This window comes from Nonomuraea africana (assembly GCF_014873535.1).
Classification (GTDB): Bacteria; Actinomycetota; Actinomycetes; order Streptosporangiales; family Streptosporangiaceae; genus Nonomuraea; species Nonomuraea africana.
The window spans coordinates 8,684,667-8,913,751 of record NZ_JADBEF010000001.1; the positions used below are offsets into that span (position 1 = coordinate 8,684,667).

208 protein-coding genes, 1 other RNA gene and 1 pseudogene (3 of these 210 running past the window's edge) are annotated in these 229,085 nt (G+C 70.7%); 125 read left to right on the plus strand and 85 right to left on the minus strand.

The window, feature by feature from the left end; all coding sequences use genetic code 11:
- Positions 1-2: a 2-nt sliver of a hypothetical protein gene (locus tag H4W81_RS41610; RefSeq protein WP_192779815.1), read on the plus strand. It extends 616 nt beyond the left edge of the window; just 2 of its 618 coding nucleotides fall inside the window; the start codon falls outside the window, past its left edge; the stop codon is cut by the window's left edge — 2 of its three bases fall inside, at positions 1-2.
- Positions 1-919 carry the 3' portion of a hypothetical protein gene (locus H4W81_RS41615; protein WP_225959042.1) on the plus strand. 2 nt of this gene lie to the left of the window's left edge, so 919 of the gene's 921 nt are visible here — the last part of the coding sequence; only part of the start codon is in view: it crosses the left edge, with 1 base visible at position 1; it ends in the stop codon at positions 917-919. The genes H4W81_RS41610 and H4W81_RS41615 overlap by 4 nt, the downstream gene beginning before the upstream one ends.
- A gap of 4 nt (positions 920-923) precedes the next feature.
- Here the strand turns inward: H4W81_RS41615 and H4W81_RS41620 are convergent, their stop codons facing one another.
- Entirely contained in the window at positions 924-1,733 is an 810-nt protein-coding gene (locus tag H4W81_RS41620; RefSeq protein ID WP_192779817.1) for a MarR family winged helix-turn-helix transcriptional regulator, read from the minus strand.
- Positions 1,734-1,804: 71 nt separating this feature from the next.
- On the opposite strand from H4W81_RS41620, the gene H4W81_RS41625 reads away from it, so the two are divergent.
- Together H4W81_RS41625 and H4W81_RS41630 are read left to right on the plus strand one after the other, a co-directional pair.
- Entirely contained in the window at positions 1,805-2,434 is a 630-nt protein-coding gene (locus tag H4W81_RS41625; protein WP_192779818.1) for a hemerythrin domain-containing protein, read from the plus strand.
- 72 nt (positions 2,435-2,506) lie between these two features.
- The gene (locus H4W81_RS41630; RefSeq protein WP_192779819.1) at positions 2,507-3,352 is read left to right on the plus strand and encodes an ion transporter; all 846 of its coding nucleotides are present in this window, start codon (positions 2,507-2,509) and stop codon (positions 3,350-3,352) included.
- On the opposite strand, the gene H4W81_RS41635 is transcribed toward H4W81_RS41630, so the two are convergent.
- Positions 3,322-3,909 (minus strand): AAA family ATPase, encoded by a 588-nt coding sequence (locus tag H4W81_RS41635; RefSeq protein ID WP_192779820.1) that lies wholly within the window; start codon positions 3,907-3,909, stop codon positions 3,322-3,324. The genes H4W81_RS41630 and H4W81_RS41635 overlap by 31 nt on opposite strands.
- A gap of 179 nt (positions 3,910-4,088) precedes the next feature.
- Between H4W81_RS41635 and H4W81_RS41640 the strand changes: the two genes are divergently transcribed.
- On the plus strand, positions 4,089-4,973 hold the full coding sequence (locus H4W81_RS41640; protein ID WP_192779821.1) for a sporulation protein: 885 nt from the start codon (positions 4,089-4,091) through the stop codon (positions 4,971-4,973).
- Between the two features lie 3 nt (positions 4,974-4,976).
- On the opposite strand, the gene H4W81_RS41645 is transcribed toward H4W81_RS41640, so the two are convergent.
- From H4W81_RS41645 to H4W81_RS41655, 3 genes are all read right to left on the minus strand, one after another.
- Complete coding sequence (locus tag H4W81_RS41645; protein WP_192779822.1) at positions 4,977-5,471, minus strand: methylated-DNA--[protein]-cysteine S-methyltransferase; 495 nt, start codon at positions 5,469-5,471, stop codon at positions 4,977-4,979.
- Positions 5,468-6,835, minus strand: a complete 1,368-nt coding sequence (locus tag H4W81_RS41650; protein ID WP_192779823.1) for a DNA-3-methyladenine glycosylase 2 family protein — start codon at positions 6,833-6,835, stop codon at positions 5,468-5,470. Before H4W81_RS41650 ends, H4W81_RS41645 begins: the two co-directional genes overlap by 4 nt.
- Before the next feature lie 257 nt (positions 6,836-7,092).
- Complete coding sequence (locus H4W81_RS41655; protein ID WP_192779824.1) at positions 7,093-8,112, minus strand: MFS transporter; 1,020 nt, start codon at positions 8,110-8,112, stop codon at positions 7,093-7,095.
- Between H4W81_RS41655 and H4W81_RS41660 the strand changes: the two genes are divergently transcribed.
- The gene (locus H4W81_RS41660) at positions 8,111-9,124 is read left to right on the plus strand and encodes an ArsR/SmtB family transcription factor (protein WP_225959043.1); all 1,014 of its coding nucleotides are present in this window, start codon (positions 8,111-8,113) and stop codon (positions 9,122-9,124) included. The two genes, H4W81_RS41655 and H4W81_RS41660, sit on opposite strands and share 2 nt — an antisense overlap.
- Positions 9,125-9,397: 273 nt before the next feature.
- Here the strand turns inward: H4W81_RS41660 and H4W81_RS41665 are convergent, their stop codons facing one another.
- Both H4W81_RS41665 and H4W81_RS41670 read right to left on the minus strand, forming a co-directional pair.
- Positions 9,398-10,924: an MFS transporter gene (locus tag H4W81_RS41665; protein WP_192779825.1), complete on the minus strand. Its 1,527-nt coding sequence runs from the start codon at positions 10,922-10,924 to the stop codon at positions 9,398-9,400.
- A gap of 2 nt (positions 10,925-10,926) precedes the next feature.
- Positions 10,927-11,346 (minus strand): NADPH-dependent FMN reductase, encoded by a 420-nt coding sequence (locus H4W81_RS41670; protein WP_192779826.1) that lies wholly within the window; start codon positions 11,344-11,346, stop codon positions 10,927-10,929.
- Positions 11,347-11,411: 65 nt separating this feature from the next.
- Here H4W81_RS41670 and H4W81_RS41675 point away from each other — a divergent pair, with 65 nt between their 5' ends.
- A complete protein-coding gene (locus tag H4W81_RS41675) occupies positions 11,412-14,669 on the plus strand; it encodes an ATP-binding protein (RefSeq protein ID WP_192779827.1) in 3,258 nt (1,085 codons plus the stop codon).
- Here the strand turns inward: H4W81_RS41675 and H4W81_RS41680 are convergent.
- The 3 genes from H4W81_RS41680 to H4W81_RS41690 form a co-directional block, all read right to left on the minus strand.
- Positions 14,627-15,571, minus strand: a complete 945-nt coding sequence (locus tag H4W81_RS41680; protein WP_192779828.1) for an NYN domain-containing protein — start codon at positions 15,569-15,571, stop codon at positions 14,627-14,629. The genes H4W81_RS41675 and H4W81_RS41680 overlap by 43 nt on opposite strands.
- Before the next feature lie 105 nt (positions 15,572-15,676).
- Entirely contained in the window at positions 15,677-15,877 is a 201-nt protein-coding gene (locus tag H4W81_RS41685; RefSeq protein WP_192779829.1) for an acyl-CoA carboxylase subunit epsilon, read from the minus strand.
- Entirely contained in the window at positions 15,874-17,472 is a 1,599-nt protein-coding gene (locus tag H4W81_RS41690; protein ID WP_192779830.1) for an acyl-CoA carboxylase subunit beta, read from the minus strand. The genes H4W81_RS41685 and H4W81_RS41690 overlap by 4 nt, the downstream gene beginning before the upstream one ends.
- A 58-nt stretch (positions 17,473-17,530) precedes the next feature.
- Here H4W81_RS41690 and H4W81_RS41695 point away from each other — a divergent pair, with 58 nt between their 5' ends.
- From H4W81_RS41695 to H4W81_RS41710, 4 genes are all read left to right on the plus strand, one after another.
- On the plus strand, positions 17,531-18,295 hold the full coding sequence (locus H4W81_RS41695; protein WP_192779831.1) for an ABC transporter ATP-binding protein: 765 nt from the start codon (positions 17,531-17,533) through the stop codon (positions 18,293-18,295).
- Entirely contained in the window at positions 18,271-19,830 is a 1,560-nt protein-coding gene (locus H4W81_RS41700; RefSeq protein WP_192779832.1) for a hypothetical protein, read from the plus strand. Before H4W81_RS41695 ends, H4W81_RS41700 begins: the two co-directional genes overlap by 25 nt.
- A gap of 64 nt (positions 19,831-19,894) precedes the next feature.
- Positions 19,895-22,519 (plus strand): phosphoenolpyruvate carboxylase, encoded by a 2,625-nt coding sequence (locus H4W81_RS41705; RefSeq protein WP_225959044.1) that lies wholly within the window; start codon positions 19,895-19,897, stop codon positions 22,517-22,519.
- Positions 22,516-22,947 (plus strand): GNAT family N-acetyltransferase, encoded by a 432-nt coding sequence (locus H4W81_RS41710; RefSeq protein WP_192779833.1) that lies wholly within the window; start codon positions 22,516-22,518, stop codon positions 22,945-22,947. The genes H4W81_RS41705 and H4W81_RS41710 overlap by 4 nt, the downstream gene beginning before the upstream one ends.
- Here the strand turns inward: H4W81_RS41710 and H4W81_RS41715 are convergent.
- The 4 genes from H4W81_RS41715 to fdhD form a co-directional block, all read right to left on the minus strand.
- On the minus strand, positions 22,928-24,073 hold the full coding sequence (locus H4W81_RS41715) for a DUF418 domain-containing protein (RefSeq protein WP_192779834.1): 1,146 nt from the start codon (positions 24,071-24,073) through the stop codon (positions 22,928-22,930). The genes H4W81_RS41710 and H4W81_RS41715 overlap by 20 nt on opposite strands.
- A gap of 276 nt (positions 24,074-24,349) precedes the next feature.
- Positions 24,350-25,762 (minus strand): MFS transporter, encoded by a 1,413-nt coding sequence (locus tag H4W81_RS41720; RefSeq protein WP_318782410.1) that lies wholly within the window; start codon positions 25,760-25,762, stop codon positions 24,350-24,352.
- A gap of 128 nt (positions 25,763-25,890) precedes the next feature.
- Positions 25,891-26,274, minus strand: coding sequence for a peptidase inhibitor family I36 protein (locus H4W81_RS41725; RefSeq protein WP_225959045.1), 384 nt, complete (start codon positions 26,272-26,274; stop codon positions 25,891-25,893).
- A gap of 122 nt (positions 26,275-26,396) precedes the next feature.
- The gene (gene fdhD, locus H4W81_RS41730; protein WP_192779836.1) at positions 26,397-27,230 is read right to left on the minus strand and encodes a formate dehydrogenase accessory sulfurtransferase FdhD; all 834 of its coding nucleotides are present in this window, start codon (positions 27,228-27,230) and stop codon (positions 26,397-26,399) included.
- 264 nt (positions 27,231-27,494) lie between these two features.
- Between fdhD and H4W81_RS41735 the strand changes: the two genes are divergently transcribed.
- The 11 genes from H4W81_RS41735 (at position 27,495) to H4W81_RS41785 (ending at position 37,701) form a co-directional block, all read left to right on the plus strand.
- Positions 27,495-28,406 (plus strand): biotin--[acetyl-CoA-carboxylase] ligase, encoded by a 912-nt coding sequence (locus H4W81_RS41735; RefSeq protein WP_318782411.1) that lies wholly within the window; start codon positions 27,495-27,497, stop codon positions 28,404-28,406.
- Between the two features lie 8 nt (positions 28,407-28,414).
- Positions 28,415-28,948 (plus strand): ArsR family transcriptional regulator, encoded by a 534-nt coding sequence (locus H4W81_RS50270; protein ID WP_420538766.1) that lies wholly within the window; start codon positions 28,415-28,417, stop codon positions 28,946-28,948.
- The gene (locus tag H4W81_RS41745) at positions 28,845-29,315 is read left to right on the plus strand and encodes a PH domain-containing protein (protein ID WP_420538767.1); all 471 of its coding nucleotides are present in this window, start codon (positions 28,845-28,847) and stop codon (positions 29,313-29,315) included. Before H4W81_RS50270 ends, H4W81_RS41745 begins: the two co-directional genes overlap by 104 nt.
- Positions 29,316-29,325: 10 nt before the next feature.
- A complete protein-coding gene (locus H4W81_RS41750; RefSeq protein ID WP_192779839.1) occupies positions 29,326-30,285 on the plus strand; it encodes an adenylate/guanylate cyclase domain-containing protein in 960 nt (319 codons plus the stop codon).
- A gap of 16 nt (positions 30,286-30,301) precedes the next feature.
- Entirely contained in the window at positions 30,302-31,387 is a 1,086-nt protein-coding gene (locus H4W81_RS41755) for an S-(hydroxymethyl)mycothiol dehydrogenase (RefSeq protein ID WP_192779840.1), read from the plus strand.
- A 74-nt stretch (positions 31,388-31,461) separates the two neighbouring features.
- On the plus strand, positions 31,462-32,064 hold the full coding sequence (locus H4W81_RS41760) for an MBL fold metallo-hydrolase (protein WP_192781355.1): 603 nt from the start codon (positions 31,462-31,464) through the stop codon (positions 32,062-32,064).
- A gap of 146 nt (positions 32,065-32,210) precedes the next feature.
- The gene (locus H4W81_RS41765; protein WP_192779841.1) at positions 32,211-32,390 is read left to right on the plus strand and encodes a (2Fe-2S)-binding protein; all 180 of its coding nucleotides are present in this window, start codon (positions 32,211-32,213) and stop codon (positions 32,388-32,390) included.
- Between the two features lie 17 nt (positions 32,391-32,407).
- Positions 32,408-32,887: a bacterioferritin gene (bfr, locus tag H4W81_RS41770; protein WP_192779842.1), complete on the plus strand. Its 480-nt coding sequence runs from the start codon at positions 32,408-32,410 to the stop codon at positions 32,885-32,887.
- 298 nt (positions 32,888-33,185) lie between these two features.
- Complete coding sequence (locus H4W81_RS41775) at positions 33,186-33,854, plus strand: response regulator transcription factor (RefSeq protein ID WP_043620820.1); 669 nt, start codon at positions 33,186-33,188, stop codon at positions 33,852-33,854.
- A gap of 3 nt (positions 33,855-33,857) precedes the next feature.
- Positions 33,858-35,132, plus strand: a complete 1,275-nt coding sequence (locus H4W81_RS41780) for an ATP-binding protein (RefSeq protein WP_192779843.1) — start codon at positions 33,858-33,860, stop codon at positions 35,130-35,132.
- 97 nt (positions 35,133-35,229) lie between these two features.
- Positions 35,230-37,701, plus strand: a complete 2,472-nt coding sequence (locus H4W81_RS41785) for a hypothetical protein (RefSeq protein WP_192779844.1) — start codon at positions 35,230-35,232, stop codon at positions 37,699-37,701.
- Between the two features lie 4 nt (positions 37,702-37,705).
- On the opposite strand, the gene H4W81_RS41790 is transcribed toward H4W81_RS41785, so the two are convergent.
- Entirely contained in the window at positions 37,706-38,194 is a 489-nt protein-coding gene (locus tag H4W81_RS41790; RefSeq protein WP_192779845.1) for a GtrA family protein, read from the minus strand.
- 253 nt (positions 38,195-38,447) lie between these two features.
- Between H4W81_RS41790 and H4W81_RS41795 the strand changes: the two genes are divergently transcribed.
- The 3 genes from H4W81_RS41795 to purE are packed head-to-tail and all read left to right on the plus strand — an operon-like array spanning position 38,448 to position 41,066.
- Positions 38,448-39,371 carry a hypothetical protein gene (locus H4W81_RS41795; protein WP_192779846.1) on the plus strand — a complete coding sequence of 308 codons (924 nt, stop codon included), beginning with the start codon at positions 38,448-38,450 and terminating at the stop codon, positions 39,369-39,371.
- Between the two features lie 46 nt (positions 39,372-39,417).
- A complete protein-coding gene (locus tag H4W81_RS41800; RefSeq protein ID WP_318782412.1) occupies positions 39,418-40,569 on the plus strand; it encodes a 5-(carboxyamino)imidazole ribonucleotide synthase in 1,152 nt (383 codons plus the stop codon).
- A complete protein-coding gene (purE, locus tag H4W81_RS41805) occupies positions 40,566-41,066 on the plus strand; it encodes a 5-(carboxyamino)imidazole ribonucleotide mutase (protein WP_192779848.1) in 501 nt (166 codons plus the stop codon). The genes H4W81_RS41800 and purE overlap by 4 nt, the downstream gene beginning before the upstream one ends.
- 383 nt (positions 41,067-41,449) lie before the next feature.
- On the opposite strand, the gene H4W81_RS41810 is transcribed toward purE, so the two are convergent.
- Positions 41,450-42,763 (minus strand): UDP-glucose dehydrogenase family protein, encoded by a 1,314-nt coding sequence (locus H4W81_RS41810; protein ID WP_192779849.1) that lies wholly within the window; start codon positions 42,761-42,763, stop codon positions 41,450-41,452.
- Between the two features lie 123 nt (positions 42,764-42,886).
- On the opposite strand from H4W81_RS41810, the gene H4W81_RS41815 reads away from it, so the two are divergent.
- Positions 42,887-44,041: an acyl-CoA dehydrogenase family protein gene (locus H4W81_RS41815; RefSeq protein ID WP_192779850.1), complete on the plus strand. Its 1,155-nt coding sequence runs from the start codon at positions 42,887-42,889 to the stop codon at positions 44,039-44,041.
- On the opposite strand, the gene H4W81_RS41820 is transcribed toward H4W81_RS41815, so the two are convergent.
- Positions 44,026-44,442, minus strand: coding sequence for a hypothetical protein (locus tag H4W81_RS41820; protein ID WP_192779851.1), 417 nt, complete (start codon positions 44,440-44,442; stop codon positions 44,026-44,028). The genes H4W81_RS41815 and H4W81_RS41820 overlap by 16 nt on opposite strands.
- 279 nt (positions 44,443-44,721) lie before the next feature.
- On the opposite strand from H4W81_RS41820, the gene H4W81_RS41825 reads away from it, so the two are divergent.
- Both H4W81_RS41825 and kstD read left to right on the plus strand, forming a co-directional pair.
- A complete protein-coding gene (locus H4W81_RS41825; RefSeq protein ID WP_192779852.1) occupies positions 44,722-45,738 on the plus strand; it encodes an alpha/beta fold hydrolase in 1,017 nt (338 codons plus the stop codon).
- Positions 45,739-45,888: 150 nt separating this feature from the next.
- Positions 45,889-47,670 carry a 3-oxosteroid 1-dehydrogenase gene (kstD, locus tag H4W81_RS41830; RefSeq protein ID WP_192779853.1) on the plus strand — a complete coding sequence of 594 codons (1,782 nt, stop codon included), beginning with the start codon at positions 45,889-45,891 and terminating at the stop codon, positions 47,668-47,670.
- A 53-nt stretch (positions 47,671-47,723) separates the two neighbouring features.
- Here kstD and H4W81_RS41835 read toward each other — a convergent pair whose 3' ends face one another.
- Positions 47,724-48,218: an anthrone oxygenase family protein gene (locus H4W81_RS41835; RefSeq protein ID WP_192779854.1), complete on the minus strand. Its 495-nt coding sequence runs from the start codon at positions 48,216-48,218 to the stop codon at positions 47,724-47,726.
- A 241-nt stretch (positions 48,219-48,459) separates the two neighbouring features.
- Here H4W81_RS41835 and H4W81_RS41840 point away from each other — a divergent pair, with 241 nt between their 5' ends.
- A complete protein-coding gene (locus tag H4W81_RS41840; protein ID WP_192779855.1) occupies positions 48,460-48,795 on the plus strand; it encodes a putative quinol monooxygenase in 336 nt (111 codons plus the stop codon).
- 466 nt (positions 48,796-49,261) lie between these two features.
- Here H4W81_RS41840 and H4W81_RS41845 read toward each other — a convergent pair whose 3' ends face one another.
- Together H4W81_RS41845 and H4W81_RS48080 are read right to left on the minus strand one after the other, a co-directional pair.
- Positions 49,262-50,776 carry a hypothetical protein gene (locus H4W81_RS41845; protein WP_192779856.1) on the minus strand — a complete coding sequence of 505 codons (1,515 nt, stop codon included), beginning with the start codon at positions 50,774-50,776 and terminating at the stop codon, positions 49,262-49,264.
- The gene (locus H4W81_RS48080; RefSeq protein WP_225959046.1) at positions 50,773-51,042 is read right to left on the minus strand and encodes a hypothetical protein; all 270 of its coding nucleotides are present in this window, start codon (positions 51,040-51,042) and stop codon (positions 50,773-50,775) included. Before H4W81_RS48080 ends, H4W81_RS41845 begins: the two co-directional genes overlap by 4 nt.
- A gap of 645 nt (positions 51,043-51,687) precedes the next feature.
- Between H4W81_RS48080 and H4W81_RS49645 the strand changes: the two genes are divergently transcribed.
- The gene (locus H4W81_RS49645; RefSeq protein WP_192779857.1) at positions 51,688-52,884 is read left to right on the plus strand and encodes a cytochrome P450; all 1,197 of its coding nucleotides are present in this window, start codon (positions 51,688-51,690) and stop codon (positions 52,882-52,884) included.
- A gap of 189 nt (positions 52,885-53,073) precedes the next feature.
- Here the strand turns inward: H4W81_RS49645 and H4W81_RS41855 are convergent, their stop codons facing one another.
- Positions 53,074-53,733, minus strand: coding sequence for a response regulator transcription factor (locus H4W81_RS41855; RefSeq protein ID WP_192779858.1), 660 nt, complete (start codon positions 53,731-53,733; stop codon positions 53,074-53,076).
- On the minus strand, positions 53,730-54,920 hold the full coding sequence (locus H4W81_RS41860) for a HAMP domain-containing sensor histidine kinase (protein ID WP_192779859.1): 1,191 nt from the start codon (positions 54,918-54,920) through the stop codon (positions 53,730-53,732). The genes H4W81_RS41855 and H4W81_RS41860 overlap by 4 nt, the downstream gene beginning before the upstream one ends.
- 108 nt (positions 54,921-55,028) lie before the next feature.
- On the opposite strand from H4W81_RS41860, the gene H4W81_RS41865 reads away from it, so the two are divergent.
- From H4W81_RS41865 to H4W81_RS41875, 3 genes are read left to right on the plus strand one after another with little or no spacing between them, the layout of a single operon-like run.
- Entirely contained in the window at positions 55,029-55,961 is a 933-nt protein-coding gene (locus tag H4W81_RS41865; protein ID WP_192779860.1) for an ATP-binding cassette domain-containing protein, read from the plus strand.
- Positions 55,958-57,493, plus strand: a complete 1,536-nt coding sequence (locus H4W81_RS41870) for an ABC transporter permease subunit (protein ID WP_192779861.1) — start codon at positions 55,958-55,960, stop codon at positions 57,491-57,493. Before H4W81_RS41865 ends, H4W81_RS41870 begins: the two co-directional genes overlap by 4 nt.
- Positions 57,490-58,266: an ABC transporter permease subunit gene (locus H4W81_RS41875; RefSeq protein ID WP_192779862.1), complete on the plus strand. Its 777-nt coding sequence runs from the start codon at positions 57,490-57,492 to the stop codon at positions 58,264-58,266. Before H4W81_RS41870 ends, H4W81_RS41875 begins: the two co-directional genes overlap by 4 nt.
- 1 nt (position 58,267) lies before the next feature.
- Here the strand turns inward: H4W81_RS41875 and H4W81_RS41880 are convergent, their stop codons facing one another.
- Positions 58,268-58,654, minus strand: coding sequence for a 3'-5' exonuclease (locus tag H4W81_RS41880; RefSeq protein WP_225960777.1), 387 nt, complete (start codon positions 58,652-58,654; stop codon positions 58,268-58,270).
- 290 nt (positions 58,655-58,944) lie between these two features.
- Between H4W81_RS41880 and H4W81_RS41885 the strand changes: the two genes are divergently transcribed.
- From H4W81_RS41885 to H4W81_RS41895, 3 genes are read left to right on the plus strand one after another with little or no spacing between them, the layout of a single operon-like run.
- A complete protein-coding gene (locus H4W81_RS41885; protein WP_192779863.1) occupies positions 58,945-59,469 on the plus strand; it encodes a PadR family transcriptional regulator in 525 nt (174 codons plus the stop codon).
- Complete coding sequence (locus H4W81_RS41890; protein ID WP_192779864.1) at positions 59,462-60,115, plus strand: ABC transporter ATP-binding protein; 654 nt, start codon at positions 59,462-59,464, stop codon at positions 60,113-60,115. Before H4W81_RS41885 ends, H4W81_RS41890 begins: the two co-directional genes overlap by 8 nt.
- 41 nt (positions 60,116-60,156) lie before the next feature.
- A complete protein-coding gene (locus tag H4W81_RS41895; RefSeq protein ID WP_192779865.1) occupies positions 60,157-61,365 on the plus strand; it encodes a hypothetical protein in 1,209 nt (402 codons plus the stop codon).
- Positions 61,366-61,382: 17 nt separating this feature from the next.
- Here the strand turns inward: H4W81_RS41895 and H4W81_RS41900 are convergent, their stop codons facing one another.
- From H4W81_RS41900 to H4W81_RS41930, 7 genes are all read right to left on the minus strand, one after another.
- Positions 61,383-62,537 (minus strand): FAD-binding oxidoreductase, encoded by a 1,155-nt coding sequence (locus H4W81_RS41900; RefSeq protein ID WP_318782413.1) that lies wholly within the window; start codon positions 62,535-62,537, stop codon positions 61,383-61,385.
- Positions 62,538-62,636: 99 nt separating this feature from the next.
- The gene (locus H4W81_RS41905; RefSeq protein ID WP_192779866.1) at positions 62,637-63,116 is read right to left on the minus strand and encodes an RrF2 family transcriptional regulator; all 480 of its coding nucleotides are present in this window, start codon (positions 63,114-63,116) and stop codon (positions 62,637-62,639) included.
- 10 nt (positions 63,117-63,126) lie between these two features.
- Positions 63,127-63,741 (minus strand): GNAT family N-acetyltransferase, encoded by a 615-nt coding sequence (locus tag H4W81_RS41910; RefSeq protein WP_192779867.1) that lies wholly within the window; start codon positions 63,739-63,741, stop codon positions 63,127-63,129.
- Between the two features lie 111 nt (positions 63,742-63,852).
- A complete protein-coding gene (locus H4W81_RS41915) occupies positions 63,853-64,587 on the minus strand; it encodes a DUF4097 family beta strand repeat-containing protein (RefSeq protein WP_192779868.1) in 735 nt (244 codons plus the stop codon).
- Between the two features lie 79 nt (positions 64,588-64,666).
- A complete protein-coding gene (locus H4W81_RS41920) occupies positions 64,667-65,485 on the minus strand; it encodes an LLM class flavin-dependent oxidoreductase (protein WP_225959047.1) in 819 nt (272 codons plus the stop codon).
- A gap of 67 nt (positions 65,486-65,552) precedes the next feature.
- Positions 65,553-65,894 carry an STAS domain-containing protein gene (locus H4W81_RS41925; protein WP_192779869.1) on the minus strand — a complete coding sequence of 114 codons (342 nt, stop codon included), beginning with the start codon at positions 65,892-65,894 and terminating at the stop codon, positions 65,553-65,555.
- Positions 65,895-65,922: 28 nt separating this feature from the next.
- The gene (locus tag H4W81_RS41930) at positions 65,923-67,359 is read right to left on the minus strand and encodes an LCP family protein (RefSeq protein WP_192779870.1); all 1,437 of its coding nucleotides are present in this window, start codon (positions 67,357-67,359) and stop codon (positions 65,923-65,925) included.
- Between the two features lie 66 nt (positions 67,360-67,425).
- On the opposite strand from H4W81_RS41930, the gene H4W81_RS41935 reads away from it, so the two are divergent.
- A complete protein-coding gene (locus H4W81_RS41935) occupies positions 67,426-68,448 on the plus strand; it encodes a glycosyltransferase family 2 protein (protein ID WP_192779871.1) in 1,023 nt (340 codons plus the stop codon).
- 51 nt (positions 68,449-68,499) lie between these two features.
- On the opposite strand, the gene H4W81_RS41940 is transcribed toward H4W81_RS41935, so the two are convergent.
- Positions 68,500-69,846: a bifunctional cytidylyltransferase/SDR family oxidoreductase gene (locus tag H4W81_RS41940; protein ID WP_192779872.1), complete on the minus strand. Its 1,347-nt coding sequence runs from the start codon at positions 69,844-69,846 to the stop codon at positions 68,500-68,502.
- Between the two features lie 108 nt (positions 69,847-69,954).
- Here H4W81_RS41940 and H4W81_RS41945 point away from each other — a divergent pair, with 108 nt between their 5' ends.
- A complete protein-coding gene (locus tag H4W81_RS41945) occupies positions 69,955-71,415 on the plus strand; it encodes a CDP-alcohol phosphatidyltransferase family protein (protein ID WP_318782414.1) in 1,461 nt (486 codons plus the stop codon).
- Positions 71,412-72,035 carry a DUF5941 domain-containing protein gene (locus tag H4W81_RS49040; RefSeq protein WP_192779873.1) on the plus strand — a complete coding sequence of 208 codons (624 nt, stop codon included), beginning with the start codon at positions 71,412-71,414 and terminating at the stop codon, positions 72,033-72,035. The genes H4W81_RS41945 and H4W81_RS49040 overlap by 4 nt, the downstream gene beginning before the upstream one ends.
- A 39-nt stretch (positions 72,036-72,074) precedes the next feature.
- Here H4W81_RS49040 and H4W81_RS41955 read toward each other — a convergent pair whose 3' ends face one another.
- On the minus strand, positions 72,075-72,914 hold the full coding sequence (locus H4W81_RS41955; RefSeq protein ID WP_192774431.1) for an IS5 family transposase: 840 nt from the start codon (positions 72,912-72,914) through the stop codon (positions 72,075-72,077).
- A gap of 635 nt (positions 72,915-73,549) precedes the next feature.
- On the opposite strand from H4W81_RS41955, the gene H4W81_RS41960 reads away from it, so the two are divergent.
- From H4W81_RS41960 to H4W81_RS41975, 4 genes are all read left to right on the plus strand, one after another.
- Complete coding sequence (locus H4W81_RS41960) at positions 73,550-74,281, plus strand: phosphocholine cytidylyltransferase family protein (protein ID WP_192779874.1); 732 nt, start codon at positions 73,550-73,552, stop codon at positions 74,279-74,281.
- Positions 74,282-74,309: 28 nt separating this feature from the next.
- Positions 74,310-75,350: an iron-containing alcohol dehydrogenase family protein gene (locus tag H4W81_RS41965; protein ID WP_192781359.1), complete on the plus strand. Its 1,041-nt coding sequence runs from the start codon at positions 74,310-74,312 to the stop codon at positions 75,348-75,350.
- Complete coding sequence (locus H4W81_RS41970; protein WP_192779875.1) at positions 75,328-76,095, plus strand: CDP-alcohol phosphatidyltransferase family protein; 768 nt, start codon at positions 75,328-75,330, stop codon at positions 76,093-76,095. The genes H4W81_RS41965 and H4W81_RS41970 overlap by 23 nt, the downstream gene beginning before the upstream one ends.
- 180 nt (positions 76,096-76,275) lie before the next feature.
- Positions 76,276-77,160, plus strand: a complete 885-nt coding sequence (locus H4W81_RS41975; protein ID WP_192781360.1) for a glycosyltransferase family 2 protein — start codon at positions 76,276-76,278, stop codon at positions 77,158-77,160.
- Here the strand turns inward: H4W81_RS41975 and H4W81_RS41980 are convergent, their stop codons facing one another.
- Positions 77,161-77,877: an acetoacetate decarboxylase family protein gene (locus H4W81_RS41980; RefSeq protein ID WP_192779876.1), complete on the minus strand. Its 717-nt coding sequence runs from the start codon at positions 77,875-77,877 to the stop codon at positions 77,161-77,163. It lies immediately after the preceding gene.
- Between the two features lie 90 nt (positions 77,878-77,967).
- Between H4W81_RS41980 and H4W81_RS41985 the strand changes: the two genes are divergently transcribed.
- Together H4W81_RS41985 and H4W81_RS41990 are read left to right on the plus strand one after the other, a co-directional pair.
- Positions 77,968-78,411: an RNA polymerase sigma factor gene (locus H4W81_RS41985; protein ID WP_192779877.1), complete on the plus strand. Its 444-nt coding sequence runs from the start codon at positions 77,968-77,970 to the stop codon at positions 78,409-78,411.
- On the plus strand, positions 78,408-79,280 hold the full coding sequence (locus tag H4W81_RS41990; protein ID WP_192779878.1) for a hypothetical protein: 873 nt from the start codon (positions 78,408-78,410) through the stop codon (positions 79,278-79,280). Before H4W81_RS41985 ends, H4W81_RS41990 begins: the two co-directional genes overlap by 4 nt.
- 6 nt (positions 79,281-79,286) lie before the next feature.
- Here the strand turns inward: H4W81_RS41990 and H4W81_RS41995 are convergent, their stop codons facing one another.
- The 4 genes from H4W81_RS41995 to H4W81_RS42010 all read right to left on the minus strand — a co-directional run bounded on the left by H4W81_RS41995 (position 79,287) and on the right by H4W81_RS42010 (position 84,994).
- The gene (locus H4W81_RS41995) at positions 79,287-80,249 is read right to left on the minus strand and encodes a glycosyltransferase (protein ID WP_192779879.1); all 963 of its coding nucleotides are present in this window, start codon (positions 80,247-80,249) and stop codon (positions 79,287-79,289) included.
- Positions 80,250-80,306: 57 nt separating this feature from the next.
- Positions 80,307-81,548 carry an acyltransferase family protein gene (locus H4W81_RS42000; protein WP_192779880.1) on the minus strand — a complete coding sequence of 414 codons (1,242 nt, stop codon included), beginning with the start codon at positions 81,546-81,548 and terminating at the stop codon, positions 80,307-80,309.
- A gap of 231 nt (positions 81,549-81,779) precedes the next feature.
- Positions 81,780-83,387, minus strand: coding sequence for an LCP family protein (locus tag H4W81_RS42005; protein ID WP_192779881.1), 1,608 nt, complete (start codon positions 83,385-83,387; stop codon positions 81,780-81,782).
- 245 nt (positions 83,388-83,632) lie between these two features.
- Positions 83,633-84,994: a hypothetical protein gene (locus tag H4W81_RS42010; protein WP_318782415.1), complete on the minus strand. Its 1,362-nt coding sequence runs from the start codon at positions 84,992-84,994 to the stop codon at positions 83,633-83,635.
- A gap of 131 nt (positions 84,995-85,125) precedes the next feature.
- Here H4W81_RS42010 and H4W81_RS42015 point away from each other — a divergent pair, with 131 nt between their 5' ends.
- From H4W81_RS42015 to H4W81_RS42050, 8 genes are all read left to right on the plus strand, one after another.
- The gene (locus H4W81_RS42015) at positions 85,126-87,108 is read left to right on the plus strand and encodes a hypothetical protein (RefSeq protein WP_192779882.1); all 1,983 of its coding nucleotides are present in this window, start codon (positions 85,126-85,128) and stop codon (positions 87,106-87,108) included.
- Positions 87,109-87,194: 86 nt separating this feature from the next.
- Positions 87,195-88,088 (plus strand): glycosyltransferase family 2 protein, encoded by an 894-nt coding sequence (locus H4W81_RS42020; protein WP_318782416.1) that lies wholly within the window; start codon positions 87,195-87,197, stop codon positions 88,086-88,088.
- Positions 88,085-89,140: a glycosyltransferase family 4 protein gene (locus H4W81_RS42025; RefSeq protein WP_192779884.1), complete on the plus strand. Its 1,056-nt coding sequence runs from the start codon at positions 88,085-88,087 to the stop codon at positions 89,138-89,140. The genes H4W81_RS42020 and H4W81_RS42025 overlap by 4 nt, the downstream gene beginning before the upstream one ends.
- 13 nt (positions 89,141-89,153) lie before the next feature.
- Entirely contained in the window at positions 89,154-89,966 is an 813-nt protein-coding gene (locus tag H4W81_RS42030) for a class I SAM-dependent methyltransferase (protein WP_318782417.1), read from the plus strand.
- Positions 89,963-90,844 (plus strand): lysylphosphatidylglycerol synthase domain-containing protein, encoded by an 882-nt coding sequence (locus tag H4W81_RS42035; RefSeq protein WP_192779885.1) that lies wholly within the window; start codon positions 89,963-89,965, stop codon positions 90,842-90,844. The genes H4W81_RS42030 and H4W81_RS42035 overlap by 4 nt, the downstream gene beginning before the upstream one ends.
- A gap of 62 nt (positions 90,845-90,906) precedes the next feature.
- Positions 90,907-92,025 carry a glycosyltransferase family 4 protein gene (locus H4W81_RS42040; RefSeq protein WP_225960783.1) on the plus strand — a complete coding sequence of 373 codons (1,119 nt, stop codon included), beginning with the start codon at positions 90,907-90,909 and terminating at the stop codon, positions 92,023-92,025.
- Positions 92,026-92,057: 32 nt separating this feature from the next.
- Positions 92,058-93,137, plus strand: coding sequence for a mannose-1-phosphate guanylyltransferase (gene manB / locus H4W81_RS42045; protein WP_225959048.1), 1,080 nt, complete (start codon positions 92,058-92,060; stop codon positions 93,135-93,137).
- A gap of 34 nt (positions 93,138-93,171) precedes the next feature.
- Positions 93,172-94,038 (plus strand): DNA-3-methyladenine glycosylase family protein, encoded by an 867-nt coding sequence (locus H4W81_RS42050; protein ID WP_318782418.1) that lies wholly within the window; start codon positions 93,172-93,174, stop codon positions 94,036-94,038.
- Here H4W81_RS42050 and H4W81_RS42055 read toward each other — a convergent pair.
- Positions 94,004-94,141, minus strand: coding sequence for a hypothetical protein (locus H4W81_RS42055; RefSeq protein ID WP_192779887.1), 138 nt, complete (start codon positions 94,139-94,141; stop codon positions 94,004-94,006). The two genes, H4W81_RS42050 and H4W81_RS42055, sit on opposite strands and share 35 nt — an antisense overlap.
- Positions 94,142-94,248: 107 nt before the next feature.
- On the opposite strand from H4W81_RS42055, the gene H4W81_RS42060 reads away from it, so the two are divergent.
- From H4W81_RS42060 to H4W81_RS42070, 3 genes are all read left to right on the plus strand, one after another.
- The gene (locus H4W81_RS42060; protein WP_192779888.1) at positions 94,249-96,954 is read left to right on the plus strand and encodes a bifunctional FO biosynthesis protein CofGH; all 2,706 of its coding nucleotides are present in this window, start codon (positions 94,249-94,251) and stop codon (positions 96,952-96,954) included.
- Positions 96,955-97,042: 88 nt separating this feature from the next.
- Positions 97,043-97,249, plus strand: coding sequence for a type II toxin-antitoxin system VapB family antitoxin (locus tag H4W81_RS42065; RefSeq protein WP_192779889.1), 207 nt, complete (start codon positions 97,043-97,045; stop codon positions 97,247-97,249).
- The gene (locus tag H4W81_RS42070; RefSeq protein WP_192779890.1) at positions 97,240-97,674 is read left to right on the plus strand and encodes a PIN domain nuclease; all 435 of its coding nucleotides are present in this window, start codon (positions 97,240-97,242) and stop codon (positions 97,672-97,674) included. The genes H4W81_RS42065 and H4W81_RS42070 overlap by 10 nt, the downstream gene beginning before the upstream one ends.
- Positions 97,675-97,711: 37 nt before the next feature.
- Here H4W81_RS42070 and H4W81_RS42075 read toward each other — a convergent pair whose 3' ends face one another.
- Positions 97,712-99,016, minus strand: a complete 1,305-nt coding sequence (locus H4W81_RS42075) for a coenzyme F420-0:L-glutamate ligase (protein ID WP_192779891.1) — start codon at positions 99,014-99,016, stop codon at positions 97,712-97,714.
- Complete coding sequence (gene cofD / locus H4W81_RS42080) at positions 99,013-99,951, minus strand: 2-phospho-L-lactate transferase (protein ID WP_192779892.1); 939 nt, start codon at positions 99,949-99,951, stop codon at positions 99,013-99,015. Before cofD ends, H4W81_RS42075 begins: the two co-directional genes overlap by 4 nt.
- 241 nt (positions 99,952-100,192) lie before the next feature.
- On the opposite strand from cofD, the gene H4W81_RS42085 reads away from it, so the two are divergent.
- The 4 genes from H4W81_RS42085 (at position 100,193) to H4W81_RS42100 (ending at position 106,658) form a co-directional block, all read left to right on the plus strand.
- On the plus strand, positions 100,193-101,893 hold the full coding sequence (locus H4W81_RS42085; protein WP_192779893.1) for a hypothetical protein: 1,701 nt from the start codon (positions 100,193-100,195) through the stop codon (positions 101,891-101,893).
- A 311-nt stretch (positions 101,894-102,204) separates the two neighbouring features.
- Positions 102,205-102,468, plus strand: coding sequence for a WhiB family transcriptional regulator (locus H4W81_RS42090; RefSeq protein WP_192779894.1), 264 nt, complete (start codon positions 102,205-102,207; stop codon positions 102,466-102,468).
- A 102-nt stretch (positions 102,469-102,570) separates the two neighbouring features.
- Positions 102,571-105,339, plus strand: coding sequence for a glycosyltransferase (locus H4W81_RS42095; protein ID WP_192779895.1), 2,769 nt, complete (start codon positions 102,571-102,573; stop codon positions 105,337-105,339).
- Positions 105,339-106,658: a DUF5719 family protein gene (locus H4W81_RS42100; protein ID WP_192779896.1), complete on the plus strand. Its 1,320-nt coding sequence runs from the start codon at positions 105,339-105,341 to the stop codon at positions 106,656-106,658. The genes H4W81_RS42095 and H4W81_RS42100 overlap by 1 nt, the downstream gene beginning before the upstream one ends.
- A gap of 34 nt (positions 106,659-106,692) precedes the next feature.
- On the opposite strand, the gene H4W81_RS42105 is transcribed toward H4W81_RS42100, so the two are convergent.
- Entirely contained in the window at positions 106,693-107,136 is a 444-nt protein-coding gene (locus tag H4W81_RS42105) for a metallopeptidase family protein (protein WP_318782419.1), read from the minus strand.
- Positions 107,137-107,289: 153 nt separating this feature from the next.
- On the opposite strand from H4W81_RS42105, the gene H4W81_RS42110 reads away from it, so the two are divergent.
- From H4W81_RS42110 to H4W81_RS42130, 5 genes are read left to right on the plus strand one after another with little or no spacing between them, the layout of a single operon-like run.
- Complete coding sequence (locus H4W81_RS42110; protein WP_192779898.1) at positions 107,290-107,658, plus strand: DUF3499 domain-containing protein; 369 nt, start codon at positions 107,290-107,292, stop codon at positions 107,656-107,658.
- Positions 107,659-107,700: 42 nt separating this feature from the next.
- Positions 107,701-109,047, plus strand: a complete 1,347-nt coding sequence (locus tag H4W81_RS42115) for a phosphomannomutase/phosphoglucomutase (protein WP_192779899.1) — start codon at positions 107,701-107,703, stop codon at positions 109,045-109,047.
- A gap of 3 nt (positions 109,048-109,050) precedes the next feature.
- A complete protein-coding gene (locus H4W81_RS42120) occupies positions 109,051-109,218 on the plus strand; it encodes a Trm112 family protein (protein WP_192779900.1) in 168 nt (55 codons plus the stop codon).
- A complete protein-coding gene (locus H4W81_RS42125) occupies positions 109,215-110,303 on the plus strand; it encodes an SIS domain-containing protein (RefSeq protein WP_318782420.1) in 1,089 nt (362 codons plus the stop codon). Before H4W81_RS42120 ends, H4W81_RS42125 begins: the two co-directional genes overlap by 4 nt.
- A 43-nt stretch (positions 110,304-110,346) precedes the next feature.
- Positions 110,347-111,267 carry a cation diffusion facilitator family transporter gene (locus H4W81_RS42130; RefSeq protein WP_192779901.1) on the plus strand — a complete coding sequence of 307 codons (921 nt, stop codon included), beginning with the start codon at positions 110,347-110,349 and terminating at the stop codon, positions 111,265-111,267.
- 15 nt (positions 111,268-111,282) lie between these two features.
- Here the strand turns inward: H4W81_RS42130 and H4W81_RS42135 are convergent, their stop codons facing one another.
- Complete coding sequence (locus tag H4W81_RS42135) at positions 111,283-111,756, minus strand: GerMN domain-containing protein (protein ID WP_192779902.1); 474 nt, start codon at positions 111,754-111,756, stop codon at positions 111,283-111,285.
- The gene (locus tag H4W81_RS42140) at positions 111,753-112,112 is read right to left on the minus strand and encodes a MerR family transcriptional regulator (RefSeq protein WP_192779903.1); all 360 of its coding nucleotides are present in this window, start codon (positions 112,110-112,112) and stop codon (positions 111,753-111,755) included. The genes H4W81_RS42135 and H4W81_RS42140 overlap by 4 nt, the downstream gene beginning before the upstream one ends.
- 100 nt (positions 112,113-112,212) lie before the next feature.
- On the opposite strand from H4W81_RS42140, the gene ahcY reads away from it, so the two are divergent.
- From ahcY to H4W81_RS42155, 3 genes and pseudogenes are all read left to right on the plus strand, one after another.
- Positions 112,213-113,640, plus strand: a complete 1,428-nt coding sequence (gene ahcY / locus H4W81_RS42145; protein WP_192779904.1) for an adenosylhomocysteinase — start codon at positions 112,213-112,215, stop codon at positions 113,638-113,640.
- A 620-nt stretch (positions 113,641-114,260) separates the two neighbouring features.
- Positions 114,261-115,493, plus strand: a pseudogene (locus H4W81_RS42150) (adenosylhomocysteinase); the annotation flags it as partial.
- A 101-nt stretch (positions 115,494-115,594) separates the two neighbouring features.
- Positions 115,595-116,956 (plus strand): LVIVD repeat-containing protein, encoded by a 1,362-nt coding sequence (locus H4W81_RS42155; RefSeq protein ID WP_192779906.1) that lies wholly within the window; start codon positions 115,595-115,597, stop codon positions 116,954-116,956.
- A gap of 127 nt (positions 116,957-117,083) precedes the next feature.
- Here H4W81_RS42155 and H4W81_RS49045 read toward each other — a convergent pair whose 3' ends face one another.
- Positions 117,084-117,722, minus strand: a complete 639-nt coding sequence (locus H4W81_RS49045) for a DUF305 domain-containing protein (RefSeq protein WP_192779907.1) — start codon at positions 117,720-117,722, stop codon at positions 117,084-117,086.
- Between the two features lie 158 nt (positions 117,723-117,880).
- Between H4W81_RS49045 and H4W81_RS42165 the strand changes: the two genes are divergently transcribed.
- The 3 genes from H4W81_RS42165 (at position 117,881) to H4W81_RS42175 (ending at position 121,675) form a co-directional block, all read left to right on the plus strand.
- Positions 117,881-119,314, plus strand: coding sequence for an LVIVD repeat-containing protein (locus H4W81_RS42165; protein WP_192779908.1), 1,434 nt, complete (start codon positions 117,881-117,883; stop codon positions 119,312-119,314).
- Positions 119,315-119,759: 445 nt separating this feature from the next.
- On the plus strand, positions 119,760-120,224 hold the full coding sequence (locus H4W81_RS42170; protein WP_225959051.1) for a hypothetical protein: 465 nt from the start codon (positions 119,760-119,762) through the stop codon (positions 120,222-120,224).
- Positions 120,225-120,385: 161 nt separating this feature from the next.
- The gene (locus tag H4W81_RS42175; protein ID WP_192781366.1) at positions 120,386-121,675 is read left to right on the plus strand and encodes an LVIVD repeat-containing protein; all 1,290 of its coding nucleotides are present in this window, start codon (positions 120,386-120,388) and stop codon (positions 121,673-121,675) included.
- A gap of 40 nt (positions 121,676-121,715) precedes the next feature.
- Here the strand turns inward: H4W81_RS42175 and H4W81_RS42180 are convergent, their stop codons facing one another.
- The gene (locus H4W81_RS42180) at positions 121,716-122,639 is read right to left on the minus strand and encodes an RDD family protein (protein WP_192779910.1); all 924 of its coding nucleotides are present in this window, start codon (positions 122,637-122,639) and stop codon (positions 121,716-121,718) included.
- A gap of 28 nt (positions 122,640-122,667) precedes the next feature.
- On the opposite strand from H4W81_RS42180, the gene H4W81_RS42185 reads away from it, so the two are divergent.
- A complete protein-coding gene (locus H4W81_RS42185; RefSeq protein WP_192779911.1) occupies positions 122,668-123,660 on the plus strand; it encodes a stage II sporulation protein M in 993 nt (330 codons plus the stop codon).
- Here H4W81_RS42185 and H4W81_RS42190 read toward each other — a convergent pair.
- The 5 genes from H4W81_RS42190 to H4W81_RS42210 are packed head-to-tail and all read right to left on the minus strand — an operon-like array spanning position 123,657 to position 128,808.
- Complete coding sequence (locus H4W81_RS42190) at positions 123,657-124,955, minus strand: DUF58 domain-containing protein (protein WP_192779912.1); 1,299 nt, start codon at positions 124,953-124,955, stop codon at positions 123,657-123,659. The genes H4W81_RS42185 and H4W81_RS42190 overlap by 4 nt on opposite strands.
- Entirely contained in the window at positions 124,955-125,893 is a 939-nt protein-coding gene (locus H4W81_RS42195; RefSeq protein WP_192781367.1) for an AAA family ATPase, read from the minus strand. The genes H4W81_RS42190 and H4W81_RS42195 overlap by 1 nt, the downstream gene beginning before the upstream one ends.
- 31 nt (positions 125,894-125,924) lie before the next feature.
- The gene (locus H4W81_RS42200) at positions 125,925-127,046 is read right to left on the minus strand and encodes a DUF4350 domain-containing protein (RefSeq protein ID WP_192779913.1); all 1,122 of its coding nucleotides are present in this window, start codon (positions 127,044-127,046) and stop codon (positions 125,925-125,927) included.
- Complete coding sequence (locus H4W81_RS42205) at positions 127,043-127,648, minus strand: DUF4129 domain-containing protein (protein ID WP_192779914.1); 606 nt, start codon at positions 127,646-127,648, stop codon at positions 127,043-127,045. Before H4W81_RS42205 ends, H4W81_RS42200 begins: the two co-directional genes overlap by 4 nt.
- Positions 127,645-128,808 (minus strand): glycerophosphoryl diester phosphodiesterase membrane domain-containing protein, encoded by a 1,164-nt coding sequence (locus H4W81_RS42210; RefSeq protein WP_192779915.1) that lies wholly within the window; start codon positions 128,806-128,808, stop codon positions 127,645-127,647. Before H4W81_RS42210 ends, H4W81_RS42205 begins: the two co-directional genes overlap by 4 nt.
- A 215-nt stretch (positions 128,809-129,023) precedes the next feature.
- Between H4W81_RS42210 and mtrA the strand changes: the two genes are divergently transcribed.
- The 6 genes from mtrA (at position 129,024) to H4W81_RS42240 (ending at position 136,255) form a co-directional block, all read left to right on the plus strand.
- A complete protein-coding gene (gene mtrA / locus H4W81_RS42215; protein WP_043620615.1) occupies positions 129,024-129,701 on the plus strand; it encodes an MtrAB system response regulator MtrA in 678 nt (225 codons plus the stop codon).
- Positions 129,702-129,715: 14 nt separating this feature from the next.
- Complete coding sequence (gene mtrB, locus H4W81_RS42220) at positions 129,716-131,443, plus strand: MtrAB system histidine kinase MtrB (RefSeq protein WP_192779916.1); 1,728 nt, start codon at positions 129,716-129,718, stop codon at positions 131,441-131,443.
- On the plus strand, positions 131,433-133,199 hold the full coding sequence (locus H4W81_RS42225; RefSeq protein WP_192779917.1) for an LpqB family beta-propeller domain-containing protein: 1,767 nt from the start codon (positions 131,433-131,435) through the stop codon (positions 133,197-133,199). Before mtrB ends, H4W81_RS42225 begins: the two co-directional genes overlap by 11 nt.
- A gap of 282 nt (positions 133,200-133,481) precedes the next feature.
- Positions 133,482-134,150, plus strand: a complete 669-nt coding sequence (locus H4W81_RS42230) for a ComF family protein (protein ID WP_318782421.1) — start codon at positions 133,482-133,484, stop codon at positions 134,148-134,150.
- A 589-nt stretch (positions 134,151-134,739) separates the two neighbouring features.
- On the plus strand, positions 134,740-135,402 hold the full coding sequence (hpf, locus tag H4W81_RS42235; RefSeq protein ID WP_192779918.1) for a ribosome hibernation-promoting factor, HPF/YfiA family: 663 nt from the start codon (positions 134,740-134,742) through the stop codon (positions 135,400-135,402).
- Between the two features lie 184 nt (positions 135,403-135,586).
- Positions 135,587-136,255: a response regulator gene (locus H4W81_RS42240; protein ID WP_192779919.1), complete on the plus strand. Its 669-nt coding sequence runs from the start codon at positions 135,587-135,589 to the stop codon at positions 136,253-136,255.
- Between the two features lie 379 nt (positions 136,256-136,634).
- Here H4W81_RS42240 and H4W81_RS48090 read toward each other — a convergent pair whose 3' ends face one another.
- Together H4W81_RS48090 and H4W81_RS42255 are read right to left on the minus strand one after the other, a co-directional pair.
- Entirely contained in the window at positions 136,635-138,362 is a 1,728-nt protein-coding gene (locus H4W81_RS48090) for a winged helix-turn-helix domain-containing protein (RefSeq protein ID WP_225959052.1), read from the minus strand.
- A 267-nt stretch (positions 138,363-138,629) separates the two neighbouring features.
- On the minus strand, positions 138,630-138,872 hold the full coding sequence (locus H4W81_RS42255) for an HGxxPAAW family protein (RefSeq protein WP_192779920.1): 243 nt from the start codon (positions 138,870-138,872) through the stop codon (positions 138,630-138,632).
- A gap of 230 nt (positions 138,873-139,102) precedes the next feature.
- Between H4W81_RS42255 and secA the strand changes: the two genes are divergently transcribed.
- Positions 139,103-141,892, plus strand: coding sequence for a preprotein translocase subunit SecA (gene secA, locus H4W81_RS42260; protein ID WP_192779921.1), 2,790 nt, complete (start codon positions 139,103-139,105; stop codon positions 141,890-141,892).
- 372 nt (positions 141,893-142,264) lie between these two features.
- Here the strand turns inward: secA and H4W81_RS42265 are convergent, their stop codons facing one another.
- The 9 genes from H4W81_RS42265 to H4W81_RS42305 all read right to left on the minus strand — a co-directional run bounded on the left by H4W81_RS42265 (position 142,265) and on the right by H4W81_RS42305 (position 152,711).
- Positions 142,265-144,112, minus strand: a complete 1,848-nt coding sequence (locus H4W81_RS42265; RefSeq protein ID WP_192779922.1) for a BNR-4 repeat-containing protein — start codon at positions 144,110-144,112, stop codon at positions 142,265-142,267.
- Between the two features lie 354 nt (positions 144,113-144,466).
- On the minus strand, positions 144,467-145,750 hold the full coding sequence (locus H4W81_RS42270) for an ABC transporter substrate-binding protein (RefSeq protein ID WP_192779923.1): 1,284 nt from the start codon (positions 145,748-145,750) through the stop codon (positions 144,467-144,469).
- Positions 145,751-145,775: 25 nt separating this feature from the next.
- Complete coding sequence (locus H4W81_RS42275) at positions 145,776-146,666, minus strand: carbohydrate ABC transporter permease (protein WP_192779924.1); 891 nt, start codon at positions 146,664-146,666, stop codon at positions 145,776-145,778.
- Positions 146,663-147,541 carry a carbohydrate ABC transporter permease gene (locus H4W81_RS42280; RefSeq protein ID WP_192779925.1) on the minus strand — a complete coding sequence of 293 codons (879 nt, stop codon included), beginning with the start codon at positions 147,539-147,541 and terminating at the stop codon, positions 146,663-146,665. The genes H4W81_RS42275 and H4W81_RS42280 overlap by 4 nt, the downstream gene beginning before the upstream one ends.
- Positions 147,538-148,341, minus strand: a complete 804-nt coding sequence (locus tag H4W81_RS49650; RefSeq protein WP_192779926.1) for an IclR family transcriptional regulator — start codon at positions 148,339-148,341, stop codon at positions 147,538-147,540. Before H4W81_RS49650 ends, H4W81_RS42280 begins: the two co-directional genes overlap by 4 nt.
- Positions 148,342-148,451: 110 nt before the next feature.
- Positions 148,452-148,922: an Rv3235 family protein gene (locus H4W81_RS42290; protein ID WP_192779927.1), complete on the minus strand. Its 471-nt coding sequence runs from the start codon at positions 148,920-148,922 to the stop codon at positions 148,452-148,454.
- Positions 148,923-149,163: 241 nt separating this feature from the next.
- Positions 149,164-150,465, minus strand: coding sequence for a PTS transporter subunit EIIC (locus tag H4W81_RS42295; protein WP_192779928.1), 1,302 nt, complete (start codon positions 150,463-150,465; stop codon positions 149,164-149,166).
- Positions 150,466-150,551: 86 nt separating this feature from the next.
- Positions 150,552-151,889 (minus strand): PTS transporter subunit EIIC, encoded by a 1,338-nt coding sequence (locus H4W81_RS42300; RefSeq protein ID WP_318782422.1) that lies wholly within the window; start codon positions 151,887-151,889, stop codon positions 150,552-150,554.
- 81 nt (positions 151,890-151,970) lie between these two features.
- Complete coding sequence (locus H4W81_RS42305; protein WP_192779929.1) at positions 151,971-152,711, minus strand: GntR family transcriptional regulator; 741 nt, start codon at positions 152,709-152,711, stop codon at positions 151,971-151,973.
- A gap of 104 nt (positions 152,712-152,815) precedes the next feature.
- On the opposite strand from H4W81_RS42305, the gene H4W81_RS42310 reads away from it, so the two are divergent.
- The 11 genes from H4W81_RS42310 (at position 152,816) to H4W81_RS42360 (ending at position 161,344) form a co-directional block, all read left to right on the plus strand.
- On the plus strand, positions 152,816-153,850 hold the full coding sequence (locus tag H4W81_RS42310) for an SIS domain-containing protein (RefSeq protein ID WP_192779930.1): 1,035 nt from the start codon (positions 152,816-152,818) through the stop codon (positions 153,848-153,850).
- Positions 153,851-153,904: 54 nt separating this feature from the next.
- Positions 153,905-154,141 (plus strand): PTS sugar transporter subunit IIB, encoded by a 237-nt coding sequence (locus H4W81_RS42315; RefSeq protein WP_192779931.1) that lies wholly within the window; start codon positions 153,905-153,907, stop codon positions 154,139-154,141.
- Between the two features lie 53 nt (positions 154,142-154,194).
- Positions 154,195-154,641, plus strand: coding sequence for a PTS sugar transporter subunit IIA (locus H4W81_RS42320; RefSeq protein ID WP_192779932.1), 447 nt, complete (start codon positions 154,195-154,197; stop codon positions 154,639-154,641).
- Between the two features lie 26 nt (positions 154,642-154,667).
- On the plus strand, positions 154,668-155,276 hold the full coding sequence (locus H4W81_RS42325; RefSeq protein WP_318782423.1) for an HAD family hydrolase: 609 nt from the start codon (positions 154,668-154,670) through the stop codon (positions 155,274-155,276).
- Positions 155,277-155,315: 39 nt separating this feature from the next.
- Positions 155,316-155,573, plus strand: coding sequence for an HPr family phosphocarrier protein (locus H4W81_RS42330; protein ID WP_192779934.1), 258 nt, complete (start codon positions 155,316-155,318; stop codon positions 155,571-155,573).
- Positions 155,570-157,240 carry a phosphoenolpyruvate--protein phosphotransferase gene (ptsP, locus tag H4W81_RS42335; RefSeq protein WP_192779935.1) on the plus strand — a complete coding sequence of 557 codons (1,671 nt, stop codon included), beginning with the start codon at positions 155,570-155,572 and terminating at the stop codon, positions 157,238-157,240. The genes H4W81_RS42330 and ptsP overlap by 4 nt, the downstream gene beginning before the upstream one ends.
- Before the next feature lie 59 nt (positions 157,241-157,299).
- Entirely contained in the window at positions 157,300-158,631 is a 1,332-nt protein-coding gene (gene nagZ, locus H4W81_RS42340) for a beta-N-acetylhexosaminidase (RefSeq protein ID WP_192779936.1), read from the plus strand.
- Between the two features lie 83 nt (positions 158,632-158,714).
- Positions 158,715-159,335: an HAD family hydrolase gene (locus H4W81_RS42345; protein WP_192779937.1), complete on the plus strand. Its 621-nt coding sequence runs from the start codon at positions 158,715-158,717 to the stop codon at positions 159,333-159,335.
- A 31-nt stretch (positions 159,336-159,366) separates the two neighbouring features.
- Positions 159,367-159,873 (plus strand): DUF6912 family protein, encoded by a 507-nt coding sequence (locus H4W81_RS42350; protein ID WP_192779938.1) that lies wholly within the window; start codon positions 159,367-159,369, stop codon positions 159,871-159,873.
- Positions 159,874-159,927: 54 nt separating this feature from the next.
- Positions 159,928-160,554, plus strand: a complete 627-nt coding sequence (locus H4W81_RS42355; protein WP_192779939.1) for an HAD family hydrolase — start codon at positions 159,928-159,930, stop codon at positions 160,552-160,554.
- A gap of 82 nt (positions 160,555-160,636) precedes the next feature.
- Complete coding sequence (locus H4W81_RS42360) at positions 160,637-161,344, plus strand: HAD family hydrolase (RefSeq protein WP_192779940.1); 708 nt, start codon at positions 160,637-160,639, stop codon at positions 161,342-161,344.
- A 635-nt stretch (positions 161,345-161,979) separates the two neighbouring features.
- On the opposite strand, the gene H4W81_RS42365 is transcribed toward H4W81_RS42360, so the two are convergent.
- The 3 genes from H4W81_RS42365 to H4W81_RS42375 form a co-directional block, all read right to left on the minus strand.
- Positions 161,980-162,279, minus strand: a complete 300-nt coding sequence (locus H4W81_RS42365; RefSeq protein ID WP_192779941.1) for a helix-turn-helix domain-containing protein — start codon at positions 162,277-162,279, stop codon at positions 161,980-161,982.
- Positions 162,276-162,632, minus strand: a complete 357-nt coding sequence (locus tag H4W81_RS42370) for a type II toxin-antitoxin system RelE/ParE family toxin (protein ID WP_192779942.1) — start codon at positions 162,630-162,632, stop codon at positions 162,276-162,278. The genes H4W81_RS42365 and H4W81_RS42370 overlap by 4 nt, the downstream gene beginning before the upstream one ends.
- Before the next feature lie 438 nt (positions 162,633-163,070).
- A complete protein-coding gene (locus H4W81_RS42375) occupies positions 163,071-164,651 on the minus strand; it encodes a penicillin-binding transpeptidase domain-containing protein (protein ID WP_192779943.1) in 1,581 nt (526 codons plus the stop codon).
- Positions 164,652-164,737: 86 nt separating this feature from the next.
- Between H4W81_RS42375 and H4W81_RS42380 the strand changes: the two genes are divergently transcribed.
- The 3 genes from H4W81_RS42380 to H4W81_RS42390 are packed head-to-tail and all read left to right on the plus strand — an operon-like array spanning position 164,738 to position 168,495.
- Positions 164,738-165,661 carry a LysR family transcriptional regulator gene (locus H4W81_RS42380; RefSeq protein ID WP_192779944.1) on the plus strand — a complete coding sequence of 308 codons (924 nt, stop codon included), beginning with the start codon at positions 164,738-164,740 and terminating at the stop codon, positions 165,659-165,661.
- Positions 165,658-166,500 carry a serine hydrolase gene (locus tag H4W81_RS42385; protein ID WP_192779945.1) on the plus strand — a complete coding sequence of 281 codons (843 nt, stop codon included), beginning with the start codon at positions 165,658-165,660 and terminating at the stop codon, positions 166,498-166,500. Before H4W81_RS42380 ends, H4W81_RS42385 begins: the two co-directional genes overlap by 4 nt.
- A gap of 57 nt (positions 166,501-166,557) precedes the next feature.
- Complete coding sequence (locus H4W81_RS42390) at positions 166,558-168,495, plus strand: acetoacetate--CoA ligase (protein ID WP_192779946.1); 1,938 nt, start codon at positions 166,558-166,560, stop codon at positions 168,493-168,495.
- Between the two features lie 186 nt (positions 168,496-168,681).
- Here the strand turns inward: H4W81_RS42390 and H4W81_RS42395 are convergent, their stop codons facing one another.
- The 6 genes from H4W81_RS42395 to H4W81_RS42420 all read right to left on the minus strand — a co-directional run bounded on the left by H4W81_RS42395 (position 168,682) and on the right by H4W81_RS42420 (position 175,116).
- The gene (locus tag H4W81_RS42395) at positions 168,682-169,320 is read right to left on the minus strand and encodes a GNAT family N-acetyltransferase (protein WP_192779947.1); all 639 of its coding nucleotides are present in this window, start codon (positions 169,318-169,320) and stop codon (positions 168,682-168,684) included.
- A gap of 44 nt (positions 169,321-169,364) precedes the next feature.
- Positions 169,365-170,807 (minus strand): FAD-binding oxidoreductase, encoded by a 1,443-nt coding sequence (locus H4W81_RS42400; RefSeq protein WP_192779948.1) that lies wholly within the window; start codon positions 170,805-170,807, stop codon positions 169,365-169,367.
- Positions 170,808-170,879: 72 nt separating this feature from the next.
- Positions 170,880-172,340, minus strand: a complete 1,461-nt coding sequence (locus tag H4W81_RS42405; RefSeq protein WP_192779949.1) for an NADH-quinone oxidoreductase subunit NuoF family protein — start codon at positions 172,338-172,340, stop codon at positions 170,880-170,882.
- Entirely contained in the window at positions 172,337-173,023 is a 687-nt protein-coding gene (locus H4W81_RS42410) for a hypothetical protein (RefSeq protein WP_192779950.1), read from the minus strand. Before H4W81_RS42410 ends, H4W81_RS42405 begins: the two co-directional genes overlap by 4 nt.
- Positions 173,024-173,089: 66 nt before the next feature.
- Positions 173,090-174,502: a DUF1996 domain-containing protein gene (locus tag H4W81_RS48095; protein ID WP_318782424.1), complete on the minus strand. Its 1,413-nt coding sequence runs from the start codon at positions 174,500-174,502 to the stop codon at positions 173,090-173,092.
- A complete protein-coding gene (locus H4W81_RS42420; RefSeq protein ID WP_192779951.1) occupies positions 174,499-175,116 on the minus strand; it encodes a DUF4142 domain-containing protein in 618 nt (205 codons plus the stop codon). The genes H4W81_RS48095 and H4W81_RS42420 overlap by 4 nt, the downstream gene beginning before the upstream one ends.
- 109 nt (positions 175,117-175,225) lie before the next feature.
- Between H4W81_RS42420 and H4W81_RS42425 the strand changes: the two genes are divergently transcribed.
- The 6 genes from H4W81_RS42425 to H4W81_RS42450 all read left to right on the plus strand — a co-directional run bounded on the left by H4W81_RS42425 (position 175,226) and on the right by H4W81_RS42450 (position 183,666).
- Entirely contained in the window at positions 175,226-175,756 is a 531-nt protein-coding gene (locus H4W81_RS42425; RefSeq protein ID WP_192779952.1) for a sigma-70 family RNA polymerase sigma factor, read from the plus strand.
- Positions 175,756-175,956 carry a zf-HC2 domain-containing protein gene (locus H4W81_RS42430; RefSeq protein WP_192779953.1) on the plus strand — a complete coding sequence of 67 codons (201 nt, stop codon included), beginning with the start codon at positions 175,756-175,758 and terminating at the stop codon, positions 175,954-175,956. Before H4W81_RS42425 ends, H4W81_RS42430 begins: the two co-directional genes overlap by 1 nt.
- A gap of 90 nt (positions 175,957-176,046) precedes the next feature.
- On the plus strand, positions 176,047-176,826 hold the full coding sequence (locus H4W81_RS42435) for a tryptophan 2,3-dioxygenase (protein WP_192779954.1): 780 nt from the start codon (positions 176,047-176,049) through the stop codon (positions 176,824-176,826).
- Between the two features lie 44 nt (positions 176,827-176,870).
- Complete coding sequence (locus tag H4W81_RS42440; RefSeq protein WP_192779955.1) at positions 176,871-181,745, plus strand: NAD-glutamate dehydrogenase; 4,875 nt, start codon at positions 176,871-176,873, stop codon at positions 181,743-181,745.
- Between the two features lie 134 nt (positions 181,746-181,879).
- Complete coding sequence (locus H4W81_RS42445; RefSeq protein WP_192779956.1) at positions 181,880-182,845, plus strand: ATP-binding cassette domain-containing protein; 966 nt, start codon at positions 181,880-181,882, stop codon at positions 182,843-182,845.
- Positions 182,842-183,666 (plus strand): ABC transporter permease, encoded by an 825-nt coding sequence (locus H4W81_RS42450; RefSeq protein ID WP_192779957.1) that lies wholly within the window; start codon positions 182,842-182,844, stop codon positions 183,664-183,666. The genes H4W81_RS42445 and H4W81_RS42450 overlap by 4 nt, the downstream gene beginning before the upstream one ends.
- Positions 183,667-183,723: 57 nt before the next feature.
- Here H4W81_RS42450 and H4W81_RS42455 read toward each other — a convergent pair whose 3' ends face one another.
- On the minus strand, positions 183,724-184,338 hold the full coding sequence (locus tag H4W81_RS42455) for a PadR family transcriptional regulator (protein ID WP_192779958.1): 615 nt from the start codon (positions 184,336-184,338) through the stop codon (positions 183,724-183,726).
- A gap of 74 nt (positions 184,339-184,412) precedes the next feature.
- A complete protein-coding gene (locus H4W81_RS42460) occupies positions 184,413-185,411 on the minus strand; it encodes a DUF8094 domain-containing protein (RefSeq protein ID WP_192779959.1) in 999 nt (332 codons plus the stop codon).
- A 46-nt stretch (positions 185,412-185,457) separates the two neighbouring features.
- On the opposite strand from H4W81_RS42460, the gene prfB reads away from it, so the two are divergent.
- Positions 185,458-186,570 carry a peptide chain release factor 2 gene (prfB, locus tag H4W81_RS42465; protein WP_192779960.1) on the plus strand — a complete coding sequence of 371 codons (1,113 nt, stop codon included), beginning with the start codon at positions 185,458-185,460 and terminating at the stop codon, positions 186,568-186,570.
- Between the two features lie 362 nt (positions 186,571-186,932).
- Here prfB and H4W81_RS42470 read toward each other — a convergent pair whose 3' ends face one another.
- Positions 186,933-187,109: a hypothetical protein gene (locus H4W81_RS42470; protein ID WP_192779961.1), complete on the minus strand. Its 177-nt coding sequence runs from the start codon at positions 187,107-187,109 to the stop codon at positions 186,933-186,935.
- A gap of 214 nt (positions 187,110-187,323) precedes the next feature.
- Between H4W81_RS42470 and ftsE the strand changes: the two genes are divergently transcribed.
- The 5 genes from ftsE to ssrA all read left to right on the plus strand — a co-directional run bounded on the left by ftsE (position 187,324) and on the right by ssrA (position 192,008).
- Positions 187,324-188,013, plus strand: a complete 690-nt coding sequence (gene ftsE, locus H4W81_RS42475) for a cell division ATP-binding protein FtsE (protein ID WP_192779962.1) — start codon at positions 187,324-187,326, stop codon at positions 188,011-188,013.
- 19 nt (positions 188,014-188,032) lie between these two features.
- Positions 188,033-188,944 carry a permease-like cell division protein FtsX gene (ftsX, locus tag H4W81_RS42480; protein ID WP_192779963.1) on the plus strand — a complete coding sequence of 304 codons (912 nt, stop codon included), beginning with the start codon at positions 188,033-188,035 and terminating at the stop codon, positions 188,942-188,944.
- A 22-nt stretch (positions 188,945-188,966) separates the two neighbouring features.
- Entirely contained in the window at positions 188,967-189,434 is a 468-nt protein-coding gene (smpB, locus tag H4W81_RS42485; RefSeq protein WP_192779964.1) for an SsrA-binding protein SmpB, read from the plus strand.
- The gene (locus H4W81_RS42490) at positions 189,431-191,302 is read left to right on the plus strand and encodes a penicillin-binding transpeptidase domain-containing protein (protein ID WP_192779965.1); all 1,872 of its coding nucleotides are present in this window, start codon (positions 189,431-189,433) and stop codon (positions 191,300-191,302) included. The genes smpB and H4W81_RS42490 overlap by 4 nt, the downstream gene beginning before the upstream one ends.
- Positions 191,303-191,622: 320 nt before the next feature.
- Positions 191,623-192,008: a transfer-messenger RNA gene (gene ssrA, locus H4W81_RS42495) on the plus strand.
- 53 nt (positions 192,009-192,061) lie between these two features.
- On the opposite strand, the gene H4W81_RS42500 is transcribed toward ssrA, so the two are convergent.
- The gene (locus H4W81_RS42500) at positions 192,062-193,114 is read right to left on the minus strand and encodes a hypothetical protein (RefSeq protein WP_192779966.1); all 1,053 of its coding nucleotides are present in this window, start codon (positions 193,112-193,114) and stop codon (positions 192,062-192,064) included.
- Positions 193,115-193,225: 111 nt separating this feature from the next.
- On the opposite strand from H4W81_RS42500, the gene H4W81_RS42505 reads away from it, so the two are divergent.
- The 9 genes from H4W81_RS42505 (at position 193,226) to H4W81_RS42545 (ending at position 205,465) form a co-directional block, all read left to right on the plus strand.
- Positions 193,226-194,260, plus strand: a complete 1,035-nt coding sequence (locus H4W81_RS42505; protein WP_192779967.1) for a sensor histidine kinase — start codon at positions 193,226-193,228, stop codon at positions 194,258-194,260.
- 5 nt (positions 194,261-194,265) lie between these two features.
- Complete coding sequence (locus tag H4W81_RS42510) at positions 194,266-194,898, plus strand: response regulator (RefSeq protein WP_397125934.1); 633 nt, start codon at positions 194,266-194,268, stop codon at positions 194,896-194,898.
- A gap of 20 nt (positions 194,899-194,918) precedes the next feature.
- Positions 194,919-196,133 carry an FAD-binding protein gene (locus H4W81_RS42515; protein WP_192779969.1) on the plus strand — a complete coding sequence of 405 codons (1,215 nt, stop codon included), beginning with the start codon at positions 194,919-194,921 and terminating at the stop codon, positions 196,131-196,133.
- Positions 196,133-199,201, plus strand: a complete 3,069-nt coding sequence (locus H4W81_RS42520) for an ATP-binding protein (RefSeq protein WP_192779970.1) — start codon at positions 196,133-196,135, stop codon at positions 199,199-199,201. The genes H4W81_RS42515 and H4W81_RS42520 overlap by 1 nt, the downstream gene beginning before the upstream one ends.
- A complete protein-coding gene (locus H4W81_RS42525) occupies positions 199,198-200,757 on the plus strand; it encodes a serine/threonine-protein kinase (RefSeq protein ID WP_192779971.1) in 1,560 nt (519 codons plus the stop codon). Before H4W81_RS42520 ends, H4W81_RS42525 begins: the two co-directional genes overlap by 4 nt.
- Entirely contained in the window at positions 200,754-203,642 is a 2,889-nt protein-coding gene (locus H4W81_RS42530; protein WP_192779972.1) for an AfsR/SARP family transcriptional regulator, read from the plus strand. The genes H4W81_RS42525 and H4W81_RS42530 overlap by 4 nt, the downstream gene beginning before the upstream one ends.
- Before the next feature lie 80 nt (positions 203,643-203,722).
- On the plus strand, positions 203,723-204,337 hold the full coding sequence (locus tag H4W81_RS42535) for a hypothetical protein (protein WP_192779973.1): 615 nt from the start codon (positions 203,723-203,725) through the stop codon (positions 204,335-204,337).
- A complete protein-coding gene (locus H4W81_RS42540; protein ID WP_192779974.1) occupies positions 204,321-204,866 on the plus strand; it encodes an OmpA family protein in 546 nt (181 codons plus the stop codon). The genes H4W81_RS42535 and H4W81_RS42540 overlap by 17 nt, the downstream gene beginning before the upstream one ends.
- Positions 204,867-204,868: 2 nt before the next feature.
- Positions 204,869-205,465: a hypothetical protein gene (locus H4W81_RS42545; protein ID WP_192779975.1), complete on the plus strand. Its 597-nt coding sequence runs from the start codon at positions 204,869-204,871 to the stop codon at positions 205,463-205,465.
- A gap of 3 nt (positions 205,466-205,468) precedes the next feature.
- On the opposite strand, the gene H4W81_RS42550 is transcribed toward H4W81_RS42545, so the two are convergent.
- Entirely contained in the window at positions 205,469-206,539 is a 1,071-nt protein-coding gene (locus H4W81_RS42550; protein ID WP_192779976.1) for a S1C family serine protease, read from the minus strand.
- 19 nt (positions 206,540-206,558) lie between these two features.
- A complete protein-coding gene (locus H4W81_RS42555) occupies positions 206,559-207,974 on the minus strand; it encodes an AMP-binding protein (RefSeq protein ID WP_192779977.1) in 1,416 nt (471 codons plus the stop codon).
- A 64-nt stretch (positions 207,975-208,038) separates the two neighbouring features.
- On the opposite strand from H4W81_RS42555, the gene H4W81_RS42560 reads away from it, so the two are divergent.
- Positions 208,039-208,938, plus strand: coding sequence for a hypothetical protein (locus H4W81_RS42560; RefSeq protein WP_192779978.1), 900 nt, complete (start codon positions 208,039-208,041; stop codon positions 208,936-208,938).
- A gap of 46 nt (positions 208,939-208,984) precedes the next feature.
- The gene (locus H4W81_RS42565; protein WP_192779979.1) at positions 208,985-211,138 is read left to right on the plus strand and encodes an acyl-CoA dehydrogenase family protein; all 2,154 of its coding nucleotides are present in this window, start codon (positions 208,985-208,987) and stop codon (positions 211,136-211,138) included.
- Between the two features lie 89 nt (positions 211,139-211,227).
- On the opposite strand, the gene H4W81_RS42570 is transcribed toward H4W81_RS42565, so the two are convergent.
- The gene (locus H4W81_RS42570; RefSeq protein WP_192779980.1) at positions 211,228-211,656 is read right to left on the minus strand and encodes a hypothetical protein; all 429 of its coding nucleotides are present in this window, start codon (positions 211,654-211,656) and stop codon (positions 211,228-211,230) included.
- Positions 211,657-211,857: 201 nt separating this feature from the next.
- On the opposite strand from H4W81_RS42570, the gene H4W81_RS42575 reads away from it, so the two are divergent.
- Together H4W81_RS42575 and H4W81_RS42580 are read left to right on the plus strand one after the other, a co-directional pair.
- Positions 211,858-212,304, plus strand: a complete 447-nt coding sequence (locus H4W81_RS42575; protein WP_318782425.1) for an SDR family oxidoreductase — start codon at positions 211,858-211,860, stop codon at positions 212,302-212,304.
- Positions 212,305-212,309: 5 nt separating this feature from the next.
- Entirely contained in the window at positions 212,310-215,453 is a 3,144-nt protein-coding gene (locus tag H4W81_RS42580) for a BTAD domain-containing putative transcriptional regulator (RefSeq protein ID WP_192781372.1), read from the plus strand.
- On the opposite strand, the gene H4W81_RS42585 is transcribed toward H4W81_RS42580, so the two are convergent.
- Positions 215,437-215,619, minus strand: a complete 183-nt coding sequence (locus H4W81_RS42585) for a hypothetical protein (RefSeq protein WP_225959055.1) — start codon at positions 215,617-215,619, stop codon at positions 215,437-215,439. The genes H4W81_RS42580 and H4W81_RS42585 overlap by 17 nt on opposite strands.
- Positions 215,620-215,686: 67 nt before the next feature.
- Complete coding sequence (locus tag H4W81_RS42590; RefSeq protein WP_192779981.1) at positions 215,687-216,160, minus strand: GNAT family N-acetyltransferase; 474 nt, start codon at positions 216,158-216,160, stop codon at positions 215,687-215,689.
- 250 nt (positions 216,161-216,410) lie between these two features.
- Between H4W81_RS42590 and H4W81_RS42595 the strand changes: the two genes are divergently transcribed.
- Positions 216,411-217,517, plus strand: a complete 1,107-nt coding sequence (locus tag H4W81_RS42595; protein ID WP_192779982.1) for an NAD(P)H-dependent flavin oxidoreductase — start codon at positions 216,411-216,413, stop codon at positions 217,515-217,517.
- A 128-nt stretch (positions 217,518-217,645) separates the two neighbouring features.
- Here H4W81_RS42595 and H4W81_RS42600 read toward each other — a convergent pair whose 3' ends face one another.
- Together H4W81_RS42600 and H4W81_RS42605 are read right to left on the minus strand one after the other, a co-directional pair.
- On the minus strand, positions 217,646-218,455 hold the full coding sequence (locus H4W81_RS42600; protein WP_192779983.1) for a crotonase/enoyl-CoA hydratase family protein: 810 nt from the start codon (positions 218,453-218,455) through the stop codon (positions 217,646-217,648).
- A gap of 320 nt (positions 218,456-218,775) precedes the next feature.
- A complete protein-coding gene (locus H4W81_RS42605; protein ID WP_192779984.1) occupies positions 218,776-219,417 on the minus strand; it encodes a class F sortase in 642 nt (213 codons plus the stop codon).
- A 415-nt stretch (positions 219,418-219,832) separates the two neighbouring features.
- On the opposite strand from H4W81_RS42605, the gene H4W81_RS42610 reads away from it, so the two are divergent.
- The 5 genes from H4W81_RS42610 to H4W81_RS42630 are packed head-to-tail and all read left to right on the plus strand — an operon-like array spanning position 219,833 to position 226,019.
- Positions 219,833-221,362, plus strand: a complete 1,530-nt coding sequence (locus H4W81_RS42610) for an acyl-CoA synthetase (protein WP_192779985.1) — start codon at positions 219,833-219,835, stop codon at positions 221,360-221,362.
- Complete coding sequence (locus H4W81_RS42615; RefSeq protein WP_318782426.1) at positions 221,352-222,260, plus strand: Zn-ribbon domain-containing OB-fold protein; 909 nt, start codon at positions 221,352-221,354, stop codon at positions 222,258-222,260. The genes H4W81_RS42610 and H4W81_RS42615 overlap by 11 nt, the downstream gene beginning before the upstream one ends.
- Positions 222,260-223,276 (plus strand): lipid-transfer protein, encoded by a 1,017-nt coding sequence (locus H4W81_RS42620; RefSeq protein ID WP_192779986.1) that lies wholly within the window; start codon positions 222,260-222,262, stop codon positions 223,274-223,276. The genes H4W81_RS42615 and H4W81_RS42620 overlap by 1 nt, the downstream gene beginning before the upstream one ends.
- Positions 223,276-224,424, plus strand: coding sequence for a thiolase domain-containing protein (locus tag H4W81_RS42625; RefSeq protein WP_192781374.1), 1,149 nt, complete (start codon positions 223,276-223,278; stop codon positions 224,422-224,424). The genes H4W81_RS42620 and H4W81_RS42625 overlap by 1 nt, the downstream gene beginning before the upstream one ends.
- A gap of 11 nt (positions 224,425-224,435) precedes the next feature.
- Positions 224,436-226,019, plus strand: coding sequence for an acyl-CoA synthetase (locus H4W81_RS42630; RefSeq protein WP_192779987.1), 1,584 nt, complete (start codon positions 224,436-224,438; stop codon positions 226,017-226,019).
- An 8-nt stretch (positions 226,020-226,027) separates the two neighbouring features.
- Here H4W81_RS42630 and H4W81_RS42635 read toward each other — a convergent pair whose 3' ends face one another.
- Together H4W81_RS42635 and H4W81_RS42640 are read right to left on the minus strand one after the other, a co-directional pair.
- Positions 226,028-226,666: a LysE family translocator gene (locus tag H4W81_RS42635; protein ID WP_192779988.1), complete on the minus strand. Its 639-nt coding sequence runs from the start codon at positions 226,664-226,666 to the stop codon at positions 226,028-226,030.
- A gap of 42 nt (positions 226,667-226,708) precedes the next feature.
- The gene (locus tag H4W81_RS42640) at positions 226,709-227,572 is read right to left on the minus strand and encodes a LysR family transcriptional regulator (protein ID WP_192779989.1); all 864 of its coding nucleotides are present in this window, start codon (positions 227,570-227,572) and stop codon (positions 226,709-226,711) included.
- 63 nt (positions 227,573-227,635) lie between these two features.
- Between H4W81_RS42640 and H4W81_RS42645 the strand changes: the two genes are divergently transcribed.
- Positions 227,636-228,145 (plus strand): cysteine dioxygenase family protein, encoded by a 510-nt coding sequence (locus H4W81_RS42645; RefSeq protein ID WP_225959056.1) that lies wholly within the window; start codon positions 227,636-227,638, stop codon positions 228,143-228,145.
- 7 nt (positions 228,146-228,152) lie between these two features.
- Here the strand turns inward: H4W81_RS42645 and H4W81_RS42650 are convergent, their stop codons facing one another.
- The gene (locus H4W81_RS42650) at positions 228,153-228,719 is read right to left on the minus strand and encodes a TetR/AcrR family transcriptional regulator (protein WP_192779991.1); all 567 of its coding nucleotides are present in this window, start codon (positions 228,717-228,719) and stop codon (positions 228,153-228,155) included.
- Positions 228,716-229,085, minus strand: partial view of a YhgE/Pip domain-containing protein gene (locus H4W81_RS42655; RefSeq protein ID WP_192779992.1) — the 3' portion only. Its footprint extends 2,021 nt past the window's final position; the window shows 370 of its 2,391 coding nt (coding positions 2,022-2,391); its start codon lies off the right edge, out of view — the gene reads right to left on this strand; its stop codon occupies positions 228,716-228,718. The genes H4W81_RS42650 and H4W81_RS42655 overlap by 4 nt, the downstream gene beginning before the upstream one ends.

Sequence of the window (229,085 nt, forward strand, 5' to 3'; positions counted from 1 at the left end):
GAACCGTCTCCTCTCGGTCGCCGCCGCGGGCCTGCTGCTGCTCGATCCGGGCGGCCCGCGCGGCGACGGCTTCCAGGACGGCCGTACGGCGGGCGTCCGCCTCGAGAACTCCAAGATCGTGATCACCGGCAACGGCGCGAAGGGCGGCAAGGCCGACGGCTACCAGCTGAAACGCCCCTGCTGGTACGAGCCGGGCCCCGACGCCTCCCAGATGCTCAGGACCCAGGAGGAGGTCAGGGCGTACTGGTTCAGGATGCATCCCGACGGCACCGAGGAGCAGTTCCAGACCTTCCTCAAGCAGTTCAAGGACAAGATCGGCAAGCCGGGCCGGTGGTGGACCCCCGCCTACAACGAGGCCGACGCGAGGGGCAGGGCCTGCTGGGGCGGGCTCGACCAGTTCGTGTGGGTGCCGCCGGGCACCACGCCGCCCGCCGGCATCACGCTCGCCGAGCTGGTGGAGATCGCCCGCGCGGCGCTGACCGTGCCCGAGCCGCGGATCAAGCTGAACCCGGACGTCAAGAGCTACGTCAACCTGCCGACCTGGGTGTGGCTCGAGGGCGTGGGAGAGACCACGCGCTCGGTCACCGCCTCGATCCCCGGCATCATGAGCGCGACCGTCACCGCGTCCCTGGAGGACATAAAGATCGACGCGGGCACGTCGGCCGACCGGGCCGAGGTGCGTGAGGAGTGCGGGGCGTCGGGCCTGCCGTACCGGAAGGGCGCGGAGTTCACCTGCGGCGTGCGGTACCTGCGCGCCTCGATCGACCAGCCGCGCGAGGTGTACGTGCTGACGGTCACCACCGTCTGGCCCGTCGAGGTGGAGGACGACGTGGTGCCCTTCGCCTACGACCCGGTCGAGGTGGGCGCCACCCGCGACGTGCCGGTGGGAGAGGTGCAGAGCACGGTCAGGCGGCCCTGACCGCTCAGCCGACCAGCTTCCTCAGCAGCTCGCGCAGCTCGCGCTCGGCTTCGGGGCCGCCGAGCAGCTCGCGGACCTGGGCCTGGAGGGTAACCTGCACCTCGCTGAGCTCCTTCAGTCGCTCCCTTCCGAGGTCGGTGAGCTCCAGGGCGTAGCGGCGGCGGTCGTGCGGGTCGCGTCCCCTGACCACGAGGCCCGCCTGGACCAGTTCCTCGACCACCTCGGCAGCGGCGGGCTCGGTGATCCTGAGGTACCGGGCGAGCTGCTGCTGCGGGCAGGGCGCCAGCGCGTCGAGCCCGGCCAGCGGCCCGAAGTGCCTGGTGCGCAGTCCGGTCCCCGCCAGCAGCGCGTCGCCGAGCCTGCGCAGCCGGTAGTGCGCCTGGGAGACCAGGTGCTCGGTGCTCTGGAGCGGCGACGGCTCGGGAAGCAGCGTGCCGAGCAGTTCGTTGAGCCGTCGCCGCTCGTCCGGGGTCAGCACGGCGGTGACCTGGGCGTCGTGGGCGGCGGCCGCCTTCCTCATCTCGCCGAGCGCCTGGTGGCCGCTGTCGGTCAGGCGCAGCACGTAGGAGCGGCGGTTGAGCGGGTTGCGGGTTCTCGTGACGTGGCCGGCCTCCTCGAGCGTGTCGATGAGGCGCACCATGAGCGTCCTGTTGAGGCCGAGCCGCTCGGACAGGTCCTGTTGCGAGAGGCCGTCCTGGTCGGCCAGGACGTCGAGCGCCACGAACTCCCGCGAGCGCGAGGCGCCCGCGAACAGGGTGAACGCCTGGCGCACCAGGTTGCCGAGCGAGAGCTGGATCAGTTCGGACAGGCTCACGAGGCGATCATATCAGCATGTTGATAGTTGGAGTGTTGACAGTTGGAACTATGAGGCTTTACCTTCCTCGCATGACCTACCGACTCGACATGACGATGATGTTCGCGGTGCACGACGCGCTCAGGCGTGACGTGGAGCGCGTCGCCAAGCTGACCGCCCGCCTCGACGACGACCCCCGGCGCCTGCTCGGCGCGGCGCTGGGCTGGGAGCTGTTCAAGAGCTACCTGCGGGTCCACCACACCACCGAGGACGACCTGCTGTGGCCCGCGATGGAGCGCACCCTGGCCGGGCGCCCCGACGAGCTGGCGCTGCTGGCGGCCATGGAGTCCGAACACGCGCTCATCGACCCGCTGCTCGCCTCCTTCGACGTGGCGCTGGCCGACCCCGACACCGGCCACGAACGGCTCGGTGGCCTGGCCGACAGCCTGGCGACCGTGCTCGGCGGCCACCTGGGCCACGAGGAACGCGAGGCGCTCGGAGTGATCGACCTGAGCGTCACCGAGGAGGAGTGGCGGCGCTTCGGCCAGGAGCACAGCAGGCGCATCGGGCCCGACGCGTCACGCTACCTGCCCTGGGTGCTGGACGAGGCGAGCGACGAGCGGGTCGCGCTCATCCTGGGCCGCATGCCTGAGCACATCCGCACGGCCTACCGCGACGAGTGGCGGGCGGCTTACGTCGCGCTGAACACCTGGGGCGGCTGAACCTGACCGAATCCTCCCGATCGCTACGATGATCATCGTTCGTTCTCCTCTGACCATCCGGGAGCGGTTCGGTTGTCGCGGCAAGAGCGCGTTCGTACGATCATCGAGACCCGGCTCGTCCAGCGGGCGATCATCCTCGTCATCGTGGTCAACGCCGTCACCATCGGCTGCGAGACCAGCTCCTACCTGATGCAGCGGGCCGGCGGGTTCCTGCACGCGGTCGACAGGATCGCGCTCACCGTCTTCACCGTCGAGATCGCCGCCCGCCTGTACGCCTACCGCCGGTCGTTCTTCAGCGATCCGTGGAACTGGTTCGACGCCGTGATCGTGGCGGTCGCGCTGGTGCCCGCCTCGGGCCCCACCTCGGTGCTCAGGGCGCTGCGCATCCTGCGGGCGCTGCGCCTGGTGTCGGCGGTGCCGAGCATGCGGCGCGTCGTCAACGCGCTGCTCGCGGCGGTGCCGGGGATGGCCTCCATCATCGGCCTGCTGGTGCTGATGATCTACATAGCCGCGGTGATCGCCACCAAGCTCTTCGGCGAGATCGTGCCCGAGCGCTTCGACGAGCTGCCGCGCTCGCTGTTCACGCTGTTCCAGATCATGACGGGCGACGACTGGGGCAACGTGGCGCAGGAGGTGATGACGGTGAAGCCGTGGGCGTGGGTCTTCTTCATCGCCTACATCCTGATGTCGACCTTCGTCGCGCTGAACCTCTTCATCGCCGTCGTGGTCAACGCCATGAACGACACCGAGGCCTCGCCCGCCGAGACGCAGACGCAGGCCGAGCTGAAGGCCGTCCAGCAGGACCTCGCCGCGCTGCACGCCAAGCTCGACCGGCTGCTGTCGCGCGACGAGGAGCCCGACGCGCTCGCCGCGGCCAACGGCAGCCGTCAGCCGCCGGGTACCGCCAGCCCCCGGTGATCGCCGAAGCGGATGACCTCCAGCCGGTCGGCGTCGGCGCGGTCCAGCACGCGGGCGCTCCTGGCGGGCGTCGGATCGCCCGCCCGCACCCGTACGAGCAGTGCGCGCCAGTGGCGCTGGTGTCGGGTGAAGGTGGTCGGCGCGGCGACCCTGCCCCTGGCGTACTGCCCGGCCAGCGCGACCTCGGGGGGCGCGTCGAGCAACAGCAGGTGCAGCTGGGCGCCGTGACGGCGGGCCAGCCACGCGAAGGCGCGCAGCACGACGGGCCCGCAGCCCCGGTTGTGGGCGATCACGGGACCGCCCGCGCGCACCCCGTTCCTGATGCGCCACACGTGGGTGGCGAACACCAGGCCGGTGCGCACCGGTTTGGGCGCCCATCGCGGCCCGCCCGCCCACCGGCTGCGCGACTGCTGGGAGTCGATCACCGTCACCGCGCCCACGGTGACCGGTGCGCTCTCGGTGCCGTCGAGGTCGTAGAGACGGCGCAGCAGCGTCGTCTTGCCCGCCCCCGGCAACCCGGTGAGGATGACCAGCGACCTGGCCGGATAGATGGTCAACGAGTCTCTCCGTTTCAGCGCCGAAGGCCGCTGGGACGTCCACGACCAGCGCCAGGTCCGTGCGCCAGCCTACGTCGCGATCCGGGTGCGCGGTTCTCGCCCCAGGTCAGGAACCGGCCTCTACCATTGATCGTTTAGCGGGAGGCTGACTCATATCGACGCGACAGGGAGAACAAGCCGTGGTCTTCAAGCGGATGCTGGGTGCCTTGGGCGTCGGCGCGCCCACCGTGGACACCGTCCTCGCCACCCCGCGGATCCAGCCGGGAGGGCTCTTGGCGGGTGAGGTGCGGCTCAAGGGCGGCGACTTCGACGCCGACATCGAGCACATCACGCTCGGGCTGGTCGCCAGGGTCGAGATCGAGCACGCCGAAGGCGAGAGCGGGGGGCTGCGCGAGTTCTTCCGTGCGCCGGTCTCCGGCCCCTTCGTCCTGCGCGAGGGCGAGGACCGGGTCGTCACCTTCAGCTTCGGCGTGCCGTGGGAGACGCCGATCAGCGAGGTGAGCGGGCAGCGGCTGACCGGCATGGCCGTGGGCGTGCGCACCGAGCTGGCCATCGCCAAGGCCGTCGACAAGGGCGACCTCGACCCGGTCGCGGTCGAGCCGCTGCCCTCACAGCTGCGCGTCCTCGAGGCCTTCCCGCGGCTCGGTTACCAGTTCAGGTCGGCCGACCTGGAGGCGGGCCAGATCCACGGCGTGCGCCAGGAGCTGCCGTTCTACCAGGAGATCGAGTTCTACGGGCCGGGCGGCGAGATCGAGCTCACCTTCGTCGCGGACCAGGGCGGCCTGGAGATCGTCCTGGAGGCCGACGGCCGGTCCGGAGACGCTATCGGCCGCTTCCACGTCACTCACGACGAGGCCATGCGCACCGACTGGGATGCCGAGATCGATACCTGGCTCGACCGTCTCGCCCCCGCCTCACATGGTCACCACGACCACCGCGGCCATCACGGCTCCGGCATAGGAGGCGTGGTGGCCGCGGGCGCGGCCGGCATGGTCGGCGGGCTGGTCCTGGGCGAGGCCGTCGAGGAGATCTTCGAGAGTGACGACGAGGGCGGCGACTGGTAGCCGTCAGGACGCCTCGTGCCCCAGCAGCCACTCCTTGACCGGAACCCCGTAGTAGTAGCCGCCGAAGCCACCGGTGCTGGGCAGCACCCGGTGGCAGGGCACGAACGGCGCGATCAGGTTCTGCGCGCAGGCCGCCCCCGCCGCCCTGGCCGCGGTCCTCGGCATCCCCGCCCGCTCGGCCAGCTCCGCGTACGACACGGTGGTCCCCGCCTTGACCTCGCGCAGCGCCTGGTGCAGCCGCTTGCGGGTGGGGGAGCCCGGCTGCTCGACGGGCACGTCGTCGAGGGCGTCGAGGTCGCCCGCCAGGTAGGCGCGGACGGCCTCGGCCGGGGCGCCGAGGTCCTCGACGACGTCGAGGCCGAGGGCCTGCAGCTGGGGAGTGAGCCGGGCGAACATCTGCGCGGGGTCGGGCGTGAAGCCCGCGGCCACGATCACCCCCTCATGGGCCAGCAGGGACAGCGGGCCGATCGGGGTCGGGAGGATCTGAGCGTCGATCATGAGGAACTCCAGAGGTGAAGGGCGGCGTAGGCCCGCCAGGGCCGCCACCGCTCGAGGTGATCCTGCGGGATGGCGAGCGCGGCCATGCGTTTGACCAGGACGAGGTCGCCTGACGGCCACGCGTCGGGGTCGCGCAGCGCGCGCAGCGAGATGTAGCCGGCCGTCCACGGGCCGATGCCGGGCACTCTGAGCAGGGCGGCGACCGCCTCGGCCGGGTCCTGCCCGCCGTCGAGGTCGATCTCGCCCGAGGCGACGCGGACCGCCAGGTCGCGCAGCGTGGTCACCCGCCGGTTGGTCAGGCCGAGCGCCGAGAGGTCCATCTCGGCCATCTCCTCGGCGGTCGGGAACCCGCCCGCCCTGGTCACGATCCGGCCGAGGAGCGTCCTGGCGCCCGCCACGGAGATCTGCTGGCCGACGACCGCGCGCACGGCCAGCTCGAACCCGTCGAAGGCGCCGGGCACGCGCAGCCCCGGCCGCGCCGCCACCAGCGGCGCCAGCGACGTCGATCCGAGCGCCTCGCTGATCGCGGCGGGATCGGCGTCGAGGTCGAGCAGCCTGCGGCAGCGCGCCACGACCCTGGCCAGCTGCCGCGTGTCGTCGAGGGAGGCCTCGAGCACGATGTGCCCCTGCGCGGGCGTCAACGTGATCCGACCGCCGGGGAGCACCCGCGTGTACGACCCGCCGTCCACGCTCTCCAGGCCGGGGATCGCGCGCGCAGCGAGGAAGGCGAACAACCCCTCCACGTCGTACGGCTGCCGCCAGTTCAGCCTGAGCCTGAGCGCCGCGGGCGCCCCCGGCCGGTGCGCGGTGGCGCGCATCTCCGAGGGCGTGAAGCCGTAGGTCGACTGCATGGCCGCGTTGAACTGCCGGACGCTGCCGAACCCCGAGGCGAACGCCACGTCGGTCACCGGCAGCGCGGTCTCCGTCAGCAGCTGCTTGGCCAGCAGCAGCCGCTTGGTCCGCGCCACCGCCAGCGGCCCGACGCCGAGCTCGGCGACGAACAACCGGTGCAGGTGCCGCTCGGTGATGTGCAGCCTGGCGGCCAGCCCCGCCACGCCGCGCTCGTCGGCCGCGCCGTCGTCGATCAGCCGCAGCGCCCTGCCCACCAGGTCGCCCCGCACGTCCCAGCCGGGGTCGCCGGGCGACAGCTCGGGACGGCACCGCTTGCACGGCCGGAACCCCGCCGCCTCGGCGGAGGCCGCGTGCCGGTAGAAGCGCACGTTGCGCGAGGAGGGAGTGCGGGCGGGGCAGATCGGCCTGCAGTAGATGCGCGTCGTCTTCACCGCCGTGTAGAAGCGCCCGTCGAACCTGGCGTCGCGCGCGGACACCGCGCGGTAGCAGGCGTCGAAATCCAACGTTTCCATGCCCTTGACGCTATCGCCTGGCCGGAAGTCCCAACTGGCGGATTTCGGACCTCACCGTGAAGATCGGCACCCACGACATCGCCATCATGTCTAGCGCGAGGATCGCTGGGTTTACCCGCAGGGGAATTGCTTCGCTGCTATAGTTTCTTTGTTCGAAACGGGCAGGGCTTGTCCGTCGCCTACCTCGGCTGAGGGAAGCGAGAAGCCGCTCCCTTCAGGGAGTGGAGGAGTCAGGAGGATCACCTGCATGATCGAGGTCATCCGCCCAGTATGTGGTCGGGCGTGATCTGCTGGCGGAAGCTGACGAGCAGGACGTTGTTCACGCCCGTCCGCGCCGACTGGACGAAGGGGCCAGCCGCCGCCAGCCAGATCCCGATCCCGTGGTCGAGCAGCGGCACCAGCAGCCCGAAGGGCGCCGTCGCCAGGCTGAGCAGCCACACCGCGCCGCCCTGACCCAGCCACCTGGCCATCAGGTGCGCGCACGCGGAACCCACCAGCGCCCCCACCCCGCTCGCGGCCAGGTAAGCGCCGAACACCCACTCGGGGAAGGCCAACTCCCGCACCAGCAGCACCGGCAGCAGCACGGTGGCCAGCGGAAAACCAAGGTTCGCCATCGCGCCCTGCACGGCGATGGCCACCAGCACCCTGTTGCCGAACAGGAATCGCAGCCCTTCGCGCAACTGCCGTCCGATCGGCTCCCGTACGGCGGGCGGGCTCTCGACCGCCCGGATCCCGCGCAGCCACAGCGCCGACCACGCGTACGTGACGGCGTCGAGCAGCAGCACCAGCGGCGCGCCGAGCACCTGGGTGAGCACCCCCGACACGCTGCGGCCCGTGACGTACATCGCCGAGTTCGTCCCGACGAGCAGGGAGTTGGCGGCGGTCAGCCGGTCCCTGCCCACCAGCGAGGGGACCAGGCTGTGCGCGGCCACGTCGAAGAAGAGCGTGCCGACGCCCGAGACGATCGCGACCAGGTACAGCTGCGGCATCGTCAGCGCGTCCAGCCACCAGGCGGCCGTGACCGACGCCATCGCCACCGCGCGCAGCACGTCCGTCGCCACCATGACGGGGCGCCGCCGTACCCTGTCGACCCAGACTCCCGCGGGCAGCCCCACGAACAGCACGGTCAGCGTCGCCAGTGAGCTGAGCAGGCCCACCTCGCCCGGGCCCGCGTCCAGCGCGGTCACCGCGAGCAGGGGGAGCGCCACGTGGGACAGCTGCGTGCCGAACTGGCTGCCGAAGGCGGCCACGTACAGTCGCCGGAAATCACGATCCATGTCGGGAAAGATGCCGCCGCCGGGCGATAATGGCGATGGATTAAGGAGAGAGCTAATCGACCTGACCTTCACCGTCCAGGACATCGCCAACACGCGGTTCGCGATCTCTCCGTTGTGGGAGGTGGTGGCCAGCGTCCGCGTCGTCAAGGAGCCCGTGGGCGTCAACCGTCCATGGGCCGAGCAGGTGCGCCGCCGACTGGCCGGGGTCGACTGGCGGCTGCTGTCCGACCTGGTCCCGATGCCGACGATCTCGCTGGTCTGCTTCATCGCCCCGCCGCCGACCACGTCGCTGCCCGACCTGGAGCTGGAGCTGGCGGGCATGCTCTCCCGCGCCGGCGACGTGCGCGCCGAGCTCGACGCGTGGGGTGGTGCCCGTACACCTCGGCTGCGCGCCCTCTACGACGACCCCGCGGGCGGGCTCGAACGGCTGGCCGACCAGGTGAGGGCGTACTGGGCGGCCGCGATCGAGCCGTACTGGCCGCGCATCCGCACCCTCATGGAGGGCGACCTGCTCTACCGGGCCCGCATCCTGGCCGAGGGCGGCGTGCACCGGATGCTCGCCGACCTGGACGCCAATGTCAGCTGGCAGGGGGAGCGGTTGCGGCTGGCCCACCGGTTGTGCGACGGGGTGCGGCCGCTGGACGGCAGGGGCCTGCTCCTGGTGCCGTCGGTCTTCGCCTGGCCGCGGATCTTCTCGATCACGGTGCCGCCCTTCCAGCCCACGCTCCGCTACCCGCCGCGCGGGGTCGCCACTCTGTGGGAGCGCGAGCGGAGGGACCCGCCCGCCGCGCTGGCCGCCGTCCTGGGGCCGACGCGCGCCCGCCTGCTGGCCGAACTCGACCAGCCCGCCTCGACCAAGGACCTGGCGCTGCGCGCGGGCCTGTCGGAACCGGGCGCCAACCAGCACCTGACGGCCCTCAGGAGAGCGGGCCTGTGCAGCTCCCACCGCACCGGGCGCTACGTCCTCTACGCCCGCACGGCCGTCGCCGAAATCCTCCTCAACCCACCCTGACCCCACCTGGGCCTTTCGGCGGCCCTACCCCGAAGGACCTCAGCCGTCGACTTCGGCCAGGGTCTCTCGGGGGTAGAGGGAGGCCGCACGGGGTTCTTCCGGTGGCGCCATCCGAAAGACCCCGGCCGTTGACTTCGGCCGGGGTCTCTCGGAGGGAGGGCGTGCCAGCTCACAGGTTTTCGAGTGGGGTGGGTCCCGATGAAATGGCCCCAGCCGGGGCCCGGTGCGCGGGGTTGCGCGGCCGTGTCCTCCGGCTCCGGCTGGGGTGGTCTCTCAGACGGCGCTCAGCGCCTCCTCCCGCTCGGCCGCCGCGGGAGCGGGCGCCCCCGTCGGCGGCACCCGCCGCAGCAGGGTCACGGCCAGCAGCGCGGCCACCGCCGTCAGCACCGCCGCGACCCCCGACGCCACGTTCAGCCCGTCGGTGAAGGCCGACCGCGCCGCCGCGACCAGCGCCTCGCCCTGCGCCGCGGGCAGCCCCTCGGCGACCGCGAGCTCCCCCGCCAGCGTTTCGGCCGAGCCCGCGGGCATCGCGGCCCGGTAGACGACCGTCCCGATGGTGCCGAGCAGCGCGATGCCGAGCGAGACGCCCAGGTCGCTGGCCGTGGTGTTCACCGCCGAGGCGGCGCCGGCCTTCTCCTGCGGCGCGGCGGCGATCACCAGGTTCGTGGTCAGCGCCATCGTCGGGGCGATGCCCGGGTAGAGGATGTAGAACCCGGTCAGCAGCAGCGGCAGTCCCGACACGCTGCCCACCTGGGTCAGCACCACGTAGCCCGCCACGGACAGCACCGATCCCGCCGCGACCACGTACGCGGGCCGTACCCTGCGGGCCACCGCAGGCGAGAACGTGGAGACCGCGACCAGCATGAGCGCCGCGGGTAGGATCCAGAGGCCCGACTCCAGCGGCGACAGCCCGGCCACCAGCTGGAGGTACTGCGTGAAGAGGAGGTAGACGCCGCCCAGCGCGATCGCCGAGAGCAGGAAGACGCCGAGCGCGCCGCTGAAGGTGCGGTTGGCGAACAGCCGTACGTCGAGCAGCGGCTGCTCCAGGCGCAGCTGGCGGCGGACGAACAGCGTGCCGAGCACCAGACCGGCGACGATCGCCGCCACGGAGAGCACCGACAGGCCGCTCTTGGCCAGTTCCTTGACGCCGTAGACGATGGGCAGCAGGGTCGCCATGGACAGCAGCACGCTCAGCACGTCCAGGCCGCCCGACTGGGGCGCCCGGTACTCGGGCACCAGCGCGGGCGCCGCGATCAGCACCAGCGCCATGACCGGCACGCCGGCCAGCAGCGCCGCGCCCCACCAGAACGACTCCAGCAGCAGCCCGCCGACCAGCGGGCCGACGGCCACGCCGACCGAGATCGAGGCCGCCCACATGCCGATCGCGCTGGCCCGCTGGCGATCGTCGCGGAACATGTTGCTGATCAGCGAGAGCGTGGACGGCATGACGGCCGCCGCGCCGACCCCCATCACCGCGCGAGCGGCGATCAGCAGGTCGGCGCCCGGCGCGAACGCCGCCGCCACCGAGGCCACACCGAAGGCGGCGGCGCCGAACAGCAGCACCTTGCGCCGCCCGATCCGGTCACCGACGGTCCCCATGGCCACCAGCAGCCCGGCCATCATGAACCCGTAGATGTCATTGATCCACAACAGCTGGGCGCCGCTCGGCTGCAGGTCGGCCGCGATGTGGGGGGTGGCGAGGAACAGCACGGTCATCGCCAGGAACAGCAGGACGGTGGGCAGGAGCAGGACGGTCAGGCCGAGCCACTCCCTGGCTCCCGCACGGGGGTGCGCAGTCATGATCAGTTCTCTCTCTTCAGAAGGGACAGCACGCGGTCGGCCGAGCGGGGCCGGCCGTACCTGATGACCTCCGCGACGGTCGTCGCGAAGAAGGGCCGCAGGCGCCCGACCGCCTCTGTGGCGTCCTGCCTGCCGGCGAATGCGGCGGACCGCGCCCGCCACTGCGGCGCGCACCAGTCGGCGAGGGACGGGGGCAGGCACTCGGGGACCACCAGCACGAAGGCGTCCGCCGCCGCCAGCCAGGGCGCCAGGTCCTGGACGGCCGGCGGAGTCGGCACCTCGTACGAGCACACCTCGGGCAGCCCCGCCGCCGCGAGGTCGAGCAGGTCGACCTCGAAGCCGCGGTGACAGGCGCGGCCGGACAGCCATTCGGCCACCTCCAGGCCGTCGGCGCCGCCGCCGATGATGAACGCGAGTCGCATGTCCCACACCGTGCAGGGGAGGACTCCAGAAACGCTTCGGATCCGCTTTGGATACTGTTTGCGCCATGCGATTCGGGGTGCTCGGTCCGCTGGCCGTATGGACGTCAGAGGGCAGGCCGGTGCGGATCCCCGAGGTCAAGGTGCGGGGCCTGCTGGCCGAGCTGATCGTGCAGGCGGGGCGGGTGGTGCCGGCCGACAGGCTGATCGACCACCTGTGGAGCGGCAGCCTGCCCACCAACCCCGCCGCGTCGCTCCAGACGAGGGTCTCGCAGCTGCGGCGGGCGCTGGAGGACGCCGAGGAGGGCGCGCGGCGCCTGGTGGTCTCGCGCGCGCCCGGCTACCTGCTGGACGTCCCGCCCGACGCGCTCGACGTCGGGCGCTTCCAGGCGCTCGTCGCGGCCGCCCGTACGGCGGGCACCCCGCGCGCCCGCGCCGACCTGCTGGGCGACGCGCTCGCCCTGTGGCGGGGCCCCGCGCTGATCGAGTTCGCCGACGAGGAGTTCGCCGCGGCCGAGATCGCGCGCCTGGACGAGCTGCGCCTGACGGCGATGGAGGAGCAGGCGGAGGCCCGGCTGGAGCTCGGCGAGCACGCCGTGCTCGCCGGCGAGCTCGGCGACCTGGTGGCCCGCCACCCGCTGCGGGAGCGGCTACGCGCGGTCCACCTGCGCGCTCTCTACCGGTCCGGACGGCAGAGCGAGGCCCTGGACGGCTACCGCGACCTGCGCGAGCGCCTGGCCGACGAGCTGGGTGTCGATCCAGGCCGCGAGCTGGCCGCGCTCCACGAGGCGATGCTGCGGCAGGATCCCGCGCTGGAGGCGGGCCCCGCGGCGCCTCCGCCGGGCAACCTGCCCGCGCCGATGAGCGACCTGATCGGCCGCGCGGAGGCGGTCGGCGAGGTGACCGCGCTGCTCGGCTCGGGCCGCCTGGTCACGCTGACCGGACCGGGCGGGGTGGGCAAGACCAGCCTCGCGCTGGAGGCCGCCAGACGTCTCGCGGACTCCTTCCCCGACGGCGCGTGGCTCGTCGAGCTGGGGGCCCTGCCCTCCCGCCTCGAGAGCGACCTGTTCGACTGCTCGGCGCAGGAGGTCGCGGAGGCGGTGGCGGCCGTGCTCGGCATCCGCGACGAGAGCGGCGCGCTCAGCCTGGCCGAGACGATGCGCGGCAAGCGGGCGCTGCTCGTCCTCGACAACTGCGAGCACGTGCTGGCCCCGGTGGCCGAGCTGGCGGGCGCGCTGCTACGGGCCGTCCCCGAGCTGCGGATCATGGCCACCAGCAGGCGGCCGCTCGGGGTCGCGGGCGAGCGGCTGTGGCAGGTGCCGCCGCTGCCGGTGCCGAGCGCGGTGCGGCTGTTCGAGGCGCGGGCCACGGCCCGCACGCCGGGGTTCGCCGTGGACGCGGGCAATGAGGCGACGGTCGCGGCGATCTGCGCGCGGCTCGACGGCATCCCGCTGGCGCTGGAGCTGGCCGCCACCAGGGTCCGCGCGCTCGGCGTCCACGAGCTCGCCGCCCGCCTCGGCGCCCTCCCTCAGGACGCTCCGCGCCCTCCCGAGGGCGCCCGCTCTCAGAACGCCCCGCGCTCTCCCCGGGCCGCCCACCCTCAAGACGCCGCCGAGGGCGCCTCGCCGCAGGGCACGCTCGACGGGTTCAAGGTCCTGGCCACCGGTGCGAGCGACGCGCCCGCCAGGCAGCGCACGCTGCGCGCGGTCATCGACTGGAGCTGGGAGCTGCTCGGCGACGACGAGCGGACGGTGCTGCGCAGGCTCGCCGTCCACGCCGGCGGCTGCACCTTGCGCGCCGCCGAGGCCGTCTGCGGCGACGGGCGGCTCGACGTCATGGATCTCATGGCGGGCCTGGTCGACCACTCCCTGGTGACGGTCACCACCGGCGCGGAGCCGCGCTACCAGCTGCTCGAATCGGTCGCCGCCTACTGCCGCGAGCGCCTGGTGGAGGCGGGCGAGCTGGAGGAGGTCGAGCGGCGGCATCTGCGCCACTTCACCGAGCTGGCCGTCTCGGCCGAGCCGTACCTGCGGGGGCCCGAGCAGCGCGAGTGGCTGGCCAGGCTGGACGCCGAGAGCGCCAACCTGCGCGCCGCCCTCGGCGCCGCCGTCCGCCACGCGGGTGCGGGGAGTGCCGCGCTGCGCCTGGTCAACGCGCTGGCCTGGTACTGGGTGCTGCGCGGACGCCTCGGCGAGGGCCGCAGGGCCCTCGCCGCCGCCCTCGCGGCCGGTGGAGACGAGGACGCCGCGGGCACGGCCGCCACCTGGCTGGCCGCCTACGCCCTGCGCATGGGCGAGGTGCTCGACCACACCGACCCCGCCACGCGGCCCGACGACCTCGAGGGCCTCGCCGGACGGGCCAGAGCCGAGTGGTTCCTCTCGCTGGCCAGGCTCGGTGTCGGCGACACGCAGGCGGGCGAGGAGCAGGCCGAACGCGTCCTGGAGCTGTTCCGCACGCTCGGCGACGACTGGGGCACCGCCGCCGCCCTCAGCACCCGCTCCAGGCAGGCGCTGCTGCGCGGCGACCTGACCGCGCTCCACGAGTACGGCACGCAGAGCATGGCGCTGTTCACCACGCTGGGCGACCGGTGGGGCCAGCTGCACGCCACCCTCGGCCTCGGCGCGCACGCCGAGATCGTGGGCGACTACGAGAGCGCCGCGCGGCTGCACCGCGAGGGCCTGCGCATGGCCGAGGAGCTCGGCCTGCACAGCGAGGTGGCCGACAAGCTGTCGGAGCTGGGCCGGATCGCGCTGCTCGAAGGCGACTTCGCCCAGGCCGACGAGCTGCACGAGAAGGCCGCCAGGCTGGCCCGCGAGCAGGGCTACACGATCGGCCAGGAGTACGCCTCGCTCGGCCTGGCTCTCAGCGCCCGCCGCCAGGGCAGGCTGGACGTCGCGGAGGCGCTCCTGCGCACGTGGCTGGAGTGGGACCGCGAGCTGAACGCGGCCATCGCCACGGCGCTGATCCTGGCCGAGCTCGGCTTCGTCGCCGAGCTGCGCGGCGACGCTGAGGCTGCGCTCGCGCTGCACCTCGAGGGCCTGCGGGAGGCCCGTGAGTCGGGCGGTCCCCGCGCGGTCGCGCTCGCCTACGAGGGGCTGGCCGGAGCGCACGCCGCCGCGGGACGCGCCGTCGAGGCGGCCCGCCTGCTGGGCGCGGCCGACGAGATCAGGCGGTCACTGGGCGCGCCGCTGCCACCCGCGGAGCGCGGCGACGTCGACCGGATCACCGCCGCCGCGGTGGCCGCGCTCGGCGAGGAGCGCTTCGTGAAGGAGTTCGCCACCCCCTACTTGGAGGAGACCCCCACCCCCAGGTCGAACTCGCGGTAGACGCGTGCCCAGAACCCGTCGCGCAGCCACACCCGCGCCTCGGGGAAGGGCCGCAGCGAGTGCCCGAGCTCCTTCTCCGCCTCGATGAGCAGCTCCGTGTCGATGACCGTCGGCAGGATCGGGCCGGGCAGCAGGTCCCTGATGTTGTCGCGGCCACGGGTGAGTATCCACTTCTGCGCCACGTGCTCGCCGACGTCCTCCACCCGCGGGCGCGAGGGCCCGAGCTTGGCCACCTGACCCGGCTTGACGTGCGGCTTGGGGGCGGCGGTGCGCCCCGCGAACACCTGGGCGGGCGACGGCGCCGTCACCGGCGGCACCACCGTCACGGGCTGCGGGGCACGGCTGAAGAAGGGCCTCAGGAAATCAGCGGACAGGACCTCCACGGTGTCGGACTCCCACACCAGGCGCTCGGCCTGGTTGGTGCCGTAGGGCGGCTCGACGCCCCACAGATGGATCCGCACGCCGTACGCCTGGGCCGCCTCAACGGCGGGCACCATGTCCTCATCGCCCGCCAGCAGGATCGTGTCGGTCACCGCGTGGTGCCTGGCCAGCGCCTCGAGATCACTCCTGATCTGGGCGTCCACGCCCTTCTGCTGGCCACGCGCGTTGAGGTTGCCAAGGCGGACTTTCACCCAGGGCAGCTGGGCGATGACTCGCTGGTCGACGGTGGGCACACGGTCACGGGCGGCGTCATACCAATAGATCCGCAGGAGCTCGCCGGAAATGCGTTGTTCTGCATGCTTCTGTAGCGATTGGATGAGCTCATCGGCGGCAACCCGGTATTCCTTGCGCTCCTTGGCGCCGAGCAGTACTTCACCTGCGGCGGCATAGAGATATCCGACATCCACAAGGACGGCGTACTTCGCCGCGACAGGGTGCGGCGTGAGGTCTGGGATGGCCATGTCGTCCTCCAGGCCGCGGTGCTCGTTGATCGGCTGACTATATACGCCTACTTTTCTAGATAGTCCCAACTCCCGGGGAACTTGACACCCGATTCTCAGGATCCTCTACGGTAGAGCGCTGTTTCGCCACGCCGACTTCCCAGGTACGAGCGGTTTACGCATGCTCCTGGCCGGGTTTCGCCATGATTCGTTCTTCGGCGCGGCGGGTCGCTCGGCTTCGGCGTGTCGGGAGGCCAGAACCGCCACAAGAGCCGCGATCTCCTCAGGAGTCGCATCGCCCCGAACAATTCGCAGATGAGGCGTCATAGCGGGATGTTCCCATGCTTCTTCGCGGGCAGCGTGGCTCTCTTGTTCCGCAGCGCGCGCAGCGCCCTGACGATCTGCACCCTGGTGTCGGACGGCCTGATCACCGCGTCGACGTACCCGCGCTCGGCGGCCAGGAAGGGATTGGCCAGCGTGTCCTCGTACTCGGTGACCAGCCTGGCCCGCTCGGCGTCGGGATCGTCGGCCGCGGCCAGCTCACGCCGGTAGAGGATGTTGACCGCGCCCTGCGCCCCCATGACCGCGATCTGGGCGGTCGGCCATGCGAGGTTGATGTCGGCGCCGAGGTGCTTGGAGCCCATGACGTCGTAGGCGCCGCCGTACGCCTTGCGGGTGATGACGGTGACCAGCGGGACGGTGGCCTCGGCGTAGGCGTAGAGCAGCTTGGCGCCGCGCCTGATGATTCCGTTCCATTCCTGGTCGGTGCCGGGAAGGAATCCCGGTACATCGACAAATGTCAACACCGGGATATTGAAAGCATCACAAGTGCGTACAAATCTGGCCGCCTTTTCGGACGCGGCAATATCGAGAGTTCCGGCGAAACTCATCGGCTGGTTGGCCACGATGCCCACCGACCGTCCTTCGACCCTGCCGAATCCGACCACGAGGTTCGGCGCGAACTGGGCGTGGACCTCCAGGAACTCTCCGTCGTCGAGAACGTGCTCGACGACCGTGCGCATCTCGTACGGCTGGTTGGGCGAGTCGGGGATCAGCGTGTCGAGCTCGCGGTCCTCGTCGGTGACGGTCAGCTCGGGGTCGGACTCGTAGACCGGCGCCTCGTCCAGGTTGTTGGAGGGCAGGTAGGACAGCAGGGCCTTGGCGAACTCGAGGCAGTCGGCCTCGTCGGCGGCCTCGTAGTGCGCGACGCCCGACCTGGAGTTGTGGGTGTGGGCGCCGCCGAGCTCCTCGAAGCTCACCTCTTCGCCGGTGACGGTCTTGATCACATCGGGCCCGGTGATGAACATGTGCGACTTCTCCTGCACCATCAAGATGAAGTCGGTCAGCGCGGGGGAGTAGACCGCCCCGCCCGCGCACGGGCCCATGACCAGCGAGATCTGCGGGATCACGCCGGAGGCGTGCACGTTGCGCTTGAAGATCTCGGCGAACAGGCCGAGGGCGACCACGCCCTCCTGGATCCGGGCGCCGCCGCCGTCGTTGATGCCGACGATCGGGCAGCCGACCTTGAGCGCGTGGTCCATGACCTTGACGATCTTCTCGCCGTAGACCTCGCCGAGCGAGCCGCCGAAGACCGTGAAGTCCTGGCTGAAGACGGCGACGGGCCTGCCGTCCACGGTGCCGTGCCCGGTCACCACGCCGTCGCCGTAGGGCCGGTTGTTCTCGATGCCGAACGCCGTGGCGCGGTGGCGGGCGAACTCGTCGAACTCGACGAAGGAGCCCTCGTCGAGGAAGGCGTCCAGCCGCTCGCGGGCGGTCATCTTGCCCTTGGCGTGCTGCTTCTCCACCGCACGGGCCGAGCCCGCATGGGCGGCCTCGTCCTGCCGTCGCTCGAAGTCGGCGATCTTGCCAGCGGTGGTGTGGATGTCGATCTCGGGGGGCTCCGACGGCAGTGCAGCGCTCATGCCGTAAGACTAAAGGGGATGTGCGCGGCGCTGTCGGACAGGCACCAGACTAGGGGGCATGACGGAGGCGGTGCGCACAGAAGGCCTGTTCAAGCGGTTCGGCCAGCAGGTGGCGGTGGCAGGGGTCGATTTCACGGTTCCCGCGGGCAGTTTCGCGGGGCTGGTCGGTCCCAACGGCGCGGGCAAGACGACCACGCTCAGCATGATCACCGGACTGCTCCGCCCCGACGGCGGGCTGGCCCAGGTCGGCGGCGTCGACGTCTGGCGCGATCCGGTCCAGGTCAAGGCCCGCATCGGGGTGCTGCCCGAGGGGCTGCGCCTGTTCGAGCGGCTGTCGGGCCGCGAGCTGCTCCACTACAACGGCCGCCTGCGCGGCATCCCCAAGACCGAGGTCGAGCAGCGCGCCGAAGAACTGCTGCGCGTCATGGACCTGGTCGCCGCGGCCGACAAGCTCGTCGTCGACTACTCCACCGGCATGCGCAAGAAGATCGGCCTGGCCGCCGCGCTGCTGCACAACCCCGCCGTCCTCTTCCTCGACGAGCCCTTCGAGGGCGTCGACCCGGTCAGCGCCAACACCCTCACCGAGGTGCTCCAGCGCTACACCGCCTCAGGGTCCACCGTCATCTTCTCCAGCCACGTCATGGACCTGGTCGAGCGGCTGTGCGACTGGGTGTCGGTGATGAGCGGCGGCCACATCGTCGCGCAGGGCCCGATCGACGAGGTGCGCGCGGGACGCAGCCTCAACCAGGCCTTCCTCGACCTCGTCGGCGTTCGCCAGGGCGGAGAGGAGGGGCTGACGTGGTTGGGCTCTTCGTCGCACTGAAGCTCAGGCTGATCTCCGGTGGGCTGCGCGGCGACGCCCAGCGCATCCTCGGCTTCGTCTTCTCCGTGCTGGCCGCGCTCCTCGTGGCGGCGGCGGGCTTCCTGCTCCTCGCGCTGCTCAGGATGGCTCCCCCGCAGGTGGCGGCCGACGTCGGCGTGATCGCCTTCACCGGGCTGCTGGTCTTCTGGGCGACCGTCCCGCTGCTGGCCTTCGGCGTCGACGACACGCTCGACCCGGCGAAACTCGCCCTCTTCCCGCTGCGCACGCGTCAGCTGGCGGCGGGGATGTTCGCCGCCTCGGTCACCGGCGTCTGGCCGATCGCCTCGCTCCTGGTGACCGCGGGCGCGCTGGCGGGGCTGGCCAGAGGAGCCGGCGGCGTGCTGCTCGGCGTCGTCGCGGTGCTCCTGCAGTTCGCGCTCTGCATCGTCACCTCCAGGCTGATCACGACCGCGCTGTCGGGGCTGCTGCGCTCGCGCAGGGGCCGTGACCTGCTGGCCGTCGGCGTCATCGTGTTCGTGCTGATGGCGCAGCTGCCCAATCTCATCGTCAACCGCGGCCTGTCCGGCGACCCCCTCGCCCTGCTGAGCAGCCTCGCCGCCGTACTGCGCTGGACCCCGCCCGGCTGGGCCGCCCACGCCATCAGCGACGGCGGGCTGACCGGCGTGCTGGAGCTGGCGGCGCTCGCCCTGCTCGTCCTGGCGCTCGGCTGGCTATGGATCAAGGCGCTCGGCAGGGCGCTGGTCACCACCGACGCCTCCACCCAGGCCGCCTCGGTGCGCAGGTCCAGTGGCCTGATCGACAGGTTCCTGCCCGACGGCAGGGTCGCTGCCGTGGTGGGCAAGGAGCTGAAGTACGCCCGCCGCGACCCCAGGGGCAGGGTCGGCTGGTTCGCCTCCATCGCGGTGACGGGAGTGCTGGCCTTCTCCATGAACGGGCAGGGCGCGGGCTCGGGTCCGGGCGTGGCGATCGGCCCGGCCTGCCTCGGCGCACTGATGATCGGCATGCAGCAGTGCAACATCTTCGGCATCGACGGCCGCTCCCTGTGGATGAACGCCGTCGTCTACGGAAACGACCGGGACCTGCGCGGCGACGTGGCGGGACGGCACCTGGGCGTGGCGATCATCGCGGTTCCCCTGCTGATCCTGCTCAGCGTGCTCGGCGGCCTGTTCGCCGGCACCCTCGCCTGGGTGCTGCCGGCGGTGCTGACCGCGTGGGGCGTGCTCGGCATCGGGCTCGGCGTCGGCGCGCTCACCAGCGTGCTCGTCCCCTACACGGTGCCCGACCGGCTCAACGCCTTCACCGGCGCGGCGCCGGGGCAGGGCGGGGTCGCCTTCGTCGCCTCCTTCGGCGCCCTGATCGTCACCGCGCTGCTCGCGCTGCCAGTGGCGCTGCCCGTGCTGCTCGGCTTTGCCTGGCTGAGCGCGGTGGCGCTGCCGTACGGGCTGGCGGTCGCGTGGGGTGGCAGGGTGCTGGCGGGCAAGGTGGGCTACCCACGGCTGCCCGAGCTTCTCTCCGCGGTCTCCAAGCCCACGTAATGGTCTAGTCCACTGGTTGAGACCGGTCTCCAGTCGTTCAGGTCGAGTGGATATCGTGCGAAGCATGATTGACCAGGCCATCCCGCGCCACAGCGCCGTCAGCGAGATGCCCGACGAGCTCCGCCGCGACGTGCGGCTGCTCGGCGAGCTGCTCGGACAGGTGATCGCCGAGCAGGGCGGTCCCGATCTCCTGGAGGACGTCGAACGCCTGCGCAAAGCCGTCATCGGCGCGAGACGTGGGGAGGTGTCCGCTGATGAGGTCGCGGAGATGGTGAGCGCGTGGGAGATCGACAGGGCGGTGCAGATCGCCCGCGCCTTCACCTGTTACTTCCACCTGGCCAACCTCGCCGAGGAGCACTACCGCATCCGCACCCTGCGCGACCGTGACGCGGGCGACGCCGTCCAGCGCGAGTCGCTCGCCTCCGCCGTCGAGGAGCTGGGCAGGGAGCGCGTCGCCGAGCTGGTCCAGGGCCTGGAGCTGCACCCCGTGCTGACCGCGCACCCGACGGAGGCGCGCAGGCGCGCCGTCGTCACCGCGATCCAGCGCATCAGCGGCCAGCTCACCGAGTACACCGCCCAGGGGCGCGGCGCCTCCGAGCGCGCCGAGAGCCGGCGCCGCCTGCTGGAGGAGATCGACCTCCTCTGGCGTACGGCCCAGCTGCGCAACACCAAGCTCGACCCGCTCGACGAGGTGCGCACCGCCATGGCCGCCTTCGACGAGACGCTCTTCCGCGTGGTGCCGCAGGTCTACCGCTCGCTCGACGCCGCGCTCGACGAGGGCAGCGGCACCAGGCCCCCGCTGGCCAGGCCGTTCATCCGCTACGGCAGCTGGATCGGCGGCGACCGCGACGGCAATCCCAACGTCACGGCCAAGGTCACCCGCGAGGCCGTCCTGATCCAGGCCGAGCACGTGCTGACCGCGCTGGAGACCGCCACCACGCGCATCGCCCGCACGCTCACCGCGGCCTCCCAGTACACCCCGCCGTCGCCCGCGCTGCGCAGGGCGCTGGCCGAAGCCCAGGACGCCAGCCCCGACCTGGTCTCCGAACTGGCCACCCGCTCGCCGTCCGAGCCGCACCGGCAGTGGCTGCTGTACGTCGCCGCGCGCATCGGCGCCACCCGCCGCCGCGACCTCGACCTGGCCTACCTCGCGCCCGCCGACCTGCTGGCCGACCTGCGGCTCGCACAGGACTCACTGGCCGCGGCGGGGGCCGTCCGTCAGGCCTACGGCGAGCTGCAGCACCTCGTCTGGCAGGTCGAGACGTTCGGCTTCCACCTGGCCGAGCTGGAGGTGCGCCAGCACTCCCAGGTCCACGCCGCCGCGCTGGAGGAGATCCGCGCGGGTGGGGCGCTGTCGGAGCGCACCGAGGAGGTGCTGGCCACGATCCGGGTGATCGCCTGGATCCAGGAGCGTTTCGGCGTCACCGCCTGCTCCCGCTACGTCGTCTCCTTCACCCGCACCGCCGAGGACGTCGCCGCGGTCTACGAGCTGGCCGCCCACGCGCTCGGCGACCGCGCGCCCGTGCTCGACGTGGTGCCGCTGTTCGAGTCGGGCCAGGACCTCGACAACTCCGCCGACGTGCTCGCGGGCATGCTGAAGCTGCCCGAGGTGCAGCGCCGCCTGGCCGGCAACGACCGCCGGGTGGAGGTCATGCTCGGCTACTCCGACTCCGCCAAGGAGCTCGGGCCCGCCGCCGCGACACTCAAGCTGTACGAGGCGCAGGAGCGGCTGACCGCCTGGGCCCTGGCCAACGACGTCAAGCTCCGCCTCTTCCACGGCAGGGGCGGCGCGCTCGGCAGGGGCGGCGGCCCGGCGAACCGGGCCGTGCTCGCCCAGGCCCCCGGCAGCGTCGCGGGCCGCTTCAAGGTCACCGAGCAGGGCGAGGTCATCTTCGCCCGCTACGGACACCAGGCCATCGCCCGGCGGCACATGGAGCAGGTCTCCAACGCGGTGCTGCTGGCCTCCTCCCCGACCGTCGGCGAGCGCACCGCCGCCGCGGCCGCCCGCTTCCGCGCGCTGGCCTCCCAGGTGGCCGCCGCCTCCGAGCGGGCCTACCGCGCGCTCACCGAGGCCAAGGGCTTCCCCGAGTGGTTCGCGCTGGTCAGCCCGCTGGAGGAGATCGGCTCGTTGCGCCTCGGCTCCCGCCCCGCGCGGCGCGGCCTCGGCGCGCCGCGCTCCCTCGACGACCTGCGGGCCATCCCGTGGGTGTTCGCGTGGGCGCAGACGCGGGTCAACCTGCCCGGCTGGTACGGCCTGGGCAGCGGCCTCGCCTCCGTCGAGGACGTCACCGAACTGCGGGCCGCCTACCGCGAATGGCCGCTGTTCGCCTCGCTGCTCGACAATGTCGAGATGTCGCTGGCCAAGACCGACCGCTCGATCGCCGCGCGCTACCTCGCGCTCGGCGGGCGTCCCGACTTCGAGGCGCAGGTGCTGGAGGAGTACGACAGGACCCGCCGTCTGGTGCTCTCGGTCACCGGGCACTCCAGGCTGCTGGAGAACAGGAAGGTGCTCTCGCGGGCCGTCCAGCTGCGCGACCCCTACGTCGACGCCCTCTCCCACCTGCAGCTGCGCGCGCTGACCGCGCTGCGGACCACGGAAGACCTGTCGGAGGCCGAGCGAGAGAGGCTGTCCACGTTGCTGCTGCTGTCGGTCAACGGCGTCGCCGCCGGATTGCAGAACACCGGTTGATCCGCCCCGCACGCGCCGAGGACCTGCCGGTGATCGAGAAGATCGTCGCGGCGGCCTACCAGCCATGGGCGGAACTGATCGGCATCCGCCCCAAGCCCATGGACGACGACTATCCGGCGCACCTGGCCGCCGGGCACATCTTCGTCCTCGACGACCTGCGCGGGCTGATCGTGCTCGTGCCCGAAGAGGGTGTGCTGTACGTCGACAACGTGGCGGTCCGGCCCGACCAGCACGGGCAGGGCCTCGGCAGGCAGCTGCTGGCCTTCGCCGAGGAGCGGGCGGCGGCGCTCGGGCTGCCCGCCCTGCGGCTCATCACCAACGCCATGATGAAGGTCAACATCGCGCTCTACGAACGGCTCGGCTACACGATCACCTCGCGGGAGCCGATCGGCGAGCGCGACGTGGTCTTCATGCGGAAAGATTTGTGAAGCGGCGCAGGCCGTACTCGATCGGGCCGTAGCGGTGGCCGCGCATCCACCACGCGCTCAGCGCCAGCAGGAGCGTGTAGATCAGCGCGGCCACGCCCATCACCGCGAGGGGCGACAGGCTGCCCGCCAGCGCCAGGCCGTACCCGGTGAAGACCAGGCACATCAGCACCGACTGGCCGATGTAGTTGGAGGCGGCGGACCTGCCCGCGGGTGAGAGCGCCGCGCCGACCGCGGGCACCCGCCTGACCACCTGGAGCAGCGTGACCACGTAGGCGGCGGCCAGCAGTGGCGAGGCCACGTTGGTGACCGCCATCCCGACCAGTTCCCAGCTGCCGGAGGCGCTGATCGACCAGGTGAAGAAGACGGCGGCGGGCAGCCCGATCCCGAACCCCAGTGCCTGGACGCGGGGGACCAGGTGCGCCCAGCGCTCGGGCTCCTCGAACAGCCGCGACTTGCCCGCGGCCAGCCCGAACAGGAACAGCGCCATCGCCATCGGGCCCTGGCCGAGCCAGACGAACAACGCCAGCCCCGGGTAGGTCTCCGCCTGGTAGGTGAGGAAGTCCAGCGGGCTCCCGGTCACCAGCGCCTGGGCCCGCGCGGCGGCGGCCGGATCGATCGCAGGGGTCGCGCCGGCGCTCGGGTCGAGCAGCGTCAGCGCCGCGAGGGAGAGCCACAGCAGCGACATGACGCCGATGATCACCGAGCCGGTCACGACGGCGGTCTTCGGCCTGACGTTCCGCATGGCCAGCAGGATCAGGCCGAGCGCAGCGTAGAGGGTGAGGATGTCGCCGATCCACAGCAGGAAGCCCTGCAGCACGCCCAGCGTGAACAGGCCGAGGCAGCGGCGCAGCATCCTTCCCTTCACCCTGTCGCCCCACGAGCGCATCTGCAGGGTGAAGGAGTAGCCGAACAGGAAGGAGAAGATGACGTAGAACTTGGTCAGTACGAGCGTGCTGACCACGAGGGCGACCGGGCCCTCGGTGATGGGCAGCGTGCCGCCGCCCGTGGCGTAGCCGGGGTCGGCGAAGAAGCCGATGTTCGCCACCAGGATGCCCCCGAGCGCGAAGCCCCTGACGGCGTCGATCTCGTGGATGCGCCTGGCTGGAGGAGCCTGGGTCTGCGTCATGCCCTCGACGCTAGAGATCGGCGCCGCCGCCCACATCGATCTTCGGACGCTCCCGCATCCGACCAAAGTCGCTGCTTCCGGCAGACGAAGACCCCGGCCCACCGGGGATCGGTGTTCCGGGGTCTTCGAAGGCCGCCGCACAGGGCCGGGGCCACGCCCATCGGCACGGTGCTGGGCTCCTTGGACGCCCACGCGGAGGGGTCGTGCGCGTTCTCGTGGTAGGGGTTCGCCGACGAGCCCGCCGTCCCGGTTAACCCCAGGAGGCGCGACGAGCGGTCAGTGTACGAGGTCGGCGTCGGTACGGCCGTGCCTGGGCAGCATCAGCCCGACCACGAAGGTCGCCGCCACCATCGCGGCGGCCACGGCGAGGGTGATCTCCACGCTTCCGGTGCCGAAGTAGACGGTGCCGAGGACGGCCAGGCCGAGCGCGTTGCCGACCTGCTGGATCGCGGTGAGCGTGCCGGAGGCCGAACCGGTCTCCCGGGGATCGACCGCGGCCATCACGATGCTGAAGTAGGGGCCCATGATCAGCCCGCTGCCGAGGCCGACGACGGCGAGCGCGGGGGCGAGCTGCCACGGCGTCACGCCCTGCTCGGCGACGACGAGGAGGGCGAGCACCGCCAGGCCCATGACGACCGCTCCGGCCAGCAGGACCCTGCGGCCGTGCTTCTGCGTGGCCTGCGCGACGCCCATGCCGGCGATCATCCCGATCGAGGACGGCACGCCGGTCAGCGCCGCCTTCAGCGGCGAGTAGCCGAGACCGAGCTGGGTGTAGAGGCCGATCACCAGCAGCACGCCCCCGAACGCGGCGAAGTAGATGGCGCCGACGGCCAGGCCGGAGACGAACGCGGGCTTGCGGAACAGCGAGGGGGCGATCAGCGGGTCGCGGTCACGGCGCTTCTCGTAGCCGACGAAGCAGGCGAAGGTCACGGCCGAGGCGGCCATCATCGCGAACGACCAGAGCGGCCAGCCGTGCTCGCCGCCCTGGACCAGCGGGAAGACGATCAGAACGGTGCCGAGGGAGGCGAGGGCGGCCCCAGGCAGGTCGAGCCGGACGCCGCCGGCGGGCGGCGAGGAGGGCAGGAAGCGCACCGCCGCGAGCACCGCCGCCACGCCGATCGGGAGGTTGATCAGAAAGATCATCCGCCAGCCGGTGCCGAACAGGTCGGCGCTGACCAGCCAGCCCGCCAGGATGGGGCCGCCGATCGCCGACAGGCCCATGACCGGGCCGAACAGCCCGAACGCCGCCTGTAGCTCCTTCGGCGGGAACATCTCCTTCATCAGCCCGAGCCCCTGCGGGATCATCGCCGCGCCGAACAGGCCCTGCGCGACCCTGGCGGCGATCATCGTCTCGGGTGAGACGGCGACGGCGCAGAACAGCGAGCCGATCGTGAAGCCGATGACGCCGATGAGGAACATCCGCTTACGGCCGACGATGTCGCCGAGCCTGCCGCCGGTCAGCAGGCCCGCGGTCATGGCCAGCGTGTAGGCGGCGCCGAGCCACTGGATCAGCGAGGTGCCACCGCCGAGGTCGGCCCGCATGGTCGGGCCCGCGATGTGGGTGACGGTGGCGTCGAGCAGCTCCATCACGGAGCCGGCGAGGATGACGAACAGTGCGGGCCAGCGCCACCGGTAGGCGACTGGCTGCTGGGGGGTCGCCACCGTGGGGCGGGTGTCGAGGACGGTCACCGCTGGCCTCCTGAATCGGAACGGTTTGTTCTGTTCCAGAATAGCAGAACGGAATGCTTCATTCCATAGCTTGACCCGAAAAAAGGCCCGGCACCGCCAGTGCGATGCCGGGCCGTTCGGCGCTCAGGTCAGGCGTGGGCCTTGACCCGGAACTCGGGGTCGGTGGTGCCGCAGGAGGGGCCGTTCGGGCCGCCGATGCGGACCGAGCTGAAGAAGTCGCGGTAGGTGCTGAAGAAGTTGCCCTTGCCGCGGGGGCTGGTGCCTGCCGTGCAGCCCTCGTAGTTGGCCTCGGAGTAGAGGTGGATGACGAAGTCGGTCCTGTTCCAGTCGGACTTGGCCCTGTCGTCCATGTTCAACACCGCGAGGTCCGGCGTGCTGACCTGGATCTCGATGATGTCGCCCGTGCCGTCGAGGCCGGAGAACATGCAGTAGTAGCCCTCGTGGCATCGGTCGTAGCCGGTGGTGGCCTGGGCGGGAGTGGTCGGGAGGACGGATAGCGCGACAGCTGCCATCGGCAAAACCAGTGCGTGAAGCTTCTTGCCCACTGCCTCTCCTCACATGAAACTTTTCTTCGATGACTCCCCGAAGATACATGACGCGATCTTCCGGTTGAAGAGACAATGTCGATCGCTCGCTAAGCGGTGATGCGCTCCATGCCCGCGTAGACGTTGCAGCGCTCCTCGCGCAGGAACCCGACGAGGGTCATCCCGAACTCCCTCGCCAGCTCCACCGCCAGCGACGACGGCGCCGACACCGCGCACACCGCGGGAACCCCGGCCGCCAGGGCCTTCTGCATGATCTCGTAGCTGGCCCTGCCGCTGACCATCAGCACGTGGTCGCGCAGGGGCAGCAGCTGGTTCATCGAGGCCCAGCCGACGAGCTTGTCCACGGCGTTGTGCCTGCCGACGTCCTCCCGCGCCGCGAGCAGGTCGCCGTCACCGGTGAACAGGCCGGCCGCGTGCAGGCCGCCCGTCTTGCCGAAGACGCCCTGGGCCGCCCTCAACCTGGACGGCAGGCCGTACAGCGTCTTGGGGGAGAGCCTGAGCGCGCCGGCCGGAACGGGCGCGCACCGGTCGCGGAGCACGTCCAGGCTGGCCGAGCCGCAGACGCCGCAGGCGCTGGAGGTGAGGAAGTGCCTGTCAAGGGTCGGCAGGTCGGGGATCGGGCCGTCCAGCGCGACCGTGACGGTGTTGTAGCGCGCCTCCGGCGCGACGTCCTCGTCGGTGCAGTAGCCGATGGCCCTGATGTGTCCGGGCCCCGCGATCCCCTCGCCGTGGAGGAAGCCCGCCGCCAGCTCGAAGTCGTGTCCCGGGGTGCGCATGGTGATCGCCACGGTCCTGCGGTCGCGCGCGCCGGCGCCGGTGAGCCGGATCTCGAGGGGCTCCTCGGTGGCGAGGTGGTCCCGGCGTTCTCGGACGACATTTCCGGTGATCTCGGTGATGCGCGCCCGGGTGGTTGGGGTGGTCACCTCTCGTAGCCTACGGCTCGCGTCTCACCCTCCTCACCGGCCCTGCTCAGCGTGACGACGGCGTTGTAGTCGGGGAATGTGGGCCTCCGGGGAGCGGCGGGACTCGTCCAGAAGGGCGTTCCCCTCGGCCAGTGGATCTGCAGGTTGCCCGGACCTTGCCGCTGAACGTCCGCTCTCCGCCCCTCTGCGATGGCGGGGGTTTCTTTGGAGGGAAGGGCGGCGGCGGGCGCGCGGGGCGGTCCCTTTCTGAGAGAGGATGGACAGGTGTCCGAATCGCCCTTCACCGACCTCGACCGCCCGCCGCTGAGCGAGGCGGCGCTCAACCGTGCGCTGGTCAGACCCGGCGGCCTGTGGTCGGGTGTCACCGTCGTGGACCGCGCCGGCTCCACCAACGCCGACCTCGCCGAGCGGGCCAAGTCGGGCGAGCGGGAGGGGGCGGTGCTGATCGCGGAGACGCAGCTCGCCGGACGCGGCAGGCTCGGCAGGGTCTGGAACGCGCCGCCTCGCTCCGGGCTGACCTTCTCCGTGCTGCTGCGTCCCGACGTGCCGCAGCTCAGGCAGGGCTGGCTGCCGCTGCTGTTCGGCGTGGCGGCGGCCTCCGCCGTACGGCGGGTCGCCGGGGTCGACGTCCGGCTGAAGTGGCCGAACGACCTGCTCGTCGGCGAGCGGAAGCTCGCCGGGATCCTGGCCGAGCGGGTCGAGACCGGCGCGGTCGTGGTCGGGATGGGGTTGAACGTCTCGCTCCGCGCCGACGAGCTGCCCGTCGGCACCGCCACCTCGATCGCGATCGAGCTCGGCGACAGGGCCAAGAGTGACAGCGCGAAGAGCGACAGGGCGGAACACGAGGAGCCCGCGGAAGGTGGGGAGGGGCAGCCGGGTTCCATGGACGAGCGCGCGCACGGCACCGACCGTGACCCGCTGATCCGGGCCATCCTCAGGGAGATCGAGAGCCACTACCGCGACTGGCAGAGCGCCGGCGGCGACGCGGACGCCTGCGGGCTGCGCGCCGCCTACCAGGCCTCCAGCGCCACCATCGGCCGCGAGGTACGGGTGGAGCTGCCCGGCGACCGCATCCTGACGGGCACGGCCACCGGCGTCGACGCGGAGGGGCATCTCCAGGTCGGCGGCAGGACGCTCAGCGCGGGCGACGTGGTCCACGTCCGCCCCGCTTCCTGACGGGCGGGATCTCCCAGCCGGCCGTCTCGCAGCACCTGCGGGTGCTCCGCGACAACGGGTTCGCCAGCGTCCGCGGGCGCCAAGCGGCTCTACACCGTCGAGGCGGCCCCGCTGCGCGAGGTCGACCAGTGGATGGAGCGCTTCCGCCGGTTCTGGGACCAGCGGCTCGACGCCCTGGAAACGGAGCTGGCTCGCGGCAGGCGAGCACGCACGCAGGAGCCAACAGAGGAGTCCCCGTGAGAGACATCGTCGGGGCCAGGCGCACGAAAACGCGGGGGCCACCGCCGAGCAGGCCGCCGCCGCGGCGAAGAACACGATCGCCTTCTACACGCCCTGACATCTCGCGTTCGCCCTTCTTCGTGGCGTTCGCCCGGCCTCCGTGCCACGATTTCAGCCATGACTCTCCCGGATCATCACCTGACCCAGGGCGAACGGCGCATCAGGTCGTTCAACCCGCACTGGAAGCGGCTCATCGGCCCCGCCGTCGCGCTCGTCCTCATCGTCGCCGCGACCGGCGTCGCGCTGTACCTCATCCCGGGTGACTGGGAGTACGCCTTCTACGGCAGGGCCGCGGCCGTCGTGATCGCGGTCATCCTGCTGACGATCTGGTCGTTCATCCCCTACCTGCAGTGGAAGAACACCGGCTACGTGCTCACCACGCACCGCTTCACCATCAGCACGGGCGTGCTGAACAAGTCGACCGACGAGATCCCCCTCACCAAGGTCAACTCGGTCAGCTCCGACCAGTCGTTCGCCGAGCGCATGCTGGGCTGCGGCACGCTGACCGTCGAGTCGGCCAGCGACCAGGGGCAGCTCGCGCTCCGCGACATCCCGAAGATCCAGGACGTGCGGGCCGACCTGTTCCGAGCGGTGGAGGACGTCTCCGACGGTGTCGTCGACGGAAGGTAGTCTCCCCAGCATGAGGCCGACGGCCGAGGAGATCGAGCGGCTGCTGGTCGGCACCCCCGCCCACCACACCAGGGGAGAGGTGGCCGCGCGGGCGGGCGTGTCGCAGGAGCTCGCCGAGCGGATCTGGCGGGCCCTCGGCTTCGCCACGCTCGCCGACGACGCGGTGGCCTTCAGCGACGCCGACGTGGCCGCGCTGCGGCGGGTGCGCAAGATGCTCGACAGCGGGCTGATGGACGAGCCCACGGTCATCCGCATGGCCAGGGCGCTCGGCCAGACCACCGCCAGGCTCGCCCAGTGGCAGGCCGAGATCATGGTCGGCGCGATGCTGCCGCCCGACGTACAGCCCTCCGACGCCGACCTCGCCCGGATCCTGGAGACCTCGCAGCAGCTTCTTCCCGACTTCGAGCACGTGCTCATCCACGTCTGGCGGGCCCAGCTGGCCGCGGCGGGCACCCGGCTGCTGGCGATCGCCGACATCAACGACGACCTCGTGCCCACCCGCGTCTCCCTCGCCGTGGGGTTCGCCGATCTCGTCTCCTTCACCAGAAGATCCAGGGAGTTGTCGGAGCGGGAGCTGGCCGAGCTGGTGGAGGGGTTCGAGTCGCGCGCCGCCGACGTCGTCGCCGTCCACGGCGCCAGGCTGGTCAAGACGCTGGGCGACGAGGTGCTGTTCACCGCGCCCAGCAGGGCGCAGGCCGCGCGGATCGCGCTCGACCTCGTCGAGACCGGCGAGCTGCGCATCGGCATGGCCTACGGCCCCGTGCTGCCGATGATGGGAGACGTCTTCGGCACCACCGTCAACCTGGCGGCGCGGCTGACCGCCATCGCCAGGCCTGGAACCATCGTGGTCGACGCCGATCTCGCCGAAGGGCTCGCCGAAGAGGGCTTCGATCTGCACAAAATTCGTCGAAGGCCAGCTAGAGGACTCGGCGTGGTGCAGCCGTATGTCTTGCGGCGATCATCGCCTTGAGCAGATGATGAACGGCATGCCGTACGAAGTGCAAGGCGTCATAGCTCGTGGCAAGGGTCAGCCGGTCTCCACCGAGACCGTTCTCGTGCCGGATCCAGGCCCAGGTGAAGCGGTCGTCAACGTGAAGGCCTGCGGGGTCTGCCATACCGATCTCCACTACCGCGAGGGCGGGATCAACGACGACTTCCCCTTCCTGCTCGGACACGAGGCGGCGGGTGTCGTCGAGGCGGTCGGCGAGGGGGTGAAGGACCTCGCGCCGGGCGACTACGTGATCCTCAACTGGCGCGCGGTGTGCGGCGCCTGCCGGGCCTGCCTGCGCGGGCGCCCCTGGTACTGCTTCGCCACGCACAACGCCGCGCAGAAGATGACGCTCGCCGACGGCACCGAGCTCAGCCCCGCCCTGGGCATCGGCGCGTTCGCCGAGAAGACGCTGGTCGCCGCGGGGCAGTGCACCAAGGTCTCGGCCGATGCGCCGCCCGAGGTGGCGGGCCTGCTCGGGTGCGGCGTGATGGCCGGGCTCGGCGCCGCGCTCAACACGGGCAACGTCTCGCGCGGCGACACCGTGGCCGTCATCGGCTGCGGCGGCGTCGGCGACGCGGCCATCCTCGGCGCCTCGCTCGCCGGCGCCGCGAAGATCATCGCGGTGGACGTCGACGACCGCAAGCTCGCGTGGGCCCGCGACTTCGGCGCGACCGACAAGGTGAACTCCGCGCAGGCCGACCCGGTCGAGGTCATCCGCGACCTGACGGGTGGCTTCGGCGCCGACGTCGTCATCGAGGCCGTCGGCCGGCCGGAGACCTACAGGCAGGCCTTCTACGCCCGCGACCTGGCCGGCACCGTCGTGCTGGTCGGCGTGCCGACCCCCGAGATGACGCTGGAGCTGCCGCTGCTCGACGTCTTCGGGCGCGGCGGCGCGCTCAAGTCCTCCTGGTACGGCGACTGCCTGCCCTCCCGCGACTTCCCCATGCTGATCGACCTGTTCCTGCGGGGACGGCTCCCGCTCGAGCGGTTCGTCTCGGAGAAGATCGCCCTCGACCAGGTCGAGGACGCCTTCGCCCGCATGCACCGCGGCGAGGTCCTGCGCTCGGTGGTGGTCCTGTGAGTGAGCGAAGCGAGGGAACCAGTAAGCACAGCGACAACTCGATCAGGAGGCGCGAGCCGTCAGGCTCGGGCATCCTGATCGACAGGGTCATCACCTCGGGGACCTTCTCGCTCGACGGCGGCACGTGGGAGGTCGACAACAACGTGTGGCTGGTCGGCGACGCCCGCTCGGTGATCGTCATCGACGCCGCGCACTCCGCCGAGAAGATCGCCGAGCGCGTCGGCGGCAGGAGCGTCTCCGCGATCGTCTGCACGCACGCGCACAACGACCACATCAACGCCGCCGCCCCGCTGGCCGAGCTGACCGGGGCGCCCATCCTGCTGCACCCAGCCGACCAGGTGCTCTGGGAGATGCACTACGGCGACGCCGTGCCCTACACGCCGCTGGAGGACGGGGCGTCGCTCAAGGTCGGCGGGATCGAGCTGCGGGTGATCCACACGCCGGGTCACGCGCCCGGCGCGGTGTGCCTGCACGCCCCCGAGCTGGGTGTGGTCTTCACCGGTGACACGCTCTTCTCCGGCGGGCCCGGCGCGACCGGCAGGTCGTTCTCGTCGAAGGAGACGCTGCTCGAGTCGATCAGGACGCGGCTGCTGCCGCTGCCCGCCGAGACCGTCGTCCACACCGGCCACGGCGACTCCACGACCATCGGCGCGGAGAGTTCCCACCTGACCACGTAGCGGAACCTTCCCGGCGGGAGCAATGTCCTGTCATGGGGGATTTATGCCTGTGTCGCACCACACGTAGGCAAGCCTTACCAAAGTGGGTTATCTTAGGTGTGCCTAACCAAAGGCGTGTTCCCAACCCGTGAGAGGCTTTTCCCCCGATGTACGTATGCGTGTGTCGTGCAGTGACCGAGAACGAGGTCCACGACTGCATCACTGCGGGCGCGAAGAGCGCACGGCAGATCCGCGACACCACGGGAGCCGGTAGCGACTGCGCTTCTTGCGTCAGGAAGATCTGTGCGATCCTGAAACGGTCTGAGGACCTGATTCCGACCGCATAGCACAAGGGGCCCGTTCAATGCAGGGCGACAAGCAGATCATCGAGTTGCTCAACGAGCAGCTGACCGCGGAGCTCACCGCTATCAACCAGTACTTCCTGCACGCCAAGATGCAGGAGAACTGGGGCTACACCAGGCTGGCCAAGCACACTCGCGAAGAGTCGATCGACGAGATGCGCCACGCCGAGCGGCTCACCGACCGCATCCTGTTCCTCGAGGGGCTGCCCAACTACCAGCGGCTCGGCACCCTCCACATCGGCCAGACCGTGGAGGAGCAGCTGCGCGCCGACCTCGAGGTGGAGCTGGGCGTCGTGAACCGGCTCAAGCCTGGCATCAAGCTGATGCGCGAGAAGGGCGACACGACCTCGGCGCGCCTGTTCGAGGACATCCTCGCCGACGAGGAGCATCACATCGACTATCTGGAAACCGAACTGGGGCTCATCCAGAGCCTGGGCGAGCAGCTCTACCTTGCTCGCTACGCCGAGCCCCCGTCCGACTGATCTCTCTCTGGCCGCCCGCCGTGACATCTGCTCCGGCGGGCGTTCCCATGTCGGGACCAATCGGGACGGCACGCCGACGCGTGTCGCGTCGCGCGCGACTTCATGATCGCGCAGGCGCGAGAGTTGCTTGCCGTACGCGAGGGAAGAACGAACGCGGGCGTCAGCGGAAGGCGTGGGGCATTAAACCCCGACTATCCGTCATTTATCAGCGTTTGCCCAGGTCAATAGATAGGTCAAACGCGAGTCAAACCGCGCGCTGCGCCCGGGAAACGATCGCCTAAGGTCCTACGATCGCTTCATGACCTGCGTACTTCTCGCCGAGGATGACACCTCGATTTCCGAGCCGCTCGCGCGCGCCCTGCGCCGCGAGGGCTATCAGGTTGAGGTGAGCCCCGACGGCCCGCAGGCCCTCGAGAGGGCTCTGTCGGGGGGCATCGACCTCATCGTTCTCGACCTTGGCCTGCCGGAGATGGACGGCCTCGAGGTCGCCCGCCGGATTCGGGCCGAGGGCCACGGCACTCCGGTGCTCATCCTCACCGCTCGCGTCGACGAAGTCGACACCGTCGTCGGTCTCGACGCCGGCGCCGACGACTACGTCACCAAGCCGTTCCGCCTGGCGGAGCTGCTCGCCCGTGTCCGAGCCCTGCTGCGGCGCGGCACCTCAGAGACCCCTGTCGTCCAGGGCGTGCGCATCGACGCCGACTCCCGTCGCGCGTGGATGGGCGAGAAGGAGCTGCACCTGACGACCAAGGAGTTCGACCTGCTACGCGTCCTCGTGCGGGACGCGGGGAAGGTCGTCACGCGCGAGCAGATCATGCGCGAGGTCTGGGACACCAACTGGTGGGGTTCCACCAAGACACTTGACATGCACATCTCCTGGCTACGGCGAAAGCTCGGCGACGACGCCGCCAAGCCGCGCTACATCACGACCGTCAGGGGAGTCGGCTTCAGGTTCGAGCGAGAGTAGGTCGTGCGCCGCCGCCTACTCTCCTCCACCCTGGTCGTCGCGGCCATAGCCGTACTTCTGCTCGGGGTGCCATTGGGCGTGGTGGTCAGCCGGCTGATCGTCGAGGACGCCAATCAGCAGCTGAGGGCCGAGGCGACCCGTCTGGTGGGCGAGGTGGAATACGCCCGTATCCAGGAGACGCCGCTCGATCCGCAGCAGCTGGAGCAGAAGTATCCCGACAGGTACATCCAGATCTACGTCAACGGCAACCCGCCGACGGCGACCGTCGTCGGCACGTCACCGCAGTCCGGCCACTCCATGCACGAGGAGGCCAAGTCGGACAGCGGCATCTATGTCAGGGTGAGCCGCGACAAGGCGCAGGTGGAGCAGGACGTCCGCGCTCGCCTGCTCCTCATCGTGGCCCTGGCCGCCGCGGCTCTCGCGGTCGCGGTGGGACTGGCCATCGTGCAGTCCCGTCGGCTCACCCTGCCGCTGCAGGACCTGGCCAAGATCGCTGAGCGGCTGGGCTCGGGAGACGCCCGGCCCAGCAAACACCGCTACGGCATCCCCGAACTCGACCGCGTGGCCGAGGTCCTCGACCGCAGCGCCGCGCGCATCTCCGACCTGATCACGCGCGAGCGTGAGTTCGCCACGGACGCCTCCCACCAGCTGCGCACCCCCCTCACCGGGCTCACCATGCGCCTGGAGGAGATCGTCGCCGCCTCCGACGAACCCGCCGTCGTCCGCGAGGAGGGCGAGGCCGCCATCGTCCAGGCCGAACGCCTCACCGCGGTCATCGACGAACTCCTGGCCGCCGCCCGCCGCCAGCGCATCGCGCAGGCGGAGCCCATCTCCGTCGACGAGGTCCTGATCCAGCAGGTCACCGAGTGGGAACCGGCCTTCCGCAGGGCGGGTCGCTCGGTCTCCCTCGGCGGCACCAGAGGTCTCAAGGCGCTGGCCACCGGTGGCGGACTGGGCCAGGTCGTCGCCTCGCTCCTGGAGAACTCCATCCAGCACGGCGGCGGCGCCGTCTCCGTCTCCACCAGCAGCAGTGACAACTACATCGTCATCGAGGTCGCCGACGAAGGCCCGGGGATCTCCGACGAGATCGCGCCCAAGGTCTTCGAGCGCAACGTGAGCGGTGGTGGCGGCACGGGCCTCGGGCTCACGCTCGCCAGGGCGCTGGCCGCCGCCGACGGCGGGCGGCTCGAGCTCGTGCGCCGCCGTCCCGCGGTCTTCGCGATCTTCCTGCGCCCCGCCGAAGTGCCCGGCCGCCGCGTGGTCACCGGCCCCGCATGAGGGTCCGCTCGGCAGGCCATTGACGGGTTACGCGCGAAGGTTTACGGTCAGGGCCATAATCGAGCATGATTGAGCGCCCCTCGGGAGGTGCGGCCGGTTGACCCCGTTACGAAGGCTGCTCGCTGGAGCACTGTCAGCCACCCTGCTCGCCGTTCCGCTCACCCCGGCGCACGCCGCCGACCTGCGCATCGCCAACGCCGGCTTCGACGAAGGACTGACCGGCTGGAGCGGCTCGCACAGCCCGGGCGGCGTCACCGCGACGGTCTGGGAGGGCCGTACCACCGCGCGCGTCGGCGACACCGAGCCCGCGCAGGCGTACGGCAGGGAGAGCCTGCCCGGACTGCCCGCCACGGCGGGCACGCGCTACACCGCCCGGGCAACGGTCTGGGCCGAAAGCGGCGCCGCCGACCTCTACCTGAGGTTCAGGGGCTCGTCGGGACAGCTCCTCGGCAGCGCGAGCGCGTCGGTCTCGGGACGGCGATGGAACGACGTCACGGCCTCGGGCATCGCACCCGCGGGCACGATGACGGTCTCGGCGCTCATCTACTCGGGCGTGGCCAACGTCGGCACCGCCTACTGGGACGAAGTTCTGATCACCAAAGAGGTGACCGACCTCGGCGTGCAGATCGAGAGCAGCGTGCCCAACGCCACCACGTTCGCCGGCGGCCGGGCCTACGCCGTCTACACCGGAACCGCCGACACCAACCCCAGGCTGGCGGTGATCGACCTGGCGACCGAGACGGTGCAGGCGAGCATCGTCATCCCCGACACCGCTGGCACGCCCACGGTCGGTGGCTGGGCGGCGGCCACGGCCACCGACGGCAGCGTCTACCTGGGCACCTATCCCAACTCCAAGCTCTACAGGCACGTGCCGGGCCAGACGACGGTGACCGACCTCGGCAGGGCGGAGGGCGGCTACTCCTTCATCTGGGACCTGGAGCCGGGAGCGGGCGGAAAGGTGTACGGCGGCACCTACAACGACGGCCGCTACTTCACGTACGACCGCGGCGCTTTCACCACGATCGGCCAGGTCCCCATCGTGGCCGGCGCGGAGTACGTGCGCAGCCTCGCCCACGACCCCGCCGCCAACGCCACCTACCTCGGCACCGGCACCAACGCCTCGCTCGTCAGGTTCGACAACGTCACGGGACGGGTGGACAGCCTGCTGCCCGCCGCCTACGCGCACAACTCCATGGTCGGCGGGCTCACCTGGACCGGAGGCAGGCTGTTCGCCTGGATCGACCGCACGCTGCTCGTGCTCGAGATCGTACGCAACACCGACGGCTCCCACCGCGCCGTCACCGACGCCACCATCACCGACGTGGACCTGCACCACTCACCCGCACGCGACGGCAAGGTCTGGCTGGTCAAGGAGGGCGTGCTGCACTCCTACGACCTCGCGGCCAGGTCCCTGCAGGCCACCGCCGTACGGCCGGGGCTGGACATCACCGGCTACACCTGGCTGAACGGCACGCTTACCGGCCTCGGCGCGGCCGAGGACGGCACCAGGATCTTCACGTACGCGCCCGCGACGGGCCAGTGGAGCAGCAGGGTCGTGCGCGACACGCCCGTCCTGCCCGCCGCGATCAACGCGCTCGGCGCCGGACCCGATGGCCGGATCTACACCGGCGGCTACCTCACCGGCGGCACCGGCGTCTACGACCCGTTGCGCGGAGACGCCGACGACTCCACCCCCGACACGCCCACGCTCACCGGCATCAGCCAGACCGACAGCCTGCTCTCCCACGACGGCCGGCTCTACCTCGGCGTCTATCCGTCGGCCAAGCTCTACAGCCACGACCCCGCCGGGCCCTGGCCGCCCACGCTCAGGTACACGGCTGGCGCGGCGGGCAGCAAGGCCGACGACTGCGAGCCGGGCAAGGGGCCGCCGCCGCAGGACCGTCCCTACGCGCTCGCCGGCGGCCCCGACGGCACGATCTACATGGGCACCGTCCCGAAGTACGGCAAGCGCAGCGGCGCCCTCACCGTCTGGAAGGAGGGCACGGCGGGCCGGACCCTCTGCGTCGTGCGCGACCAGGCCGTCGTCTCGCTGGCCTTCGCCGGCGGCAAGCTCTTCGGCGGCACCTCCACCAGGGGCGCCCTGGGCGTCAATCCCGTCTACGCGCCGGGGGCGTCGGCCACGCTGTTCTCCTACGACCCCGCGACCGGCGAGGTGCGGCCCCACCCGCTCCCGCTGACGGAGCCCAAGGCCGTCACCGCCCTCACCGAGGTGGACGGCAGGCTCTGGGGCCTGGCGGGCGGCTCGCTGTTCACACTGGATCCCGCCCGTCCCGACGCCATCACGGTGACGCGGCTCTTCGCCGACCCCGACTACGCGGCCAGGCCGGGACTGGCCTGGCGCGACGGTGTCCTGCTCACCGTGGACAAGGATCCCGGCCACGTCTACGGCACGGTGGGCGACCAGATCTTCCGGATCAACAGGTCGACGAAGGCGCTGACCGTGCTGCTGACCGTCCCCGGCATGGAGGGGCTCACGGCCGACAGGTTCGGCGACCTCTACTACAAGACCAACGAGCGCCTGCACCGCCACACGGTGACCGCGCCGTAGGCGGCTACCGCCGGGGCGAGGCGGGCTCGGGCAGGCCCGTGACCGGCTCGACCGGCGGCTCCTCCGGCGCCAGGAACACCCACTTCTTGTACGACCAGAACCGGAACAGCGTGCCGAGCCCGACACCGATGATCTTGGCGATGTTGAAGCTCAGCGCGTCGTGCAGCCCCAGCGTGTACGTCGTGAACCCGATGACGATCAGGCTGATCAGCAGGCCGATGCCGTTCAGCAGGAAGAACAGGAGGTATTCGCGGGCCAGCCCGCTCTGCTCGCGGTTGCGGAAGGTCCAGAACCGGTTGCCGACGTAGGCGAAGGTGGCCGAGATGACCGTGGCCAGGGCCGTCGAGATGAGCGGGCCCAGGCCGATGCCGAAGCGGAAGAGGTTGGTGGCCCCGAAGTCGATCACGAAGGCGATGCCGCCGATCGTGCCGAACTTGGCCAGCTCATGGATCAGATGAACGAACCGGTGGTAGGCGCGTCTGAAGAACTCCACGTCTCCTGCACGGTCCTTTCCGGTTCTCCTGCCACCCGCGGGCCGGGGCCGACCTCACCAGGTTAGCGGCCGGCGCCCATCCCCGGGTGCGAAGGTTCCGCAAAGCGACTGGAGCGGCTCATCATCCATTCACAAAGAACAATTCTAGAAATATCGTCTTATGACGGGAAAGCTGGATCGGCGCCCACTACGCTGACGCCCAGATCGCGGCTCCATGCCCGCGAGAGACGGCCGTCACCCTGGGGAACCACCCGTGAAGCGTCGACTGTTCGCACTTCTGACCAGCCTGTCCATGGCGACCATGGTGACCGGCTGTGGAGTCGCGAGCAGCCGTGCGGAGGAGCCGAAGGAGCCGCCGTCGCCACCCGCATCCGCGCACCGGGTGGAGCGAGCAGTGGCGGAGAAGGCGTTCGACCTGCTCGGCGAGCTCGCCCAGGCCTGGGAGGACCGGGACTGCGCGGCCGTCGACCGCCTCACCGCGTGGGCGGAGAATGCGCTGGGCGGTCGTGCCTGTGAGGTGACCCGGAACGGCCGCCCAGCCCTGACCGGCTACACCGACCTCGAATACCTGCTGCCCGAAGCCCCCGACTGGTTCGCCGTGCTGGCGCGCCGGCCGGAGCCCACGTACTTCCTGTTCGTCTACGACCGCAACTGGCGCCTGGCCGCGGGGCCGCTGCGGATCCTCGGCGAGGCGCCCGAGCGCGCCGACGGCGCGTCCGCGTCCGCCAGTACGGCCCGGCGCGCCAAGCTGGTCCCCCAGCGCCACCTCACCTACCTCACCGACACCGCGGGAGTGAGCGGCATCGCCTTCCCACCGGGCGACGCCATCGCCGACCTGCGCGACGAGCTCGTCGGCCGTCCGGCCACGGCCCGTCCCGACCGCGTGAGCGTCGACGTCGAGCTCTTCGGCGGCCCGTTCCGCGCGCTGGCGTTGTCGAACGGGTCGATGCTGGTCTTCCACAGCCTCCGTCTCGTCTCCCGCCACCGCCCCGGCGCGGGCCGCGCCGCGCTCAGCCGCCCGCCGTACGGCAGGGCGCAGGTGAAGGAGTTCACCGGCGAGAGCCAACCGGCCACGCTGACCGGCACCGAGCTCGTCGTCCTGGCCAGCGAGATCAGCTCGAAGAACCGCCTGACGACCGTCGCCCTGCGACGCGCGATCGCGGATCTGACCACCTGACCGTCGCGACATGCTGGTGTCCTGGGGGAGGGTATGCTTCGGGCACGTGAGCAGCCCCTCTTCCCATGTCGGGCCCGTTGTGGGCGTCGTCGGCGCGGGCCAGTTGGCCCGCATGATGCAGCAGGCCGCGATCCCGCTCGGCCTCGAGCTGCGGGTCCTGGCCAACTCGCCGGACGAGAGCGCGGCGAAGGTGATCGTCGACACGCACCTCGGCGACTACCGTGACCTGTCCGTCCTGCGCGAGTTCGCGACGGGCTGTGACGCCGTCACCTTCGACCACGAGCACGTGCCGACCGAGCACATCAAGGCCATGGCCGACGAGGGGATCCAGGTGCACCCCGGCGCCGACGCCCTCGTCCACGCGCAGGACAAGGCGGAGATGCGCAGGAGGCTCACCGAGATCGGCGCGCCCTGCCCCGCGTGGCGCACCGTCGACACGGTCGCCGACGTCGCGGAGTTCGCGGCGCGGAACGGCTGGCCCGTCGTGCTCAAGGCGGTCAGGGGCGGCTACGACGGCCGCGGCGTGTGGGTGTGCGACGACGAGAACGAGGCCGCCGAGGTGGTCGCGACTGGTGTCCCGCTGCTGGCCGAGGCGTTCGTCCCGTTCGAGCGCGAGCTGGCCGTGCTGGTCGCCCGCTCGCCGCACGGGCAGGGTGTCAGCTACCCGGTCGTCGAGACCGTCCAGGAGAACGGCATCTGCGTCGAGGTCCTGGCCCCCGCGCCCGGCCTCGACCCCGAGGACGCCGCCCAGGCGCAGCGCATCGCCCTGAAGATCGCCAACGAGCTGGGGGTGACGGGGCTGCTGGCCGTGGAGATGTTCGAGACCGCCCATGGGCTCGTGGTCAACGAGCTGGCCATGCGTCCCCACAACAGCGGTCACTGGACCATCGAGGGCGCCCGCACCTCCCAGTTCGAGCAGCACCTGCGGGCCGTGCTCGACCTGCCGCTCGGCTCGCCGTCCATGGCCGCGCCCTACGTCGTCATGGCCAACCTGCTCGGCGGGGACGACCCCGCCATCTTCAAGCGCTACGAGCACGTGATGGCCCACGACCCCGGCGTCAAGGTGCACTTCTACGGCAAGGAGGTGCGGCCGGGCCGGAAGATCGGCCACGTGACCGCTCTCGGCGCCGACCTCGACGACACCAGGGCCCGGGCCAGGCACGCCGCCGTCTACCTCACCACAGGGGAGTACACATGAGCATCGGCATCGTCATGGGAAGCGATTCCGACTGGCCGGTGATGAGGCTGGCGGCGGAGGCGGTCGCGGAGTTCGGTCTCCCGTTCGAGGCCGATGTGATGTCCGCGCACCGGATGCCGACCGAGATGATCGAGTACGGCAGGCAGGCCGCCTCCCGCGGCCTCAAGGTGATCATCGCGGGCGCGGGTGGCGCGGCGCATCTCCCGGGCATGCTGGCCTCGGTCACCACGCTGCCGGTGATCGGGGTGCCGGTGCCGCTGAAGTACCTCGACGGTCTCGACTCGCTGCTGTCGATCGTGCAGATGCCCGCGGGCATCCCGGTGGCGACGGTCGCGGTGGGCGGGGCGCGCAACGCGGGCCTGCTGGCGGTCCGCATCCTGGCCGCCTCGGACGAGGGACTGCGCGCGAAGCTGGAGGCCTTCCAGGAGTCGCTGCGCGACCAGGCCCACGCCAAGGGCGAAAAGCTGAGGGCCGAGGCGGCGGCACTGCGCCAGTAGCGCCCTGAGGATCTTCTACGGTCGGCTCTTCCGCGGGCCTCTCGCTGGGCGGGTCTGCCTGACGCCGTGCCTGAACACCTGCGCCGGCGCCAGGACGGCGACGCCCACCAGCCCGCCCAGTTGGCCATGTCACGCCCCCTGGGAACGACGGTTTGTCGTTTGTCGATGTCTGCGATAACCGTAGGGCCGGGTAGGGGCGACGTGACGGCGGCCCGCCGAAGTTCTGCTCGAGTGGCGTGATGGACGGGGCCCGGCCACGTGACCGCGGTGGCCGGGGGTGGCTTGCCGTACGGGGTGGGGGTTTCGGGAGCGGCCACGGGCGGCCGTAGGCGCCCGCACAATGGGGCGCCCCCACAATCGGGGCGCCCGCAGAATGGGGGCGGCTACGGGCGGCCGAGGGCGCGGTAGTGCCAGCCGGCCGCGCGCCAGGTCTCCGCGTCGAGCGCGTTGCGGCCGTCGACGATCTTCCTGGTCGCCACCGCCGCGCCGAGCACCTCGGGGTCGAGGTCGATGAACTCCTTCCACTCGGTGAGCAGCAGCACCACGTGCGCGCCACGCACCGCGTCGAGGGCGGAGTCGCCGTAGGACAGCTCGGGGTGCGCCTTGCGGGCGTTGTCGAGCGCTATCGGGTCATACACCGTGACCTGGCCGCCCTGCTCCCCGATGGTCACGGCCACGTCGAGAGCGGGGGAGTCGCGGATGTCGTCGGAGTTCGGCTTGAACGCCGCGCCCAGCACGCCCACGGTGCAGCCGCGGAAGGAGCCGCCCGCCAGCTCGCGGGCCAGGTCGACCATGCGCGCGCGGCGGCGCATGTTGATCGCGTCGACCTCGCGCAGGAACGTCAGCGCCTGGTCGGCGCCCAGCTCACCGGCCCGTGCCATGAACGCGCGGATGTCCTTGGGCAGGCAGCCGCCGCCGAACCCGAGGCCGGGGTTGAGAAAACGGCCGCCGATGCGGTCGTCGAACGACAGCGCCTTGGACAGCTGCTGCACGTCGGCGTGAGAAGCCTCACAGACCTCGGCCATCGCGTTGATGAAGGAGATCTTGGTCGCCAGGAAGGCGTTCGCCGCGGACTTGACCAGCTCGGAGGTCGGATAGTCGGTCACCACCATCGGCACCTCGCCGAGCGGCTCGTAGACCTCGCGCAGGATCTTCTCCGCCTGCTCGGAGGCGACGCCGATCACGATGCGGTCAGGGTTGAGCGTGTCCTGCACGGCGAAGCCCTCGCGCAGGAACTCGGGGTTCCACGCCAGCTCGGCCCCCGCGTTGACCGGCGCGAGGCGGGCGAGCTTGGCCGCCAGGCGGGCCGCGGTGCCGACGGGAACCGTCGACTTGCCCACCACCAGACAGTCTCTGTCGAGGTACGGCGCCAGCGACTCGACGGCCGCGTCGAGGTAGGAGACGTCGGCCGCGTACTCACCGTGCTTCTGCGGCGTGCCCAGGCACAGGAAATGGATGTCGCCGAACGCGGCCGCCTCCTCGTAGGAGGTGGTGAAACGCAGACGCCCGGACCCGAGCCCTCGCCTCAGGATCTCTTCCAGGCCGGGTTCGTGGATCGGCAGCTCACCGTTCTGCAAGCGACGGATCTTGTCGACATCGATGTCGAGTCCGAGGACTTCGAACCCCAGGTCCGCCATGCAGGCCGCGTGGGTGATGCCCAGATACCCGGTTCCGATCACCGTTAGGCGATATGGCACGAGTGAGCTCCTTTCATCGCCAAGGCATGTTACCGGTCCCCGTCACTTCCACTGTGCCACCTGCGTAAACCGGCGAATCGTACCGGCTGGTAACAAGATGCTTGGACGTCCTAGTATTCAGCTATGACCTACGCCCTCACCGAGGAGCACGAGATGCTCCGCGAGACCGTCCGTGCCCTCGCCGATGAGAAGATCGCGCCTCGTGCCGCCGAGGCCGACGAGCGCGAGGAGTTCCCGTGGGACGTCTACAAGGCGCTCGTGGCCGCTGACCTGCACGCGATCCACGTCCCCGAGGAGTACGGCGGTGCGGGAGCCGACGCGCTCGCCGCGGTCATCGTCATCGAGGAGGTGGCCCGCGCCTGCGCCTCCTCCTCCCTGATTCCGGCCGTCAACAAGCTCGGCACGGTTCCCCTGCTGCTGTCCGCCTCCGCTGAGCTGAAGGAGCGCTACCTGCCCCGCGTCGCCTCCGGCGAGGCGATGTTCTCCTACGCGCTCTCCGAGCCCGAGGCCGGCTCCGACGCCGCCGCCATGAAGACCCGCGCGGTCCTCGACGGCGACCACTACGTCCTCAACGGCGTCAAGATGTGGATCACCAACGCGGGTGTCTCCGAGTACTACACGGTCATGGCCGTCACCGACCCCTCCGCTGGGGCGCGCGGCATCTCCGCCTTCGTCGTCGAGAAGTCCGACGACGGCGTCTCCTTCGGTCCCAAGGAGAAGAAGCTCGGCATCAAGGCCTCTCCCACCAGGCAGGTCATCCTCGAGGACGTCCGCATCCCGGCCTCCCGCATGATCGGCGAGCCCGGCACCGGCTTCAAGACCGCCCTCGCCACCCTCGACCACACCCGTATCACCATCGCCGCCCAGGCCCTCGGCATCGCCCAGGGCGCCCTCGACTACGCCATCGGGTACGTCAAGGAGCGCAAGCAGTTCGGCAAGCCCATCGCCGACTTCCAGGGTCTGCAGTTCATGATCGCCGACATGGGCATGAAGCTGGAGGCGGCGCGCCAGCTCACCTACCACGCGGCCGCCAAATCGGAACTGGCGATGCACGGCCAGCCGCAGAAGGACCTGACGTTCCTGTCCAGCGCGGCGAAGTGCGCGGCGTCGGACGCGGCGATGGAGATCACCACGGACGCGGTGCAGTTGCTGGGCGGGTACGGCTACACGCGGGAGTTCCCTGTAGAGCGCATGATGCGCGACGCCAAGATCACCCAAATCTACGAGGGCACCAACCAGATCCAGCGCATGGTGATGGCTCGTCAGCTCCTCAAGTAGGGGATGAGCTGCGGAGACCCGGTTCCGTGCGGTGAGGGGGCCGGGTTCCGCGCTATCAACCACAGCGGGGAGACGGCCTCGTTCCGCGCGAAGAAGCTCAAGGCGGTGTCGGGCGGCATGTCGATGAGCCAGTCGTCGACCGGGCCGTCGGGACCTACGCGCCCGAGCCGGAAGCCGGAGGCACCCCCCGGAGCGCTTCCGAACAGGGCCACGGCGACGACCCCGACCATGGCGGTGGTCAGCAGGGCGCCCACGGCGAATCTCACAGCGAGCCCGGTCCCTTTGTGAGTCGCGACCAGCGCCACAATCGCCAGCCCGCCGATCCCGACGAAGAACTCGAAGACCCACCAGAGCATCACCGGGACGTCTCCCACCCGGCGGATCAGCCACTCGATCGGCACGTGGGGGTGATCCACAGCGAGTGGCCGCGGGCCACGTTGACCATGGGCGGGAGGAGCAGGACCACACAGGCGGCTGACGCCCGAGCAGCCAGAGCCCGGCCCCTTTGCTGAGTGATCAGTCGGCCGCTTGTTCGAACTGGTAGCCGGCCGGCGCGCGTCCACGTTCACGGTCACCCTGCTCGCTCTGACGCCCTGTCGTTCGTCCGTCGGACAGGATTACTGTGAAACTGCGGCCGGAGGAATGGGGTGTCGAGATCGGCGATCGGCAAGGAGACCTCGATGGATTACGACATCTTCGAACAGGGCGACATGCAGCTGCAAAGCGGCGCCACACTGCGCGATGCCAAGCTGGCTTACAAGTCCTACGGCGAGCTCAACGCTGACAAGAGCAACGCGATCGTCTATCCGACGTGGTACTCGGGCCAGCACTATGACAACGAATGGCTCATCGGCGAGGGCATGGCGCTCGATCCGTCGAGATACTTCATCGTCATCCCCAACATGCTTGGCAACGGGCTCTCGTCGTCGCCGAGCAACACTCCGCCGCCGCACGACGGGGCACGGTTCCCCAACGTGACGATGTACGACAACGTCCGGGTCCAGCACCGTCTCATCACCGAGCGGTTCGGCATTGAGCGCCTGGAACTCGTCACGGGCTGGTCGATGGGGGCCGGGCAGAGCTATCAGTGGGCGGTCAGTTACCCCGAGATGGTCCGGCGGATACTCCCCTTCTGCGGCGCGGCGAAGACCAGCATTCACAACATCGTCTTCCTTGAGGGCGTCAAGGCCGCGCTCACCGCCGACGCAGGGTGGAACAACGGCTGGTACCGCGAGCAGCCGGGGGTCGGACTGCGGGCGATGGCCCGCGTCTACGCGGGCTGGGGCTTCTCCCAGCAGTTCTACCGGGAGAAGACCTACGAGCGCGAGCCGCTCCGCTACGGCTCCCTGGAGGACTTCCTCGTCGGCTTCTGGGAGGGGCTGTTCATCAAGCGCGACGCGAACAACCTCCTTGCCATGCTGTGGACCTGGCAGAACGCCGACATCGGCAAGACCCCGGGTTTCGGCGGCGTGGAGGAGGCACTGGCCGCGATCCGCGCGCCGGCTATCGTCATGCCGGCCCAGCAGGATCTCTACTTCCCGCCCGAGGACAACGAGTGGGAGGTCGCCCACATGCCCAACGCGGAACTGCGGATCATTCCCGGCTCGTGGGGGCACTTCGCCGGAGGCGGACTCAACCCGGTGGACACGAAGTTCATCGACAACGCGCTCAAGGAGTCGCTTGCGAGGGAGGTTTAGTCAGGCGCCGCTCAGACGATCAGGGTGTACGAGGACCTAACCCGTATTCGCCTTCGCTCCCGTTGACAGGCTTACCAACCAAGCGCATGCTTCGTTCGCCGCCAGGCGAAGTGCCGGTCACAGGTCAGCCTCACGTCGAAGGGATGCGCCATGCCCGCGGACCAGAACCCCCAGCCGACGCCCCTGCCAAGGCACACCAGACGGCAGGTGTTACGCGGGGCGGCCGGAGCCGTCCTCACCACCGGCGTCCTGGGTGGACTCGGCGGCACCGCCTACGCGGCCGTCGAGGACTACGACGTCGTCGTGGTGGGCTCCGGCGCGGCGGGCATGACGGCGGCGCTGCGGGCGGCCAAGCGCGGGCTGCGGACCGTGGTGATCGAGAAGGCGCCCACGTTCGGCGGCTCGGCGGCCCGCTCGGGAGCGGGCATCTGGATCCCGAACAACGAGGTCATCCTGGCCGCGGGCGTCCCCGACACGCCCGCGAAGGCGGCCGCCTACCTCGCGGCCGTCGTGGGCGGCGGGGTGCCCGCCGACCGGCAGGCCGCGTTCCTGGGCCACGGCCCCGCGATGATCTCGTTCGTGATGCGGAACAGCCCCCTGCGCTTCCGCTGGATGGAGGGCTACTCCGACTACTATCCGGAGCTGCGGGGCGGGATGCCGAACGGCCGCTCCATCGAGCCCGACCAGCTCGACGGCAGGGTCCTCGGCACTGAGCTGGCCCGTCTCAACCCCGCCTACATCCCCACGCCCGCAGGGCTCGTCGTGTTCAGCGCCGACTACAAGTGGCTCACCCTCGCCGCCGTCAACCTCAAGGGTGCGGCCGTCTCCGCCGAGTGCGTGGCCAGGTACACGGCCGCTGCCCTGCGCGGGGAGATCCCCCTGACGATGGGCCAGGCGCTGGCCGGCGGGCTGCGCGCGGGTCTGCTGGCCGCCGGGGTGCCGGTGCGGCTGAACACCCCGCTGCTGGACCTGCGGTTCGACGAGAGCGGCAGGGCCACGGGCGTGGTCGTGTCGCAGAACGGCGGGCAGGTGCTGGTCAGGGCCGCGCGCGGCGTCATCGTCGGCTCGGGCGGCTTCGAGCACGACGTGGCCATGCGCACGGAGTTCCAGCGGCAGCCCATCGGGACGGACTGGACGGTCGGCGCCCAGGAGAACACCGGAGACGGCATCAGAGCGGGCCGCCGCGCCGGAGCCGCCCTCGACCTGATGGACGACGCCTGGTGGGGCCCGGCGATCCCGCTGCCCGGCGAGCCGTACTTCTGCCTGGCCGAGCGCACGCTGCCGGGCGGCATCCTGGTCAACGGGGACGGCGTGCGGTTCGTCAACGAGGGCGCGCCGTACAGCGACGTCGTGCACGTCATGTACGACCGCAACGCCAGCGGGCCGCACATCCCCTGCTGGCTGATCGTGGACCAGAACTACCGCAACAGGTACCTGTTCAAGGACATCGCGCCGACGCTGCCGTTCCCCGACTCCTGGTACGCCGCGGGAGCCGTCCACAAGGCGTGGACGATCGGCGATCTGGCGGCGAAGATCGGCGTCCCCTCCGCGGCGCTGCGCCAGACGGTCACCAGGTTCAACGGCTTCGCGCTGACGGGCAAGGACCTGGACTTCCACCGCGGCGACAGCGCCTACGACCACTACTACACCGACCCCGCCGTCCGCCCGAACTCCTGCCTGGCGCCGCTGTTGCTGCCGCCGTACTACGCCCTCAAGATCGTCCCAGGGGACCTGGGCACCAAGGGCGGGCTGCGCACGGACGCGCGGGCGCGCGTGCTGCGCGCGGATGGGTCCGTCATTCCCGGCCTGTACGCCGCGGGCAACGCGAGCGGGGCGGTGATGGGCCACAGCTACGCGGGAGCGGGCTCGACGCTCGGTCCCGCGATGACCTTCGGCTACATCGCCGCCGACGACCTCGCCGGCGCGCCGTGACACACCCGGGTGGACGGTCGAGGACGCCGCGGCCGTCCACCCGAGGGCGGCCGTCAGACCGACGACTGGCCGTGCAGGACGAGCGCCCAGACCAACAGCGCGAAGGCGGGGACGCTGGTGAACACGCGGACCAGGTTGAACCTGGCCCACCTGGCCTCGTCGAACCGCTGACGGACGGCGGCCACGTCGATCCGGTCAGGATCCCCCGCCGCCTTGATCGCGTCGTTGCGCGGCACGTTGATGGCGATCGTGATGACGAAGGTGACGGCGTACAGCACGAGGGCGACGAGGATCCACAGGAAGGCGGGCCTGCCGAGCTGCGTCGCCGCGGCGGCGATGGTGAACAGCAGGGCGCCGAGGAAGCCGCCGCCGATGAACCACGGATTGATGATCGCCCGGTCGAGCGCCTGGAACGCCCCGACGAAGGTGCGATCGTCGGTCCGCTTGAGTCCTGGCATGACGGTGTGCGCGTAGAGGGCGAACACGCTGGAGACCATTCCCATCGAAAGCGTCGCGGCGATCAGTGCCAGCGTCCGGAGTACGTCCATCGTGCGCTCCCAACGTGAGGTGTGGGCGGATACGCCCGGGATGACCGTAGCGGACGAACCGGGTCGCCTGCCTCCGCTTCGGCCACGCTCCAGCGTTGCTCGTCTCGCCCATCGGGAGCTGCCGTCAAGCGTCCAGGGGCCGCTCGCCGAGCGAGCCGCTGACGATCACGGTAGGGCGGGCGCTAGCCTCGTCACGCTGGGTGTCGTGGGGCAGGTTCCGAGCTTGAAGGAGCGAGCAAAAATGATCTTCATCACCGCGAAGTTCCACGTACGGCCGGAGCACGCCGACACGTGGCCCGAGATCACGGACGAGTTCACCAGGGCCACCCGCGGCGAGCCAGGGTGCCTGTGGTTCGACTGGTCGCGCAGCGTCGAGAGGCCCGACGAGTACGTCCTGGTCGAGGCGTTCCGCGATGGCGAGGCAGGCGCCGCCCACGTCCAGTCCGAGCACTTCAGGGAGGCGCAGCGGACGCTTCCCGGATACCTGGTGGAGACGCCGCGGATCGTGAACGCGGAGGTGCCGCAGCAGGACTGGTCGCTCCTCGGCGAGCTCGCGGTTCCCGAGGGTCGCGCGTAGCTCAGCGAGCCGTCCCCGCCGATGACCGCGGGCACGCGCCCGCACGACGCCGGGATGCCAGGCCGTGAAACGCACGGCACCGATGATCGCGGCGATCTGGGTGATCCAGCCGTTCCAGATGTCGAAAGGGGCCGGGCGGACGCGTGTCCGCTCGGCCCCTCAGGTTTCATCGCGACGGTCCCGCCGGCTGCTCCCCGGATTCCGCCGGCGACGGCCGCCGCCTGCTGGGGCTCTTCCAGCCGCGGCGGGCGGGACGGATCATCAAGGGCAAGCTGGATGATCGGGAGATCAGCCCTCCGCCGCCGCACAGCAGGCGGCTACCTGGTTTCCGGTCTTGGATCAGAACGTTTGCGAGCGTGGTGTCGAGCTTCCGTCCTAGCTCCACCTCGAGCTGCTTGTTGCGCAGCTCCTGCTCAAACTTGTTCCTGGCCTCGTACCTGACCGGCTTCCTGCCGTCGGTGTTCGCCTAGCTGTGGTCGTAGTGCATGCCGTCGGTGTCGGCCCAGTTGCGGTCGTGGTGCTTGCCGTCGGTGTCGGCCCAGTGGTCGTGGTGCCCGGTGAGGGTGTCGAACCAGTCGTGCTTGACCGGCTTCTTGTTGTGGGGGTCGGCCCAGTGGTCGTGGTGCTTGCCGTCGGAGTCGAGCCAGTCGTGCTTGACCGGCTTCTTGTTGTGGGGGTCGGTCCAGTGGTCGTGGTGCTTGCCGTCGGAGTCGAGCCAGTCGTGCTTGACCGGCTTCTTGTTGTGGGGGTCGGTCCAGTGGTCGTGGTGCTTGCCGTCGGTGTCGGCCCAGTGGTCGTGGTGCCCGGTGAGGGTGTCGAACCAGTCGTGCTTGACCGGCTTCTTGTTGTGGGGGTCGGTCCAGTGGTCGTGGTGCTTGCCGTCGGAGTCGAACCAGTCGTGCTTGACCGGCTTCTTGTTGTGGGGGTCGGTCCAGTGGTCGTGGTGCTTGCCGTCGGAGTCGAACCAGTCGTGCTTGACCGGCTTCTTGTTGTGGGGGTCGGTCCAGTGGTCGTGGTGCTTGCCGTCGGAGTCGAGCCAGTCGTGCTTGACCGGCTTCTTGTTGTGGGGGTCGGTCCAGTGGTCGTGGTGCTTGCCGTCGGAGTCGAGCCAGTCGTGCTTGACCGGCTTCTTGTTGTGGGGGTCGGTCCAGTGGTCGTGGTGCTTGCCGTCGGTGTCGGCCCAGTGGTCGTGGTGCCCGGTGAGGGTGTCGAACCAGTCGTGCTTGACCGGCTTCTTGTTGTGGGGGTCGGTCCAGTGGTCGTGGTGCTTGCCGTCGGAGTCGAGCCAGTCGTGCTTGACCGGCTTCTTGTTGTGGAGGTCTACCCAGTCGTACGCGTCGGCGTCGGCACGCTGCTTGGCGTCGGCGTCGGCGTCGGCGTCGACGTCGGCACGCTGCTTGGCCTCGGCCTCAGCCTCGGCGTCGGCGAGGTTGCGCGCGTCGGCGTCGGCACGCTGCTTGGCGTCGGCGTCGGCGTCGGCGTCGACGTCGACGTCAGCGCGGTTGCGCGCCTCTGCGTCGTTGCGCGCCTTGGCGTCGGCGTCAGCGTCGGCGTCGGCCCGGTTGCGCGCCTCTGCGTCGTTGCGCGCGTCGGCGTCAGCGCGCTGCCTGGCGTCCGCCTCGGCACGCTGCTTGGCTTCCGCCTCGGCGCGCTGCTTGGCGTCGGCGCTGCTGCGCGAGTCGGAAGAGGTGTTCAGATGGACGTTGACGTTCTGGTGCAGGTTCTGCGACTGGCTTTGCATCTGCTTCTGCAGCTGCTTCTGGAACTGACGCTGCTTCTGTAGCTGCCTGTTGAACCGGTGGAACAGGTGCCTGCCCCAGCCGTGACCGCAGCCGCCGTGACCGCAGCCGCTCCAGCTGGTGCTGGAGGCGGTGCTCGCGCTGGCGGCGGTGGCTGCCGTCGCGGCGCCAAGGCCCCCAGTGCCGGCGCTCAGAACGCAGCAGACGGCGGCCGTTGTGACGACACCCTTGAGTTTGCTCATTGCTCGATTCCCCCGTGAAAAGACTCGATTTGCACCAGCATGGCTATTTGCCAAATAGCTGGAAAACGCCCTTTGTAACCCTGAAGGATTATCTTGCGCGCAACGTAGATATCCCGTCCATCATCGGATAAACGGACATTACCCGCTTCTTTGTGCAACCTGCGTCTTGCTTGACTAGTTGGATTTTCCACCCATGTATCCGCGCCTTCTCCAGGCCGGGTGCCATCGCGTTCTCTTTCGGCTGACCAGGTGGGACGGCGCATCAAGCGCCCACTCTCGGCTGCGAGTGATTCATGAGAGGCGCTTGATCGGCTCTTTTCCCATCCCTCCTCGCGTCCTTTAAGGGTGCTGCGGCATGGCGAGGCTGAGCGGGGCGGGCATCACGCAAAAGGGAAAACGTCTATTTGGTAATCTGTGGCGATGGGTCATTCCAAAAGGGGCGAAGGGGCTATTTGTCATACTCTTTGGGACGTAAGTCGAAATATCGAGGCGTAAGGCGCGCGTCCCCCGACGAGTAAGTCCTAAGAGCTGCTGACGCAATGAGTTGAGTCGGCGCCGGCAGATGAGTGCGCAGCCGAGGGTGAGGAAGGCTTCGTGGATGTCGGCGCGGATCTCCCGGCCGATGCGCGAGTGGTGCAGCAGGGAAGACCTGCTCGTCCACCCAGCGATAGGCCCGGACGCCGGCCGAGGTCACGGTGCCTCCCGGCCAGGGCGCTCCAGCCGAGGTGCTCATCCCGACGTCGTCACCTCGGCGGCGCGGGGGACCACGGTGAGACTGTAGGAGGAACGGTCCTCCGCGGCCCGTGCCCGCCGACCCCGCCCACGGGCCAGTCCGAACGTGGCGCAATCACCCGATGTGATCGGTCATTTCAGATCTTGTCCCGCTGTGTCTCAGCCGCAACCATAGGCACGTGAACCCACAGGCTTTCTACCGTGACCCGTACCCCGTCTACGCCGAGGCCCGCAGGACGCGTGGTCTCACCTTTCTGCCCGAGCTGGACGCCTGGCTGGTCAGCAGGCACGAAGACGTACGCGAGGTGCTCAGGAAGCCCGAGCAGTTCTCCTCGGCGCGTGCGCTCAGGCCCGACTACCTGCCCGGCAGGGCCGCGCTCTCTGAGCTGGTCAAGGGGTTCGGGGGAGTGCAGGCGGTGCTCACCGCCGATGGTGACGCGCACCGGCGCCTGCGCCGGCCCCTCACCCGCGGGCTGTCCCCGGCGAGGGTCGTCGCCGCGCTCCCGTTCGTCACCGCACGGGCCGAAGCGCTCATCGGCTCCTTCCTCGGCGACGGCCAGGTCGAGTGGATGGCGGCCTACGCCAAGCCGTTGCCCGCTGACGTGATCGGTCACCTGATCGGCCTTGATCCCACCGACACTCCCCGCGCGATCCACGGCGCGCAGCGGGCGGAGGACCTGCTGTTCACCGAGCTGACGGAGGCCGAGCAGGTCGCGGCGGCCAAGGACATCGTGGCCCTGCAGCACCTGCTCGACGGCTACGCTCGCGCGCGCCGGAAGGACCCGCGGGACGACCTGATCACGGAGATGGTCAGGGATCTGGCGCCCGGATCCGAGGAGCTCACGCTCGACCAGCGCAAGGAGATCGTCTCCAACCTCCAGAACTTCCTGCTGGCCGGCCACCTGACCGCGACCGCGCTGCTCGGCACGGTGGTGCTGAACCTGCTGCGCGACCGCCGCCAGTGGGAGCTGCTCTGCGAGCAGCCGCAGCTCATCCCCGCGGCCATCGAGGAGGCGGCCCGGTTCGAGGCGCCCATCCAGGGCTTTCGCCGTACGGTCACCACGGGCGTTTCGCTGAGCGGTACCGAACTGCACGAGGACGACGTGGTCTTCGTCTCCTTCGCCTCGGCCGGCCGTGACGCGGACGCCCACGAGCGTCCGGACGAGTTCGACATCTCCCGACCGGCCCTCCGCCACGTGTCGTTCGGGCACGGACCCCACGGCTGCCCCGGCTCGCAACTGGCCAAGGAGCAGGTGCGGATCACCCTGGAAATCCTGATCCGCGAACTTCCCGGCCTGTGCCTGGCCCGCACCGACGTCACCATGGCCCCCACGCTCATCCACCGCTCTCCCGAGGCACTCCACCTCGCCTGGTGAGGCGGCGGACGGATGCCGTTCGACGCCCACCGGACGGTCACTGACATCGGTGTCTGCCTTCGGCCGTCGGTATCAGGCGACCTGTTGATGATCACGAAGATGGCCGCGAACGGATGGCGTCGCCGAGGCGCTGGGGGCCGGTGCATGGGACCCGTATGGGCGGTGATGGAGACCTCCGGGTTTCGATGGCTACTCGGTGATGCGGTAGCCGACGCCCGGCGTGGTGGCGATGATCGGCGGGTCGCCGAGTTTGCGGCGGAGGCGGCCGATCGTGACGGTGACCGTGTTGGTGAGCGGATCCGCGTGTTCGTCCCAGACCTGTTCGAGGAGGTCCTCGGTGCTGAGGAAGGCCGGGGTGGCCCGCAGGAGCGCTTCCAGGAGGGCGAACTCCTTGACCGACAGGTCCAGCCGGCGGCCGTCGCGGGTGACCGTACGGCGCAGGGGGTCGAGTTCGATGCCCGCGGCGCGCAGGGTGCGGGCGCGGACGGAGGGCTGGCGGCGGGCCAGGGAGCGGATGCGGAGGACCAGTTCGGGGAAGTGGAAGGGCTTGGCGAGGTAGTCGTCGGCCCCCAGGGACAGGCCGCTGACGCGGTCGCCGGGGGAGCCCGCCGCGGTCAGCATCAGGACCATCACGCGGTCGTCGCGCTCGGTGATCATCTGGCAGAGGGTGTCGCCGTGGATCCCGGGCAGATCGCGGTCGAGGACGACCACGTCGTAGGCGTTGACGTCGAGCTTGGCCGCGGCTTCCAGGCCGTCGTGCGCCAGGTCCACGGCCATGCCCTGGTCGCGCAGGCCCTCGGCCAGCACCTCGGCGAGCGCGCGGGCGTCCTCGACCACCAGCACCCTCACGCCGGCACTCCTGCCCGCGCGGCGACCGGCGGCAGCGTGATGGCGACCCGGAGCCCGCCTTCGGGCCTGGCCTGGAGGTCGAGGCCGCCGCCGTGTGCGGAGGCGATGGCCGCGACGATGGACAGGCCGAGTCCGGAGCCGTCGCCGGAGCCGGTGCGGTCCGCGCCGAGCCGCTGGAACGGCTGGGCCAGCCGGGCGACCTGCTCCTGATCGAGGACGCGCCCGCCGGTCTCCACGACGAGAAGCGCGCTCTCGCCGTCGAGGGTGGCGGCGACCCTGATCCAGCCGCCCTCGTGGTTGTGCGTGATCGCGTTGTCGATCACGTTGTCGGCCATGCGGGACAGGAGCGTCCGGCTGCCCCTGGTCCACGCGCTGTCGCTGAGGTCGTCGGAGTGGACGGTCAGGCCCTTGGCCACGATGTCGGCGGCCCGGGCCTCCAGAGCGGCGGACACCGTGTGGCCGAGCGAGATCCTCGCGCGGTCGGAAAGGGCGCCGTGCTGGGTGCGGGCGAGCACGAGAAACCCTTCCAACAACCGGTCGACCTGGTCGAGCTCGGTGCGGAGCCGGTCGGCGAGCGCGACCGTCTGCGGGGGTACGGGCTCGGGCTTGGCCACGGCGACGTCCAGGGACGCCCGCATGGTCGCCAGCGGTGTGCGCAGCTCGTGTGAGGCGTTGGCGACGAACCTGCGCTGCGCGGCGAAGGAGCTCTCCAGACGTTCGAGCAGCTCGTCGATGGTGTCGGCGAGGTCCTTCACCTCGTCTGCGGGGCCGGGTACGGCCAGCCTTTCGTGCAGGTTGTCGGCGGAGATCCGGCGCGTGGCCGCCGTGATCGTCCGCAACGGGCGCAGCACCCGGCCCGCGATGATCCGGCCCAGCACGATCGACACCAGCGCCATGACGGCGAGCGCCACCGCCGAGCCGACCAGGAGCTGGTGTGACTGGGTCTCCCGCGCACCGGCCAACTGCCCCTCGAGAAGGGAGATGCGCTCATGGGCGGCCGCGAGCGACGAGTTCTGGGCGAGAAGGTCGCCCGTGGGCGCGACCTCACTGATCCGCGTCGAGCCCAGACTCACGAGGTTGGTGATGACCAGCAGCGCCGCGCCGGACAGCAGGAACAGGACACCGTACAGGGCGGTGAATCGCAGCCGTACGGTGCGGGCCGGCAGTGCCAGGCGTCGCAGTCTCATCGGTTTCTCCCGTTCCGTGCCGGCCTCCAGGATGCCGTGCGGGACCTAACAACGACATGACGGCCGCCGTTCGGCCCACGTTAGGGGCCTGTCCCTACAACTGACCGCATGCGAGCAACCATCGAAGTCAACGGCCTGCGCAAACGTTTCGGGCCGACCGTCGCGCTGGACGGGATGTCGTTCAGGGTGGAGCCGGGGCAGGTCACCGGCTTCGTCGGGCCCAACGGCGCGGGAAAGTCCACCACGATGCGGGTGATCCTCGGGCTGGACGCCGCCGACTCGGGCAGCGCGCTGATCGGCGGGCAGCCGTACCGTAGCCTGCGCAGCCCGCTGCGGCACGTCGGGGCGCTGCTGGACGCCGGGGCGCTGCAACCGAGCCGGTCCGCTCGCAACCACCTGCTGTGGCTGGCCCACTCCCAGGGGTTGACGGCCGGGCGGGTCGACGAGGTGATCGAGCTGGCCGGGCTGCGGTCGGCGGCCCGGCGGAGGGCGGGCGGCTTCTCCCTGGGCATGCGGCAGCGGCTCGGGATCGCCGCCGCGCTGCTCGGCGACCCACCGGTGATCATTCTGGACGAGCCGTTCAACGGCCTGGACCCCGACGGCATCGTGTGGATGCGCGAATTCCTGGCCGAGCTGGCCGGTCAGGGGCGTGCCGTGCTGGTGTCCAGCCATCTGATGAGCGAGCTGCAGGACACCGCCGCCCACGTGGTGGTGGTCGGCCGCGGCAGGGTCATCGCCGACACCAGCGTGGCGGAGCTGCTGTCCGCGGTGTCCGGCGACCGGGTGACGCTGCGCACCACGGCCCAGCCGGAGGCGGTGCGGGTGCTGGAGCAAGCCGGGGCCAGGGTGACGGCCGTCGATCGCGACACGCTCACCGTGTCCGGGCTGGCGGCCGAGACGGTGGTGCAGCTCCTCGGCCGGTACGCGGTGCCGTTCTCCGAGGTGACGGCCCATCGCGCGACGCTGGAGGAGGCCTACATGGAGCTCACCAGGAACGCGGTCGAGTACCGCGCCACCACGGGCCAGGAGGCGGCGCGATGACCAGGCGCGACGGCTTCGCCCGCCTGGTGCGCGCGGAGTGGACCAAGTTCCGCACGGTCCGCAGCTGGGTGATCGGCGCGGTGGTCGCGTCGCTGGTGATCGTGCTGCTCGGGCTGTTCTCGGCGTCGGGCAGCCACGCGTCGTGCAGCAAGGGCCCGGTCGAGGTCGACTGCCCCGAACCGCCGCGGGGGCCGGAGGGCCAGGCGGTCAGCGACAGGTTCTACTTCGTGCACCGGACGCTGGAGGGAGACGGCGGCATCACCGTCCGCGTGACCTCGATGACCGGCGAGATCCGGCTGCCCGACCTCACCCCTGGGGTCAGGCGGGTCACCGCCGGGGTCGTGCCGTGGGCGAAGGCCGGGGTCATCGTCAAGGACGGCATGCGGCAGGGCTCCCCCTACGCGGCGCTGATGGTCACGGGTCGGCACGGGGTGCGGATGCAGCACAACTACGTCCACGACCTGGCCGGACGCCCGGGCGGCGTCTCGAGGGAGGCCCCGCGCTGGCTGCGGCTGACCCGCTCGGGCGACACCCTCACCGGCTACGAATCGGCCGACGGCGCGCGGTGGACCACGGTCGGCACGGTGCGGCTGGCCGGGTTGGGGACCAGGGTCGAGATCGGGCTCTTCGCCACCTCTCCGTGCGACCTGCGGATGGCGCGGGGCGATTTCGGCGGGAGCGTCGGGCAGTGCCGCTTCGCCGAGGCCACCGCGGACTTCGACCACGTCAGCCTGCGAGGCGAGGCCGGCGGCGCCTGGAGTCACGACGATGTGGGGGCCACCAGGAACCTTGACGGGACGATCCACCATCCCGGCCGGTTCAAGCAGTCCGGCGGCACGTTCACCGTGACAGGGGTCGGCGACATCGCGCCGCACGTGGAGGGGCAGCGCATCGAGAACACCCTCACCGGCACGGCGGCGGGGCTGATCGTGGTGATCGTCGTCGCGGTGCTGTTCATCACCGCCGAGTACCGGCGGGGACTGATCCGCACCACCCTGCTCGCGAGCCCCCGGCGCGGCCGTGTTCTGGCGGCCAAAGCCGTCGTGATCGCCGCGGTGACCTTCGTGGCGGGGCTGGCGGCCGCCGCTGTCGTGGTCCCGGTGGCCTCCCGGATCCTGCGCGCCAACGGCAACGTCATCCTGCCGGTGAGTTCGCTCACCGAGCTGCGCGTGGTGGTCGGCTTCGCGGCGCTGCTCGCGGTCGGCGCCGTCCTCGCCCTCGCCCTCGGCGCCCTGTTCCGGCGCGGCGCCGCGGCGGTCACCACCGCCATCGCGCTGATCCTGCTGCCCTACCTCCTGGCGACCTCGTCCGTGCTGCCTCTCGGCGCGGCGCAGTGGCTGCTGCGGCTCACCCCGGCCGCGGGGTTCGCGATCCAGCAGAGCATCCCGGAGTACCCGCACATGACCGGCGACCACGCGCCGGCGGGCGGCTCCTACCCGCTGCCGCCATGGGCAGGCCTGGCCGTGTTCGCCGCCTACGCCGCGATCGCCCTCGGCCTGGCCGTCGTCCGGCTACGCCGGAGGGACGCGTGAGACGGGAACTGCACGCGGAGTGGACAAAACTGCGCACCACGACGGGGACGGGGTGGCTGCTGCTCGCCCTCGTGGTGCTGACCACGGCGGCGAGCGCCGCGGCGGCCGCGACCGTGTCCTGCCCGCCGGCGGGCTGCGACCACGACGTGCCCAAGCTCAGCCTCATCGGGGTCCAGCTGGGCCAGGCGGTCGCCGCCATCATGGGCGTCCTGACGATCAGCGGTGAGTACGGCACCGGCCTGATCCGCACCACCCTGACGGCGATGCCGCGCCGTACCACGGTCCTGGCGGCCAAGGCGGCCATCCTCACCGGCCTGACGTTGGCGGCGGGGACCGCCGCCGTGCTCGGGTGCGTGCTGGCGGGGCGGCTCATCCTGCCGGGCAACGGGTTCGTCCCCGCGCACGGCCAGGCGCTGCTGTCCCTGGCCGACGGGCCGACCCTGCGCGCGGCCTGCGGCTCGGTTCTGTACCTTGCGCTGGTCGCCCTGCTCGGTCTCGGCGTCGCCACCGCCGTCAGGGACTCCGCCACGGCCCTCGGGGTCGTGTTCGGCCTGCTCTACGTCTTCTCGATCCTGCCCTTCATGGTCGCCGACCCGGACTGGCAGCGACTCCTGTGGCGGATCTCGCCGATGAACGCGGGGCTCGCCATCCAGGCGACCACCCATCTCTCCAGTCTGCCCCTCGGCCCGTGGGCGGGCCTCGGCGTGCTCGCCGCCTGGGCCACCGTCGCACTGCTGGGCGGCGGGCTGCTGCTGCGACGGCGCGACGCCTGACTCACGCCGACGCGGCTGTCAGCCGATGCGCGTGCCGTGGGTCGAGAGACACCAGGTGAAGGGTGAGGGCGGCGATGTTCCACGCGTCGTCCTCTCCACGGTGATGCCGTCCCTCCAACGGAAGGCCCGCCACCTCCAAGGCCCGCGCCATCCCCGGGCGCTTCCTCAGCTCGTATGCCTCGGTGAACACCGCCTTCACGTTCGTGTGCCGCCGGCCGAAGGGGTAAGGGACACCGGTCGCCTGACACTGGCGGGTGAACTGGTGGCGGTCGTAGTCGCCCCAGCTCGCCCACGGCCGCGTCCCCGCGCCGTGCTCGGCCGCGAGCAGGCGGCAGGCCTCGGCGAAGCCGACGCCCGTGTCCACCTCCTCCTGCGTCAGACCGGTCAGTTCCGTGCAGAAGGCGCTGACGGTGGAGCGGGCAGGCCGTACGTACGAGGATGCTGTGGCGGGCGACCCGCTCGCCCGCGTGCAGGTCGACGACTGTCAGGCCGATTTCGATGATCTCGCTGACCGCTCCCGGCGGTGGCTGGCCGTCCCAGCAGGTTGCTTCGACGTCCACGACGTTCAACAGCTCGCGGTCCTCCATGCCGCTGAGGGTAGGGGAGGGAGCTCCCGCGCCGCTTCCGATATTTCTCAACTATTCGCTCGATGAATACATCGAGTGTATAGTCGCGATCATGTCAACCGGGCATGTCCTGCTGGGCCTCCTCACCGAGCGCCCCAAACACGGCTATGAGCTCAAGAGGGAGCACGATCACCGCCTTCCCGGCTCTCGTCCCCTCGCCTACGGCCAGGTCTACGCCACGCTCCAGCGTCTCGAACGCGACGGCTTCGCCGAGGTGGCCGAGACCGTACAGGAGGGCGGTCCCGAGCGGACCGCCTACGCGATCACCGACAAGGGCAGGGCGGAGCTGGCCAGCTGGCTGGAGCAGCTCGAGCCGCCCGCGCCGTACGTGTCCAGCCCGCTGTTCGCGCGCGTGGTCGTCGCGACGCTGGCGGGCGGCGGCGCCGACGGCTACCTGCTCAGGCAGCGCGCGGCGCACCTGGCCCGGATGAGGGAGCTGACGGGCCAGAAGGCGGACGGCACGCCGGCGCAGGTGCTGGCCGCCGACTACGCGCTGCAGCACCTCGACGCGGACCTGCGCTGGATCGAGACGGCCATCGCCAGGCTGGCCGACCTGAAGGAGGAGATCGATGCTTGAAGCGCGCGCGTTGCGCAAGTCGTTCGGCAGGACGACGGCCCTGGAGGGGGTCTCGCTGTCGATCGGCGAAGGGGAGATCGTCGCGATCACCGGGCCGAGCGGGTCGGGCAAGTCGACGCTGCTGCACTGCCTGGCGGGGATCATCCGTCCGGAGGCCGGCGAGGTGATGTTCGCGGGACGGCGGGTCGACAGTCTCGGTGACGCGGACCGTACCCGGCTGAGAAGGGAGAGCTTCGGGATCGTCTTCCAGCACGGCGAGCTGGTGCCCGAGCTGAGCGCGGTGGAGAACGTGGCCCTGCCGCTGCTGTTCGGCGGGCACGCCCGGCAGGAGTCGCTGCGGAACGCCATGGCGGCGCTGGAGCGGCTCGGCGTCGCCGACTGCGCGGAGCAGGTGCCGGGGGAGCTGTCGGGGGGTCAGCTGCAGCGGGTGGCCGTGGCGCGGGCGCTGGTGACCGGCCCGAAGGTGGTGTTCGCCGACGAGCCGACGGGGGCGCTCGACTCGCTGGCGGGCGAGCAGGTGATGAAGGAGCTGGTCCGCACGGCGGCAGCCGCCCAAGCGGCGCTCGTGATCGTGACCCACGACAACCGCGTGGCCTCCTACGCCGACAGGGAGATCGCGCTTCGTGACGGGCAGGTGGCCGGATGAGCGGCAGCGGGAACGCGCGACCGGCGGGTAGGGGGCGCCTGATGAGCGCGGGGGCGGCGCTCGCCACCCTGCTGCTCGGCGCGGCCGTCGCGCTGCTGGATCTCGGCACGCCGTACCGCGTCGAGGGCGTGCTGGTCGCGCGCTCCGACGGGCCGCTGATCGCCGCGCTGGCCCTGGCCCTGCTGGCCGTGCCGGCCGCGGCCTTCGTCCACCAGGTCAGCCGCCTGGCCCAGGCCACGGGCGAGCGACGGCTCGCGGCGCTGCGCCTGGCGGGCGCCACACCCGGCCAGGTGCGGCTGATCGCCGCGCGCGAGAGCGGCAGGCACTCCGCGGTGGGGGCGCTGCCCGGCGGCGCGGCGGCGCTGGCCTTCGCCGTGATGCTCGGCGTCAGCCCGTGGTGGACGCTGGTCGCGCCGCCTGTCGTGGTGCTCGGCGGGGTGCTGTCGGGCCTGCTCGCCGGGCGCCACGTGATCGCCTCCCCCCTCGGCCTGGCACGGCGGGCCAGGCTGAGGCAGCCGCGCGCCCTCGACCTGGCGCTCGTCCTGCTGGGCGCCGGGCTGATCCCGGCCGGCATCGCCCTGGGCCATTGGCTGGTCTCGTCCGTGCTGATCGCGGCGGGAGGGGTGCTGCTGGTGTTCGGGCTGACGCTCGCCGCGACCTGGCTGATCAGGGCGTCGGCCGGACGCGCCGGCCGCAGGGCGGGCACCGCCGAGGCGCTGCTCGCCGCCCGCCTGGTCGAGGCCGACCCGAGGGCGTGGGCGCGCACGCTGTCGGTGGTCGGTCTGACGGTGTTCTTCGGCGCCGCCGTGGCCGCGCAGCAGACGCGTGGTCTCCTGGAGGGCATGAGCGCCTCCGAGGCGGCGGGCTACGGGCTGGTCTACCTGGCCCTGCTGGTCGCGCTGGTCACCTCGGCGGGCGCGCTGGTGGTCCACCAGGCCGAGGAGCTGCTGGACCACCGGCGCTCGTTCGCGGCGCTGTCGGCCGCCGGAGCGCTCGACGACGCTCTCGGGCGGGTGCTGACCAGGCAGGCGCGGATCGCCGCGACGCCGGTGTGCGCCGTGGCGGCGGCGGCCGGCGTGCTGGTCGTCGTGCTGGCGGTCGCGGACGTCTTTCCCTGGACCGGCCTGCCCCTCACCCTCGGGCTGGCCGGGGCCATGGCGGGGATCGGGGTGCTCGGCGCGAGCCTGGTGGCCAGGCTCGCCCGCCCGATCCTCGCCAGGGCGCTGCGTCCCGGCGCGCTCCACCGCTGACCGGACGCCCCGGGCGATCACCCGGCCAGGACGGGGTAGTTGCTGCGGAACACGTTCGCCGGGTCGTGCCGGCGCTTGATGTCCCGCAGCCGCTCCAGCGTCGCCGCGGGGAAGGCCGCCGCCGCGCTCTCACCGGGCGCCAGGAAGGTGAACGGCTTGCGCCCGCCGTCGGCGATCTCCCGCTGTCGGTCCTCGGCGCCGGGCAGGCCGAACATATAGAGCAGGTACGGCTCGGCCACCTGGCCTGCGGCGCTGTCGGACGGCCTGGCCAGCGCGCCGCCCAGGTGCCTGATCTGCACGCTGATCAGCGGGTCGATGGGCATGACCCGCTCCAGGATCCCGTCGAGCCCGTCGAGCAGCTGGGCCTTGGACGCGCCGGGCCCCGGGTCGGTGGGCTCGCCGGTGATGTCACCGAGCGCGGTGAGCGGCATCGGGGCCCTGGTGTCGGACAGCGCGCCGCCTATCCGGTCCAGCGGCGCGAGGAACCCGCTCGCGTCCTTGCCGAGGTAGGTGGAGTCCACGGCGACGAACGGCGGCGAGCCGGGGAACCTCAGCAGGTCGAACCAGACGGTCAGCTCGTCGGGGGCCGTCGCGGTGATCTCCTTGAACGCTTCGAGCACCTCGGGGGCGCGGGTGGCGGGCCACAGGACGCGCCCGCCGTACAGGTCGGGCAGCGGGTGGAGGTCGAGCTCCATCGCCGTCACCAGCGCGAAGTCGCCGCCACCGCCGCGCAGGGCCCAGAAGAGCTCGTCGTCGCGGGTGACCACCGAGCGGTTGCCCTCGGCGTCGACGATGTCGAAGGAGCGCACGCTGGAGGAGGCGAAGCCGTGCTTGCGGGAGAACCAGGACAGGCCGCCGCCCAGCGTGTAGCCGGTGACGGTGACCACGGGGGAGCTGCCCGGAAGCCCGGTCAGTCCGTGCGCGGCGGCCGCGGCCTGTAGCCGGCCCCACCTGACTCCAGCGCCGACGCGCGCGACCTTGGCGACGGGGTCGATCTCGAGCGTGGTGAGCCCGTGGGTGCGCAGCAGGATGGTGTCGGCGACGTCGCCGCTCGCGCCGTGCCCACTGGGCTGCGCCGTCACGGCCAGCCCCTCCTTGCCCGCCAGCCGGACCACGTCGACGACGTCGTCGACCGAGTGCGCCTCGGCGACGGCCCGCACGGGCTGCTTCACGGCGAGGTTCCACGGGGTGACGGCCTGCTCGAAGCCTTCGTCTCCAGGAAAATCAATTTATTCTCCATCCGAGATATCCAGAATTCCGCCATGGACTGATCAGGTCCGCGCGAACCACGCGCGGGTGCTGTCGGGTGTTCCGGGGAACCGGCTCTCGACGGTGTCCCTGATGTCGGCCAGCGTCTGCCCGGCCAGCTCGCGCCGCCAGGTCAGCTCCGCCCTGCGCATCGTCTGGGAGATCACGCAGCTCTCCCTGTAGTCGACGTGCGGGCCGCCGCCGGGACCTGCCCTGAGGATCTGCTCGCACCTGAACGCCTCCTCGGCTCCCTCGATCGCCGTCACGACGTCCATCAGCGTGATGCGGTCGAGGGGGCGGGCCAGCCGGAAGCCGCCCCGCGGCCCCGGGGTCGAGGCGAGGATCCCGGCTCTGGCCAGAGCCTGGAGCTGCTTGTTGAGGTAGGCGGCCGGCAGGTCGTAGAAGGCCGCCAGCCTGGCCGCCGTCATCGCCTCACCGGTCTCGATCCACGAGAGGTTGAGGCAGCTGTGGAGCGCCCACTCGACGCCCTCGCTCATCCGCATAATCTGGATACTACACGTCCAGAATAGACAAAGCCATAGTGGAGCCCCAGGTGTCGGGACGAACCACGGAGAAGCCCATCGCGCGATAGAACGCGAACGCCCCTGGGTTGCCCGCTCCGACGCCCAGGTGCACGCCGGGCACCCGCCGTACGCGCAGGGCCTCGAGCAGTGTCTTCATGAGCTGCCTGCCCAGCCCTGCGCCCTGCCCTCTGGGCAGGATGTCGATGTGCAGGTGGGCGGGAAAGCGGTCGTAGAGCTCGTCGGGGGTGGGTCCGGCGCGGTGGATGCGCTCCACGCACCACCAGTCCTGGGTGCCGTCGCCCGGGTCGGCGGCCATCGCGAGGGGATAGCGCGCACGCAGCCCCGGCCACCAGTGCTCCTCCATCCAGTGCTCGAACGCCAGGGTGTCGGCGGTGGCGATGATGTAGCCGAGGACGCCCCGCTGGTCCACGGCGACGAAGCTGAGCCCGGGATCGGCGACGGGGTACGGCCCGGCGTAGATGTGCGCGAGCAGGTCGGGGTCGCGGTAGAGCGCGGTGGCGTCCTTGCCGGAGTCGCCCGTCTGAAGGCACACCCGATACATCCCGGGCAGGTCGTAGGGCTGGAACGGTCGGATCTCCACCATCTGGCTCCCCCTGGCGCAACGTCGAGACTGCGCGAAGGTACCAGGCACCGCGCGGCGCCCATCGCTCCGCCCCGGCCCCGCGAAGGCGGAGGTCAGACGCGCCGGGGCGGCCTACGTTCTCGTGACGCGCACGTCTCCGTCCTCGCTCCGCGCGACGATCGTCCTCGCGCTGCCGTCGCCCGCGTCCTTGATCTCCGTGCGAGAGCGGCCGTTGCGGCTCACCACGGTGATCCCGTACTCGCCCTCGGGCACGGACACCACCACTCCTCCCGCGCGCGACTGCGTGTCCACCTTGCCGGGCGGCGCGGCGAAGCCGACCGAGATGTCGCCGTCGCGCGAGCGCGCCCTGACGTCGGCCGAGCGGGTGGCACGCGACCTGATCGTCCCCTCGTGCGTGCGCAGGCGCAGCGTGCCGGAGAGTCCCTCGGCGGTGATGTCGCCGCCGGTGGTGGAGACCGAGACGTCCTGCGGCAGCCGGGAGAGCGACACCCGCTCGTCGCCGCCCTCCACCACGAGCGCCACCCCCGGCGGCAGGTGGACGGTGTAACGGGCGCCGCAGGAGCCGAAGAAGACCGTGCAGTCGGTACTGAGCGCCAGCCTGCCGTTCTCGAGCGTCCACTGCGACTTGCCGGGTTCTCCGGCGGTGCCCTGCAGCCAGCGCTCCACCTTCACCCCCGAGGCGTCGCCGGGGACCACGCGCAGGTCGCCCACCCTGGAGGTGATCGTCAGGGACGTCCCGCCGAGCGGGAAGGTCCGGGCCTCGTGCCGCTCGGTCCTGTCGAGCTGGAAACCGCAGGCGCTCAGGCTGATCAGCCCCGCCGCGGCCAGTGCCGTCATCCGCTTCATGGCAGCGATCGTGTCGCCGATCTCCGCCGGTGCTATCGGCCATCCGGACGATCTGCCATCGGCCGATCGTCCAGAGCGATCACAGGGCGGACAGCAGCCCCTCGACGTGGGCGAGCGGGTCGTCGCCGACGGGGCGCAGCACGACGGTGCCCGCGCCGGCGGCCCAGAGCGCCTTGACGGCCGCGGCCGCCTGCGCGGGCGTGCCCTCGGCGGCGAACACCTCGGCCGGGTCGACCGACAGGAACCGCGCCGCGCCCACCTTCGGCCCCGCCAACTCCGCGGTGTCGCCGACGCACAGGAACGCGAAGACGATCAGCTCGTGCTCGCCCGCAGGCGAGATCCGCTCAAGCGCCGGGGCGATGGCGGCCGGGCCGAAACCCTCGGGCAGGATCGTGCCCTGCGCCACCCTGCCCGACACGGCCAGCGAGCGAGGGCCCTTCACCCCCGCCACGACCGGCGGGACGACCGCCGGCGGGTGCACCAGCCGCACGCCGTCGAGCCGGTCGTTCGTCACCGTCTCGCCGCGCAGCAGCGCCCGCACCGACGTGATCGTCTCCTCCAGCAGCGTCAGGGGGGACGTCGCGGCGGCGCCGACCTGGCGCATCCACTCCTGCACGCCGTGCCCGACGCCGCCGACGAAGCGCGAAGGGAAGAGCCTGGCCAGGTTGGCGAACTCCATGGCCAGCAGCATCGGGTTGCGCAGCGGCGCGGGCGCGATGCCCAGGCCGACCCGCAGCGCCGAGGTGGCCGCGAGCGCGGCGGCCGCCGAGGTGAGGCCGCCGGTCCAGCCGAGATCCTCGACCACCCAGAGGTCGTCGACCTTCGAGTCGAGCGCACGCGCGAACGGGATCAGCCGCTCGGGCGGCAGGTCGCGGTCGAACATCACGCCAAGTCTCATCGGGACCCCTCCAGTGTCGACGCGTCCACCATCCTGGCGGATGGAGATCACGCCCGCGCGGCGGGGGTCAGGCGGCCAGCGCCTGGCGCGCGCCGTCGACGGAGTCGCTGAGCTCGAAGTGGCGGTCGAGGTTCGTGATCGCCAGAAGGTGGTGGATCATCCCTGGGCCGACCACCAGGATGAGCCTGCCGTGCAGGTCCTTGATCCTGGTCAGCGTCGAGACCAGCAGGCCCAGGCCCACGGAGTCGCAGAACGGCACCTCGGTCAGGTCGATGGCCAGCTGCGGACCGCGCATGGGCGCCAGGACCCGGTCGAGCTCCTCGCGCAGGCGGGGGACGGCCGCCAGATCCAGGTCACCGACTGCTTGGACTAGAGCGAACCGACCATCCGTCCACGACCTGACCACCATGGTAAGAAACTGCCCATAGAACGCCGTATTATCCGGCTTTCTTGCAGATGTTCTGACTCGCCGTTCGGGTGGTGGGTGTGATCTGCGGGGAAGGGGAGGCGGACGGCGTGGCGGCCGACTTCGGCTTGCGCACCTTCGGCTGGTCCTGGCCCACGACCACCTCGATGCCGTCGACGCCGGTCTGCTTCAGCTCGGCCCCGGGGATCGCGGCGGCCACGGTCTTCGCGGCGTTCTCCATGCCCTCGCCGTAGCGCACGACGGTCTTCGCGAAGTCCTTCCGCGTGGTGTTGCCGGGTACGCCCGGCACCTTGAACCCGGCGGCGAGCAGCCCCGCCTTGGTGCGCGCGCCGAGCCCGGTGATGAGCGTGCCGTTGAGCACCTTGACCTTGATCTGGTCGGGCGGCACGGACCTGACGGACTGCGTGGGCAGGACCGACGGCTTCGGAGCCGGCTTGGCGAGGTCCTGGTCGGCGCCGATGCGCCGGAACAGGTCGGCGGCCCGCTCCTTGTCCCAGAGCACGGCCGACTCGCCGGTCGGCGTCTTGAAGTCGACGTCGGTCAGCGGCACGCTGGCGAACTTCACGTCGTCGAGCGAGACGTCCTTGAGCTGCTCGACCAGCGGCACGAGCCCGTCGTCGGGGTCCACCTTGATCGTGGCGAGCGAGGAGTTGACGAAGGAGATCAGGTTTGCCGGGTTGGACAGCGCCTTGCTCAGCATCGCCGAGATGACCTGCTGCTGGCGGTCGATGCGGTCGAGGTCGGAGCGGGCGGTCGCCCTGGTGCGGGCGTAGCCGAGCGCTCTGGCGCCGTCGAGCTGGTGGGTGCCGGCGGCGAGGTTGAGCCCCGTCTTGGGGTCGTTGATGGGCACGGGCGTGCAGACGGTCACCCCGCCGAGCCGGTCGACCACGTTGACGAAGCCGAGGACGTTCACCTCGATGTACCTGGTGATCGGCAGCCCCGTCGCCTGCTGCACGGTCTGGCGGGCCAGCTTGGCGCCGCCGAACTGGTATGCGGAGTTGATCTTGTGCTGGCCCTTGCCGGGAATGGTCGTCCAGGTGTCGCGCGGCAGGCTGACCACGGTCACCTTGCGGTGGTCGGCCGACAGATGGATCAGCATCATCGTGTCGGTCCGCTCGCCGGTCTCACGGCCGAGCTTGAGCCGGTTCTGCTCCTTGCGGGTGAGGTCGTCGCGCTTGTCGACGCCGACCAGCAGGATGTTCATCGGCCCCGAGGGCGCCTGCTCGGTGCCGCCCAGCCCGGCGTCGACCGAGCCGATCTTCTGCGGCGTGGCCCACACCCAGCCGGTGCCAGCCAGGACGAGCGCCGACATGGAGCCGGCGAGGATCAGGTTGCGCCGCCTCGCCCTCGCCCCCCTGCCGGGTTTACGCGGAGGTCGGCGTCCGGCGAGCCTGACGCTCCCAGGAGCGTCACCGCCCACGGCAACAGCCGCGTCATCCTCCTCCAAGGCACCCCTCCAAACACCGCAGGGATTGCTCTCCTCCCCTCGTCGTACAGTAGCGTGAGGCCCGCCATGAAGCAGTTCCCCGACTCGCCCGCGCAGCCCGCGTTCCCACAGACGCGCGCCTGGCCGGCGATCTCCGTCGTGATGCCGATCCTCAACGAGGAACGGCACCTGCGCGAGGCCGTCGACCAGATCCTCGCCCAGGCCTACCCAGGCCCCATCGAAGTCGTGCTCGCCGTCGGACCCTCACGCGACCGCACCCAGGAGGTGGCCGACGCGATCGCGGCGGCGGACCCCAGGGTGACCGTGGTGGCCAACCCGACGGGACGCACCCCCAACGCGCTCAACGCCGCCATCGGCGCCTCCCGCCACGAGATCATCGCCAGGGTCGACGGGCATGCCATGCTCCCCGACGACTACCTCAGGGTGGCGGTCGAGACGCTGGAGGAGACCGGAGCCGACAACGTCGGCGGCGTCATGGCGGCCGAGGGCGTCACCGCCTTCGAGCAGGCCGTCGCCCGCGCGATGACCTCCAAGATCGGCGTCGGCTCGGCCGCCTTCCACGTGGGCGGCACGGCGGGCCCCGCCGACACCGTCTACCTGGGCGTGTTCAGGCGCTCGGCCCTGAAGCGGGTCGGCGGCTACGACGAGCACTTCCAGCGCGCCCAAGACTGGGAGATGAACCACCGCATCCGCGAGAGCGGCGGCCTGGTGTGGTTCCAGCCCAGGATGCGCGTCACCTACCGGCCGAGGCCCAACCTCAGAGCCCTGGCCAAGCAGTACTTCCACTACGGCAGGTGGCGGCGCGTCGTGGCGCGCACCCACGAGGGCACGATCAACCTGCGCTACCTCGCGCCGCCGGCCGTCGTCGTCGCGATCGTGGCGGGCTTGCTGGTCTCGCCGTTCTTCCCGCTCGCGCTGATCGTCCCCGGCGGGTACATGCTGGCGATCACCGGCGGCTCGGTGCTGACCGGCAGCGGGCTGCCCGCACGGGCCAGGTTCGCGCTGCCGTTCGTCTACGCCACCATGCACCTGTCGTGGGGCTGGGGCTTCCTCACCAGCCCGCGCAAGCTCTCCCGACCCCAGCGCTGACCTCCCGACCCAGCGCTGACCTCCCGACCACCTCCTGGCCCGGCCCCGTGATCACGGGGCCGGGTCACTCGTCGTGGCGAGGACGTCGACGACCTGGCCCGTCAGGCCCGAGGCCAGCAGGTCGACGGATGTCGTGGCGGCGACCACCGGCGATCCCGGACGGCGGGGACTGACGCAGTTCGCCCTGATGCCCTCGCCCGCCCACTCGTCGGCCAGCGCCCGCGTGAGTTCGGCGACGGCGGCCCTGGTCGCCGAGTGCAGCCCGTGGCCCCCGCTCCCGGGACCCGGCGCGGCGTAGAACAGCAACCCGCCGCCCGTCTCCCTCAGATAGGGGTGGGCCGCGCGCGCCACGGTCACCGGCCCGAGCACGTTGACGTTGACGACGTCGGCGACCGCCGCCTCCGAGACCTCCGCCAGCCTGCCCGCGTGCGGCGCCTCGGCCGCGTACACCACGTGGTCGACGCGGCCCACCTCGGCCAGCGCCTTCGCGACGGAGGCGGGGTCCTCCACCCGCACGCCGTCCACCGAGCGGGAGAAGGAGCGCACGACGGCGCCGTGCCCGCGGGCGAGCTCGGCCACCGCCGCGCCGATCCCGGCGGCGTCGCCGAAGACGACCACGCTCCTGCCGTCGAACGCCTCGCGGCGGGCGGCGGGGGAGGCCGCCGGCGCCGTCGAGGCGGCCAGCTGGAAGAGCGCGTCGGCGATGTGCACGTCGACGGGGTGGGTGACCTTGATGTTGCGCTCGCTGCCGGGCACGATCACGATCGGCACCTCGGGCAGGTACCGCAGCACCACGCCGCAGTCGTCGGTGGCCGGCCGGCGGGCGAAGTCAGGGTCGGCGAAGGCCCGCTCGTACGCCTCACGGATCACCGAGAGCCTGAAGCCCTGCGGCGTCTGGACACGACGCAGCCGCGCCCGGTCGGGGATCTCCTGGACGACCTCGCCGCCCGGCCCCGGCGCCGTCACGACGATCGTGTCGGAGCTCGGGATGGCGACCTCGACCGCGCGCGCCTCCTTCAGCGCCTCGACACACTCCGTGATGATCCGGGGCTCCAGCAGCGGCCGTACGGCGTCGTGCAGGAGCACGTCGCACTCGTCGGAGCCGAGCGCGCGTAGCGCCCGCCACGTGGTCTCCGAGCGGGTGGCGCCGCCTTCGAGCACCTGGCTCACCTTGCCGAAGCCGCGCGCGGCGACCAGCTCGGCGACCTCGGCGGTGAAGCCGGGGGTCATCAGCACGACGATCTCGTCGATCTCGGGCGCGGCGTCGAACAGGGCGAGGGTGTGCTCGATGATCGACCGGCCGGCGATCCTGATGAGCTGCTTCGGGGTGCCGAGCCCGACACGCCGACCGACGCCCCCGGCGAGGAGCACTCCCACGGTGCGCAGCCGAGATTCCATACAAAAGAGGGTAATGGTCTCGCGCGTCGCGGCCACGTCCTCGTGATTTGCGGTCAACGGGTCGCTACGCTGGGCAACGCACTCCTCGTATCCGAAGGAGAACCGCGCGTGCCAGAATCCACCACCACCACCCGAGAGGGCCTCACGGCGGCGGCCGTCGTGCTCGCCACGACCCCGGCCGCCCGGCTGTCGTGCGCGGACGGCACCCTGCTCGACCGGATCAACGACCAGCTGCTGATGCTACCCGTGCGCGACGTGCACGTGGTGCCGCAGGGCGGTGGCCTGGGCGCCGACCTGCGCGGCGTGGCCAAGATCGCGCGTATCTCCACGGGCCCGGTCGTCCTCCTGCCGGCCGACCTCATCGCGCACACCGAGGCGCTGGCGGTGCTCGTGGAGCACCCGTCCCGCAACACCGGCGCGCTGGTGAGCACCGACGCCACGGTCGGGCCGCTGCGCCCGCCCGTCAGGATCGCGCGCGGCAGGGTCCTGGCGGCCGGCAGCTCCTACCATGTGGTGCCCGAGGCCAACGCCACCTTCAGAGGCGTCCTGCAGGTCGGCGAGGCCGACCTCGGCACCCTGGCGGACATCGCCGACGAACTGGCCGAGCTGGCCGACACCGGCCGCCTCGGCCCCGTCACCCCGATCGAGGCGATCGACCTGCTGCTGGTCGGCCTCGTGCGCTCAGGGGTGAGCGTGCGCGCCGCGCGGCTCGGGCCGCTGCACGCCGACAGGGTCACCGCCCAGTCCGCCGCGGACCTGGCCGTGACCCGCCTGTCCGACGTCGACGAGGCCAAGGTACGGCTCGACAGCGCGGTCAAGGCCGACGACGGCTTCTTCACCACCTTCTTCGTCAGCTCGTGGTCGCCCCATCTGGTCCGCCTGGCCGCGAAGCTGAAGCTCACGCCCAACGCGGTGACCGGCATCTCCGTCGCCCTGGCGGTGCTGGCGGCGGTGTGGTTCTCGGAGGGCACCAGGGGCGCCCAGATCCTCGGCGCCGCGCTGCTGCTGCTGTCGTTCGTGCTCGACTGCGTGGACGGCCAGCTCGCCCGCTACACCCGCACGTTCTCGCGGCTCGGCGCGTGGGTCGACGCGATGGCCGACCGGCTGAAGGAGTACGTCGTCTACGTCGGTCTCGCCCTCGGCTACTCCGCGGGGCTCGACGCCGGCAACGGAGGGCCCGAGGGGATCTGGCGGCTGGCCGTGGCGGCGATGATCCTCCAGATGCTCAGGCACATGGTCGACTTCTCCTTCAAGGGCGGCATGTCCGACGCCAGGCGCGTCGGCGCCGCGTGGGCCAGGCCGCCGAGGTCGCTGCTGGAGTCGGTGGACGTGGGCCGCGTCGCCGTACCTCGGCAGGGGGTGCTCGGGCTCGCGCAGCGGCTGGAGCGCGAGAAGCTCACCCGATGGGTGAAGAAGGCGGTCGTGCTGCCGATCGGCGAGCGGATGGCGCTGATCGCGCTCACCGCCGCGCTCTTCAACGCCAAGGTGACCTTCATGGCGTTGCTGGCCTGGGGTGGTCTCGCCCTCCTCTACCAACTCGTCGGCAGGATCGCGAGGTCCACCGCATGATCTCCGTGCACATGGTGCCCGTTCCGCGCAGCACCGTGGTCGCCTACCGCGACGACGGGCCGCTCTCGCGCGGCATGGGCGCGCTCGTGGCGGGCCAGCTGCCGCCGCTGCCTCCGGCGATCGCCGGAGCGTTCGTCACCGGCATCCTGCTCCTGGTCGGCGTGGGCGGCACCGACGGGCTCGCGGTGTTCGCGCCCGCCGTGACGCTGCTGCTGGCCGGCCCCGGCAGCTCGCACCCGCACGACGGCAGGCTCGACTGGCTGGTACCCCCGATCCTGCGGATGACCGAGTACGTCTTCGTCGCGGCCGTCTGTTTCGGCCACGACCTGCACCCGGTGCTCATCTTCGCGCTGCTCGGCGCGATGGCCTTCCATCACTACGACCTGGTCTACCGGATCAGGCAGCGCGTCTACCCGCCGCCGTTGCTGGCCACCGCGGGGCTCGGCTGGGACGGGCGGATGCTGGCCGTGGCGGTCGGAGTGATCATCGGCCAGATGACCGCCATGTGCGTGCTGCTGGCCGTCTATCTGTGGTGCCTGTTCGGCTGGGAATCACTGACGTGCTGGCTGGCCGCGCCCCGCTCCGGGGTGGATGCAGCCGAAATGGGAACTCCCGACTAAGTGGGCGTTTGATCCTGTGAGTTCCGTCTGATCGGTGTTTCAGGTGCCTCGCCAGGTTGGGGTGGATTCGCGGGCGAGGCGGCGGGTCATCAGATCGATCATGGCGATGTGAATCATGGCTTCGGATCGAGCGGGCAGGGCCTCGTAGTCGCGGACCAGTCGGCGGTGGAGCATGAGCCAGCCGAGGGTCCGTTCGGCGACCCAGCGGCGGGGCAGGGCGGTGAAGCCCCTGGTGGCAGGGTCGCGGCGGACGACTTCGACGTCGATGCCGAGGGCGGCGCCGCCTTCGATGACCTTGGTGCGGTAGGCGCTGTCGGCCCAGGCCTTGGTGATGGTCGGGTGGTCTTCGGCGACCTGGGTCAGCAGGGGCAGTCCGGCGGCGCCGTCGGAGACGCCGGCGGCGGTGACCAGCACGGCGAGTAGCAGGCCGAGGGTGTCGGTGACGATGCTGCGTTTGCGGCCGGCGATCTTCTTGCCGGCGTCGTAGCCCTGGCTGGCCGCGGGCGCGTTGGCGGAGGTCTTGACGCTCTGAGCGTCGATGATGCAGGCGCTCGGTTCGGGATCGCGGCCTTCGGCGGTGCGCACTAATCGCCGGAGCAGGCCGGTGAGCTGGGTGAAGACCCCGTCTTTCTGCCAGTGGGCGAAGTAGCCGTAGACGGTCTGCCAGGGTGGGTACTCGTGCGGCAGGTAGCGCCAGGGGATGCCGGTGCGGTCGACGTAGAGGATGGCGTTCAGGATGGCGCGCAGGTCGTGCTCGCAGGGGCGGCCGATGTCGAGGCCTGTGCCGCGGCGGTCGGCGCGCCAGGCGCTCAGCACTGGTTCGATGAGCGCCCATCGTGCGTCGGACAGGTCGCTGGGGTACGGTCGCTGCTCGGCCATGCTTCTGGCGTATCGCAGATTGCATGTGCCGCCCAGTCCTGAGTGTCAGCTTTCAATCACATACCGTGACATGCTCGGCATCTTGGGATGAGACAGGACTTTCCTGGATGAGGTCGGCGCTCTGCGAGCTTCTCATCGACATCGCCACGCCGACATGCGCCGAAAGCGCGCAAATTGGGCGGTCAGACGGAGGGACGTACTGGGACCTACATCACCTCCCAGGATTAAACGCCCACTAAGGGTGTGTTTGAGGGTCGCGACCGCTTCGGCGCTCGTTGGCATTGGGTTGAACCTCGCTCACTCCCGCCGAGCTCCTTCGCGCTGTGTCTGAGGGTCGCGACCGCTCGGCGCTCGTTGGGATCGGGTTGAACCTCGCTCACTCCCGCCGAGCTCCTTCGCGCTGTGTGTGAGGGTCGCGACCGCTCGGCGCTCGTTGGCATTGGGTTGAACCTCGCTCACTCCCGCCGAGCTCCTTCGCGCTGTGTGTGAGGGTCGCGACCGCTCGGCGCTCGTTGGCATTGGGTTGAACCTCGCTCACTCCCGCCGAGCTCCTTCGCTCCGGATTACACGATCAGGGCCTCCAGGCAACTAACCTTTGGGGTCTTACGTAGTCATGCTCGACTGAGGAGTGCACGTTGCTGGGAATGGTGCTGGCCGCCGGGGCCGGACGACGCCTGCGGCCGTACACCGACACGCTGCCCAAGGCGCTCGTGCCGGTCGACGGAGAAACCACGATCATGGACATCTCGCTGCGCAACCTCGCCGCGGTGGACCTGCGTGACGTGGTGATCGTGGTCGGATACGCGGCACAGGCCGTACACGAGCGCAAGGCCGACTTCGAACGGCGTTACGGCGTGAAGATCGAGCTCGTGCACAACGACAAGGCCGAGGAGTGGAACAACGCCTACTCCCTGTGGTGCGCGCGCGACCACTTCGCGCAGGGCGCGCTGCTGGTCAACGGCGACACCGTGCACCCCGTCTCGGTGGAGGAGACGCTGCTGTCGGCTCCGGCCACCAGCGACATCCTGCTCGCCGTCGACGACGTCAAGACGCTCGCCGACGAGGAGATGAAGGTGACGCTGCGCGACGGCTCGCTCCAGCGCATCACCAAGCTGATGGACCCCGCCGACGCCTACGGCGAGTACATCGGCGCGACCCTCATCCGACCCGGCGCCGCCCAGAAGCTGGCCGACGCCCTGCAGGCCACCTTCGAGCGCGATCCTCAGCTCTACTACGAGGACGGCTACCAGGAGCTGGTCGAGCGCGGCGAGCAGATCCACGTCGCGCCGATCGGCAAGGTCGAGTGGGTCGAGGTCGACAACCACGACGACCTGAACAAGGCCCGCGACATCGCCGCCCGTTACTAGGGGAGGCTAGATGCCGCTTCTAGCGAGGATGCTGCCCGCCCCCCTGACCATGGAGGTACGGCGGGGCGCGGTCGCGCAGCTCGGCGCGCTGCTGGCCGACAGCAGGGTGGCCACCTCAGGCCGGGTCGCCGTGGCGGTCGGCCCTGGACAGGGCGACCACATCGAGGGTCTCATCGCGCTGACCCTCTCCGAGGCGGAGGTGTTCCGCGTCGCCGACGGCTCGGTCGACGCCGCCGTCTCGCTCGGCGCCGACCTGCGCAAGGGTGCCTACGAGGTGGTCGTCGGGGTGGGCGGCGGCCGCACGATCGACGCCACCAAGTACGCCGCCTCCCTGGCCGGGATCCCCATGGTGGCCGTGGCCACCAACCTCTCCCACGACGGCATCTGCTCGCCGACCGCCTCGCTGGTCTACGAGGGCGGCAAGGGCTCCTTCGGGGTGCCGATGCCGCTGGCCATCCTCGTCGACCTCGACTTCGTGCACACCGCGCCCGACGCGCTCGTCAGGTCGGGCGTGGGCGACGTGGTGAGCAACCTGTCGGCGATCGAGGACTGGCAGCTGGCCAACGTCGAGCGGGGCGAGCCGATCGACGGCCTGGCCTGCTCGATGGCGCGCACCTCGGCCGAGGCGCTGATCGGCCGCAGGGATTCGATCGAATCCGACGCGTTCCTGACCGTTCTCGCCGAATCGCTGATCCTGTCGGGGATGTCCATGGTGATCGCGGGCTCCTCGCGTCCCTCCAGTGGCGGAGATCATGAGATCCTTCATGCCGTGGATCAGCTCTTCCCCGGCACGTCCAACCATGGCGAGCTCGCCGGGATCGGTGCCGCCTTCTGTTTCTTCCTCAGGGAGGACGAGGCCAGGCTGGCGCAGGTGGTCGACTGCCTGAGGCAGCACCAGCTTCCTGTCACGCCGGGCGACATCGGTCTGAGCGTGGAGCAGTTCACCGAGGCCGTCATGCTGGCGCCCTCCACCCGTCCAGGTCGCTACACGATCCTCGAGCACCTGCGGCTGTCGGAGTCAGAGGTTCGCGATCGGGTGGAGAGCTATGTCCGGGCCTTCGGTAGCTGAGCTGCGGGCGGTCGCCCAGCCCGCCGGCCACCTGGAGCGCAGGAACGGCGAGCACTGGGCCGGCGTGCTCTACATGCGCAGGCTCTCTCTCCGCGTCACCTGGCTGTTGACCAGGACGTCGGTCACGCCCAACCAGCTGACCTGGGTGATGACGGCGGCCGGCGTCGCGGCGGGTGTGGCGCTCGCGCTGCCCGGGCTGTGGGCCGCCGTGGGCGCCGCCCTGCTCGTCCAGGTCTACCTGCTCCTCGACTGCTCCGACGGCGAGCTGGCCCGCTGGACCGGCAAGACCTCGCTGACCGGCGTCTATCTCGACAGGGTCGGCGCCTACTTCACCGAGGCCGCGCTGCTGGCGGGCCTCGGCTGGAGGGCGTCGAGCGTCCTGCCCGACTGGTACACCGTGCTGGGGTTCGCCGCCGCGCTCGGCGCGATCCTCATCAAGGCCGAGACCGATCTCGTGGACGTGGCGCGGGCCAAGGGCGGTCTGCAGGCCGCCACCGAGGCCTCCGCGGGGCAGCTCCGCTCCGGCCTGCTCGGGCTGGGACGGCGGGTGCTGGGCGCGACGAAGTTCCACCGGATCGTGCAGCCGATCGAGCTGTCACTGCTCGCGCTGGTCGCGGCGGTGATCGATCTGGCCCTCGGCGACCTCACCGCCTCGAAGGTGCTCGTCGTGGCCTGCGTCGCGGCGGCCGGACTTCAAATGATCCTCCATCTGGTGAGCATCCTGGCCTCCAGGCGGCTAGCGTGATTCGGAACCGTCGGGGCGCCGCACCCGTCGAATTGATCAGACGCCCGCTGTTCGGTGGGGGTTCACTGACGGTTCCGATACTCTTGTCTTCACCTATCCGGATATGGCATACCCCAGCAGACTCGGTGATCATGAAAGAATGCTCCGCTCGTGCTCTCGACGCGTCCAGGCGATGACCCGTTGAAGATCTCGTGCGTCATCCTCACCATGGGCAACCGGGTCGCCGAGCTCAACCGGGCGGTCGAGTCCGCGCTCAACCAGGTCGACGGCGACGTCGAGGTGGTGATCGTGGGCAACGGGGCCGACGTTCCCGAGGTGACGGCGACACCGCCCGACGGCTCTGCGGCGTCCGTGAAAACCGTACGGCTGGCCCACAACACCGGCATTCCCGCAGGCCGTAACCGCGGGGTCGAGGAGTGCTCCGGCGACGTCGTCCTGTTCCTCGACGACGACGGCTGGTACGCCAACCAGAAGGTCGTCGCGCACGTGCGCGACCGTTTCGCCACCGAGCCCGACCTCGCCGTCATCTCCTTCCGGGTCATGGACCCCGACGGCGGCATCGGACAGCGCCGCCACGTGCCGCGCCTTCGCGCGGGCGACCCCGAGCGTTCCTCACCCGTCACCACGTTCCTCGGCGGCGCCTCCGCGATCCGCAGGTCGGCCTTCCTCCAGGTCGGCGGGTTGCCCGAGCGGTTCTTCTACGCGCACGAGGAGACTGACCTGGCCTGGCGGCTGCTGGGCGAGGGCTACCGCATCGAGTACGACGCCGAGACCGTCATGTACCACCCGCAGGTGCCGCCGACCAGGCACGCGGAGTTCTACCGGCTCAACGCCCGCAACAGGGTGTGGCTGGCGCGCCGCAACCTGCCGTGGCCGCTGGCCGGGCTCTACCTGCTCGACTGGGTGGTGCTGACGCTGGTGCGCGAGCGCCGCTCGGGCGTGGCCATCAAGGCGTGGTTCCAGGGCTTCGTCGAAGGGCTGCGCACCCCCGCGGGCGAGCGCAGGCCGATGGCCTGGCGCACCGCGTGGCGCATGGTGAAGCTGGGCCGTCCGCCGATCGTGTGATCACACGACTTCCGCCGCACCGAAGGTCATGGACGCGCGCAGCGATGTGGACATCAGCGCCCGCTTGGGCAGGCCCAGCTCGCTGAGCTCCTTGGCGACCGGATGGTTGCCCAGGCGAATCAGCGCCCCTCCCGGGCGCACCCGCATTCCGCGCGCCCACATCTTGGCGGGGACACGCCTGGTGACGCCATCCAGATGGGTGTAGGCGGTCAGCGGGGTCGCCGCCGCCGCGCCGCCCACCGGCATCCCTGGCTTGACGAGCATGTCCACCACCAGCCGGCCGTCCTTGCGCAGGATGCAGCGCTTGTACGGCGACGACAGCCGCAGCTCGATGTCGGCCAGCTCCTTGGGGAAGCCCCAGAGCGTGCGCCCCGCCTCCAGCGTGAAACCCTGGTCCACCGGCAGCCAGTGCACGAACGCGCCCGCGTTCCTCAGCGTGGCCGGCCCTGAGGCCCGCGGGCGGGGACTGCCCGGCGGCCTGACCAGGAAGGTGACACCGAACTCGTGGTAGGAATCGAGATCGCTGTCACGGTACTCGACGAACACCAGCGTGCAGACGGCCCTGCCGGGCAGGACCTCGGCCACGTCGAGGCCCGAGTAGGCGATCACCGCGCGGGCGGCGTCCGCGCTGACGGCATACGTGGCGCTGCAGACGGTGGCGTCGGTCACCCGCACGGGCATGGTGATCGTCCGGCCTTGGATCAGATGCGAAGCCATGCCTCCAGTACATGTGACCATCGCGCCGCCGTCCACGTCTCCAGATGATGTGACTGCCGAAACCACGCGGAGGCGAGCATCATCGAGGAGTTGTATCGCGAGCACTGGCCGCTCGTGTGCGGCTATCTCCTGCGCCGCACCCGCGATCCCCACCTGGCCGAGGACCTCGCCCAGGAGACGTTCGTCAAGGCCACCAGGGCGTTTCTCGGCCACCGCGGCGGCAGCCCCGCCGCCTGGCTGCTGGCGATCGCCAGGAACGTCCTCATCGACCACGTACGGCGCCGCCGTACGGAGCTGCCCCTGCCCGACCCCGACGAGCTGGGCGTGCCCGCGATGGACGTGGCGGGCCTCGACGTCAGGGACGCGCTCGCGCGGCTGCCCCCTCAGCACCGAGAGCTCCTCACGCTCGTCTACTACGAAGGGTTCTCCCTCGTGGAGGTGGCCGCGATGACCGGCCGCTCGCCCTCCTCCGTCAAGACCGCCGCCTGGCGGGCCCGCAAGGCCTTCGCCGAGATGTACGGGAGCAGCATTTGATCCCCGAGTTCGACCCCAAGAGGACCAGGCGGGCCGTACGGCTCGGCATCCTGCGCACGGCCACGGCCGTGCTCGCCGTGCTGCTCGTCGTGTCGCTGGCCGTCGTGTTCGGCTCCCGCCTGATCCAGGAGCGCGGCAACAGGGAGCGGCGGATGGTGGACGTGCTGGGCACGGCCCTGCAGGTGGCCAACCCCGGCTACGTGATCGGTGAGAAGGAGTGCTGTGATATCTCGCTGACCGGGATGTCCTTCTCCGTCCACGTCAGCCCCCTGCAGGCGAGGGGAGGCTTCTTCGCCGGGGCCGCGGTCCAGACACTGCGCGTGGAGCAGGACTTCTTCGGCAGGGTGCAGTCACCCCCGCTCGGTTATGCGACCGAGACCAGGCTCACCTACGGCCTCTACGACGTCGGCACGGGCAACCAGCCCAAGCAGGACATGCGCCAGGTCCTCGCCAGGCTGCCCGAGGGGCTGACCGCACTGACGGTCGTGGAGCTGAGCAGGCCGCTCAAGGAGACGGAGTTCGCCGCCTTCCGGAAGAGGACCGATCTGTACCCGGAGCGGGTCGTCTACGAGAACAGGCCGAGATCCACGCCTATCACCTGGAGCGCTCACCAGATCGGGGCCGCCTTCGACCAGGACGACAACCTGGCGAGCTTCCGCGCCTGGGTGGCCTCGCTGCGCGCCCATGACGAGCACAACCTGAGGCAGTTCGGTCTTGACCTCGCCAGGCTGAAGAAGAGCGCGGCCGACGGGCTGACCTATGCCTTCGTGACGAGCCGAACGGTGGGCGATCTCCGCAAGCTCATCGACGATCCCGACATCAAGACCATCAGGGTGGCCGACGTCACCTACGATCTCGAGCGGCCGTGAGCCACGTCAGACGGCCAGTTCGTGGGCTACCCCCGCCCACGTCTCCAGGCGCGCGGTGAACGAGGCGGCCTGGTCGGGCCAGTGGTGGCGCAGGCGGGCGAGTGAGTGGCCCTTGGCGGCCAGCGCCGCCCGCCGTACCGGGTCCTCCCTGAGATCCAGGACGGCGCCCAGAGTCGCCTCCACGTCCCCGTACGGCACGACGGACCCGCACCCCGCCTCCTCCACCAGCGCGGCGGCGGCAGGGGTGGTGACGACGGGCACCCCCCGCCCCATGTAGTCGAGGACCTTGGTGGGTGGCCTGGACGACGGCTCCCGCCACAGGCACACCCCCGCCAGCGCGCCCTCGGCCATGCGCAGGGCGTGCCTGTTGGGGACGTAACCGAACCAGTCGAGCAGCCCCACCCGCTGGGCGTCCCGCAGGATCGGCCTGACCTCCCTGTCGGCCGCGCCGATCAGATCGAGCCTGATCCCGTACGGCACCAGCCGCCGCGCCAGCTCGACCAGCTCGTTGACGCCCTTGGCGGTCGTCAGCCTGCCGATGTGCACGACACGGGTGTCGCCCGCGGGCAGCGGGGCGTCGGCGACCTGGGTGGCCTCGGCCGCAGCGGGCTCGAGGACGCGGTGCAGCCGTTCGGCCCTGGCCACGAGCCTGCGGCCGAGCGCGCCCCTGGCCTCGTCGCGCACGTCGAGCACGACGGGCGGGTGCCGGAACGGGAGGGCGAGCAGCAGCTCGGCCTCGTGCAGGATCAGCAGGTCGGCGTCCTTGACGCCGCGGCGCAGCGCCGTCCGCGCCCTGCCGCCCTTGCGAACGTCGATCGCGGTGATCGGCGGAATGGGTGTCACGTTGAAGTGGGTGAAAGGAGCGACGTAGGTCACCTCGTGGCCCGCGTCGAGCAGCGCCCTGATCTGCCGGTGCATGATCCGGGCGTCCTCGGGATGATGGAGGGTTGTTGCGACGCAAACGCGCATATAGGCGATGGTGCGCGCCTATGCCATCACCTGCGTGAATGTGGGGGTAACTGCCGTTTAACTTCCCGAAGGACGCCGGTAGAGCCAGGTCAGGCGCGGTTCGAGCACCCACTTGAAGACCGTGCGGGTCTCGGGCAGGCACAGCACGATCGCCAGGGCGAAGCAGCTGGCGCTGATCGCCAGCACGCCCAGCGGGCCGTGCAGCCAGGGCAGGTCGAGCCAGCCCTGCTCCTTGGCGATCAGGACGGGGATGCCGTGAAGGAGGTAGGCGTAGAGGGTGCGGGTGCCGAGGTCGGTGTACCAGGTCTCGCCGCGCGGCACCAGCGCCAGGAAGGCGAAGCACATCGCCAGCGAGGCGATCAGCAGCGCCATCTTCAGCCCGAGGCCCATGTACCAGGACAGGTCCATGTCCTGGAAGCTGTGCTTGAAGTAGAAGGGCTTGAGCGACCACTTGCCCAGGCCGAGATAGACCGCCACGCCCGCCGCCCCCGCCAGCGTCACGCCCGCGAGGATCTTCACCCAGGTGCGGTTGAGCATCTCGAAGTGCTCGGGCTGCATGACCAGGCCGATCACGAAGAACGGCAGCAGGCCGAAGAAGCGGTCCATGCTGAAGTCGCCGGAGATCTGCGAGAACCCGGCGAACAGGTAGATGGCGATCGCCACGGGGATGGGCTGCTTCATCCGCTTCCACACCGGGGTGGACAGCCGCCAGAACAGCAGGGCGAGCAGATACCAGTTGAGCCACGCCGGGTCGATGATCGTGAGGCTCCACTTCTGCCCGAGGGAGAAGCGCAGCGCGGCGTAGCCGACCTCCACGATCACGTACGGCACGACGAAGGTGTCGACGAGCTTGTTCGTCTTGGCGTTGGAGTTCCAGAAGTTCCTGGACAGGTAGCCGCTCACGATGACGAACAGCGGCATGTGGAAGGTGTAGATGAAGATGTAGAGCGCTTTGGAGGAGTCGGCGTTGAGCGTGGGGACCAGCGAGTGCCCCACGACCACGAGCGCGATCAGCAGGAACTTGACGTTGTCGAGGTACGGCTCGCGCCTGCGCGGCGCGGCTTTGGGCTCTTCGTCGAGTTCGGGCTCGGGGCGGTCGTCGGAGCGGTCCTCGGTGGCCGCCGTGCCCCAGAAGGAGGCGTCCTGCGCCTGCTGTCCCCACCCCTGCGGGGGCGGGGCGGCCTGCGGCCACGGGGTGTTCACCCTCTCCGTCTCGGCAGGTGGCGCTTCAGGGGCGGCGCCATGGGCGCCGTTGCTCCTGGGGGCCGAGACCGGGAAGGACGATCGGGTGTCACTCACGGGCGAGACGCTCAGCTATCTATCGGGGCCGGGGGTCGGAGCCACGCCGGCGAGGGCGGCTTGCACACGCCTGGCAAGGCGCCGACTCGCGTGGGCGATTCTGACAACCCTAACGTCCAGCGGGGCCGATGTCGCGGGGGAGACTGGAGAAACGGCCGTAATCCACAGGGAATCTGGAGGTTGACCGACTCCGCCGAAATCAGTCAAGAACCGCTCATGACGGGCACTCCGTCAGGCGCAGATGTTCTTGGTGTCGGCGGAGATGCCGGTCTCCTTGATGGACTCGGGGATCTCGGTGCGGACGCCCGTGAAGTCGTCGCCGATCAGCAACTGGATCACGGGAGTCTTGTCGGCGCCCTTGTCCGCGACGGTCTGGGTGGTGCCGCTCCCGGTGAAAGCCGCCGGGTTGGTGACCTTGACCTTGCCCTTGGTGGAGGGGCGCTTGGTGCCCGACAGCTTCGAGGCGAGCACGCCGGCGTAGTCGGGGCCGGTGGTGTCGCGCTTGCCGTACAGCAGCTGGGTCTTGGGCTGACTGGTGCCCTCGGGGGTCAGGGCGTTGCCGGTGCCGACCACGTTGAATCCGAGCTCGGTCAGCTGCTGGGCAACCTCGCCCGCCTTGCCCTGCGTGGTCGTGCCGTTGATCACCTGGACCTTGACCTGTTCGACCTTGGGCACGAACTTCTTGGCCGTGGGCGTGGGCTCGGGCAACGCGGTGTCGTTCCTGATGGCCTCGAAGAGCTTGGGCGCGCGGACCGGGTCCCAGATGACCCTGTTCGGGTCGGTGGGGTCGGGTAGGACGGGAACCGTGTAGAACTGCACCTTGCTCGCGGTCAGCGACCTGGCGCTCTGGGCGATCTCCAGGAGCTTGTTGGGGTCGTTGGCCAGCTTCTTGTCCATGGTGACCGAAGAGGAGGCCGCCTGGATCAGGCCGATCAGCTTGGGCGGATTGGACAGGACGCCGCCGGTGGTGATCTTCTTGACGACCTGGCTGGCGAAGAGCTGCTGGCGCTTGATGCGCTCGAGGTCGCTGTGGTTGCCGTAGGCGCGCAGGCGGACGTAGCCGAGGGCCTGTTCGCCGTTCAGCGTCGACCTGCCGCGGGGCAGTTTGAGCTTGGCCTTCTTGTCGTCGACCGGGCTGTTCAGGCAGACCTCGATGCCATGGAGCTCGTCGACGATGGCCTTGAAGCCGTTGAAGTCGACCTCGACGTTGTGATCGATGCGAATGTTGGTCAGCGTCTCGATCGTGGTGATGGTGCAGGCGATGCCGCCGCGGTTGTAGGCCGAGTTGATCATGTCGCGGGTGGCCGGGAGAACCGTCTTGCTCTTCTCGGCCTCGCACTGCGGGATCTGGACCATCGAGTCGCGGGGGAAGCTGATGAGCTGCGCCTTGTCCCTGGTGGGGGAGATGTGCATGAGGATCATCGTGTCGGTGCGCTTGCCCGAGTCGATCCTGGCGGCGGCCTGGCCGTACCTGGCGTTGCCCTCGCCGTGACGCGTGTCGGAGCCGACGATCAGCACGTTGAGCGCGCCGGTGATGTTCGCGGGCCTGGGGTTGCGGATCTTCGTGTCCGGGTCGTTCTGGCCGAAGCCGGCCAGCGCGCTGCGGTAGATCGTGTAGCCGGTCAGCGAGCCCGCGACCATCAGGCCGGTCAGCGCGATGCTCGTCCAGGCCAGGCCGCTCAGCTTCCTGCGTCCGCCGTCGCCGCTCCTGCGGCCGCGGGGCTCCTCCGGAGGGGGCGGCGGGGGTGGGGAGGCGCCTGCCCTGCGGGAGGACCGATAACCGGGGGTGGCCGGCGCGACCAGGCGATCCTGGACGTCGGCGCTCCTGTGGTTGCTCATACGATCTCCTCGCCCGGAGGTGGGGAGTCCGTGGTGGGCTTCCTGCGCACAACGGCCTCCTCGTCCGGAGATTCGGAGCCCGCGTCGTGCCGGCTCGGTCGATCGCTCATCGCGCCACGAGACTAGGACACCGTAAGCGTTGCCGAAGCCATGACCGACTCAAAAGGCCGTGACCCGGGCGTGATGATCCCGTCCCAGAGCATACTCAGATTCGGACATTTCATGGAATGTAGTCGCCAAAAACTTTACGTTACGCGCCTTGTGGAAAGCGCCGCCGCCAGGCATGCCAGTGGCATGGCGGGCAGCGTGTAGCGGTAGTCGAACTCGGCCACCGCGGGCGGCACGATCAGCAGCACCCACGCCGTCGACCAGGGCAGCAGCCAGGCGCCCTGGTAGCTCCTGCGCCTGATCGCCACGGCGGGCGGCACGATCAGCAGCACCAGGAGGACCGCTCCGGGCATGCGGACGACGCTTTGGTAGGCGCGCAGCCACCCCGCGTACGGCTCCACGATGGCGGTGCCAATGGGGCCGTTTTCGTATTTATGTGCGAATTGCGCGCCGACCTGGGCGGGATATCGGCCGGGCGGCGGAGGTGGGTTCACAGGAAACTCGTAGTAAGCGTAGATTTCCGCGTCAGGGTAGACGGGCCGGCCCAGTGTGAAGGTGCGCACCAGCTCCGACAGCGCCGAGCCGAGATAGTCGAGCGGCTGGCTGCGGATGGCCAGCATCGCGAACCTGCCGGCCAGGTCGTCGTTGGCCTCGGAGAAGGTGATGCCGGGCAGCTTCACCAGCGGCGCGTCCTTGGCCCAGATGTACTCCTGCGAAGGCGGCCGGGCCTCGGGCGGGCGCGGATCGCACAGCACCGCCAGGTCGGGGGGCGGGTCCATCGCCGCGCAGTCGGCGAAGGACATCGTGCGGGCGTAGAGGAAGACGCCGTTCGCGCCGACGATGCCGACCCTGTCGTAGGTCGCGTGGAACCAGAGGCCGTAGGCGAGCACCGGCAGGAGCGCGGCCGCCGCCGTGACGCCGGCCAGCGCGATCCGCCTGCGCAGCAGCAGCCAGGCGCACAGCACGACGATGAGCGGCTGGCCGACCGTCCTGGTCAGGGAGGCGCAGGCGAGCAGCAGGCCGATGGCCAGCGCCGTACGCCAGGTGAGGTCCCTGCGGACGGCGAGCACCACCGCGGCGACGACCAGGAAGGTGAACAGGGCGTCGGAGATCAGCAGGTGCTCGAGCTCGATCTGGTAGGCGTCGAGCAGCACGGGCGCGGCGGCCAGCGTCGCGGCCCACTTCGGCACTCTTCGGGCCGCGAGGTAGACCAGCACGCCGGTGGCCAGGCCGAGCAGGTGCTGGACGGCGGTGACGGCGGCGAAGCTCTGGAACGGCTGCAGCAGCTTGAGGAAGAAGGAGTAGCCCGCGGGCCGCACCAGATCGGGACGCAGGTGGAAGACGGTGACGATGTAGGTGTAGGAGTCGGGGAACCACAGCGCGGGCCGGTAGCCCAGCATGGTGATCACCCTGAGCAGGGCGCCGACCCCGAACACGCCGAGGAACCAGCGGTGCCGCCGCACCTGCCGCCGCACCCAGGCCGACCGCCCGGCTTCCACCCGCGTGCCCTCCCCGTCCCGATGCTCCGGCCATGGCCGGGCGCAGCCCGACGCCTGCCGTACGCTACCGGCTTCCACCGGCCGGGCCGCGCCCCACCGGTGGTCGGCGTTGGGTACTCTCGCGATCACCGATGACGCTCGCATGGCCCGATCACTCACGCAGGCCGTCGGCGGGCAGGGTGCTCGCCGTCGCCACCGTGCTGCCCGCGCTCGCGGTGGCCGCCTGGCTCCTCGCCGGGCTGCCGCTGCTGCTGGCTGGGTGGTTCAAGCCGTTCCCCGTGACGGTCCTGGCGGGGGCCGTCCTGGTGGTGCTGGGCAAGGTGGCGCTCACCCGGATGCCCGACCTCGACGCCACGGCGAGGCAGGTGGGCGGCGTGTTCGGCGTCGCGCTGCTCTCGCTGGTCGGCAACGCGATCCTGCACAGCGAGCAGCTCATCGTCCGCCGCGATCCCGCCACCTACGCGCAGTACGCGATCTGGATCGCCAGGAACGGCTCCCTGCCCGTCCCGCAGCAGGCCGAGGCGTTCGGCGGCGCCGATCCCGCGCTGCGGTTCGACAGCATCGGCTTCTACGACGCCCCGGGCGCCGTGGTGCCGCAGTTCCTGCCGGGCCCGCCGATGCTGTTCGCGGCGGGGGAGTGGCTGGGCGGGCTGCTGTTCACCCCGCCGGTGCTCGGCGCGCTGGCCACGCTGGTGCTGGCGGGCGCGGTCGCGAGGCTGGTGGGAGCCCGCTGGGCCGTGCTCGCGGCGCTGGCCTTCGCGATCAGCCTGCCCATCCTCTACACCTCTCGCGCCACGTTCAGCGAGATCCCGTCGCTGATCCTGATCTTCGGCGGCATCGCCCTCCTCCACGACGCCAGGGGCCGATGGGACAGCGCACTGGCGGGGCTGGTGTTCGGGCTGGCCGTGCTGGTGCGCATCGACGCGCTGCGCGACGTCCTGCCCGTCCTGGCCTTCGCCGGGCTGCTGATCGCGCTGCGCCGCGGCTTCTCGCTGCTGGCGGGGCTGGCCGTCGGCGTGGGGCTCGGGCTCGTGGCCGCGCGGACGTTCGCCGGACCCTACCTCGCGGATCTTTCGAACTCGGTGCGGCCGCTGCTGCTGATCTCCGTCGCGGTGCTGGTGCTGACGGCCGTCGGCACCGCACTGGCGGGCCGCCTGTCCCGGCTGCGCCCGCCCAGATGGCTGCCCGAGGTCGGCGCGGGCCTGGTCGTGCTGGTCATGCTCGGCCTCGCCGTACGCCCGTGGGTCCAGACCGTCCGCCGCACGCCCAACACGCCCGGAGACTGGCGGACCTTCGAGTTCCTCGTGGCGACGCAGAAGAACAACGGGCTGCCCATCGACGGCACCCGCCTCTACTTCGAGGACTCCCTCTACTGGGTGATCTGGTACGTCGGCGTGCCCGTTGTGGTGTTCGCCACACTCGCCGCGGCGGTGCTGGTCAGGCGGCTGCGCGACGGGTCCTCCTTCGAGTGGCTGCTCCCGCTGGCGATCATCGGCTGGACCACGGTCACCACCCTGCTCAGGCCCGAGATCACCCCCGACCACCCGTGGGCCTCGCGCCGCCTGGTGCCCGTCGTCATCCCCGGGCTGATCATGCTGGCCGTCTGGGGGCTGGCGTGGTGCCGTGACCGGCTCGGCCGCCGCGGCCACGGCACGCGCTGGTTCGGCGCCGCCGCCGTCGTGCTGGTCCTGGCGCCGGTGGCCGTCACCTCCATCGGCATCGCCTTCACCCCGATCGAGCGAGGGGAGCGCGCCGCCGTCGAGCGCCTGTGCGAGAGCATCCCCTCCGACGCCTCCGTGCTGATCGTCGAACGCGTCACCGCCGACCGCTTCTCCCAGGTCGTGCGCGGCACCTGCGGGGTGCCCACGGCCCAGGTGCGCAGATCGTCGGCCGACACCCCGTCCCCGGTCGCCGTCCGCCGTCTCATCGAGAAGATCAGGAAGGCGGGGCGCGCACCCGTGCTGCTGGCCGCCGAGTCCGGCCAGCTCACCCCGTACGGCACGCCGCGCCACGTGGTCGCCCTCGACACCCGCCAGGACGAACGCTCCCTGGTCGCGCCCCCCGACGGCGCCTGGCGCCTGGTGGTCAACGTCTGGATGACACGACCGGCCTGAATTGACCGAGTGGAACCGAGGCGTGACAGGGAAGGGTACCCTCGTCCCACGTGAGCACGCTTGAGCCCCCCAAGACTGGATCCGCCGTGGAAGCTACGCCGTACGTCACGATTGTCCTGCCCTGCTACAACGAGCAGGATCACGTTCTTGACGAGGTCGAACGCATCACCAAGGCGATGGACTCGAGCGGCTACACCTACGAACTGGTGGCCGTCGACGACTGCTCCACCGACGAGACGCTGGCCAGGCTCGAGGAGGCCGCGCCGCGCTTCCCCCACATGCGCATCCGCGCCTTCCACCGCAACGGCGGCTCGGGCACCGTCCGCAGGATCGGCACGCAGGAGGCGCGCGGCGAGATCGTCGTGTGGACCGACGCGGACATGACCTACCCGAACGAGCGCATCCCCGAGCTGGTCCAGATCCTGGAGAAGGACCAGACGGTCGACCAGGTGGTCGGCGCGCGCACCACCGAGGAGGGCTCGCACAAGATCCTCAGGGTGCCCGCCAAGTGGGTGATCCGCAAGATCGCGGAGAAGCTGGCGGGGCAGAGGATCCCCGACCTCAACTCGGGGTTGCGGGCCTTCCGCAAGTCGGTGGCCAAGCCGTACCTCAGGCTGCTGCCGCCCGGGTTCTCGTGCGTCACGACGATCACGCTGTCGTTCCTGTCGAACCAGCACGACGTCTACTACCTGCCGATCGAGTACGCCAAGCGGGCCGGCAAGTCGAAGTTCAGCTTCGTCAGCGACGCCTACCGCTACATCCTGCAGGTGCTGCGGATGGTCATGTACTTCAACCCGCTCAAGGTGCTCATGCCGCCCGCCCTCTGGCTGGTGGGCATCGGGTTCGTCAAGTTCGTCTACGACATGGTGCGCACGCCCTTCTACATCCCGACGAACACCATCATGATCGTGCTGTCCGGCATGCTGATCGGATCGGTGGCGTTGCTCGCCGACCTGATCGTGAGGTCGCGCGGCGAATGAGGATCGCGATCGTCGGCCCGACCTACCCGTACAAGGGTGGCGGCGCCCAGCACACCACCGAGCTGGCCCATCGCCTGGCCGCGCAGGGCCACGACGTGGTGATCGAGTCGTGGAAGGCGCAGTACCCCTCCTTCCTCTACCCGGGGCAGCAGACGATCGACGTCCCCGAGGGCGAGCCGTACCCGAAGACGCACAGGCGGCTCGACTGGCGCAGGCCCGACGGCTGGGTCGCGGCTGGGCGGCGGCTCAGGAGCGCCGACCTGGTGATCCTGGCGGTGCTCAGCCCGGTGCAGGTCCCCGCCTACCTCGGCATCCTGTTCGGCCTCGGCCGCAGGACCAGGACGATCGCGCTCTGCCACAACGTCCTGCCCCACGAGCGCAAGCCATGGGACGAGCCGCTGATGAAGGCGCTGCTCAAGCGGGTCGACGGCGTGCTGACCCACTCCGAGCAGCAGGCCGGTCTGGCCAGGACACTGACGAACAGGCCGACCAGCACCGCGGCGCTGCCTCCGCACCTGCCCGCCAGGAGCCAGGACAGAGCCGAGGGGATCCACCACAGGCTGCTCTTCTTCGGCATCGTCCGGCCGTACAAGGGGCTCGACCTGTTGCTCAGGGCGCTGCCCGAGGGCGTCTCGCTGACCGTGGCGGGGGAGTTCTGGGGCGGGCTCGAAGACACCAGGGCGCTGATCGCCGAGCTGGGCATCGGCGACCGGGTGGAGCTCCGGCCCGGCTACGTCGCCGCCGACGACGTGCCCGGCCTGTTCGCGCGGGCCGACGCGCTCGTCCTGCCGTACCGGAACGCCACGGCCAGCCAGAACGTGTGGCTCGGCCACGAGCACGGGGTGCCGGTGATCGCCACCAGGGTCGGCGCGCTGGCCGACAACGTCCGCGACGGCGTCGACGGCCTGCTGGTCGAGCCCGAGGACGTCGAGGCGCTGCGCAAGGCGATCGAGCGGTTCTACGAGGATCCCGAGCGGCTGAGGGCGGGCGTCCAGGCCGTCGATCCCGAGCCGTTCTGGCGCACGTACGCCGACACACTCCTTCGAGCCTGAGAGGATCGGGGACGTGGTGAAGGAGAAGCAGCTCGAGTACTCCGAGTTTCAGCCGGCGATGCTCGACGAAGCCAAGCGCAGGCGCAAGGCCGCCAAGATCATCGCAGTCCTCGAGCACTTCCACGGGCCGCTCGGGGGGCTGACCGTGGGCGACGTCGGCTGCTCGGCCGGGTTCATCGCCGACGAGCTCGCCGCCGCCGGCGCGGCGCACACGCTCGGCATCGACATCGACGTGCCGGGCCTGCGCAAGGCCGCGGACCGCTTCGGCAAGCGGGTCGCCTTCATCTGCGGCGACGGCACCGCACTGCCCTTCCCCGACTCCTCCGTCGACGTGCTGGTCTTCAACCACATCTACGAGCACGTCGTCGACCCCGACGCGGTCGTCGCCGAGATGCACCGGGTGCTGTCCGAGGACGGCGTCCTCTACCTGGGCCTGGGCAACAAGCTCGGCATCATGGAGCCGCACTACAAGCTGCCGTTCCTGTCGTACCTGCCCGCCCCGCTCGCCGACCGCTACGTGCGCGCCTTCGGCCGGGCCGACCACTACTACGAGCGCTTCCGCACCAGGCGGGGGCTACGGAAGATGACCCGCGCCTTCTACGTGTGGGACTACACCTTCCCGGTGCTCGCCACGCCCACGGCGTTCGCCGGCGGCGAGCTGTTCCCCGGCCTCCTCGGCAGGATCGCGCAGGCGGTGCTGGCCCGCACGCCGCGGGCCGTGCTCAAGCTGATGCTGCCGCTGGTGCCGACCTACCTGTGGGTGGCCACCAAGCGGCCGCGCACACCCGCGGGGGCCGCGCTGCCGCAGCCGCCGGAGCGGCTGTGAAGAAGGCGGTACGGCTCGGCTTCCTGCTGGTCGCGCTCGGGTTCGGCGCCTGGGTCGTCGCCTCGCAGTGGGACGCGGTCGTCGCCGGGTTCGCCAGGCTGACCTGGCCGATGCTGGCGGGCTCGCTGGTCTCGGTGGTCGGCGCGCTGCTGGCCGCCATGATGACGTGGCGGACACTTCTGGCCGACCTGGGCTCGCCGCTGCCGCTGCGAGCCGCGGCGAAGGTGTTCTTCGTCGGCCAGCTCGGCAAGTACATCCCCGGCGCGGTGTGGCCGGTCCTCGCCCAGATGGAGATGGGCAAGGACCTCGGCGTGCCGCGCCCGCGCAGCGCGGCGGCCTTCTTCTTGATGATGCCGATCCAGCTGGCCACCGGGCTGCTCGTCACGCTGGTCACGCTCGGCTGGGACCGCTTCGGCTGGGCGCTGCTGCTCATCCCCGTGCTCCTGGTGCTCCTGGAGCCGAAGGTGATCAACGCGGTGATCGGCTTCGGCCTGCGCAGGCTCCGGCGGGAACCACTCGAAAGGCCGCTCAGCCGCAGGGGCATGCTGACGGCGCTGGCGTGGGCGCTGGCCGGCTGGAGCGCCTACGGCGTGCACCTGTTCCTCCTGGCCGGCGACATGGGCGCCACGGGCGGGCTGCTGTTCGCCATCGGCGCGTTCGCGCTGACGTGGTCCCTCGGCATCATGACGTTCGTCGTGCCCGCGGGCGCGGGGGTGCGCGAGGCCGCCATGGTGGCGGTGATGTCGCCGGTCCTCGATCGCGGCTCGGCGATCGCCCTCGCGCTGTGCTCCCGGATGGTGATCATCCTGGCCGATCTGATCTGCGCCGCCGCGGCCGGAGCCGCCGCGAGAGCCACAGTGGACCGCAATCCCGTGTGATTTGCCGCACCGGGTCGTAGGGTTGGATCAGACGAGGGTCTTCAGGGGAGGGATCTTTCGTGATGCCTCGAGTGCTCATCGACGCGGCCGCGGTACCCGCCGACCGTGGCGCGCTCAACCGGTATGTCGATGGGCTGGTCGGTGGGCTCCACCGGGCCGGCGCCGATGTGAGTGTGGTCTGCCAGCGGGCGGACGCGGACAGGTACGGCAGGCTCGCCCCCTCGGCGAGGGTGGTGCAGGGGCCTGTGTCCATCACCAACAGATCGGCCAGGCTGGCGTGGGAGCAGACCAGCCTGCCGGTGATCGCCCAGCGCGTGGGCGCGCAGGTGATCCACGCTCCCCACTACTCCATGCCGCTGCGGTCGGGCCTGCCCACCGTGGTGACCGTCCACGACGTCACCTGGTTCACCGAGCAGGACCAGCTCGCCACGGTCAACGCGTCGTTCTTCAGGTCGGCCACCCGCACCGCCGTACGGCACGCGCGGCGGGTGATCGTGCCGTCCAAGGCGACGAGGGACGAGCTGATCAGGGTGCTGTCCGCCGATCCGACCAGGATCGACGTCGCCTACCACGGCGTCGACCACGGGATCTTCCACGCGCCGAGCGAGGCGGAGAGCAGGAGGGTGGCCGACCGGCTGGCCCTGCACGGCCAGCCGTACGTCGCCTTCCTCGGCGCGCTGGAGCCGCGCAAGAACGTGCCGAACCTGATCAGGGGCTTCGCCAGGGCGGTCGAGCACCTCCAGGACCCGCCGGCGCTGGTCATCGTCGGCGGCATCCACGAGGACGACGTCGACGCGGCCGTCAGCGAGGTCGAGGCCACGGTGAAGGTGGTGCGTCCCGGCTACCTGTCCTACGCCGACCTGCCCGGTTTCCTGGGCGGCGCGCTGGTGGTGGCCTTCCCCTCGCGGGGTGAGGGCTTCGGCCTGCCGGTGCTGGAGGCGATGGCCTGCGGCGCCCCCGTGCTGACCACGCACCGCACCTCCCTGCCCGAGGTGGGCGGCGACGCGGTGGCCTACACCGAGCCCGACCCCGACAGCATCGCCGCCGCGCTCGGTCAGCTGCTGGCCGCGCCCGACCGGCGGGAGCGGCTGGCCACGGCGGGTCTCGCGCGGGCCAAGGAGTTCAGCTGGGACGCCTCCGCGCAGGCTCATCTGCTGTCCTATCAACGCGCGATCGAATAGTTGGGTAACCTCACGGGGTGATGGAGAGCTCTTTGCCAGACCTCGAGGCGATTCTCCTGGTCGGAGGCCAGGGCACGCGCCTGCGTCCGCTGACACTGGGCACGCCCAAGCCGCTGCTGCCCACGGCCGGGGTTCCCTTCCTGGCCCACCAGCTCGCGCAGGCCCGTTCGTTCGGGGTGCGGCGCATCGTGTTCGCCACCTCCTACAAGGCCTCGATGTTCGAGCCGGTCTTCGGCGACGGATCCTCGATGGGTCTCGAGCTGGTCTACATGACCGAGGAGACACCGCTCGGCACGGGCGGGGCGATCCGCAACGCGGCGCAGGCGCTGACCGCGGGCCCCGGCGACCCCGTGCTGATCCTCAACGGTGACATCCTCTCGGGGCACGACATCGGCGACCAGGTCAGGCAGCACGTCGATCGCGAGGCCGCGGTCACACTGCACCTGACCGAGGTGGAGGATCCGACGCGGTTCGGCTGCGTGCCGACCGACGAGTCGGGGCGGGTGACCGCGTTCCTGGAGAAGACTCCCCATCCCGTGACCAACCGCATCAACGCCGGATGCTACGTCTTCACCCGCTCGGTGATCGACGAGATCCCCGCGGGGCAGGTCGTGTCGGTCGAGCGCGAGACGTTCCCCGCGCTGATCGAGTCGGGCGCGCTGGTGCTCGGCTACGCCGACAGCAGCTACTGGCTCGACGTCGGCACCCCCGCCGCCTTCGTCAAGGGCTCGCGCGACCTGGTGCTGGGCAGGCTGAGCTCGCCCGCGCTCCCCGGTCCGCCCGGCGAGTCCCTGTCGCTGGAGGGGGCCGTCGTCTCGCCGGAGGCCAAGGTCACCGGCGGCTCGGTGGTCGGCGTGCGGGCCGTGGTCGAGGCGGAGGCCTCGGTGAGCGGCAGCGTGCTGGGCGACGGCTGCGTGATCGAATCGGGCGCGACCGTGGTCGACTCCCTCATCGGTCTCGGCGCCAGGATCTCGAAGGGCGCCGTCGTGCGCGACGCGGTGATCGGCGACGGCGCGACCGTCGGCGCGGGCAACGAGCTGAAGGCGGGCGCGCGGGTGTGGCCCGGCGTGGTCCTGCCCGAGTGCGCCGTGCGCTTCTCCAGCGACGCCTGACCCGGCCATGCGGTACGGCGGGCAGACTGGACACGTGCGTGAGCGCCGTTACGACATGCCCGCCGACCTGGTCGCGCTGCTGGGTCCGCATCGGCACGGCGGCCACGACCCGACCTGGCAGCGCACCGGCGACGGCGCGATCTGGATGACCAGCCGCACGCCCGATGGGCCAGGCACGCTCCGCGTCACCAGGCACGGCGGGCAGGCGTGGGGCGCCGGGGCGACCTGGCTGCTCGACTCGCTGCCCGGGCTGGTCGGGGCCGACGACGACGTCTCGGGCTTCGTCGTGCACCACGAGGTGCTCAAGGGGTTCGGCGTGCCGAGGATCGGCAGGAGCGGGCTGGTGTTCGAGGCGCTCGTGCCCGCCGTCCTCGAGCAGAAGGTGGTCGGCCGCGAGGCGTGGCGCGCGTGGCGCCACCTGCTGCGCAAGTACGGCACGCAGGCCCCTGGGCCCGCGCCCGAGGGCATGAAGGTGATGCCGGAGCCCGAGGTGTGGCGGCAGATCCCCGCCTGGGACTGGCACCGGGCGGGCGCGGAGGCCGTGCGCGCCAGGACGATCGCGACGGCCGCCTGGCACGCGGCCAAGCTGGAGGCCGCGGCCGACTCCGCCTCGCTTGACCGCCTGCTGCGGGCGTTGCCCGGCATCGGGGTGTGGACGTCGGCGGAGGTTCGGCAGCGCTGCTTCGGCGACGCGGACGCGGTGAGCGTCGGGGACTTCCACCTGGCCAAGATCGTGGGCTGGGCCTTGACCGGTGAGAAGGCCGACGACGCGGAGATGATGCGGCTGCTGGAGCCGTACCGAGGGCATCGGCACCGGGCCTGCGTGCTGGTCGGTCTCACTGGGCTGAGGCCGCCCGCACGCGGGCCTAGGCTGTCCGCCCGTGACTACCGTTCCTTCTGAACGGCGACTTCCACCAGTCCCTGCCGTCGCGGGAGTCGGTGCCGAAGAACGGGCCGAGGAAGGCGAGGACGGCGATCAGGCTGAGAACGAAGATCCAGGACATGTTGTGCTCCTTTGCTCCCCTCTATTGTCTTCCCTTGCATCTATTTACGTCTATCGAGACTTTCTACGGGTCACTCTTCAGCTGCGCTTAACAGCTAATGTGCCGGTATGACCCATGTCAGCGATTCCGCCCTCCGCCGGGCCCTCGCCAGGGCCCGTGACGGCAAGGCTCTCGACGTCACCGAGGCCACCGTGCTGCTCCAGGCGAGGGACGAGCACCTCGACGCCCTGCTGGACCACGCGTCACGCGTGCGTGACGCCAACGGTCGCAACGGTGTCATCACCTACAGCAAGAAGGTCTTCATCCCGCTGACCAGGCTGTGCAGGGACCGGTGTGGCTACTGCACGTTCGCCACCGCGCCCGGCAGGCTGCCCGACGCCTTCCTCGGTCCCGACGAGGTGCTGGAGATCGCCAGGCAGGGCGCGGCGATGGGGTGCAAGGAGGCGCTGTTCACGCTCGGCGACCGGCCCGAGGACCGCTGGCACCAGGCCCGCACGTGGCTGGACGCGCACGGCTACGACGACACGCTCTCCTATGTGCGGGCGATGGCGATCAGGGTGCTGGAGGAGACGGGCCTGCTGCCCCACCTCAACCCCGGCGTGCTGTCCTGGCGCGACTTCCAGCGGCTCAAGCCGGTCGCGCCGTCCATGGGGATGATGCTGGAGACCACCTCGCGGGCCCTGTTCGAGACCAAGGGCGCGGCACACTACGGCTCGCCCGACAAGGACCCCGCCGTACGGCTGCGCGTCCTGGAGGACGCTGGGCGCTCCAACGTGCCCTTCACCACCGGCATCCTGATCGGCATCGGCGAGACCATCGAGGACAGGGCCGAGTCGATCTTCGCGATCCGGCGGGTGGCCCGCGAGTACGGTGGCATCCAGGAGGTCATCGTCCAGAACTTCCGCGCCAAGCAGGACACCGCGATGCGCGGCCTGCCCGACGCCTCCCTCCAGGAGCTGGCCGCCACGATCGCCGTCACCCGGCTGGTGCTCGGGCCCAAGATGCGGGTCCAGGCGCCGCCCAACCTGGTCGACTCCGAGTACGCCCTGATGATCAGGGCCGGGATCGACGACTGGGGCGGGGTGTCGCCGCTCACGCCTGACCACGTCAACCCCGAGCGTCCCTGGCCGCACATCGACGAGCTCGCCGCCCGTACGGCCGAGGCGGGCTTCGTCCTGAGGGAGCGGCTGACGATCTACCCCGAGTACGTGCTGGCGGGGGAGCCCTGGCTCGACCCCAGGCTGTTCGCGCACGTGGAGGCGCTGGCCGACCCCGCGACGGGCCTCGCCCTCGAGGACGCGCCGCTCGTGGGACGGCCCTGGCAGGAGCCCGACGGCGGGTTCGCCGCGGCCGGCCGTACGGACCTGCACGTCGAGGTCGACACCTCGGGACGGACGAACGACAGGCGCGACGACTTCGACAACGTCTACGGCGACTGGGAGGCCCTGCGCGACCGCCTCGCCACGCCCGCGACGGCCGGCGGCCTTCTCGCGGACGGCTCCCCGCAGGAGACGCCCGCCTCTTCCACGACGGCCGGCTCACAGGAGGCGCCCGCCTTTCCCACGGCGGCCGGTTCCCAGGAGGCGCCCGCCTTCTCCGGTGGGGCCGGTGGGTCGCCGCTGACCCAGCCCCCCGGCGTCGGCGTCATGGGGGACGTCGCCGAGGCCCTCCGACAGGCCGAGCGCGCTCCCGCGAGCCTCACCGACGCGCAGGCCGTCGCGTTGCTCGGCGCGGACGGCGACGCGCTGGAGGAGCTCGCCCGCCTGGCCGACCACCTCAGGCGCGAGACCGTCGGCGACGACGTCACCTACGTCGTCAACCGCAACATCAACTTCACCAACGTCTGCTACACGGGCTGCAGGTTCTGCGCCTTCGCCCAGCGCAGGACCGACGCCGACGCCTACACCCTCTCCCTCGACCAGGTCGCCGACCGCGCACAGGAAGGCTGGGAGGCGGGGGCGACCGAGGTGTGCATGCAGGGCGGCATCCATCCCGACCTGCCGGGCACCGCCTACTTCGACCTCGCCCGCGCGGTGAAGGCCAGGACGCCCGACATGCACGTCCACGCCTTCTCTCCCATGGAGGTCATCAACGGCGCGAGCCGGACGAACCTGTCCATCGAGGACTGGCTGACCGCGGCCAAGGAGGCGGGGGTGGACTCCCTGCCCGGCACCGCCGCCGAGATCCTCGACGACGACGTGCGCTGGGTGCTGACCAAGGGCAAGCTGCCCACCCGCGAATGGATCGACGTCATCACCACCGCGCACCGCGTGGGCATCCCGACGACCTCGACCATGATGTACGGGCACGTCGACACCCATTTGCACTGGGTGCAGCACATCAAGCTGATCAGGCGGCTGCAGGAGCGGACGGGCGGCTTCTCGGAGTTCGTGCTGCTGCCGTTCGTCCATAACAGCGCGCCCATCTACCTGGCGGGCGTCGCCCGTCCCGGGCCGACCGCGCGGGAGAACCGGGCGGTGCACGCGCTGGCGCGCATCCTGCTGCACGGCGCGATCGGCAACATCCAGTGCTCGTGGGTGAAGCTCCGCGACGACCTGTGCCGCCAGGTGCTCCAGGGCGGGGTGAACGACCTCGGCGGCACGCTGATGGAGGAGACGATCAGCCGCATGGCGGGGTCGGAGAACGGCTCGTACAAGACCATCTCGGAGATCGCCGAGATGGTCGCGCCGACGGGGCGTCCGCTCCGGCAGCGCACCACGGAGTACGGCACGCCGTCGGCCGAGCGGCTGGCGGCGTCGGCGGCCAGCGACGGCGTCTGCCGCAGCGTCCGCCGCACCCTCCCGGTCGTCTGACCGCCGACTGGATATCCGGCATTCACGTGTTCGAGAATACAGAAATGCGTATGCTGGATATCCAGCGAGTGCGGTGAGGGAGGCCTCAATGGCGAAAACCACGATTGACATCGATGCGACCAAGGCGGCGAAAGCACAGGCCATTCTTGGCACGGACAGCCTCCGCAGCACCGTTGACGCGGCCCTCCAGCATGTGATCGCGGAGCGAGCTCGGGAGAGGTTCATCGAATTGGCCGCCTCCGGTGCCTTCGCGGACCTGTTGGACCCGGCGACCGAGGAGGCGATGTGGAAGTGACGCCATACCTCGGTGACAAAAGCGCCTTGGCGCGGCTTCACCTGCCCCCGGTGAAGGCGCGGCTAGCGCCTCTGATCACCAGGGGGCTGGTGTCGATCTGCGCGCCGACTCAGCTCGAAATGCTCTACTCCGCTCGCAGTCCGGTCGACTACCAGGAGATCAAGGATCAGCTCGACGCCGGATTTCCCTGGATGCCGATTCCTGACAGGGGCTGGCAGCGCGCTCGCGAGATTCAGGAGTCGCTGGCGAAGAGTGGGAGGCACCGGGGACCGTCGATCGCCGACTTGCTCATCGCGGTCACCGCAGAGGCATGGGAGCTTACCGTGCTGCACTACGACCGTGATTTCGAGACGATCGCCGAGATCACGCAGCAGCCGACCGAATGGGTGGTGCCGCAGGGCGAGGCGGAGGCTGCGCCCAGGTGAGCCGGGTACCTGCCGTCCGGCGGCGGGCACCCGGTCGTCAGCGGGACACGATGAAGTCGGCGGCGTCGCGGGGGGCCCGGTCGCGGGGCGGGGCGGCGGCGTGGCCGACGGCGACGCAGCCCATCGGGTCCCACGAGCCGGGCAGGTCGAGCACCTCCCTGACCACCGGACGGCAGAACATCGTGGACGACACCCACGCCGACCCGAGCCCCTCCACGGCCAGCTGGACCAGGAAGTTCTCCACCCCCGCCCCCATGGCCACCACGAACATCTCGCGCTCGGAGGCGTTGCGCCGATCGTCGCGGTAGGTGTGGGAGCCCTCCATGACCAGGCACGGCACCACGAGGTACGGCGCCTCGCGCAGGACGTCGCCGCGGCGGATCCGCTTGGCGATCGACTCCTCGCTGAACCCGTCGCCGCGCAGGTCGGCGATCCAGGCCTCGCGCATGGCGTCGACCAGCCGCAGCCGCGTGGCCGCCGACTCCACCAGGACGAACCGCCACGGCGTGGTGTGGTGCGGCGCGGGGGCCGCGATGCCCGCCGCCACCGCCCGCCGTACGGCCTCGGGGTCGACGGGGTCGGCGGAGAACTGCCTGATCGTACGGCGGGCGAAGACCACGTCGCGCGAGCCGTAGCGGAACAGGTCATCGTCGGCGGGGCGGATGAGCGGCCTGACGCCCGGCCCGTCGTCGGCGGTGACCAGGTGCCCGAGCCCGCGGACGACCGCGATGGGGACGCCGTCGAGCTTGCCCTTGACCAGCTCGGCCGCCGCGGCGATCTCGTCGATCAGCGCGGTGACGGTGGCGTTGAGCGGGTTGCCGTGGGTGTCGGAGCCGCCCCTGAAGTCTTCGAGCGGCCGCACTCCGGCGGCGCCGATGGCGACGTCGGTGAGGCCGTGGCGCCATGGGCGGCCGAAGGTGTCGGAGATGATGACGCCGACGTGCCCCCCGAGCGCCGCCCTGATGCGGCGGGCCGACGCGTCGGAGTCGTCGGGCAGCAGCAGCACGGTGCCGGGCTCGGTGTTGGAGGCGTCGACGCCCGCCGCGGCCATGACGAAGCCGTGGCGGGTCTGGGAGATGACGGTGTCGCCGCGCCTGGCGACGACGCGTTCGGTCTCCTCGGCGATGGCGTCGGTGCGGTCGGCGCCCTCCCGGACGCGCCCCTCGGCCTTGCTGACGATCTTGGAGGTGATGACCAGGATGTCGCCGTCGCGCAGCTCCTCGCCGGGCGGGAGCGCGGCCTTCAGGAGCGCGGCGAGGTCGTCACCGGGGCGGACCTCCCCGATGCCGTGGATCCCGAACACCTGGAATCCCTGGAGCGGCGCGGAACCGGCGCGGGTCATCGGGCGAGCTCCTGGGCCAGGGTGAGGGCGGCGCGGGCCAGTTCGGTGGTCGCGTCGGGGTCGCTCATGAGCAGCGGGCGGGCCGCCACCCGCACGCCCTCGAGCGCGACCGAGGAGTCCTCGGGAGCGACGAGCCAGCCGTCGATCAGGTCGGACCCGTAGAGGGACAGCACCGCCTGGGCGCTGGTCTCCACGCCGATCGCCGTCAGGCACGCGTCGGCCATGCCGCGGACGGGCGCGCCCCCGATGATGGGGGAGACGCCGACGACGGTCTTGCCGAGCAGCGCCTCGCGGATGCCGGGGATCTGCAGGATGGTGCCGATGCTCACCACCGGGTTGGACGGCGGCAGGATCACGAAGTCGGCGGCCTCGATGGCCTCCAGCACACCGGGGGCGGGAGCGGCGGCGTCGGCGCCGACGAGCGCGATGGACTCGGCGGGGACCGAGGCGCGCAGGCGCACCCACCACTCCTGGAAGTGGACGGCGCGGCGGCCCTGGTCGTCGGTGATGACGACGTGGGTCTCGCAGCGGTCGTCGCTCATCGGCAGCAGCCGCACGCCCGGCTGCCAGCGGGCGCACAGGGCCTCGGTGATCTGGGAGAGCGGGTAGCCCGCCTCGAGCATCTGGGAGCGCACGATGTGGGTGGCGAAGTCGCGGTCGCCGAGGCCGAACCACTGCGGCTCGACGCCGTAGGCGGCCAGCTCCTCCTTGACGACGTGCGTCTCCTTCTCCCGCCCCCAGCCCTGTTCCTCGTTGATGCCGCCGCCGAGGGTGTACATCACGGTGTCGAGGTCGGGACAGACCCGCAGGCCGAAGAGGGTGATGTCGTCACCGGTGTTGCCGATGACGGTGATCTCGGCGTCGGGGGCGGCGGCACGCAGGCCGCGCAGGAAGCGGGCTCCGCCGATGCCGCCGGCTAGGGACACGATACGCATGCGGCCAGTCTTCCACCCGCCTCCGACAAGCTGTCTGGAGAGGCAGCCTTCCGTTCCTGTTGTCTCGAAATTTCGGTGTATTAGAGCTGATCGGGGACTATTGGGATAGATGAGCTTGCTGGGACTCCCGCCACCTAAGTCAGGTATGTGGCAAACTCCCCTCGGGTGGTAAGCCACCAGCTGGGGGTAACGAGTGAGCAAAATAGACGTCAGCCGGCTGAGAGAGCCGGCTGCATGGATCATGCTTGCGGTCGCGGCGGGAAACGTTCTCATCGCGCTCTTGCAGATGCTGGTCGCGGAGTCGGGGACGATGACGTCGCTGCTGGTGCGTGCGCGCCTGGTGCAGGGTGAGCTGACCAGTCCGGTCGCCGCCGCGCTCGCCGTGGGCGCCGTCGTGCTGGTCACGAAGCTCGGCGACCCGACGGCCAAGGCGAAGACGATCGCCTACGGCGCGGCGGGCACGCTGGCCGTCGGCGCATTCTTCGGCGCGATCGCGCTGCTCCTGGGGCTGTTCTCCGGGATGGGCTTCATGAGCCTGCTCGGCTTCGTGCTGCAGGGCGTGCCGACCCTGGCGCTCACCGCGCTCGCACTGGTCTACCTGCTGCCGCAGGTGATCACCCCGCGCCCCGCCGCCCCCGCGTTCGGCGGGTACGGCCAGCAGTACCCCCAGCAGGGCTACGCCCAGCAGCCGCCGGTCCAGCAGCCGCCCACGGGCGGCCAGCCGTACGGCCAGCAGCCGCCCGCGCAGCAGCCGCCCGCCCAGCCGCAGTACGGCCAGCAGGCGCCGAGCCAGGCCCAGCCGGGCTACGCGCAGCAGCCGCCGAGCTACGGCGGCCAGCCGGGTTACGAGCAGCCGGGCTACGACCGGCAGCCGACCTTCGACCAGCCGACCTTCGACCAGCAGGGCTACGACCAGCAGGGCTACGACCAGCGGGGCTACGAGCCGCAGGCCCCCAGCCAGGCTCCGCAGGGTTACGAGCAGCAGGGCTACGGCCAGGAGTCCTACCAGGCCCCTCAGCCGGGCCAGCAGGGTCAGCAGGCCGCTCAGGGACACGCGCCGCAGGCCCACGGAGCTCAGCCCCACGGGTCCCAGGCACACGGATCTCAAGCCCAGGCGGCCCAGCCCCAGCAGCAGCCCGTGCAGCAGGAGGCGTACCAGCCGCCCAGGCACGAGCGGCCGGCCCTGCCCCCGGCGCCCGAGCCGCAGCCCCCCGCCTACGCCCCCACCGAGACGCTGCAGAGCGCATACGCCGCCGAGCCGAACCCCTACGCGCCGCAGGAGCCAAGCGGCTACACGCCGTCGGAGACCCTGCCGACCACGGGGTACGCGCCGGCGCAGGAGTACCAGCCCGCGCCGTACGTCCCGGCCGACAGCCTGCCCAACGCCTACACGCCGTCGCACAGCTCGCCGAACGCCTATGAGCCGTCCTACCAGCCGGCCGACACCGCGCCCGGCGCGCCGTACCAGCAGCAGGACGCGGGCCAGGGCTCGCCGTACCAGCAGGCAGACGCGGGGGCGTACCAGCAGCAGGAGCCCCAGCAGCCCTACTACGAGCAGCCGCCCGCCTTCGAGCCACAGGGTGGCAGCCCGTTCACCGGCTACTCGGGCCAGGAGTACGCCCAGCAGGCCCCGCCCGCCTACGGCGAGCCCGACCCGCCGGTCGACCCGCGCTCGCAGCAGATGCTGCACGCCTACCAGCAGGCCGAGACCTACCAGCAGTCGACCGCGGGCACCCATCCGCAGCTGCACTTCGACCCGGCCCAGCCGTACCAGCAGCCGTACGATGATCCGTTCGGCCACCCGCAGACCCCGCCCGCGCCCGCCTACCAGCAGGCGCCGCCCGCGGACTCGACGATCAGGTTCGACCAGAGCGGCTACCGCCCCGGTGACGACCCCATCGACCCGACGGCGATCTACACGCCGAACGATCCGCGCAGGTAAGGCTTCGGTCAGTACGGGATAGAGAGAAGGTGGGCCCTGGGCGGGCGTCAAGCCCGCCCTGGTACGGTTCCGACCGCTGACAGCGTTGATCAAGTCACGTCAAGGCCATGGATTCCGGTTTCGGCCGGTCCCGACAGCGCATGGCAAGCACACCGGGGCGAGGTGGTCTTTCCCCGGATACCGGCATGCCGCTTGACGTCACCTACGGCACGCGCGTGTAATTACAGCCATGTTGTTACGCCTCCAGGGTGGGTATCTAAGGAGGCGTCCATGGGGGGCTCCATTGCGGGCGGGCGGCAGGGAGGTGTGCAGTGACCGAGTTGGTGGTCATCGCACAGGAACAGCTTGACGCTGAAGAACTCGGCTGGCAGGAGCGCGCACTGTGCGCGCAGACTGACCCTGAGGCGTTCTTCCCGGAGAAGGGTGGCTCCACCAGAGAGGCCAAGAAGGTGTGCCGTTCCTGCGAGGTTCGGGCCGAGTGTCTTGAATACGCACTCGAGCACGACGAGCGGTTCGGCATCTGGGGTGGGCTGTCCGAGCGGGAGCGCCGGAGGATCAAGAAGCAGGCCGTCTAACGAATATTCACCAGGGTCACGCGGCGGTCGGTGTCTGCCGCGTGACCCTTTCGACTGTTATGGTGTCCGGCGCTGATCATCCCCCTGGTTGGAGCCGCGCCGATGTCCGCACCCCTCGTCACCGCCATCGTCGTGGCCCACGACGGCGCCCGCTGGCTGGGTGAGACGCTGAGCGGGGTGCTCGGCCAGAGCCGCCCCGCCGACCGGGTGGTCGGCGCCGACAACGGCAGCCGCGACGGCTCCGCCGACCTGCTCGAACGCGCGCTGGGCGCGGGCAACGTGCTGCGCCTTCCCCGCTCGACCGGCTTCGGCGCGGCGGTCGCCGAGGTCCTCGGGAAGCTGGAGGCGGCGCCGGGCGAGTGGATCTGGCTGCTCCACGACGACTGCGCGCCCGACCCGCACGCGCTCCGGCATCTGCTGATGGCCGCCGAGCGCGACCCCAAGGCGGCGGTGCTCGGCCCGAAACTGCGCGACTGGATGGACCGCAGGCTGCTGGTGGAGGTCGGCGTCACCGTCGACCGCTCGGGCCGGCGCGACACGGGGCTGGAGCCGCGCGAGTACGACCAGGGCCAGTACGACGGCGACCGCGACGTGCTGTCGGTCTCGTCGGCGGGCATGCTCGTCCGCCGTGACGTGTGGGCGGCGGTCGGCGGCATCGACCCGGCTCTCGAACTGTTCCGCGACGACCTCGACCTGTGCTGGCGGGTCCGCAACGCGGGTCATCGCGTCGTCAACGTCAGGCGGGCGGTGGCCTACCACGCCGAGGCGGCCGCGCGCAGGAGGCGGCGCATCACCGCCAGCGGCGACCACCCGCGACGGCTCGACCGGCGCAACGCGATGTTCGTCGTCATGGCGAACCTGCCGTTCGCCGCGATGCTGTGGGCGCTGGTGCGCAACGTGCTCGGCTCGGTGGTCGCCACCCTGCTGTTCGTCGTGGCGAAGCAGCCGGCCAACGCCTACGACGAGGTGGCGGCGCTCGGCTCGGTGCTGCTGCACCCAGGGCGGCTGATCAAGGCCCGACGTGCTCGCAAACCCGGCCGAAAACAGGGATATTTCGCGATAAAGAAGCTGTTGACGCCGCGCGGAGCCGCCTACCGCCGCCTGACCGATCTGGTGCAGGGCTTCCTCGCGGGTGAGGGCCCCGTGGAGTCGGCCGGCCGGCACCACGCCGTCGTGGCGCCGCCGAGCGAGGAGGACGAGATCGTCCTGGACGACTCCGGATTCCTGCGGCGCTTCCTCAGCCGTCCCGGCGTGCTCCTCACACTCGCGCTGACCGTGATCGCGCTCGTCGCCGAGCGGAACGTGCTCGGCGGCTCGCTGCTCGGCGGCGGCGCGCTGGTGCCCGTCGTCGGCGGGGCCGCCGACCTGTGGCGCTTTTACCTGGAGGGCTTCCACGACACGGGCCTCGGGTCGAGCGCGTGGGCGCCGCCGTACGTGGCGGTCGTCGCCGCCGTGTCCACGCTGTTCCTCGGCAAGACCTGGCTGGCGGTCTCGGTGCTGCTGCTCGGCTCGGTGCCGCTCGCGGGCGCCTCGGCCTACCTCGCCACCCGGCGGATCATCCCCGCCGTTCCCGCCAGGATCTGGCTGGCGGCCGGCTACGCGCTGCTGCCCGTGGCCACCGGCGCCATCGCCGCGGGCCGGCTCGGCACCGCGGTGGTCTTCGTGCTGCTGCCCGTCTACGCGGGCCTCGGCGTGCAGCTGCTGTCGGCCGAGCCCCGCCGCGCCCGCCGCGCGGGGTGGGGGCTCGGGCTGCTGCTGGCCGTGGGCACGGCGTTCGCGCCGCTGGTCTACGTGCTGCTGGCGGTGCTCGGCGTGCTCGCGATGATCGCCTTCGGCCGGGTACGGCAGCTGGCCACGGCGCTGGCCGTCCCGCCGGTGCTGCTCTTCCCCTGGCTGCGCGGTTTCGCCGACCATCCGGGCCAGCTGCTGCTGGAGGCCGGGCTGCACCGGTCGTCGCTGATCGATCCGGCGCTGCCGCCGCACGCCCTGCTGACGTTCAGCCCCGGAGGTCCGGGGCTGCCGCCGTTCTGGGTCACGGCGGGGCTCATCGCGACCGCGCTGGCCGCCCTGCTGTTCCGCCGCCAGCGCATGATCGTCGCCATCGGCTGGGGCATCGCCGTGTACGGCGTGCTCGTCGCGATCCTGGTCAGCCGGGTGACCGTCACGTCGGCGGCCGGAGGCGAGGCGGCCAGGGCGTGGCCCGGCATCCCGCTGGCCCTCGCCGCCACCGGACTGCTGGTGCTGGTCGCGTTGACCGCGCACCGGCTGGCCGAACTGCGCGCGGCCGGAGGGCTGCGCAGGCTGGTCGCGGTGGTCGTGGTCGCGGTCGCCTTCAGCACGCCGGTGCTGGCCGCCGCCTTCTGGATCGCCTCGGGCACGCGCGGCCCGCTGAGCGGCTCGACGCCCGACCCGATGCCCGCGCTCGCCGAGGGGACCAGGACGCTGCTGCTGCGCGGCGAGTCCTTCACCGTGCTGCACCGCCGTACGCCGTTGCTGGGGGAGGCGGAGCTCCCCGTGCGGGAGCAGGTCCGTGACCGGGTGGCGCGGGCGGCGGCGGGCCTGGTCGCGGGGCGCGGTGGCACCGACGCCGCCACGCTGGCGGCCCTCGGGATCTCCCACGTCGCCGTGGCCGAACCCGCGCCCGAGGTCGCCAAGGCGCTGGACTCCCAGCCGCAGCTCACCCACCTGAGCCTGACGGAGCGGGAAGGAGTGTGGCGGCTGGTCGAGCCGCCCGCCCGGGTGCGGGCGCCGCCGGAGGATCCGTTGCGCCTGCCCATGCTGTGGGCGCAGGCCGCGCTCACCGCGCTGGTGCTCGTGCTGGCCGCGCCCGGCGCCCGCACGGCCGATCCGCTCGTGGTGGCGGTGGCCTGATGAAGGGGTTCGTGGAGAACAGGTTCGGCCTCGTGGTGCTGGTCCTGATCGCGCTCGGCGCGCTGTACGGCGTGGCCTTCCTGACACGTCCGGCACCGGCGCCACCACCCGCGAAGGGCCCGCAGAAGGTCGCCGTGGAGTCCGTGGTCGCCGTCTGCCCCGCCCCGCGCGGCGCCGAGGTCGCCGTGCTGAGCGCCCAGAGCGAGGGCGCGGTCGCGGTCGGATCCACCCAGGTGAAGGAGCCGGGCAAGCTCTGGCGCGCCAAGGTGAAGGGCGACGACCCCGTCGTGGTGAAGGCCACGGGGACGGCGGCGCGCGGCCTGGAGGCGTCGTTCGGCACGAAGACGGTCAAGGGCCGCTCGCGCGGTCTGGCCGGGGTGCGGTGCACCGAGCCCGCGGGGACCACCTGGCTGGTCGGTCCTGGCCCCACCGCCGCCGAGGTGAAGCTGCATCTGACCAACGCCGACGCCGCGCCCGCGCTGGCCGACGTGGCGGTGTACTCGGCGGAGGGGCCGGTGCCCAGCGACGCGGGGCGGGGGATCACCGTGAAACCGGGCGCGCATCTCGAACTCGACCTGCACGAGCTGGCCCCGTCGGCGACCGTGGTCGCGGTGGGCGTGACGACGAGCGGCGGCAGGCTCGCGGTGGCGGCGAAAGCGGTGATGGACGGGCGAGGCGTGGACTGGCTGCCCGCCGCGGCTCCCCCGGCCACGCGGGTGGTGGTGCCGGGCATCCCCTCAGGGGAGGGCAAGAGGGAGCTCCTGGTGGCCGCGCCCGGAACGGCGGACGCCACGGTTCAGGTCCGGGCGGTGACCACGGACGGCAGTTATGCGATGAAGGGGCGTGAAACGCTCGATGTGATCGCGGGAAGCGTGGCCGTCATGGACCTGACCAAGGGGCTCGACGAGCAGGCGGCCGCGATCGAGCTGGTTTCGGACGTGCCGGTGGTGGCCGGGATGGTGATCTCCACCTCGGTGGACGTGGCCTTCAGCGCGGGAACGCCCTCCCTGGAGCTGGGCGCCGCCGTCGCCGACAACGGCAAGGGGTCGTCGCTGGTGCTCACGGCCGTGGGTGGTCCCGGCCGGGTGCGGGTGGGCACGGCCACCGTGGACATCCCCGCCTCGCGCACCAAGGTCGTGAAGGTGAAGGCGGGCACGGGAGTGGTGGTGACGCCCGTGTCGGGGGAGGTCTACGGCGGGCGGGTGACACGGGACCGGCTCAAGAGCGGAACGCTGATCACCGCCCAGCCGCTGTCGCAGGGGCGGATCTGGACGATGCTGCCCACCTACACCGACGACCCCGCCGTCGTGCTGCCATGACGGCGCGGCGCCCCCGGCGGTGGTCGCGGCGGCCTCAGCCGCGTTCGTCGTAGCCGGGGTCGACCGTCTCGGGCGAGAGGCCGAGCAGCGTGGCCACCTGCTCGACCACGGTGTCGTGGACGAGCGCCCCCAGCATGTCGCGGTCGCGGGCCCGAGCCTCCAGCGGGCGCCGGTAGATCACCACCGAGGCGGGATCGGCGCCCGAGGCGGTGTCGGCCCTGCCGAACGGGATCGGCTCCGTGCCGAGCCGTCCGGGGCCGTCGCCGAGCTCGCTGACCGGAGGCACCTCCTCCACGGCGAACTCCACGGCCGCCAGCTGCTTGCCCCACTGCGGCTTGAGCCGGTCGACCGCGTCGAGGACCAGGTCGTCGAACCGCTCACTGCGCGAGCGGGCGATGGGGACGTAGGAGGGAGCCAGCGGACCGCGAAGCCCGCGACCATGGCGGTCACGCCGCCGGGGACCACGCGTCGGTGTCACCACTCAAGCTTAAGCTTTCGGACACACCTAATCAGGGCCACCATCGGTACAGGTGGGTGTAAACGCTGTGACAGGTGTCCGAATTGTGGCGACACGCTCGTTAAGAGCGCTCAGGTAGTGGCGCCTCGCACTCTTACCGGATACGGTCCCTCCGTGAGCCCCGTCCGCCGCTGTTCCCGCACTGCTTGCAGTCAGCCTGCCGTCTTCACGCTCACGTACGTATACGCCGACTCGACCGCGGTTCTCGGCCCACTGGCGACGTACGCCGAGCCACATTGCTATGACCTGTGCGCCGAACACGCCGAACGGCTGACCGCCCCCCGAGGCTGGGAGGTCGTCCGCCTGCCGACGGACGGCGGCAGCCCGAGCACCGACGATCTCGAGGCGTTGGCCAACGCCGTCCGCGAGGCGGCCCGCCCCGCGCCGTCCGGCGGCACCGAGCCGGTCGGGCAGGGCGTCGAGGTCGGCCGCCGGGGTCATCTGCGGGTCCTTCGCTCCGCGCAACCCCACCGCGACCGCTAGTAGGCTCGTCTCAGTCAGACAGGCGACCAAAGGGACGGGCGAGTGGGCGATCTCTCCAAGATCTTCAAGGCGTACGACGTGCGCGGCGTGGTGCCTGAGGAGCTAGACGAGGAGACCGCCGAGGCCGTGGGGGCGGCGTTCGCGGACGTGACGGGCGCGACGCAGGCCGTCCTCGCCCACGACATGCGCGTCTCCTCGCGCGCGCTGGCCGACGCGTTCATCCGCGGTGCGACCAGCAGGGGCGTCGACGTGATCGACGCCGGGCTCGGCTCCACCGACCTGCTCTACTACGCCAGCGGCAGCCTCGACCTGCCGGGCGTGATGTTCACCGCCAGCCACAACCCCGCCCGCTACAACGGCATGAAGATGTGCCACGCGGGCGCCGTGCCGGTCGGCGCCGACACCGGGCTCACCGCCGTCCGCGACCAGGCCGCCGCCTACCTGAAGAACGGCATCCCCGCCAAGAAGGCAGGCAGCAGGATCGAGAAAGACCTGCTCAGCGGCTACGCCGAGCACCTGCGCACGCTGGTCGACCTGTCGGGCGTCAGGCCGCTGCGGGTGGTCGTCGACGCGGGCAACGCGATGGGCGGTCACACCGTCCCCGCCGTCTTCGCGGGCCTGCCGATCGAGGTGACGCCGCTCTACTTCGAGCTCGACGGCACCTTCCCGAACCACGAGGCCAACCCGATCGAGCCGGAGAACCTGCGCGACCTGCAGCGGGCCGTACTCGAGGGCGGCGCCGACCTGGGGCTCGCCTTCGACGGCGACGCCGACAGGTGCTGGGTGATCGACGAGCGCGGCGAGTCGGTCTCGCCGTCCACGATCACCGCTCTGGTGGCCGCGCGCGAGCTGGCCAAGCACCCGGGCTCGACCGTCATCCACAACCTGATCACCTCGCGCGCCGTCCCGGAGATCATCGCCGAGCACGGCGGCGTGCCGCTGCGCACCAGGGTCGGCCACTCCTTCATCAAGGCCGAGATGGCCCGCACGGGCGCGGTCTTCGGCGGGGAGCACTCCGCCCACTACTACTTCCGCGACTTCTGGTTCGCCGACTCGGGCATGCTGGCCGCGCTGCACGTGCTGGCCGCCCTCGGCGAGCAGGATCGGCCGCTGTCGCGGGTGCTGGCGCCGTACGCGCGCTACACCGAGAGCGGCGAGATCAACAGCACCGTCGCGGACCAGCGGGAGGCCCTGCTGAGAGTGCGCGAGCAGTTTGCGGGTCGCGGCGAGGTCGACGAGCTCGACGGCCTGACCGTGACGGGGTCAGGCTGGTGGTTCAATCTCCGTCCGTCCAACACCGAGCCGCTGCTCAGGCTGAACGCCGAGGCGGCCGACGAGAGCCAGATGGCAGCGATCAGGGACGAAGTCCTCGCTGCCGTGAGGAGCTGAACAGTGAAGATCGACAACTGGCTGCTGGAGATCCTGGCGTGCCCGGCGTGCAAGTCCCCGCTTCGCGCGGAGGTCGACGCCGAGGAACTGGCCTGCACCGGCTGCGGCCTCGTCTACCCGGTCAGGGACGACATCCCGGTCCTGCTCGTGGACGAGGCAAGGAAGCCGTGACCTGGGAGCCCGAGCGACTCGACGACCAGGCCCAGCTGTCCGCGGGTGACCCCGGCGCGATGCTGCCCGCGGTCGCCTCGGCCGCCGCCCAGGTGCGCACCGCTCATCGCAACGCCGGCGAGTCGGGCGTCGCGCGGCTGGCCCAGGAGGGCAGGCCGCGCGCGATCGTGGTCGCGGGCATGGGCGCGGCCGCGCTCGCGGGAGACATCCTGGCGGTGCTGTGCGGGTACGGCGCGCCGCTCCCCGTCGTCACCGTGCGCTCGGGCCGCCTGCCCGGCTGGGTGGGCGCCACCGACCTGGTCATGGCAGTGTCGTCGTCGGGGCGCACGGCCGAGACGCTGTCGGTGGCGACGGAGGCCGCACGGCGGGGCTCCTCGCTGCTCGCCGTCACGGCACCGGACTCACCGCTGCACGCCATCGCCACGCAGGCCTCCGCGCTGTTCGTCCCCGTGGAGCCGACCGGGCCGTCGCGGGCCAACCTGTGGGGCCTGGCGGTGCCGCTCGTCGCGGCGGCGGACGCGCTCGGGCTGATCAAGGCGGGTCCCGACCTGTTCGAGGACGTCGCCAAGGGGCTGGAGGAGATGGCGCACCGGTGCCGTCCGACGAGCGAGTCGTTCGTCAACCCGGGCAAGGCGCTGGCCATGGAGCTGGCCGAGAGCGTGCCGGTGCTCTGGGGCGCCACGTCGCTGACCGCGATCGCGGCGCACCGGCTGGCCCTGCAGCTGCACGAGAACGCCAAGTACCCGGCCATGTGGGGCGCGCTTCCCGAGGCGGGACACAACCAGCTGGCCGTGGTCGAGGGACCGCTGGCCGAGCGCGACATCTTCGCCGACACCGCGGCGCGCACGGTCCGGCTGGTCCTACTCCGCGAGTCCGACGAACGGCCTCTCGAGCTGCTCGGCATCGCCCACGATCGCGGCGTGCCGGTCACCGAGCTGGTCGCCGAAGGCGCGCATCCGCTCGAACGGCTGGCCACGCTGATCGAGCTCGGCGACTACGCGAGTGTCTATCTCGCGCTGGGGTATGGCGTCGATCCGACCCCAGTGGCGGCGATCACAGAGCTACAGGCCAGAATTTCCCAATAAGATCCCATTTCCGGGATTTCAGTGGCATGAGTGGAGATATACGTTGAGCGCGAGTGGCGGAACCAAAGCGATCATTGCGGCATTGACGGCGAATCTCGCGATCGCCGTCGCGAAGTTCGTCGCCTTCCTGTTCACCGCCTCGTCCTCGATGCTGGCCGAGTCGATCCACTCGGTCGCCGACTCGGGCAACCAGGCGCTGCTGCTGCTCGGCGGCAAGCGTGCCCAGCGGGCGCGCACGAAGGAGCACCCGTTCGGCTACGGTCGCGAGCGTTACTTCTACGCCTTCGTCGTCGCGGTCGTGCTGTTCACGGTCGGCGCGGTGTTCTCGATCTACGAGGGCATCCACAAGATCGAGGTAAGGGGTGACGTCGAATCGCCCCAGTGGGCGTTCAGCGTGCTGATCTTCGCGATCATCGCCGAGATCTTCTCCTTCAGGACCGCGATCAAGGAGTCGAACCACGTCCGCGGCAAGCAGAGCTGGGTGGCCTTCGTCCGCCACGCCAAGTCGCCGGAGCTCCCCGTGGTGCTGCTGGAGGACCTGGGCGCGCTGCTCGGCCTGATCTTCGCGCTGTTCGGCGTCACCATGGCCGTGGTCACCGGCGACGGCCTCTGGGACGGCATCGGCACCCTGATGATCGGTGTCCTGCTCGCGGTCATCGCGATCATCCTGGCCATCGAGACCAAGTCGCTGCTGCTGGGCGAGGGCGCCTCGCCCGACGTCGAGACGCAGATCAGGACTGCGCTCGAAGGGTCGCCCGAGGTGTCGCGCGTCATCCACATGCGCACGCTGCACCTCGGCCCCGAGGAGCTGCTGGTGGCCGCGAAGATCGCCGTCGACCACGACGACACGGCGGCCGACGTGGCCCGCGGCATCGACGAGGCCGAGCAGCGCATCCGCACCGCGGTCCCGATCGCGCGGGTCATCTACCTGGAGCCCGACCTCGACCGGGCCACCATCAAGTAACCCCGCCAAGTAGCCCTACTCGTGGCCGGTGATGCAGGACGTGCCCGCGTCGGTCTGGTCGAACAGGCACCGGCCACCCTTGTCCAGCGTGACGACCTTCTTCACGGTGGCGAACTGACGTAGCGTCCTGTCGATCGTGTGCAGGATGCGGGCGTCGCCGCCGACGCCGAGCCCCATCACGGTGCGGCAGAAGCGCAGCGTCGCGGTGCCGTGCTTGATCTTCAGCTGGAAGTCGGCGCCGCAGTCCGACCTGCCCTTGATCTGACGGCCGAGCTCCGAGTGCAGCCCGCGCTTGCGCTCGGCCTTGGTCGGGCCCTTGATGAGCTGCTTGATGGCGAACGTGGCGACCCCGCTGTCGGGGGCCTTCCTGCTGACGGCGACGACCTTGCCGGGGATGCCGAGGTCCGCGGAGAAGTAGACCTTCACGATGGGGCCGGTGGCGGTGGCGGGCGTCAGAGCGAGGGCGGTGGCGAGGATGAGCTCTTTCATACTCCGTTTGACGGCCTGCGGGGGCCTCGGGTTTGCAGCAATCGCAGCGCCTTCTCCTTCTCGAAGTCGAGGGCGCGCCTGGGCGCCTGCAGCCGGCCGATCCGCAACCCCAGATCCCGTACGGCCTGCGCCACCCCCGGCTCACTCAGCGCGCGCAGCGCGAAGGCCAGCTCGGCAGGGGAGACGTCGAACCGCCGCTCGACCTCGACGGCCTGGGCCACCGCCGCCAGGTCGTCCTCGCTGAACCTGCGGTGCGCCCCGCGCTCCCTGACCGGCGGCAGGAGCCCGAGCGCCTCCCGGTAGCGGAGCATGCGAGGGGACATCCCCAACCGCCTGGCGGCCTCTGTGATGCGCATCCTTACATTCTTATGGAAGATTCAGCCCCCTCGGGATGCGACACGAAACAGGCCCACCTAGACTCGACGGCGACAACTTCGTTTCGCGAGGGGTAAACAGATGGACTTCAAGGTCGCCGACCTTTCACTTGCCGACTTCGGCCGCAAGGAGATCCGGCTCGCCGAGCACGAGATGCCCGGCCTCATGGCGGTTCGCAAGGAGTACGCGGCCTCCCAGCCCCTCCGCGGCGCGAAGATCATGGGCTCGCTGCACATGACGATCCAGACCGCCGTCCTCATCGAGACGCTCGTCGCGCTCGGCGCCGAGGTCCGCTGGGTCAGCTGCAACATCTTCTCCACCCAGGACCACGCGGCCGCCGCCGTCGCCGTCGGCCCCAACGGCACCGTGGACAACCCCCAGGGCGTCCCCGTCTTCGCCTGGAAGGGCGAGACGCTGGAGGAGTACTGGTGGTGCACCGAGCAGGCGCTCACCTGGCCGGGCGGCGAGGGCCCCAACATGATCCTCGACGACGGCGGCGACGCCACGCTCCTGGTCCACAAGGGCGCCGAGTACGAGAAGGCCGGCGCCGTCCCCTCCGCCACCGAGAACGACCCCGAGGAGTGGCACGTCATCATCGACCTGCTCACCCGCACGGTCGGTGAGCAGAAGAAGTGGACGAAGATCGCCGAGCAGATCAAGGGCGTGACAGAGGAGACCACCACCGGGGTCCACCGTCTCTACGAGATGTTCAAGAGCGGCACGCTGCTGTTCCCCGCGATCAACGTCAACGACTCGGTGACCAAGTCGAAGTTCGACAACAAGTACGGCTGCCGCCACTCGGTCATCGACGGCCTCAACCGCGCCACCGACGTGCTCATCGGCGGCAAGGTGGCCGTGGTCTGCGGTTACGGCGACGTCGGCAAGGGCTGCGCCGACGCGCTGCGCGGCCAGGGCGCCCGCGTCATCGTCACCGAGATCGACCCGATCTGCGCGCTGCAGGCGGCCATGGACGGCTTCCAGGTCACCACCCTGGAGGAGGTCGTCGGCATCGCCGACATCTTCGTGACCACGACCGGCAACTTCGACATCATCACGGCCGACCACATGGCCAAGATGAAGCACCAGGCGATCGTGTCCAACATCGGCCACTTCGACAACGAGATCGACATGGCCGGCCTGACGAAGACGCCCGGCATCGTCAGGAACAACATCAAGCCGCAGGTCGACGAGTGGGTCTTCCCCGACGGCCACTCCATCCTGGTGCTGGCCGAGGGCCGCCTGATGAACCTGGGCTGCGCCACCGGCCACCCGTCGTTCGTCATGTCGAACTCCTTCACCAACCAGGTGATCGCGCAGATCGAGCTCTTCACCAAGACCGAGGAGTACCCGATCGGCGTCTACACGCTGCCCAAGCACCTGGACGAGAAGGTCGCCCGCCTCCACCTCGACGCGCTGGGCGTCAAGCTCACCACGCTGACCAAGGCGCAGGCGGAGTACATCGGCGTCAACGTCGAGGGCCCGTACAAGCCGGAGCACTACCGGTACTGATCCGGGACCGGACGGCGGGTGCCTCTATCTGGCGCCTGCCGTCTCTCCGTATCCATCCACCTACTCCGTATCCGCCCATCTTCTCCGTATCCGCCGGTCTCTCATCTCTCCGTCTCTGCCGGTCTTTCATCTCGTACGGCAAGCCGGGTGTGGCGCCTCCGCGGTCACGTGGTCCCGTCCGCAGCAGGCGCTCCACCCAGCAGGACTTCGGTTCCCGCCGTCACGACACCCGTAGACCCGATAGGTCTTCGAGACTGAGAGACTCGATCCTCGAGACGCTGGCCTTCTGGGCCGCGTGTCCCAGGACCGCGTGTCCCAGGACTGCGTGTCCCAGGACTGCGTGTCCCAGGACGGCGTGTCCAGGACCGCGGCCCGTGTCGCTTCGGTTCTTGTGGCCCTTTCCCGGGAGACCTTGGGCCCCGTGAGACCTTGGGGCCGGATCTCGGGGGCTTGGCGAGTGGGAGATCGGGTTCGGTTGGTCGGTTCGGGTCGGGGTCTGGGGGGTCGGTTGTGGGGGCGACGTGACGGTGGGTGGCCGGAGTCCTGCTGGAGTGGCGTGATGGACTGACGGTCAGCGGTGACCACGGTGGGCTTGACCTGGCTGTGCCGTAAAAAATCATGAAGGAGTTACGGTGGGAGAGCGGAGGATCGCCTGGGCGGGGCGGGGGATGCCGGTGGTGACGGCGATCGGGGAGCGGTTCGCCAGGGAGCGCCCGCTGGAGGGGCTCAGGATCGCCGCGTGCCTGCACGTCACCGCTGAGACCGCCGTTCTGATGGGTGCGCTCAAGGCCGGGGGCGCGGAGATCGCGCTGGCCGCGTCCAACCCGCTCTCCACCCAGGACGACGTCGCCGAGGCGCTCAGGACCTACGGCATCGCGGTCCACGCGCGTGCGGGCGTCGACCGGGCGACCTACTACCGCCACATCCACCAGGCGCTCGACCTCGCCCCCGACCTCGTGCTCGACGACGGCTGTGACCTGGTCAACATCCTGCACACCGAGCGCACCGACCTGCTCGACGGCGTGAGCGGCGGCTGCGAGGAGACGACCACCGGCATCATCCGGCTGCGTCAGATGGCCGCGGAGGGCGCGCTGCGCTTCCCCGTCGTCGCGGTCAACGACACGCGAACGAAGCGGATGTTCGACAACAGATACGGCACAGGACAGTCCACGCTCGACGGCATCATGCGCGCCACCAACATCATGCTCGCGGGGCGCACCGTGGTCGTCGCGGGGTTCGGCTACTGCGGGCGCGGCGTCGCCGAACGGGCCAAGGGGCTGGGCGCCCGTGTGATCGTCACCGAGATCGACCCCGTCAAGGCGCTCGACGCCTCCCTGCAGGGCTATGAGGTGCGGCAGATGGAGTCGGCCGCGCAGGTCGGCGACCTGTTCATCACGGTCACCGGCAACCGCGACGTCATCAGGGCCGAGCACCTGACGCTCATGAAGGACGGCGCGATCCTGGCCAACGCCGGGCACTTCGACGTCGAGATCGACGTCCGGGCCCTGGACGAGCTGGCCGTCTCACTGAACCAGGCCGTGCGGCCCAACACCGACGAGTACGTGCTCGCCGACGGCCGCCGCCTGCTCCTGCTGGCCGAGGGCCGCCTGGTCAACCTGACGGCGGCCGAGGGGCACCCCGCCGCCGTCATGGACATGTCCTTCTCCGCCCAGGCCCTCGCCGTCGCCTGGCTGGCCACCGAGCGCCTGAACCTGGCGCCCGGGGTGTATGACGTTCCCGAGAACATCGACGTCGAGGTGGCCAGGCTGAAGCTGGCGGCGACGGGCATCGAGATCGACCAGCTGACAGCGGACCAGGAGGACTACCTCCATTCCTGGCGCACAGGCTCCTGACATCGGGGCCGCTGGTTTTCGTGTGACAGTTCCCGGACAATCACTTGGTTGATCGCTGAACGACATGGATAATCCAGGGCATTTCCGTCTCTGGAGGCTCCATGAGATTGCGTGGCTTATCCTCCCTCCTCGCAGGGATCGTGGTGGCGATCGCCATGGCCCCTGTCCCCGCCTCGGCCGCCGATGAGGTCACCAAGAGTGACAACATCCGGCACGAAGCCCACCTCGATCTGCCCACCGGTGTGCAGATCAATACCGACATCGCCTTCCAGGGCGACTACGCCTACGTGGGCAGCTACACCGGCTTCTCGATCTACGACATCAAGCACCCGAAGCGCCCCAAGCTGGTCAGCACGGTCAGCTGCCCCGGCGGTCAGATGGACGTCACCATCTACGGCGACATCCTCGTCACCTCCGTCGACGACTCGATGAAGGACGACTCCTGCGCCGGCACGGCTCAGTCGCCGAGGGAGAAGAGCTCGTGGGAGGGCCTGCGGATCTTCGACGTCAGCGACAAGGCCAACCCGAAGTACGTCAAGTCGGTCGAGACGAACTGCGGCTCGCACACCCACACGCTGGTGCCCGGCAAGTCGCGTGACGCCTTCTACGTCTACGTCTCCTCCTACTTCCCCTCTGCGAACTTCCCCGACTGCCAGCCGCCGCACGACCGCATCTCGGTCGTCAAGGTTCCCGTTCGCAACCCGACCGCGGCCGCCGTGGTCAACATGCCGGTGATCTTCCCTGGCGGCGGCAACGACAGGACCCAGCAGCCGAACCTGCTCGCGGACACCAGCGGCTGCCACGACATCACCGTCTACGCCGAGAAGGACCTCGCCGCGGGCGCCTGCATGGGCGACGGTGTGCTCATGGACATCTCCGACCGGGAGAATCCCAAGGTCATCGACACGGTCAGGGACACGAACTTCGCGTTCTGGCACTCGGCGACCTTCAACAACGCCGGAACCAAGGTGGTCTTCACCGACGAGCTCGGCGGTGGCACCCAGGCCCGCTGCACCGCGGCCGAGGGCCCGACCAGGGGTGCCGACGCGATCCTCGACATCGTCGACGACAAGCTCGTCTTCAAGAGCTACTACAAGATCTCCAGGATCCAGACGAGCACCGAGAACTGCGTCGCGCACAACGGCTCGCTGATCCCGGTCAAGGGCAAGGACATCATGGTCCAGGCCTGGTACCAGGGCGGACTGTCGGTCTGGGACTTCACCGACTCGGCCCACCCGCAGGAGATCGCCTTCTTCGACCGCGGCCCGATCTCGGACACCCAACTCCGGCTCGGTGGCTTCTGGTCGGCGTACTACTACAACGGCTACATCTTCGGCAGCGAGATCTTCCGCGGGTTCGACGTGTTCAGGGTCGACGACCCGCGCGTCAACCAGGCGAGAGGCGTGAAGTTCGACCAGCTGAACGTCCAGACCCAGTCCAGGTACCGCGAACGCGGTCACTGACCCCGTGGGGGCGGCTCCCACCCAGGCAGTCGCCCCCACCATCCCTTCAACCCCGGCCGGCGTCCGCCCGGCCACGAGCATCGGCCCGGCTGTCAACGTGAGGGTCGGTGCCGGACTGCGGGGCCGGCTACAGGGCGGCCTGCATTTCCTGCATGCGGCGGATCTCTGCCGTCTGCTCGACGCCGATGTCGGCGGCGAGTTCGGAGATCCGCTGGTGGGAGCCGTCGCCGATCACCTTGGTCGCCATCGTGATCGCCCCCTGGTGATGAGCGATCATCAGGCTGAGGAAGAGCCGGTCGAACTCCACACCCGTCGCCGCCTTGAGCGCGGCCAACTGCTCGGGCGTCGCCATGCCCGGCATCCCGTCGTGCGCCGCGTGGTGTTCGGGCACCTTCTGGCCCTGCTCCTGGAGCCAGGTGGTCATGTACTGGATCTCGGGGCCCTGCGCGTCCTTGATGCGAGCCGCCAGCCCCTTCAGCTTCTCCGACTTGGCCCTGGTCGGCGCGAGGATCGCCATGTCGAGCGCCTGGCGGTGGTGGATGATCATGTCCTGCATGAACGTCACGTCCACCGCGTTCGCCGTGGGGGAGGGCACCGCCGTGGCGGCCTCGCCGGGTGACAGCGTCCTGGCGGCCTCGCCCGGCCTGCCCGGCGCGATCACCGGCGCCGTCGAGCCGTCCTTGGGCGCGGCGGCGGGCTTGCTGTCTCCGCTACAGCCCGCGAGGGCGACCACCGTACAGGTGATGACAACGAGCGCGGCGCGCACCTGACCTCCGTGAGTCGAGAGAGCGAACTGTAAACCAGAACCTTGATCATTCGATAGACGGCAGCCAGCAATAACATTTGACATATTGCGTGCTAGCTGAGAGTCAAAGGGAGCGTCACCATTTTTACATTTATGTCCCCCTTATCGGAGGCACCTGAGTGTTCACCCCCCGCAGAGCCCTCGTCCTGCTAGGAACAGCCGTCGCGTTAGCGATGACCACAGTGCCGGCCCAGGCCAGTGACATCCCCGCACCCGGCGAGATCGTCATGAGCCCGAACATTGAGCACGTCACCAACGTGCCCAAGCCCGCCGCGCTCGCCGACATCCACACCGACATGGCCTTCCAGGGCGACTACGCCTACGTCGGCAACTACTACGGCTTCTCCATCTACGACATCAAGCACCCGAAGCGCACCTCGCTCGTCAGCAGCGTGGTCTGCCCCGGCGGTCAGATGGACGTCTCCGTCTACGGTGACCTGCTCTTCGGCTCCGTCGACTCCTCCAGGAACAACGACTCCTGCTCCAGTGCGCCCCAGAGCGCGCGGATCAAGGAATCGTGGGAGGGCATCCGCATCTTCGACGTCAAGGACAAGACCAACCCGGTCTACGTCAAGTCCGTCGAGACCAACTGCGGCTCCCACACCCACACCATCGTGCCGGGCAAGGGCGCCGACGCCGCCAAGCACGTCTACCTCTACATCTCCTCCTACGGCCCCTCGCTGGACTTCCCCGACTGCCGGTCGCCGCACGACCTGATCTCGATCGTCAAGGTGCCGCTGGACAACCCCGCCGGGGCCACCGTCCTGAGCACGCCGGTGCTGTTCCCGCCCACCCGTGACACCAACGGCGACGGCGTGGCCGACGACGGCGGCTTCGCCGGTGTGCCGCTGCCGTACCCGAACGGCAAGTCCGCCACCTCCGGCTGCCACGACATCACCGCCTACCCGGAGAAGGACATCGCCGCCGGAGCCTGCATGGGCGAGGGCATCCTGATGGACATCTCCGACCGCGAGCGTCCCGTGGTCACCACCACGGTCCGCGACGAGGTGAACTTCGCCTTCTGGCACTCGGCGACGTTCAACAACGCCGGGACCAAGGTCATCTTCACCGACGAGCTCGGCGGCGGCTCCCGCGCCACCTGCAACGCGGCCATCGGCCCGAACCGCGGCGCCAACGCCTACTACGACCTCGTCGGCGGGCAGCTCCAGTTCCGCAGCTACTTCAAGATCGCCCGTCACCAGGCGGACACCGAGAACTGCGTCGCACACAACGGCTCGCTGATCCCGGTCAAGGGCCGCGACATCATGGTGCAGGCGTGGTACCAGGGCGGCATCTCCGTCGTGGACTTCACCGACTCGTCGCGTCCCGAGGAGATCGCTTACTTCGAGCGGGGTCCTGACAACACCGCTCCGGCGCTGAGTGGCGGGTTCTGGTCGGCCTACTACTACAACGGCTACATCTACGGGTCCGACTTCAACCTCGGCCTGGATGTGCTGCGCATCAACGATCCCCGCACCAACCAGGCCAACAGTGTCAAGTTCGACATCCTGAACGCCCAGACGCAACCTTCGTACCCCGAACACGGCCGCTAGCGGCACCTGAGAGCGGGCATCTCCATCACGGAGATGCCCGCTTTCGCTTGAGACGGGCCCGGGCGCTCCCGCCCGGGCGCTCTGCTTGGGAACCGCCCCCTGAAGCGCTCCCACGAAGCTTCTCCCGCGAGGTGCTCTCAGGAGAGCCTTCCGAGAAGCGCTCCGGGACTTCCGGCTCTCAGGACACCGGTTGAGATCTTCTTCCGAATGGCCTCCCTCCACAGAGACCTGTCACCAGGGGTATCCCGCCAAGGCGACCTCTTACGCGGGGTCACCCGCCAAGGCGGCCTGGCGCAACGGAGACCTGCGGACAGCGGAGACCCGTCGCCGGGTGCCCTTCCCCTTCGGGTCGCCTCCCGCCCGCGGTGGGGCCCATAGGGGAGTCGAGGGGTCGACAGCGGGGTGGCGAGAGGTGTCAATGGGGGGAACGAAGGGAGAGCGAACGATGCGCGAACCTCACCCCACCCTCCAGCGACTGGATGCCCTCGTCGGCGAATGGGAGATCTGGGTGGCCCTCGACCCCCAGCCCACCGCCGGTGGCAGAGCCGTGATGGAGTGGACGGCGGACGGCGGCTTCCTGGTCCAGCGCACGGACGCCGACCTCGCCGAGGACACCCCGCCGGAATGGCGGGCCAACTGGCCGTTCCCGGTCACCGCGATCATCGGGCTGGACGACGCGTCGGAGGAGTTCACCATGCTCTACGCCGACAGCCGAGGCGTCCACCGCGTCTACCGGATGACCTTCGACGACGGCGTGTGGCGGATCTGGCGTGCGGCGCCCGGCTTCCACCAGCGGTTCACCGGTACCCTCAGCGAGGACGGCGCGACCATCGCCTGCGCCTGGGAGCTGTCCCGTGACGGAACGTCATGGGAGCATGATTTCGACCTTACGTACAAGAAGGTCAAGTAGGGCAGGCGTATCGAGTGGGTATCGGGCGGCATGCCAGGTGACACGTGGTGACATAGTGGGTCGAGTCTGATCATTATCTCGACAGGAGGTCCCCGGTGGCGTCCAGACTCGGCCGTGTGCTCGTGCTGGCTGGTACGGCCCTGACTCTTGTGGCGGCCACGATGCCGGCACAGGCGGAGTCAGCCGACAAGATTCTCAAGAGCGCCAACGTCGAGCACGTGGCGAACCTGCCCAAGAAGGGCGCGTTCACCGGCCCGGACGCGTTCAACTCGGACCTGGCCTTCCAGGGCGACTACGCCTACCAGGGCAACTACAACGGTTTCACGATCTACGACATCAAGAATCCGGCGCAGCCCAAGGCGGTCAGCCAGGTGGCCTGCGAGGGCGCGCAGAACGACATCTCGGTCAAGGGCGACCTGCTCTTCCTGTCGGTCGACGATCCGCGCGACGACGACTCCTGCAAGAGCGACTACGGCTCGCCCACGAGCAAGAAGTCGTGGGAGGGCATCAGGATCTTCGACATCAGCGACAAGGCGCGGCCGAAGTACATCAAGGCGGTCGAGACGGCCTGCGGGTCGCACACGCACACCCTCGTGCCGGACAAGTCGGGCAAGTCGGTCTACCTGTATGTCTCGTCGTACATGCCGGCGGACATCTACCCCGAGTGCAAGCCGCCGCACGACCGCATCTCAATCGTCAAGGTGCCGCTGAACAAGCCGACGGACGCGAAGGTCGTCTCGCGGCCCGTGCTCTTCCCCGAGGGCGGCAACGAGCAGCAGAGCGGCCTGCTCCTGCCCACCAGCGGCTGCCACGACATCACGGTCTACCCCTCCAAGAACCTGGCCGCGGGCGCCTGCATGGGTGACGGCGTGCTGATGGACATCTCCGACCGCGAGCGGCCCAAGGTCACCGCGACCGTGACCGACGAGAACTTCGCCTTCTGGCACTCGGCGACCTTCAACAACGCGGGAACGAAGGTGGTCTTCACCGACGAGCTCGGCGGCGGCGCGTCGGCCACCTGCAACGCGACGATCGGGCCCGAGCGGGGCGCGGACGCCATCTTCGACATCGTGGACGGCGAACTGGTGCACAAGGCCTACTACAAGATCGGCAGGCACCAGCAGTCGTCGGAGAACTGCGTCGCGCACAACGGCTCGCTGATCCCGGTCAAGGGCAAGGACATCATGGTGCAGGCGTGGTACCAGGGCGGGGTCTCGATCTGGGACTTCACCGACTCCGCGGCGCCCAAGGAGATCGGCTACTTCGACAGGGGCCCGCTGAAGCCGCGCAACATCGCGGGGTCGTGGTCGGCGTACTACTACAACGGCCACATCTACAGCAGCGACATCCAGCAGGGCTTCGACGTGCTGCGGATCTCCGACAAGCTGACGGACCCCGCGGCCAAGGTGCGGCTGAGCGTCCTGAACACCCAGACGCAGCTGCCGTTCTGACGTAGGACCGCGCGCCGCCTCGAAGCGGGCGGCGCGCGGCTCACTGTGGAGGCGCGAACCCGCCCGGCGTGGTGCGCGGGGCGGAGGCCGGCGGAGCCGGCTGCTGCGGGGAAGGCTGTGGGGGAGCGGCCTGCGGGGCATGGGGCTGAGCGTACGGCCGGCCGTACGGCGCGGGTGGGGGGTGTGGCCCGGCCTGTGGACGAACGCCGTGGCCGGGCCCGGCCTGTGGATAACGTGCCTGGTCCCGCCGCCGGCGCTCGGCCAGCACCGCGCTCAGATAGGCGTGTGCGGGCACCCCGGGCGGCGGCGGGGGCGTCACGTACGCCGCCACCTGCGTGGCGATGCGCACCCCCATCTCGTGCTGGACGGCGGGCGACAGGTCGTGCCACCGCATCAGGTACTGCCGGGCCGCCCCTGCCACCTCTGCGGGCAGCTGCGAGAGCTCCAGCGTGCGAGCCCATCCCTCGAGAGCGGGAGGCATCATCACGGGCTGGGACATCCCGCTCGGCCCCCGCTCGGAGATCACGATCGTCCCCGCGAACACGTCACCCAGCCGCTTGCCGCGCTGCGAGATCAGCGAGGCGATGAGCGCGGGCGCGCCGAAGAAGGTCCAGAATTCCAGCACCCCCGCCAGCCCCCTGAACAGCGCCTGCCTGAACCGTTCGGGGCCGCCGTCGTCGCTCACGACCCGCAGTCCGAGGGCCAGCTTGCCGAGGCTGCGCCCCCGCGTCGCCGTCTCGAAGATGACGGGATAGCCGGCTATCACCAGCACGCTGATCAGGATCGACACCGCGGCGGCCAGGGCGGGATCGGAGATGACCGAGGAGTAGCCGACCGCGAGGAAGACGCCGACCATCAGCACGACCTGCACGAGCATGTCGATCATCAGCGCTACGGCTCGGATGGGCGGCTGGGCCACCCTGACCTCGACGACGACCGCGTCGCCTGTTACCACCTCGGACATAAGGGGAGCCTAGTGCCAGAATGTCCCGGTGGACATTGACGCCTTCGTCGCCGCGCACCGCCCCGCGTGGGATCGACTCGACCACCTGGTACGGCGGCGCAGGTCGCTGACGGGCGCGGAGGTCGACGAGCTGGTCGAGCTCTACCAGCGCGTCTCGACCCACCTGTCCATCGTGCGCTCGGGCACGCAGGACGCGGTCCTCGTCGGCAGGCTGTCCGCGCTGGTGGCGAGAGCGCGCTCGGCGGTGACCGGCGCGCACGCGCCCGCGTGGCGCGATGTCGTCAGGTTCTTCACCGTGTCGTTCCCCGTCGTGGCCTACCGCGCCCGGTGGTGGTGGCTGATCAGCGCCCTGGCCTTTGTGGCGGTCTCGTGGATCATGGGCGCGTGGGTGGCGGGCAACCCCGAGGTCCAGGCCGCCGTGGGCACCCCGGAGGAGATCAGGCAGCTGGTCGAGCACGACTTCGCCGACTACTACTCGGAGAACCCGGCCGCCTCGTTCGCCAGCAGGGTGTGGATCAACAACGCCTGGCTCTCCATGCAGGTCATCGTGTTCGCGATCTTCCTGGGCCTGCCGATCCCCTGGATCCTGTTCCAGAACGCCGCCAACGTGGGCGTCTCCGGCGGTCTGATGGCGTCGCGCGACAAGCTCGACATCTTCTTCGGCCTGATCCTGCCGCACGGCCTGCTGGAGCTCACGGCGGTCTTCCTGGCCGCGGCGGTCGGCATGCGGCTCGGCTGGACGGTCATCGTGCCAGGGCCGCGCCGCAGGGTCGACGCGCTGGCCGAGCAGGGCAGGGCGGTCATCAGCGTGGCGATCGGGCTGGTCCTGGTGCTGTTCGTGTCCGGCCTGATCGAGGCGCTCGTCACGCCCTCGGGGCTGCCGACATGGGCGCGCCTGAGCATCGGGGTGATCGCCGAGGTGGCCTTCATCGCCTATGTCGTCCACTTCGGCAGGAAGGCCTACCGAGAGGGCGAGACGGGCGACCTCGAAAGGGCGCCCGACGTGGTGCCGACGAACTAGAGCCGCCCCGCGGCCTTCAGCGCCAGGTACGCGTCGGCGAGCGCGGGCGCGAAGTCCTCGGGCAGCGCGTCCACGACCTCGACGCCGTGCCCGCGCAGCCGAGCGGTGATGCGCCTGCGCTCGGCGACGGAGCGCTCGGCCGCCGCGGCGTCGTAGACCTGCTCCGCCGTCCCCCTGCCCGCCGCCATGGCCGCGACCAGCGGGTCGGAGACGCCGGCCACCAGCAGCAGGTGCCGCGACGACAGCTGGGGCAGCACCGGCAGCAGCCCCTCCTCGAGGGCCGCGGAGTTGAGGTCGGTCAGCAGGATCACCAGCGCCCTGCGCTTGGCCCTGGCCAGGATCGCGGCCGCCATACCCGGCGCGTCGGACTCGACCAGCGAGGCCTCGACCGGCGCCATGACGTTCACCAGCGCCGACAGCAGCTCGGTGCGCGAGGCGCCCGACACCCAGGCGCGCACCGCCCTGTCGTAGGCGAGGAAGTCGACCTGGTCACCGGCCTTGGCGGCGAGCGCGGCCAGCAGCAACGCGGCGTCCATGGACCAGTCCAGCCTGGGCCATCCCGTTCCCACGCGCCCCGCGGACGTGCGCCCCGTGTCGAGCACGATCAGCACGCGCCGGTCCCTCTCGGGCCGCCAGGTCCGCACCACCACGTCGTTGCGGCGGGCCGTGGCACGCCAGTCGATGGAGCGCACGTCGTCGCCCACCACGTACTCCCGCAGCGAGTCGAACTCCGTGCCCTGCCCTCTGACCAGCGCGGGATGGTTGCCCTCGAGCTCCCGCAGCCGCGACAGGCGCGAGGGGAGGTGCTTGCGGGACAGGAAGGGCGGCAGCACCCGCACCGTCCACGGCACGCTGTGGCCGCCCTGACGCGCGGCCAGCCCGAGAGGCCCGAAGGCCCGTACGGTGACCGCCTCCGACGACCTGTCCCCGCGCCGCGTGGGCTTCAGCTCGAACACCAGCCGGCGCCGCTCGCCCGCAGGCACGTCGATGGGCACCGTCCTGGGCGACAGCCCGGCCGAGGGCTGCCACGCGTCGCGCAGCACACCGCGCACCCGCCGAGGACCGGGATTCTCCACGACCAGCTCGACCGTGGCCGTCTCGCCCAGCCGTACCGAGGCGGCCCCTGAGCGGGTGAACCGCAGCGGTCGCACCGACCCCGCGAACAGCAGGTCCACCACGATGGCGGCGGCCAGCAGCAGGCAGCCCGCGAGCACCGCGTAGCCGGGCTGCGGCACGAACAGCACCACCACGATCCACAGGGCCGCGACCAGCCCCGCCCGCCCGGTCAGCGCCATCAGCGGGGAACCGGCACGGCCGCCAGGATGCCGTCGAGCAGGCCGTCCGTGGTCGCGCCCTCGAGCTCGGCCTCGGGCCGCAGCTGGATCCGGTGCCGCAGCGCGGGCCTGGCCAGCGCCTTCACGTCGTCGGGTGTCACGTACGTGCGGCCCGACAGCCACGCCCACGCCCTGGAGGCGGCCAGCAGCGCCGTCGCGCCACGCGGCGAGACGCCCAGCTGGAGCGAGGGCGACTGCCTGGTCGCCCTGGCCAGGTCGACGATGTAACCGAGCACCTCGGGTGCCACGTGCACGGCGGCCACGGCCTCGCGCCCCGCGGCCAGGTCGTCGGCCGAGGCAACCGGCTTCACCTGCGTCAGGTCGCGCGGATCGAAGCCGCGCGCGTGCCGTTCGAGCACCGCGATCTCCTGGTCGCGCGGCGGCAGCGGCACGGTCAGCTTCAGCAGGAACCTGTCGAGCTGCGCCTCGGGCAGCTGGTAGGTGCCCTCGTACTCCACCGGGTTCTGCGTCGCGCACACCACGAACGGGTCGGGCAGCGGCCTGGCATCGCCTTCGACACTGACCTGGCGCTCCTCCATCGCCTCCAGCAGCGCCGCCTGTGTCTTCGGCGGCGTGCGGTTGATCTCGTCGGCGAGCAGCAGGTTGGTGAAGACCGGTCCTTCGCGGAAGTCGAACTCCGCGGTCTTCGCGTCGTAGATCAGCGAGCCCGTCACGTCGCCCGGCATCAGGTCGGGCGTGAACTGCACCCGCTTGAAGTCGAGGGACAGCGCCGCCGACAGCGTGCGGACCATCAGCGTCTTGGCCACGCCCGGCACGCCCTCCAGGAGCACGTGCCCCCTGCACAGCAGCGCGATGACCAGCCCTGTCACGACCGCGTCCTGGCCCACCACGGCCTTGGCCACCTCGGCGCGCAACGCGCCGAGCGCCTCGCGCGCCATGTCACCGCGCCCCGCGACGCGGGTGGTCTCCTCAGTGTTCACGAACCTGCCTCTCGATCTCGTCCAAGTATCCGGCCAGGGCCACGAGACCCGCGTCGTCGGCCGGGGGCGGGCCGTACAGCGCGGCGCCGAGGTGGCCCGGTTCCAGCCCCGTGCGTGCGGCGAGCGCCGCCACGACCTCGTCGGCACCAGGCTGCCCGCCCAGCCCCAGCCGGGGCGTCAGCCGGTCGAGGGCGCCGCCACGCAGCGCCTCCGCGGCCTGGACGCGGGCCCTGCGGGCGCGGTAGAGCCGTCCTCTGCCCTCCACGGTCTCGGCCGCCCTGACCACCACGGGCAGCCGCTCGGCCACCACGGGCCCGAGCCGCCTGCCCTGCCAGAGCGCGACCACCACGACCGCGATGGCGGCCATGAGCACCGCCCACGGAACGTTGTCGGGCATGAGCTCCCCGATGCTCCTGCCTCCCGGGCCCGCCAGCTGGTCGTCGCCAGGCCGCGGCGGCGCGGGCACCAGCCAGGTGACGGCCTTGCGGGAGCCGAGCAGGTTCAGCGCGAGCGCGGCGTTGCCGTCCTCGGCCAGGCGCTGGTTGGTCATGAACTCACCGCTGCCGAGCACGGTGACCGTACCGGCCACCGCGAGGGAGCCCGCGTAGCAGGAGTCACCGCTCGCCTTGAAGGTCAGACCGCCCAGGTAGGCGCTGCCCGCGGCGCGGGCGGCGGGCAGGCGGCAGCCGGGCTCGCGCGAGCGCAGGCGCGCCTGCCCGTCGTGCTCGACGGCGGGGGCCAGCACGTCGAGGTACGGCTGGTCGCCCACGACCACGAGGTCGCCGGAGATGTCGGCGAGCCGTTCGGCCTCGCTGTAGTCGCCGTTCCACGGCGCGCCGACCAGCAGGAGACGGTCGCCTTCACGGGCCAGGGACTCGGCGGTGGCCACCGAGTCCACCCTGTCGACGCGCACGCCCCTGTCGCGCAGCAGCTCGGCCAGCGCCCTCGAGCCGCGCAGCGAGGTGTCGTCGGGGTCGAGGTAGCGGCCCTGATCGCCGCCGGCGAGCAGCGCGCCGAACACCGCGGTCGCCACGACGAGCAGCGCGACCGCCACGGTCGCCCTGCTCCGCCGCCACAGGCCCGCCGCCGTGGGAGAGGTCGAGACGCTCACAGCGCCACCGGCCTGGCCAGGCGGAGCCGTTCGTCGAGGTCGCGCAGCATCGCGTACGCGGCGGGACTTCCCGGCACGCCGCCGTAGGTGACGTCGTCGAAGGCGCGCGCCGCCGCGGCCAGCTCCTCGGCGAAGGGCGGCAGCGACCTGCCCGCCTCCGCGGCCAGCTCGTCGGCGGTCTTGCCGGGCAGGCCGTCGATCAGCGCCCTGTCCTGCAGGTCGCGGGCGATCGCGCGGAGCCGTTCCTGGACGGCCTCGGCCCAGCGGCCCTCCGCCGCCAGCCGTTCGGCCGCCTGCCGGTGCTCGGCGGCGATCATCGCCCTGCCGCCGAACAGGTCGCCGGGCACGGCCGTCCTGGCGCGGGCCGACCTGCGCGCCAGCCAGGCCGGCACCGTGACGAGCACGACGACGACCAGGACGAGCAGCAGCGCGGCGAGGAGCGCGCCGACGGGGCTGCCGCCGGGGGCGAAGTCGATCAGGTCGCCGAGGAGCTGCTGGAAGGTGCGGTAGAGCCGGTCGAGCAGCGACTCGCGGGCGTAGCCCGGCTTGGCCAGCTCCTCGGCCGCCCTGCGCTGCGCCTCCTCACGTCCCAGAGGGGTCACGGCCTGCGGGCGTTCGACGGATGCCAGAGCTCGTCGGCCGTGGCGTGCACCCAGCCCTGCCGCTGCTGTTCGAGGGCGGCGGTCTGCAGGACCAGGTCGAAGGCCTCGCTGCGCATCCGCCTGTCGGTGTAGAGCAGCCCCGCCACGCCCGCCTGGAGCGGGTAGGTGAGCATCGCGCCGAGCGTGGTGCCGATGGCGAGGACCACGGCGACCGCGACGGTCGCGCCTGTCGACCCGCCGCTCAGCACGCTCACCACGCCGGCGATGAGCCCGAAGGGGAAGCTGATGATCATGCTGACCACCGAGGCGATGACCGTGGTGAGCAGGAGGATGCCGAACACCCGCCAGAAGTCGCCGGTCACCAGCCGCCACGAGCGGCGCATCGCCTGCACGGGGCCGAGCCCCTCCAGCACCACGATGGGAGCGGCGAAGGCGAAGCGCGTGTTGACGACCAGCGCGTAGGCGATGTAGGCGAACACGAAGAGCAGGCCGAGGCCGACCGCCGGCCCCGCCTGCCCGCCCGACGCGACGGCGATGACGACCAACACGAGCGGGATGAGCGGCAGCAGGAGGAGCCCGATGACGATGAAGGCCACCCCGAACAGCGCGGGCACCCGCGCGGAGACCAGCCGCCAGGCCTCGCCCGCGGTGATCTTCCCGCCGAAGACGGCCCTGCCGAGGATTCTGATGAGGATGCCGGTCAGGATCGTGACCGCCGCCAGGCTGACCACCGACGAGATGGCCGTCGGCACGTACTGGGCGACGGCCCCGCTCTCCAGCGCCGTCGGGTCGGCCGTCGGGTTGGTCAGGCTGCCGCCGATGGCGCTGAGGTTCAGCGCCTGCCCGATCGAGACCGGCACCGCGGCGATGGCCGCCACGATCGCCGACAGGCCGAGCACCGCTTTGGGGTTGGACCTGATGAGCTTGATGGTGCCGTCGTAGATGTCGCCGAGGCCGAGCGGGCGCAGCGGGATGATTCCCGGCCGCAGCGCGGGCGGCGGGACGTAGCCGTAGCCCTGCTGGCCGTAGGGGGGCTGGGGCGGAACAGGTTGCTGCCACGCTGACGGGTGCGGACCGCCGCTGTAGGGGGATCCGGGGGCCCGGTAGGGCGGAGGCTGCTCAGCCGACCAGCCGGGCGGCGTCTCGTGACCGTCTGACATATACCAATCCTGGCACGGTGGGCGACTCATTGGTGTAGTCGGAGTACGGGGATGGTCGAAACACGCGATTGTCTTGCACACTGAGATTGCGGGCGGTGCAGGGGAGTCTAAAATTCGGCTTTCGATGGTCTGATGGTTATGTCAGGAGCCTGGCAAGGGTAACCTTCAGCAACCGTGCGGGTATGTCCCACAATGCGTAGAACGAATGAGGGGCCATGAAAGGACGCGTGCTGGTCGTCGACGACGACGCCGCTCTCGCCGAGATGCTCGGCATCGTGCTGAGGGGTGAAGGTTTCGAACCATCCTTCGTCTCCGACGGCGACAAGGCCCTCGACGCGTTCCGGGATACGCGCCCGGATCTGGTTCTGCTCGACCTGATGCTGCCGGGGGCGGACGGCATCGACGTGGCGCGCAGGATCAGGGCGGAGTCGGGGGTGCCCATCGTCATGCTCACCGCCAAGAGCGACACGATCGACGTCGTGCTCGGCCTCGAGTCGGGCGCCGACGACTACATCGTCAAGCCGTTCAAGCCCAAGGAGCTCGTGGCCAGGGTGCGGGCCCGGCTGCGCCGTACCGACGAGCCGACCCCCGAGATCCTGCAGATCGGCGACATCACCATCGACGTCGCGGGCCACTCGGTCAAGCGCGGCGAGGAGACCATCAACCTCACCCCGCTCGAGTTCGACCTGCTCGTCGCGCTGGCCCGCAAGCCGCGCCAGGTCTTCACCCGAGAGGTGCTCCTCGAGCAGGTCTGGGGTTACCGCCACGCGGCCGACACCCGCCTGGTCAACGTGCACGTCCAGCGGCTGCGCGCCAAGATCGAGAAGGACCCCGAGCACCCGGAGATCGTGGTCACGGTCCGTGGCGTGGGTTACAAAGCCGGCCCGGCCTGAGCCTTTCCTTTCTCATGTTCCCGTCGAAGAGCAGGCAACGTCGCAGGACGATCCGCCAGATTCTGGGCGGCGTCCGGCGGCGGGCCAGACGCGCGGCGGGGATGGTCCGCCACACCTGGCGGCGCTCGCTCCAGCTCCAGGTCATCACCAGCACGCTGGTGATCTCGGTGACCGTGGTCGCGGTCCTCGGCGTCTTCCTGGTCGACCAGATCAACACCTCGGTCGTCGACAGCCGCACCCAGGCCGCAGTCACCGACGCCACGGCCGACAGAGTCGCCATCGTGGCCGCGCTCAACCAGGAGCCCGCCGCGCGCGACAAGCCCGCCGACGGCAGTCCCTCGGTCACCGAAGACCCGCTCGACCAGGCCCTCTACGACATCATCGGCACCGGTGAGAGCGGCTGGCAGAAGCGCTACCAGCTGCTCGTGCTCAACCCGACCGAGCCGGGCGGGTCGCGGGCCACGGGCCGGGTGCTGCCCGTCGACGTGCCCGCCGACCTGCGCGCGAAGCTGCAGATGAAGCGCGACAAGGGCGTGCTCAACGAACCGCAGCAGGTCAGGAAGCGCATCAAGTTCGCCGCGGGCGGCGAGCCCGAGCTGACCCTCGTGGTCGGCGCCTTCGTCCAGAACGGCTACGAGGTCTACCACTTCTTCCCGCTCACCGGCGAGGAGGAGATGCTGTCCACGGTCCGCCAGGTGCTGGTGGTCGTCGGCATCGGCCTGGTGCTGCTGCTCGGCGCCATCGCCTCCCTGGTCACCCGCCAGGTCGTGACCCCCGTACGGCTGGCCCGCCAGGCGGCGGAGCGCCTGGCCTCCGGACGGCTCGACGAGCGGCTCAAGGTCCGCGGCGAGGACGACCTCGCGCGCCTGGCCACCTCCTTCAACGAGATGGCCGCCAACCTGGCGCTCAAGATCCACCAGCTGGAGGAGCTGTCGCAGGTGCAGCGGCAGTTCGTCTCCGACGTCTCGCACGAGCTGCGAACCCCGCTCACCACCGTGCGCATGGCCGCCGACCTGCTCTACGACGCGCGCGAAGACTTCGAGCCGATGGCCGCGCGCTCGGCCGAGCTGATGCAGGCCCAGCTGGAGCGGTTCGAGTCGATGCTGGCCGACCTGCTGGAGATCAGCCGCTACGACGCCGGCGCGGCCACGCTCGACCTCGACTCCACCGACGTGCGCGACGTCGTGCTGCGCGCGGTGGGCGACTCCGAGGCGCTGGCCGAACGGCACGGCACCCGCTTCGAGCTGCGGCTGCCGAGCGAGCCGTGCATGGCCGAGATCGACAGTCGAAGGGTGGAACGGATCCTGCGCAACCTGCTGTTCAACGCGATCGAGCACGGTGAGGGGCGCGAGATCGTGGTGACGGTGGGGGCCGACCGTGACGCCGCGGCCGTGGCCGTACGGGATCACGGGGTCGGTCTGAAGCCGGGCGAGGAGCAGATGGTCTTCGACCGGTTCTGGAGGGCGGATCCCTCGCGGGCGCGCACGATCGGCGGAACCGGGCTCGGGCTGGCGATCTCCCGCGAGGACGCCATGTTGCACGGAGGCTGGCTGCAGGCGTGGGGAGCGCCTGGGGAGGGGTCGCAGTTCAGGCTCACCCTGCCCCGCACGGCGGGGGCCGTGCTCAAGGGGTCGCCGCTGTCGCTCGTGCCGCCGGAGGTGGAAATGCGGCGGACCTGGCGCGGGCACATCACGCCGGTGCTCGCACCGGCGGCGGGGGAGGGGGTGCTCCATGCGGAGTAGGAAGTTCGGCGTTCTCATGCTCGCGGCCAGCGTGGCCTGCGGCGGGTCCGCCTGTTCGGTGATCTCTGTGGGCGGGCCGCCCGAGCTGGCCAGGCCCGCCGACGCGGCGGACTCGATGACCAAGCCGTTCCAGCGCATGGTCGCCACGTCGCCCCACCCCGACTGGACGGCGACGCAGACCGTCGAGGGTCTCCTCGCGGCGATGGCCAGCTTCGACGACGTCGAGCAGAAGATCCTGCGGGAGTACCTCACCCCCGCGGCCAAGCAGGCCTGGAAGCCGGGCGAGTCGGTCACCGTGGTGGACGACAACCCCTCCGTCAAGGAGGTGCGCGAGGGCGTCGTCCAGATCGAGGCCACCCAGATCGCGATCATCCACGACGACGGCTGGTACGAGCCCAAGCGGGAGAAGTTCATCCTGAACATCCCCGTCGCCAAGACGCCGCAGGGCTACCGCGTCTCCATGCTCAGCAACGGGCTGACGCTCCTGACCGCGGCCGACGTGCGCAGGGCGTACGCACCGGCCGACGTCTACTTCCTCAGCGGCTCGGGCTCGCTCGACAACCCCATGGCCATCCCCGTCGTCGACCACGTGTGGCTGCCCGTCAACCCGCGCAGGTCGCTCGCGGAGACGATCGTCGACCGGCTGCTCGAAGGGCCCAGCGAGTCGCTCGAGGGCGCGGTCTCCACCGCGTTCGAGGGCATCAGCCTCGACCGGATCGATCCGGGCGACGAGACCGTCGTGGTCAGGCTCGAGGGCCAGTTCAAGGCCCAGCCCGCGCCCGTCGAGGCGCTGATGCGGCAGCTGCAGTGGAGCCTGCGGGACCTGACCAAGGGACGCACCATCGAGGTGCGGCTCAACGGCGAGTCCTTCTTCGAGTCGGGCCCGCTGACGATCGCTCCCAAGCAGACCGACGCGTGGCTGCGCTCGCCCGAGAGCAAGGTCTACTTCGTCCAGAACGGCCAGCTGATGCGGCTCGGAGAGAACGGCGCGGGCATCGCCTTCCCCGGGCCCGTCGGCCAGCTGGGCGACGTCTACAAGGAGCCCGCGATCACCGGCACGCCGGGGCCGCGCGAGGGCGACCCGACGGAGTACGTGGCCGCGCTCAAGAGCGACGGGCGCAGCATCTGGATCAACCGCCTCGCCGGCGACGGGCAGTGGGAGGAGGCCATCAAGGGCACCGACCTGACCGCCCCCAGCTGGAACTGGAACGGCACGCTCTGGACCGTCGACAGGATCGACGCGCAGACCTCCTACGTCCTGCGCTACGACATGTCGGCCCTGGACCAGCCGGTGACGCGCATCGCCGCCCCCGAGCTGAACGGCAAGCAGGTCAAGGCCTTCAAGGTCGCGAGGGACGGCACCAGGGTGGCCGCCATCGTGGCCGACGGCAAGGGCGTCTCCGTCATGGTCGGCGTCATCACCGGCGACAAGCTCGACCACTTCCAGACGTTGCTGACGGCGGGAGACACCGAGGAGATCAAGGACCTCGCCTGGCGCGACTCCGAGCACCTGCTCGCGCTGGGGAGCAGCAACTCGGACCGCACCCTCTCCGAGATCGACATCAGCAACGGCGCGGTGCGGCAACTTCCGGCCCACGAGCACACCACGTCCATCACGGCGTTGAACGACCGGCTGGTGGCGGGCACCGACGCCGACAAGGACGGGGGCGGCAAGGTGCTGGAGCTCGTGCAGGACAAGTGGGTCGACACCAAGGCCCAGCCGGGCACCCTCTACCCCACCTTCCCCCTCGACTGACCTCCTCTGCGGCTTCACCTGGCGGCTTTCCCGCCTCTCCCGCGCATTCGCTGCCACATCGCGCGTCACCCCCATCGCGCGTTCACCCCCTCGGGCGACTGCCCCGCCTCGCGCGTTCGTTCCCTCGGGCGATTGCCCCCGCCTCGTGCCCCCGGCAAGCCCCGCCTGGCTTCATCTCGCGCCTTGTTCCCTCGTGTGGTTCCCGGCGTTGACCTCGCACGCCCTTGGCCGGGTCTTGTGGGCGGTGCGGTTCTGTCGGTGGGGCCGGGCATCCTGGCACGCGTGCTCGACCTCCTCCTCCCCGTCCGATGCGTTGGCTGCGCCGCCCGCGGCGCGCTGCTGTGCGACGCGTGCCTGGTCGTCGCCCCCGCCGTCAGGACACCGGTCCCCGGCCCCGAAGGGCTGCCCGTCTGCTGGTCGGCGGCGCTCTACGAGGGCGCGGCCCGCGAGGCGATCCTCCACTACAAGGAGCGCGGCCGTACGGCTCTCGCCGTCCCGTTAGCCCAGGCGCTGGCCTTCACCATCGTCACCGCCATGCCCCGGGGAGCCTTCGTCGTCGTGCCGGTGCCGAGCGCCAGGCGGGCCGTACGCGCGAGAGGGCACGACCCGGTGGGGCGGCTGGCCGCGCTCGCCGTACGGCAGCTGGCGACGCTGGGCAGGGCGGTCACCCTCCGCACCGATCTCAGGCAGCACCGGAGAGTGGCGGACCAGGCGGGGCTCAGCGCCGCGCAGAGGGTCGCCAATCTCGAGTCCTCCCTACGAGTCGCGCAGGCGGGCCGCGCGCCCCTGAATGGCCGCTCAGGGGCGCCTGTGGTCCTTGTGGACGACGTCGTCACGACCGGCGCGACACTGGCCGAGGCGGCCAGGGCGGTGCGGGCGGCGGGGGCGGTCGTGAACGTCGCGGTGACCATCGCCGCGACACGCCGGAAAAACCAGGATTCGTTGAGGTGACTGAGAGTAAAGACGACGCCAAGTCTCCAGCCTCCCCGCTTCGCTACATCTCTCTTCCTCGCGCGCAGCTCATCGGGCTCGGCAGGCCCGTCTGCAAAGGGTATTCAGTCGCTAATGCGGACATCTGTTACCCCTCGTTCGAGCTTGGAAAATCACGCAAAGTGATCTTTTAGGCGATCCCCAGGCTGACATTCGGACGGGATGCGGATAGCGTTCTGACATGGCACCCGTTCGGGTCCGTGGTTGCGCAGGGTCGGGGCTCCCGGCTCTGCTAGCCGATGCCAGCCGCAGGCGAAACGGTCCACGTAAGGCGACTCTTTGTCGACTGATCACGGTGCGGCTTAGGAGTAAGTCCTGCCTTCCCGGGGGTCCAGATGTCCCCCGACCAGAAGAGAAGGGCAGTAGTGGCAAAGAGCTGCGAACCTCTCAGCAGGCGATTGTGGGGTCGAAGACCAGGTCGGCCGAGCGGGTGCCACTGGAGCCGCTGGTGATGACGTGTCGAAAGAGGGTAACGGTGGAACTAGACCTCGCCCGGCAGGCACATCGTCGGGCGCTCTGTCTCAGTCGTTAGACGAAGGGGGGCTGTTGCATGGACATCATCGTCAAGGGACGGCACACAGGAGTGAGTGACCGGTTCCGGGACCACGTGACGACCAAGCTGGCCAGGATCGAGCGTCTGGACAACAAGCTCATTCGAGTCGATGTGGAGGTGTCGAAGGAGCGCAACCCCCGTCTCGCAGATCAGCGCGAGCGCGTCGAGCTCACCATTCACTCACGAGGACCCGCCGTTCGCGCCGAGGCCTCGGCCGACGACCGATTCGCCGCCCTCGACCTCGCACTCGACAAGCTCGAAGGCCGCCTCAGGCGGATCGCGGACCGGCGCAAGGTTCATCACGGCAACCACGCGACCCCTTCCGTGGCCGAGCTGACGGCGGCGCTGGCCGACGTCTACGACACGACACCGCAGGCCGCCGCCGCTCCCGCGCAGGCGGAGCCGGAGGAGGAGGACATCCTCCCCGACGACAAGGCCTACGACGACATCGTTCCCATCGAGATGGACGGCGAAGGCCCCTGCGTCGTCCGGGAGAAGTTCCACAAAGCCGAGCCGATGACCATTGACCAGGCCCTTCTCGAGATGGAACTGGTCGGTCACGACTTCTACCTGTTCCGTGACAAGGAGAGCGGCCAGCCGAGCGTCGTCTACAGTCGGCGCGGCTACAACTACGGCGTGTTGCGGCTCGTCGAGCCGTAATGACGTAAACAAGATCCTCTCGACCACCCCAGGACCGCAAAACCCTGGCATCATGGCGGTTCAACGGCTCTGGCCCCCCACGAGGAGGAGACGTGAGCGAGCGCAGCGAGCGAGTCGAGGCGGCGCGCCCCGGCCACGTGAGCGAGCGAGCCATCAGGCAGATGCGGTCCCCCGAGGAGGCCGCATGAGCGACCCGATCCGCGTGATGATCGTTGACGATCACGAGCTGATCAGGCGCAGCCTCGCGCTGGCTTTGGCGGCCGAGGAGGACATCGAGGTGGTCGGCGAGGCGAGCGACGGGCAGGAGGCGGTCGAGCTTGCCGATCGTCTCCTCCCCGACGTCGTCCTGATGGATGTTCGCATGCCCAGACAGGGCGGCATCGAGGCGACCGGCGGCATCAAGGCGTCGGTGCCGAGCACCAGGATCATCATGCTGACGGTCAGCGACGAGGAGGAGGACCTCTTCGAGGCGATCAAGGCAGGGGCGACCGGTTATCTGCTGAAGGACGTCCAGATCGACGAGGTGCCCGACGCGGTGCGGGGGGTGTACGAGGGTCAGTCCCTCATCAACCCCGCGATGGCGGCGAAGCTCATCACCGAGTTCGCCAACATGAGCCGCAAGGAGGCCGAACGGCCACCCCAGCTGCCCGTTCCGCGACTGACGGACCGGGAGATGGAGGTGCTGCGGCTGGTGGCGAAGGGGATGAACAACCGGGAGATCGCCAAACAGCTGTTCATCTCGGAGAACACGGTGAAGAACCACGTCCGCAACATCCTCGACAAGCTGCAGCTGCATTCGAGGATGGAGGCCGTGGTCTACGCCGTCCGGGAACGCATGCTGGAGATCACCTGACAGCGGCTGTCTCGGGGAGAACCGCAGCGGCGCGGCGATCGCGTTCCGACAACCTGGGCAGCTTGGATGAGGACGCGTCGCTTCACGCGTAGAGGCGCGAGTCGAGCCCTCGGAGGACCTCGGCCCGGGACGGAGTCGGCGGCCCGAAGTCCTCTGGAGGCGGGGGTGCAACGCCGAGGGCGTCCCAGGTCTCAGGCAGGGTTACAACGCCGAGGGCGTCCCAGGTCTCAGGCAGGGTTACAACGCCGAGGGCGTCCCAGGTCTCAGGCGAGGGCGCAACGCCGAGGGCGTCTCAGGTCCCAGGCCGGGTACAACGCCTCGGCGCCCTCTATGGACTGTCCTCGCAGGTTCAGCGCGGTGCCGACGACCATGCGCAGGGTCACCGGAGGTCCGAGGGCCCCTGGGACAGCGCGTCGAGGAGCGGGCGGGTGTGAGCCTCGGGGGTGACCCGCTCGACCCGTACGTCGGTGCAGCCCACCCAGCTCGCCGCCGACCAGAGCGCCTCCAGCACCGCCGCGATGTCGGCCGAACGCACCACGGACGACTCGAACGACACATGCCTGGCCACGAAGGTGGACCCCTCACGCGCGGGATCGACCCTGCCGATCAGCCTGCCGCCCGCGAGGACCGGCATCGTGAAGTAGCCGTGGACGCGCTTCGCCTTGGGGACGTACAGCTCCAGCTGGTAGTCGAAATCGAAGATTCGCGAGGTCCGGCCCCTGTGCCAGATGAGCGAGTCGAACGGCGAGACCAGCGTGGTGCGATGCCGTCCGCGTGGAACCGACGCCAGCGCCTCGGGATCCGCCCAGGCGTTCGGCACCCGCCCCGAAACCGCGGGCAAGCCGACCCCACCGGAGCCCAAGGAACCCCGCCCGGAGACCCCGAACCCCGAGAGTGAGGACCTGGAAACCCCGGACCCCGAGTCCCCGGACCCGGAGACAGCGGACCCCGAGCCGCCGGACCCAGAGACTTGGGACCCGGAGGTCCCCGAGCCGGAAAGTAGGGAGTTGGAGAGCACGGAGTCGGAGGCCGCAGCGTCAAGGGGCTCGGCGCTGAGAGGTTCCAAGCCGGAGGACACGGCTCCCGAAACAACGGAACCAGAGGTGACGGCCACGGAACCGGAAGTAACCGAGCCCGAGCCAGCGGAGCCCGACTCGACGGTGCCCGGAGTCGCGGAGGCCGAGAAAACAGAGCTCGAGCCAACGGAGCCCGAGGATGCGGCCGGGAGGATGGAGCCCCGAGATGCGGTGTCCGAGGGGATGGAGCCCGGAGCCGCGGAGCCGGAGGATGTGGCAATGGAGGTGGATGATGCCGTCGGAGGCGTGGCGGCTGTGCGGCGAGAAGGCTTGGCTGTCGGCCAGCCGGCCACGTGCACCGGGACGAGTCCGGCAGCACCGCTGGCCAGGGCCTCGTCGAGCATCGCGGCGTAGGGGCCCTTGAGCCTGAGGAAGTCGATCAGATCGCCGCGCGTGGCCACACCGAGGGCGGCACCCGCGATGCGGGCCAGCCGTACGACGCACTCCTCGTCGGTGAGCTCCACGCCGAGCACGTCGGCGGGGACGGCGCGTTCGGCCAGGTCGTAGACCCTGCGCCAGCCGATGCGCTGGGTGCAGACGAGCTCGCCGATGTCGAGCAGCCACTCCAGCGCGATCTTGGAGTCGGACCAGTCCCACCACTCGGCGCTCTTCTTGGCGCCGCCGATGTCGGAGGTGGTCACCGGGCCGCTGTCGCGCACCTGGTGGAGCACCTTCTCGTAGTCGGCAGGGACCTCGTGCCAGCGCTGCTTCCTCGCGCGGTAGGCGCGGCGGCGGAAGTCGTAGAGCGGCCAGTGCTCGATGGGGAGGATGCAGGCGGCGTGACACCAGTACTCGAAGCTGCGGGCCGGGTTGTGCCAGTAGGCGCGCTCGATCGTCTCCCTGCCGACGGCGCCGAGCCTGCCGTAGGCGACCAGTTCGTGCGAGCGGGCGAGGACGGAGACGGTGTCGAGTTGGACGGCGCCCAGCCTGCGGAGCATGCCCTGCACTCCACCACGGCGGACGTCGGCACCCATGAAGCCCTGGGCGCGCAGGATCAGCCTGCGCGCGTCATCGGCACTCAACTCGGTCATGTCACGGATTCCGTACGGCACAGCATGCCGGGCATCGTAACCGCGAGCACCGACAGAAAACGGCCGGCCGTACGAGAGGAGGGGGTTACCGGGGCGCCGGGGTTCTCGAGCGGGAGCCTTGTGGCGCGGACTCTCAGAGAAGGGGGTGCAGAGAGGATGGCGGGTCCGGCCGTTCGGGCTGGGGTGCCAGGTTTTTGTGCCCACGAACTGTGGTGGCGGGGCGGGCGTGGTGGGTGCCCGGGCGCCCGCCACCGGGGGAGAATCTCGTCAGCGATGGTCCTCGGCGCGCATGCCCGCGCGCGGCGCGTCGATGACGACGTCGGAGAAGATGTCGAAGACGAGGGCGAGGATCCCGCCCAGGGCGATCACCCCTACGCCGATCCAGATGATCAGCCAGTTGGCCATCGTCAGGCCGACGCCGCCCACGATGAACCCGGCGAAGATGACGGTGACCGCCAGCCACGACGACGCACGCCCACCGTGGTTGCCTAGGTTGTGACCATCTGCCATGGCCTATCCCTCCTGAAGGTGTTTCCCGCCCTGCCATGTCAATGGTGCGAGATCGGTCTAGATCGGCATACGCTCTGCCGAAAGACCATTCTCCCAGACGATGACTGCGGCCTCCCCAGCGCGGTGGCTGTGTCTGGTGGCAGAACGGCCTACGATGGCAACGGGGAAGTTTGTCTCAGCCTCTCCTCCTGGCGGCCGCCGGGGTAGACCTGCGAGGAGCTTTACACAAAGTGCCAGCCATTCTCGACAAGATTCTGCGCGCCGGCGAGAACAAGATCCTGCGCAAGCTCAATCGGATCGCCGTCCAGGTCAACTCCATCGAGGACGACTTCAAGAGCCTGTCCGACGCGGAGTTGCGCGCGCTCACGGATGAGTTCAAGCAGCGACACGCCGATGGCGAGTCGCTCGACGACCTGCTCCCCGAGGCGTTCGCGACGGTCCGCGAGGCTGCGCGCCGCGTGCTGGGACAGCGTCCCTTCGACGTCCAGATCATGGGCGGCGCCAACCTTCATCTGGGCAACATCTCGGAGATGAAGACCGGTGAGGGCAAGACCCTGACCGCTACTCTTCCCTCCTACCTCAACGCCATCTCGGGCAAGGGCGTCCACGTCATCACGACCAACGACTATCTGGTCAAGGTCGGCGCCGAGAACATGGGCCGCATCCACCGCTTCCTCGGTCTCGAGGTCGGGATGATCCTCGCGGGGCAGGACCCGGCCGAGCGCCGCAAGATGTACAACGCCGACATCACGTACGGGACGAACAACGAGTTCGGCTTCGACTACCTCCGCGACAACATGGCGTGGTCGCTGGAGGAGTGCGTCCAGCGCGGCCACAACTTCGCGATCGTGGACGAGGTCGACTCCATCCTCATCGACGAGGCCCGTACCCCGCTGATCATCTCGGGCCCCGGCGAGCAGTCGGGCAAGTGGTACACCGAGTTCGCCAAGATCGTGCCGCGCCTCCGCAAGGGCGTCGAGGCCAAGACGCCCGGCGAGCCCAGCACCGGCGACTACGTCGTCGACGAGAAGAAGCGCACGGTCGGCATCCTCGAGGCCGGTGTGGAGAAGGTCGAGGACTGGCTCGGCATCGACAACCTCTACAAGCCCGAGCACACCCACCTGGTCGGCTACCTCAACAACGCGTTGAAGGCCAAGGAGCTCTACAAGAAGGACAAGGACTACATCGTCGCCGACGGCGAGGTCCTGATCGTCGACGAGTTCACCGGTCGAGTCCTGCACGGGCGCCGCTACAACGAGGGCATGCACCAGGCCATCGAGGCCAAGGAGGGGGTGAAGATCAAGGACGAGAACCAGACGCTCGCCACGATCACCCTCCAGAACTACTTCCGCCTCTACACCAAGCTGTCCGGCATGACCGGCACCGCGGTCACCGAGGCCAACGAGTTCCACCAGACCTACAAGCTCGGCGTCGTCCCGATCCCGACCAACAGGCCGATGATCCGCAAGGACCAGTCCGACCTGATCTACCGGACCGAGGACGCCAAGTTCCACGCGGTCGTCGACGACATCGTCGAGCGCTACGAGATCGGCCAGCCGGTCCTCGTCGGCACCACCTCGGTCGAGAAGTCCGAGCGGCTGTCGAAGCTGCTGACCCGCAGGGGCGTCAAGCACGAGGTGCTCAACGCCAAGAACCACGCGCGTGAGGCGGCGATCGTCGCCGAGGCGGGCCGCAAGCACGCCGTGACGGTGGCCACCAACATGGCGGGCCGCGGCACCGACATCATGCTCGGCGGCAGCCCCGAGTTCCGCGCCGACATCGAGCTGCGCCAGCGCGGCCTCGACCCGATCGAGACGCCCGAAGAGTACGACAAGGCCTGGCCCGAGGCGCTGGAGAAGGCCAAGCAGGCGGTCAAGGCCGAGCACGAGGAGGTCACCGGCCTCGGTGGGCTCTACGTCCTCGGCACCGAGCGCCACGAGTCGCGGCGCATCGACAACCAGCTGCGCGGCCGTTCCGGCCGTCAGGGCGACCCGGGTGAGTCGCGCTTCTACCTCTCGCTCGGCGACGACCTGATGCGCCTGTTCAACTCGCCGCGGGTCGAATCGATCATGGTCAGGATGAACATCCCCGACGACCAGCCGATCGAGTCGGGCATCGTCACCAAGGCCGTCGCCTCCGCGCAGCACCAGGTCGAGCAGCAGAACTTCGAGATCCGCAAGAACGTTCTGAAGTACGACGAGGTCATGAACCGGCAGCGCAAGGTGATCTACGCCGAGCGCCACCGCGTGCTGGAGGGCGCCGACCTGCACGAGCAGGTCCGCGGCTTCGTCACCGACGTGATCAAGGAGTACGTCTCCGCCGCCACCGCCGAGGGCTTCTCCGAGGAATGGGACCTCGACAAGCTGTGGAAGGCGTTCGGCGAGCTCTACCCGATCTCGCTCAAGCTCGAGGACGTCATCGAGGAGGCCGGCGGCCGCGAGGAACTGTCCGCCGAGCTGCTCAACGAGAAGGTCATCGCCGACGCCCTGGCCGCCTACGACCGGCGCGAGGAGGAGCTCGGCTCCGAGGCCATGCGCGAGCTGGAGCGGCGCGTCATCCTGTCGGTCCTCGACCGCAAGTGGCGCGAGCACCTCTACGAGATGGACTACCTCCAGGAGGGCATCGGGCTGCGCGCGATGGCGCAGCGCGACCCGCTGATCGAGTACCAGCGCGAGGGCTTCGAGATGTTCTCCGCGATGCTCGACGGCATCAAGGAGGAGTCGGTCGGCTACCTGTTCAACCTCGAGGTCGAGGTGCAGGAGAACCCGATCGTCGAGGAGTCCGCGGAGGTCGCGGAGACCCGGTCGATCATCGCCCGCGGGCTGCGCGGACCCGAGCGTCCGGCCCAGCTGGAGTACACCGCTCCCGGTGAGGGCGGCGAGGTCGAGCACACCAGCGTCCGCACCACCGCCGCCGAGCGCGCCGCCTACGGCAACGTGGAGCGCAACGCGCCATGCCCGTGCGGCTCCGGCAAGAAGTACAAGCGCTGCCACGGCGACCCCAAGCACGTCGAGGCATAACCGCCACACCCGAAAGCCCCGTTCCCGGTTCCCGGGGCGGGGCTTTCGTCGTCTTCTGGGAGGGAAATGGAGGACGGCGTGCGCGGGTGCTCCGCGATTCGGAGGAGGGCATGGGGTGAGGGCGCGCGTCGGCAACCGGTGGCCGTGGGATTTCGGGTGGAACGAATGGGCTGACGGCGTGCGGCGGCGTTCGGTGGCCGTGGGATTTCGGGTGGAGGGGATGGGCTGACGGCGTCCGGGGCCGTGGGGGCGTGCGGGCGTGCTTCCGGCGGAGGTGACACCGGGTGGGGGCGTGCCCCGGATTGCGGGTGTCGTCGAGGGTGGGAAGGGCCGCGCGGAGGAACGGGGAAGATCCGCGCGGCCAGGGGAAGGTCAGGTGAGGGTGCGGACCTCGATCTCGTACACGCGGGCCACGTCGAGCTCGTTGCCGGACGGGTCGGTGATCAGCAGCCGCACCTGGTCGGCGGTGACGCCACCTCCAGGAACGGCCACCCGGCCCGAGGTGTTGCCGGCGATCCGGCCGAGCTCACGCCAGCCCTCCGCCGTGTGCGCCTCGACCGTGAAGTCGCGCAGCACGTCGCTGCCGGCCGTGGCGGCCCTGCTGTACCCGCTGTGGACCACCACCTCGTGCACCGGGACCTGACGCCCGTAGTCGACGGTGATGGCCGGCGTGGCGTCGTCCTGGGCGGAGATCCAGCGGCTGTCGTCGGCGCAGAGCCCGTCGACCGCCTTGGCGCCCTCCGTGCCCGCGCGCAGTGAGGAGGAGGCGGTGACGGTGGCGTTCAACGCGACATTGACCCCCGAAGCGGTGGTCCTGGACAGCCGCTCGGCGATCGCCGCGAACGGCTCGCCGACACCGGGCCTGGCCGCGCGGGGCACGGTCGCGTGCCAGAGCGCCCCCTCGTACGGCGCGGTCAGGTAGAGGAGGTCGGTGCCGCGCCGTCCGTCCTCGGCGCGGAGCCGCTGCAACCCCTGCCGCACCTCGCCGAGCGTGCTGAACGCCCAGGTGCCCTGTCCCGCCGCGCGCTCCGCCATGACGGCCTGGCTCCTGACGCCGCCGCAGCCGCCCGCCTCGGCGACGAAGTAGATACGGGTGCTGGGTCCGGCGTGGGTGACGCCGATCGTGGCGGAGTTGTCGACGGGGAAGCCGCCGTCGCCGTTGCGGACCACGGTCTCCAGCGTCCACGCCGACCCGTTCCAGGTGGCATGGCGCACGTCGAAGCCGGCGAAGGTGCCCCCCTGGCTCCCGGGGCGGTAGCGATAGGCGATGCCGCGCAGGCCCTGGCCGTCCACGGCGAGTTTGGCGGTCTGTACGGCGGGGCTCGGCGAGTGGACCGTCTCGCCCTCGGCGAAGGGCTGGTAGACGATCGGGGCGCCCGCGTCGGGCCCGACGGGAACGGTCACGGGGTCGCCTGCGGCGTCGCGGAAGGAGCCGTCGGCGGGGTCGTAGACGGCGTAGGAGCCCAGGTGGCGCAGCGCGGTGGAGGGCCAGGGGCCCCACTCCCACAGCACGTGCACCCGGCCGAGGCCGTCGACCTGGAGGTCGTCGGGGTAGAAGGCGTGGTCGCGGGCGGATGCGACGACGGCCGCCCTGCTCCAGGTGTCGGTAGCGGTGTCGAAGCGGTAGAGCCTCCCGCTGCGGGTGCGCTGGGCGTCCTGGTCGGCCCTGGCCAGCACGTAGGCGTCGCCGTCCGTGCCGCGCACGGTCACGGGATAGGTGAAGAACAGGTCCCTGTCGGGCAGCTGCGCCGCGGCCTCGGCCATCGAGGTCACGTCACCGGCCCTGGTGCTCTGGTAGTACCGCCAGCGGTGGTTGTGCATCGACACGAACGCGTGGATGCGCCCGTCGCCGTCCACGACGATCGAGGGCTGGTTGTGGCCGATGTCGTCGCCGTAGGTGACGCAGCCGCCCGAGGCGGCGGGCAGGCAGGCGGTGGTCCACGTCCCGTCCGCCGCTCTGGAGGCGAGGTGCACCTCGTGCTGGCCCGCCGTACTGGCGGGCGCGTTGTAGGCGACGTAGGAGACGCCCTGGAAGGAGTCGAGCGGACGCCACCAGCCGGCCTGGTTGGAGGGGTCCACCTCGTACGGCAGGCGCTCGATCGCGGGCACGGGCCTGGCGGGGGAGGGCTCGTCGCCGGCCTCCGCGGGGGCGGCGAGGCAGGTCAGGGCGAGCAGCACGGCCGCCACGGTGACGGCCGGCCTTCTGGACAGGATGGGCATGCGCTTCCTCACGGTGTCGGTGAGCGGGGGGTCATGCGGAACCGAGGCGCCCGTCAGGCATGGCATGCGACCATGGAGCGGGAACACCTCTGTCATGGCTGGCAGGGAGTGCCGGGAGCCGCCCGGGAGGACACGGGGGTCCGCGCGGAATGGCCGTTCCGCGTGGACCCGCCCCCTACCGGGCGGCCTCCAGATAAAGGGCTCCTTCCGGAGAAGGGCTCCTTCCGGAGAAGGGCTCCTTCCGGAGAAGGGCTCCTTCCGGAGAAGGGCTCCTTCCGGAGAAGGGCTCCTTCCGGAGAAGGGCTCCTTCCGGAGAAGGGCTCCTTCCGGAGAAGGGCTCCTTCCGGAGAAGGGCTACTTCTGCAGGCCCTTGGCGGTCTCGGCCGCCTTGGCCAGCGCCTCCTTGGCCGACGACTGCCCGACCAGGACGGCCTGCACCTGCTCGGCGATCGTGCTCTCGATCTGCGCGTAACCGGCGTAACGCCAGAACGGGTTCGGCGAGGCCGTCTTGGTGATCTTCTCGGTCCACTCGGTGGTGAAGGTGTCGCCCGCGACCTTCGGATCGGCGAGGCCCGCGGTGGTGGTCGGTGGCAGCTTCACCTTCTCGAAGAAGCCGGCCACGGTCGCGGTGTCGGAGGTGGCGAAGGAGGCGAAGTCGGCGGCGGCGTCGGCGCCCTCGCCGTCCACCACCACGATCACGTGGCCCCACAGCAGCGCCCGCGGCGTGTCGCCGGCCTTCAGCACCGGCCTGGCCAGCGGCGCCATCTTCTCGGTCAGCGTCTTGTCGGGCGCCTGGCTGGACACCACGCCGCGCGCGATGATCGCGTCGTCGTAGAAGGCCGCCTTGCCCTGGGCGAACAGCGCGCGGGCGTCGAAGCGGTCGACGTCGGGAGCGATGAGCTTGGCGTCGTGCAGCTTCTTGTACCACTCGACGGCGGCGACGGAGGCGTCGTCGCCGACCGCGATCTCGTCGCCGTTCAGCAGCGGGCTGCCGAACGTCTGCATCCACGGCAGGATGTCCTTGAGTTGGGCCGCCTTGGTCGCCGCCGCGTACGGCACCACGCCGCCGCCGAGCTTTCCGACCTTCTCCAGCGCCGCCTCGAACTCCTCGATCGTCGAGGGCAGGCCGTCCACCCCGGCCTTCTCCAGCAGCTCGGTGTTGGCGATGAGGCCGATGGAGCCGGTCGTCCAGGGCAGTCCGAGCTGCTTGCCGCCGAACTGGCCGCTGGAGCGGGCCACCTCGGTGTAGCCGCCCTTGGCGGCCTCGGGCGAGAGATCCCTGAGCCTGCCCATGGCGGCCAGGGCGCCGAGCCAGGAGATGTCGAGCTGGACGGCCCCCGAGATCTGGCCGCCGCGCAGCTTGAGCGTCACCTGGTTGAGGTACTCGTTGTAGGGGAAGGAGGCGGTGTTGACCTTCACCTTCCCGGCCGTCGCGTAGGCGTCCACGATGGCCTGCACGGCGCCCTTCTGCGCCTCCTCGTTCAGCGACCACGAGGTGAAGCCGAAGGTCTTGGCCGCGGTGTCGCCCTTGGGCGCGCCGCCGCCGGAGGCGTCGGGGGCGCAGGCCGCCAGGACGGTCGCGCCGAGGGTGGACAGTCCGAGCATCCGCAGGGCGTCCCTGCGGTTCATCGTTGTCATGGTTTCTCCAGGAGAGGGGTGGGGGTCAGCCCTTGACCGCGCCCGCCGTGAGCCCGCCGACCAGGTATCGCTGCAGGAACATGAACGCGGCGATGACAGGGAGGGAGACGACGAAGGACGCGGCCATGAGGTCTGGCCAGGCGGTTTGGAACTCCCCGAGGTAGGTGTGCACGAGGCCGGGCGGCAGCGTCTGGCGGTCGGGGTCGGTCAGGGTGAGGGCGAAGACGAAGTCGTTCCACGCCCTGACGAAGGCGAACAGTCCGGCCGCCACCAGGCCGGGAGCGGCCAGCGGCAGCGCGATCTGGTGCAGCGTGCGCAACCGGGAGGCCCCGTCGATCGCCGCGGCCTCCATCAGCGAGCTGGGGACCGTGTCGAAGATCCCCTTGAGCATCCACACGCACAGCGGCAGCGTGAACGTGGTGAACGAGAGGATCAGCGCCGTGTAGCTGCCCAGCAGCCCCGAGGCGCTGAACACGGCGTAGAGCGTGACCAGCAGCAGTGCCTGAGGGAACATCTGCGAGGCCAGCACCAGGTGCATGAGCGACTTGCGGCCCCGGTAGCGGAACTTGGAGAAGGCGTAGGCCATGTACGCGGAGATGACCACGCTGAGCACGGCCGTGACCACCGAGACGATCACGCTGTTCACCAGGTAACCGAACAGCTGCTCATTTTCGGCGAGGTTGGCGAAGTGGTCGAAGGTGATCTCGGTGGGGAACAGCGAGGGCGGGAAGCTGAAGGCCCGGTCGTCGGGCGTGAACGCGGTCGCGACCAGCCAGTAGACGGGCAGCATGCCGAACAGGCCGATGAGGACGACCGCGATCCACGCGGCCAGGCGCGAGCGGACCTGGTCGGGCCTGCGCCGCGCCTTCACCTGGCGCCGCGACACGGTGGCCGTCCTGGTCAGGGTCGCGGTCATGAGCGCTCCTTCGTCTCGCGTCGCAGGTAGAAGGCCACGAGCACGAGCAGCAGCAGCATCCACAGCCCGCCGAGCGCGGTGGCGTGACCCAGGTCGAAGCCCTTGAAGGCGGTGTCGTAGACCGCCACGGCGAACGTCTTGGTGGCGCCCGCGGGCCCGCCGCCGGTGAGCACGTAGATCGTGTCGAAGTGCTGGAAGTTCCAGATGAACTCCAGCAGCAGCACGATGCCCGCGATGCCCTTCATGTGCGGCAGCGTGACCGACCTGAACCTGCGGACGGCGCCCGCCCCGTCGACCGAGGCCGCCTCGTGCAGTTCCTTCGGCATCGTCTGCAGGCCCGCCAGCAGCATCACCATCATCCAGGGGAAGCTGGCCCAGGTCTTGGTGACGATCACCGCGATCATCGCCGTGACCGGCTGGCCGAGCCACGACACCGTCGTCTCGATGAACCCGAGCTCCATCAGCACGCCGTTGAGCACGCCGTAGTTGGCGTTGAAGATCCACAGCCAGAGGAAGGACACCACGACGCCGGGGATCACCCAGGGAAAGAGGAACAGGCCGCGCAGGAATCCGCTGCCCCTGATGCCCGAGTTGAGGGCCAGGGCCAGCGCGTAGCCGATCACGAAGGGGATGAGCGTGGCGCCGATCGTGAACACCAGCGTGTTGCGCAGCACCGGCCAGAAGTCGCCGCCGAGCACGTCGGCGAAGTTGGAGAGACCGGCGAAGGCACGGCCAGGGCGGACGAGGCTCTGCTCGAAGAACCCGGTGACCAGCGCCGACGCCAGCGGATAGGCGATGATCGCGAGGAACAGCGCGAGCCCCGGGATCATCAGCAGCCAGGCGAACTGCCCGTCGGACAGCTTCCTGGTGTTCATGCCGGGCTCGCGGCGAAGGCGTGGACGGGGCCGACGTAGCCCAGGCCGATGCTGATGGAGTCGGCCGTCTCGATGACCGTGCGGGCCAGCTCCGCCTCTCTGGCGGGCAGGTCCATCGCCGACAGCGGACCGGAGATGGAGATCGCCGCGACGACCGCGCGGGCCTGGTCGCGGATCGGCGCGGCGACGCACGCGCGGCCGAACGCCAGCTCCTCGACCTCGCTGGCGTAGCCCCGGCCGAGCACCGCGGCCAGTTCCTCGTCGAGCCGGTCGTGGGTGGGGACCGTCCGCGGCGTGAACGGCTGCATCGAGGACTCGGGCAGCAGTTCGCGACGCTCCTGCGCGCTCAGGCCGAGCAGCAGGCACTTGCCGATGCCCGTGGCGTACAGCGGCTTGCGCTGACCGGTCAGCACGAACGACCTGGGCGCCAGCCTGCCCTCGAAGTTCAGCAGGTAGAACATGGAGTCGCCGCGCCGGATCGCCACGTTCACGCCGAGCCCCAGGGCGGCCGCGAGGTCCTGCGCCACCTGGCGGGCCTCGCGGTGCACGGGGTTCTGGTTGAGCGCGACCCCGCCGAGCGTGATCGGCGCGGTGCCCAGGCGGTACAGGCCGCTGAGCTCGTCGCGTTCGACGAACTCCAGAGTCTCCAGCGTGGCCAGCAGCCGTGAGGCGGTCGAGGTGCCGAGCCCCGTGGCCTTGGCGACATCCGACACGCGCAGCTCGGGCCGGCCGCTCAGGAACACCCGCAGGACGGAGATCGCCCGTTCCACGCTCTGATTATTGCTCTGATCGGAAGCCACCCTGTCTCCATTGCATGAGATTTGCGGTATGTGGGATGGTTACGCACATGTTGCAAGGCAGTCAACCCCTTGCGATGGCCCGGGTGCGTCGCCGTCCGGTGAAGGCGCGGTCAGGCGGTCTCGAAGTCGGTGCAGACCCACTGGACGCCGCGGCGTTCGAGGCGGACGGCCAGGACGTGATGGCGCTCGCCGCAGTGCACGAGCAGGCACATCTCGACCGCCCCTTCCTTGGGCTGCGTGACGTGCGGGCGGCCGACGAGCGGGCGGCTGGCGGTTCTGATCATCCGTCCCGCGCGGACGAGCTCGGCGTAGGCGCGGTCGGCGAGACGGTCGGCGACCGTCTCGGGCGGGCGGCGGCCGGTGAGGACCTCGGCGAGCGCCTGGCCGAGGTGGCGCAGGTGGCGCTCGTCGGGGATGGATCCGGGCGGCCCCCAGACCAGCGGGCTCGGTTGGGCGGGCGCGAGGGCGAGGGCGCCGTCGGTGGTGGCCGCGGAGACGCGACGGTCCCCGTCGTACGGCGGGTCGGGGACGGGAGTGAGGGTGACGTGGGGCAGCGAAACGGGGCGCAGCCGGGATGGCATGAAACCTCCAGCCTCATGGGGGAGAACATCGCTATAAGGAGTTTTCGGTCCCACGCCCAGATACTTCGCCCGCCAACTTCGCGCTGCCCTGCGGCCTTTTGCGGCGATCAACGAAGAAGATCGCGCGAAGTTGGATCGGTTGGCGCCCAGCTCTTCCCGTATTCAGGCGAGCGCTCGCCGCTCGAGGGCCGCGCCGAATCCTTTCCGGACGGTTCATTTCCCGCCCGTACGGCAGGCCCCGTCACGCCGGTCCGGCCCCAGAGGTGCTGGGGGTGGTGTCGTCGTCGGGCTCCCGCCCGGGAGTGAGGATGTCGAACCTGCGGATCAGGAAGCTGAACAGCAGGTAGTACAGGACGAAGTAGGCCAGCCCGATCAGGATGATCAGCACCAGCCCGTGCGTGTTGGACTTGGTGGCGTTGAGCAGCATGTCGATGACGCCCGCGGAGAAGTTGAAGCCGAGCCGGGTGTCCAGCGTCGCGAGCAGCGCCATCGACGCGCCCGTGAGCAGCGCGTGGACGACGAACAGCATCGGCGCGACGAAGATGAACGCGAACTCCACCGGCTCGGTGATCCCCGTGACGAACGCGGTCAGCGCGCCGCCCATCATGATGGAGCCCACCGCCGCGCGCTTGTGCCGCGGGGCCGCCCGCCAGATCGCCAGCGCGGCGCCGGGGATGCCGAACATCAGCACGGGATAGAAGCCGGTCATGAAGATGCCCGCGCCGTCCTGGCCGATCGCGTAGCACTTGAGGTCGCCCGCCGCGTGCACGCCGTTGACGGTGCACTCGGGGATGACGGTCCAGACGATCGAGTTGACGAAGTGGTGCAGGCCCAGGGGGATCAGGAGCCGGTTGGCCACGCCGTAGACGCCGGCGCCGAGCGCGGCGTGGGTGGCCAGCCAGTCGCCGAAGCTGGTGAGCGCGGTGCCGATGGGCGGCCAGATGAGCCCGAAGAGCACGCCGAGGGCGAGCGCCGCAACGGCGGTGACGATCGGGACGAAGCGCCTGCCGCCGAAGAAGGCGAGCCAGCTGGGAAGCTTGATCCGGTAGTAGCGCTGCCACAGCACGGCGGCCACCAGGCCGATCATGATGCCGCCCAGCACCCCTGTCGGCTGGGCGGAGGCCGCCTGGTTGATGACCGCCGAGCCGTCCTGCAGGGTGAGGGTGACCTTCGTCTTGACCGCTTCGCTGGTGGAGTCGAAGAACATCCGCCTGGTGACCTGGTCGAAGACGAGGTAGCCGACGAGGGCGGCGAGCGCGGTCGAGCCGTCCGCCTTCTTGGCGAACCCGATGGCCACACCGATCGCGAACAGCAGCGGCAGGTTGTCGAAGAGCGCGCCCCCGGCGGCGGCGAAGATCGAGGCCACCTTGTCGAGGAAGGCGTTGTCGGTACGGCCGAGCAGGTCGTCCTGGCCGAACCTGAGCAGCAGACCGGCGGCGGGCAGGACCGCGATGGGCATCATCAGCGACCGGCCGATGCGCTGCAGCACGGCGAACGCCGACGACCAGAACGATGCGCCGCCCTCGGCGGCCGTTGCGCTCATCCCGACTCCCCCGGCAGCTGCTCACGGGGGATGCCGGATATCTACCACGCGCTGTCCTGGGGAAACGCGGGCTTGGCGGGGCCGGGTCAGCCGGTGGCGGGTTTGGCGGGGGCGGCGCTCTCGCCGGAGTCGACGTCCACCTCGGGCTCCCGTCCCGGGGTCATGATGTTCAGCCGCCTGATCAGGAAGCTGAACACGACGTAGTACACCGCGCCGTAGATCACCCCGACGACCAGGATGCCCACGAGGTTGTGCGTGTTGGACTTGCTCGCGTTCAGCAGCATGTCGAGCAGCCCCGCCGAGAAGCCGAAGCCGAGCTGTCCGCCGATCAGCGTGGTCACCGCCATCGCGATGCCGGTGAGGACGGCGTGCGCCACCAGCAGCACCGGAGCGACGAACAGGAACGCGAACTCGATCGGCTCGGTGATGCCCGTGACGAAGGAGGCCAGCGCGGCCGAGAGCATGATGCCGCCCACGGCCTTCCGCTTGCCCGGCAGGGCCGCGCGCCAGATGGCCAGGGCGGCGGCGGGCAGGGCGAACATCATGATCGGGAAGAAGCCGGCCATGAACTCGCCCGCGTTCGGGTCGCCGCCGAAGTAGCAGTTCCAGTCGCCGGCCAGGGTGCGCCCGCCGACCTGGCACTCGGGGACGACGTACCAGACGATCGAGTTGACGAAGTGGTGCAGGCCGAGCGGCACGAGCAGGCGGTTGAAGAACCCGTACAGGCCCGTCCCCACGGCCCCCGCGTCGGCCAGCGCCTTGCCCGCCTCGCCGATCCAGCCGCCGAGCACCGGCCAGATCCAGCCGATCAGCACGCCCAGCACCAGGGCCGCGATGGAGGTGACGATGGGCACGAAGCGGCGGCCGCCGAAGAAGGCCAGCCACGACGGCAGCTTGATGCGGTGGAAACGCTGCCAGAGGATCGCGGTCACCAGGCCGATCAGGATGCCGCCGAGCACCTTGGTCGGGTTCTGGATGCCGTAGTTGACGACCTCGGTGACCCCCTGGTCCTCGGCCTGGCGGATCAGGACCGTGTCGCGGATCGCCGAGTCGAAGAACATGACCTTGCTGACGCGGTCGAAGACGAGGTAGCCCACCACGGCCGCCAGCGCGGTCGAGCCGTCCCCCTTGCGGGCGAACCCGATCGCCACCCCGACCGCGAACAGCAGCGGCAGGTTCTCCAGCAGGGCCTCTCCAGCGGCGCCGAGCACCGCGGCGACGTGCGTCATCCAGGTGAAACCGGCCACGTCGGCCAGACCGCCGGGGTCGGCGCCGTTGGAGCCGAGCATGTCGGGCTGGCCGACGCGCAATAACAGCGCCGCGGCGGGAAGGGCCGCGATGGGCAGCATGAGCGAGCGGCCCAGGCGCTGGAGCACGGCCATGACGCGGGCGAACGGCGAAGGGATCGCGGCGGAGTCGTTCACCGGTCGTTCCTCCGGATGGTCGGGGGGAAGGGGAACGGGGTCGTGGCGTAGCACGTAGCATGCCGTACCCGCGCAGACCGGTCAGCCGCGACGGGTAGGAATCTCCAGCATGGTGCGCAACTGGTACCGATCGGCCCGGTAGGTGGAGACCCCGAGTTCGGCGCAGACCCCACCCGCGAACGAGCGTCGCTGCAACAGCAGCACCGCCCCTCCGCGCGGCAGCTTCAGCAGGTCGGCGTCGCTGGGATCGGCGAGGCCGCCGTCGATGGTCAGCTCGCCCGCGTCCATGACGATCCCGTAGCGCTGCTCGAGCAACTGGTACAGCGAGCGCCCCGTGAGGTCGTGGTCGGCCAGGTCGGGCGCCAGGGAGACGGGGATGTGCGCGCGCTCGATCGACAGCGGTTCACCGTCGGCGGTCCGCAGCCGCTCGATGAAGTGCACCTCCTCTCCCGGCTGGATCCCCAGCTCCTTGGCCAGGTGCGCGCTCGCGCGCACGATGCGTCTGTCGAGGTCGCGCGAGCCGGGTTCGAGGCCCCGGGCGCGCATGTCGTTGGTGAAGGAGGTGAGCTGGAGGGCCAGCTCGATCTTCGGCCTGGCGACGAACGTCCCCTTGCCCGGCACCCGGTGCAGGCGTCCTTCGGAGACCAGATGGTCGACGGCCTGGCGGACGGTCATCCGCGACAGGCCGAAGCGCTGGCAGAGCTCGCGCTCGGACGGGATCGCCGCGCCGATGCTGAGCTCGTTGCTGTCTATGAGATCCAGCAGGATCTCGCGGAGCTGGAAGTACTTGGGCACCGGGCTGTCCGGATCGATATGCGCCACGGATCCTCCCCTCGATCTGACCTTGGCTGATGAGCTATGGTTCGTACTGGTCTAGTCCGGACTAGACCACATGCCGGAAATAGGAGTCAAGCGATGGGGACAAGATGACCACGAGAATGCGCAGCGAGATCGCCGAGCAGCCGGCCGCGCTGCGGGCCACCCTGGACTCCTTGCTCCCCCGAGTCGGCGAGGTCAAGGCGCTCGGCGAGCAGACCCGGCAGCTGCTGTTCATCGCGCGCGGAACCTCCGACAACGCCGCAGTCTACGGCCGCTACCTGGTGGAATCGCACGCGGGCCGCCTGTCGGCGCTGGCCGCCCCCTCCATCGCCACCACCTACAGGCGCAAGCTCGACCTCGACGGCGTGCTGGCCGTGGCGATCTCCCAGTCCGGCAAGACCGAGGAGATCGTCGAGACGCTGACCTGGGCCAAGGAGTGCGGCGCCAGGACCGTCGGCATCACCAACGGCGGCGAGGACAGCCCGCTGGCCCAGGCGGCCGACCTCGCGCTGGTCACGCTCGCCGGCGAGGAGAAGGCGGTCCCCGCCACCAAGACCTACACCACGCAGCTGGCGGCGCTGGCCGTGCTCGCGCTGGGCCTCGGCGCCGACGTGGACGCCGCCGACCTGCAGCGGGTGCCCGACGCGGTCGAGAAGCTGATCGCCGAGCCGGGCGACCTCGACGCGGTCGTCGAGGGGCTGGCCGACAAGCACGGTGTGGTCGTCTCGGGCCGCGGCCTGGCCTTCTCCACCGCGCTGGAGACCGCGCTGAAGCTCAAAGAGGCCTGCTACCTGCACGCCATGGGCCTCTCGTACGCCGATCTGCTGCACGGCCCGATCGCCGTGGTCGACGAGGACACCCCCGCGCTGCTGGTCGCGGCGGAGAACAGCCCGACGCTGGCCGGCACGGTCGCGCTGGCCGAGCGCGTGGTCGGCGCCGGCGCGGCGGCCTTCACGGTGGGCGGCGGCGCGGCGCTGGCCAAGGCGGGTACGGCCGCGCTGAACGGCCCCGACCTGCCCGAATGGGTCGCCCCGATGGGCCTGATCGTCCCGGGTCAGCTGCTCACCGAGGCCCTCGCCCGGCGGCTCGGCATCGACCCTGACGCGCCGCGCGGCCTCAACAAGGTGACCCAGACCGACTGATCGCCCACGATCGTTTAGCCTGGTCACAGAGACGTAACGACGAGGGAGGACCACATGGCGGCGGACGCGAACGCGATCATCGCCGGGCTCGGTGGTGCGGCCAACATCATCGAGATAGAGCCGTGCATCACGCGGCTGCGCACCGAGGTGCACGATGCCTCCAAGGTCGACCAGGCGGCGCTCAAGGCCGCAGGGGCTCACGGGGTGATGGCCGCGGGCAACGTCGTCCAGGTCGTGGTCGGTCCCGAGGCCGACACGATCGCCAGCGACATCGAGGACATCATCGGCTAGAGCGCCGGCGGCGGGGTCCCCCCGCCGCCGGCGCTCTGCTGCAGGGGGGACCAATGACCAGCGTTCTCGCCCCGGTTGACGGGGCCGCGGTCGGGCTGGGCGCCGTGCCCGATCCGGTGTTCTCGGCGGGCATGGTGGGGCCGGGAACGGCGATCGATCCGGAGCGGGGGCCGGGAAAGGCTGTGGCGCCGATCGACGGGAAGATCATGAAGCTGCATCCGCACGCCTACGTCATCGTGGGGGACGACGGCAGGGGCGTGCTGGTCCACCTGGGCATCGACACGGTCCAGCTCAAGGGCGAGGGCTTCAGGCTGCTGGCGGCCGAAGGCGACAGGGTCAGCGCGGGCCAGCCGGTCGTGGCGTGGGACCCCGCCGTGATCGAGGCGGGCGGGCGCTCGCCCGTCTGCCCGGTGGTGGCGCTCGACGCCAGGGCGGAGTCGGTGACCGAGATGGCTCACGGACCCGTCCACGTGGGGGACGAGCTCTTCCAATGGGCGTAGATCCGAAGCGGGGACGGGTGCGTGCCGTGGCCCTGTTCGACCTCGACGGCACGCTGATCGACACCGAGCGGCGCAACAGGGTGATCTGGCAGATGCTGCTCGACAACCACGACCTCGACCACGACGTGGCCGTTTTCATGGGGCGCAGGGGCCGTGACGTGCTCCCTGAGATCTTCCCCGGCCACGACGTGGAGCAGCTGATCGCCGAGGTGTTCAGCTATGACGACCATCCTGACCTGCCCGATGTCGCCCCCGTTCCGGGGGCCGCCGAACTGGTCCGCAAGGTCTCCGCGTACGGCTCGCGCATCGGCCTGGTGACCTCCGCCCGCCGCGAGTGGGCGGAGACGCGTCTCGACCAGGTCGGGGTCAGGCACCTGTTCGAGGTGCTCGTGACGGCGGAGGACGTGGAGGTCGGCAAGCCCGACCCCGCGGGGTTCCTCCTGGCCGCCGCCCGGCTGAGGGTGAAACCTGATGATTGCGTAGTCTTCGAGGACTCGGTGGCGGGGATATCCGCGGCGAAAGCGGCGGGTATGAAGTGCGTGGGAGTGGCCACCACCCACGCCGGCGAGGACCTGGCCGACGCCGACCTCGTGGTCGCTGATCTGACCGCGGTCGGCTGGCCCCCGTTTTCCTGAGTCCAGCTGGTCTGGACCGGCACACTAGGAGGATCCCCAATGGCCGAGCGCAAGGTGACCGTCGAGGCGGAGGTCGGCCTGCACGCCCGACCGGCGGCGACGTTCGTGCAGGCGGCGGCGAAGGCGAGCATCGACGTCACCGTGGCCAAGCCGGGCGGCGAGCCCGTCAACGCCAAGAGCATCCTCATGGTGATGGGGCTCGACGTGCGCCAGGGCGAGACGGTTGTGATCAGGGCCGAGGGTGAGGGCGCGGAGGAACTGCTCGACGAGCTCGCCGCGATCGCATCGGCGCCATGACCGTCGCGGGGGTGGGGGTGAGCCCGGGTATCGGGCACGGCCCCGTCTACGTGCTGATCGCTTCGGTGCCCGAACCCCCCGAGGGCGCCACCTACACGGGCGACGCGGATCAGGAGAAGGCGCGGGCGCACGCCGCGCTGGAGAAGGTCGCGAGCGACCTGGAGGCGCGTGGCATCAGGGCCGGCGGCGAGGCCAAGGACGTGCTCGCCGCCCAGGCGATGATGGCCCGCGACCCCGGCCTGGCCGTGGGCGTCGACGCGCTGATCGATCAGGGCACGGCCGCGGCCAGGGCGGTCTACGAGTCGTTCGGCACCTACCGCGACCTGCTGACCTCGGCGGGCGGCTATCTGGGCGAGCGGGCCGCCGACCTCGACGACATCAGGGACCGCACGATCGCCGTGCTGACCGGGCGGCCGATGCCCGGCGTGCCGGATGTGGCGGCCGAGCCGTACGTGCTGGTGGCGAGGGATCTGGCGCCCGCCGACACGGCGCTGCTGTCCAAGGAAGTCGTGGCCGCCTTCGTGACGGAGGAGGGCGGCCCGACCAGCCACACCGCGATCCTGGCGCGGGCGATGGGCGTGCCCGCGGTGGTGGCGGCGCGCGGCGCGACAACGCTGACGCCCGGTGTCCGCGTGCTGGTGGACGGCGCGGCCGGCACGGTCACCGTCGATCCCGGCGAGCGGGAGGTGGCCGAGGCCCGCCGGCGCGCGGCGGCGAGGGACCGGGCGATCGGGGCTGCGACGGGTCCCGGCGGGACCTCCGACGGGCACGCCGTGCCGCTGCTGGCCAACATCGGCGGGCCGGGCGAGGTGAAGGGGGCGCTGGAGCACGGCGCGGAGGGCGTCGGGCTCTACCGCACGGAGTTCCTCTTCCTCGACAGGAGGCAGCCGCCGACGGGGGCCGAGCAGGAGACGGCCTACCGCGCCGTGCTGGAGGCCTTCCCCCGCGGAAAGGTCGTGGTCCGCACGCTCGACGCGGGCGCCGACAAGCCGCTGGCGTTCCTGCCGCACCAGGGCGAGGAGCCGAACCCGGCGCTCGGCGAGCGGGGCCTGCGGCTGTTCAGAGCGCATCCCGAGGTGATGGCCGAGCAGCTCGACGCGCTGGCGCGAGCGGCCGTGGGGCTGCCCGCCGAGCTGCAGGTGATGGCACCGATGGTGGCCACGGTGGAGGAGGCGACCTGGTTCACCGAGGCGTGCAGGGCCAGGGGGCTGCATTCGGCCGGCGTGATGATCGAGATTCCCGCGGCGGCACTGCGCGCGCGGGATCTGGCCGCGGCCGTGGACTTCTTCTCGATCGGCACCAACGACCTGGCGCAGTACACGTTCGCGGCCGACCGCCAGGTGGGCGCGTTGAGCGCGCTGCAGGACGCCTGGCAGCCCGCGCTGCTCGACCTGATCGCCGCGGCGGTGGGCGAGCACGGCACGCCCTGCGGGGTGTGCGGCGAGGCGGCGGCCGATCCCGTGCTGGCGTGCGTGCTGGTCGGGCTGGGTGTGGCGACGCTGTCGATGAGCGCTCCCGCGCTGCCTGCCGTACGGGCCGGGCTGGCGGGGCACACGCTGGCGCAGTGCAGGGCCGCGGCCGCGGACGCCAGGGCGCAGAGCACGGCGGCGGGGGCGCGGGCGGCGGCTCGCGCGGCTCTTCCCGGGCTGGACGCACTCGGCCTGTAGCCGCCGGATGAGCGTCGAGTCGGCCGCAACACCCCGATACGGCCGATAGCTTGGAGGGCATGGTTCGAGGCATCCGCAGTGCAGGCGTCCTGATGATCGCGACCAGCACCCTGGTGGCCTGCGGAGGGGCGTCAGGAAGCGTGGGTTCCGCGGCGGGATCCGCGACCTCCGTCGCGCCCCCCGCCTCAGCCAAGCCCGCCTCGTCCGTCCCCGCGTCGCCCCCGCCCGCGGCCGCGAGCACCCGCCCCGACACCGTACGGCAGGCGCTGGCGGCGATGAGCGTGGAGGAGAAGGTCGGCCAGCTGTTCATGCCCGTCCTGCACGGCACCTCCGCCGACAGCGCCGCCGAGGGCAACCAGAGCGCGTTCGGCGCCAGCACGCCCGCGAAGGTGATCGCCAAGTACCACCTCGGCGGGGTGATCCTCTTCCCCGGCAACATCAAGAGCGTCCCCCAGGTCGTCTCGCTGACCAACGGCCTGCAGAAGGCGTCGAAGAGCGTGCCGCTCCTGATCGGCACCGACCAGGAGAACGGCCTGGTCTCGCGGATGTCCGCGCTGGTCACGGATCTCCCCGGCGCCTCCGTCGTCGGCGCCACCCGCGACACCGGGCTCGCCCGCGAGGCGGCGAAGGCCACCGGGGCCGAGCTGAAGGCGCTCGGCGTCAACCTCGACTTCGCGCCCGTGGCCGACGTCAACATCGATCCCAGGAACCCGGTCATCGGCAAGCGCGCCTTCGGCGACAACCCCTCGCGCGTCGCCCAGATGGTCGCCGCGTCGGTGAAGGGCTTCCACGACGCCGGTGTCGCCGCCACGGCCAAGCACTTCCCCGGACACGGCGACACCAGGACCGACAGCCACACCGGCCTGCCGGTGATCAAACACACCAGGGCGCAGTGGGCGACGATGGACGCCCCGCCGTTCAAGGCGGCGATCGGCGCCAACGTCGACGCGGTCATGAGCGCGCACATCGTCATGCCCAAGCTCGACTCCTCGGGCGAGCCCGCCACGCTGTCCAAGCCGATCCTGACCGGGCTGCTGCGCGACAAGCTCGGCTTCGACGGCGTCGTCTCGACCGACGCGCTCAACATGGAGGGCGTGCGGAAGAAGTACAGCGACGGCGAGGTCGCCGTGCGGGCCGTGCTCGCGGGCGCCGACCTGCTGCTCATGCCGCCCAGCCTCCCCAAGGCCTACGGCGCGGTGCTGGCGGCGGTGAAGTCGGGCCGCATCTCGCAGCAGCGCCTCGACCAGTCGGTGACCAGGCTCCTCGAGCTGCGCCAGAAGCGCGGCTTCCTCAAGGCGGCCCCCGTCGCCTCGGCCGCGCAGGCCGCCGAGGTGCTGCGCTCGGCCGAGCACCGCAGGCTGGCGGCCAGGATCGAGCGCGCCGCCCGCTAGCTGGTCCCGCGGTCGGCGTGCTTTCCGGAAAGTCACCGTATCGAGGGAAACCAGCTCCATTCAGGGGATATAGGCTGCACCCCATGGTCAAGGGAGTCCTGATCGACTGGGGTGGCGTGCTCACCACGAGCATGTCGGAGGCCGTCGCCACCTGGATCGCGGCCGACCGTCTCGACGGCGAGCACTACCGCACGGTCATGCGCGAACTGCTCCGCCAGGAGAGCGCCGTCCACGCCCTCGAGCGCGGCGAGATCACCGCCGCCGAGTTCGAGCGCGACCTCGCCGCCAGGCTGCGCACCGTCGACGGCACGCCGCCGATCGCCGAGGGACTGCTCGGCCGGATGTTCCTGGGCTTCCAGCGGGTCGACGCGATGTACGACATGCTGCTCAAGGCCCGTACGGCAGGCGTCAAGACCTGCCTGCTCTCCAACTCGTGGGCCAACGAGTACCCGCGCGACGGCTGGGACGAGATCTTCGACGCCGTCGTCATCTCCGGCGAGATCGGCATGCGCAAGCCCGAGCCGCGCATCTTCCAGCACGCCCTCGGCCTCATCGGGCTGTCCGGGCCCGAGTGCGTCTTCATCGACGACATCGAGGTCAACATCGCCGCGGCGCGTGAGCTGGGGATCGCCGCCATCCACCACGTCGACCCTGACACGACCATCGCCGAGCTGGAGACGCTGCTGCGCATCCCCCTGCGATGATGGTTCCCCTGACCGTCGTGAAAGGTTCCCGATGCGCGTATACCTGCCGAGCACCCTTCCCGCGCTGGCCCGCGCGGCGGCCGAGGGAGAGCTCGGTCCAGCCCCGCTGACCGGCTACGCGGTCACCCCCGCGCTGACCGAGTGGTACGCCTCAGGCGACACCGAGGAGCTGGAGTACGTGGCGCTGACCGAGGCGGCCCGCGCCTCGCTGCGCATGCTCGCCGCCGACCGGGCCGACGGCGTCGCCGCCGCCCCCCGCCGCGTGGTCATAGCGGTCGAGGTGCCGGAGGCCGTCCTCTCCATGGGCGTCGACCTGGAGGAGCGGGCGAGGGTACGGGTGGCGGAGTCGGTGCCGATGGCCAAGGTCGCCGCCGTCCACATCGACGACGGCGAAGCGGCCGAGGACGTCGAGGCCGCCATCGTCGCGCTGCCCGCCGCGGACGGCGGCGACGCCGACGCCAGGTTCACCGTCGACGGCGCCGAGGCGCACGAGCTGATGTGGTACGCCACTCAGGAGATCCCCGACCTCCTCGGCTGAGCCGGCGCGATATCGGTTCGCCCTCGGCCTTATCCAGACCGGACAATGGACGACATGACGCAACACATCGTGTGGGACTGGAACGGAACTCTCTTTCACGACATCGACGCCGTCGTGGGCGCCACCAACGAGGTGTTCAAGCCGTACGGCCTGCCGGGTCTCACCGCCGACGGGTTCAGGGCCGTCTACACCCGCCCGGTGTGGCTGGCCTACGAGCGCATGCTCGGCCGGGCGCTGATGGAGGGCGAGTGGGAGGAGCTCGACAGGGGCTTCCACGACAACTACTTCCGGCTCATGGCGGCCTGCGGCCTCGCGCCCGACGCGGAGTACTCGCTCAAGAGCTGGACGGGTACCCAGTCGCTGTGCTCGATGGCCCCGCACGACCACCTGGTCCCCACGATCACCTCCTTCGGCATCGACGGCCACTTCTCCAGGGTCGACGGACTGACGGGAACGACGGGCGGGGAGAAGGCCGAGCACATGGCCACCCACATCGCCGCGCTCAGCGTCGACCCCGCGCAGGTCCTGGTGATCGGCGACAGCGTCGACGACGGGGTGGCGGCCACTTACGTGGGGGCGAGGGCGGTGCTCTACACGGGTGGGATGACGCCGCGCGAGGCGCTGGAGGCGACGGGGTGGCCGGTCGTCGACACGCTGGCCGAAGCGCTCAATCATGCCTAAATCGCCCCGCCCGCTTATGCATCGCGCCAGCTAGCCGTACTCTGGCGGCGTACTTCTGAGGGAGGACGCCATCAACCGTCTCGTGCTCTGGAACGTCGACCTGACCCTGGTCGACGTCGCGATCGTCACCAGGGACGCCTACGCCGAGGCCTTCCGGCGGGTCACGGGGCGGCCGCTGGTCAAACTCGCCCCCGCCATGGGGCGGCCCGACTCGGAGATCGTCTTCGAGACGCTCGCCGTCAACGGGATCGTCGCCGAGGACGACCACCTGCCCAGGTTCCTCGCCGCGCTCGCCGTCGCCTTCGCCGACCGGCGCAAGCGGCTGGCCAAGGAGGGCCGGATGCTCCCCGGCGCCAAGGACGCGCTGAAGGCGGTGTCGAGGCTCGACGGCGTCGTCCAGTCGGTGCTCACGGGCACGATCAAGGGCAACGCGGTGCACAAGCTCCAGGCGTTCGGCCTGGACAAGTACGTCCAGTTCGACTTAGGCGGCTACGGCGAGGAGGTCTACCCCAAGGCGACGCTGCTGCAGGTGGCCCAGGGCCGGGCCAGGCAGCGGTACGGCACGCCGTTCACGGCCGCGAACACCGTCCTGATCGGCGACTCCACCCGCGACGTCCAGGCCGCGCGCATCGGCGGCGCGGCGATGGTGGCGGTGGCGTCGGGCCGCTCGACGGCGGCGGAGCTCCGCGAGGCGGGAGCGGACGTGGTGCTCCCGGACCTGTCGAACGCCTCGGAGGTCGTGGCCGCCGTGGCCGGCCTCACCTCCCCGGTCGACCGCAAGGCCGGCTAACCCATCGCAAAGGGCCTCACGGTGGGGCGCTTCGCGCCTGGGGGTTCGGGCTGTTCTTCCAGTCGGGCCGGAGCCCCGACCCCTGAAGGCCCTCGCTCCGCTCGGCCGCTCCCCGGCAAGCGAGGGCTCCGCCCTCGCGCTGCGCCGTGGGGAGACCGCGCAGCACGACGTCGGAGCAGTGGGGCGAGGATGTCATGAAACGACGGGCGAGGTCCTCGTAGGGATACGACCCAACGCCTCCCAGTCGTCCCGCGCGGTCCCCCCCGACCCACTGCTCCATTTCGTCCGAGTCGGCATCTGGCAATCAGCTGTCTGAGCTGATCGCGAAAGGGCACTGAGCCGAGGTCGGGACGGTTGCATCTGATCGATCACCTTTGCCGCGATCTCCATGATCGAAAGGGCGAGCGTAGGAGGGGGAGCAGTACAGGTTGTTTCATAACCTGAAACATGGCTTGCAGTTTGCGCAACTCCCAGGGAGCCACAGGCCCACATCCGAAATCCGGTTGCCTCTCCAGGAGGCCACGACGTTGGGCAGCTGCAGCGAGGTCTACCCAAGGCGACGCTGCTGCAGGTGGCTCAGGCAGGACCGAGCAGCGGTACTGCACGCCGTTCACGGCCGCGAACACCGTCATTGGTCAAGCGGCGGGAGCCCGCGGCGTCAGACGGACCTCGACGTGCGCATCCAAGGCACGTGCCAGGCGCTCGAGCACCGGCAAGGTAGGGATCGTCCCACCCGCCTCGAACCGCGCCACTGCCGACTGCGTCATGGCCGCCTCGCGGGCCAGGTCATTCTGGCTCCAGCCGCGCCCCTCGCGCATTGCCCGGACGGTCCGCCCCAGTTCGTAGGCGAGACGCGTGGCTTCGTAGGCCTCAGCCGCACCTGGTTCGGTCATCCGGCGATCCCTGAGCTCCCGCCAGCCTTCTCGCTCGCTCATAGCGCTTCTTCTTCCTCGTCGATGGTGTGCGCCAGCTCGACACAGCGCCGCATGGCTCGCCGAGCCCGCTCCACTTCACGATCGTCGCGTGGCCGCGTCTTGTGGAATACGGTCAAGAGCACGATCCTGCGGTGAGGCGCGATCCAGTAGGTGATTCGCACAGCGAATTCGTCCAGGTGGAACCGCAGCTCCCGAAGTTTGCCGTCGAGCTGCTTCGTGTAGGGCTCTCCCAGCAGGGGACCCTCAGCCGCCAACAGATCGACATAGAACGCCACTCTCGCAAACGACGCCGCAGGAAGGTCTTGAAGCCACTTCCGAACTTCCGGTTCCAGCTCTACGGTACCCCAGGTCATAGCGTTGATGCTATGGGCTGAGGTTCTGTCGCATATTGCTTTCGCCCGAACACGGTGAGCCACTGGAGGTTGATTCACACAATGTTCCAACAGTTGGCAACTTGCCGGTCGGTGGTCTGATGATCCGGGTAGGCGCTTGGCGCTGATGCCTCAGCGGTCACCATCGAATAGCCGCGACTACAGCCAAGGTCCAGCCCGGTATCTATGAGAGACAGGTCCCTCTGCGGGATCGGCCGGGAAATCAGCTGTTCTTCCTGTCGTCCATTCTCCCTCGCTACGACCCATCGGCTCAGGAATGTGCCAGAGGAAGGCGCGAGGGCGGAGCCCTCGCTTGTGGGTGGGCGTCCGAGTGGAGCGAGGTCCTTCAGGGGTCGTGGCCCGACTGGAAGAAACAGCCCGAATCCCCAAGGCGCGTAGCGCCCGACTGTGCGGCCCTTTTCAGCCCAGGTTCTGGAGGAAGCGGGCCGCGATGGGGGCCGCCACCGCCGAACCCGCGCCGCCGCCCTCCACGATCACCGAGAAGGCCAGGTCGCCGTGGTAGCCCACGAACCACGAGTGCGCGGGTGGTTCCTTGCCCGAGCCGTACTCCGCCGTGCCCGTCTTCCCCGCCGATCCCGTGGGGAACCGTACGGCATGGGCGGTGCCCTCGCTGATCACCGCGGGCATCAGGTTGCGCAGCGCGCGGACCACGGAGGGTTCGAGCCTGCGGGGAGCCGAGCCGCCCGCCGGGACCAGGTCGGCCGGGACGAGCCTGGGCGGGCGCCAGGTGCCGTTGGCGATGGCGGCGGCGACGGCGGCCATGCTGAGCGGGCTGGCCAGCACGCGGCCCTGTCCGATGGAGGCGGAGGCGAGGTCGGTGTCGTCCTTGGGCGCGGGGAATTCGGCCCGTACGGCGGGCACGCCCGGCATGAGCGGCGCGCCGAAGCCGAAGCTGGCCGCGACCTCGCCGAGCCGTCCCCCCTTGAGGGACGACACCGCCATCGCCCCGAAGGTGGTGTTGCAGGAGTGCGCGAACGCGTCCCTGAACGGCAAGGTGCCGTAGTCGTGGAATCCGGCGTTGTGGAAGGGGAAGCCGCCGATGTTCTGCTCGGGCGGGCAGTGCACGGTCTTGTCGGGCTCGAGGCCGTCGGCGACCAGGGCGGAGGCGGTGACGACCTTGAAGGTCGAGCCCGGGGGGTAGGCGCCGAGGAGGGCGCGGTTGAAGCCGCCGGGCTTGTTGACCACGGCCAGGATCTCGCCGGTCGAGGGGCGCAGCGCCACGAGCGCGGCCGGCTTGGAGACGTTCTCGAGCGCTTCGGCCCCTGCCCGGTGGACGCGCAGGTCGATGGTGGTCTGGAGCGGCTTGCCCTGGGTGGGGCCCTTCTCCGCGACGGTGTCGACGAACTTGCCGTCCTGGTAGCGGTTGAGCTTGGTGGACGAGCTGCCGGTGATGCGGTCCTTGTAGGTCTCCTTGAGTCCCTCGACGAGCTGCTGGACCGAGCCCGGCGCGTCGGTGCCGTCGATGCGGGCGCCGTCGGCGGCGGTGATGGCGGCGGTCTCGGGCTCGGAGGTGACGACCTTGAAGGCGTCGTCGTGCCCGAGGTCGGGGTGGACGGCCGTGGTCGACCAGGCGACCTTCCACGCGCCGTCCCATTCGCCGACGGCGAGGCGGCCCTCGTAGGTCCAGTCGACGGCGCCGCGCAGCTCGGCGGTGAAGGGGACGATCCTGCCCTCCTCGTTCTCCTGACGGGGCTCGCCGACCTCGAAGGCGGCTGAGGTGACGCGGAGGTCCTTGAAGAAGCGCTGGTAGGTGCCTGTGAAGGTGGCGGGCGGTTCGTTGACGAGCGCCTTCATCGCCGCGTAGTCCTGGCGGGACCAGGCCGAGAGGAACGCCTCGGCGGTGGCCTCGGGTGAACCCTGTGTGCGCGTCACCCAGATCACGCCGCCCGCGACGAGGGCCGGCACCAGGATCCCCGCAGTGACCAGCGGCCACTTCCTCCTGCGCCTGCGCTCCGACCTGAGGTTGCTGAGTTCGTGCATGCGGTGAGCAGACCAGAAGCGACCAGAAGCTGTCCAATACGGATATCAGACCCCATTACATGTGAAAACGGATATGATCCCTGGTCATGGACCTGGTTCGGCACCTCTACTACTTCACGGTGGTCGCCGAAGAACGGCATTTCGGCAACGCGGCCATCCGGCTCGGCATGGCCCAGCCCCCGCTCAGCCAGCGCATCAAGCGCCTGGAGGAGGAGCTGGGCGCCAGGCTCTTCGACCGCTCGGCCCGGCAGGTGCGGCTCACCGAGGCGGGCCGGCTGTTGCTGCCCGAGGCGCGCGAGGTCGTCGCCCGCGTCGAAAGACTCCGCGAGCTGGTACGGCACGGCGAGGCCCGCACGCTCAAGGTGGCGCTCCCACCCGACCTGGGCGCCAGAACCATCGCCGCCCTGGTGGCCCGCTTCCGCGAGGAGAACCAGGGGCTGCGACTGGCCCCCGCCGAGATGTGGACGGCCGACCAGGTGAGCGCGCTCAGCGAGGGCGTGATCGACGTGGGCGTGGTCCGTCACCCCGTCACCGCTCCAGGGCTGCGCTTCGGCCAGGTGCTCGTGCAGACGCCCGGCGTGCTGCTGGCCGAGACGGACCCGCTGGCCGCCGCCTCCAGCGTCCACCTGCAGGACCTGGCCGGTCGCGAGCTGCTGCTCTTTCCGCAGGACGGCGAGCCCGGCGCGCACGCCGAGACCCTTTCGGACTGTCGCAGGAACGGCTTCGTTCCCGTCGAGGTGCATCATGGGATCGGTCTCGGGCTGGTGCTCGCCGGTTCGGCCGTGGCGTTCGGCGCCGAGGTGTCGCTGCCGGGCGTGGTCTGGCGTCCGCTGCTCGGCTCGCCGCTGGCCTGGCGGGTGTCGACGGCGTGGCGGGCCGAGACGCCGGAGGTGATGGCTTTCGCGGCGGCAGCCGTACGGACGTTGAAGGAGAGTGCCGGGATGACCGAGGAAGGGGCCGCGCTCGCGCGGCAGGTCAGGCGGCGGCCCGCGATGGGTTTCCTGGCATGAACCTCGACGACGTCTTCCGGCGGGCGGGCGTGGCGGGCTGGCTGCACGCGACCGACCTCGACAGCGGCGCCGAGGTGTCGCACCTGGCCGACGAGCCGGTGCCGACGGCGTCGGTGTTCAAGCTCCCGCTGCTGGTGGAGTTCGCCCGCCAGGTCGACGCGGGCGAGCTCGATCCACGCGAGCGGGTGACCGTCACGGAGCGCAGCTTCGGCGACACGGGCATCGGCGCGATGCTGGACGCCGTCACGATGTCGCTGCGCGACCTGGCGTACCTGATGATCGCGGTGAGCGACAACACCTCGGCCGACGTGCTCGCCGGCAGGGTCGGCCTGGAGCGGGTCAACGCGATGCTCGACGGGTTCGGGCTCGGGGTGACGAGGGTGGTCCACGACTGCGCGGGGCTGCTCACCACGATCAGGGAGGACTCCGGCGGCGAGTGGCCGGTGGTCGATCCCGAGGTGCTGGCGATGCTGCGGGCGCTCGACCCGGGCCGCAGCAACAGGAGCACGCCGCGCGAGACGACCGAACTGCTCGGCCTGATCTGGCGGGACGAGGCCGCCTCGGCCGAGCAGTGCGCGTGGATGCGGCGACTGCTCGGGCTGCAGGTGTGGCCGCACCGGCTGTCGTCGGGCTTCCCCTACGACGACGTCGCGGTCAGCGGCAAGACCGGCACGCTCCCCACGCTGCGCGCCGAGGCGGGCGTGGTGGAATACCCCGACGGCGGACGGTACGCGGTGGCCGTCTTCACCCGTTCCTTCAGTCCCGCGCTCAACCAGCCGCGCGCCGACGCGGTGATCGGGACGGCCGCCCGTATGGCTGTGGACCACCTACGCGGGTAGGGGGTTGTGTGGGCGGCGATGATGACTTTCCGTTCGGGCGGCGACAGGATGGGACACATGGTTGCTGAAGGTGAACTGCTGTGGGAGCCGACCTCTTCCGTGGTGGAGAACGCCAAGATCACTCGCTATCTCGCGAGTGTCGGGCGTGCGGACTACCAGGACGCGTGGCAGTGGTCCGTCGATGACCCCGCGGCGTTCTGGACGTCTGTTTGGGACTACTTCGGCGTGATCGGTGAACGTGGTGACGGGCCCGTCATGACTGGGACGATGCCCGGCGTCGAATGGTTCACCGGCAGTTCACTGAACTATGCCGAAAACGCGCTTCGCCGCGCCGACGGCCCGGCCGTGATCTTCCACTCGGAGGAGGGACCGCGCCGCGTCATCACCATGCCCGAGCTCCGCGAGGAGGTCGCCCGGGTCAGAACCGGCCTGGTCAAGCTGGGGGTGGGCAGGGGCGACAGGGTCGCGGGCTACCTGCCGAACATCCCCGAGGCGCTCATCGCCTTCCTCGCGACCGCCTCCCTGGGCGCGATCTGGTCGGCCGGATCTCCCGATTTCGGGGTTCCCAGCATCGTGGACCGTTTCACGCAGATCGAGCCCAAAGTCCTGATCGCGGTGGACGGCTACCGCTACGGCGGCAAGACCTTCGACAGGTCGGCGGCCGTGGGCGACATCGCCGCCGCGCTGCCGACGCTGCGCGCCACCGTGTGGATCCCCTACCTCGTCGCGGCCGAGGAGGGGCTGCCGCCCCAGCAGGCCGCGCCGGCCCCGTCGCACGCGGCCGCGCTGCCGCACGGCGAGGTGATCGGCTGGGAGGGGCTGAGGGCGGAGGAGGGGCCGCTGGAGTTCGAGCGGGTGCCCTTCGACCATCCGCTGTGGATCCTCTACTCCAGCGGGACCACGGGACTACCCAAGCCGATCGTTCACGGGCACGGCGGTGTGGTGCTCGAACACCTCAAGTCGCTCTCCTTCCACCAGGACCTGGGTGAGGGCGATGTGTTCTTCTGGTACACCACCACCGGCTGGATGATGTGGAACTACCTCGTCGGCGGGCTGCTGGTCGGCTCCACCGTCGTGCTCTACGACGGGGCGCCGGCCGACCTGTGGGGCATCGCGGCGGACGAGGGCGTGACGTACTTCGGGACGGGCGCGCCGTACATCGTCTCGTGCATGAAGGCGGGCACCCGGCCCATGGGGCTGTCCTCGCTGAAGGGTGTCGGGTCGACGGGGTCGCCGCTGCCGCCCGAGGGGTTCGCGTGGCTGGCCGAGGCGCTGCCGGGGGTGCCCGTCGGGTCGTTCTCCGGCGGCACCGACGTGTGCACGGGCTTCGTCGGGGCCACGCCGCTGCACCCGATCCGCGCGGGCGTCATCCCGTGCAGGTCGCTGGGCGCGCGGGTGGAGGCCTTCGACCCCTCGGGCAAGCCGGTGATCGGCGAGGTGGGGGAGCTGGTGCTGACCCAGCCGATGCCGTCCATGCCGGTGATGTTCTGGAACGACCCTTCGGGCGAGCGGTATCGCGACAGCTACTTCGACGTGTACCCGGGAGTGTGGCGGCACGGCGACTGGATCAAGATCGAGCAGGACGGCAGCTGCGTGATCTACGGCAGGTCCGACTCGACGCTGAACCGCGGCGGGGTGCGGATGGGGACCAGCGAGTTCTACCGGGTCGTCGAGCGCTTCCCCGAGATCGCCGACAGCCTGGTGATCGACACGGGGCAGCTCGGGCAGGAGGGGCGGCTGCTGCTGTACGTCACCCTCGTCGACGGGGACGTCACGCCTGAGCTGGAGGCGCGACTGAAGGCGGCGCTGCGGGAGGAGCTGTCGCCCCGGCACGTGCCGAACGAGATCATCGCGGTGCCGGGGATCCCCCGGACGCTGTCGGGCAAGAAGCTGGAGGTGCCGGTGCGGAAGATCCTGCTGGGCACGCCGGTCGAGCAGGCGGCCAACCGCGACGCGATGGCCAACCCCGAAGTCCTCGACCACTTCCGGCCCTGACCCCTCCCCGAGGACTTCTTCGAAGATCCGCCCGCTGGTGACGGCGGGCGTTTCTCCGGTGGGGACGGCGGACGTCTCTTCGCGAGGTATCCGCGGGCGACCTCCGGAGGACCCGCCTGGTCTGTCGACGGCTGGCCTCCTTCGGAGGGTCGCCCAGTGGTGAGGGTGGGCGTTCTTCTGTGGGCTTCAGGTCGTGGTGGGGTCGAAGAGGGGGCGGCAGGTGTCGAGGCCGCGGATCTCGATGTCGGTCGCGGGGGTGAAGTCGGCGCGGGACATCCTGAAGCGCCGCCTCGTGACCTGCTTGCCCTGGCGGTTGTCGATCTCGACCCCGTCCTCCAGATAGCCCAGCTTCCGCGTCACCCCCAGTGAGGCGAGGTTGTCCTCGAACGCTGACGTGACCGCCCACTCGGCGCCCAGCCCCTCGAAGGCGAAGTGCAGCACCGCGCGCCGCATCTCCGTGCCGATGCCCTGCCCCTGGAAGCGCCTGCCGATCCACGACCCGGTCCCGACCTCACGGGTGACGCCGAAGTCCTTGCCCGAGACGCTCTGGATCCCGACGGCCTGACCGTCGAGCAGCACCACGAACTCGGCCGCCCACGACTCGGGTGTCCAGGCGCCCCACATGCGGAACTGGTACTGGACCGTGGCGCGGGCGCGTTCGGCCGGCGGCACGTCGGACCACGGGAAGAGGAACGGCATGAAGCCCTCCTCGTGGATGCCCTCCGCGGCCCTGTCTCCCAGCTCGTCGAGCTGCGCGAGGCTCGGCAGGCGCAGCTCCAGACGGGGCGTGTGGACGGACAGGTCGAAGATCGGCAAATTCCGCATGCCGCCCATTGTTCCTGCTCAGCACCGCCGCGCGCGACGAGTTTTCACACCCCCTGCGGCAGCCGGAACAGCCGTCCTGGGTCGTAGGCCGCCTTCACCGCCGACAGCCTGGCCGCGTTGGCGCCGTAGTAGGCCTGCCGCCACCGCGTGATGTCCGGGTCGATGTAGTTCACGTACGCGTGCCCCCCGAGATGCGGTTCCATCGCCCCTCGCACGCCGCGCAGCCAGCCCCTGTCCGCCCCGTCGGCGTAGTACTGCACGCTGAACAGCGCCTGCCGGTGCGGGAAGGCCGTCGCGTCCGGCCGTACGCGGCTGATCGCCCCACCCATCGCGTCCAGCAGCACCGCGTGCCCGCCGGGACGGGCGACCCTGGCCACCAGCTCCTTGACCGCCGCGTCGGACAGCTTCGCGTAGCCGAGGTGCGACGAGGCGACGAACGCCTCGCGCGGCATCCGGCGGCACTGCGCCACCGTCTTGCCCGAGCAGCCCGCCATGATCATCATGGCCGCGCGGTGGGAGCGTTCCATGGTGTACCTCGACGACGGCGCGCCCGCCGTCTTCACCAGCCCGTCGAGCAGCTTGGCGCAGGCCGTCCTGCCGCCCAGGTAGAGGCCGCCCACCTGCACGTCGAGGCCGCTCGCGCTGCGCGTGAGGTGGAGGTTGGCCCACAGGGCGTCGGGCGCGGACGGCGCCCACGCCTGCCACGCCCGCACCACCGCGGCCGCCTTCGACCACGGCCAGTGCAGGAAGAAGACCGTGACGTCCCTGGCGGCGTGGGTGCGGAAGGTGAAGGACAGCGCGACGCCGAAGTTGCCGCCGCCCCCGCCCCTGCAGGCCCAGAACAGGTCGCGGTGGTTGTTCTCGTCGCAGGTCAGCACCCGCCCGTCGGCGGTGACGAGGCGCACGGACTCCAGGGCGTCGCAGGTGAGGCCGTACTTCCTGGAGACCACGCCGAGCCCGCCGCCCAGTGTCAGGCCGGCGACGCCGACGGTGGGACAGGTGCCGGCGGGGATGCTGACGCCGTTCGCGATCAGCCGGTCGTAGACGTCGATCAGCTTGGCGCCGGCGCCGACGGTGGCCCTGCCCGCGCGGTAGGTGACCGCGTTCATCCGTGACACGTCGACGACCAGGCCAGGACCGGTCGACCAGCCGGCGTAGGAGTGGCCGCCGGAGCGGGAGGTGACAGGGACGCGCTCCCTGCGGGCGAAGGCCAGGCACTCCACGACGTCCTGGGCGGTGGCGCAGTAGGCGACGCCGCGCGGCCTGATGGTGTCGAAGGTCGGATTGTAGAGGCGGCGGGCGGCGTCGTACCCGGCCTGACCTGGCCGGACGAGCGTGCCGTCCAGCCCCCGGCTGAGTCCCGCCCAGTCGGGCGCGGACGAACCTCGGGGCCCGCTCAGCGTGGATGGACGACTGGGCCCGCTCAGCGCGGACGAACCGCCGAACCCGCTCAGCGCGGCGGTGAGCAGGAAGCTGCGGCGCTCCATGGTCGACTCCCTCACATCGTGGAACCGAAGGGTGAGACGTCTGAGAGGACCGCCTGGTTGGTCACATTCCGGTCACCCGCTCGACGCCAGGCGCAGCGCGAGCGCGGGACACATCTCGACCGCGCGGCGAGCCTCCCTCTCCATCCAGCCGGGCACCTCGCGAAAGGACGGGTAGCCGTGCTCGTCCAGGTCCACGAACTCGGGCAGCAGGTGCGCGCACAGGCCGTGCCCCTGGCAGCGGGTCCAGTCGACGTCGAGCCGGTAGCGCGGCTCCTCCTCCGGCTCGGGCAGAGGAAGCGCACCCCTGACCGGACGCCCGCACGAGCCGCGCCGTTCGTGTGCCGCCAGGTCGCCGGCGAAGGCGTCCAGCGCCGACAGCACGAACCTCGCCGTCCCGTCGGGGTGGAAGCAGGCGCCCCTGCGTTCCACGGACCGTACGGCCCGCCGTACGTCATCGGCGCCGCCCGCGCCCTCGGCCAGCGCGCTCAGCGCCCTGGCCACCTCGGGCAGCCCGAGACGGCAGGGGCCGCACTGCCCCGAGGACTGCGCGGCGAGGTAGGCGACGACCCTGGCGACCTCGCCCAGCGGGCAGGTGGTCGGGGGCAGGGGCGCCACGATCCCCGCGCCCAGAAGCCCTCCAGCCAGGCGCATCCCTTCGCGCGAGACGACGGCCGTCGCCGCGGCCCCCGCGCTCAGCCAGGCGCCGTGGTAGCCGCCGACCAGCACGCCCTCGCCCGGATCGAGCCCGCACTCCTCCAGCACGGTGGCCAGCGGCACTCCCGTCATCACCTCGACCACTGCCTCGCCGCCCACGGTGAGCAGGACGGTGCCCGGCTCGCGGGCCGTGCCCACCTCGGCGTATCCGGCCGGGCCGAGTTCGGCGAGGGTGGCCAGCTGGGCGAAGGTCTCGGCGTTCGACAGCAGCGTGGGCAGCCCGTCGACGCCCTCCTCCGCCGCCCTGCGCCTGCGTCCGGGCGGGACGGCGTCGAGCCCGTTCACCCCCCGGACGAGCGCGCCGCCCTCGCCGGTGATGAAGCGCTCGGGCAGGCCGACGACGCGCATCCGCCCGCCGTACCTCTCGGCGGCTCCTGAGACGGTCGCGGCGCGGCGCTCCTCCAGCGCGGCGGCCATGGAGGCCTGCGCCACCTCCCCTTCCGCGGTCGCGATCACCACCTCGCGGGCCCGCAGCGCCTCGGCGGCCAGCAGCGCGCCGTCCAGCACCAGATGAGGGGTGCGGACCAGCAGCATCTCGTCCTTGGCGCTGGCGGGCTCGCCCTCCACGCCGTTGACCAGCACCACGCGCTCTCCGGGCGCCACCGCGCGCAGCTTGCGCGCGAAGGGGAAGGCGGCCCCGCCGCGCCCGCGCAGATCCACCTCCTCGGCCAGCTCGACCAATGCGTCCAGCTCCCTGCACGCGGGCTCGCCGTGCAACGCCCGGTGCGCGGGCAGATCGAGGCGCCGGCAGTGGTCGAGCCCCGCCGTGAGCCTGGCCGGCGCGAGCCGCAGCACGCGCGGCACCCGGTGCGGGATCATCCCGCCCTCCTTCTGCGCAGGTCGTCGAGGCTGAGCAGCTCGCCGAGGACCACCGGCTCCGTCACTACCTCTGGGACGGCGGGCGGCCTGCGCAGCGTCGCGACCGCCCTGACGAGCAGCGCCGACAGCACCGCCGCGAGGCAGACGACGTAGGACCAGACCACCCATCCCGCGGGGGCCCGGCCCGCGGTCAGGCCGTGCAGGATGGCGACGGGCCAGGCCAGGTAGGCGGCGCCGTGCATCGCCCGCCACAGCCACGGCCTGCTGATGTGGGCGAACCAGCCGCGCGTCACCCCCGTCACCGCGGCGAGCGCGAAGAGGGCGAGCGCGCCCAGGCCGGTCGGCGACGGCGTGCTCAGCACGGCGTGCAGGAGCAGGAAGCCGATACCCGACGCCGCGGCGGCCCGGTGGAGGAGCTGGCAGCGGACCCTGTTCGGGACGGACAGGAAGACCCGCTCGGTGGTGACCAGCCCGAGAGCGACCGTGAGTGTCAGCGTGACCAGGGCGAACACGCCGGCGTAGAAGTCGAGGAAGGCCAGGCCGTCGTTCAGCAGACGCAGCCCGCGCTCGGTGCGGGCCAGCGCGACGGCCGACAGGATCAGCGCCGTCACCGACGCGGTGGCCCCCAGGCGCAGCTGCCTGGTGTCGAGGCCCGCGTGGCGCGGCTGCTTTCTGTGGAGCATCGAATTCCCTCCCGAGGTCGGCTGGGTGAGGTGTGCTGCGCGGGGGAGGGGGTGGCAGCGGCGCCGTCAGCAGCGGCGGCCGCGGTTGACGCAGCCGACGACGAAGGACATCAGCCTGTCGGGCATGACGTTGGCGAAGTCCGCGTGGTCGGTGACCGGGTTGTGCAGCTGCTCGGGGAAGGCGTCGACGGCGTAGGAGGGGCCCTGGGGGACGCTGTAGGTGAGGATCATCCGCAGCTGCGGGATCGCCCGCGTGCCCTGCGGGCAGCCGCCGCCCTGGCCGGGGAAGACCACGTGCGTGCGGTGGTTGGCGCTGTCGGTGTTCCTGCCGTCCCAGCAGCTGGGGAAGTCCAGGACCCTGACCACGAGGCTGCCTCGCGGGCACAGCGGGTACTTCGTGGTGACGCGGTCGGTGAAGCCGGTGCACGTCCACGCGGCGCGGGCGTTGGCGCCTCCGTTGGTGGCCGCCTTGGCGTCGCCGGTGATCATTCTGAGGAAGCGCGGCATCTCGCTCACCCTGCCGGCGGCGTTGCCGCGGAACTGCATGATCGCCTGGCGGGGACGCAGCACCTGGCCGACGTTGCCGTCGGGGTCGCCGAGGTTGGCGTCGACCTTCCTGTTCCTCAGCACGGGCCAGAAGTAGGTGGACCTGTCGCCGAACCTGCACGTGGTGCCCGCCGCGGCGAGGGACTGGTCGGTGGAGAAGGCGTCGGTGGACAGGTTGCCCACGTAGTCGTGCAGGTGGTGGGCGCCGTTGGAGACGCCGGGGGCGACGATGAAGTTGTCGGGATTGTTGTGGCGGTTGCCGTTGGTGCCGCACCTCGAGACGAACGTGCCCCTTGATCCCGACGTGAGACCGGCCAGGAGGTCGCCGCCGGGCTGGACGCCGCGGATGTCGACGAAGTCGGTGACGAACGGGCCGAGGTCCGCGCAGTCGTCGTCCTGGGTGGCGGAGGGGGAGGGCGATCCGGTGGGACGGGCCCGCCGGCCGTCACCCGGCTGCCCCGACTCGCTCGGCCGCCCCTCGGGCCGCCCGGGATCCCGAGGGTCGCCGGGGTTCTGCGGGTCGCCGGGGTTCTGCGGGCTGCCGGGGTTCCGGGGGTTGCCCGGGTCTTGCGGGTCGCCGGTGTTCGCCGGGTCGCCGGGCTCCTGCCGGTCGCGGGGATCCTGCGGATCCGCTGGACGCTGCCGGTCGCCGGGATCGCGCGGGTCGGCCGGATCCTGTTGGACGCCTTGATCCCGAGGAGCGCCGGTGTTCCGAGGGGAGGCGGTGTTCCGGGGGGTGACCGTTCGCCGCGGGTCGATCGGTGCGGCGAGCGCCCCACCGCCCTGGGACGGCGGGCCCTGTGCGGGGTGTCCCGCGGGGTCGCAGTGGTCGGCGAGGGCGGGAGCGGCGGTGATGACGGCCGCGGACACCATGCCGCCGGCCACCAGGGCCAGCGACGACATGGCCGCGGCCAACCGTCTGGATGCGATCACTGGTTCTCTCTCCTTGAATCGGCCGCCGCGGGGGCGGGGGAAGGGGCCGGAGGCTCGGGCAGCGCGTCGTAGTCGACCAGCCCCGTGCTCTCCAGCAGCGTCATGTGCCTGAGCACGAACGCGTTGGCCTTCTGGGCGAACCTTCTGATCTCGTCGTTGCGGGTGCCCGCCCTGACCAGCGCGATCACGCTGAAGACCTTGCCGTGCGCGGCCCTCAGCAGGTTGGCGAAGTCCCTGTCGTAGGCGGCGCCGCTCTTGGTCGACAGCTGGGCCATCCAGCGCTGCTGGTCGGCCGTGGGCTGGCTGGGCAGGACCACGCCGAGGCGGGAGGCGACCGCGATCACCTCCTCATCGAGCTTGAGGTGGTCCTCGACCAGGTGCCTGCCGACCTCCTTGACGCGCCGGCTGAGCGCGCGTTGCTGGGCCTGCTGGCCGGTGGGGATCTCCCAGAGGCCCGCCTGCCGTACCTTGATCAGGAGATCCTGGTCGGAGGTGGTCGGGGCGGCCGTGGAGGGCACGGCGACCGGTCCTGGCAGGACCAGCAGCACCGTGACCGCGGCCGCCACGAGGAAGCCGCCGAGCAGGAGCACCTCTCCGGACAGAAGCCTGCGCATGGTCGGAGGTACGCGGCCGTGAGTGGCGAGGTTCACGGCAAGTAACGAGATAGTCAGAAATGACTGGAGTTATCGGAGTGACTGCCGAGCCGATAACGAAGGTGTAAAGATGTGCCCCGTGCTAGGTCACCTCGACGACATGGAGCACCGAATACAGGCGCTCTATGAGCAGTTCGGCGGGCCTTTGCTCCGCCACGTGCGCAAGACCACAGGCAACGATCTGCAGTGGGCCGAGGATGTCGTGCAGGAGACGATGGTCAGGGCCTGGCGTCATTCCGACCGACTGCAGTGGGAGCCCGGCCTTGTCTGGGCGTGGCTGCTGACCGTGGCCCGCCGCATCGTGATCGACGGCAGACGCCGAAGGAGTGCCCGGCCGCGTGAGGTCGAGCCGCCCGAGGCGGACACCGTCCCCGTCCCCGACGGCTGTGATCGGGCGTTGTCGGCGATCGTCGTCGCCGACGCCCTGCGAAGCCTGTCGCGGGAACACCGCGAAGTCATCGAGCAGACTTATCTCAGGGACCGTACGATTGGTGAGGCGGCGGAGATTCTGGGGATCCCGCCGGGCACGGTGAAGTCCAGGCTCTACTACGGGATCAGGGCTCTGCGTGGGCTGCTGCGGGACAAGGGGGTTGCCGGCTGATGCATCCTGAGGTGGCTGCCTACGTGCTCGGAGTCCTCGACGAGGCCGACCTCCAGGCGTTCGAACGCCACCTCGACTCGTGCGAGCGGTGCCAGAGCGAGCTCAAGGAGCTCCAGGAGGTGCCCGCCCTTCTCGACGACCTCAAGCTCCAGACCTCGGCGTCAGAGGATGACGACCCCCCGATCTCCATGTCACGTTGACGTACGTGTGCTTTTCGGGTGATATCGGGTACGTCCGGTCAACGAGGACCGGGCTATTGGGGGAGGTGCCCGGTGGTGGGGACAGGAGCCATGCCTCCCGACCGACGTTTCGGCGAGGAAGGTGCCCGCCTTTCTTATGGCGGTTATCTCCGCCTGCCGCAACTGCTCGCCCAGCAGGAGCCCGAGTCCTCGGCGCCCGACGAGTTGCTGTTCATCACCGTCCACCAGGTCTACGAGCTGTGGTTCAAGCTGCTGCTCCACGAGCTGGAGAGCGCCCGCGAGGCGATGGCCGCCGGTGAGCTGTGGAAGGCCAGGCACCTGTTCAGGCGCGTCCACGCGGTCGAACGCGTGCTCGTCCAGCAGGTGGAGGTGCTGGAGACGATGACTCCCCAGGACTTCCTCGAGTTCCGCGCGAAGCTGGCGCCCGCCAGCGGCTTCCAGTCGGTGCAGTTCCGCGAGCTGGAGTTCCTGTCGGGAGCCAAGGACCCCCGCTATCTCCACCGCGTGCGCAACGCCAGCGAGGACGAACTCGCCAGCCTGCGCAGGCGTCTGGAGGAGCCAACCCTGTGGGATGCTTATCTCACCGCCCTCTCTCAGCGTGGCCTCCCGATCTCAGACGACGAGATCATGACCTCGCTGCTGGCCGTGGCGAGGGACCGCGGGGCGTACGACGACCTGTGGCAACTGGCCGAAGATCTGCTGACGCACGACGAGACGTGCGCCCTGTGGCGGATGCGTCACGTGCAGATGGTCGAACGGCAGATCGGCACCAAGTCGGGCACCGGCGGCTCGACGGGCGCGCCGTACCTCAGGGAACGCACGCACCTGCACTACTTCCCCCTGCTGTGGGAACTAAGAGGCTGGCTGTGACCAGCATCCAATATGGCAAACCCTCACAAAGGAGTGAGAGCGACATGCCGCTCGACGAGGCCAAGGACGAGTTGCTCCAGAACGCGGCGCGGATCGGCGCCACGGGCAGCGACCACGCGAGCCCCGAGGAGGCTCTGGCCTACCTGCGCGTCTACTACCGGCACGTCGCGGCCGAGGACCTCCTCGACCGCGATCCCGTGGACGTGTACGGCCCCGCGATGTCGCACCGGCAGCTGGCCGAGGTGCGCCCGCAGGGCAGGGCGGTGGTGAGGGCGTACACGCCCACTGCCGATGAGCACGGCTGGGACCCGGGCCACTCCGTCATCGAGGTGGTCACCGACGACATGCCCTTCCTGGTCGACTCGGTGACGATGGAGCTCGACAGGCACGGCATCGGCATCCATCTGATCGTCCACCCGCAGATTCGGCTGCGCCGCGACATGACCGGCCGGATCCTCAGCCGTGAACAAGAGGACATCACGGGGATGATGCTGGTCGAGTCGTGGATACACATCGAGGTCGACCGGCAGGCCGATCCCGCGGTGCTCCGGTCGGTCGAGACCGACCTGCAGCGGGTGCTGTCCGACGTGCGGCACGCGGTCGAGGACTTCGCCAAGATGCGGGCGCTTGCCGTACAGACCGCTGAGGACCTGTCGATGAACCCGCCGCCGCTGGAGCCCGCGGAGGTCGAGGACAGCCTCGACCTGCTGCGCTGGCTGGCCGACGGGCACTTCACCTTCCTCGGCTACAGGGAGTACCTGCTGGAGGAGAGCGAGGAGGGTGACGTGCTGCGCGGTGTGCCGGGCGCGGCGCTCGGCATCCTGCGCGCCGACAAGCCAGGCTCGGAGAGCTTCTCCTCGCTGCCGCCCGAGGTGCGGGCCAAGGCCAGGGAGAAGCAGCTGCTGATCATCACCAAGGCCAACTCGCGCGCGACCGTGCACCGGCCGGCCTACCTCGACTACGTCGGGGTCAAGATGTTCTCGCCGGAGGGCGAGGTGATCGGTGAGCGGCGCTTCCTCGGCCTGTTCACCCACGTCGCCTACAACGAGTCGATCTCCAGGATCCCCGTGGTGCGGCGCAAGCTCGCCGAGGTGCTCGACCAGGCGGGGCTGACCGCCGAGAGCCACGACGGCAAGGATCTGATCGAGATCCTCGAGACCTACCCGCGCGGCGAGCTGTTCCAGACGCCGGTGGACGAGCTGGTGCCGATCGCGCTCGGCGTGCTGCGGCTGCGCGAGCGCAAGAAGGTCAAGCTGTTCCTGCGCCGCGACGACTACGGCCGCTACATCTCCTGCCTGGTCTACCTGCCGCGCGACCGCTACACCACCAAGATCCGGCTGAAGATGCAGGACATCCTGCTCAAGGCCCTCGGCGGCACCTCGCTCGACTACAGCGCGATGATCGGCGAGTCGACGCTGGCCCGGCTGCACGTGGTCGTCAGGGGCGAGCGCGGCAAGCCGCTGCCCCAGCACGGCGTCGACGTCGACGAGCTGGAGGCCCGCCTCGCCGCGGTCACCAGGTCGTGGGAGGACGACCTGGCCGCCGCGATCGGCGAGATGGCCACGGAGGAGGAGAGCCCCGCGCTCGTCCGGCGCTACCAGTCGGCCTTCCCCGAGGGGTACAAGGCCGACTTCCCGCCCAAGGTGGCCGTGGTCGACCTGCGCCGCCTGGAGGAACTGATCGGCAAGGGCGCGGACGAGATCGGCATCAACCTCTACGAGCCGTACGACGCCGCCGAGGGGGAGCGGCGGCTGAAGATCTACAAGCTCGACTCGCCGATCTCGCTGTCCCACGTGCTGCCGCTCATCCAGCGGCTCGGCGTCGAGGTCGTGGACGAGCGGCCGTACGAGATCGACCGCGACAACGACCCCGGCACCAAGAACGCCTGGATCTACGACTTCGGGCTGCGCTACACGCCGTCGGCCGAGGTCGACCGCAACGACTTCAAGCGGCTCTTCCAGGAGGCGCTCGGCGCGCTGTGGACCGGCGAGGTGCAGGCCGACAACTTCAACGCTCTCGTCCTGGCCGCCGGGCTGACCTGGGAGCAGGTGGAGATCCTGCGGGTCTACGCCAAGTACCTGCGCCAGGCGGGCAGCACCTTCAGCCAGCGCTACATGGAGCGGGTGCTGCTCGGCAACGTCCGGCTGTCGCGGCTGCTGGTGCGGCTGTTCGAGGCCAGGCTCGACCCGAGGCGCTCCGACGAGCTGCGCGCCGACCTGGGCGAGGCGCTCAACGAGGAGATCCTCGGCGCGCTCGACGAGGTCGCCTCGCTCGACGAGGACCGGATCCTGCGGGCCTACCTGGAGATGATCCAGGCGACGCTGCGGACGAACTACTACCAGCTCGGGGCGGACGGGCGGCGCAAGCCGTACATCTCGCTGAAGTTCGACCCGCAGGCGATCAGCGTGCTGCCGCTGCCCCGCCCGCGCTACGAGATCTTCGTGTACTCACCGCGGGTCGAGGGCGTGCACCTGCGCTTCGGCAAGGTGGCGCGCGGCGGCCTGCGCTGGTCGGACCGCATGGAGGACTTCCGCACCGAGATCCTCGGGCTGGTCAAGGCGCAGATGGTGAAGAACACCGTCATCGTGCCGACCGGCTCGAAGGGCGGCTTCGTGGTGAAGCGCCCGCCTGCCTCCGGCAGCCGCGAGGAGGTCATGGCCGAGGGCGTCGCCTGCTACCGGATGTTCATCTCCGGCCTGCTCGACCTCACCGACAACCTGGTCGACGGCCGCGTGGTGCCGCCCAAGGACGTCGTACGGCACGACGGCGACGACACCTACCTCGTCGTCGCGGCCGACAAGGGCACCGCGACCTTCTCCGACATCGCCAACAGCGTCTCCAAGGAGTACGGCTTCTGGCTGGGCGACGCCTTCGCCTCGGGCGGCTCCATCGGCTACGACCACAAGGCGATGGGCATCACCGCCCGCGGCGCGTGGGAGTCGGTGAAGTACCACTTCCGCACGATCGGCGTCGACGTCCAGGCCACGGACTTCACCGTGGCCGGCATCGGCGACATGTCGGGTGACGTGTTCGGCAACGGCATGCTGCTGTCGCAGCACATCCGCCTGGTCGCCGCCTTCGACCACCGCCACATCTTCGTCGACCCCGACCCCGACGCGAGCGCCTCCTTCGCCGAGCGGCAGCGGCTGTTCGCGCTGCCGCGCAGCTCGTGGGCCGACTACGCGCCGGACCTGATCTCCGCCGGCGGCGGCGTCTTCTCGCGCGCCGCCAAGTCGATCCCGATCACGCCGCAGATGCGGGCCGCCCTGGGGATCTCGGCCGACGTCACGGCACTGCAGCCCAACGAGCTGATCAGCGCCATCCTGCGCGCACCCGTCGACCTGCTCTGGAACGGCGGCATCGGCACCTACGTCAAGGCCTCGTCCGAGTCCAACGCCGACGTCGGTGACAAGGCCAACGACGCGCTGCGCGTCAACGCGGCCGACCTGCGCTGCAAGGTGATCGGCGAGGGCGGCAACCTGGGCTTCACCCAGCTGGCCCGCATCGAGTTCGCGCTGAACGGCGGGCTGGTCAACACCGACTTCATCGACAACTCGGCAGGCGTCGACACCTCCGACCACGAGGTGAACATCAAGATCCTGCTCGACCAGGTGGTCCGCGACGGCGAGCTCACCGACAAGCAGCGCAACCAGGTCTTCACCTCCATGACCGACGAGGTCGCCGACCTGGTGCTGCGCGACAACTACGCGCAGAACGTGGTGCTCGCCGCGGCCCGCGCGCAGGCGCCGGAGATGCTCCACATCCACGCCCGGTACCTGCGCCGCCTCGAACGCGAGGGGCTGGTCAACAGGGATCTGGAGTTCCTGCCGTCGGACAAGACGCTCGCCGAGCGCCGTCAGGCGGGCATCGGGCTGACCGCGCCCGAGTTCTCCGTCCTGCTGGCCTACACCAAGCTGGTGGTCGACGCCGAGGTGCTCGGCTCCGACCTGCCGGACGACCCGTACCTGGCCTCCTGGCTGGTGTCCTACTTCCCCTCGGCCCTGCGCGAGCGCTTCCGCACCTACATGGACGCCCACCCGCTGCGCCGCGAGATCATCACCACCTGCGTGGTGAACGAGCTCGTCAACTCCACGGGCACCACGTTCATGTTCCGCTTCGGCGAGGAGACCGGCGCCTCCTCCCAGGACATCGCGCGGGCCTACCTGGTCACCAGGGAGGTCTTCGACCTGCCCAGCTTCACCAAGGGCGTGGAGTCCCTGGACAACAAGGTCGACACCCGCACCCAGCTCGCCATGCTGCTGGAGTCGCGCAAGCTGGCCGAACGGGGCACCCGCTGGCTGCTCGGCAACCGGCGCCCGCCGCTCGATCTGGCCGGATCGGTGAGCTTCTTCGTGAAGGGCGTCAACGGCCTGCTCACCCACCTGCCGAAGATGCTGACCGGGCCCGACCTGGCCGCCTACGAGGACCGTCGCGACAGCTTCATCGCCCGTGGCGTGCCCGCGGAGCTGGCCGAGCGGGCCGCGGCCATGGTGCCCGCCTACTCCACCTTCGACCTGGTGGAGATCTCCTCGCTCACGGGCCGTCCGGTCAACGAGGTCGCCGAGGTCTACTTCGACCTCGCCGACCGGCTCCAGCTCGCGAGGCTGCGGGAGCGCGTCATCGCGCTGCCGCGCGACAACCGCTGGAACTCCATGGCGCGCTCGTCGCTGCGCGACGACCTCTACTCGGCGCACGCCTCGCTCACGCGTGACGTGCTGGCCCACAGCTCGCCGGGGAGCTCGCCGGAGGAGCGGCTGGCCACGTGGACCGAGGGCAACTCGGCGGCGGTCTCCAGGGCCCGCCAGACGCTGTCGGAGATCTGGGAGAGCGACAACTTCGACCTCGCGACGCTGTCGGTGGCCCTCCGCGCGATCCGCACCCTGGTCGCCACCAGCAACCTGCCCCACACGGAGCGGTAACGAGCCGCCGCCCGGGACGCACCACCCGCGTCCCGGGTTTCCGGGGCCTAGCTATTCAAGTTTGACCAGTAGCGCGGGGAGGGCTAGCCTGAATGCCCAGTAGTCAAATTTGACCACTAGTCCCGGGAGGGTGTGTGGCAGGTCGGGAGCAAGCGATCATCGCGGAAGGACTCCGGAAGACCTACGGCGCGAAGAAGGCCCTGAACGGCCTGAACATGACTGTGCCGAGCGGCACGGTGCACGGCGTGCTCGGCCCCAACGGCGCCGGCAAGACGACGTTCGTCCGCACCCTCGCCACCCTGCTGCGGGTGGAGGGCGGGCGGGCGCAGGTGGCCGGGATCGACGTCGCCCGGCACCCGGACGAGGTGCGCAGGCGGATCGGACTGCTCGGACAGGCCGCCGCGCTGGACGAGGACCTGTCGGGCCGGCAGAACCTCGAGCTGTTCGGCCGCCTCCACCACCTCGGCGCGCGCCGGGCGGCCGCTCGGGCCGGCGAGCTGCTGGAGCGGTTCGGTCTCGCCGACACCGGCCGCAAACCCGTCAAGGCCTACAGCGGCGGCATGCGGCGCCGTCTCGACCTGGCGGTCTCGCTCATTATCCACCCGCAGATCCTGTTCCTGGACGAGCCGACCGCGGGCCTGGACCCGCGGGGCCGTACCGAGGTGTGGAACGCGGTGCGCTCGCTGGTCGGGGGCGGCACGACCGTCCTGCTGACCACCCAGTACCTGGAGGAGGCCGACCAGCTCGCCGACCGGATCTCGCTGATCGACAGCGGCCGGGTGATCGCCGACGGCACCGCCGACGAGCTCAAGGCGAAGGTGGGCGGCGACCGGATCGAGGTGGTCGTGCACGACGCGGGACAGGTGGCGGCCGCGGCCGCCGTGCTGGCCGGGATCCCCGGCGTCGGGGCGGTGGACCGCGACGAGGACGGCCGCAGGGTCAGCGCGCCGGTCGCCGACCGGATGGGCGCGCTGACCCGCGTCGTGCGCACGCTGGAGGACGCCGGCATCGAGGTCGAGGACCTGGCGGTGCGGCGCCCGACTCTGGACGAGGTGTTCATGCAGTTGACCGGCGGCGACCACGAGGAGGAGTCCGCATGACGACGACCGCGGTGCCGGCGCGGCCCACCGGAGGGGGCGCCGGCTGGTGGCTGGCCGACTCCTGGACCATGACGCGGCGTGAGCTGGCCCGCTGGGCGCGCCAGCCCGCGCGGGTGGCGATCGGCCTGACCTTCCCGGTGATGATGCTGGTGATGTTCGCCTACTTCATCGGCGGCGGCATGCGGGTCGCCGGGGGCGGCGACTACAAGGAGTTCCTGGTTCCCGGCATGCTCGTGCTCACCATGGCCTTCGGTCTTGAAGGCACGATGACCGCGATCACCCAGGACCTCAACAAGGGCGTCATCGACCGCTTCCGCTCCATGCCCATGGCGCCGTCGGCGGTCCTGGTCGGCCGCAGCCTCGCGGACATGCTCGAATCGGTGGTCAGCGTGCTGATCGTGATCGGCGCCGGCCTCGCGATCGGCTGGCGCTGGCACGGCTCCTTCGCCGCGGCCCTCGGCGCGGTCGGTCTGCTGCTCCTGCTGCGCTTCGCGATGCTGTGGTGCGGCATCTGGCTTGGGCTGATCGTCGGCAGGCCCGAACTGATCATGGCCGTGCAGATCCTCGTCTGGCCCGTCGCCTTCAGCTCCAGCGCCTTCGCCTCGCCCGAGTTCATGCCCGGCTGGCTCGGGGCGATCGCCGAATGGAACCCGATGACGGCCTCCGCCACCGCGGTACGCGACCTGTTCGGCAACCCCGGCGTGGCGGGCGCCTCCTGGGCCGCGCAGCACGCCCACCTGCTGGCCGTGGCGTGGCCCCTCCTCCTGCTCGCGATCGCCTTCCCTCTGGCGGCGGCCCGCTTCCGCGGACTCAGCCGCTGAGCCGGCCGTCGGCCCCGATACCGGGCGGCCGGCCCGCCCGGTTCCGGTCCGGTGAGATCAGGCCTCCCGCGGGTGCTCGTGCTCCTCGGCGAGCACCCCCGCGAACCGGTCGCCACCCTCATCGGCGAAGACGTACGCCCCGCCCTCGATCCGCTCGATCAGCCCACGCGTCCACTCCGCGCCGACATCTGACGAGTGCACCCACATGTGCATGATCTCGCCGATGTGCCCCCACTGCCCAGGGCCGTCCTCCGGCCTGTAGTGCTCGGTCACCGACCGCCGCCACTCCTCGAGGCCCTTGAGACGCTGCTTCAGCAGGGCGACGGCCTCCTCCCGCGGCAGGTCGACGATGAAGCCGATGCCGGCCGAGAGCAGATCCATCTTGTCGCGCGTGGTGAGCGCCTCGCGCAGCAGCGTGAAGTACTCGGCGGTGCCCTTCTCCGTGACCTCGTACTCGGTTCTCGGCGGGCCGCCGGCCGTGCTGGGCGCCGTCTCGTAGGCGTGCAGGAATCCCTGCTTCGCCATCTGCTTCAGCGCGTGGTAGATCGAACCGGGTTTGGTGTTCGACCACTCGTCGGCGCCCCAGAACTCGAGGTCGTTGCGCACCTGATAGCCGTGGGCCCGCCCGTGCAGCCGCACCGCGCCCAGAACCAGCAACCGGATCGCCGACATCCACGCACTCCTTTCTATTCAACTTTGACTAGCCTATGTCGCGTCAGCGCGCCAAGCCTGATCAGCCGCGCGGGTTACTCGCCGCTGGCCTTGGTGATGGAGCCGTCGTAGGCGATCACCGTGGCCGCCGAGGCGGGCGGGACCGTGGCGACGTACTGGTGCGTCTCGTAGATCTTCATGTTGTCCCTGTACTGGTCCTTGCCCAGGGCCCAGCGCCCTTCGGGCGGGACCGGCAGGAACGGGCTGATGGACACCACGCTGGCCATCGAGGTCGTCCTGAGCAGGGAGTACTGCACGAGCGCGCCGCCGTCGACCGTGCGCAGCGCGTAGACGGGGTAGTCGGCCGCGCTGAAGATCGAGTCGTAGCTGAAGCCCTCCTTCCTGAACGCGGTGCGGTTGTCGGCGATCTCCGCGGCGGTCTCGGTGGTGTAGGGGCCAGGTGCGATCAGCCCCGCGGCGATGCCGGCGGGGCCGCGCTCGGCGATGGTGGCGTGGAGCGGGGCGATGTAGCGAGGGCTGATCTGCACGCCCTTGTCGTCGGCGCCGACGGCCTCCGCGTAGCCCGCGGCGTCGTGCTTCACCTCGGGCAGCCGCTCGCCCGGCAGGAGGACGGAGAGCGCGCTCAGCCGCCAGTCGGTCCCCTTGGCGAAGGTGAGGACGGCGGTGCGGTCGTCGCGGGGGACCACGACGGAGAACCACAGCGGCTCGTCGGGACGCAGGCGGGGCACCAGGAAGGTGGGTGTGCCCCAGGTGTGGCGGGGAGGACGATCGTCGGTCGACGCGAAGTCCGCCGCGGTGAGGTCGACCCGGCCGTCGCGGGCGAGCTCCTTGCCCAGCCGCCGGTCACCCGCCGCGCGGAGCACGTCGTCGGTGAGGGTGTACTCGGAGAAGGCGTTGGCCGCCTCGCTCAGCGAGACCCCGGGGGCGACGGACGGAACCGTCGGGGTGACGGTCGCGGAGGTGGTCGCCGCGACCGGAGAGGGGGTCGGTTCGCCAGATCCAGAACAGGCCGTCGCCGCGGCCAGCAGACCGGCGGCGAGAGCCAACGACCGCAGCCCCCCGTATGCACGCACGTCGCCATGTTATGGGGTGCGCGCAGGTCGCGTACCCTTGGTAGACGTGGCAGACATCGATCCGGCAGAAGAGATCAGCGCGCTCGCGGGCACCCTGCGGAGCATTCAGGACGTTCTCGACCTCGACTCCATGCGCAAGCAGATCGAGGAGCTGGAGCAGCAGGTCGCCGCACCTGATCTGTGGGACGACCCCGACCAGGCGCAGAAGGTCACCAGCAAACTCTCCCACCTGCAGGGCGAGCTCAACCGCGTCGAGGCGCTGGGGCGCAGGCTCGACGACCTGACGGTCCTGTTCGAGCTGGCCGCCGAGGAGGACGACGCCGACACGAGGGTGGAGGCCGACAAGGAGCTGGCGGCGCTGCGCTCCGACATCGGCGCGATGGAGGTCCGCACCCTGCTGTCGGGCGAGTACGACGCCCGCGAGGCGCTCGTCACCATCAACTCCCAGGCCGGTGGCGTCGACGCGGCCGACTGGGCCGAGATGCTGCTGCGCATGTACCTGCGCTGGGCCGAGCGCAAGGGCTACTCCACCGAGGTCTACGACACCTCCTACGCCGAAGAGGCCGGCATCAAGTCCGCCACCTTCGCCGTGAAGGCGCCCTACGCCTACGGCACGCTGCGCGGCGAGCACGGCACCCACCGCCTGGTCCGCATCAGCCCCTTCGACAACCAGGGCCGCCGCCAGACCTCGTTCGCGGGCGTCGACATCGTGCCGGTCGTCGAGCAGACCGACCACATCGACATCAACGAGGACGACCTGCGCGTCGACGTCTACCGCTCCAGCGGCCCCGGCGGCCAGGGCGTCAACACCACCGACTCGGCGGTGCGCATCACCCACATCCCGACCGGCATCGTGGTCTCCTGCCAGAACGAGCGCTCCCAGCTGCAGAACCGCGCCTCGGCGATGAACGTCCTGCAGGCCAAGCTGCTCGAGCGCAAGCGGCAGGAGGAGGCGGAGAAGATGTCGGAGCTGCGCGGCGCCTCGACCACGTCGTGGGGCACGCAGATCCGCAACTACGTGCTGCACCCCTACCAGATCGTGAAGGACCTGCGCACGGCACACGAGGCCGGCAACCCGACCGCGGTCCTCGACGGCGACCTCGACGGCTTCATCGAGAGCGAGATCCGCTGGATGCGCCGCCAGGAGTCGGCGGAATAACGCACCACGGCACGACGGCACACGGGGGCGCGCCTCGAGGGGCGCACTCCTGACGGGTGAGACGCGGGCTGGGGCTCTCCGGGCGTGGCCGCGCTTCGGCTGCGCCCTGGCGGGCTCCTCGAGAGAGTGCGCTTCTGGCGTGGGATGCGGGCCCAGGAACTTCGGGTGTGGAGGCGCGGGCTGAGGGTCTTCGGCGGCGCCCAACGGCGGGTGACCGGTGAACGGTGACGGGCAGACCACCCAGGGGCAGAACGGACGACGTGGCGGCGCTCAGCCGAAGTCCTGCTGGAGGACGCGTGAGAGACGGACGGCAACCGATGACCAGCGGTGGCCGAGACCTGGCCTGCCGTACAAAAAGATGATCAAAGCAGGTGCTGGATCGCCAGGGAGAGGAAGAGGAGGGCGATCAGGGCGGCGAGGATCAGCATCGGAGAGATCCCGTGCACGTGCATACGCTCACGGTTGGCGCGGCACAGCGCGCAGCGACCCTCGATGACCGGGTGGGCGCACTGGGCGCAGACGAGGTGTTCGCAACTCATGTCACCCTCCACTGTAGACGGTTCTCAGGCAACAGAATCGTTTTGTTTCCGTTATGGACGTTCCATGCCAGTCTTCCCCCTAGACTGTCCTGCAGCCAAGCGGAACGTCGATCATCAGTAAAGATGGGCGTCCCCGCTGGCGGGCGGTGGGAAGTGGGCATGTGCCACCCTCGCTTCCGTCCCGACCCCTAGACTGGCACGTCGTGATGCGCTCGTGATCCATTTCGATAATGTCACCAAGGTCTACGCGAACCAGAACAGGCCCGCTCTCGACCACGTGTCTGTAGACGTGGACAAGGGCGAGTTCGTGTTCCTCGTCGGTCCCTCGGGATCCGGGAAGTCCACCTTCCTGCGGCTGATCCTCAAGGAGGAGAGGCCCAACTCCGGTGCGATCCATGTCGCCGGCAAGGATCTCGGGAAGCTGTCCAACTTCAAGGTGCCGCACCTGCGCCGCCGCATCGGCTGCGTGTTCCAGGACTTCAGGCTGCTCCCCAACAAGAACGTCTACGAGAACGTGGCGTTCGCTCTCGAGGTCATCGGCAAGCCCAGGCGGTTCATCCGCAAGGTCGTGCCCGAGGTCATCGAGCTGGTCGGTCTTGAGGGCAAGGCACACCGCATGCCCGACGAGCTGTCAGGTGGCGAGCAGCAGCGGGTCGCGATGGCCCGCGCGTTCGTGAACAGGCCGATGATCCTGCTGGCCGACGAGCCGACAGGAAACATCGACCCCGCCACGAGCATCGGCATCATGAAGGTGCTCGACAGGATCAACAGGACCGGCACCACTGTCGTCATGGCCACGCACGACGCCGCCATCGTCGACTCCATGCGCAAGCGGGTCGTGGAGCTGGAGGACGGAAAGATCGTCCGCGACCAGTCGCGTGGCGTCTACGGCCAGGCGTACTAACAGGAGTTATAGGCAGAACATGCGGGCGAACTTCATCCTCTCCGAGGTCTGGATCGGCCTCCGTCGCAACCTGACCATGACGATCGCGGTAATCGTCACCGTGGCTGTCGCCATGGCCCTGCTGGGCGTCGGGTTGATGATCAACGCCCAGGTCGGCCTGATGAAGGACTTCTGGTCCGACAAGGTCGAGGTCTCGGTCTACCTGTGCAAGAAGGACTCTCCCTTCGAAAAGTGCAAGGCCTCCCCCAAGGGGGTCAGCGACGCCGAGCGCGCTCAGCTCCAGCAGCAGCTGGAGGGTCTGCCCCAGGTCGAGAAGGTCTTCCACGAGAACCAGGCGATGGCCTTCGACAACTTCAAGAAGGCGCAGTCGGCCAACTCGATCCTGGCGCAGGTCGTCGACGTCAAGGACATGCCGGAGTCGTTCCGCGTCAAGCTGAAGAACCCCGACGAGTACCAGGACGTCATCACCGCCGCCAACGGCATGAAGGGCGTCTCCACGGTCATCGACCAACGGGCCCAGCTGGAGAACTTCTTCGGGATGCTGGAGAAGCTCCGCTACGCGGCGCTGGCCGTGGCGCTGATCCTGGTCCTGGCGGCGATCCTGCTGATCGGCAACACCGTCAGGCTCTCGGCGTTCAACCGGCGCAGGGAGACGGGCATCATGCGGCTGGTCGGCGCCTCCAACCTCTACATCCAACTGCCGTTCGTGATGGAGGGCATGATCGCCGGTCTGATCGGCGGTGTGGTCTCCGCGGTCATGCTGATCGTCGCGAAGGTCTTCCTGTTCGAGGGGACCACCTCGGCGTTCGCCGCCAACAGCCAGCTCGGATGGAACGACGTGGCCTGGGTCATCACGCTCACCATGGTGATCGGCGTGGTGATCTGTGTGCTCGCGTCGTTCGTGACGCTCCGCCGTTACCTGCGGGTCTGACGAACCCGGGTAAGGTCGAAGCATGCCACGTGAGACCGGGCGCAAGCTCATCGCCCAGAACAAGCGTGCCCGCCACGACTACAACGTCGACGAAACCTTCGAGGCGGGTCTGGTGCTGCAGGGCACCGAGGTGAAGTCGTTGCGGGCGGGCAAGGCGTCGCTGGTCGACGGCTACGCCTCCATCGACGACGGCGAGGCGTGGCTGCTCAACGTCTTCATCCCCGAATACTCCCAGGGGACGTGGACGAACCACGCCGCCCGCCGCAAGCGCAAGCTCCTGCTCAACCGCAAGGAGATCGACAAGCTCGCCGCCAAGGTCAAGGAGGGCGGGCTGACGATCGTGCCGCTGTCGCTCTACTTCAAGGACGGCAGGGCCAAGATCGAGATCGGTCTCGCGCGCGGTAAGAAGGACTGGGACAAGCGGCAGACGCTGAAGGAGCAGCAGGACAAGCGGGAGATGGCGCGGGCGATCCGCCATCGCGCCCGATGAGGGCTCGCGCTCGCAGGGTCCTGGCCGTTGCCGCCACGATGGCGGTCGCGGGCACGACGCTGACCGGCTGTTTCGAGGAGCCGTCCGCGCACGAGGCGGTGCGCGACTTCCTCGTCGGCTGGCAGTCAGGCGACTACGACCTGGCTGCCGGCCGTACCGACGGTGATCCCGCCGTGGTACGCAAGGCGCTGCACGACGCCCGCGTCCACCTCGACGCGGCCTCCTTCCGCTTCCACATCAGGAGCCTGACGGAGAACGGCGGCGAGTCGATCGCCGACTTCGATGCCGAGGTCGACCTGGGCGAGAACAACTCGCTCTGGGAGTACACCAGCAGGCTGCCGCTCCACCTGGTCGACGGGGTGTGGAAAGTGCGGTGGTCGCCGAGCGTCATCCATCCGCAGCTGAAGGAGGGTCAGCGCTTCGCGGTCGATCCCAAGCCCGAGGTGCGCCGGCCGGTGCTCGACCGCACGGGTGAGCCGCTGCAGGCCGACACCACCCTCTACGTGGCCGGCGTGACCCCTGCCACCCTCGGCGACAACGCCGAGAAGGTGGGCGAGCAACTCGCCGCGCTCACCGGGTTCGCCCAGGACCGGCTGCTGAGCCGCATCAGGTCGGCGCCGCCCCGCACGTTCGTGCCGCTCGTCACCTTCGGCTGGCGCAAGTACGCCTCGCTCAAGTCCAAGCTCGACGACATCCCCGGCGTGACCATCGACGAGCAGAAGCAGCCCGTCGCGCCGGCGCCGCCCGAGCAGATCGTGGGCAGGGTGAGCGCCCTGACCGCCGAGAGCGAGCAGGAGCTCGGCGGCCCGCAGCGGGCGGGCGACTCCGTCGGCCTGTCCGGCCTGCAGAAGGCCTACCAGGACCACCTGACCGGATCCACCCAGACCTCGGTGATCACGCTCGACCTCAAGACGGGCGAGCAGGTCGCCGAGCTGAAGAAGTGGCCTGGCCGGCCCAACGCGCCGGTCGAGACCACGATCGACAGCTCGATCCAGGCCGCGTCGGAGACCGCGCTGGCCGGCACCCGCTCCGCCGTGATGGTCGCGGTCAAGGCGTCGACGGGTGAGGTGCTGGCGGTGAGCGCTTCGGACAACGTCAAGGAGGACAAGGCGCTGGCGGGCAAGTATCCAGCGGGCAACGCCTTCTCGATCATCGCGGCCGAGGCGCTACTGAGAAAAGGCGTCAAGCCGAGCCAGCGGCTGGCCTGCCCGGCGGAGCGTACGGTCGGCGGGGCCAGGTTCGAGCAGACGGGCCTGACCGCCGGCGGCACCCAGAGCTTCCAGAGCAGCTTCGCCCGCAGCTGCGTGACGGCGCTGGCCGCGCTGGCGCGCAGGGTCAGCGGCGACGACCTGGACAAGAGCGCGGCCGACCTCGGCATCGGCAAGCCGTGGAAGCTGCCGCTGAACTCCTTCAGCGGCAAGGTGGGCGACCTCGACAGCGACGCCGACAAGGCCAAGGCCATCGCCGGGCAGAACGTCGAGGTGAGCCCGCTGGCGATGGCGCTGGTGGCGGGGGCCGTCGCCTCCGGCACCTGGCATCCGCCACTGCTGGTCACCAAGCCGCCGACGCCCGATCCCGCCGCTGAGGTGCTGCCCACCACGCCGCCCGCTCCCGTGGCGCTCGACGCCAAGGTGCTGCCGGTGCTGCGGGCGATGATGCGCTCAGGCGTCCGTTCGGGCACGGCCGGCGCGGCGGCCGCGGGTGGTGAGCCGGTCCACGGGATCGCCGCTCCCGTGACGGGCAAGAGCAAGAACCAGGCGTGGTTCGTCGGCTGGCAGGGGGATGTGGCGGTGGCCGTCCTGGCCGAGAACGCCGACCCCGCGGCCTACGCGGGCCGCTTCTTCGCGGCCGTGCGTGACCCTGCGTGAAAACTTCCTCACGCTGAGCAACCATTGGCGGCCGGATCTGCGTCTTCCTAAGTGACCGGGCCCGCTCGGGGGGTTGCGGACCTGGTCGCCGTGATGAGTTCAGGACTTCATCTCGGGGGAAGTCCTGCCGTCCGGACCGGCGTGACCCTGCCGGTCGCCCCCGGAGACGTGCGCCGTCTTGCCGCGTCTCCGGGGGTTCGCCGTGTTCCGCCAGGTGACGGGTTCTCCGAAGAGGGCAGGGAATTCGGTTGGCGTTCCCCGTGTTGTCACATGTATCGTCATCTTGCTCGGCCGTTCGCGGCCGTGTTGACAACTGCACAGGGGGTGATCGGTTTCGACTTCGACTTTGCAAGTCAGGTGAAGCGGGCCGAGGACTGCGGACATAACCTCGTTAATCCTGTGACCGCAAACCAATAAGTGCCAACTCCAAGCGCACTGAGGTCAGCCAGGGTTCCCTGGCTCTCGCTGCCTAAGTAGCGAAACCTCTGTCAGCCCGGGCATGCCTTCGGCCCGGGACCTGGCATCGTTAGAAGGCTCCACCGCTCGACCCGGCCACGGGGGAGAGCGGGAAATCAAACAGTGGCTGAGCCTGTCGGCAACACGCCTGCGTGAGTGCCGGGGCTGAGAAAACGTTAAGCAGGCTGCGCCCGGAGAAGCCCTGCCTTGGGGTTGAAGGACGCGGGTTCGATTCCCGCCACCTCCACCGATCGGCGAAGGCCGGTGTCACGTCTGTGACACCGGCCTTTCGCATGTCATGGGCTAGTTCCCGCCACGCAGGCAGCGGGCGCAGCGCCCGCGTCTGCGCAGGTGGTAGGCGAGGGCCGCGGCGGCCAGGGCGGCGCCCCAGAGGGGCCAGAAGCACTCGGGCAGCCAGGCGCCCCACTCGGCGACATCGAACGCCCCTGCCAGCGCCCGCCGCAGGTAGGTCAGGCCGGCGACCGTGATGATGATCGCGACGAGGGTGGCGGGGACGATGGCCAGCGGCGGAGGGACCCGCCTGCCGCGCAACCAGGGGATCCAGCGGGGGAAGATCTCGCCCCAGCGCTGGACCAGCCCGAGGGTGAGCACGCCGCCGAGGGCGCCGAAGGTGGCCAGGTAGGCGCCTGCCAGCCAGATGCCGGGAGCCTCCTTGTCGCCCTGGTCGAGGAAGTCCTGGCTCACCCCCAGCGGGATGTTCAGCGCCCAGGCCCACCGGGTGGCACAGTAGATCAGCGGCGTCACGACGGCGACGGCGACGGCCACGCGTCCCCAGCGGGCGGCCGAGGCGGGAGTGGTCCAGCCGGTGTCCTCGTCGGCGCGCCCGCACGAGCCGCACGCGTCGCGGCGGCGGCGCTGGGCGTTCAGCGCGGCCCCCGCCAGCAGGACGCCGCCGAGCACGCACAGCAGCTGGTTGAGCACCGGCCATGGCCAGACGTCGCCCAGCCCGATCTGCCCCCACGGCCCGTCGAGGAAGATCGCGACCGTCATCAGCGGCGTGTAGGCGACGCCCATCATGAGGCGGGAGTCGGGGATCACCACGGCGAGGAAGGCCGCCAGCGGCCACGCGGCGAACACGGCGGCCCGCTGGACGGCGCGGCCGCCCGTCGCGAGCGCCAGTGCGGTGACCGCGCAGAGGAGGCCGAAGGCGGCCACCCACCAGCCGCCAGGGTCGGGGGAGAGCCCCGCGAGGATGGAGAGCACGCCGTCGGGGTCGGGATCGCTCGCGCCCCAGGGGAAGCCGGGAGCGCCGAGCGCCCAGGCCACGCCGGTCACCGTGTAGCCGGCCGACCAGGCGACCGCCGCGTGCCCGGCCCTCGAGATGATCGTTGTCATGCCTTCAGCCTCGGGCGGGGCGGGGGTCGCGGGCCATGTGCCGTTCGGCAGGTTGTGGCGGCTCCGGAGGACGTTGCCCGTGCCGTTCGGCATGTCCGTATCGTGGCTGCGGTGAACATCGGCAGCTTCGGGATGGTGGCCGCCGTGGCGGCGCTGGCGTGGGTGGTCGGCAGGAGGGAGCGCGGTCGCGCCCACCTGCCGGCGGCGGTGAGCCTGGCGGCCGTCGTCTCCCTCGTGGTGACGCTCTCGTTCGTGAGCGCCGGGCCGCGCAGGGGCGAGGACCTGTGGGGGCTGGTGGAGAGTCTCACGTTGATCGCGCTGCTCGGCCTGATGGCCAGGTGGTCCCCGGTACGGCAGGCCGTGCCCGCGGGGGTGCTGGGCGGGGTGGCGGCCTCGACGTGGCTGCTGAGGTACGTCATGCCCGCCTCGCCGCTGGAGGGGATCGGCATGTGCGCCTTCTGGGCGCTCGGTGTGCTGGCCGCCGTCGGGGTCGGCGGCTACCTGCGCTCTCTCGACACGCGGCGGGTGCGGGCGGTGCGGGACGAGCGCGCCGCGCAGCGGCTGCGGCTGGCCAGGGACCTGCACGACTTCGTCGCCCACGACGTCAGCGAGATGGTGGCGCAGGCCCAGGCGGGTCAGGTGGTCGGCGTCGGCGACAGCGTCGGCAGCCGGGCGCAGGCGCTGGCGGCGCTCCAGCGGATCGAGCAGGCGGGGCTGCGCGCGATGGCGACGCTGGATCGCACGGTGCTGGAGCTCCACGCGGGTCCGGGGTTGGAAGGGCTGGCCGAGCTGGCCGCCAGGTTCTCCTCGGCCGGGCCGGCCCGCGTCGAGCTGTCCGTGGACGAGCGGCTCGACGTGCCCGAGGAGACGGCCGCCTTGGCGTACCGGATCGTGGTGGAGGCGTTGACCAACGTGCGCCGCCACGCTCCCGAGGCGACGCTGGTGGAGGTCGCGGTGAGGGACGAGGGCGGGATGCTCGAGGTGAGCGTGGACGACGACGGAGGCGGCGGCACGCGGGAGTCGGGACGCGGCGGATTCGGGCTGCCCTCGCTGACCGCGCAGGCGGAGTCGATGGGCGGGCGGCTGCGGGCGTCGCCGGCCGAGGGAGGGTGGACGCTGGTGGCGCGGCTGCCTCTGGCACCATGAACGGCGTGTCCACCCGCATCCTCATCGCCGACGACCAGGAAGGCATCCGCGGCGCGTTCCGGCTCATCCTCGACGCCCAGCCCGACATGACCGTCGTCGCCGAGGCGGCCGACGGGCTCTCGGCCATCGAGACCGCGCTCCAGGTGCGTCCCGACGTGGTGCTCGCCGACATCAGGATGCCGAAGGCCGATGGCATCGAGGTGACGCGGGCGCTGGCCGAGACCGGCATCCACGTCGTGGTCGTCACCACGTTCGGGCAGGAGGACTACGTGCGGGCCGCGCTGCGGCACGGGGCCTCGGGGTTCGTGCTCAAGCGGTCGGGTCCCACGCTGCTCGTCGAGGCCGTGCGGGCGGCGATGAGCGGCGACATGCTGATCAGCCCGCAGCTCACGGTCGGGCTGCTGCGCGAGAGCGCCGTGCGGGACGGGCCGCGGGAGGCCGGGCTCACCGAGCGCGAGGACGACGTCGTCCGCCTCGTCGCCCAGGCCAAGACCAACGCCGAGATCGCCGAGGAGCTGTTCCTGTCCCCGGGCACGGTCAAGAACCACATCGCCAGCATCCAGCGCAAGCTGGGTGTGAAGAACAGGGTCGGCATCGCGGCCTGGGCCTGGCACACCGGCAGGGCACATACGCCGTGATTCGGTAGCATCAACGGCCTATGGCCGCGATCGTGACCAACTGGGCGGGTAATCTCGCCTTCCACGCCTCTGACGTGTACCGCCCGGCCTCGGTCGAGGAGTTGCGCGTGCTCGTGGCGCGCTCGCCGTCGGTGCGCGCGATCGGCAGCGGCCACTCCTTCAGCGACGTCGTCGACACCAGGGGCGCGCTCGTCTCGCTCGACGCCCTGCCGCGCACGGTCGAGCTCGACGGGTCCACCGTGCGGGTGGGCGGCGCCGTACGGTACGCCGAGCTGGCGCCGCGCCTGCACCAGGCCGGTTTCGCGCTGCGCAACCTGGCCTCGCTGCCGCACATCACGGTCGCGGGCTCGGTGGCCACGGCCACGCACGGGTCGGGCGACGGCAACGGCAACCTCGCCACGGCGGTCCGCGCCATGGAGCTCGTCACGGCCGAGGGCGACCTGGTGACGCTGACCGCGGACGACCCGCGCCTGTCCGGCGCGGTGGTCGGGCTCGGGGCGCTGGGCGTCGCGGTGAGCCTGACGCTGGAGCTGGTGCCCGCCTTCGAGGTGCGCCAGTACGTCTTCGAGGACCTGCCGCTGGAGGTGCTGGACGACCACGTCGACGAGGTGTTCGGCAGCGGTTACAGCGTGAGCCTGTTCACCGGGTGGCGACGGCCCGTGGTCGACCAGGTGTGGGTGAAGCGGGTCTCTGACGAGGCGCCCGATCTGTTCGGGGCCCGCCCCGCCGACGGGCCGCGCCATCCCATCCCGGGCGCGTCACCGGAGCCCTGCACCGAACAGCTCGGCGTCCCGGGGCCGTGGCACGAGCGGCTGCCGCACTTCCGTCCCGAGTTCACCCCGAGCGCGGGCCAGGAACTGCAGTCGGAGTTCCTGCTGCCACGCCGGCACACGGTCGCCGCGCTACGCGCGCTCCACGGGATCCGCGCCGTCCTCGCGCCCGTCCTGCAGATCTCGGAGATCAGGACCGTCGCCGCCGACGACCTGTGGCTGAGCCCCGCCTACGGCCAGGACGTGGCCGGGTTCCACTTCACCTGGATCAAGGACGTCTCCAGGGTGCTGCCGGTGATCGAGACGGTGACGCGGGCGCTGGAGCCGTACGAGGCCAGGCCGCACTGGGGCAAGCTGTTCACCGCGGTCGCCCCCTACGCGCGGATGGCCGACTTCCGCGAGCTCGTCGGAGCCTTCGACCCGCAGGGCAAGTTCGCCAACGACTTCCTGCGCAGGGTCATGTGATGCGCTTCGGTCTCCTCGGCCCCGTCGAGGCGTTCAGGGCGGACGGCGGCCCGATCGCGGTCGGCGGCACCCGCCTGCGCGCCCTGCTCGCGCTCCTGGCCCTCGACGCGGGCCGGATCGTGCCCACGGAGCGGCTCATCGAGGGTCTCTACGGCGAGCGGCCCGTGACGGGCGAGAGCAACGCGCTGCAGTCGCAGATCTCCAGGCTGCGCAGGAACCTCGACACCGCCGTCGAGTTCCACCCCGCCGGATACCGGCTCGTGGTCGACGGCGAGGAGGTCGACGCGCACCGTTTCGAGCGCCTGGCCCGCGAGGGCAGGGCCGCCGGCGCGCCCGCCGTCCGCTCGGAGCTGCTCGGACAGGCGCTGGCGCTCTGGCGCGGACCCGCGCTGGCCGACGTGCGGGAGGCGCCGTTCGCCGCCGCGCAGGCGGCGCGGCTGGAGGAGCTCAGGATCGACGTCACGGAGGACCGCCTCGAGGCGGACCTCGAGCTGGGCAGGCACCGCGAGCTGGTGACCGAGTTGCAGCGGCTGGTGGCGGCGCACCCGGTCAGGGAGCGGCTGCGCGGCCAGCTCATCAGGGCGCTGTACGCCAGCGGGCGCCAGGCGGAGGCGCTGACCGCTTTCGAGGACGCCCGCCGGACGCTCGCCGACGAGCTGGGCGTCGACCCGTCGCCCGAGCTGAAGGAGATCCACCTGGCGGCGCTGCGCGGCGAGCTCCACGCGCCCACGGCCCCGGCTCGGCCCGGCACCCCCGGCATGGCGGCCGGCGGCGGGACGGCGCTGCCGGCGCAGCTCACCAGCTTCGTCGGCAGGCAGGACGACCTGGACCAGGTCGGCCGCCTGCTGGAGCGGGCCAGGCTCGTCACGCTGACGGGGCCGGGCGGCGCGGGCAAGACGCGGCTCGCCCTGGAGGCGGCGGCCGCCGTGCCGGGGGAGGTCGGCCTGGCCGAGCTGGACGGCCTGGCCGAGGGCGGGGACGTCGCCCAGGCCGTGCTCACCAAGCTGGGCCTGCGCGTCGGGCCGGACGAGCCCGATCCTGCCGACCGGCTGGTCGCCGCGCTGGCGGGACGACGGATGCTGCTCGTCCTGGACAACTGCGAGCACGTCGTGGCGGCGGCGGCCGAGCTCGCGCACCGGCTCCTCAGCGCCTGCCCCGACCTACGCGTGCTGGCCACCAGCAGGGAGGCGCTGGGCATCACCGGCGAGAGCATCTGGCCGGTGCCCCCGCTGCCCGGCTCGCTCGCCGTCCGGCTGTTCGAGGACAGGGCGGCCGCCGTCCGGCCCGGGTTCGCGGTGGACGAGCGCAACCTCGCCGACGTCCAGCGGATCTGCCGGGCGCTCGACGGGCTGCCGCTGGCGATCGAGCTGGCCGCCGCCAGGCTCCGCTCGCTCCCGGTGGCCGAGGTCGCCGCCAGGCTGGAGGACGGGCTCGGGTTGCTGTCGCGCGGCAGCCGTACGGCCCAGCCCAGGCACCGCACGCTGCGCGCCGTGGTCGAGTGGAGCTGGAGCCTGCTGGACGAGCAGGAGCAGCGGCTGGCCAGACGGCTCACGGTGTTCGCGGGCGGAGCGGGCATCGAGGCGGTCGAGCGGGTCTGCGGCACACCCGACGCGGTCGAGCTGCTTACCAGCCTGGCGGACAAGTCGCTGGTCGAGATCGTCGGCGACCGCTACAGAATGCTGCAGACGATCCGCGCCTTCTGCGCCGAACGGCTGGAAGAGGCGGGAGAGGTCGAGACCTACCACCGCGCCCACGCCGGCCACTACCTCGCCCTGCTGCGGGAAGCCGCTCCCCACCTGCTGCGCGCCGAGCAGCTGGAGTGGGCGGCGCGGCTCGACCCCGAGCACGACAACCTGCTCGCCGCGCTGGGCTGGGCCGTCGGCGCCGACCACGCCATGGCGCTGCGGATCTTCGCCGACCTGTCCACATACTGGTGGCTGCGCGGACGGCGCGGCATCGGCGTGCGGCCCGCCCGCACGCTGCTCGCCGCGCTGGGCCCGGACGTGCCCGAGGGGCTGGAGGGGGAGTACGCCATCTGCGTGGCCAGCTCGGCCGAGGGCGGCGTCCACCTGGAGACCGCCAAGCGGCTGATGCGCGCCATGGACCTGGTCTCGGACCGCCCGCAACTCACCTACTTCTGGGGCAGCTTCGTCGGGCCCTCCATCGACGACGGATTCCTCGCGGTGATGATGGAGCGCGTCATGGCCAGCGACGACCCTTGGATCAGGGGTCTCGACCACGTCGGCAGGGGCTTCCTCTGCTACCTGATGGAGGGCGACGTCGCGGGGATCGAGCGGGAGTTCTCGCGCGCGCTCGACTACTTCCGCTCTCTCGGCGAGCGGCTCGGCATGGCCATGGCGCTGTCGGAGCTGGTCAGGGTGGCGGCGTGGCGCGGTGAGAGGGAGCGCTTCACCGAGCTGATCGAGGAGGCGCTGCGCCTGGTGGGCGAGCTCGGCGCGCAGGAGGACATCGCCGACCTGCTGTGCCAGCGAGGCGAGGGCGAGCTGCTGCTCGGCGACCTCGACCAGGCCTGGGCCGACTACGAGCGGGCCGCCGAGCTGGCCCGCAGGGTCGGCGCGCTGGAGGGCACCACCAGGGCCAGCTGCGGTCTGGCCGAGGTCGCGAGGCTGCGCGGCGACCTGGAGGAGGCCCGCCACCGCTACGAGGAGGTGTTGGCGAGGGAGTCGAGCGGGTCGTTCGGCGAGTCGCTGACCGCCGTGCAGATCGGGGTCGCGCTGGGCTGGATCGACGCGGCCGAGGGCGAGGTCGAGCGGGCCGCCGCCAGGCAGGAGGCGGCGTTCGCGGCGGCGCTGCACGTGCAGAGCCTGCCGGTGCTGGCGAGCGTGGCCGAGGGACTGGCCGGCGTCTTCTCCCTGCGGGGCGCGCACGACCGGGCCGCGCTGCTGCTCGGCGTGGGGAAGGGGCTGCGCGGCATGACGCTGCCGGGCGACCTGGACGTCGCGCGGGTGGTCGAGCGGGCGAGGGCCGCGCTGGGGGAGCAGGGCTTCGCCGAGGCGTACGCCAGGGGGACGGCGCTGTCCAGGGAAGAGCTGGCGGAGCTGCTATGACCGATCGGACGCTCGGCGGATACACACTGCTCCGGGTGCTCGGACGCGGCGGGATGGGTGAGGTGCACCTCGCCTCGACCCCGACGGGAGGCCTGGCCGCGGTCAAGGTGATCCATCCTTCGCTGGCCCGCGACCCCGCCTTCCAGCGGCGCTTCTCCCGCGAGGTGGACGCGGCGCGGCGGGTGGCCAGGTTCTGCACCGCCCCCGTGCTGGACGCCGGGATCTCCGGCGAGGTGGCCTACCTGGTCACGGAATACGTCAAGGGCCCTGACCTGGCGCACGCCGTCAGGGAGCAGGGCGCCTTCACCGGCGGCAACCTGGAGTCGCTGGCCGTGGGGATCGCCACCGCGCTGTCGGCGATCCACGGCGCGGGCGTGATCCATCGCGACCTCAAGCCCTCGAACGTGCTGCTGTCGCCGCTCGGCCCACGCGTGATCGACTTCGGCATCGCGCAGCTCGTCGGCGCCGACAGCCTGGCCAGCCAGGCGATCCTCGGCACCCCCGCCTTCATGGCGCCCGAGCAGGTGAGAGGTGAGCCGCTGGGGCCGTCCGCCGACGTCTTCGCATGGGGCGGCGTGATCGCCTACGCGGGGACGGGGCGGTTGCCGTTCGGCGGCGGCGCGCCGGCCGAGGTGCTGTACCGGATCGTCAACGACGGCCCCCAGCTCGACGGGCTCGACCAACGGATGCGGGGCATCGTCGAGTGGGCGATGGCCAAGGACCCGGCTCGCAGGCCCACGCCCCAGCAGCTGCTGGCCGAGCTGGTCGGCGGCCGGCCGACCCCGGAGACGGCCACCATGGTCGTCGAGCGCACCTGGTCGGGCCCCGTTCGGCCGGTCGCCCCCGGGTCAGGAGGGCAGGCGGAGCCGCCTCGGCCGCACCACCAGGACAGCCCCACGGCGCCGGCGAAGGGCGGGGCCAGGCGCTGGTGGTCGTGGGCGGCAGGGGCGCTCGCGCTGGTCACGGCGGTGACTGTGGCGGGCGTGCTGGCGTTTCGGCCGTCGCCGACCGAGTGGCCGTACCGGGCGGACTTCGCCGACTCGTGGGAGACGGGCAGCACCGCGGGAGGCACGGCCGAGCAGTCCGACGAGGGCTACGAGCTCACCGCGAACCCCGGCTGGCGGCTGTGGCGGTCGGCCCCCGTCACGTCCGAGCCCGCGAGTGGGGCGGTGGTCGTCGCCAGGGGCCGGCGGATCGCCGGCACGGGCGAGTTCGGCGTCTGGTGCAGAGGCGGGAGCGGCGGCCAGCGCTACGAGTTCGCGGTCACCAGCGAGGGCCGGGCGACCATCACCAAGCGCGGTTCGGGGACGGGCACCCTGCTGCTGGACAGGATCGCCAGGGAGCGGACAGCGGATCGCCGCATCGTCGCCGAGTGCAGGAGCGACGGGGCGAAGACCGTCCTGCGGCTGTGGGTGGACGAGCGGTACGTCGGCATGGTGTCCGACACCCGGGCCCCGCTCGGACCCGGGTCCAGCGGCGTCTTCGCCGCTCCCGACGCCGAGAAGCCGGTCGGCGTCAGGTTCAGCTCGTTCACCGTCCAGGCCGCCAGGGGATGAGCGTGCGGTTCGGGGTGCTGGGCCCGCTGCTGGTGCTGGACGGGGCCACGGAGGTGACTCCCGGGCCCGCCAAGCATCGCGCGCTGCTGGTCGCGCTGCTCATGAACGCGGGCCGGACGGTCACCCACGACCGTCTGGTGGCGGCGGTGTGGGGCGCCGAGCCGCCCGCCTCGGCGGAGGCGGTGCTCAGGGTGTACGTCAGCGCGCTCCGCAAGATCGTCGAGGGCATCAGGACCGTGCCCGGCGGCTACCTGCTGGCGGTCGACCCCGACGAGGTGGACGCGCACAGGTTCGAGCGCCTGGTCGCGCAGGCGCGCAGGGCCAGGGACGCGGGACGGGCCAGGGCGGCCGCCGAGATGCTGGGGCAGGCGCTCGGGCTCTGGAGGGGCCGGGCGCTCGACGGGATCGACGGCGAGCTGCGGCGGGCGCATGCCGTGCCGCTGGAGGAGCTGCGGCTGGCCGCGCTGGAGGAGCGGGTCGCGCTCGACCTGGAGCTGGGCAGGGGCGCCGAGGTGATCGGTGAGCTGCGCGCGCTGGTGTCCGCCTACCCGTTGCGGGAAAGGGCGTGGGCGCAGCTGATGCTCGCCCTCATCCAGGCGGGCCGCAGGTCGGAGGCGCTGGCCGCCTACGAGGAGGCGCGCGGCACGCTGGTGGCCGAGCTCGGCCTCGAACCAGGCCCCGAGCTACGCGAGGCCCACGAGCGGGCGCTGGCCGAGGAGTCGCCGCGAAGGGTGCCCAACGAGACGCCGCCCGACATCGCCGACTTCACCGGCAGGCAGGCGGCGCTCGGCTGGATCAGGGCGGCGCTGCCCGCGCCCGACGCGGCCCCCGTCCACCTGGTGCTGTACGGCCCCGCAGGCGCGGGCAAGAGCGCGCTCGCGATCCACGCGGCGCGGGGGCTCGACCTCCCCGACGGCAGGCTGCACGCCTCGCTGCGCGACAGGACGCCGGGAGCGGTGTTGGAGGACCTGCTGCGCTCGCTCGGCTGTCCCGACGGCGCGGTGCCCGCGTCGCTCGACGAGCGCGTGCGCCTCTACCGCAGCCTGGTGGCGGACCGGCGGGTGCTCGTCGTGCTCGACGACGCCACGAGCGAGGCGCAGGTGCGCCCGCTGCTGCCCACGGGCGCGGGCTCCTTGACGCTGGTGACGAGCAGGTCACCGCTGTTCGGACTCGAGGCGGCCCGCGCCTACCCGCTCGACGTGCTCGAGGCGGAGGAGACGGTGGCGATGCTGGCCAGGATCGTCGGCGCCGGCCGGGTCGCCGCCGAGCCAGGCCAGGCCCTGCGCATCGTCCGGCTGTGCGGGGCGCTGCCCCTGGCGTTGCGCATCGCGGGCTCCCGCCTGGCCCGGCGGCGAGGATGGACGCTCGAGCACCTGGCCGACCGGCTGGGCGACGAGCGGAGCAGGCTCGACGAGCTCAGCGCGGGAGACCTGGCCGTCCGCTCCAGCCTGGCGCTCGGCTACCGGGCGCTGTCCGGCGACGAACGCCTGCTGCTGCGCCGCCTCGGCGCGCTGTCCTCCCCCGACTTCGCGCCCTGGATCGCCGCCGCCCTCGTGGGGCCCGAAGGCGGCCGGATCATGGAGTCCCTGGCCGAGGCGGGGCTGCTCCAGGAACGCGGCCTCGACAGGTACGGCTGGCACGACCTGACCCGCCTGTACGCCGCCGAGCGGCTCGCCGAGGAGGAGGGCCCGGCCGCCGCCGTCCTGGCGGGAGCTGCGGGGGAGATCCTCGACCGGGCGCGCAGGGCCAGGGAGCTGATGCTGCCCGCCGAGCCAGGCTCGGGCCTGACGCTCTCGCACACGGTGGAGCGCGACCTCGCCACCGCCCGCCTGGCGGAGTCGGCGCGCTGGCTGGCCGCCGAGCGCTCGTTCATGGTCGCCACCGTCGCGGATCTGCACCGGGCCCGCCTGGACGAGGCCGCATGGCGGCTGGCCTTCTACCTGACGCCGCTGTTCGAGCTGGGCGCCTACCACGACGACTGGCGGACGACGGCCGCGCTCGGTCTGGATGCCGCGAGGCGGGCGGGACACCGGCACGGCGAGGCGCTGCTGCTGCGCTCGCTGGCCGACCTGCACCGCGCCGAAGGCCGGCTGGAGGAGGCGGCCGAGGCGTTGCGCGCGGCGCTGCCGCTGACCGAGCAGGGCGAGGTGGCGCGCACGACGTTCAGGCTGGGGCTGGTGTACCGGGCGCAGGACCGCCTGCCCGACGCCGAGCGCTGCTTCACCGAGTGCCTGGCGGCCTTCGGCGCCGACCCCAGAGGCGCCGCCGACCCGAGACGCGTCGACCTGAGGGGTGCCGACCCGAGACGCGCCGACCTGAGGGCCGCCGACCTGAAAGGCGCTGACCTGAGGGGTGCTGACCCGCGGGGAGCCGCCGACGCGCTGCGCGCGCTGGGAGAGCTGCGCGGCGACGGGGAGCTGTCGCGTCGCGCGCTCGAGCTCTACCGGCAGCTGGGCGACCCGCGCGGTGAGGCGGCCACCCTCCTCGACCTCGCGGCCCTGTCCCTGGCCGGGCGCAGGACCAAGGAGGCGCGGCAACTGGCGGAGCGAGCGGCGGGGCTGAGCAGGAGGCTGGGCGACGTGCTGCCCGCGGCCGCGGCGGCGCTGCTGCTGGCGCAGGTGGCCAGGGCGGAGGGACGGCCGGAGGCCGCCAGGACGGCGGCAGGGGAGGCGCTGGCCGCGTTCGAGTCGCACGGCGACAGGAGGGGCCGGGCCAGGGCGATGCTGGCGATCGCCGCCGCGTCCCTCGACCTGGATGAGATTGATGGTGCTATTGATGCGGTTGCAGGCACTATGGGAGAGTTTGACGCTCTCGGTGACAGGCGTGGCCTCGCCGAGGCGCAGGAGCTCGCGCGGGAGGCGCGTCGCCGTCGTGGCCTGCGATAACAGCGGGCTATACGGATCCTGAACATCACGCTCCTAGGGTGAGGCTCATCGAAACCCCCGACCGCAAGAGGTAAGGCAGGATGCGAAGAAAGCTGGCCGTGGCGGCGTTGCTGGCCATGGCGTCGACCGGTTGCGGGATGCTGCCCTCCCAACTGGCCTCGGGCGGCGAGGAGAAGCAGCCGATGCAGACCGAGCAGTCCGTCACCGGTCAGTCCACCACCGAGAAGAGCCCGCCGACCAGCGCTCCACCCGCCTCCGCCTCGGTCTCCGCCCCGCCCGCCGAGAAGCTCCAGGCCATCGCCAGCCGCGAGGTGGAGCACAACGAGAACAGCCTGCGCGTCGACATCACGGGGCTCAAGCGCCAAGGCAGGCTCGCGACGCTCACCTGGACGGTCCGCAACCTCGGCCCTTCGGGCGAGCAGTACTACGTCGGCCCCCACCTGGGCACCGGCACCCTCGACTTCACGGTCGCGGGGGTCTCGCTGATCGACCCCGTCAACGGCAAGCGGTACCGCGTGGCCCGCAACGGCACGGGCGACGACGCCCGGTGCGTGTGCAGCCGGGTGAACCAGTACATCAAGAGCGGCGGCGCGCTGGAGATGTACGCCGTATACGGCGCGCCGCCCGCCGACGTCTCCACGGTCACCGTCGAGTTCCCCAACCTCGGAGTGTTCCCCGATGTCCCCGTTTCCTGAGCTGGCGCTGGCGGCGGTGCTGTCGGTGTCCGCGCTGACCGATCCCGGGACGCCGCAGGACGCCACCTACACGGTGGAGGACCTGGTGCTTCCCGTCGAGGACATCATCGCCGAGGTCGAGTCCATGGACGGCGCGCAGAGCGAGTCCAGGACGGGCGAGGAGGTCACCGTCGCGCTGACCAGCGACGTGCTGTTCGCCGTGGACAAGTGGGTGCTGACCGCCAAGGCCCGGCAGCGGCTCGGGCAGGTGGCCGAGAAGATCAAGGCCGAGTCCGCGGGCGGCGTGGTGAAGATCGAGGGCCACACCGACGACCAGGGCGCCGACGCCTACAACCAGGCGCTCTCGCTGAAGCGGGCCCGCGCCGTCCAGCAGGCCCTGCAGCAGTTGGAGGCCGGTGCGGTCACCTTCGAGGCCGCCGGTTTCGGCGAGACCAAGCCCAAACTGCCCAACCTCGTGGACGGCAGGCCCAGTGACTACAACAGGGCCAAGAACCGCCGCGTCGAGATCATCTTCAACGTCAAGGAATGAGCATGCGCAAGCAGATCGCGCTGACACTGACCCTGGTCGCCGGGTTGACCGGCTGTGGCATGCTGCCCGCCCAGCTCGCCTCGGGCGGCGAGGAGAAGCAGCCGCAGCAGGCGACCGCCCAGCAGAGCGACGCCACGCGGGAAAGTGCCGCCCCCACGGTCGCGGCCGGGCAGAGCGCGCCGCCGGAGCAGACCGAGGTCATCGCCGGCCGTGAGGTGAAGGCGGGCGGGGCCGACCTGCTCGTGCAGATCACCGGGCTCCGGCGGCAGGGCAGGGTGGCCACGCTCACCTGGACCGTCACCAACAAGGGCGAGACCAGGTGGGAGATGACCTCGAGCCTGGGTGACACTCCCCTCGGGCTGGGTCTGACGGTAGGCGGGGTCAGCCTCGTCGACTCGGCCAACGGCAAGCGCTACCGCGTCGCCTACACCGGCAAGTACCCCAGCGCCAAGTGCGTGTGCTCGGACTACGACGTCTTCACCGAGCCCGGCGAGGAACTGCCCCTGCACGCCACCTTCGCCGCGCCGCCCGCCGACGTCACGAAGGTCAACGTCGACCTGCGCACGCTGGGCGTCTTCACCGACGTGCCCGTCTCCTGAGGTCTAGGCGTCGAGCTCGCCCAGCGTGACGGTGACCGTGCTGGTGGTGCCGTCCGGTTTCGTCACCTCGACCTTGGCCTGGTCGCCCGGCTTCAGGCCGGCCAGCACCTCCGACAGCGCGGACATGCTCGGGGTGGCGGTGCCGTTCACCGAGATGATCACGTCGCCGGGCGCGATGCCCGCCTGGTCCGCGCCGCCTCCTCTGGTGACGGTGACGATGCCGACGCCGACGGAGGAGCCCGTCGGGCCGATCACCGTGCGGCCGGCGATGCCGAGCGCCGCCTTGCGGGAGTTGGTGACCCTCCCGTCTTTCACGATCTGCGCGGCGATGTCGGTGGCGGTGTTGCTGGGGATGGCGAACCCTATGCCGGGCGCCGCCGCTCCGCCGAGTCCTGGGTCGACGGCGGCGAGCGTCGGGATGCCGATCACCTGCCCCGACAGGTCGACCAGCGCGCCGCCGCTGTTACCGGGATTGATGGCGGCGGAGGTCTGGATGGCGTTGGTGAGGGTCGCGCCGGGAGCGCCGCCGGGGCCCTCGGGCTCGGTGACCGTACGGCCCAGCGCCGACACGATGCCGTTGGTGACGCTGCCGGACAGGCCGAGCGGGTTGCCCATCGCGAGCACGATCTGGCCGACCCTCAGCTTGCCGGAGTCGCCGAATCTGGCGGGCTCGAGGCCGCTGGGGTCCATCACCTTGATCACCGCGAGGTCGCCGGCGGGGAAGGAGGACACCAGTCGCGCGGGCCGTGCCCTGCCGCCGGTGGCGAGCGTGACCTGCATCTCGGTCGCCTCGCCCACCACGTGCGCGTTGGTCACGATGTGCCCCGCCGAGTCGTAGACGATGCCCGAGCCGACACCCACCTTGGTCGTGATCTGCACGATCGACGGCAGCACGTCCTGGATGACCCTCTCGTACTCGGCCTCCAGCGCGCGCGCGGACGTCGTGGCCCCGGTCGCCGCGGCCGTCGTGGCGGGCGCGGGGGTCGTCACCGGAGGAGTCGCCCTGGAGATGGAACCCGAGCAGCCGGAGATGAGCAAAGCTGCGGTACAGACACCCGCGACGATCATCCTCATGCGCGGTTATCTTCCCTCGTCAGCCCGAAAGATACCCGTCCCTGACATCCCGCCTGCTCAGCTTGCCCGTCGGAGTGCGCGGCAGTCGTGCGCGATATTCCACCACCCGCGGATGCTTCAGCTTGGCCAGCCGAGGCGCGCAGTGCCGCAGCAGCTCGGCGGTCAACTCGTCGCCGGGGACGAAGCCGTCGGCCGGCTGCACCAGCGCCACGATCCGGTGACCCCACTCCTCGTCGGGCACGCCGATGACCGCCACGTCGGCGACGGCCCGATGCCCCATCAGGACGGCCTCGATCTCGGCCGGATAGATGTTGACCCCGCCCGAGATGATCAGGTCGGTCCTGCGGTCCAGCAGGAACAGGTAGCCGTCCTCGTCGAGGTAGCCGATGTCGCCGGGGGTGTAGTCACGCCCACGCATCGCCGCGGCGGTCTTGCCCGGGTCGCCGTGGTACTCGAAGCGGTTGACGCCGCCGATGTAGACCAGTCCGGGCTCGCCGGGGGCGGCCTCCATGCCGTCGTCGGCGACGATCGTGAAGGACATGCCGTCCAGCGCCCGCCCCACCGTGCCGGGCTTGGCCAGCCACTCCTGCGACGAGACCATGGTGGCCACGGCCGCCTCCGTCGAGCCGTAGTACTCCCACAGCACGGGGCCCAGCCAGTCGATCATCGCCTGCTTGGTGGCGGGCGGGCACGGCGCGGCGCCGTGGAAGAGGTGGGTGAGCGAGGACAGGTCGTAGCGCTCCCTGTCCGGCACGGCCAGCAGCCGGTGGAACATCGTCGGCACCATGAAGGCGTTCGTCACCCGATGGCGCTCGATCAGCTCCAGCGTGCCGACGGCGTCGAACCTCTCCGGGGCGATGATCGCGTGACCGAGGTTGAGCGCCATCATCGCCTGGCCGTACGGGGCGGAGTGGTAGAGCTGCGAGCACACCAGGTGCACCCCGCCGAACGGCAGCCCGAAGTGCCTCCAGCTCTTGCGCATCAGGATCGGGTAGAGCTCCTCGGGCGGCAGGTCGAGCAGGCGCCGCCGGACGCCCTTGGGCCTGCCCGTGGTGCCCGAGGTGTAGAGCATCATGGAGCCCGCGCGCCGGTGCGGCGGCGCGTCCGAAGGCTGATCGTCCACCCACATGGGCTCGTCGAGGACGACCTTCGCGCGGCAGTCGGCCGCGATGTAGGCGATCTCCTCCTCGGTGAAGTGCCAGTTCACCGGGACGTGGTAGGCGCCGATCTGGTAGGTCGCGAGCATCATGGCCAGCGCCTCGGGGCCGTTGCGCAGCACGGTCACCACCGCGTCGCCCTGCCCGACCCCGCCCTCGATCAGCGCGTGCGAGAGCCTGTTGGCGCGGATGAGCAGCTCGCCGTAGTTGAGGCCGCCCTCCCCGAGCACGGCGGGACGGTCCGGTTCGGCTGCGGCGATCTCGTAGAAGCCCCTCATGCGGGCGACCATACAGAATGACATTCTGTCCAAGGAAGAGCATGAATCACGTAGCCTCAAGGCCATGGCGCACAATCAGGGACAGGAGCCGTATCAACCCTCCTATGACGCGCCCACCACCCCCTTCCAGCGGGTGGAGGTCTCCTCCGCCGACCAGACGATGCGGGTTCCCAAGCCGCCGTCGGCGGGCCCGTTCCGCCCACCGCCCGCGCCGCCGCGCAGGGGGATGATCGCCAGGCTGATCGCGAGCCTGGGTGACGTGCCGATCAAGCTCGTCTACCTCGTGGCCGCGGTGGTCGCCACCGTGCTCGCGGTGGTCCTGATCTTCGCGCTGTTCTCCGGCGACCAGCCGGACGCCGTCGAGCCGCAGCTGGCCGAGGTCTCCCCGCCCGCCGCGCCCGCGCCCAGCTCGACGGCCGACGAGCTGGTGCTGACGCCCGCGCCGGAGAGCCTGGCCTTCCCCGTGCTGCCGGGCAAGGCCAGCAAGGTCGTCGGGAAGATCGAGGACAAGCGAACCGGCCTCACCTATCCCAAGCTCGGCAAGCCGTGGTCGCCCAAGTCGTTCCCGCCCTTCGTGATCGCCCAGCGGGCCGGCAAGGTGGCGCTCCCGCACACGATGATCGCCTCGGCGCCGCTCCCGATCGCGGCCGACAAGCCCTCCTCGCTCGCCGACTACCGGGAGCTGGCCGTCAGAGCGGCCCGGTGGTCGCTGCGCAGCCAGCACCCCGAGGGCGGCACGGTCACCTGGACCGGCTCGCAGAAGCTCGCCGTGGGCAAGGGCTGGATCGTCGGCTTCAGGGTCGACTACACCTTCGGCGGCAAGCGCCAGTCGTCGCAGGCGCTGGCCGCGGTGGTCGACTCGGGCAAGAAGAAGCCCGCGATGCTGCTCGCCACGATTCCGGAGAGCGGCAAGGGCCACTGGCGCGACCTGAACTCTCTGGTGAAGAGGCTACGTTCGTCGTAGAAGCATCCTCTAGAATATGGTTCTGGGAAACCATAGGAGGCATGTGATGGCGATCGGGTTGAGCGAGGAGCACGAGGCGCTCCGCGAGTCGGTGGCAGGCTGGGCGGAGCGCAACATCTCCGCCGAGGTCGTGCGCGCCTTCGAGGGCGGGCGTCCGCCGTTCTGGGCGGGCCTGGCCGACCAGGGCCTGCTGGGCCTGCACCTGCCCGAGGAGTTCGGTGGCTCCGGGTACGGCCTGCTGGAGGCGGCCGTGGCCGTCGAGGCGCTGGCCGAGCGCATGGCTCCGGGCCCGTTCGTGCCGACCGTGCTGGCCTCCGCGGTCATCGCCGCCTCGGGCTCCGACAAGGCGCGCGCCGAGCTGCTGCCCGGGCTCGCCGACGGCTCGCTGACCGCCGCGGTCGCCCTGTCGGCCGACCTGACCGGCGACTCGTTCGCCCTCTCCGGTACGGCGCAGCCCGTGCTCGGCGGCGCGATGGCCGACGTGCTCGTGCTGCCCTTCGGCGGCGCCTGGGTGGCCGTCGACGCCTCACAGGTCCAGATCGAGGAGGTCAGGTCGCTCGACCTCACCAGGGCCGTGGCCAAGGTGACGCTCGACGCGGTGACCGTACCCGAGGGCAGGGTCCTCGGCGAGGTCGACGTGAAGCACCTCGCGGCGATCATCCTGGGCGCGGAGGCGACCGGGCTGGCGGCCTGGTGCGTGCGGGCGGCCGCCGACTACGCGAAGGTGCGGGAGCAGTTCGGGCGCCCGATCGGGCAGTTCCAGGGCATCAAGCACAAGCTGTCGCGCATGCTCGTGGCCCTGGAGCAGGCGCGGGCCACGGTGTGGGACGCCACCAGGGCCGCCGGCGACGAACTCGCCTACGCCGCGGCGATCGCCGGCGTGATGGCGCCCGACGCCGCCGTGCAGTGCGCCAAGGACGCCATCCAGACCTTCGGCGGCATCGGCTACACCTACGAGCACGACGCGCACCTCTACTACCGCCGGGCGCTCACCCTCAGGGCGCTGCTCGGCTCGTCGTCCTCGTGTGCGGCCGAGGTCGCCGCCCACGCCCTGGCGGGCGTGCAGCGGCCGATGGAGATCGACCTGCCCGACTCGGCCGCCGAGCTGCGCTCGTCGATCGCCGCCGAGATCGCCGAGATCGCCCAGCTCTCGGGGGCCGAGCAGAAGCGGGCGCTGGCCGACCGCGGATTCGTGATGCCCCACCTGCCCAAGCCGTGGGGGCGCGACGCGGGCCCGTTGGAGCAGGTGCTCATCCAGCAGGAGCTCAAGGCCGCGGGCGTCAAGACCCCCAACATGATCATCGGTGCCTGGGTGGTGCCCTCCATCGTCGCCTACGGCACGCGAGAGCAGCAGGAGCGCTTCCTGCCCAAGACGCTCAGCGGCGAGACGATCTGGTGCCAGCTGTTCTCCGAGCCGGGCGCGGGCTCCGACCTGGCCTCGCTGCAGATGAAGGCCACGCGGGTCGAGGGCGGCTGGACGCTGTCGGGCCAGAAGATCTGGACCTCCGTCGCGCACGTCGCCGAGTGGGGCATCTGCATCGCGCGCAACTCCTCCGCCGGCTCCAAGCACGAGGGCATCACCTACTTCCTCGTCGACATGAAGTCGCCGGGGGTGACGGTCAGGCCGCTGACCGAGATGACCGGGGAGAACCTCTTCAACGAGGTCTTCCTCGACGACGTCTTCGTGCCCGACTCGCTGGTCGTCGGGCAGGTGGGCGAGGGCTGGAAGGTGGCCCGCAACACGCTGTCGAACGAGCGCGTGTCGCTCTCGTCGGGCTCGGGCGGCACCGGAGCCTCGGTGCCCGACCTGCTCGGGCTGGTGTCGCGGCTGGGCAGGCCGCTCACCCCGGCGGAGGAGCAGGCCGTGGCCGCGGTCGTCTGCGAGGGGCACTCGATCAACGCGCTGTCGCTGCGGGTGACGCTCAAGCAACTCGCGGGTGCCGAGCCGGGGGCGGACGCCTCGGTGCGGAAGCTGCTGTCGACCTCGCACGCCCAGCACGTGTCGGAGACGGCCGTCGACCTGCTCGGCGCCGCGGCCGTGGTGGCGGCCGACATGAAGCTGGGCGACGCCGGCTACTGGAACAGGGCGGTGCTGGCGACCAGGGCGATGACCATCTACGGCGGCACGACGGAGGTGCAGCTCAACATCATCGGCGAGCGCATGCTCGGCCTGCCCAGGGACCCTGAGCCCGGCAAGTAAGGCCTTCTCATCAAGCCGGGCCTTCGCGATGAAGGCCCGGCTTGACGGCTGTCCGGCGTCCGTGCCCGGCTGGATCTTGTGAGCGGCGTTCAGGACGAGGTCGCGTGCCCGGGCCCGGCGGCGTCGAGGGCTCCGGTGATCTTGCGGGCCATCTCCGCCATGGTGGGGCTGGGCTCGCCCTGGTGGGTCCGGGCGGCTGCTTCGATGGCGACGATGACGGTGCTGCGGAAGTTGTCGGCCTCTGCCGGAGCCTGCTTCTTGAGCAGGCTCATGGCCGCCGTCAGGGCCGGCAGCACCTGGTCGGCGAGTTCGGCCACGGACTTGCCGTACTTCACGCCCTTGGGCGCCTTGGTGACCACGTGCCCGACCAGACCGGTCGAGGAGGTCAGGGCGATGGAGCCGTGGGTGGCGACCTTGTGGGCCGAGCCGGCGGCACCAGCGGCGGACATCAGCGAGACGGCGCCCCACGCCGCGGTCCGCAGGGTGAGCTTGTCCTGGTCGGTAAGGGTGATGGACATGGTGGCGTGCTCCTTTGAATCTGTTACGAAATTCGATTGAACGGACGGATGGTGGAACGCGGGTCCTGGTGGTGCCCGCCCGAGGCCGCAATGGCTGAACCGTTCATGGCATCCACCATCGCCGACCGCTCTGATACCGGGCCGTCGCCGTGCTGACGCGGCCGCTGACACGACACCGCATCTCGCTGGTCAGGCGAACGTGTGGGATATTCGGCGGATGCTACGGCGACCCTCTGCAACAACGCGGGCATCCAGATTCCGCCCAGCGATGCCGCCGACGAACCCGCCGACAGGTTCGAACGCGTCAACGCCTTCAGCCTGCGCGGTGTCCGGGCCGGCATGAAGCACGAACTGCGGCACATGCGCGCACAAGGCAGCGGAGCCGACCGCTCCTCCCTCGGCGGGCTCGTTTCGGCATCCCCCGGCCGTGCCTCCTATCCCGCCTCCAAACACGGAGTCATCAGCCTGACCAGCGGCGCCGTCCTCGAATACGCCCCGCGCAACATCCGCATCAACGCCGTCTGCCCCGGCACCATCGACACCCCCATGGTCAGCGTCGTGATCGCCAAGGAGAGCTCGACCGCGCCGAGGCCGAAGCCAACCAGCCCAGCAACCGGCTCGGGACGTCGCCACGGTTCGGCACAATGACTGATGTGAGAGTCGGATTGCTCGGACCGTTCGAGGTCAGGAACCGCGATGGGGCCGTGGTGGAGGTTCCTGGGATTCGGCTGCGCGCGCTGCTGGCCGCACTCGCCCTCGAACCTGGCCGGATCGTCACGCGTGCGAGGCTGGTGGACTGGATTTGGGGGCAACGGCCGCCCGCGGACGAAGTGAATGCCGTGCAGGCGTTGGTGTCCAGGCTGCGCAGGGTGTTGCCGGACGGTGTGATCGAGGCGGAGTCCGGCGGCTACCGGCTGGCCGTGGCTCCTGACGCCGTGGACGTGTGCCGGTTCGAGCACCTGGTCGGCCAGGCCCGTGCCGCCGAGCCTGCGGCGCGGGCGGATCTGCTGCGCTCGGCCTTGGCATTGTGGCGCGGTACGGCCATGGCGGACATCGCACTGCGAGACAGCGATGCGTTCGACGCCGCTGTCGCACGTCTGGACGAACTCCACGTCGCCGCGCTCGGGGATCGGGTGGATGCGGACATTCGCCTCGGCCGTGGCTCGGAGCTGGTCTCCGAGCTGACCGAGCTGGTCGCCGCGTATCCACTGCGGGAGGGGTTCGTGGCGGCCTTGATGCGAGCGCTCGCCGAGGCGGGGCGTGGGAATGAGGCATTGACCCTCTTCCAGCGGACACGCGAGCTGCTCGCTGAGGAGCTGGGCACCGATCCGTCGGCCGAGCTTTCCGCGCTGCACACCGCGTTGCTGCGGGGCGAGCTGGGCGAACGGGCGGAGAACCGCAGGACGAACCTGCGCGCCGAGCTGACGAGTTTCGTCGGCAAGGACGGTGACGTCGGCGCGGTCGCCGGTCTGGCCATCAATCACCGGCTGGTCACCTTGACGGGGGCGGGTGGCTCCGGCAAGACAAGGCTGGCCACGGAGGCCGCGCGGACGATGCTCGCCGAACTGCCGGATGGGGCCTGGCTGGTCGAACTGGCCGCGGTGCAGGCAGGCGGTGAGCTGGCGCAGGCCGCCCTTACCGCGATCGGCCTGCGTGACCAGGCACTGCTCGGTGACGCGCGGGGTGGGGAACCGATGGATCGGCTCATCGCCGCGCTCCGGGAGCGCGCGATCTTGCTGATCCTGGACAACTGCGAGCACGTGATCGAGGCGGCAGCGGCATTCGCGGATCGGCTTCTGGGGGAGTGCCGGAGGCTGCGGGTTCTGGCCACGAGCAGGGAACCGCTCGGTATCACCGGGGAGGTGCTGTGGCAGGTCGAGCCACTCGCGCTGCCCGCGAAGGGAGCGGACCCCGCCGAGGTCGGGTCCTCGCCAGCGGTGCGGTTGCTGCGGGACCGCGCGGGTCTGGTGCGCAAGGACATCGGCTCCGACGCGCACACCTTGTCGGCCATGGCGCGGATCTGCCGGGCGCTCGACGGGATGCCGCTGGCGATCGAACTGGCCGCGGCACGACTGCGCACCATGTCCGTCGATCAGTTGGCGCGTCGGCTCGATGACCGCTTCCGGCTGTTGACCAGCGGGAGCCGTACGGCGCTTTCCCGGCACAAGACGCTGCGCGCGGTCGTGGACTGGAGCTGGGAGCTGTTGACCGAGGCCGAACGTGGCGTGCTGCGGCGGTTGTCGGTGTTCTCCGGCGGGGCGAGCCTGGAAGCGGCAGAACGGGTGTGCGGGGACGAGGCATTCGCCGGGGAGCAGGTGCTCGACCTGCTGACGGCGTTGATCGAGAAGTCGCTGCTGCTCGCCGACGGCGAGGACACGCCGCGCTACCGGATGCTCAACACCATCAGGGAGTACGCGGGACACCGGCTGGCCGAAGCCGGGGAGAGCGAGCCGGCGCGCCGGGCGCACCTTGCCTACTTCACCGAGTTGGCCGAGACGGCCGAGCCGTACCTGCGTCGGGCCGAGCAGTTGGAATGGCTGGCCACGCTCGAGGCCGAGCACGACAACATCAGTGCGGCCCTGCGCGGGGCGATCGCCGAGGGATGGGCCCAGGAGGCGATGCGGCTCGTCGCGGCCGTGGGCTGGTACTACTTCCTCAGCGGGCACAGGACCGAGGGCACCGAGTTGAGCATCGCGGCGGCCTCGCTGCCCGGTGAGGTCTCCGATGAGACGCGGGCGATGGCGTACGCCATCGTGACCATATTCGTGACCTCCGGGCCCGGCCGCGATCAGTACCAGGCGCGGGAGTGGATCCAGGAGGCGCACCGGTTCATCCAGCGCAGCGGGTATCGCAACCCGCTGCTCGGGTTCGTCGCGCCGCTGGAGCGGATGCTGCAGGAGCCGACGGGGTTCCTGCCCGCGTTCGAGCCGCTCATCGCCGACGACGATCCGTGGGTGCGCGCGCAGGCCAGGCTCACTCGTGGCCGACTGCGGCTCACGCTCGGCGGCGACGAGACCGACGTGGACATCGACGCCGACATCGCCCTTGGCGAGTTCCGCACGCTGGGTGACCGGTGGGGGATCTCGTTGGCGCTGACCTTCCTGGCCGATCGGCTCGCCATGCGCGGCGAGTTGGCACGCGCGTGTGAGCACTACGAAGAGGCGGCTGTGGCGCTGACCGAGGTGGGCGCGACCGAGGACGTGGTCGTCCTGCGGGCGCGGCAGGCTCAGCTGTACTGGCTACTCGGCGATGAGCGATCGAGCACGTCCGCCATGGCAGAAGCGCAGCGGTACGCGGACGGGATCGCCTGGCCGGACACGCTTGCCGAGCTGGAGCTTTCGAAGGCGCAGCTGGCGCGCTGGCGCGGCGAGCCGGACAAGGCACACCAGCACCTGGCCACGGTGCGGGCGATGCCCGGCAACGAGGAACTCAGCGAATTGGCCCGCGCCAGGACCATGGATCTGTACGGCTACCTCACCGAGGATCTCGACAAGGCCCGCGCGCATCGGACCGAGGCGTTCCGCGCGGCTGTGGCGACGACGTATCCACCGCTGATCGCCGAGGTGTTGATCGGGATCGCGGATCTCGCGCTACGCCAGGGACAGGACGAGCAGGCCGTGCAACTGCTCGCGGCAAGCGACGGCGTGCGCGGTACGCCGGATCGTTCGCAGCCGGACTTTTCCAGGATCACAGCGGAAACGCGAGATCGCCTCGGTGAAACCGTGTTCACTGAGGCGACCCGTGCCGGCCGGGAGCGGGATTGGCGTGAGCTGGCCGAGATCACGCTCGCTTCGTGAACGTCGCGCGCGCCCACAGGTAGCCGATCAGCGCGAGCCCCACGCACCAGGCGATCGCCGTGATGGTCGAGCTCGCCGACGGCGCGCCGGTCAGCAGCCCGCGCAGGGTTTCGATGATCGAGGTGAACGGCTGGTACTCGGCGAATTGCCGCGCACCAGTGCCCATCTTGTCGGCCGGTACGAATGCGCGCCGTAGATGCTCGAGCAGGATCGACGAACCACGGTGCTCGCCGTTACGAGGGATTCGTCAGATCCAGCACCCCGACCGTCTGGCCTCCGCTCTCTTCACCTGTGGGCTGGAATCCGAGCTTCCGGTAGAAGCCCGCAGGCCCATCCTCCCCCGGCTCCCACGTGACATACATCCGCGTGCCACCGCGCCGCCTGACTTCAGCGGCCACTGATTCGACGGCGAAGCGACCGACCCCACGTCCCTGCGCGTCGGGGGTCACATTGAGCCGCCACAAGCCGGACCGGAAGTCGATCCCCTTGCCGTCCCAGTCGATATCGAGGAAGGCCATGAGGAAGCCCACGGAATGGTCGCCGTCGACGATGAGGCGTGGCCAGGCCACCTCTGGATGAACGTAAGCCTCGGCCAGCGACTTCGCCACCGGTGAGACGAAGCGCTCTTGGTCGGGGTGGACTTTCACGGCGAGAGCCATCTCGATGTTGGCGGGGGTAATAGGTGCAAGGCGGAGACTTTCAGACATGCGAGAACCCTATGGGCTGGACGCGCAGGGCCTCGTGCGGACGATGCCTCAGGGCGTGGTCGGGCATGTCGGCCGCAGTGATGAGGAAGGTGCCGGGACGCCAGTTCTCGACCGGGCCTTTGGGAGCAGCCGGCCTCGGCAGCTGGTGCTTGATGGCGTCCGCGCGGGCGCCCCTGGATCGCCCGACCGACGAAGGATTCTAGAGTAGAACACGTTGCAGTTTGGCCGGGCGCGATCGTATCGTCGGGCCATGCGGACACGAGTGACCGACATGTTCGGCATCGAGTTGCCGATCTTCGCCTTCAGCCACTGCAGGGACGTCGTCGCGGCAGTCAGCCGCGCTGGCGGGATGGGCGTCCTCGGCGCCCTCTACTTCACCCCTGGGGAGCTCGAGATGGAGCTCAAGTGGATCGACGACCACGTGGACGGCAGGCCGTACGGCGTCGACGTGGTCATGCCCGCCTCCTACGAGGGAGCCGACTTCGCGCCCGAGGAACTGGTCTCCCGCCTGCAGGGGATGATCCCCGAGGGGCACCGGAAGTTCGTCGAGGACCTGCTGGCCAGTCACGGCGTGCCCCGGCTGTCCGACGACGCCGACCCCGGCAAGGTGCTGCTCGGCTGGACCGACGCCACCGCCAGGCCGCAGGTCGAGGTGGCGCTGCGGCACCCGATCGCGCTGCTGGCCAACGCCCTCGGCCCGCCCCCCGCCGACGTCGTCGAGCTGGCGCACGCCAAGGGCGTCAAGGTGGCGGCACTGGCCTCCACCCCGCGCCACGCCGTGAAACAGGTCGAAGTCGGGGTGGACGTGGTCGTCGCCCAGGGCACGGAGGCGGGCGGGCACACCGGCGAGATCTCCACGATGGTGCTGATCCCGCAGGTCGTCGACGCCGTGGACGTGCCCGTGCTGGCGGCGGGCGGCATCGGCGGCGGCAGGCAGATGGCGGCGGGCATGGCGCTGGGCGCCGAGGGCGTCTGGACGGGCTCGATCTGGCTGACCGTCGAAGAGGCCGACACGCCTGAGCTGGCCAAGGCGCGCATCCTGGCGGCGACCTCCCGTGACACCGTCCGCTCGCGCAGTTGGACGGGCAAGCCCGCCCGCCTGCTCAAGAACGAGTGGACCGACGCGTGGGAGGCCGCCGACTCGCCCGGCACGCTGCCGATGCCGCTGCAGTTCATGCTGGTGTCCGGCGCGCTGCGGCGCATCGGCCGCTCGGACGCCGCCGAGCTGGCGACCTTCCCGGCGGGGCAGATCATCGGGACGATGAACCAGGTCAAGAGCGCACGCGCCGTGGTGTTCGAGATGGTGGAGGAGTATATCGAGGCCGTCGAACGCCTGGGCGGCATCACGGAGTCGTGAGTTCAGGCGTAACTCTCGATGTCGATCGAGGCCAGCCCCTTGAGTCCTTCTGTTGCGGAACTCCCGCTGAGTGATGATTTTCATCGCAGCCCCATCATCGCTCTCTGTGTCTCGCGGGGGCTGCGTCATCAGTGGCCGTGGTAGCGGGCGGGGCGCTTCTCTCTGAAGGCCCTTGAGCCCTCCTTGGCGTCCTCGGAGCCGATCACCGGCCAGCCGTACTCGTCGGAGACCTTCAGCGCCTCCGGCTCGGGCAGGCCGAGGGTGTCGCGGTAGGTGCGCAGGATCGCCTGGACGGCCAGCGGACCCGAGGCCGCGATGTCGTCGGCGAGCTCGCGCGCCACCGCCAGTGCCTGGCCGTCCGGGACGACCCTGTTGACCAGCCCCATCGCCAGCGCCTCCGCGGCCGTGACCGAACGTCCGGTGAGGAGCAGGTCCATGGCGTGGCAGTAGGGGATCTGGCGGGGCAGCCGGATGGCGCTGCCGCCCATGGGGAACAGGGCCCGCTTGGCCTCGAACAGTCCGAGCGTCGCCGACTCTCCCACCACGCGCAGGTCGGTGCCGACGAGCAGCTCGGTGCCCCCGGCGACCGCGTACCCCTCGGCGGCGCAGACGATCGGCTTGGTGGGCAGGTCCTCGCGCAGCAGGCCCTTCCAGTGGAAGTTGGCGATGGCGGCGGCCCTGGCCTGGACCTCGGGGTCGGTGGAGGGCGTGCCCATGGCCTTGAGGTCCGCGCCGGCGCAGAAGGTGCCGCCGGCGCCGGTCAGGATGGCGACGCGGACGTCCGGCTGCTCGGACACGTAGGCCCAGGCCGAGGCCAGGCCGACGAGCATGTCGGAGGAGAGGGCGTTCTTGGCCTCTGGCCGGTCCATGGTGACGATCACGACGTGGCCGTCGCGTTCGACACGGCAGTGGGGGGTGCTGATCGGAAGGACTTCCACGACGGCCTCCACAGGGTGTGAACCAAGCGCTTGCTAGTGCGATCCTCTCAGGCGGGAGGGGCGTGGGGGAAGTGAGGTTTCACAGTCGCCGTAGCGGCGGCCGGCCGGAGTCCCGCTGGGGACGCGCCTCCGGCGGACGGGACCACGCGCCCGCGGAGGCGCGAAACCGGCTTGCCGTAACGGGAGAACCCGCCAACCCCAAGACCACGCCAACCCCAAGACCTGAGCCCCCAGATCACGCGAGCCCTGCAGATCACGCGAGCCCGGAGATCACGCGAGTCCCGAGATCGCACGACCGCCCAGATGGCGAGATCCCATGGTCACGTGGGCGGGGTCAGGTGGGCGTAGATGATGATGTTGTCCTCGTAGTGGCCGGTGGTCGGGTCGAAGGCGCCGCCGCAGGTCACCAGGCGTAGTTCGGCCGAGTCCGTCGCGCCGTAGACCCTCTCCGTCGGGAAGGCGTCCTTGTCGGCCTGCTCCAGCGAGTCGACCGTGAACGTGGCCACCGACGCGTCCTTCCGCTTCACCGTGAGCGTGTCGCCCGGCTTCAGCGTGTGCGCCCGGTGGAAGACGGCGGGCTTGCCGTACCCGTCGACGTGGCCGAGCAGCACCGCGGGGCCCTTCTCGCCGGGCGTGGGCCGATGCGAGTACCAGCCGACCAGTCCGGGCTCGCTCAACGGCGGCACCTCGACGGTCTGGTCGGGGTTGAGCCCGACCGGCTCGATCGGGGCGTCCTTGACGCCGATCTCCGGGATCGACAGGCTGACCGGCTCCGACCTCGGCAGCGCGGCGGTCGCCTGGGAGAAGACAGGCCGCTCGTGGGCCGCGCCGATCGGCGAAGCGACGACGGTCCGCGCGTGCGCGGGCGCGGGCTCGCCGCGCAGCGACCCCGCGACGGCCAGGCCGCCGCTGAACAGCAGGACCGCCGCTCCGCCCATGGCCAGGGTGTTTCTGGTGCTCATGTTGCCCCCTAACGTCCGACGAGGGGTACGGCCCGCGGGCCGTACCCCTCAGAAGGTGGATCAGACCTGGTCGTCGGCCCTGCGACGGCCGAGGAAGGCCGCGCCGGCGCCGGCCACCGCAAGGGACTTGTCGAAGCGCATGATCTCCCAATCACCGAGACGGCGCGGGGTTCAGGAGACCCCCGGCTCGGGAACACGCCGTCTCGCGCGGAACATCATCTCGCGGCAAAAAGGTCAAAGAACCTAAAAGCGGATATAAAGCGATGTTCTTTGCCAAGTCTCTACCAAATAGATCAAACCGCTCATAAGAGACTTGCGTGACTCAAAATCAAGCGCTTGCTAGGGCTCGTCGTCCGGGTTAGTCTGCCAGGCAAACGAGAACAGGTTCTCGTTTGCCTGGTTCGAGGGAGTCCCCATGGGCACGCTCGGTTTCTGGAGGCTGGCGCAGGCCGATCCCGAGTGGATCGCCGCGGTCGACCCCGACGGCACCGAACACCGCGCGGGCGATCTGCTCGCCAGGGCCAATCAGCTCGTCCACGGCCTGCGCGAGCTCGGCCTCCGGCAGGGCGACGGCATCTGCGGCCTGGTGCCGAACGGCGTGGACGGCCTGGTCCTCTATCTCGCGGCCCTGCAGGCGGGCTGGTACTACACGCCGATCAACTGGCACCTGGCCGCGCCGGAGATCGCCTACATCGTGGCCGACAGCGAGGCCAAGGCGTTCTTCGCGCACTCCCGTTTCGCCGACGCCGAACCGCTGGTGGCGGGCGCGTCCTTCTCCTTCGGTGAGCTCCCGGGCTTCCGTCCGGTGGCGGAGCTGACGGACGGCCGCCCCACCTCCGCGCCGCCGGACCGTACGGCCGGCGCCACCATGCACTACACCTCCGGCACCACCGGCAAGCCGAAGGGCGTCAGGCGCAAGCTGTCCGGCCTCGACCCCGACGACGGCGCCGAGCTGATGACCTTCCTGCTCTCCCTGTTCGGCATCACCCCGGACAGGCCCAACGCGCACCTGGTCACCTCGCCGAACTACCACACCGCCGTCACCCAGTTCGGCGGCACGGCGCTGCACATGGGGCACACGCTCATCTACATGGACAAGTGGGACGCGGAGGAGACCCTGCGCCTCATCGAGCGCTACCACGTCACCAACTCACACCTCGTGCCGACGCATTTCAAGCGCCTGCTGGCGCTGCCCGAAGAGACCCGCGCCAAGTACGACCTGTCCTCGCTCCGGTGGATGATCCACGCCGCCGCGCCCTGTCCCGTTCCGGTGAAATGGGCGATGTTCGAGTGGTGGGGCGACTGCATCTACGAGTACTACGCGGCCACCGAGGGCGGCGGCACGATCGCCACCCCTGATGGCTGGAAGAAGCACCCCGGCACGGTCGGCACCGCCTGGCCGATCAGCGAGCTGCTGATCGTGGACGACGAGGGCGAGCCCGTTCCGACCGGCACGCCGGGCACGATCTACATGAAGATGATGGGCGTCGCCTTCGAGTACAAGGGCGATCCGGCCAAGACCGCGGCGAGCCGGCTCAAGGACTTCTTCACCGTCGGCGACATCGGCTATCTCGACGAGGACGGCTTCCTCTTCCTCTGCGACCGCAAGGCCGACCTGATCATCTCGGGCGGGGCGAACATCTACCCCGCGGAGATCGAGAACGAGATCATGGTCCACCCCAAGGTGGCGGACGTGGCCGTGTTCGGCATCCCCGACGAGGAGTGGGGCGAGCAGATCAAGGCCGTGGTCGAGCCCGCGCAGGGCGTCACCCCCGGCCCCGACCTGGCCGCCGAGATCCTGGCCTCGCTGGACGGGCGGCTGGCCAGGATGAAGTGGCCCAAGTCGATCGACTTCATCGAGGAGATGCCGCGCGAGCCGAACGGCAAGCTGCTCAAACGCAAGCTGCGCGCGCCGTACTGGGAGGGCCGCGACCGTGCCATCTGACCCGGTTTCAAAAGAGCTGACCGCAGATCACGTCCTGGAGTTCCCCGGCGGCTACACCAGGACGACGGGGCCGGTCATCGGCCGCTTCCTGACCGAGTTACGCGACGGGCGGCTCATGGGCGTCCGCACCACCGAGGGCAGAACACTGGTCCCGCCCCTGGAGTACGACCCGGCGACGGGCGAGCCGGTCACCGACGAGTGGGTCGAGGTCGGCCCGGCGGGTACGGTCACCGCGACGGCATGGGTCCACGAGCCGCGCGAGAGCCACCCGCTGGACCGCCCCTTCGCCTGGGCGCTGATCAGGCTCGACGGCGCCGACACCGCTCTGGTGCACGCCGTCGACGCGGGCAGTCCCAAGGCCCTGCCGCAGGGTGCCAGGGTGCGCCCCGTCTGGCGGGCCGAGCGCAGCGGCCACATCACCGATATCTCGCACTTCGTCCCCGAGGTGACGAAGATCGTCTCGCCGGTCAGCACCCGGTACAGGCTCACCGCCAGCCCCTCGCTGACCCGGTTCCTGGAGGGCGTGCGGGACGGGATCTTCATCGGCTGCCGCTGCGCCACCTGCGAGAAGGTCTACGTGCCCTATCGCCTGTCGTGTCCCGAGTGCGGCAATCCGATCTCCGAGGAGGTCGCGCTGCCCGACACCGGCACCGTCACCACCTTCGCGATCAACAACCTGCCCGATCCGCGCGCCCCCGAGGTGCCCTTCGTCTCCGCCTACATCCTGCTCGACGGAGCCGACATCCCGTTGATCGCCCTGGTGGGCGGGGTGCCCGCGCACGAGGTGCGGCAGGGCATGCGGGTGCGCGCCGAGTGGGTCCCGCCCGAGGAGAGAACGCTCTCGATGACCAACATCAGGTGGTTCACCCCCACGGGCGAGCCGGACGTGGAGCTGTGATGCGCGAGGTAGCCGTCGTCGCCTTCGCCCAGACCGAGCACACCGCGCACGACACGGGCCTGTCCGAGCCCGAGCTGATCGCCCCCGTCATCAGGGCGGTCAAGGAGAAGTCGGGGCTGTCGACCTTCGGGTTCACCTGCTCGGGCTCGTGCGACTACCTCGCCGGCGCGCCCTTCTCGTTCGTCTCCGCCCTCGACGCGCTGGGCGCCTGGCCGCCCATCTCCGAGTCGCACGTGGAGATGGACGGGGCGTGGGCGCTCTACGAGGCGTGGGTGCGCCTGCAGCACGGCGACGTCGACACCGCCCTGGTCTACGGGTTCGGCAAGTCGTCGCTCGGCGACCTGCGCACGATCATGACGCTGCAGCTCGATCCCTACTACCTGGAGCCCCTGGGACTCGACCAGCTCTCCTTCGCCGCGCTCCAGGCCGGTGCGCTCGGCGCGCCGAGGGCGGCGCTCGACGCCGTCGCCAGGCGCAGCCGCGAGGACGGCAGAGCCAATCCCTACGCCTTCGACCTGCCGCTGGAGGGGGGCCGCTCGGTCGTGGAGCCGCTGAAGGAATGGGACATCGCGCCCATCACCGACGGGGCCGCGGCGGTGGTGCTCGCGGCGGGCGACCTCGCCAGAGAGATCACCGCGAACCCCGCCTACATCAGGGGCATCGCGCATCGCATCGAGCCCCACTACCTCGGCATGCGTGACCTCACCCGGTCGGCCTCCGCCGCCGACGCCGCCCGCGCGGCGGGGGTCGGCAAGGCTCCCGTCGACCTCGCCGAACTGCATGCCTGCTTCAGCCACGAGGAACTCATCCTGCGCGAGGCGCTCGAGCTCCCCGAGGACACTGTGATCAATCCGAGCGGCGGGGCGCTGGCCGCCAACCCGGTCATGGCCACGGGGCTCATCAGGATCGGCGAAGCCGCCCAGCGCATCCTCGACGGGGCCGCCCGCCGTACCGTGGGGCACGCCGCCAGCGGCCCGTGCCTGCAGCACAACCTCGTCACCGTACTGGAGGCATGATGGGCAACCGCTGCGCGGTGATCGGCGTCGGGCAGACGCACTACACCACCAAGCGCAGGGACGTCTCCATCGCGGGGCTCGTGCGCGAGGCCGCGCTCAGGGCGCTGGACGACGCGGGGCTGACGTTCAAGGACATCGACGCGGTCGTCATCGGCAAGGCCCCCGACCTGTTCGAGGGCGTGATGATGCCCGAGTCCTACCTCGCCGACGCCCTCGGCGCGGCCGGCAAGCCGATGATGCGCGTCCACACCGCGGGCAGCGTCGGCGGGTCGACCGCGCTGGTCGGCGCGTCGCTCATCCAGGCGGGGGTGCACGAGCGGGTCCTCGTCGTGGCCTTCGAGAAGCAGTCGGAGTCGAACGCCACCTGGGCCCTGTCGACCCACCTGCCGTTCAACGCCTCGCTGGTGGTGGGCGCGGGCGGCTACTTCGCCCCCCACATCAGGGAGTACATGCGAAGGACGGGCGCCCCCGACCACATCGGCACGCTCGTCGCGGTCAAGGACCGGCAGAACGCGCTCAAGAACCCCTACGCCCACCTGAAGATCCCCGGGATCAGCCGCGAGATGGTCGAGTCCACGCCCATGCTGTGGGAGCCCATCCGCTACCTGGAGACCTGCCCGTCCTCCGACGGCGCGTGCGCGATGGTGCTCTCCTCCGAGCAGGCGGTCACCGGCAGGCCCGCCTGGGTCCACGGTACGGCGATGCGCTCCGAACCCATCTTCCGCGCGGGCCGCGACACCGTGAACCCGCAGGGCGGCAAGGACTGCGCGGCCGACGTCTACCGACAGGCGGGCATCGCCGACCCGCGCAGGGACCTCGACGTCGCCGAGGTCTACGTGCCCTTCTCCTGGTACGAGCCGATGTGGCTGGAGAACCTGGGGTTCGCCGCCGAAGGCGAGGGCTGGAAGCTGACCGAGTCGGGCGCCACCGCCCTCGAGGGGGACATCCCGTGGAACGCCTCGGGCGGCGTGCTCTCCTCCAACCCCATCGGCGCGTCGGGCCTCATCCGCTTCGCCGAGGCGGCGCTCCAGGTGCGGGGGATGGCGGGGGAGCACCAGGTCGACGGCGCCCGCCGCGCGCTCGGCCACGCGTACGGCGGCGGCGCCCAGTTCTTCGCGATGTGGATCGTCGGCAGCGACAAACCCTGAGGAGGGCCCCGATGGAGTTCAACCACGCCGACCTGTTCGAGGGACTCGCCGACGCCATCGGGGACCGCGTCGCGGTGATCTGCGGGGAGCGGCGGCTCACCTACGCCGAACTCGACGCGCACGCCAACCGGCTCGCCCATCACCTGCGGGAGCAGGGCGTGGGGCCGGGCGACCACGTCGGCATGCAGCTCTACAACGGCATCGAGTACATCGCCGCCATCCTGGCCACGCTCAAGCTCAGGGCGGTGCCGGTCAACGTCAACTACCGCTACGTCGAGGCCGAGCTGCTCTACCTCTACACCGACTCCCGCATCGTCGCCCTGGTCTACGACGTGGAGTTCGACGACAGGGTGGCGGCCGTCGCGCCCCGGGCGCCAGAGTTGCGCCACCTCGTCGCCGTGGGCGGCGCCTCGGCCATCGCGGCGGCGGTGCCGTACGAGAAGGCGCTGGAGAACCAGCCCGGCACGCGTGGCTTCGAGCCGAGGTCGGGGCAGGACGTCTACATCATCTACACCGGCGGCACCACCGGCATGCCGAAGGGCGTGATGTGGCACTCTGAGGACCTGTTCATGGGCTTCGGCGGCGGCAACCCGTACGGCGAGCCGCGCGAGAGCCCAGAGCAGGTGATCGAGGAGGCGGCCAAGGCCAACCCCATGGTCATGATGGCCGTCGCGCCGCTGATGCACGGGGCGACGCAGATGGCCACGTTCATCGCCTGGTGGATGGGGGCCACGATGGTCTACGTTCGCCGCTTCGACGCCGCCGAGGTGCTGAGGGCCGTCGAGAGGGAGAAGGTCGTCTCGATGAACATCACCGGCGACGCCATGGCGCGCCCGCTGGCCGACGAGATCGCCGTGGGCGACTACGACCTCGGGTCGCTGTTCGTGATCAGCTCGACGGGCGCCATCCTCACCGGCGCGGTCAGGGACCGCCTGCAGGAGCTGCTGCCGAACACGATGATCCTGGACAACTTCGGCTCGACGGAGTCGGGCTTCACCGCCTCGGGGGTGGCGGGCTCCTCGCCGGAGAAGGGCCTGCGCTACCAGCCCAACGCGAACTCCACGGCCAGGCTGGCGGTGCTGGACGAACGGCTGGAGCCGGTCAAGCCCGGCGTGCTCGGCACGGTGGCCAAGGCGGGCCGGATCGCGTTCGGCTACTACAACGACCCGGAGAAGACCGCGCGCACGTTCGTCACCGACGCGCAGGGGACGCGCTGGCTGCTCACGGGCGACCTGGCCACCGTGGCGGAGGACGGCACCATCAGCGTGTTCGGGCGCGGGTCGCAGTGCATCAACACCGGAGGGGAGAAGGTCTTCCCCGAGGAGGTCGAGGCGGTGCTCAAGGGCCATCCGGCGGTGTTCGACGCGGTGGTGACAGGGGTGCCCGACGACAGGTGGGGCACCCGGGTGGCGGCGGTGGTCGAGGCGCGCAAGGGGGTGCGGGTCACGCCGGAGGAGCTGGACACCCACTGCAGGAACAGCCTGTCGGGATACAAGGTGCCCAGGACCTACGCGTTCGTCGACGAGATGGTGCGCTCGCCCGCGGGCAAGGCGGACTACCGCTGGGCCAGGGAGCAGGCCGAGGCCCAGGGCTAGACCGGCGGTCAGGCCTTGGCGGGCTCGCCGGTGAACGCGGCGGCGGCGCCGAGGCCGAGGTAGACCACGCCGCTGCCGACGTCGAGACGGCGGCGGGCGCGGACCGAGCGGCGCAGCCGTCCCGACAGGGCCGAGGCGAGCAGGGCGTACGCGCCGTCGCTGGCGATCCCGAGGGCCATCCAGATCAGGCCGAGCACGATGATCTGCGGCGCGACGGGCCCGGCCGACGGCTGCACGAACTGCGGCAGGAAGGCGAGGAAGAAGATCGCGGTCTTGGGGTTGAGCACGTTGACCACGAACCCCTCCCAGAACACCCGCGAGCGCGAGTGGGTCACCAGCGTGGCGGTCTCGGCCTCGCCGGGCCCCGCCATGAGCTTGCGGACGCCGAGCCAGACGAGGTAGGCGACGCCGAGCCACTTGACGACGGTGAAGGCCGTCGCGCTGGCGGCCAGCAGCGCGCTCACGCCGAGCGCGGCGGCGGCCACGTGGACGATGGATCCGGTGTGGATGCCGAGCACCGACACGAGCCCGGTGGCCCTGCCTTGCGCGACGCTCCTGGTGACGATGAAGACCACGGCGGGTCCCGGCACGAGGAGGAGGGCCATGGTGGCCGCGCAGAAGACGGCGAGTGTCGCGAAGTCCGGCATGCTTCATAGTAGGAAGCCGCCTTCCTCCAGGACAACGCATTATCACCTGATGGACACCTGGAGGGCGTCCAGCAGCGCGGCGGTGGCGGGCGGCAGTGGCGGGGCGCCGTAGGTGGCCGCGTAGACATGGCGGGTGGAGTCCGGGATCTCCGTCACCGACACCCCCTGGTGCCGGTGCGCGCGCAGCGCCAGCCCAGGCAGGACGGTCACCCCCATCCCCGCCGCCACCAGCGCCTGCACGGCCACGATGTCGTCGCTGGTGAAGGAGATCGACGGCTCGAACCCGGCCTCGGCGCACAGCTCGAGCAGGTGGCTCCTGCACCGGTCGCAGCCCCCGATCCACCGTGAGTCCGCGTGCGCGGCCAGTGCGGCGGGGCCGTCGAGCGTCACCAGATAGCTCGGGTCGTCCAGCAGGTGGGTCATGCCGGTCCCCGGCTCCTCGGGCGCCGTGTCGTCGTACCTGAAGATCACCGCGACGTCCACCCTGCCCGCCCGCAGCAGCCTGAGCGCCTCCGGCGGCTCGGTCTCGGTGAGCGTGAGCCGGAGGCCGGGATGGGTGGTGGCCAGGCGGGCCGCGGCGGTGGGGATGAACGTGCCGAGCGCAGAGGGGAAGGCGGCCAGCCGCACGCGGCCCGAGCGCAGGCCGACGTGCGCGGCCAGCTCCTCCGCGGCGGCGTCGACGCGGCCGACGATCTCCTCGGCCCGATCGGCGAGCAGCTTGCCCGCCTCGGTGAGGCGGATGCCGCGGCCGACGCGTTCGATCAGCTTGGCCCCCGTCTCGGCCTCCAGCCTGGCCAGGTGATGGCTGATCGAGGGCTGCGAGTAGTGCAGCGCCTTGGCGGCCGCGGTGAGCGAGCCGGTGCGGGACACGGCGAGCAGGACTCGTAGCCGTGAGACATCAAGCATGTTGATAAATATGCCAAAAAACTTCTGTTGGACCTATTGATGCAGATGGAGCAGCGTGGAGACATGGACAAGCTGATCCGAGGAATCAGGGCCATCGTCGCCGAGCGGCTCGACCCGAAGCACACCGCGTTCGCCGTCGCCGACCTGATGAGAACCGACCTGCCGGGCCCCGACCTGCTGACCGCCGAGGAGCGCCGCGGCCACCCCGACCACTACGTCTCCACCGTGCGCCACGCGGAGAAGGACTTCTCGATCGTGACCGTGGTGTGGCGGCCCGGCCACGAGACGGTGATCCACGACCACGTGGCGTGGTGCGCGTTCGGCGTGCTCAGCGGGAACGAGTACGAGACCCTCTACCGCGACATGGGCGACCACCTGGTCGAGATCGGCCACGCCGACAACCCGCCCGGCGACGTCTCCGGGTTCGCGCCGCCAGGAGACATCCACAAGGTGCGCAACACCAGCGACGAGATCGGCATCTCGTTCCACGTCTACGGCGCCGACCTGAGCGCCCTGGGGACGAGCGTGCGCCGCGTCTACGACCTGCCCGTACTGGCGCCGACGCGCGCGTGAGCGAGGCTCAGCGCAGGCGGCCGTGCAGCAGTTCGACGAGTGTCCCGTGCGTGCGCTCCAGCGGCCGGTCCGGATGGAGCGCACGCCGCTCGATGGCTACCGTCAGCACCATGCCGAAGATCGCCGTCGCCGCGGTGTCGGTGTCGAGGTCCTCCCTCGCGACGCCCTCCGCCACGGCCCGGCGCAGGACGTCCGAGTAGACGCCCAGCGCCTCGGCCCTGAGCTTGGCGACCGCCTCCTGCCAGGCCGTGCGCCACATCTCGGCCAGCAGCACCCTGGCGAAGGCGCCGTACTCCTCGAAGAACCTCAGCTGGCCGAGGACCGTGGCGTCGAGCGCGGCCAGCGCGCTGTCGCCAACGGCAGCCTCGCGCAGCGCCTGCGCCAGCCGCTCGATGCTGTGCTCGAGCAGCGCGGTGAACAGCGCCTCCTTGCTGCCGAAGTTGTAGAAGACGGTGCCCTTGGCCACCCCGGCGCGCTCGGCGATCGCGTCGACGGTGGTGGCCGTGTAGCCCTGCTCGGCGATCAGGTCGATCGCCGCGGCGAACACCTTCGAGCGGGTCTCCGCCCTGCTCACAGCGACAGCTCCGGGTGCAGGCGCTTGACCGACCAGGTGCGCCCCTTGTGCACCGCGAGCACGGTGAGCGCGAGACCGAGGAGCAGGAACAGGGTGAGCACGCCGCAAGCCTGCCACACGACCGTGAGATCGCCGCCACTGATCAGCCTGCGCAGTGCCGAGACCACCCAGCTCATCGGCAGCCACGGCGAGATCGTCTGGAAGAAGCCGGGCGAGGTCTCGATCGGGTAGGTGCCCGCCGCCGAGGTGAGCTGGAGCATCAGCAGGGCCAGCGCCGCCACCCTGCCCGGCGCGCCGAGCAGCGCGTTGACCGCCTGGACGATCGCCATGAACGCCGCCGCCGTCAGCAGCAGCAGCCCCACCACG

Bases quoted from the DNA above. Each gene is read 5' to 3' on its own strand.
- kstD (WP_192779853.1), top strand. From the start codon at position 45,889: ATGCCCGCGGACCAGAACCCCCAGCCGACGCCCCTGCCAAGGCACACC.
- H4W81_RS42015 (WP_192779882.1), top strand. From the start codon at position 85,126: ATGACGCTCGCATGGCCCGATCACTCACGCAGGCCGTCGGCGGGCAGG.
- H4W81_RS42520 (WP_192779970.1), top strand. From the start codon at position 196,133: ATGCGCTTCGGTCTCCTCGGCCCCGTCGAGGCGTTCAGGGCGGACGGC.
- H4W81_RS42390 (WP_192779946.1), top strand. From the start codon at position 166,558: ATGGTTGCTGAAGGTGAACTGCTGTGGGAGCCGACCTCTTCCGTGGTG.
- H4W81_RS42630 (WP_192779987.1), top strand. From the start codon at position 224,436: ATGGAGTTCAACCACGCCGACCTGTTCGAGGGACTCGCCGACGCCATC.
- H4W81_RS42395 (WP_192779947.1), bottom strand. From the start codon at position 169,320: ATGCGGAATTTGCCGATCTTCGACCTGTCCGTCCACACGCCCCGTCTG.
- H4W81_RS42470 (WP_192779961.1), bottom strand. From the start codon at position 187,109: ATGAGTTGCGAACACCTCGTCTGCGCCCAGTGCGCCCACCCGGTCATC.
- H4W81_RS41940 (WP_192779872.1), bottom strand. From the start codon at position 69,846: ATGGAATCTCGGCTGCGCACCGTGGGAGTGCTCCTCGCCGGGGGCGTC.
- H4W81_RS42535 (WP_192779973.1), top strand. From the start codon at position 203,723: ATGCGAAGAAAGCTGGCCGTGGCGGCGTTGCTGGCCATGGCGTCGACC.
- H4W81_RS42195 (WP_192781367.1), bottom strand. From the start codon at position 125,893: ATGGCGCGCGAGGCGCTCGGCGCGTTGCGCGCCGAGGTGGCCAAGGCC.
- H4W81_RS41680 (WP_192779828.1), bottom strand. From the start codon at position 15,571: ATGGCCATCCCAGACCTCACGCCGCACCCTGTCGCGGCGAAGTACGCC.
- H4W81_RS42410 (WP_192779950.1), bottom strand. From the start codon at position 173,023: ATGCTCCACAGAAAGCAGCCGCGCCACGCGGGCCTCGACACCAGGCAG.
- H4W81_RS41765 (WP_192779841.1), top strand. From the start codon at position 32,211: ATGTACGTATGCGTGTGTCGTGCAGTGACCGAGAACGAGGTCCACGAC.
- mtrB (WP_192779916.1), top strand. From the start codon at position 129,716: ATGTTCCCGTCGAAGAGCAGGCAACGTCGCAGGACGATCCGCCAGATT.
- H4W81_RS42240 (WP_192779919.1), top strand. From the start codon at position 135,587: ATGAGCGACCCGATCCGCGTGATGATCGTTGACGATCACGAGCTGATC.
- H4W81_RS42065 (WP_192779889.1), top strand. From the start codon at position 97,043: ATGGCGAAAACCACGATTGACATCGATGCGACCAAGGCGGCGAAAGCA.
- mtrA (WP_043620615.1), top strand. From the start codon at position 129,024: ATGAAAGGACGCGTGCTGGTCGTCGACGACGACGCCGCTCTCGCCGAG.
- H4W81_RS42355 (WP_192779939.1), top strand. From the start codon at position 159,928: ATGACGCAACACATCGTGTGGGACTGGAACGGAACTCTCTTTCACGAC.
- H4W81_RS41980 (WP_192779876.1), bottom strand. From the start codon at position 77,877: ATGGCTTCGCATCTGATCCAAGGCCGGACGATCACCATGCCCGTGCGG.
- H4W81_RS42280 (WP_192779925.1), bottom strand. From the start codon at position 147,541: ATGAACACCAGGAAGCTGTCCGACGGGCAGTTCGCCTGGCTGCTGATG.
- H4W81_RS42100 (WP_192779896.1), top strand. From the start codon at position 105,339: ATGAAGGGGTTCGTGGAGAACAGGTTCGGCCTCGTGGTGCTGGTCCTG.
- H4W81_RS41755 (WP_192779840.1), top strand. From the start codon at position 30,302: ATGCCGTACGAAGTGCAAGGCGTCATAGCTCGTGGCAAGGGTCAGCCG.
- H4W81_RS41965 (WP_192781359.1), top strand. From the start codon at position 74,310: ATGCTGCCCGCCCCCCTGACCATGGAGGTACGGCGGGGCGCGGTCGCG.
- H4W81_RS41665 (WP_192779825.1), bottom strand. From the start codon at position 10,924: ATGACTGCGCACCCCCGTGCGGGAGCCAGGGAGTGGCTCGGCCTGACC.
- H4W81_RS41890 (WP_192779864.1), top strand. From the start codon at position 59,462: ATGCTTGAAGCGCGCGCGTTGCGCAAGTCGTTCGGCAGGACGACGGCC.
- H4W81_RS42550 (WP_192779976.1), bottom strand. From the start codon at position 206,539: ATGAGGATGATCGTCGCGGGTGTCTGTACCGCAGCTTTGCTCATCTCC.
- cofD (WP_192779892.1), bottom strand. From the start codon at position 99,951: ATGCGTATCGTGTCCCTAGCCGGCGGCATCGGCGGAGCCCGCTTCCTG.
- H4W81_RS41865 (WP_192779860.1), top strand. From the start codon at position 55,029: ATGCGAGCAACCATCGAAGTCAACGGCCTGCGCAAACGTTTCGGGCCG.
- H4W81_RS42565 (WP_192779979.1), top strand. From the start codon at position 208,985: ATGGCGATCGGGTTGAGCGAGGAGCACGAGGCGCTCCGCGAGTCGGTG.
- H4W81_RS41660 (WP_225959043.1), top strand. From the start codon at position 8,111: ATGTCGGGAAAGATGCCGCCGCCGGGCGATAATGGCGATGGATTAAGG.
- H4W81_RS41995 (WP_192779879.1), bottom strand. From the start codon at position 80,249: ATGCGCGTTTGCGTCGCAACAACCCTCCATCATCCCGAGGACGCCCGG.
- H4W81_RS42155 (WP_192779906.1), top strand. From the start codon at position 115,595: ATGAGATTGCGTGGCTTATCCTCCCTCCTCGCAGGGATCGTGGTGGCG.
- H4W81_RS42350 (WP_192779938.1), top strand. From the start codon at position 159,367: ATGCGCGTATACCTGCCGAGCACCCTTCCCGCGCTGGCCCGCGCGGCG.
- H4W81_RS42405 (WP_192779949.1), bottom strand. From the start codon at position 172,340: ATGATCCCGCACCGGGTGCCGCGCGTGCTGCGGCTCGCGCCGGCCAGG.
- H4W81_RS42310 (WP_192779930.1), top strand. From the start codon at position 152,816: ATGACCACGAGAATGCGCAGCGAGATCGCCGAGCAGCCGGCCGCGCTG.
- H4W81_RS41670 (WP_192779826.1), bottom strand. From the start codon at position 11,346: ATGCGACTCGCGTTCATCATCGGCGGCGGCGCCGACGGCCTGGAGGTG.
- H4W81_RS42140 (WP_192779903.1), bottom strand. From the start codon at position 112,112: ATGCGCATCACAGAGGCCGCCAGGCGGTTGGGGATGTCCCCTCGCATG.
- H4W81_RS42075 (WP_192779891.1), bottom strand. From the start codon at position 99,016: ATGACCCGCGCCGGTTCCGCGCCGCTCCAGGGATTCCAGGTGTTCGGG.
- H4W81_RS41970 (WP_192779875.1), top strand. From the start codon at position 75,328: ATGTCCGGGCCTTCGGTAGCTGAGCTGCGGGCGGTCGCCCAGCCCGCC.
- H4W81_RS41905 (WP_192779866.1), bottom strand. From the start codon at position 63,116: ATGCGGATGAGCGAGGGCGTCGAGTGGGCGCTCCACAGCTGCCTCAAC.
- H4W81_RS41650 (WP_192779823.1), bottom strand. From the start codon at position 6,835: ATGGAAACGTTGGATTTCGACGCCTGCTACCGCGCGGTGTCCGCGCGC.
- H4W81_RS49040 (WP_192779873.1), top strand. From the start codon at position 71,412: ATGATCTCCGTGCACATGGTGCCCGTTCCGCGCAGCACCGTGGTCGCC.
- H4W81_RS42545 (WP_192779975.1), top strand. From the start codon at position 204,869: ATGCGCAAGCAGATCGCGCTGACACTGACCCTGGTCGCCGGGTTGACC.
- H4W81_RS41835 (WP_192779854.1), bottom strand. From the start codon at position 48,218: ATGGACGTACTCCGGACGCTGGCACTGATCGCCGCGACGCTTTCGATG.
- H4W81_RS41915 (WP_192779868.1), bottom strand. From the start codon at position 64,587: ATGAAGCGGATGACGGCACTGGCCGCGGCGGGGCTGATCAGCCTGAGC.
- H4W81_RS42645 (WP_225959056.1), top strand. From the start codon at position 227,636: ATGGACAAGCTGATCCGAGGAATCAGGGCCATCGTCGCCGAGCGGCTC.
- H4W81_RS42275 (WP_192779924.1), bottom strand. From the start codon at position 146,666: ATGACCGCGACCCTGACCAGGACGGCCACCGTGTCGCGGCGCCAGGTG.
- nagZ (WP_192779936.1), top strand. From the start codon at position 157,300: ATGGTTCGAGGCATCCGCAGTGCAGGCGTCCTGATGATCGCGACCAGC.
- H4W81_RS42265 (WP_192779922.1), bottom strand. From the start codon at position 144,112: ATGCCCATCCTGTCCAGAAGGCCGGCCGTCACCGTGGCGGCCGTGCTG.
- H4W81_RS42425 (WP_192779952.1), top strand. From the start codon at position 175,226: ATGTGCCCCGTGCTAGGTCACCTCGACGACATGGAGCACCGAATACAG.
- H4W81_RS42455 (WP_192779958.1), bottom strand. From the start codon at position 184,338: ATGTCGGCGATCCGGTTGCTGGTTCTGGGCGCGGTGCGGCTGCACGGG.
- H4W81_RS42385 (WP_192779945.1), top strand. From the start codon at position 165,658: ATGAACCTCGACGACGTCTTCCGGCGGGCGGGCGTGGCGGGCTGGCTG.
- bfr (WP_192779842.1), top strand. From the start codon at position 32,408: ATGCAGGGCGACAAGCAGATCATCGAGTTGCTCAACGAGCAGCTGACC.
- H4W81_RS41655 (WP_192779824.1), bottom strand. From the start codon at position 8,112: ATGGATCGTGATTTCCGGCGACTGTACGTGGCCGCCTTCGGCAGCCAG.
- H4W81_RS41955 (WP_192774431.1), bottom strand. From the start codon at position 72,914: ATGGCCGAGCAGCGACCGTACCCCAGCGACCTGTCCGACGCACGATGG.
- H4W81_RS42210 (WP_192779915.1), bottom strand. From the start codon at position 128,808: ATGTCAGACGGTCACGAGACGCCGCCCGGCTGGTCGGCTGAGCAGCCT.
- H4W81_RS41715 (WP_192779834.1), bottom strand. From the start codon at position 24,073: ATGACGCAGACCCAGGCTCCTCCAGCCAGGCGCATCCACGAGATCGAC.
- H4W81_RS42095 (WP_192779895.1), top strand. From the start codon at position 102,571: ATGTCCGCACCCCTCGTCACCGCCATCGTCGTGGCCCACGACGGCGCC.
- H4W81_RS42370 (WP_192779942.1), bottom strand. From the start codon at position 162,632: ATGACCTGGGGTACCGTAGAGCTGGAACCGGAAGTTCGGAAGTGGCTT.
- H4W81_RS42190 (WP_192779912.1), bottom strand. From the start codon at position 124,955: ATGGCGCTGACCGGGCGGGCGGGGCTGGTCGCGGCCCTGTGGATCGTG.
- H4W81_RS41840 (WP_192779855.1), top strand. From the start codon at position 48,460: ATGATCTTCATCACCGCGAAGTTCCACGTACGGCCGGAGCACGCCGAC.
- H4W81_RS42315 (WP_192779931.1), top strand. From the start codon at position 153,905: ATGGCGGCGGACGCGAACGCGATCATCGCCGGGCTCGGTGGTGCGGCC.
- H4W81_RS42530 (WP_192779972.1), top strand. From the start codon at position 200,754: ATGAGCGTGCGGTTCGGGGTGCTGGGCCCGCTGCTGGTGCTGGACGGG.
- H4W81_RS41690 (WP_192779830.1), bottom strand. From the start codon at position 17,472: ATGAGCGCTGCACTGCCGTCGGAGCCCCCCGAGATCGACATCCACACC.
- H4W81_RS42560 (WP_192779978.1), top strand. From the start codon at position 208,039: ATGGCGCACAATCAGGGACAGGAGCCGTATCAACCCTCCTATGACGCG.
- H4W81_RS41920 (WP_225959047.1), bottom strand. From the start codon at position 65,485: ATGAGACTTGGCGTGATGTTCGACCGCGACCTGCCGCCCGAGCGGCTG.
- H4W81_RS41910 (WP_192779867.1), bottom strand. From the start codon at position 63,741: ATGGTGGAGATCCGACCGTTCCAGCCCTACGACCTGCCCGGGATGTAT.
- H4W81_RS42555 (WP_192779977.1), bottom strand. From the start codon at position 207,974: ATGAGGGGCTTCTACGAGATCGCCGCAGCCGAACCGGACCGTCCCGCC.
- H4W81_RS41775 (WP_043620820.1), top strand. From the start codon at position 33,186: ATGACCTGCGTACTTCTCGCCGAGGATGACACCTCGATTTCCGAGCCG.
- H4W81_RS42290 (WP_192779927.1), bottom strand. From the start codon at position 148,922: ATGCCATCCCGGCTGCGCCCCGTTTCGCTGCCCCACGTCACCCTCACT.
- H4W81_RS41685 (WP_192779829.1), bottom strand. From the start codon at position 15,877: ATGACGCCTCATCTGCGAATTGTTCGGGGCGATGCGACTCCTGAGGAG.
- H4W81_RS42320 (WP_192779932.1), top strand. From the start codon at position 154,195: ATGACCAGCGTTCTCGCCCCGGTTGACGGGGCCGCGGTCGGGCTGGGC.
- H4W81_RS42430 (WP_192779953.1), top strand. From the start codon at position 175,756: ATGCATCCTGAGGTGGCTGCCTACGTGCTCGGAGTCCTCGACGAGGCC.
- H4W81_RS42255 (WP_192779920.1), bottom strand. From the start codon at position 138,872: ATGGCAGATGGTCACAACCTAGGCAACCACGGTGGGCGTGCGTCGTCG.
- H4W81_RS41815 (WP_192779850.1), top strand. From the start codon at position 42,887: ATGACCTACGCCCTCACCGAGGAGCACGAGATGCTCCGCGAGACCGTC.
- H4W81_RS42605 (WP_192779984.1), bottom strand. From the start codon at position 219,417: ATGAGCACCAGAAACACCCTGGCCATGGGCGGAGCGGCGGTCCTGCTG.
- H4W81_RS41925 (WP_192779869.1), bottom strand. From the start codon at position 65,894: ATGGTGGTCAGGTCGTGGACGGATGGTCGGTTCGCTCTAGTCCAAGCA.
- H4W81_RS41695 (WP_192779831.1), top strand. From the start codon at position 17,531: ATGACGGAGGCGGTGCGCACAGAAGGCCTGTTCAAGCGGTTCGGCCAG.
- H4W81_RS42525 (WP_192779971.1), top strand. From the start codon at position 199,198: ATGACCGATCGGACGCTCGGCGGATACACACTGCTCCGGGTGCTCGGA.
- ahcY (WP_192779904.1), top strand. From the start codon at position 112,213: ATGGACTTCAAGGTCGCCGACCTTTCACTTGCCGACTTCGGCCGCAAG.
- ftsX (WP_192779963.1), top strand. From the start codon at position 188,033: ATGCGGGCGAACTTCATCCTCTCCGAGGTCTGGATCGGCCTCCGTCGC.
- ptsP (WP_192779935.1), top strand. From the start codon at position 155,570: ATGACCGTCGCGGGGGTGGGGGTGAGCCCGGGTATCGGGCACGGCCCC.
- H4W81_RS42055 (WP_192779887.1), bottom strand. From the start codon at position 94,141: ATGTCCTGGATCTTCGTTCTCAGCCTGATCGCCGTCCTCGCCTTCCTC.
- H4W81_RS42060 (WP_192779888.1), top strand. From the start codon at position 94,249: ATGACCCATGTCAGCGATTCCGCCCTCCGCCGGGCCCTCGCCAGGGCC.
- H4W81_RS42595 (WP_192779982.1), top strand. From the start codon at position 216,411: ATGCGGACACGAGTGACCGACATGTTCGGCATCGAGTTGCCGATCTTC.
- H4W81_RS42225 (WP_192779917.1), top strand. From the start codon at position 131,433: ATGCGGAGTAGGAAGTTCGGCGTTCTCATGCTCGCGGCCAGCGTGGCC.
- H4W81_RS42585 (WP_225959055.1), bottom strand. From the start codon at position 215,619: ATGGGCACTGGTGCGCGGCAATTCGCCGAGTACCAGCCGTTCACCTCG.
- H4W81_RS42620 (WP_192779986.1), top strand. From the start codon at position 222,260: ATGCGCGAGGTAGCCGTCGTCGCCTTCGCCCAGACCGAGCACACCGCG.
- H4W81_RS42570 (WP_192779980.1), bottom strand. From the start codon at position 211,656: ATGTCCATCACCCTTACCGACCAGGACAAGCTCACCCTGCGGACCGCG.
- H4W81_RS41750 (WP_192779839.1), top strand. From the start codon at position 29,326: ATGAGGCCGACGGCCGAGGAGATCGAGCGGCTGCTGGTCGGCACCCCC.
- H4W81_RS42435 (WP_192779954.1), top strand. From the start codon at position 176,047: ATGCCTCCCGACCGACGTTTCGGCGAGGAAGGTGCCCGCCTTTCTTAT.
- H4W81_RS41895 (WP_192779865.1), top strand. From the start codon at position 60,157: ATGAGCGCGGGGGCGGCGCTCGCCACCCTGCTGCTCGGCGCGGCCGTC.
- H4W81_RS41625 (WP_192779818.1), top strand. From the start codon at position 1,805: ATGACCTACCGACTCGACATGACGATGATGTTCGCGGTGCACGACGCG.
- H4W81_RS42500 (WP_192779966.1), bottom strand. From the start codon at position 193,114: ATGACAACGATCATCTCGAGGGCCGGGCACGCGGCGGTCGCCTGGTCG.
- H4W81_RS42375 (WP_192779943.1), bottom strand. From the start codon at position 164,651: ATGCACGAACTCAGCAACCTCAGGTCGGAGCGCAGGCGCAGGAGGAAG.
- H4W81_RS42540 (WP_192779974.1), top strand. From the start codon at position 204,321: ATGTCCCCGTTTCCTGAGCTGGCGCTGGCGGCGGTGCTGTCGGTGTCC.
- H4W81_RS41725 (WP_225959045.1), bottom strand. From the start codon at position 26,274: ATGGCAGCTGTCGCGCTATCCGTCCTCCCGACCACTCCCGCCCAGGCC.
- H4W81_RS42590 (WP_192779981.1), bottom strand. From the start codon at position 216,160: ATGTCTGAAAGTCTCCGCCTTGCACCTATTACCCCCGCCAACATCGAG.
- H4W81_RS41645 (WP_192779822.1), bottom strand. From the start codon at position 5,471: ATGATCGACGCTCAGATCCTCCCGACCCCGATCGGCCCGCTGTCCCTG.
- H4W81_RS42170 (WP_225959051.1), top strand. From the start codon at position 119,760: ATGCGCGAACCTCACCCCACCCTCCAGCGACTGGATGCCCTCGTCGGC.
- H4W81_RS42625 (WP_192781374.1), top strand. From the start codon at position 223,276: ATGGGCAACCGCTGCGCGGTGATCGGCGTCGGGCAGACGCACTACACC.
- H4W81_RS41935 (WP_192779871.1), top strand. From the start codon at position 67,426: ATGAAGCAGTTCCCCGACTCGCCCGCGCAGCCCGCGTTCCCACAGACG.
- purE (WP_192779848.1), top strand. From the start codon at position 40,566: ATGAGCATCGGCATCGTCATGGGAAGCGATTCCGACTGGCCGGTGATG.
- H4W81_RS42380 (WP_192779944.1), top strand. From the start codon at position 164,738: ATGGACCTGGTTCGGCACCTCTACTACTTCACGGTGGTCGCCGAAGAA.
- H4W81_RS41705 (WP_225959044.1), top strand. From the start codon at position 19,895: ATGATTGACCAGGCCATCCCGCGCCACAGCGCCGTCAGCGAGATGCCC.
- H4W81_RS42635 (WP_192779988.1), bottom strand. From the start codon at position 226,666: ATGCCGGACTTCGCGACACTCGCCGTCTTCTGCGCGGCCACCATGGCC.
- H4W81_RS41825 (WP_192779852.1), top strand. From the start codon at position 44,722: ATGGATTACGACATCTTCGAACAGGGCGACATGCAGCTGCAAAGCGGC.
- hpf (WP_192779918.1), top strand. From the start codon at position 134,740: ATGGACATCATCGTCAAGGGACGGCACACAGGAGTGAGTGACCGGTTC.
- H4W81_RS42270 (WP_192779923.1), bottom strand. From the start codon at position 145,750: ATGACAACGATGAACCGCAGGGACGCCCTGCGGATGCTCGGACTGTCC.
- H4W81_RS41675 (WP_192779827.1), top strand. From the start codon at position 11,412: ATGCGATTCGGGGTGCTCGGTCCGCTGGCCGTATGGACGTCAGAGGGC.
- H4W81_RS42515 (WP_192779969.1), top strand. From the start codon at position 194,919: ATGGCCGCGATCGTGACCAACTGGGCGGGTAATCTCGCCTTCCACGCC.
- H4W81_RS41870 (WP_192779861.1), top strand. From the start codon at position 55,958: ATGACCAGGCGCGACGGCTTCGCCCGCCTGGTGCGCGCGGAGTGGACC.
- H4W81_RS42345 (WP_192779937.1), top strand. From the start codon at position 158,715: ATGGTCAAGGGAGTCCTGATCGACTGGGGTGGCGTGCTCACCACGAGC.
- H4W81_RS42440 (WP_192779955.1), top strand. From the start codon at position 176,871: ATGCCGCTCGACGAGGCCAAGGACGAGTTGCTCCAGAACGCGGCGCGG.
- H4W81_RS42640 (WP_192779989.1), bottom strand. From the start codon at position 227,572: ATGCTTGATGTCTCACGGCTACGAGTCCTGCTCGCCGTGTCCCGCACC.
- H4W81_RS42450 (WP_192779957.1), top strand. From the start codon at position 182,842: ATGACGACGACCGCGGTGCCGGCGCGGCCCACCGGAGGGGGCGCCGGC.
- H4W81_RS48090 (WP_225959052.1), bottom strand. From the start codon at position 138,362: ATGACCGAGTTGAGTGCCGATGACGCGCGCAGGCTGATCCTGCGCGCC.
- H4W81_RS42175 (WP_192781366.1), top strand. From the start codon at position 120,386: ATGCCGGCACAGGCGGAGTCAGCCGACAAGATTCTCAAGAGCGCCAAC.
- H4W81_RS42295 (WP_192779928.1), bottom strand. From the start codon at position 150,465: ATGAGCGCAACGGCCGCCGAGGGCGGCGCATCGTTCTGGTCGTCGGCG.
- H4W81_RS42085 (WP_192779893.1), top strand. From the start codon at position 100,193: ATGCTTGCGGTCGCGGCGGGAAACGTTCTCATCGCGCTCTTGCAGATG.
- H4W81_RS42025 (WP_192779884.1), top strand. From the start codon at position 88,085: ATGAGGATCGCGATCGTCGGCCCGACCTACCCGTACAAGGGTGGCGGC.
- H4W81_RS42400 (WP_192779948.1), bottom strand. From the start codon at position 170,807: ATGGAGCGCCGCAGCTTCCTGCTCACCGCCGCGCTGAGCGGGTTCGGC.
- H4W81_RS42365 (WP_192779941.1), bottom strand. From the start codon at position 162,279: ATGAGCGAGCGAGAAGGCTGGCGGGAGCTCAGGGATCGCCGGATGACC.
- H4W81_RS41885 (WP_192779863.1), top strand. From the start codon at position 58,945: ATGTCAACCGGGCATGTCCTGCTGGGCCTCCTCACCGAGCGCCCCAAA.
- H4W81_RS42040 (WP_225960783.1), top strand. From the start codon at position 90,907: ATGCCTCGAGTGCTCATCGACGCGGCCGCGGTACCCGCCGACCGTGGC.
- H4W81_RS42180 (WP_192779910.1), bottom strand. From the start codon at position 122,639: ATGTCCGAGGTGGTAACAGGCGACGCGGTCGTCGTCGAGGTCAGGGTG.
- H4W81_RS42490 (WP_192779965.1), top strand. From the start codon at position 189,431: ATGAGGGCTCGCGCTCGCAGGGTCCTGGCCGTTGCCGCCACGATGGCG.
- H4W81_RS41845 (WP_192779856.1), bottom strand. From the start codon at position 50,776: ATGAGCAAACTCAAGGGTGTCGTCACAACGGCCGCCGTCTGCTGCGTT.
- H4W81_RS42135 (WP_192779902.1), bottom strand. From the start codon at position 111,756: ATGAAAGAGCTCATCCTCGCCACCGCCCTCGCTCTGACGCCCGCCACC.
- H4W81_RS41860 (WP_192779859.1), bottom strand. From the start codon at position 54,920: ATGAGACTGCGACGCCTGGCACTGCCGGCCCGCACCGTACGGCTGCGA.
- smpB (WP_192779964.1), top strand. From the start codon at position 188,967: ATGCCACGTGAGACCGGGCGCAAGCTCATCGCCCAGAACAAGCGTGCC.
- H4W81_RS42330 (WP_192779934.1), top strand. From the start codon at position 155,316: ATGGCCGAGCGCAAGGTGACCGTCGAGGCGGAGGTCGGCCTGCACGCC.
- H4W81_RS42005 (WP_192779881.1), bottom strand. From the start codon at position 83,387: ATGAGCAACCACAGGAGCGCCGACGTCCAGGATCGCCTGGTCGCGCCG.
- H4W81_RS42610 (WP_192779985.1), top strand. From the start codon at position 219,833: ATGGGCACGCTCGGTTTCTGGAGGCTGGCGCAGGCCGATCCCGAGTGG.
- H4W81_RS42420 (WP_192779951.1), bottom strand. From the start codon at position 175,116: ATGCGCAGGCTTCTGTCCGGAGAGGTGCTCCTGCTCGGCGGCTTCCTC.